At 55.7% G+C, this 230,686-nt stretch carries 218 protein-coding genes and 16 pseudogenes (2 of these 234 cut by a window edge); 89 read left to right on the forward strand and 145 right to left on the reverse strand.

What is annotated here, in order from left to right; all coding sequences use genetic code 11:
- Positions 1-33 carry the end of a GntR family transcriptional regulator gene (locus tag N8E88_RS08235; protein WP_262292090.1) on the forward strand. Its footprint begins 651 nt before the window's first position, so 33 of the gene's 684 nt are visible here — the last part of the coding sequence; its start codon lies off the left edge, out of view; its stop codon occupies positions 31-33.
- A gap of 4 nt (positions 34-37) precedes the next feature.
- Here the strand turns inward: N8E88_RS08235 and N8E88_RS08240 are convergent, their stop codons facing one another.
- The 3 genes from N8E88_RS08240 to N8E88_RS08250 all read right to left on the reverse strand — a co-directional run bounded on the left by N8E88_RS08240 (position 38) and on the right by N8E88_RS08250 (position 4,743).
- On the reverse strand, positions 38-1,870 hold the full coding sequence (locus N8E88_RS08240; RefSeq protein WP_262292091.1) for an SLC13 family permease: 1,833 nt from the start codon (positions 1,868-1,870) through the stop codon (positions 38-40).
- Positions 1,871-1,939: 69 nt separating this feature from the next.
- The gene (locus tag N8E88_RS08245; protein WP_410010574.1) at positions 1,940-3,142 is read right to left on the reverse strand and encodes a M20/M25/M40 family metallo-hydrolase; all 1,203 of its coding nucleotides are present in this window, start codon (positions 3,140-3,142) and stop codon (positions 1,940-1,942) included.
- Positions 3,143-3,192: 50 nt separating this feature from the next.
- Entirely contained in the window at positions 3,193-4,743 is a 1,551-nt protein-coding gene (locus N8E88_RS08250; protein ID WP_262292093.1) for an AbgT family transporter, read from the reverse strand.
- Between the two features lie 639 nt (positions 4,744-5,382).
- Here N8E88_RS08250 and N8E88_RS08255 point away from each other — a divergent pair.
- The 4 genes from N8E88_RS08255 (at position 5,383) to N8E88_RS08270 (ending at position 10,292) form a co-directional block, all read left to right on the forward strand.
- The gene (locus tag N8E88_RS08255) at positions 5,383-7,059 is read left to right on the forward strand and encodes an alpha/beta hydrolase (RefSeq protein ID WP_262292094.1); all 1,677 of its coding nucleotides are present in this window, start codon (positions 5,383-5,385) and stop codon (positions 7,057-7,059) included.
- Between the two features lie 150 nt (positions 7,060-7,209).
- Positions 7,210-7,701: a DUF1269 domain-containing protein gene (locus tag N8E88_RS08260; RefSeq protein ID WP_262292095.1), complete on the forward strand. Its 492-nt coding sequence runs from the start codon at positions 7,210-7,212 to the stop codon at positions 7,699-7,701.
- A gap of 127 nt (positions 7,702-7,828) precedes the next feature.
- Positions 7,829-8,875 carry an AI-2E family transporter gene (locus tag N8E88_RS08265; protein ID WP_262292096.1) on the forward strand — a complete coding sequence of 349 codons (1,047 nt, stop codon included), beginning with the start codon at positions 7,829-7,831 and terminating at the stop codon, positions 8,873-8,875.
- A 265-nt stretch (positions 8,876-9,140) separates the two neighbouring features.
- On the forward strand, positions 9,141-10,292 hold the full coding sequence (locus N8E88_RS08270; RefSeq protein WP_262292097.1) for a helix-turn-helix domain-containing protein: 1,152 nt from the start codon (positions 9,141-9,143) through the stop codon (positions 10,290-10,292).
- Positions 10,293-10,774: 482 nt separating this feature from the next.
- On the opposite strand, the gene N8E88_RS08275 is transcribed toward N8E88_RS08270, so the two are convergent.
- From N8E88_RS08275 to N8E88_RS08285, 3 genes are all read right to left on the reverse strand, one after another.
- Positions 10,775-11,527: an SDR family oxidoreductase gene (locus tag N8E88_RS08275; RefSeq protein ID WP_262292098.1), complete on the reverse strand. Its 753-nt coding sequence runs from the start codon at positions 11,525-11,527 to the stop codon at positions 10,775-10,777.
- Between the two features lie 149 nt (positions 11,528-11,676).
- Positions 11,677-12,084, reverse strand: a complete 408-nt coding sequence (locus tag N8E88_RS08280) for a cupin domain-containing protein (protein WP_262292099.1) — start codon at positions 12,082-12,084, stop codon at positions 11,677-11,679.
- Between the two features lie 104 nt (positions 12,085-12,188).
- The gene (locus tag N8E88_RS08285; RefSeq protein WP_262292100.1) at positions 12,189-12,944 is read right to left on the reverse strand and encodes an SDR family oxidoreductase; all 756 of its coding nucleotides are present in this window, start codon (positions 12,942-12,944) and stop codon (positions 12,189-12,191) included.
- 268 nt (positions 12,945-13,212) lie between these two features.
- Between N8E88_RS08285 and N8E88_RS08290 the strand changes: the two genes are divergently transcribed.
- From N8E88_RS08290 to N8E88_RS08300, 3 genes are all read left to right on the forward strand, one after another.
- Entirely contained in the window at positions 13,213-13,452 is a 240-nt protein-coding gene (locus N8E88_RS08290; protein WP_262292382.1) for an ATP-binding protein, read from the forward strand.
- 654 nt (positions 13,453-14,106) lie between these two features.
- Positions 14,107-15,216 carry an NADH:flavin oxidoreductase/NADH oxidase gene (locus N8E88_RS08295; RefSeq protein ID WP_262292101.1) on the forward strand — a complete coding sequence of 370 codons (1,110 nt, stop codon included), beginning with the start codon at positions 14,107-14,109 and terminating at the stop codon, positions 15,214-15,216.
- Between the two features lie 110 nt (positions 15,217-15,326).
- Entirely contained in the window at positions 15,327-16,280 is a 954-nt protein-coding gene (locus N8E88_RS08300) for an IS481 family transposase (RefSeq protein ID WP_262291788.1), read from the forward strand.
- Here N8E88_RS08300 and N8E88_RS08305 read toward each other — a convergent pair.
- From N8E88_RS08305 to N8E88_RS08325, 5 genes are all read right to left on the reverse strand, one after another.
- Positions 16,277-17,737: a sensor domain-containing diguanylate cyclase gene (locus N8E88_RS08305; protein WP_262292102.1), complete on the reverse strand. Its 1,461-nt coding sequence runs from the start codon at positions 17,735-17,737 to the stop codon at positions 16,277-16,279. The genes N8E88_RS08300 and N8E88_RS08305 overlap by 4 nt on opposite strands.
- A 171-nt stretch (positions 17,738-17,908) precedes the next feature.
- Positions 17,909-18,628, reverse strand: a complete 720-nt coding sequence (locus N8E88_RS08310) for a Bax inhibitor-1/YccA family protein (protein WP_262292103.1) — start codon at positions 18,626-18,628, stop codon at positions 17,909-17,911.
- Between the two features lie 24 nt (positions 18,629-18,652).
- Positions 18,653-19,426, reverse strand: coding sequence for an anti-sigma factor family protein (locus N8E88_RS08315; protein ID WP_262292104.1), 774 nt, complete (start codon positions 19,424-19,426; stop codon positions 18,653-18,655).
- Complete coding sequence (locus N8E88_RS08320; protein ID WP_262292105.1) at positions 19,419-19,949, reverse strand: sigma-70 family RNA polymerase sigma factor; 531 nt, start codon at positions 19,947-19,949, stop codon at positions 19,419-19,421. Before N8E88_RS08320 ends, N8E88_RS08315 begins: the two co-directional genes overlap by 8 nt.
- A gap of 74 nt (positions 19,950-20,023) precedes the next feature.
- Positions 20,024-21,046 (reverse strand): AI-2E family transporter, encoded by a 1,023-nt coding sequence (locus tag N8E88_RS08325; protein ID WP_315975231.1) that lies wholly within the window; start codon positions 21,044-21,046, stop codon positions 20,024-20,026.
- Between the two features lie 219 nt (positions 21,047-21,265).
- Here N8E88_RS08325 and N8E88_RS08330 point away from each other — a divergent pair, with 219 nt between their 5' ends.
- Positions 21,266-21,607 (forward strand): PilZ domain-containing protein, encoded by a 342-nt coding sequence (locus N8E88_RS08330; protein WP_262292107.1) that lies wholly within the window; start codon positions 21,266-21,268, stop codon positions 21,605-21,607.
- On the opposite strand, the gene N8E88_RS08335 is transcribed toward N8E88_RS08330, so the two are convergent.
- From N8E88_RS08335 to N8E88_RS08515, 37 genes and pseudogenes are all read right to left on the reverse strand, one after another.
- Positions 21,595-22,083, reverse strand: coding sequence for a hypothetical protein (locus N8E88_RS08335; RefSeq protein ID WP_262292108.1), 489 nt, complete (start codon positions 22,081-22,083; stop codon positions 21,595-21,597). The genes N8E88_RS08330 and N8E88_RS08335 overlap by 13 nt on opposite strands.
- Positions 22,080-22,496 carry a flagellar protein FlgN gene (locus tag N8E88_RS08340; RefSeq protein WP_262292109.1) on the reverse strand — a complete coding sequence of 139 codons (417 nt, stop codon included), beginning with the start codon at positions 22,494-22,496 and terminating at the stop codon, positions 22,080-22,082. Before N8E88_RS08340 ends, N8E88_RS08335 begins: the two co-directional genes overlap by 4 nt.
- Positions 22,497-22,536: 40 nt before the next feature.
- The gene (locus N8E88_RS08345) at positions 22,537-23,115 is read right to left on the reverse strand and encodes a rod-binding protein (protein ID WP_262292110.1); all 579 of its coding nucleotides are present in this window, start codon (positions 23,113-23,115) and stop codon (positions 22,537-22,539) included.
- Positions 23,116-23,190: 75 nt separating this feature from the next.
- Positions 23,191-23,598: a hypothetical protein gene (locus tag N8E88_RS08350; protein ID WP_262292111.1), complete on the reverse strand. Its 408-nt coding sequence runs from the start codon at positions 23,596-23,598 to the stop codon at positions 23,191-23,193.
- Between the two features lie 3 nt (positions 23,599-23,601).
- Positions 23,602-24,351, reverse strand: a complete 750-nt coding sequence (gene fliR / locus N8E88_RS08355; RefSeq protein WP_262292112.1) for a flagellar biosynthetic protein FliR — start codon at positions 24,349-24,351, stop codon at positions 23,602-23,604.
- Between the two features lie 10 nt (positions 24,352-24,361).
- Positions 24,362-26,452 (reverse strand): flagellar biosynthesis protein FlhA, encoded by a 2,091-nt coding sequence (gene flhA, locus N8E88_RS08360; protein WP_262292113.1) that lies wholly within the window; start codon positions 26,450-26,452, stop codon positions 24,362-24,364.
- A 74-nt stretch (positions 26,453-26,526) separates the two neighbouring features.
- Entirely contained in the window at positions 26,527-26,793 is a 267-nt protein-coding gene (locus N8E88_RS08365; RefSeq protein ID WP_114430738.1) for a flagellar biosynthetic protein FliQ, read from the reverse strand.
- Positions 26,786-27,193 (reverse strand): flagellar hook assembly protein FlgD, encoded by a 408-nt coding sequence (gene flgD, locus N8E88_RS08370; RefSeq protein ID WP_262292114.1) that lies wholly within the window; start codon positions 27,191-27,193, stop codon positions 26,786-26,788. The genes N8E88_RS08365 and flgD overlap by 8 nt, the downstream gene beginning before the upstream one ends.
- Positions 27,190-27,630, reverse strand: a complete 441-nt coding sequence (gene flbT, locus N8E88_RS08375; RefSeq protein WP_262292115.1) for a flagellar biosynthesis repressor FlbT — start codon at positions 27,628-27,630, stop codon at positions 27,190-27,192. Before flbT ends, flgD begins: the two co-directional genes overlap by 4 nt.
- 2 nt (positions 27,631-27,632) lie before the next feature.
- A complete protein-coding gene (flaF, locus tag N8E88_RS08380) occupies positions 27,633-27,977 on the reverse strand; it encodes a flagellar biosynthesis regulator FlaF (protein WP_262292116.1) in 345 nt (114 codons plus the stop codon).
- A gap of 45 nt (positions 27,978-28,022) precedes the next feature.
- The gene (locus N8E88_RS08385; protein WP_262292117.1) at positions 28,023-29,072 is read right to left on the reverse strand and encodes a flagellar hook-associated family protein; all 1,050 of its coding nucleotides are present in this window, start codon (positions 29,070-29,072) and stop codon (positions 28,023-28,025) included.
- Between the two features lie 2 nt (positions 29,073-29,074).
- Entirely contained in the window at positions 29,075-30,541 is a 1,467-nt protein-coding gene (gene flgK / locus N8E88_RS08390) for a flagellar hook-associated protein FlgK (protein ID WP_262292118.1), read from the reverse strand.
- A gap of 31 nt (positions 30,542-30,572) precedes the next feature.
- The gene (locus N8E88_RS08395; RefSeq protein ID WP_262292119.1) at positions 30,573-31,835 is read right to left on the reverse strand and encodes a flagellar hook protein FlgE; all 1,263 of its coding nucleotides are present in this window, start codon (positions 31,833-31,835) and stop codon (positions 30,573-30,575) included.
- A 139-nt stretch (positions 31,836-31,974) separates the two neighbouring features.
- Positions 31,975-32,646, reverse strand: coding sequence for a flagellar transcriptional regulator FtcR (gene ftcR / locus N8E88_RS08400; protein ID WP_262292120.1), 672 nt, complete (start codon positions 32,644-32,646; stop codon positions 31,975-31,977).
- Between the two features lie 237 nt (positions 32,647-32,883).
- On the reverse strand, positions 32,884-33,474 hold the full coding sequence (locus N8E88_RS08405) for a transglycosylase SLT domain-containing protein (protein WP_410010575.1): 591 nt from the start codon (positions 33,472-33,474) through the stop codon (positions 32,884-32,886).
- Positions 33,407-34,630: a flagellar hook-length control protein FliK gene (locus N8E88_RS08410; protein ID WP_262292121.1), complete on the reverse strand. Its 1,224-nt coding sequence runs from the start codon at positions 34,628-34,630 to the stop codon at positions 33,407-33,409. The genes N8E88_RS08405 and N8E88_RS08410 overlap by 68 nt, the downstream gene beginning before the upstream one ends.
- Positions 34,627-35,829 carry a MotC family chemotaxis protein gene (locus N8E88_RS08415; protein ID WP_262292122.1) on the reverse strand — a complete coding sequence of 401 codons (1,203 nt, stop codon included), beginning with the start codon at positions 35,827-35,829 and terminating at the stop codon, positions 34,627-34,629. The genes N8E88_RS08410 and N8E88_RS08415 overlap by 4 nt, the downstream gene beginning before the upstream one ends.
- A pseudogene (locus tag N8E88_RS08420) lies at positions 35,826-37,069 on the reverse strand (MotB family protein). The gene N8E88_RS08415 and the pseudogene N8E88_RS08420 overlap by 4 nt, the downstream one beginning before the upstream one ends.
- A complete protein-coding gene (locus tag N8E88_RS08425) occupies positions 37,059-37,505 on the reverse strand; it encodes a hypothetical protein (protein ID WP_262292124.1) in 447 nt (148 codons plus the stop codon). Before N8E88_RS08425 ends, N8E88_RS08420 begins: the two are co-directional and overlap by 11 nt.
- Positions 37,474-37,725, reverse strand: a complete 252-nt coding sequence (locus N8E88_RS08430) for a hypothetical protein (RefSeq protein WP_262292125.1) — start codon at positions 37,723-37,725, stop codon at positions 37,474-37,476. Before N8E88_RS08430 ends, N8E88_RS08425 begins: the two co-directional genes overlap by 32 nt.
- On the reverse strand, positions 37,725-39,371 hold the full coding sequence (gene fliF, locus N8E88_RS08435; protein ID WP_262292126.1) for a flagellar basal-body MS-ring/collar protein FliF: 1,647 nt from the start codon (positions 39,369-39,371) through the stop codon (positions 37,725-37,727). The genes N8E88_RS08430 and fliF overlap by 1 nt, the downstream gene beginning before the upstream one ends.
- 139 nt (positions 39,372-39,510) lie before the next feature.
- The gene (locus N8E88_RS08440) at positions 39,511-40,293 is read right to left on the reverse strand and encodes a flagellin N-terminal helical domain-containing protein (RefSeq protein ID WP_106718358.1); all 783 of its coding nucleotides are present in this window, start codon (positions 40,291-40,293) and stop codon (positions 39,511-39,513) included.
- 185 nt (positions 40,294-40,478) lie between these two features.
- Positions 40,479-41,213: a flagellar type III secretion system pore protein FliP gene (gene fliP, locus N8E88_RS08445; protein WP_262292127.1), complete on the reverse strand. Its 735-nt coding sequence runs from the start codon at positions 41,211-41,213 to the stop codon at positions 40,479-40,481.
- Positions 41,210-41,692 carry a flagellar basal body-associated FliL family protein gene (locus N8E88_RS08450; RefSeq protein WP_262292128.1) on the reverse strand — a complete coding sequence of 161 codons (483 nt, stop codon included), beginning with the start codon at positions 41,690-41,692 and terminating at the stop codon, positions 41,210-41,212. The genes fliP and N8E88_RS08450 overlap by 4 nt, the downstream gene beginning before the upstream one ends.
- A gap of 5 nt (positions 41,693-41,697) precedes the next feature.
- Positions 41,698-42,411, reverse strand: a complete 714-nt coding sequence (gene flgH / locus N8E88_RS08455; RefSeq protein WP_262292129.1) for a flagellar basal body L-ring protein FlgH — start codon at positions 42,409-42,411, stop codon at positions 41,698-41,700.
- On the reverse strand, positions 42,408-42,941 hold the full coding sequence (locus N8E88_RS08460) for a MotE family protein (protein WP_315975232.1): 534 nt from the start codon (positions 42,939-42,941) through the stop codon (positions 42,408-42,410). Before N8E88_RS08460 ends, flgH begins: the two co-directional genes overlap by 4 nt.
- Positions 42,938-44,179 carry a flagellar basal body P-ring protein FlgI gene (locus N8E88_RS08465; RefSeq protein WP_262292384.1) on the reverse strand — a complete coding sequence of 414 codons (1,242 nt, stop codon included), beginning with the start codon at positions 44,177-44,179 and terminating at the stop codon, positions 42,938-42,940. The genes N8E88_RS08460 and N8E88_RS08465 overlap by 4 nt, the downstream gene beginning before the upstream one ends.
- Complete coding sequence (flgA, locus tag N8E88_RS08470; protein WP_315975241.1) at positions 44,179-44,631, reverse strand: flagellar basal body P-ring formation chaperone FlgA; 453 nt, start codon at positions 44,629-44,631, stop codon at positions 44,179-44,181. Before flgA ends, N8E88_RS08465 begins: the two co-directional genes overlap by 1 nt.
- Before the next feature lie 38 nt (positions 44,632-44,669).
- Positions 44,670-45,458, reverse strand: a complete 789-nt coding sequence (gene flgG, locus N8E88_RS08475; RefSeq protein WP_114430755.1) for a flagellar basal-body rod protein FlgG — start codon at positions 45,456-45,458, stop codon at positions 44,670-44,672.
- Between the two features lie 9 nt (positions 45,459-45,467).
- Complete coding sequence (locus N8E88_RS08480; RefSeq protein ID WP_262292130.1) at positions 45,468-45,785, reverse strand: flagellar hook-basal body complex protein FliE; 318 nt, start codon at positions 45,783-45,785, stop codon at positions 45,468-45,470.
- A complete protein-coding gene (gene flgC / locus N8E88_RS08485) occupies positions 45,785-46,204 on the reverse strand; it encodes a flagellar basal body rod protein FlgC (protein WP_112532380.1) in 420 nt (139 codons plus the stop codon). The genes N8E88_RS08480 and flgC overlap by 1 nt, the downstream gene beginning before the upstream one ends.
- 1 nt (position 46,205) lies before the next feature.
- A complete protein-coding gene (flgB, locus tag N8E88_RS08490) occupies positions 46,206-46,586 on the reverse strand; it encodes a flagellar basal body rod protein FlgB (protein ID WP_262292131.1) in 381 nt (126 codons plus the stop codon).
- Positions 46,587-46,695: 109 nt separating this feature from the next.
- Positions 46,696-47,271, reverse strand: coding sequence for a hypothetical protein (locus N8E88_RS08495; protein WP_262292132.1), 576 nt, complete (start codon positions 47,269-47,271; stop codon positions 46,696-46,698).
- Between the two features lie 269 nt (positions 47,272-47,540).
- On the reverse strand, positions 47,541-48,602 hold the full coding sequence (locus tag N8E88_RS08500; protein WP_262292133.1) for an IS110 family RNA-guided transposase: 1,062 nt from the start codon (positions 48,600-48,602) through the stop codon (positions 47,541-47,543).
- 126 nt (positions 48,603-48,728) lie between these two features.
- A complete protein-coding gene (gene fliI, locus N8E88_RS08505; RefSeq protein WP_262292134.1) occupies positions 48,729-50,105 on the reverse strand; it encodes a flagellar protein export ATPase FliI in 1,377 nt (458 codons plus the stop codon).
- 13 nt (positions 50,106-50,118) lie between these two features.
- Positions 50,119-50,844, reverse strand: a complete 726-nt coding sequence (gene flgF, locus N8E88_RS08510; RefSeq protein ID WP_262292135.1) for a flagellar basal-body rod protein FlgF — start codon at positions 50,842-50,844, stop codon at positions 50,119-50,121.
- A complete protein-coding gene (locus N8E88_RS08515) occupies positions 50,841-51,623 on the reverse strand; it encodes a DUF1217 domain-containing protein (RefSeq protein ID WP_262292136.1) in 783 nt (260 codons plus the stop codon). Before N8E88_RS08515 ends, flgF begins: the two co-directional genes overlap by 4 nt.
- Before the next feature lie 538 nt (positions 51,624-52,161).
- Between N8E88_RS08515 and N8E88_RS08520 the strand changes: the two genes are divergently transcribed.
- The 5 genes from N8E88_RS08520 (at position 52,162) to N8E88_RS08540 (ending at position 53,725) form a co-directional block, all read left to right on the forward strand.
- Complete coding sequence (locus tag N8E88_RS08520; protein ID WP_262292137.1) at positions 52,162-52,440, forward strand: hypothetical protein; 279 nt, start codon at positions 52,162-52,164, stop codon at positions 52,438-52,440.
- A gap of 3 nt (positions 52,441-52,443) precedes the next feature.
- Positions 52,444-52,587 carry a hypothetical protein gene (locus N8E88_RS08525; protein WP_262292138.1) on the forward strand — a complete coding sequence of 48 codons (144 nt, stop codon included), beginning with the start codon at positions 52,444-52,446 and terminating at the stop codon, positions 52,585-52,587.
- A gap of 278 nt (positions 52,588-52,865) precedes the next feature.
- Positions 52,866-53,030, forward strand: a complete 165-nt coding sequence (locus N8E88_RS08530; protein ID WP_262292139.1) for a hypothetical protein — start codon at positions 52,866-52,868, stop codon at positions 53,028-53,030.
- Entirely contained in the window at positions 53,023-53,286 is a 264-nt protein-coding gene (locus N8E88_RS08535) for a hypothetical protein (RefSeq protein ID WP_262292140.1), read from the forward strand. Before N8E88_RS08530 ends, N8E88_RS08535 begins: the two co-directional genes overlap by 8 nt.
- Positions 53,287-53,302: 16 nt before the next feature.
- Entirely contained in the window at positions 53,303-53,725 is a 423-nt protein-coding gene (locus N8E88_RS08540; protein WP_262292141.1) for a hypothetical protein, read from the forward strand.
- A 302-nt stretch (positions 53,726-54,027) separates the two neighbouring features.
- Here the strand turns inward: N8E88_RS08540 and N8E88_RS08545 are convergent, their stop codons facing one another.
- Entirely contained in the window at positions 54,028-54,264 is a 237-nt protein-coding gene (locus N8E88_RS08545; protein WP_262292142.1) for a hypothetical protein, read from the reverse strand.
- Positions 54,265-54,584: 320 nt separating this feature from the next.
- Here N8E88_RS08545 and N8E88_RS08550 point away from each other — a divergent pair, with 320 nt between their 5' ends.
- From N8E88_RS08550 to N8E88_RS08575, 6 genes are all read left to right on the forward strand, one after another.
- Positions 54,585-55,226 carry an acetyltransferase gene (locus N8E88_RS08550; RefSeq protein WP_262292143.1) on the forward strand — a complete coding sequence of 214 codons (642 nt, stop codon included), beginning with the start codon at positions 54,585-54,587 and terminating at the stop codon, positions 55,224-55,226.
- On the forward strand, positions 55,219-56,340 hold the full coding sequence (locus tag N8E88_RS08555; protein WP_262292144.1) for a DegT/DnrJ/EryC1/StrS family aminotransferase: 1,122 nt from the start codon (positions 55,219-55,221) through the stop codon (positions 56,338-56,340). The genes N8E88_RS08550 and N8E88_RS08555 overlap by 8 nt, the downstream gene beginning before the upstream one ends.
- Positions 56,341-56,351: 11 nt before the next feature.
- Positions 56,352-57,581 (forward strand): glycosyltransferase, encoded by a 1,230-nt coding sequence (locus tag N8E88_RS08560; protein WP_262292145.1) that lies wholly within the window; start codon positions 56,352-56,354, stop codon positions 57,579-57,581.
- 66 nt (positions 57,582-57,647) lie between these two features.
- Complete coding sequence (locus N8E88_RS08565; protein ID WP_262292146.1) at positions 57,648-58,412, forward strand: class I SAM-dependent methyltransferase; 765 nt, start codon at positions 57,648-57,650, stop codon at positions 58,410-58,412.
- A gap of 103 nt (positions 58,413-58,515) precedes the next feature.
- Positions 58,516-59,907, forward strand: coding sequence for a glycosyltransferase family protein (locus N8E88_RS08570; RefSeq protein ID WP_262292147.1), 1,392 nt, complete (start codon positions 58,516-58,518; stop codon positions 59,905-59,907).
- 2 nt (positions 59,908-59,909) lie between these two features.
- The gene (locus tag N8E88_RS08575) at positions 59,910-61,094 is read left to right on the forward strand and encodes a glycosyltransferase (protein ID WP_262292148.1); all 1,185 of its coding nucleotides are present in this window, start codon (positions 59,910-59,912) and stop codon (positions 61,092-61,094) included.
- 334 nt (positions 61,095-61,428) lie between these two features.
- On the opposite strand, the pseudogene tnpC (N8E88_RS08580) reads toward N8E88_RS08575, so the two are convergent.
- Positions 61,429-62,105 (reverse strand): annotated as a pseudogene (gene tnpC / locus N8E88_RS08580) (IS66 family transposase); the annotation flags it as partial.
- Between tnpC (N8E88_RS08580) and N8E88_RS08585 the strand changes: the two are divergent.
- A pseudogene (locus N8E88_RS08585) lies at positions 62,080-62,445 on the forward strand (IS21 family transposase); the annotation flags it as partial. The pseudogenes tnpC (N8E88_RS08580) and N8E88_RS08585 sit on opposite strands and share 26 nt — an antisense overlap.
- A 19-nt stretch (positions 62,446-62,464) precedes the next feature.
- Positions 62,465-63,241, forward strand: a complete 777-nt coding sequence (gene istB, locus N8E88_RS08590; RefSeq protein WP_262292149.1) for an IS21-like element helper ATPase IstB — start codon at positions 62,465-62,467, stop codon at positions 63,239-63,241.
- Positions 63,242-63,288: 47 nt separating this feature from the next.
- Here the strand turns inward: istB and N8E88_RS31750 are convergent, their stop codons facing one another.
- The 4 genes from N8E88_RS31750 to N8E88_RS08605 all read right to left on the reverse strand — a co-directional run bounded on the left by N8E88_RS31750 (position 63,289) and on the right by N8E88_RS08605 (position 68,646).
- The gene (locus tag N8E88_RS31750; RefSeq protein WP_410010576.1) at positions 63,289-63,558 is read right to left on the reverse strand and encodes a transposase; all 270 of its coding nucleotides are present in this window, start codon (positions 63,556-63,558) and stop codon (positions 63,289-63,291) included.
- 637 nt (positions 63,559-64,195) lie between these two features.
- The gene (locus tag N8E88_RS08595) at positions 64,196-64,978 is read right to left on the reverse strand and encodes a class I SAM-dependent methyltransferase (RefSeq protein WP_262292150.1); all 783 of its coding nucleotides are present in this window, start codon (positions 64,976-64,978) and stop codon (positions 64,196-64,198) included.
- Complete coding sequence (locus N8E88_RS08600) at positions 64,968-67,478, reverse strand: glycoside hydrolase family 99-like domain-containing protein (RefSeq protein ID WP_262292151.1); 2,511 nt, start codon at positions 67,476-67,478, stop codon at positions 64,968-64,970. The genes N8E88_RS08595 and N8E88_RS08600 overlap by 11 nt, the downstream gene beginning before the upstream one ends.
- Complete coding sequence (locus N8E88_RS08605; RefSeq protein ID WP_262292152.1) at positions 67,465-68,646, reverse strand: glycosyltransferase family 61 protein; 1,182 nt, start codon at positions 68,644-68,646, stop codon at positions 67,465-67,467. The genes N8E88_RS08600 and N8E88_RS08605 overlap by 14 nt, the downstream gene beginning before the upstream one ends.
- A 332-nt stretch (positions 68,647-68,978) precedes the next feature.
- Between N8E88_RS08605 and N8E88_RS08610 the strand changes: the two genes are divergently transcribed.
- The 3 genes from N8E88_RS08610 (at position 68,979) to N8E88_RS08620 (ending at position 71,505) form a co-directional block, all read left to right on the forward strand.
- Positions 68,979-69,410: a class I SAM-dependent methyltransferase gene (locus N8E88_RS08610; protein ID WP_262292153.1), complete on the forward strand. Its 432-nt coding sequence runs from the start codon at positions 68,979-68,981 to the stop codon at positions 69,408-69,410.
- A 76-nt stretch (positions 69,411-69,486) separates the two neighbouring features.
- The gene (locus N8E88_RS08615; RefSeq protein ID WP_262292154.1) at positions 69,487-69,996 is read left to right on the forward strand and encodes a hypothetical protein; all 510 of its coding nucleotides are present in this window, start codon (positions 69,487-69,489) and stop codon (positions 69,994-69,996) included.
- 459 nt (positions 69,997-70,455) lie between these two features.
- Positions 70,456-71,505, forward strand: a complete 1,050-nt coding sequence (locus N8E88_RS08620) for a glycosyltransferase family 2 protein (RefSeq protein WP_262292155.1) — start codon at positions 70,456-70,458, stop codon at positions 71,503-71,505.
- A 360-nt stretch (positions 71,506-71,865) separates the two neighbouring features.
- Here the strand turns inward: N8E88_RS08620 and N8E88_RS08625 are convergent, their stop codons facing one another.
- A complete protein-coding gene (locus N8E88_RS08625) occupies positions 71,866-74,106 on the reverse strand; it encodes a rhamnosyltransferase WsaF family glycosyltransferase (protein WP_262292156.1) in 2,241 nt (746 codons plus the stop codon).
- A gap of 314 nt (positions 74,107-74,420) precedes the next feature.
- Positions 74,421-74,666 (reverse strand): DUF1515 family protein, encoded by a 246-nt coding sequence (locus tag N8E88_RS08630; RefSeq protein WP_315975233.1) that lies wholly within the window; start codon positions 74,664-74,666, stop codon positions 74,421-74,423.
- Between N8E88_RS08630 and N8E88_RS08635 the strand changes: the two are divergent.
- Positions 74,660-74,823, forward strand: a pseudogene (locus N8E88_RS08635) (DDE-type integrase/transposase/recombinase); the annotation flags it as partial. The gene N8E88_RS08630 and the pseudogene N8E88_RS08635 overlap by 7 nt on opposite strands.
- Here the strand turns inward: N8E88_RS08635 and N8E88_RS08640 are convergent.
- Positions 74,807-74,908, reverse strand: a pseudogene (locus N8E88_RS08640) (methyltransferase); the annotation flags it as partial. The pseudogenes N8E88_RS08635 and N8E88_RS08640 overlap by 17 nt on opposite strands.
- Positions 74,907-75,103: pseudogene (locus N8E88_RS08645) on the reverse strand (hypothetical protein); the annotation flags it as partial. The pseudogenes N8E88_RS08640 and N8E88_RS08645, both read right to left, overlap by 2 nt.
- A gap of 147 nt (positions 75,104-75,250) precedes the next feature.
- Between N8E88_RS08645 and motA the strand changes: the two are divergent.
- The 7 genes from motA to N8E88_RS08680 are packed head-to-tail and all read left to right on the forward strand — an operon-like array spanning position 75,251 to position 80,496.
- A complete protein-coding gene (motA, locus tag N8E88_RS08650; RefSeq protein ID WP_315975234.1) occupies positions 75,251-76,132 on the forward strand; it encodes a flagellar motor stator protein MotA in 882 nt (293 codons plus the stop codon).
- Between the two features lie 7 nt (positions 76,133-76,139).
- On the forward strand, positions 76,140-77,078 hold the full coding sequence (locus N8E88_RS08655) for a FliM/FliN family flagellar motor switch protein (protein ID WP_262292157.1): 939 nt from the start codon (positions 76,140-76,142) through the stop codon (positions 77,076-77,078).
- Positions 77,059-77,517 (forward strand): BAB2_0123 family type IV secretion system effector, encoded by a 459-nt coding sequence (locus N8E88_RS08660; RefSeq protein WP_262292158.1) that lies wholly within the window; start codon positions 77,059-77,061, stop codon positions 77,515-77,517. The genes N8E88_RS08655 and N8E88_RS08660 overlap by 20 nt, the downstream gene beginning before the upstream one ends.
- 18 nt (positions 77,518-77,535) lie before the next feature.
- Complete coding sequence (gene fliN / locus N8E88_RS08665) at positions 77,536-77,889, forward strand: flagellar motor switch protein FliN (protein WP_262292159.1); 354 nt, start codon at positions 77,536-77,538, stop codon at positions 77,887-77,889.
- Between the two features lie 38 nt (positions 77,890-77,927).
- The gene (locus N8E88_RS08670; protein WP_262292160.1) at positions 77,928-78,956 is read left to right on the forward strand and encodes a flagellar motor switch protein FliG; all 1,029 of its coding nucleotides are present in this window, start codon (positions 77,928-77,930) and stop codon (positions 78,954-78,956) included.
- Positions 78,957-78,973: 17 nt separating this feature from the next.
- Positions 78,974-80,038, forward strand: a complete 1,065-nt coding sequence (locus N8E88_RS08675; RefSeq protein WP_262292161.1) for an EscU/YscU/HrcU family type III secretion system export apparatus switch protein — start codon at positions 78,974-78,976, stop codon at positions 80,036-80,038.
- Between the two features lie 26 nt (positions 80,039-80,064).
- On the forward strand, positions 80,065-80,496 hold the full coding sequence (locus N8E88_RS08680) for a BspJ family T4SS effector nucleomodulin (RefSeq protein WP_262292162.1): 432 nt from the start codon (positions 80,065-80,067) through the stop codon (positions 80,494-80,496).
- Positions 80,497-80,499: 3 nt separating this feature from the next.
- Here N8E88_RS08680 and N8E88_RS08685 read toward each other — a convergent pair whose 3' ends face one another.
- Complete coding sequence (locus N8E88_RS08685) at positions 80,500-81,291, reverse strand: helix-turn-helix transcriptional regulator (protein ID WP_262292163.1); 792 nt, start codon at positions 81,289-81,291, stop codon at positions 80,500-80,502.
- 312 nt (positions 81,292-81,603) lie between these two features.
- Here N8E88_RS08685 and N8E88_RS08690 point away from each other — a divergent pair, with 312 nt between their 5' ends.
- Complete coding sequence (locus N8E88_RS08690) at positions 81,604-82,758, forward strand: DUF3095 domain-containing protein (RefSeq protein WP_262292164.1); 1,155 nt, start codon at positions 81,604-81,606, stop codon at positions 82,756-82,758.
- 11 nt (positions 82,759-82,769) lie between these two features.
- Here the strand turns inward: N8E88_RS08690 and N8E88_RS08695 are convergent, their stop codons facing one another.
- Entirely contained in the window at positions 82,770-84,107 is a 1,338-nt protein-coding gene (locus N8E88_RS08695) for a nucleotide sugar dehydrogenase (RefSeq protein ID WP_262292165.1), read from the reverse strand.
- Positions 84,108-84,534: 427 nt separating this feature from the next.
- Between N8E88_RS08695 and N8E88_RS08700 the strand changes: the two genes are divergently transcribed.
- The 11 genes from N8E88_RS08700 (at position 84,535) to N8E88_RS08750 (ending at position 100,202) form a co-directional block, all read left to right on the forward strand.
- Positions 84,535-85,878: an adenylate/guanylate cyclase domain-containing protein gene (locus N8E88_RS08700; RefSeq protein WP_262292166.1), complete on the forward strand. Its 1,344-nt coding sequence runs from the start codon at positions 84,535-84,537 to the stop codon at positions 85,876-85,878.
- Positions 85,879-85,895: 17 nt separating this feature from the next.
- Positions 85,896-86,834 (forward strand): polysaccharide lyase family 20 protein, encoded by a 939-nt coding sequence (locus N8E88_RS08705; protein WP_410010587.1) that lies wholly within the window; start codon positions 85,896-85,898, stop codon positions 86,832-86,834.
- 207 nt (positions 86,835-87,041) lie between these two features.
- A complete protein-coding gene (locus N8E88_RS08710) occupies positions 87,042-88,931 on the forward strand; it encodes an ABC transporter ATP-binding protein (protein WP_262292168.1) in 1,890 nt (629 codons plus the stop codon).
- A complete protein-coding gene (locus tag N8E88_RS08715) occupies positions 88,925-90,850 on the forward strand; it encodes an ABC transporter substrate-binding protein (RefSeq protein WP_262292169.1) in 1,926 nt (641 codons plus the stop codon). The genes N8E88_RS08710 and N8E88_RS08715 overlap by 7 nt, the downstream gene beginning before the upstream one ends.
- 4 nt (positions 90,851-90,854) lie before the next feature.
- The gene (locus N8E88_RS08720) at positions 90,855-91,853 is read left to right on the forward strand and encodes an ABC transporter permease (protein WP_262292170.1); all 999 of its coding nucleotides are present in this window, start codon (positions 90,855-90,857) and stop codon (positions 91,851-91,853) included.
- The gene (locus N8E88_RS08725; protein ID WP_262292171.1) at positions 91,850-93,025 is read left to right on the forward strand and encodes an ABC transporter permease; all 1,176 of its coding nucleotides are present in this window, start codon (positions 91,850-91,852) and stop codon (positions 93,023-93,025) included. The genes N8E88_RS08720 and N8E88_RS08725 overlap by 4 nt, the downstream gene beginning before the upstream one ends.
- A gap of 87 nt (positions 93,026-93,112) precedes the next feature.
- The gene (locus N8E88_RS08730; RefSeq protein WP_262292172.1) at positions 93,113-94,324 is read left to right on the forward strand and encodes a glycosyltransferase family protein; all 1,212 of its coding nucleotides are present in this window, start codon (positions 93,113-93,115) and stop codon (positions 94,322-94,324) included.
- A 9-nt stretch (positions 94,325-94,333) separates the two neighbouring features.
- Positions 94,334-95,578 carry a glycosyltransferase gene (locus tag N8E88_RS08735; protein ID WP_262292173.1) on the forward strand — a complete coding sequence of 415 codons (1,245 nt, stop codon included), beginning with the start codon at positions 94,334-94,336 and terminating at the stop codon, positions 95,576-95,578.
- Complete coding sequence (locus N8E88_RS08740) at positions 95,575-96,705, forward strand: glycosyltransferase family protein (RefSeq protein WP_262292174.1); 1,131 nt, start codon at positions 95,575-95,577, stop codon at positions 96,703-96,705. The genes N8E88_RS08735 and N8E88_RS08740 overlap by 4 nt, the downstream gene beginning before the upstream one ends.
- Positions 96,706-96,932: 227 nt before the next feature.
- Complete coding sequence (locus N8E88_RS08745) at positions 96,933-99,647, forward strand: ABC transporter ATP-binding protein (protein ID WP_262292175.1); 2,715 nt, start codon at positions 96,933-96,935, stop codon at positions 99,645-99,647.
- A 90-nt stretch (positions 99,648-99,737) separates the two neighbouring features.
- Positions 99,738-100,202: a cyclic nucleotide-binding domain-containing protein gene (locus N8E88_RS08750; RefSeq protein WP_262292176.1), complete on the forward strand. Its 465-nt coding sequence runs from the start codon at positions 99,738-99,740 to the stop codon at positions 100,200-100,202.
- A 37-nt stretch (positions 100,203-100,239) separates the two neighbouring features.
- On the opposite strand, the gene N8E88_RS08755 is transcribed toward N8E88_RS08750, so the two are convergent.
- Complete coding sequence (locus N8E88_RS08755) at positions 100,240-102,006, reverse strand: metallophosphoesterase family protein (protein WP_262292177.1); 1,767 nt, start codon at positions 102,004-102,006, stop codon at positions 100,240-100,242.
- A 215-nt stretch (positions 102,007-102,221) separates the two neighbouring features.
- On the opposite strand from N8E88_RS08755, the gene N8E88_RS08760 reads away from it, so the two are divergent.
- Positions 102,222-103,052 (forward strand): MBL fold metallo-hydrolase, encoded by an 831-nt coding sequence (locus N8E88_RS08760; RefSeq protein WP_262292178.1) that lies wholly within the window; start codon positions 102,222-102,224, stop codon positions 103,050-103,052.
- 59 nt (positions 103,053-103,111) lie between these two features.
- Here N8E88_RS08760 and N8E88_RS08765 read toward each other — a convergent pair whose 3' ends face one another.
- Positions 103,112-103,864 (reverse strand): polysaccharide deacetylase family protein, encoded by a 753-nt coding sequence (locus N8E88_RS08765; protein WP_410010588.1) that lies wholly within the window; start codon positions 103,862-103,864, stop codon positions 103,112-103,114.
- Positions 103,854-104,948: a glycosyltransferase family 4 protein gene (locus N8E88_RS08770; protein ID WP_262292180.1), complete on the reverse strand. Its 1,095-nt coding sequence runs from the start codon at positions 104,946-104,948 to the stop codon at positions 103,854-103,856. The genes N8E88_RS08765 and N8E88_RS08770 overlap by 11 nt, the downstream gene beginning before the upstream one ends.
- Positions 104,949-105,112: 164 nt before the next feature.
- On the opposite strand from N8E88_RS08770, the gene N8E88_RS08775 reads away from it, so the two are divergent.
- Both N8E88_RS08775 and N8E88_RS08780 read left to right on the forward strand, forming a co-directional pair.
- A complete protein-coding gene (locus tag N8E88_RS08775) occupies positions 105,113-106,855 on the forward strand; it encodes an adenylate/guanylate cyclase domain-containing protein (RefSeq protein ID WP_262292181.1) in 1,743 nt (580 codons plus the stop codon).
- A 78-nt stretch (positions 106,856-106,933) separates the two neighbouring features.
- Positions 106,934-107,809 carry an FkbM family methyltransferase gene (locus N8E88_RS08780; RefSeq protein WP_262292182.1) on the forward strand — a complete coding sequence of 292 codons (876 nt, stop codon included), beginning with the start codon at positions 106,934-106,936 and terminating at the stop codon, positions 107,807-107,809.
- Here the strand turns inward: N8E88_RS08780 and N8E88_RS08785 are convergent.
- Entirely contained in the window at positions 107,789-108,271 is a 483-nt protein-coding gene (locus tag N8E88_RS08785; RefSeq protein WP_114430787.1) for a class I SAM-dependent methyltransferase, read from the reverse strand. The two genes, N8E88_RS08780 and N8E88_RS08785, sit on opposite strands and share 21 nt — an antisense overlap.
- A 161-nt stretch (positions 108,272-108,432) precedes the next feature.
- On the opposite strand from N8E88_RS08785, the gene N8E88_RS08790 reads away from it, so the two are divergent.
- Together N8E88_RS08790 and N8E88_RS08795 are read left to right on the forward strand one after the other, a co-directional pair.
- Positions 108,433-109,422 (forward strand): AraC family transcriptional regulator, encoded by a 990-nt coding sequence (locus N8E88_RS08790; protein WP_262292183.1) that lies wholly within the window; start codon positions 108,433-108,435, stop codon positions 109,420-109,422.
- Positions 109,423-109,481: 59 nt separating this feature from the next.
- Complete coding sequence (locus N8E88_RS08795) at positions 109,482-110,690, forward strand: MFS transporter (RefSeq protein WP_262292184.1); 1,209 nt, start codon at positions 109,482-109,484, stop codon at positions 110,688-110,690.
- Positions 110,691-110,924: 234 nt separating this feature from the next.
- On the opposite strand, the gene N8E88_RS08800 is transcribed toward N8E88_RS08795, so the two are convergent.
- The 9 genes and pseudogenes from N8E88_RS08800 to N8E88_RS08840 all read right to left on the reverse strand — a co-directional run bounded on the left by N8E88_RS08800 (position 110,925) and on the right by N8E88_RS08840 (position 122,390).
- Positions 110,925-112,595, reverse strand: a complete 1,671-nt coding sequence (locus N8E88_RS08800) for a GMC family oxidoreductase (RefSeq protein ID WP_262292185.1) — start codon at positions 112,593-112,595, stop codon at positions 110,925-110,927.
- The gene (locus N8E88_RS08805; RefSeq protein WP_262292186.1) at positions 112,592-114,121 is read right to left on the reverse strand and encodes an FGGY-family carbohydrate kinase; all 1,530 of its coding nucleotides are present in this window, start codon (positions 114,119-114,121) and stop codon (positions 112,592-112,594) included. Before N8E88_RS08805 ends, N8E88_RS08800 begins: the two co-directional genes overlap by 4 nt.
- A gap of 30 nt (positions 114,122-114,151) precedes the next feature.
- The gene (locus N8E88_RS08810; protein WP_262292187.1) at positions 114,152-114,994 is read right to left on the reverse strand and encodes a class I fructose-bisphosphate aldolase; all 843 of its coding nucleotides are present in this window, start codon (positions 114,992-114,994) and stop codon (positions 114,152-114,154) included.
- A pseudogene (locus N8E88_RS08815) lies at positions 114,967-116,711 on the reverse strand (FAD-dependent oxidoreductase). The gene N8E88_RS08810 and the pseudogene N8E88_RS08815 overlap by 28 nt, the downstream one beginning before the upstream one ends.
- An 11-nt stretch (positions 116,712-116,722) precedes the next feature.
- On the reverse strand, positions 116,723-117,718 hold the full coding sequence (locus N8E88_RS08820) for an aldo/keto reductase (RefSeq protein WP_262292188.1): 996 nt from the start codon (positions 117,716-117,718) through the stop codon (positions 116,723-116,725).
- Complete coding sequence (locus tag N8E88_RS08825; protein WP_262292189.1) at positions 117,715-118,725, reverse strand: sugar-binding transcriptional regulator; 1,011 nt, start codon at positions 118,723-118,725, stop codon at positions 117,715-117,717. Before N8E88_RS08825 ends, N8E88_RS08820 begins: the two co-directional genes overlap by 4 nt.
- A 1-nt stretch (position 118,726) precedes the next feature.
- Complete coding sequence (locus N8E88_RS08830; RefSeq protein ID WP_262292190.1) at positions 118,727-119,716, reverse strand: ABC transporter permease; 990 nt, start codon at positions 119,714-119,716, stop codon at positions 118,727-118,729.
- A gap of 22 nt (positions 119,717-119,738) precedes the next feature.
- Positions 119,739-121,280 carry a sugar ABC transporter ATP-binding protein gene (locus tag N8E88_RS08835; protein WP_262292191.1) on the reverse strand — a complete coding sequence of 514 codons (1,542 nt, stop codon included), beginning with the start codon at positions 121,278-121,280 and terminating at the stop codon, positions 119,739-119,741.
- A gap of 81 nt (positions 121,281-121,361) precedes the next feature.
- Complete coding sequence (locus tag N8E88_RS08840; RefSeq protein ID WP_262292192.1) at positions 121,362-122,390, reverse strand: substrate-binding domain-containing protein; 1,029 nt, start codon at positions 122,388-122,390, stop codon at positions 121,362-121,364.
- Between the two features lie 534 nt (positions 122,391-122,924).
- Here N8E88_RS08840 and N8E88_RS08845 point away from each other — a divergent pair.
- Positions 122,925-124,424: a phospholipase D-like domain-containing protein gene (locus N8E88_RS08845; RefSeq protein ID WP_262292193.1), complete on the forward strand. Its 1,500-nt coding sequence runs from the start codon at positions 122,925-122,927 to the stop codon at positions 124,422-124,424.
- Here N8E88_RS08845 and N8E88_RS08850 read toward each other — a convergent pair.
- Positions 124,398-125,345 carry a putative bifunctional lysylphosphatidylglycerol flippase/synthetase gene (locus N8E88_RS08850; protein WP_262292194.1) on the reverse strand — a complete coding sequence of 316 codons (948 nt, stop codon included), beginning with the start codon at positions 125,343-125,345 and terminating at the stop codon, positions 124,398-124,400. The genes N8E88_RS08845 and N8E88_RS08850 overlap by 27 nt on opposite strands.
- Before the next feature lie 34 nt (positions 125,346-125,379).
- Between N8E88_RS08850 and N8E88_RS08855 the strand changes: the two genes are divergently transcribed.
- Entirely contained in the window at positions 125,380-126,162 is a 783-nt protein-coding gene (locus N8E88_RS08855; RefSeq protein ID WP_262292195.1) for an endonuclease/exonuclease/phosphatase family protein, read from the forward strand.
- Between the two features lie 148 nt (positions 126,163-126,310).
- Here the strand turns inward: N8E88_RS08855 and N8E88_RS08860 are convergent, their stop codons facing one another.
- The 11 genes from N8E88_RS08860 to N8E88_RS08910 all read right to left on the reverse strand — a co-directional run bounded on the left by N8E88_RS08860 (position 126,311) and on the right by N8E88_RS08910 (position 138,604).
- Positions 126,311-128,317 (reverse strand): ABC transporter ATP-binding protein/permease, encoded by a 2,007-nt coding sequence (locus N8E88_RS08860; protein ID WP_262292196.1) that lies wholly within the window; start codon positions 128,315-128,317, stop codon positions 126,311-126,313.
- A 338-nt stretch (positions 128,318-128,655) separates the two neighbouring features.
- Complete coding sequence (repC, locus tag N8E88_RS08865) at positions 128,656-129,936, reverse strand: plasmid replication protein RepC (RefSeq protein ID WP_262292197.1); 1,281 nt, start codon at positions 129,934-129,936, stop codon at positions 128,656-128,658.
- Between the two features lie 157 nt (positions 129,937-130,093).
- Positions 130,094-131,101, reverse strand: coding sequence for a plasmid partitioning protein RepB (gene repB, locus N8E88_RS08870; protein WP_262292198.1), 1,008 nt, complete (start codon positions 131,099-131,101; stop codon positions 130,094-130,096).
- Positions 131,098-132,321, reverse strand: coding sequence for a plasmid partitioning protein RepA (gene repA / locus N8E88_RS08875; protein ID WP_262292199.1), 1,224 nt, complete (start codon positions 132,319-132,321; stop codon positions 131,098-131,100). The genes repB and repA overlap by 4 nt, the downstream gene beginning before the upstream one ends.
- A 447-nt stretch (positions 132,322-132,768) precedes the next feature.
- Complete coding sequence (locus N8E88_RS08880) at positions 132,769-133,608, reverse strand: transporter substrate-binding domain-containing protein (RefSeq protein WP_262292200.1); 840 nt, start codon at positions 133,606-133,608, stop codon at positions 132,769-132,771.
- Positions 133,601-134,791, reverse strand: coding sequence for an alanine racemase (alr, locus tag N8E88_RS08885; protein ID WP_262292201.1), 1,191 nt, complete (start codon positions 134,789-134,791; stop codon positions 133,601-133,603). The genes N8E88_RS08880 and alr overlap by 8 nt, the downstream gene beginning before the upstream one ends.
- Positions 134,788-135,546 (reverse strand): ABC transporter permease, encoded by a 759-nt coding sequence (locus N8E88_RS08890; protein WP_262292202.1) that lies wholly within the window; start codon positions 135,544-135,546, stop codon positions 134,788-134,790. Before N8E88_RS08890 ends, alr begins: the two co-directional genes overlap by 4 nt.
- A gap of 10 nt (positions 135,547-135,556) precedes the next feature.
- Entirely contained in the window at positions 135,557-136,234 is a 678-nt protein-coding gene (locus N8E88_RS08895; protein WP_262292203.1) for an ABC transporter permease, read from the reverse strand.
- A complete protein-coding gene (locus N8E88_RS08900; RefSeq protein WP_262292387.1) occupies positions 136,231-136,992 on the reverse strand; it encodes an ABC transporter ATP-binding protein in 762 nt (253 codons plus the stop codon). The genes N8E88_RS08895 and N8E88_RS08900 overlap by 4 nt, the downstream gene beginning before the upstream one ends.
- A 146-nt stretch (positions 136,993-137,138) precedes the next feature.
- Positions 137,139-138,035: a helix-turn-helix domain-containing protein gene (locus N8E88_RS08905; RefSeq protein ID WP_262292204.1), complete on the reverse strand. Its 897-nt coding sequence runs from the start codon at positions 138,033-138,035 to the stop codon at positions 137,139-137,141.
- Complete coding sequence (locus N8E88_RS08910; RefSeq protein ID WP_262292205.1) at positions 138,032-138,604, reverse strand: helix-turn-helix domain-containing protein; 573 nt, start codon at positions 138,602-138,604, stop codon at positions 138,032-138,034. The genes N8E88_RS08905 and N8E88_RS08910 overlap by 4 nt, the downstream gene beginning before the upstream one ends.
- A 514-nt stretch (positions 138,605-139,118) precedes the next feature.
- Here N8E88_RS08910 and N8E88_RS08915 point away from each other — a divergent pair.
- Positions 139,119-139,367: a type II toxin-antitoxin system RelB family anti-toxin gene (locus N8E88_RS08915; RefSeq protein WP_262292388.1), complete on the forward strand. Its 249-nt coding sequence runs from the start codon at positions 139,119-139,121 to the stop codon at positions 139,365-139,367.
- Positions 139,368-139,656: 289 nt separating this feature from the next.
- On the opposite strand, the gene N8E88_RS31510 is transcribed toward N8E88_RS08915, so the two are convergent.
- The 3 genes from N8E88_RS31510 to N8E88_RS08930 form a co-directional block, all read right to left on the reverse strand.
- Entirely contained in the window at positions 139,657-139,887 is a 231-nt protein-coding gene (locus N8E88_RS31510; RefSeq protein WP_315975235.1) for an MDR/zinc-dependent alcohol dehydrogenase-like family protein, read from the reverse strand.
- A 90-nt stretch (positions 139,888-139,977) separates the two neighbouring features.
- Complete coding sequence (locus N8E88_RS08925) at positions 139,978-141,165, reverse strand: MFS transporter (protein WP_262292206.1); 1,188 nt, start codon at positions 141,163-141,165, stop codon at positions 139,978-139,980.
- A 113-nt stretch (positions 141,166-141,278) separates the two neighbouring features.
- Positions 141,279-142,043, reverse strand: coding sequence for a helix-turn-helix domain-containing protein (locus N8E88_RS08930; protein WP_262292207.1), 765 nt, complete (start codon positions 142,041-142,043; stop codon positions 141,279-141,281).
- Between the two features lie 378 nt (positions 142,044-142,421).
- Between N8E88_RS08930 and N8E88_RS08935 the strand changes: the two genes are divergently transcribed.
- On the forward strand, positions 142,422-143,411 hold the full coding sequence (locus tag N8E88_RS08935) for a class I SAM-dependent methyltransferase (RefSeq protein ID WP_410010589.1): 990 nt from the start codon (positions 142,422-142,424) through the stop codon (positions 143,409-143,411).
- A 433-nt stretch (positions 143,412-143,844) separates the two neighbouring features.
- Here N8E88_RS08935 and N8E88_RS08940 read toward each other — a convergent pair whose 3' ends face one another.
- The 6 genes from N8E88_RS08940 to N8E88_RS08965 form a co-directional block, all read right to left on the reverse strand.
- Positions 143,845-144,318 carry a helix-turn-helix domain-containing protein gene (locus tag N8E88_RS08940; RefSeq protein ID WP_262292209.1) on the reverse strand — a complete coding sequence of 158 codons (474 nt, stop codon included), beginning with the start codon at positions 144,316-144,318 and terminating at the stop codon, positions 143,845-143,847.
- Positions 144,319-145,018: 700 nt separating this feature from the next.
- Positions 145,019-145,684: a thermonuclease family protein gene (locus tag N8E88_RS08945; protein WP_262292210.1), complete on the reverse strand. Its 666-nt coding sequence runs from the start codon at positions 145,682-145,684 to the stop codon at positions 145,019-145,021.
- 640 nt (positions 145,685-146,324) lie between these two features.
- Positions 146,325-147,254 (reverse strand): ArdC family protein, encoded by a 930-nt coding sequence (locus N8E88_RS08950; RefSeq protein ID WP_262292211.1) that lies wholly within the window; start codon positions 147,252-147,254, stop codon positions 146,325-146,327.
- Positions 147,255-147,547: 293 nt separating this feature from the next.
- On the reverse strand, positions 147,548-148,129 hold the full coding sequence (locus N8E88_RS08955) for a hypothetical protein (protein WP_262292212.1): 582 nt from the start codon (positions 148,127-148,129) through the stop codon (positions 147,548-147,550).
- Between the two features lie 367 nt (positions 148,130-148,496).
- Positions 148,497-148,883 (reverse strand): hypothetical protein, encoded by a 387-nt coding sequence (locus tag N8E88_RS08960; protein WP_262292213.1) that lies wholly within the window; start codon positions 148,881-148,883, stop codon positions 148,497-148,499.
- On the reverse strand, positions 148,862-149,782 hold the full coding sequence (locus N8E88_RS08965; protein ID WP_262292389.1) for a DUF3991 and toprim domain-containing protein: 921 nt from the start codon (positions 149,780-149,782) through the stop codon (positions 148,862-148,864). Before N8E88_RS08965 ends, N8E88_RS08960 begins: the two co-directional genes overlap by 22 nt.
- A gap of 221 nt (positions 149,783-150,003) precedes the next feature.
- On the opposite strand from N8E88_RS08965, the gene N8E88_RS31515 reads away from it, so the two are divergent.
- Positions 150,004-150,264, forward strand: a complete 261-nt coding sequence (locus N8E88_RS31515) for a hypothetical protein (RefSeq protein ID WP_315975236.1) — start codon at positions 150,004-150,006, stop codon at positions 150,262-150,264.
- Between the two features lie 1,175 nt (positions 150,265-151,439).
- Here the strand turns inward: N8E88_RS31515 and N8E88_RS08975 are convergent.
- The 3 genes from N8E88_RS08975 to N8E88_RS08985 form a co-directional block, all read right to left on the reverse strand.
- The gene (locus N8E88_RS08975; RefSeq protein ID WP_262292214.1) at positions 151,440-152,525 is read right to left on the reverse strand and encodes an extracellular catalytic domain type 1 short-chain-length polyhydroxyalkanoate depolymerase; all 1,086 of its coding nucleotides are present in this window, start codon (positions 152,523-152,525) and stop codon (positions 151,440-151,442) included.
- A 552-nt stretch (positions 152,526-153,077) separates the two neighbouring features.
- Complete coding sequence (locus tag N8E88_RS08980) at positions 153,078-153,677, reverse strand: general stress protein (RefSeq protein WP_262292215.1); 600 nt, start codon at positions 153,675-153,677, stop codon at positions 153,078-153,080.
- A 31-nt stretch (positions 153,678-153,708) separates the two neighbouring features.
- On the reverse strand, positions 153,709-154,029 hold the full coding sequence (locus N8E88_RS08985) for a PepSY domain-containing protein (protein WP_262292216.1): 321 nt from the start codon (positions 154,027-154,029) through the stop codon (positions 153,709-153,711).
- Between the two features lie 275 nt (positions 154,030-154,304).
- On the opposite strand from N8E88_RS08985, the gene N8E88_RS08990 reads away from it, so the two are divergent.
- Both N8E88_RS08990 and N8E88_RS08995 read left to right on the forward strand, forming a co-directional pair.
- Entirely contained in the window at positions 154,305-155,420 is a 1,116-nt protein-coding gene (locus N8E88_RS08990) for a zinc-binding metallopeptidase family protein (protein WP_262292217.1), read from the forward strand.
- A gap of 311 nt (positions 155,421-155,731) precedes the next feature.
- Entirely contained in the window at positions 155,732-155,995 is a 264-nt protein-coding gene (locus tag N8E88_RS08995) for a GlsB/YeaQ/YmgE family stress response membrane protein (protein ID WP_262292218.1), read from the forward strand.
- Between the two features lie 87 nt (positions 155,996-156,082).
- Here N8E88_RS08995 and N8E88_RS09000 read toward each other — a convergent pair whose 3' ends face one another.
- The 7 genes from N8E88_RS09000 to N8E88_RS09030 form a co-directional block, all read right to left on the reverse strand.
- Positions 156,083-156,292, reverse strand: a complete 210-nt coding sequence (locus N8E88_RS09000; RefSeq protein ID WP_262292219.1) for a cold-shock protein — start codon at positions 156,290-156,292, stop codon at positions 156,083-156,085.
- 689 nt (positions 156,293-156,981) lie between these two features.
- Entirely contained in the window at positions 156,982-157,944 is a 963-nt protein-coding gene (locus N8E88_RS09005; protein ID WP_262292220.1) for a YihY/virulence factor BrkB family protein, read from the reverse strand.
- A gap of 98 nt (positions 157,945-158,042) precedes the next feature.
- Entirely contained in the window at positions 158,043-158,630 is a 588-nt protein-coding gene (locus N8E88_RS09010) for a sigma-70 family RNA polymerase sigma factor (RefSeq protein ID WP_262292221.1), read from the reverse strand.
- A 255-nt stretch (positions 158,631-158,885) separates the two neighbouring features.
- Entirely contained in the window at positions 158,886-159,026 is a 141-nt protein-coding gene (locus tag N8E88_RS09015; protein WP_262292222.1) for a hypothetical protein, read from the reverse strand.
- Between the two features lie 137 nt (positions 159,027-159,163).
- Positions 159,164-159,418 carry a DUF6894 family protein gene (locus N8E88_RS09020; protein ID WP_262292223.1) on the reverse strand — a complete coding sequence of 85 codons (255 nt, stop codon included), beginning with the start codon at positions 159,416-159,418 and terminating at the stop codon, positions 159,164-159,166.
- A 60-nt stretch (positions 159,419-159,478) separates the two neighbouring features.
- Positions 159,479-159,976, reverse strand: a complete 498-nt coding sequence (locus N8E88_RS09025; RefSeq protein WP_262292224.1) for a YciE/YciF ferroxidase family protein — start codon at positions 159,974-159,976, stop codon at positions 159,479-159,481.
- Positions 159,977-160,276: 300 nt separating this feature from the next.
- Positions 160,277-160,996, reverse strand: coding sequence for a Crp/Fnr family transcriptional regulator (locus N8E88_RS09030; RefSeq protein WP_262292225.1), 720 nt, complete (start codon positions 160,994-160,996; stop codon positions 160,277-160,279).
- 433 nt (positions 160,997-161,429) lie between these two features.
- Between N8E88_RS09030 and N8E88_RS09035 the strand changes: the two genes are divergently transcribed.
- Positions 161,430-161,744, forward strand: a complete 315-nt coding sequence (locus tag N8E88_RS09035) for a plasmid stabilization protein (protein ID WP_262292391.1) — start codon at positions 161,430-161,432, stop codon at positions 161,742-161,744.
- Positions 161,745-161,831: 87 nt separating this feature from the next.
- On the forward strand, positions 161,832-162,287 hold the full coding sequence (locus N8E88_RS09040) for a cupin domain-containing protein (RefSeq protein ID WP_315975237.1): 456 nt from the start codon (positions 161,832-161,834) through the stop codon (positions 162,285-162,287).
- A gap of 291 nt (positions 162,288-162,578) precedes the next feature.
- Here the strand turns inward: N8E88_RS09040 and N8E88_RS09045 are convergent, their stop codons facing one another.
- A complete protein-coding gene (locus tag N8E88_RS09045) occupies positions 162,579-162,725 on the reverse strand; it encodes a hypothetical protein (RefSeq protein WP_262292227.1) in 147 nt (48 codons plus the stop codon).
- A 504-nt stretch (positions 162,726-163,229) separates the two neighbouring features.
- Between N8E88_RS09045 and N8E88_RS09050 the strand changes: the two genes are divergently transcribed.
- Positions 163,230-163,625, forward strand: coding sequence for a con-10 family general stress protein (locus N8E88_RS09050; protein WP_262292228.1), 396 nt, complete (start codon positions 163,230-163,232; stop codon positions 163,623-163,625).
- Between the two features lie 641 nt (positions 163,626-164,266).
- Here the strand turns inward: N8E88_RS09050 and N8E88_RS09055 are convergent.
- Positions 164,267-164,413: a hypothetical protein gene (locus N8E88_RS09055; protein WP_262292229.1), complete on the reverse strand. Its 147-nt coding sequence runs from the start codon at positions 164,411-164,413 to the stop codon at positions 164,267-164,269.
- Positions 164,414-164,432: 19 nt separating this feature from the next.
- Positions 164,433-164,762, reverse strand: a complete 330-nt coding sequence (locus N8E88_RS09060; RefSeq protein WP_262292230.1) for a hypothetical protein — start codon at positions 164,760-164,762, stop codon at positions 164,433-164,435.
- A 95-nt stretch (positions 164,763-164,857) separates the two neighbouring features.
- On the opposite strand from N8E88_RS09060, the gene N8E88_RS09065 reads away from it, so the two are divergent.
- Complete coding sequence (locus N8E88_RS09065; protein WP_315975238.1) at positions 164,858-165,154, forward strand: ATP-dependent DNA ligase; 297 nt, start codon at positions 164,858-164,860, stop codon at positions 165,152-165,154.
- A 131-nt stretch (positions 165,155-165,285) separates the two neighbouring features.
- Positions 165,286-165,795 carry a ferritin-like domain-containing protein gene (locus N8E88_RS09070; protein ID WP_262292231.1) on the forward strand — a complete coding sequence of 170 codons (510 nt, stop codon included), beginning with the start codon at positions 165,286-165,288 and terminating at the stop codon, positions 165,793-165,795.
- Between the two features lie 2,184 nt (positions 165,796-167,979).
- On the opposite strand, the gene N8E88_RS09075 is transcribed toward N8E88_RS09070, so the two are convergent.
- The 6 genes and pseudogenes from N8E88_RS09075 to N8E88_RS09100 all read right to left on the reverse strand — a co-directional run.
- Positions 167,980-168,168, reverse strand: a complete 189-nt coding sequence (locus N8E88_RS09075) for a hypothetical protein (protein WP_262292232.1) — start codon at positions 168,166-168,168, stop codon at positions 167,980-167,982.
- Between the two features lie 102 nt (positions 168,169-168,270).
- Positions 168,271-169,215: a DUF3618 domain-containing protein gene (locus tag N8E88_RS09080; protein WP_262292233.1), complete on the reverse strand. Its 945-nt coding sequence runs from the start codon at positions 169,213-169,215 to the stop codon at positions 168,271-168,273.
- On the reverse strand, positions 169,212-169,631 hold the full coding sequence (locus N8E88_RS09085; protein ID WP_262292234.1) for a phage holin family protein: 420 nt from the start codon (positions 169,629-169,631) through the stop codon (positions 169,212-169,214). The genes N8E88_RS09080 and N8E88_RS09085 overlap by 4 nt, the downstream gene beginning before the upstream one ends.
- The gene (locus tag N8E88_RS09090; RefSeq protein WP_262292235.1) at positions 169,628-170,197 is read right to left on the reverse strand and encodes a nutrient deprivation-induced protein; all 570 of its coding nucleotides are present in this window, start codon (positions 170,195-170,197) and stop codon (positions 169,628-169,630) included. The genes N8E88_RS09085 and N8E88_RS09090 overlap by 4 nt, the downstream gene beginning before the upstream one ends.
- Before the next feature lie 621 nt (positions 170,198-170,818).
- Positions 170,819-171,796, reverse strand: a complete 978-nt coding sequence (locus N8E88_RS09095) for a sensor histidine kinase (protein WP_262292236.1) — start codon at positions 171,794-171,796, stop codon at positions 170,819-170,821.
- Between the two features lie 494 nt (positions 171,797-172,290).
- Positions 172,291-172,479: pseudogene (locus tag N8E88_RS09100) on the reverse strand (DUF4142 domain-containing protein); the annotation flags it as partial.
- 61 nt (positions 172,480-172,540) lie between these two features.
- Between N8E88_RS09100 and N8E88_RS09105 the strand changes: the two are divergent.
- The 3 genes and pseudogenes from N8E88_RS09105 to N8E88_RS09120 all read left to right on the forward strand — a co-directional run bounded on the left by N8E88_RS09105 (position 172,541) and on the right by N8E88_RS09120 (position 175,067).
- On the forward strand, positions 172,541-172,876 hold the full coding sequence (locus N8E88_RS09105) for a hypothetical protein (protein WP_262292237.1): 336 nt from the start codon (positions 172,541-172,543) through the stop codon (positions 172,874-172,876).
- A gap of 850 nt (positions 172,877-173,726) precedes the next feature.
- A pseudogene (locus tag N8E88_RS09115) lies at positions 173,727-174,074 on the forward strand (SDR family NAD(P)-dependent oxidoreductase); the annotation flags it as partial.
- 75 nt (positions 174,075-174,149) lie between these two features.
- Complete coding sequence (locus tag N8E88_RS09120) at positions 174,150-175,067, forward strand: DUF72 domain-containing protein (RefSeq protein ID WP_262292238.1); 918 nt, start codon at positions 174,150-174,152, stop codon at positions 175,065-175,067.
- 336 nt (positions 175,068-175,403) lie between these two features.
- On the opposite strand, the pseudogene N8E88_RS09125 reads toward N8E88_RS09120, so the two are convergent.
- The 5 genes and pseudogenes from N8E88_RS09125 to N8E88_RS09145 all read right to left on the reverse strand — a co-directional run.
- Positions 175,404-175,854: pseudogene (locus tag N8E88_RS09125) on the reverse strand (RES family NAD+ phosphorylase); the annotation flags it as partial.
- Between the two features lies 1 nt (position 175,855).
- Positions 175,856-176,110, reverse strand: a pseudogene (locus N8E88_RS09130) (XRE family transcriptional regulator); the annotation flags it as partial.
- Between the two features lie 1,058 nt (positions 176,111-177,168).
- Positions 177,169-179,280 (reverse strand): catalase, encoded by a 2,112-nt coding sequence (locus tag N8E88_RS09135; protein WP_262292239.1) that lies wholly within the window; start codon positions 179,278-179,280, stop codon positions 177,169-177,171.
- Between the two features lie 48 nt (positions 179,281-179,328).
- The gene (locus N8E88_RS09140; RefSeq protein ID WP_262292240.1) at positions 179,329-179,823 is read right to left on the reverse strand and encodes a YciE/YciF ferroxidase family protein; all 495 of its coding nucleotides are present in this window, start codon (positions 179,821-179,823) and stop codon (positions 179,329-179,331) included.
- Positions 179,824-179,998: 175 nt separating this feature from the next.
- Positions 179,999-180,241 carry a DUF982 domain-containing protein gene (locus tag N8E88_RS09145; protein WP_262292241.1) on the reverse strand — a complete coding sequence of 81 codons (243 nt, stop codon included), beginning with the start codon at positions 180,239-180,241 and terminating at the stop codon, positions 179,999-180,001.
- Between the two features lie 263 nt (positions 180,242-180,504).
- Between N8E88_RS09145 and N8E88_RS09150 the strand changes: the two genes are divergently transcribed.
- Positions 180,505-181,866: a cytochrome B6 gene (locus N8E88_RS09150; RefSeq protein WP_262292392.1), complete on the forward strand. Its 1,362-nt coding sequence runs from the start codon at positions 180,505-180,507 to the stop codon at positions 181,864-181,866.
- Positions 181,867-181,895: 29 nt separating this feature from the next.
- Complete coding sequence (locus N8E88_RS09155; protein ID WP_262292242.1) at positions 181,896-182,498, forward strand: DUF4142 domain-containing protein; 603 nt, start codon at positions 181,896-181,898, stop codon at positions 182,496-182,498.
- Positions 182,499-182,609: 111 nt separating this feature from the next.
- On the opposite strand, the gene N8E88_RS09160 is transcribed toward N8E88_RS09155, so the two are convergent.
- The 5 genes from N8E88_RS09160 to N8E88_RS09180 form a co-directional block, all read right to left on the reverse strand.
- Positions 182,610-183,173 carry a cysteine hydrolase family protein gene (locus N8E88_RS09160; RefSeq protein ID WP_262292243.1) on the reverse strand — a complete coding sequence of 188 codons (564 nt, stop codon included), beginning with the start codon at positions 183,171-183,173 and terminating at the stop codon, positions 182,610-182,612.
- A gap of 112 nt (positions 183,174-183,285) precedes the next feature.
- Complete coding sequence (locus N8E88_RS09165; RefSeq protein WP_262292244.1) at positions 183,286-183,780, reverse strand: YciE/YciF ferroxidase family protein; 495 nt, start codon at positions 183,778-183,780, stop codon at positions 183,286-183,288.
- Between the two features lie 185 nt (positions 183,781-183,965).
- Positions 183,966-184,946: a glycoside hydrolase family 1 protein gene (locus N8E88_RS09170; protein ID WP_410010577.1), complete on the reverse strand. Its 981-nt coding sequence runs from the start codon at positions 184,944-184,946 to the stop codon at positions 183,966-183,968.
- 244 nt (positions 184,947-185,190) lie between these two features.
- Positions 185,191-187,533 (reverse strand): UDP-galactopyranose mutase, encoded by a 2,343-nt coding sequence (gene glf / locus N8E88_RS09175; RefSeq protein WP_410010578.1) that lies wholly within the window; start codon positions 187,531-187,533, stop codon positions 185,191-185,193.
- 1,162 nt (positions 187,534-188,695) lie between these two features.
- Positions 188,696-189,322 (reverse strand): hypothetical protein, encoded by a 627-nt coding sequence (locus tag N8E88_RS09180; protein ID WP_262292245.1) that lies wholly within the window; start codon positions 189,320-189,322, stop codon positions 188,696-188,698.
- A gap of 609 nt (positions 189,323-189,931) precedes the next feature.
- Between N8E88_RS09180 and N8E88_RS09185 the strand changes: the two genes are divergently transcribed.
- Genes N8E88_RS09185 through N8E88_RS09195 form a run of 3 tightly spaced genes read left to right on the forward strand, consistent with a single transcriptional unit; the run spans position 189,932 to position 192,523 of the window.
- Complete coding sequence (locus N8E88_RS09185) at positions 189,932-191,365, forward strand: cytochrome ubiquinol oxidase subunit I (protein WP_262292246.1); 1,434 nt, start codon at positions 189,932-189,934, stop codon at positions 191,363-191,365.
- Position 191,366: 1 nt separating this feature from the next.
- Complete coding sequence (cydB, locus tag N8E88_RS09190; protein ID WP_262292247.1) at positions 191,367-192,374, forward strand: cytochrome d ubiquinol oxidase subunit II; 1,008 nt, start codon at positions 191,367-191,369, stop codon at positions 192,372-192,374.
- Entirely contained in the window at positions 192,374-192,523 is a 150-nt protein-coding gene (locus N8E88_RS09195) for a DUF2474 domain-containing protein (RefSeq protein ID WP_262292248.1), read from the forward strand. Before cydB ends, N8E88_RS09195 begins: the two co-directional genes overlap by 1 nt.
- Before the next feature lie 741 nt (positions 192,524-193,264).
- Here the strand turns inward: N8E88_RS09195 and N8E88_RS09200 are convergent.
- The 3 genes and pseudogenes from N8E88_RS09200 to N8E88_RS09210 all read right to left on the reverse strand — a co-directional run.
- A pseudogene (locus N8E88_RS09200) lies at positions 193,265-193,623 on the reverse strand (hypothetical protein); the annotation flags it as partial.
- 183 nt (positions 193,624-193,806) lie between these two features.
- Complete coding sequence (locus tag N8E88_RS09205; protein ID WP_262292249.1) at positions 193,807-194,313, reverse strand: Hsp20/alpha crystallin family protein; 507 nt, start codon at positions 194,311-194,313, stop codon at positions 193,807-193,809.
- Positions 194,314-194,397: 84 nt separating this feature from the next.
- On the reverse strand, positions 194,398-194,862 hold the full coding sequence (locus N8E88_RS09210) for an Hsp20 family protein (RefSeq protein WP_262292250.1): 465 nt from the start codon (positions 194,860-194,862) through the stop codon (positions 194,398-194,400).
- A 264-nt stretch (positions 194,863-195,126) separates the two neighbouring features.
- Between N8E88_RS09210 and N8E88_RS09215 the strand changes: the two genes are divergently transcribed.
- From N8E88_RS09215 to N8E88_RS09240, 6 genes are all read left to right on the forward strand, one after another.
- Complete coding sequence (locus tag N8E88_RS09215) at positions 195,127-195,375, forward strand: hypothetical protein (protein ID WP_262292251.1); 249 nt, start codon at positions 195,127-195,129, stop codon at positions 195,373-195,375.
- A 164-nt stretch (positions 195,376-195,539) separates the two neighbouring features.
- On the forward strand, positions 195,540-195,746 hold the full coding sequence (locus N8E88_RS09220; protein ID WP_262292252.1) for a hypothetical protein: 207 nt from the start codon (positions 195,540-195,542) through the stop codon (positions 195,744-195,746).
- Positions 195,747-196,046: 300 nt separating this feature from the next.
- Positions 196,047-196,364, forward strand: coding sequence for a co-chaperone GroES (locus N8E88_RS09225; RefSeq protein ID WP_262292253.1), 318 nt, complete (start codon positions 196,047-196,049; stop codon positions 196,362-196,364).
- 56 nt (positions 196,365-196,420) lie between these two features.
- Positions 196,421-198,049, forward strand: coding sequence for a chaperonin GroEL (gene groL, locus N8E88_RS09230; protein WP_262292254.1), 1,629 nt, complete (start codon positions 196,421-196,423; stop codon positions 198,047-198,049).
- Between the two features lie 180 nt (positions 198,050-198,229).
- Positions 198,230-199,576, forward strand: a complete 1,347-nt coding sequence (locus N8E88_RS09235) for a Do family serine endopeptidase (protein ID WP_262292255.1) — start codon at positions 198,230-198,232, stop codon at positions 199,574-199,576.
- Positions 199,577-199,818: 242 nt separating this feature from the next.
- Positions 199,819-200,139: a DUF982 domain-containing protein gene (locus tag N8E88_RS09240; RefSeq protein WP_262292256.1), complete on the forward strand. Its 321-nt coding sequence runs from the start codon at positions 199,819-199,821 to the stop codon at positions 200,137-200,139.
- A 593-nt stretch (positions 200,140-200,732) separates the two neighbouring features.
- Here N8E88_RS09240 and N8E88_RS09245 read toward each other — a convergent pair.
- Positions 200,733-201,233: a hypothetical protein gene (locus N8E88_RS09245; RefSeq protein ID WP_262292257.1), complete on the reverse strand. Its 501-nt coding sequence runs from the start codon at positions 201,231-201,233 to the stop codon at positions 200,733-200,735.
- Positions 201,234-201,740: 507 nt separating this feature from the next.
- Between N8E88_RS09245 and N8E88_RS09250 the strand changes: the two are divergent.
- Positions 201,741-201,846, forward strand: a pseudogene (locus N8E88_RS09250) (integrase); the annotation flags it as partial.
- 79 nt (positions 201,847-201,925) lie between these two features.
- Here the strand turns inward: N8E88_RS09250 and N8E88_RS09255 are convergent.
- From N8E88_RS09255 to N8E88_RS09275, 5 genes are all read right to left on the reverse strand, one after another.
- Positions 201,926-202,699 carry an amino acid ABC transporter ATP-binding protein gene (locus tag N8E88_RS09255; protein ID WP_262292258.1) on the reverse strand — a complete coding sequence of 258 codons (774 nt, stop codon included), beginning with the start codon at positions 202,697-202,699 and terminating at the stop codon, positions 201,926-201,928.
- Position 202,700: 1 nt separating this feature from the next.
- Entirely contained in the window at positions 202,701-203,363 is a 663-nt protein-coding gene (locus N8E88_RS09260; protein ID WP_262292259.1) for an amino acid ABC transporter permease, read from the reverse strand.
- Entirely contained in the window at positions 203,363-204,010 is a 648-nt protein-coding gene (locus N8E88_RS09265; protein ID WP_262292260.1) for an amino acid ABC transporter permease, read from the reverse strand. The genes N8E88_RS09260 and N8E88_RS09265 overlap by 1 nt, the downstream gene beginning before the upstream one ends.
- A gap of 53 nt (positions 204,011-204,063) precedes the next feature.
- Positions 204,064-204,882: a transporter substrate-binding domain-containing protein gene (locus N8E88_RS09270; RefSeq protein WP_262292261.1), complete on the reverse strand. Its 819-nt coding sequence runs from the start codon at positions 204,880-204,882 to the stop codon at positions 204,064-204,066.
- 512 nt (positions 204,883-205,394) lie between these two features.
- Positions 205,395-207,059 (reverse strand): hypothetical protein, encoded by a 1,665-nt coding sequence (locus N8E88_RS09275; protein WP_262292262.1) that lies wholly within the window; start codon positions 207,057-207,059, stop codon positions 205,395-205,397.
- Between the two features lie 34 nt (positions 207,060-207,093).
- Here N8E88_RS09275 and tnpA point away from each other — a divergent pair, with 34 nt between their 5' ends.
- Genes tnpA through tnpC (N8E88_RS09290) form a run of 3 tightly spaced genes read left to right on the forward strand, consistent with a single transcriptional unit; the run spans position 207,094 to position 209,516 of the window.
- Positions 207,094-207,486: an IS66-like element accessory protein TnpA gene (gene tnpA, locus N8E88_RS09280; RefSeq protein WP_262290514.1), complete on the forward strand. Its 393-nt coding sequence runs from the start codon at positions 207,094-207,096 to the stop codon at positions 207,484-207,486.
- Positions 207,483-207,830, forward strand: a complete 348-nt coding sequence (gene tnpB, locus N8E88_RS09285; protein ID WP_262290515.1) for an IS66 family insertion sequence element accessory protein TnpB — start codon at positions 207,483-207,485, stop codon at positions 207,828-207,830. Before tnpA ends, tnpB begins: the two co-directional genes overlap by 4 nt.
- A gap of 45 nt (positions 207,831-207,875) precedes the next feature.
- Positions 207,876-209,516, forward strand: a complete 1,641-nt coding sequence (gene tnpC / locus N8E88_RS09290) for an IS66 family transposase (RefSeq protein ID WP_410010500.1) — start codon at positions 207,876-207,878, stop codon at positions 209,514-209,516.
- Here the strand turns inward: tnpC (N8E88_RS09290) and N8E88_RS09295 are convergent.
- The 4 genes and pseudogenes from N8E88_RS09295 to N8E88_RS09310 all read right to left on the reverse strand — a co-directional run.
- A pseudogene (locus N8E88_RS09295) lies at positions 209,517-209,729 on the reverse strand (DUF6429 family protein); the annotation flags it as partial.
- A gap of 25 nt (positions 209,730-209,754) precedes the next feature.
- A complete protein-coding gene (locus N8E88_RS09300) occupies positions 209,755-210,273 on the reverse strand; it encodes a hypothetical protein (RefSeq protein WP_262292263.1) in 519 nt (172 codons plus the stop codon).
- A 242-nt stretch (positions 210,274-210,515) separates the two neighbouring features.
- A complete protein-coding gene (locus N8E88_RS09305) occupies positions 210,516-210,716 on the reverse strand; it encodes a DUF2905 domain-containing protein (protein ID WP_114432794.1) in 201 nt (66 codons plus the stop codon).
- A gap of 163 nt (positions 210,717-210,879) precedes the next feature.
- On the reverse strand, positions 210,880-211,785 hold the full coding sequence (locus tag N8E88_RS09310; protein WP_262292264.1) for a S1C family serine protease: 906 nt from the start codon (positions 211,783-211,785) through the stop codon (positions 210,880-210,882).
- A 449-nt stretch (positions 211,786-212,234) separates the two neighbouring features.
- Between N8E88_RS09310 and N8E88_RS09315 the strand changes: the two genes are divergently transcribed.
- Positions 212,235-212,510, forward strand: a complete 276-nt coding sequence (locus N8E88_RS09315) for a carcinine hydrolase/isopenicillin-N N-acyltransferase family protein (protein WP_410010579.1) — start codon at positions 212,235-212,237, stop codon at positions 212,508-212,510.
- A gap of 404 nt (positions 212,511-212,914) precedes the next feature.
- On the opposite strand, the gene N8E88_RS09320 is transcribed toward N8E88_RS09315, so the two are convergent.
- Complete coding sequence (locus N8E88_RS09320; RefSeq protein WP_262292265.1) at positions 212,915-213,535, reverse strand: DUF6064 family protein; 621 nt, start codon at positions 213,533-213,535, stop codon at positions 212,915-212,917.
- A gap of 70 nt (positions 213,536-213,605) precedes the next feature.
- Positions 213,606-214,535 (reverse strand): aldo/keto reductase, encoded by a 930-nt coding sequence (locus N8E88_RS09325; protein ID WP_262292266.1) that lies wholly within the window; start codon positions 214,533-214,535, stop codon positions 213,606-213,608.
- A 527-nt stretch (positions 214,536-215,062) separates the two neighbouring features.
- On the opposite strand from N8E88_RS09325, the pseudogene N8E88_RS09330 reads away from it, so the two are divergent.
- From N8E88_RS09330 to N8E88_RS09340, 3 genes and pseudogenes are all read left to right on the forward strand, one after another.
- Positions 215,063-215,380: pseudogene (locus tag N8E88_RS09330) on the forward strand (KUP/HAK/KT family potassium transporter); the annotation flags it as partial.
- A gap of 488 nt (positions 215,381-215,868) precedes the next feature.
- The gene (locus tag N8E88_RS09335; RefSeq protein WP_262292267.1) at positions 215,869-216,180 is read left to right on the forward strand and encodes a hypothetical protein; all 312 of its coding nucleotides are present in this window, start codon (positions 215,869-215,871) and stop codon (positions 216,178-216,180) included.
- Between the two features lie 325 nt (positions 216,181-216,505).
- On the forward strand, positions 216,506-216,634 hold the full coding sequence (locus tag N8E88_RS09340) for an ABC transporter (protein WP_112531282.1): 129 nt from the start codon (positions 216,506-216,508) through the stop codon (positions 216,632-216,634).
- 743 nt (positions 216,635-217,377) lie between these two features.
- On the opposite strand, the gene N8E88_RS09345 is transcribed toward N8E88_RS09340, so the two are convergent.
- The 4 genes from N8E88_RS09345 to N8E88_RS09360 form a co-directional block, all read right to left on the reverse strand.
- Positions 217,378-217,515, reverse strand: coding sequence for an SAM domain-containing protein (locus N8E88_RS09345; RefSeq protein WP_262292268.1), 138 nt, complete (start codon positions 217,513-217,515; stop codon positions 217,378-217,380).
- 27 nt (positions 217,516-217,542) lie between these two features.
- Entirely contained in the window at positions 217,543-218,364 is an 822-nt protein-coding gene (locus N8E88_RS09350) for a methyltransferase domain-containing protein (RefSeq protein WP_262292269.1), read from the reverse strand.
- Positions 218,365-218,402: 38 nt separating this feature from the next.
- Positions 218,403-220,253 (reverse strand): adenylate/guanylate cyclase domain-containing protein, encoded by a 1,851-nt coding sequence (locus N8E88_RS09355; RefSeq protein ID WP_262292270.1) that lies wholly within the window; start codon positions 220,251-220,253, stop codon positions 218,403-218,405.
- 266 nt (positions 220,254-220,519) lie between these two features.
- Positions 220,520-221,047, reverse strand: a complete 528-nt coding sequence (locus N8E88_RS09360; protein ID WP_262292271.1) for an EF-hand domain-containing protein — start codon at positions 221,045-221,047, stop codon at positions 220,520-220,522.
- A gap of 309 nt (positions 221,048-221,356) precedes the next feature.
- Between N8E88_RS09360 and N8E88_RS09365 the strand changes: the two genes are divergently transcribed.
- Complete coding sequence (locus N8E88_RS09365; protein WP_262292272.1) at positions 221,357-222,241, forward strand: transglutaminase family protein; 885 nt, start codon at positions 221,357-221,359, stop codon at positions 222,239-222,241.
- A 143-nt stretch (positions 222,242-222,384) separates the two neighbouring features.
- The gene (locus N8E88_RS09370) at positions 222,385-223,146 is read left to right on the forward strand and encodes a transglutaminase-like domain-containing protein (RefSeq protein WP_262292273.1); all 762 of its coding nucleotides are present in this window, start codon (positions 222,385-222,387) and stop codon (positions 223,144-223,146) included.
- A 99-nt stretch (positions 223,147-223,245) separates the two neighbouring features.
- Here the strand turns inward: N8E88_RS09370 and N8E88_RS09375 are convergent, their stop codons facing one another.
- Complete coding sequence (locus N8E88_RS09375; protein WP_262292274.1) at positions 223,246-224,523, reverse strand: hemolysin family protein; 1,278 nt, start codon at positions 224,521-224,523, stop codon at positions 223,246-223,248.
- A 308-nt stretch (positions 224,524-224,831) separates the two neighbouring features.
- Here N8E88_RS09375 and N8E88_RS09380 point away from each other — a divergent pair, with 308 nt between their 5' ends.
- Complete coding sequence (locus N8E88_RS09380; RefSeq protein ID WP_315975242.1) at positions 224,832-226,712, forward strand: potassium transporter Kup; 1,881 nt, start codon at positions 224,832-224,834, stop codon at positions 226,710-226,712.
- Between the two features lie 644 nt (positions 226,713-227,356).
- Here the strand turns inward: N8E88_RS09380 and N8E88_RS09385 are convergent.
- Both N8E88_RS09385 and N8E88_RS09390 read right to left on the reverse strand, forming a co-directional pair.
- A complete protein-coding gene (locus N8E88_RS09385) occupies positions 227,357-227,719 on the reverse strand; it encodes a hypothetical protein (protein ID WP_262292275.1) in 363 nt (120 codons plus the stop codon).
- Between the two features lie 122 nt (positions 227,720-227,841).
- A pseudogene (locus N8E88_RS09390) lies at positions 227,842-228,152 on the reverse strand (transposase domain-containing protein); the annotation flags it as partial.
- 415 nt (positions 228,153-228,567) lie between these two features.
- Here N8E88_RS09390 and N8E88_RS09395 point away from each other — a divergent pair.
- Both N8E88_RS09395 and N8E88_RS09400 read left to right on the forward strand, forming a co-directional pair.
- Complete coding sequence (locus N8E88_RS09395; protein ID WP_262292394.1) at positions 228,568-229,818, forward strand: cation:proton antiporter; 1,251 nt, start codon at positions 228,568-228,570, stop codon at positions 229,816-229,818.
- 459 nt (positions 229,819-230,277) lie between these two features.
- On the forward strand, positions 230,278-230,686 hold the 5' portion of the coding sequence (locus tag N8E88_RS09400; RefSeq protein WP_262292276.1) for an ATP-binding protein. It continues 194 nt past the right edge of the window; only the first 409 of its 603 coding nucleotides appear in the window; its start codon is at positions 230,278-230,280; the stop codon falls past the right edge of the window.

Below are 230,686 nucleotides of genomic sequence, written 5' to 3' on the forward strand. Positions count from 1 at the left end.
AATGGCTGGGAACGGGTAAAGTCTGTCGTCTGATATCTCAGAAATGCCAGATCAGGGGCACGATGAAAACCGAAACCACAAAAAACCAGATGAGCAGTGGCAAGCCGAGTTTCCAATAATCGCTGAATGCGTAGCCGCCCGGCCCCATAACCATCAGGTTGGTAGGCGTGGCGATGGGCGTCAGAAACGCTGCTGCCGCCGCCACCGCTGTGCTCATAAGTACCGGACGGGGCGAGATACCCATCGCCATGGCAGCGGCCACACCGATGGGGATAACGATCAGAGCCGTTGCAGTGTTGCTGATGAGCTGTCCCATTATCGCCGTCAGGATGAACAGGCCCGCAAGCAGCGCCACGGGTCCGGCATCGCCGACGAGATCGACAAGATGTTCGGCCATCAGCTTTGCCGCTCCCGTTTCCACCATCGCGGTGGAAAGCGGCATCATCGCACCCACGAGGATCACCGTCGTCCAGCCGATCGCACGATAGGCTTGCTCGACGTTCATAATCCCTGACAGGATAATCGCACCGGCAGCAAGCAGTCCGGATACCGCCGGCGGCACAATGCCCGTCGCGAGAAGCAAAACCATTGCAATCAGGATGATGATGGCCTGGCGGGCACCCGGCCCCATGGGAACGGCCTGACGACGTACCAGCTCCGGTGAATTGACGACCAGAACGTCAGGATCGTCGAGGTGAACGTCAAGGGCTTTCCAGGTTCCCTGCAGCAGCATGGTGTCGCCCGCTTGCAGCTCGATTCCGCCCGCATCTTTACCTTTGATGGCGGCGGTTTCCAAGCCTGGGCGCTGCACCGCCAGAATGATCAGGTCACCACTTTCGGTGACCATGCCAGGAAAAACCTTCTCCCCGATGAGGCCGGAGCGAGGAGGGATGACAATTTCTGCAAGCCCGGAGCTACGATTGAAGAGTGTGTCCTCGCCTTGGCCGCCCGCTTTCTCATCGCGAAATGCAAGATGCATCTGTGCCGCAAATGCCGCGGCCGCATCGCTTTCACCGCGGATCAGCAGATGGTCTCCCTCGGCCACCAGAGGCCTGCGGAGCGGCCCGGCCGTTTCGCCCTCCTGTATGGCGACCAGCTGCAGCCCCGGATGCGCGGATAGATCGACTTCAGATGATGGCACGCCGACAAAAGGTGAGCTTGCCCGCACCCGCAACTGGTAGATACCGCTGGCGAGCCCGTATTGCTCGACCAATGTTTTGGCGTGACGGCTGAAATCGGCGGGCATGGTTGCGCCGTTGCGTTCCGGAAGCAATTGCTTGCCGAACAGCACTATGATCGCCATGGTTCCGGCCAGGAGCGGCACACCGACAAGTGCAAACTCGAAGAAGCCGAAGCCGCCGACCCCCGCGTCGAGCCCGGCTTCCGACACCAGTACGTTCACTGGCGTTCCTGTCAGCGCGAGCATCGAGCCGGCGTGCGCAGAGAAAACCAGCGGCATGAGCAATTGCGACGAACTGCGCTTGAGGCGGACGGCGATCACAACCACCACCGGCAGGAGAGCTGCTACAGCGCCGTTGACGCTGATCAAGGCCGTCAGCAGCGAAACCAGCCCCATCTTCAGCAGCAAAAGGCGCGTCCGGCTTTCTTCGCCGGCACCACGGATGAGCAACTGTCCAGCCCAGGCCGTGACCCCGGTTACCTCAAGCCCGGAGCTGACGACAAAGAGCGATGCAATGAAAATGACGGCGGGATCACCGAACCCGCCGAGCGCCTGGCCAATCGTCAGCACTCCGGTGGCCCAAAGCGCCAATGCGGTGAGCATGGCTACGACGACGACCGGCAGCTTGTTCCAGACGAACAGAACGACGGCAATGGCGATGATGGTGCCCGTGTATGCTATCGGACTCAATCGTTCAGTTCCTCATTTGGCCCTGATCGGGCTCGCCGTCCCGACCGGTCACGCAGACGGTCCCCAAGGTTAATCATCGAGCGTCGCCATCAGGACGCCGATCCGGCAGCCTTTTTCAAACTCCGGAAGGTTCACATATTCCTTGATGGTATGGATTTCGGCCTGACCGGAACCGATGGTGATGGTGGGAATACCGTGTTTGTCGAGCCAGTTGGCGTCGAGGCCGCCGTTGGAGAAAACCAGGACTGGTTCGATGCCGAGCGCCTTGAGCGCCTTGGTTGCCCGCCTCACGATCGGAGTGTCCTTGCCGAGTTCGAACGGTGGATAGGATGTCACATGGCTGAATTTCAGCTCCGCGGTGTCGCCCGCGTCATCCGTGACCTCACTCTGCGCTGTGGTGAATGCTGCTTCGTAACCTTTGGCGATCTTCGTTGCAAAGGCGGATTTTGGACTGCGTGCTTCGCCCTTGATAAATACATAGTCGGTTACGACGTTGGTTGCGTCGCCGGCGGGTTTGTTGTCCTTGCCGCCGAAGATGCCGACATTGCTGGTGCCGCGGCCGTCTGTCTTGACGACCTTGCCGAACCAGCCAGCCCGCCGTGCTTCGGCAAGAGCCAGTGCTCCGACCATCGTCGCCGATATGCCCTTTTCAGGAGCAACGCCGGCATGCGAGGCGCGTCCCCTAATCTCTACTTCCCAGTTTTCCTGGCCGACGGCGCCGATGATCAGGTCGGAAGCCATCTGGCCATCGACATTGATGCACATGACCGCACCACCGAGTTCGGCGGGGTTGAGCTCCCGCGCACCATGCAGCCCGCTTTCCTCGCGAACAGTAAACAACAGCGTGATTGGCGGATGCGGCAGCTTATTCTTGATAAGAGTTTCGGCGACCACGACGAGAACCGCGACGCCGGTCCGAGCATCGCCGCCAAGGGCAGTAGTGCCGTCCGAGACGATACGGTCGCCCTCGCGACGCGGCTTTGCTCCTGCACAGAGCGGCACGGTGTCGAGGTGCGTGGAAAAGAGAAGCCTTGGACCTGGACGCGTTCCGGGCAGATCCACAATCAGATTGCCCGTTTCAGTCGGTAGCGGAATACGTTTGTTGGCGTCATCAAAACGAATGGCGGACTCCGGCACGCCGACCTTTTTCAGAGCATCGCTGACCGCAGCAGCAATGTTCGCTTCTTGTCCGGTTACACCTTCGACCGAGAGGAATCGCATCAGGTGATCCTCCGCCGCCGCGACGTCGAGGGGAATAGAGTTGTTGTTCATAATATCCATCCGGTCATTGAGTTGTAATCGATGAAATGTCCGACGTTTCTCTACAGGCCCCACGGCAGCCCGAGGGCCTTCCAGACCGCAAAGAGAGCCGTCCACAGCACGAACATCAAAACGACATAAGGAAGCATCAGCGAGACTATGGTGCCGACGCCCGCGGACTTGTCGTATTTCTGGGCAAAGCCGACGACGAGCGCAAAATATGCGTTCAGCGGGGTGATCGCGTTCATCGGCGAGTCGCCAACTCGATAGGCCGCAAGCACAGCCTCCGGCTCGACGCCAAGCTTCATCAGCAGCGGCACGAAGACGGGTGCGAAAATCGCCCACTTTGCGATTGCACCGGTCAGCAACAGGTCGATGATCGCCACAACGACGATAAAGCCGATCAGCAGTGGCAGGGCGCCAATATTCGCCGCCTGCAGTGCGCCGGAAAGGCTGAGTGCCATAACCGTGCCTATGTTGGTGTAGGTGAAATAGGATACGAACTGGCTGAGGACGAAAAACAGGAAGATTGTCCCGCCCATATTCTTGATAGACTTCTCAATCGCGGCAATCACCTCCGATAATGTCCGCAAGGTGCCGGCGCCAATACCGTAAGTCCACCCTGTCACCAGAAACATGAGCATGATGAGCGCGATCAGCCCATTCATGAATGGGGAATTACCGATCAGTTCGCCGGTTTCAGGATTGCGCAACGGCGCGCCACTGGGAAGAGTCAAGAGCAAGAACACCACCAGGAGGCCCATGAGCCCGTAGAGCGCAAACCTCAAACCGCGTGATTCCTGCTCGGACAGCACCGCCCCTTGATCCGGGACGCTCGCGTCGGCCGATGCCTCCGGCTTGTATTCCCCGAGTCGTGGCGAAATCATGCGGTCCGTTATGAATGCGATGATGAAAGTCAGGAAGATCACCGATGCGATGGAGAACCAGACATTCGACGCCAGCCCGATCGATCGGGCGGGATCGACCAGGCGCGCCGCATCGTTGGTGAATTCCACCAGGACCGCATCGAGCGGTTTGATGAGCATGTTGACTGTGAAAGCGCCTGCCACCGCCGCAAACCCGAGCGCCAGACCCGCCAGCGGATGTCTGCCGACCGCCAAATAGGCGACGCCTGCAAGCGGGATGAGAACCAGATAACCCGCATCCGCAGCGATACTTGCGAGGATGCCTACGAATGCCAGGATGTAGGTCAGCGCCCAGCGCGGCGAAACGATGACGAGCTTGCGGATGAGCGCCGTGACCAGACCGGACTCCTCGGCTACACCCGCGCCGATCATGGCGGCGATCATAAGCCCTACTGCTGTGAAGCTCATGAAGTTGGGAATGAGTGAGGCGTAGAGAAATCGGATGCCTTCGACGTTCAACAGGCTGCGTATTTCCGTCGAAGCGGTCTCGATTTCGTGCGTGTCAGGGTTGATGCGCTCAAAGCTGACCGCCGCCCCGAACGCACCTAGCACGGCGGACAATACGATGACGATGCCGATCAGGATCAGAAAGATGATCACGGGATGGGGAACCATGTTTCCCACCTTCTCGACGCCATCAAGCAATCTTTGCATTACGGTCTTTGGCGCAGTCGTGGCAGTGGTCATTTCACATCTCCGTTAAGCCAACCGATTTCGCCCAGTTGTTCAAAGGACACCAAGAGATGATGGCGCGGCTTCCTGGGATTGCTCAAACTGTGGCCGCCATGATGACGAGCCATGCTAGGGACAGGGCCCGGGCCACCCGCCACAGAATCGCAGAGATGGCCGTCGAGCGGTCAATGATCGCGTCAGGTACCGATGCCCCCTATCAGTTGCCGTGCATGCAAGCGACGCGCCGAGAAATGAAGACAGTAGCAGCTCCTTCGTACCTACGGGACAGTCACCAGTTTCGACGCCGACGACAAACGCCGCAAGCATTACCGTTCGGAATATACTGTTGCTCCAATTATCCGTGATAGGCATGGAATCCCAAAACCAAGCTTTCAGTTCAAATTTCCCGGCTTTCGTGCCGTGAACTGGATCGAAGGATTTTCGCCTGTCAGGATGATCGAGTGAGCGGCGATCGCTTCGCCAAGGAATAACTCCGCGTTGACGACTAAATGCTATAACACCGTGACACCACCTGGAATCGACACCACAATTCAACGGGACAGCGAGCCAATGCATTGCGTCGCTGCGGTCAACTCCAAACTGTCTTCGATCATCGAAGCTGCACCATATGCCATCGGTTGAGGGGAACCCGATTTGAAAGCTAATATTTCGGTCCTGGCAAAGTCGTTCTCCGCCGTTGGTCTGCTCGTCGGTATTCTATTTTTTGCTGCATCACTTACGCCAAGTCTCATGCCGCGCTCCTTCCTGGTTCAGGGCGCGCTTTCAGGGTTTTGCGCAGCGCTCGGCTACGGCGTCGGCGTGGCGGCTGTCTGGCTCTGGCGCTATCTGGAAATCCCTGTGCCACGAGCGCGCGTTCAGAAAGCCGCCAAATGGATCGCTGTGGTTTTGTGTATCGGAACCACCGGCGTCTTCCTGTGGAAGGCCGCTCAATGGCAAAACACAGTGCGGAGCCTCATGGGTCTGGAGCCCGTTGACAGCGTGGAACCAATTGAGCTTGCGGCCATAGCGCTTGGCATTTTTCTGGTGGTTGTCCTGTTCGCGCGCCTCTTCCGGCAGACATTCCGGCTGTTCCAGCGCAGGCTCAACCGCGTCGTACCGCGCCGTGTGTCCAAGGTCATTGGCGGCATTCTTGCGGTGGCACTCTTCTGGTCGGTGGCACAGGGTGTTCTGTTCAAGGTCGTCTTGCGGATGGTCGATACATCCTTTCGCGAGCTCGATGCCAGAATCGATGACGGCTCAACACGCCCATCGGATCCTGCAAAGCCTGGTGGTCCAGGCTCGGTCCTCGACTGGCAAAACTTGGGACGACAGGGTCGAACCTTCATCGCTTCCGGACCTACCGGAGCGCAGATCGGTAATTTCTTTAATGCAAAGGCGCTTGACCCCATACGCGTCTATGTCGGGTTGAATTCCGCCGAAACGGTCGATGAACGAGCGCGCCTTGCGCTTGAGGAGTTGAAGCGCGACGGCGGGTTCGAGAGATCGGCGTTGATTGTCATCGTCCCGACAGGCACGGGATGGGTCGATCCCGAAGGCATCGACACCGTCGAGTATCTCCATCATGGCGATATCGCCAGCGTTGCCATGCAATATTCCTATCTCAGCAGCTGGCTATCCTTGCTTGTAGAACCGGGCTATGGCGCCGAGGCAGGTCAAGCGCTGTTTCGCCAGGTGTACCGTCACTGGGTTGCGCTTCCACGTGAGACGAGGCCGAAACTTTACCTCTATGGCTTGAGCCTTGGTGCGATGAATTCCGAGCTTTCAGCCCATCTCTACGATATTATCAGCGATCCCTTTCAAGGTGCCCTATGGAGTGGTCCACCCTTCCAGAGCCGCATCTGGAACTCCGTTACGTCCGACCGGAATCCCGGTTCGCCAGCCTGGCTGCCGCGCTTTCGTGACGGTTCGATCATAAGGTTTACGAACCAGGACAATGCCCTGAATATCCCGGATGCAATCTGGGGACCTCTTCGCATCGTCTATCTCCAATATGCCAGCGATCCCGTGACGTTCTTTGATTTTCACGCGCTCTATCGGGAGCCGGATTGGATGAAGAGCCGGCGTGGTCCCGATGTCTCGCCAAGCCTTCGCTGGATTCCAGGGGTCACAATGCTGCAGCTCCTGTTCGACATGGCAACCGCAACGACCTCGCCGATGGGGTATGGCCATGTCTATGCCCCGGAGCACTATATCGACGGCTGGCTTGCCGTGACCGCTCCGCCAAACATCCAGCCGAACGATATTTCGCGGCTGAAGGCTTTTTTCTTCGAACGGTCGCGGAGCTCTGGCTATCCGCCTCCAAGCGACTGACTACGGGCCAAGATACGAGCGCGTCGACAGAAAAAGAAACACAATGCATAGCCGTGGGATTCATGGCTAATCTCTTTGACGGGTCCGGCACGATATAGTTTTTTTGCAGCGCGTCCCAGCGTTCGTCCCCGCGGAGAAAATGGAGGCAACATGTCTGACCTGATTGCGATCGTATATCCGACCGAACCAAAAGCCGAGGAGGTGCGCAATCGGCTGCTCGAGCTCCAGAAAGAGTATCTGATTACGCTCGGCGATGCTGTCATCGCCACCAAAACCGACGCCGGCAAGATAAAGCTCAATCAGATGGTGAGTACGACAGCCGCGGGCGCGGTTTCCGGCAGCTTCTGGGGCTTGCTGATTGGCGTCCTGTTTCTCAACCCGTTACTAGGCGCCGCGGTGGGTGCGGCGTCGGGCGCCCTCGGTGGCGCGTTGACCGACGTCGGTATCAACGACAACTTCATGAAGGATCTCGCGGCCACTATTCAGCCCGGAAATGCCGCACTGTTTGTGCTCGTGCAATCGATGACAGCCGACAAGGTACTGAAGGATATCTCGCATTACGGCGGTATTGTTCTCAAAACGTCGTTGGATGAAACCAAGGAGCAGGTTCTGCGCGACGCTCTGCAGAAGGCCACATCGTGACCCTCACAGGCCATGGCGGTGCGGTATGAGCCGCTTCGTCAGACCTGTAACCTGCCGCGAACGCTATGGCCCGCGGTAGGCGGTTGTACGACGAACTTGGTTGGGGTGGAGTGCGGGCAAGCAAGACATGGCAGTTCAAAATGCAAAACCGATGATCGGCTATCTTGCAACTGGCATCCTCGTTCTTGCGCTGCTTCGCTTCGGCCAGGCAATCTTTGTACCGCTCGCCTTTTCTGTGTTTGTCATCGCGCTTGTTGCGCCCCTCCAGATCAAGTTGCAGCGCTGGATGCCTCAACTGCTTGCCCTGCTAATGACGCTCTCTGCAACAATCATTATCATCGTCGCCGTCGCCTCCTCAGTGACTTGGGGCCTAAGCAAGCTTGGCCAATGGCTGTTCGTCAACGCCCGCCGATTCCAGGAAGTATATGTCCACTGGACTGACTGGCTGGAAGAACACGGCATTGCCGTCGCAGGTCCGCTCGCCGATCGTTTCGACGTTACATGGCTGGTCGGTTTTACCCAGGGACTGGCGGGACGTCTTAACAGCTTTGCTGGATTTGCATTGCTGGTCTTTGTATTCGTCATGCTCGGCCTCCTGGAAACAGAGGATTTTGGCAAGCGTCTTCGTTCCCCCACTCTGCAACCGCAGGGCATTAAAATGCTTCAAGCCAATCGCGAGATATCAGCGAAACTACGCAGTTTCATGCTGGTGCGCACGTTTGCCAGCGTCCTGACCGGCCTGATCGTCTGGGCATTCGCATACATCGCCGGCCTCGAACTGGCAGCGGCTTGGGGCGCCATTGCCTTTACCCTCAATTACATCCCATTCCTTGGTCCCTTCATAGCAACCGTCCTTCCCACGCTTTTTGCCATTGGCCAATTCGATTCCTGGCAAATGGCTTTGGCAGTCTTCGTCGGGTTGAACCTGATCCAGTTCCTGGTTGGAAGCTACCTTGAACCTCTGTTGATCGGCACATCGCTGGCGATCTCGCCTTTCGCCGTCATCTTTTCGGTATTCTTCTGGAGCTTCATGTGGGGGGTGCCGGGCGCATTCATTGGCGTCCCCATTCTCATCGCGTTCATAATCTACTGCGAGAAATCGGCGGCGGCGAAATGGATTGCCGTGTTGCTGTCCGCCAAGTCCTTTGACGATTCCGGCAAAGCTTCCACCTAACTTCGAATGTCTACAGGCTGAGACATCACCAGTTCCGCAACTCGTTTCGTAACAGTTACGTACTGAACAGACTGCAGCGCTTGTGTCATTCTTTTCAAAACGAGCATTTATACCTGCGTGATTTCCAACTCCGGTGGCTTTATTGGAGAATCAATGCCTGCACTTCCCCCAATAAAAATGGATCGAAGTATCGCCCTAGCCGGCTCAAATAGCAGGGCAAGGCCACCTGTTCGCACCTCGTTCTGGTACGACGAATGGTGAAATCATGAACGCTCATGATCAGATCGCGCCATCGGATGCGACGCTCGACCAAAACTTCCAGCAGGCAGCAGCAGCCGCTGCCATCAACTGTCCTCGTTCCCCATCGAAGCGCCCATCTTCCGGCGTATCCTCTATTCCCGCTTTCACATTTGACACCAGAGGCGTGCCTATTGATCAACAGTATGACGCCTGGTGCAAAAGCTTCTCGTCGATGCTTGAATTTGGCGAACGCAGAGACAGATTCCGCGGCTTTGCAGGAAAACAGACCGTATGGGATCTCGGCCGTCTGGCGTTCTCGCGGATCAGAACAAGCGCACTCGACTTCGCAAGTGTCCCGGGGCACACGCGCCGGGAAGCGCTCGACCACTGGACGTTGACCATCCCCCTTGACGGATCGATCAGCACCATTGGTCCGGCAGGAAGCTTTCAAGGCAGCGCCGGCATAGTACAGGTCCATTCCTTGGGGCGTTGGTTTGAAGGGAGTGTAACAGATAGCGAAATGCTGATGCTTTTTGTTCCCCGCGATTCCGATCCAGAAGTGGCACATGTCCTCGCCGCTTGCGAATTCTCCACAGTCGATACGGCGATGGGCCGGCTATTGTCCGATTACTTCATCGGACTAGCCAAGCGGCTGCCAGCGGTCGAGACCGACAATCTCCCTGAACTCGTGGGCGCGACGCAGGCGATGATCCGGGCGTGCCTGCTGCCGTCTTCGGGCAACATTGAGGAGGCTCAAACGCCTATCGCCCGCGTGTTGCTCGATAAGGCACGCCGCATCATGCAATCCAGATTGTTCGACCCATCGTTCAATGCGCATGCGTTGCGGCGCGACCTTGCGATTTCACGCACAGGACTTTATCGGATGTTCGAGCCATTCGGCGGCGTTATGCATTACCTGCAGCACCAGCGTCTCCTCGATGCACACGCGGCATTGGCGGACCCGAACGACAAACGCCGTATTATCGAGATCGCTGAGCAGCGGTGTTTCAGTGATGGTGCCGAGTTCAGCCGGGCATTCAAGAGGGAGTTCGGCTATACGCCAAGCGAGGTGAGAGCAGGCCGCAAGAGCAGTGTGCCGAGCAGGCCAGCAGGCGAAATCGCCACGGCAGCTCCTGAAGAACGGCTGGGGTTGCTGCTACGCAAACTTCACGGTTGACCTGCAACAAACGATCAACGGCGCAGCTCAAAAATTGGCGGACAAATCAGCATTGACCGCACTGTGATGTTAAGGGAAGATCGAGCAAAATGTGCGATCTGGCTGCGTGATCAGGTTTTCGCGTTTGTCGCGCCGTTGATAGCATAACGACGCAACAATTTGATATTCCACCAGCGTATGCTGCGTTGCTTCGAACCGATTCTGAGGCAAATAGTCATTGGTCATACTTGACAACAACAGGTTCATCGGAAGGTCGTGTTATGTTGCGTGGCACTACGATTATTATTGTTTCCATCGTCCTGGTTGTGGTGGCATGGAAGTTGATGCTTGCGTTCATGATACTCTAATAGTTCAGGCGTGTTCATGACAAATCTTCTCGTCCAACAGGGTCAGGTGGACGCGCGTTTGCCATTTCGCTGGCTACAGGTGAAACCGGATAAACCACTGCATCTATCATCTGTGTCGCGGTCACCACGGCACCTCTAACTGGCCATCGAGCGGTACAGCCAGTCGCCGTAGCGCATCGAACCAATACGCCTGTCGTTGAGTGGAAGCAGTGTGTCATCATTCAGTTCGACACCATAGTAAGGCACGCTATCGTCGCTAATCACCTGGCGCGTGTCCTCGTTTGCCGTGAGATACATACGAGCAATCTCATCGAGACCGAACCGCTCGGGTCCGCTGATCTCCACAGTGTCGTTCCTTGCCGCGCCTACTGCCAGTTCGGCCAGCATTTCAGCGACATTGTCGGCAGCTATGGGCTTTACAGATGCCGTTGGAAGCCGAAAACCATTTCCATCTGCTCCCAAATTAATCACACCGCTGATAAATTCGAAGAATTGCGTGGAGTGGAGGATGGTAAAGGGCCGCCTCGCTGCTCTGATCAGATTTTCCTGCACCATTTTCGCGCGGAAATAATCGCTCTCGACAAGGCGAGGCGTTCCCACAACGGAAAGCGCCAAGTAATGCCTGACGCCTGCATCTGCTGATGCATTCAACAAATTTCGGGTGGAAGACTTGAAAAACGCCAAGGCGGAGTCGTCGCCAAATAATGCGGTGTTGGTGACGTCGATAACAGCGTCAGCTCCAGAAATGACAGCCGTGAGGCCCTCGCCAGTGACACTGTTGACCCCGAAAGAAAGCGATGCCGGGACCACTTCGATATCCATCTGTCGGAGTTTCTCGACGAGTTGCGTTCCGACGAGTCCGCTGGCTCCCATGACCGTAATCTTCATCAGCTTGCTCCCTTTGTCGTGTTGAGTGGCTTCAACTTGATCCGCCCCTCGGATCACGAATGATGCTGGAGCAGTGTTCTGACGGGCACTCCGACATCGATAAAGCTTCGCCTCGTGCCAATCCGCGGCAAAAACAAGCGCATGGATTATCACTCCACCGGCATGACGACCGGAGCGTCCTTGTTCTTGAGCAGCACAACAATAAATTTCGCCGGCTCAGAGGTGCTCGCATTGCGGCTGACCAGGTGAATGTCAGATGGGCTTTCGTAGAAGGTTTCTCCCGGCGACAACGTGACTTCTTTTTCTCCCTTGACCTGCATCACGATCGAGCCTTCCAAAACGTAGACGAATGCATTTGCATCGTGTTTGTGGATAGGCGAGGAACCGCCGGGCTCATACTCGACCGATATCATAAGCCCTTCCTTGCCAGGATAATTTGGCAAGTCCTTTTGCATGAGGGGTTTAACCTTGGCACCATCTTCAGCGGCAATGGCCGGCAAAGCGCCAAGCAGGCCAACTGCAGCTGACACAACGAGCGTTACCAATACTGATTTCATTGTGATAATCCCTTTGTTTTGGATGCATGTGCGTTGTATACGCGTGTCGACCTCCAATACGCCGAGGCCAACAACTCACGTGCCTAGGTGTTCGCCACACTGGCTCACTTCGGCTGCTGGGATTGTCGGAACCAATCCTCGAAGCTGATCTTGCCGAGCCGCGCACCGTCGCCGGGCACGATCGACTGGTCATTGAGTTCAGATCCGAAATAGCGCGCATGGACATCCGCCTCGACCGTGCGCGGATCGTTAGCGGCTTTCAGATACCGGGCGACGATCTCATTCATGGGAGCGCGCTCGGGCCCCGCAATCTCGATCGTGCCATTGAGCGGCTTCGCCAGAGCGACATCTGCCATTGCATCGGCAACGTCGTCCGATGCGATAGGCTGGAAAGATGCAGGCGACAGCCGAGCGACGCTACCTACCGTCGCTTCATCAGCAATGCCTTTCAGGAACTCCATGAACTGGGTGGAATGGACAATCGTGTATGGAATACGCGATTCCTTGATGAGTCGCTCCTGGGCAAGTTTGGCCCTGAAGTAACCATTTTCCGGCAACCGCTCCGTTCCCACGATCGATAGCGCAATGTGGTGCTTTACGCCTGCCTTGGCTTCTGCAGCGAGCAGATTGCGCCCCGAGGTTTCAAAAAATTCGAGTACAGCCTTGTCTTCCCACAAAGGTGCATTTGCAAGGTCAACGACGACGTCGGCCCCGACCAACGCTTCCGCCAGGCCTTCGCCGGTGATGGTGTTGACGCCAGTGTTTGGTGATACGGCAAGAACCTCCTGACCCTTATTGCGCAGACGTGCGGCGGTCTTGGATCCGATAAGTCCAGTTCCACCGATAATAACAATTTTCATGATTTGTCTCCTCGTTGTGGCCCTTTGGGACTAATGACTTTATCGCTTCGGAGAATGGCTGGAGAGACAAAATCATTCCATTGTGCAGGGGGTCGGTCGCTCTCATCGCCGGGTTTAGTCAACCCATCCTCAAGTCTAGGAACGTGTGACAGGCGTATTGCCGATCGGGACGCAGCCGGCTGATCTTTGCGACGTGCCTGCGCAGTTCCTAAATGCGGCAAAAGGCTATCGCGGTTATCGGATTTCACACGTGGTTCGTCCTTATCGGGTGCGCGGTGATAGCAATGCTGGCCAGCGCTTGGGCACAGGATTGGCCATATGCCGTTCAGTCATCAAAGCTCACGGCGGAGAGATAACCGCTTCAAACCATCCGGAAGGCGGAGCCGTATTCAGTTTCTCGATACCGACAAAATCCGCAGCCGAGGGTCAACTCCAAAATGGGCAGCCATTCGGCACCTACCTTCAGGAGGACATCGTTTCTCGTATAATTCAGCCTCACGTCAACTGAGGTCCGGAGGAGCCGTCACTTGGCGAGTCTTCAGCGAAAGCCGATTGTCCAGATCGACGAATGCCCCCAGAAAACTGCCACAGCGGCTGCAAACAATGGCACTCGAATCGCGTAAATTGCGCCGCACCGCGATCATGATCGCTTTGCAGTTTTGGCATTCGAACTCAGGATAATCAGGATTTTCCATATAAGCGAACTTTATTACAGTTTTACAAGATGCGGGATTCAGGAATTTGAGTTAGGCATTTCGGTTAGGACTAACCCGTTGCTTTGGTACATTTGCAGGACGGCAGTTTTGAGCGGGAAACACGCGAAGAGCCCCGCGGAAGCGAAAATCCTTTGCGTCGGAAGAAGCGATTGCCGCAAAATTCCTAAAGCTTACCGGGCACACTCTGCCCGAAAAGCAGCGCGATGACCTTATCGGGCCGTCCTGGAAATGGAAACTCTGTCTTCGGCCAATCGATTGGTTGATTTGATGCCAGTGACACCGCTGGGCTCGCGACCCGGGCACCAGCCGCCTGCGCTCATTACGAACCCGTTACTTGACTTCCGGCGGCCAGCATCCATTTGTTCAATGTCAAATTCAACGCGAACCTGCTGCGACGAAACTCCCAATTTCGCGACGCAGCTACCCAAAAAGTTGAGGTCATATAGATGAGCCAGTTGTTTCAGCCACTGCGATTGGATTCGCTCGAACTCGCGAACAGAATCATAATCGCGCCCATGTGCCAATATTCCGCCGAGGATGGCTCGGCGTCAGACTGGCACATGATGCACCTGGGTCACCTCGCCCTGTCGGGTGCCGGCTTGCTGGTTACGGAAGCTACCGCCGTAACACCTGAAGGCCGCATTTCTCCCCGGGATCTCGGGCTTTATTCCGATGCCAATGAAGCAGCACTCGGGCGTGTTGTCGCGGCGATCCGCGACTATTCGCCGATACCCATCGCCGCGCAACTAGCCCACGCCGGGCGGAAGGCATCGACCCGCGTGCCATGGGAGGGTGGCAAGCAGATTGCGCCGAATGAGCCAACCGGGTGGAAAACCGTGGCCCCTTCACCCGTGCCATATCTGAATGAGTACGATGCTCCAACGGCATTGGATGGCGCTGGCCTCGATCGCATACGGGATGCATTCGTCAAGGCGGCGAAACGCGCAGACCGGATCGGCATAGATGGCATCGAAATTCATGGAGCGCATGGATATTTGCTGCACGAGTTCCTGTCACCGCTCTCGAACAAGCGCGAAGATAGATATGGTGGCAGTCTGGACAATCGAATGCGCTTCCCTCTCGAAGTGTTCGAAGCGGTTCGGGCAGCGTTTCCCGCCAACAAGCCGGTCTGGATACGCGTTTCTGCTTCTGACTGGGTCGATGGTGGATGGGACGTCGAGAGCACCGTGATCTTTGCAAAGGAGTTGGAGGCGCGCGGTTGTGCCGCCATCCACGTCAGCAGTGGCGGTCTTTCGCCCCTGCAGAAAATGCCGGTTGAACCCAACTATCAGGTTCCATTCGCGCAGCGGATCAAAGCCGAGGTGAAAATGCCCGTCATTGCTGTCGGACTAATCACCGAGGCGAAACAGGCAGAAGACATCATTGCCAACGGCGACGCCGATGCGATAGCGCTTGCACGCGCAATCCTCTACGATCCTCGCTGGCCCTGGCATGCGGCGGCGGAACTCGGAGCACAGGTGGTGGCTCCCGAACAATATTGGCGATCCCAGCCCCGGAACCATGCGGATCTGTTCAAAATCCCGCAAACAGCCTGAATTAAAACGCGAGCGGTCGTAGCTAGTTGTGAGCTTTCAATAGGTTGTCCATCCGGTCCAAACCGGGGAGACTGAGGTTGTCGAAGCTTCAGTGACTCTTGGAGGACCGGATGAACATCCACAAGAATGCCCGTCTTACGCGGTATGGTCGAGAGCGAATTGTGAGCCAGGTCGAGGGCGGGCAGACGCCGCAGGCCGTTGCCGAAGCCGCAGGCGTGTGCCCGCGGACGGTGCGCAAATGGGTCGATCGGTATCGCCGCGAGGGCTTGAGCGGACTGGAGGATCGTTCGTCGCGACCACATCGCTTGCGCCGGCCGACCCCTGAAGCCATTGTCGGGACGATTGAGCGGTTACGCCGCCAGCGTTGGACAGGCAAGCAGATCGCTGCCGAGGTCGGCGTCTCGCCGGCAACTGTCAGCCGTGTTCTGCGCCGGTTGGGCCTCAACAAACTGAGCGCCCTGGATCCCGAACCCGTGCGCCGCTATGAACGGGAACATCCGGGCGAACTCATTCATCTCGACATTAAGAAGCTTGGCCGTATTGGCTCGGTGGGACACCGCATCACCGGACGGCAAACGGGCGTTGTCAACCGCCATCTGGGCATCGGCTGGGAGTTCGTCCACGTCTGCATTGATGACGCTTCGCGGGTCGCTTTTGTGCAGGTCATGCCAGATGAGCGCAAAGAGAGCGCCGTTGCCTTCCTGGAGGCTGCCGTCGCCTACTATGCGAAGCTGGGTATCTGTATCGAGCGCGTGATGACCGACAACGGGTCATGCTACCGGTCAAAGGCTTTCCGCACAGCCTGCAAACGTCTGGGCTTGCGTCAAGTCTTCACAAGACCATACACGCCTAAGACCAATGGTAAGGCCGAACGCTTCATTCAGACGAGCCTACGCGAATGGGCTTACGCTCGTGCTTACAACAACTCTCAAGAACGCACGGAGGAGCTGCCGCACTGGCTTCATCGCTACAATTGGCACAGGCCGCACGGCAGTTTAGGATCAAAACCACCTATCAGCCGTCTCGGCCTGGATCGGGACAACCTGTTGAGGTTCCACAGCTAGTCTAGGTTACGACGCTCGTTCTCTGACGAATAATGCGAACGCTTATCCTCGTACATCAGCAGATCAGCACGCTTGGCCACAGCTTCCATCTTTTCGCCAATATTGCTGGTGGCCCAGCCGATCGATATGTTCAACGGTATATTGGAATAATACTGGTTGTTTATCTCGATAAGGCTGCGGATTTCATCGATCATGCTTGCGGCGCCAAGTTCATCGATGGCCGGGAGCAGAACGGCGAATTCATCGCCGCCAATACGCGCAGCGTAGCAGGGAGGCTTGACTGCTCCCGCCAGTACCTCGCCAACGCGTCGTAACAAAGCATCTCCAACGCCATGCCCCCACTGATCATTGACCACCTTCAGCCCGTTAAGGTCGAGGATAATGATCGATACAGGGTAAAACTCGCGGCGCTCAAGCCTGTTCAACTCATCCACATAGAAGGCGCGGTTGTAAAGCTTGGTGAGCACATCATGCTTGCCGAGATATTCTAGATAAGCCTCCGCCTTCTTGCGCGCCGTGATATCGGTCAGGGATATTTGGACCAATGACCAATCCTGTTCGTGGCCCGGCAGAACCGAAAATTGCAGCAGCACATGGCGCTCGGTACCATCAAGTGCATAGTTTACAGTCTCACGCTGATGAAAGAGGTTGCCATTCCATAGTTCGATAAGCTGTTCCCTGAAATGCGCATTCATACCATCGCGAAAAATATCAGGAAGCCTGCGCAACAATGTCAGTTTGTCGGGTGCGAGAAACAGCCTGAGCGTCTCGTTGTTGACATCGACAACGCGGATCTCGCTTGCACATTGTCCAACAAATTCAGGATGGACATCGGTAAACACACGAAAATCGGTAATACCCTGCTCGCGCACTTCATCAAGCAAACGCTTGATGCGGCTGAAATCTTCCACCCAAAGAGATACGGGAGAATATTCGAACAATCCTTCCGCGTAGCGCTTGCTCTCGATCTGCTGCCGCCGCGCGTCCTCGCGCTCGGTGACGTCTTCGATGGAAAGCAATACCCGCGTCCACGTATCTTCATATCCCGGGAGAACCGCGCCGCGAAGCTGGATATCCAGCCGGCGACCCGTCAGGGTGTAATTCACTGTGTCACTGGAGAACTCGGCGTCGCCATCCCACAGAGCCGACAACTCCTGTATATGCGACTGGAGCATGTCGTCGCGAAAGATGGAGTCGAGATTGCCGGTCAGGTGGTTGAAATCATTCGCCTCGAAAAGAGCAAGGGTTTTTTTGTTGACCTTGAGCACGCGGATCAGGCTTGCGCATTGTCTAATCCGGCCCTCGTCCTCACGCAGATAGGTTCTGATATCGGTGACGCCCGATTGCCTCCATTTCTCGAACAGGTGCTTGACGCCACTGAAATCCTCCAGCCACAACGAGATCGGCGCGAGATCGAATGTCTCGACATCGGCGTGATTATCGACATGCTCATTCATATAGCGCGAGATCTCTCGGCTGACTGCTGTATCGGCAGCTATCTATATGAACGAAATTCACTGAACAATCATTACCTCGCGCAGAACGAACGCGCGAAGACTGCACGCTGGTCTACACCACACTGTGCAGACGCCTTGAGGGCATCTGCACAGGATCGCTACGGGATGATTTTATTCTTCCCGCTGACCGGTCAGGCTGAGCAACAGCTGGAAGAGGTTGATGAAGTTAAGGTAGAGCGAGAAGGCGCCGAACACCGCCAGCTTCTGCTGCGATTCCGAATCGTAACTTTCGGCAAACTGTTCCTTGATCGACTGGGTATCCCAAGCTGTCAAACCGATGAACACCAGAACGCCGGCAACCGACACAACGAACTGGAGCATGGAGGAGCCGAGGAAGATGTTGACAACACTCGCCACGACGACACCGATCAGACCCATAATGAGGAACGAGCTGAACTGGGAGAGATCGCGCTTCGTCGTATAACCATAAAGGCTGGTGGCACCGAACATCGTGGCCGCAATGAAGAATGTGCGGGCGATGCTGGTCCCGGTAAAGACAAGAAAGATCGACGCCAGCGAAAGTCCCATGACCGCACAGAATGCCCAAAACATGGCCTGCGCGGATGCTGCCGACATGGTTTGCATTTTGAACGAGAAGAACATCACGAAAGCAAGCGGCGCGAAGATAACGACCCATTTCAGGGGAGTTGAGAAAATCGGAACATAGAGAGCCGGCGTCGAGGCGACGACGAATGCAACAACGCCCGTCAGAACAAGGCCCAGGCCCATATAGTTGTAGATGCGCAGCATATGCTGGCGCAGTCCCTCATCGAACAATGCGGCGGACTGTCCGCGCGCTGTGCCCATTTCATAACGAAGTGGTGTATTCATGGTTGTGATCCTTTGGCTGGTTAATCAGTAAAGCGTTCTTGCAAGCTGCGATGCTACTGTTTCAAGGTCCGCGGGGCTTGCATCCGATACGAGGGCATAGGCAACGTCACCAATCTGGAAATAGGCGGCAGTGCTATCACCAATGCGCAACGCTTTCGGCTTCACGACATCGAAACTGCCGGGACGAACCGCGAAAAGCGAGAGCCGATCCATGTCATCCGATCTGATTTCCATCTCGACACTTGGCCCGAAGGCGGACGGGAAAAGCTGGACATCATTGACGATCCACCGGTCCAAAAGTTGTGGCATGGTAATGGCGGTGGCCGCACGTATTTCTGCAGGATCGTAACTGTTCACCTCGGACTGCGACTTCATCCCTGCCCTGACCAAGGAGGTCTTGTGAGCCATCACCGCATCCGAAACATAGGCTGGCGGCGGTGTCGAGGCGACGACCTCCGAGATGGTGAGCGGGCCAAAGCCGGCATGCGCCAGCCAGCCAATACCGACAAGGACGGCGACAGCGGCAGCACGTTGCAAATTGGCAAGCAGCCGGTTTCGCATAAGGCCACGTTCAAGGCGACGCGCTGCTTCACTTGTCTCCGGCGATGCCTTGCTGTGCATGCCGGTTAGCGCCAGCCGCAATTCGTCCCTCGCCTGCAGATCCGACATGACACGGGCAGCCTGCTCGGGATGATGCGACAGGTAGCGGGCGATCTCGATGCGGCGGCCCGCATCCAGTTGGTCGTCGACATAGGCATCAAGGTCGGTCTCAACGACAGGATCGATCGCGTCATTCATCGCGGCCTCCAACAATTTTCAGATATGCGGCTTTGCCGGGCTCAGCCTCGAGAGAACGCAAGGTCGCTCGCCCGCGGCCAATTCTCGACATCAGCGTGCCAATCGGTATTGCCAAAGTTGCCGCAGCTTCTTCATAGGAGAGACCTTCGATCGCTACCAAATGCAGGGCTGCTCGTTGCTCTTCGGGCAGCGAAAAAAACGCATTCCGGACCTCCATTAACCGCATGGAATGCTCCTGCGGCGGCTGGAGTATCGTTTCGGTGATGACTGCCAAAGCATTTTCGCGGCGCGCTTGCGACTGGCTGGAACGCTTGCTGTCGATAAAACCATTATGCAGGATCGACAAAAGCCAACCCTTCAGGTTTCCGCCATTGCGAAAATGACCGCGCCGCTCATAAGCCCGCACCAGCGTATCCTGCACAAGGTCTTCCGCATCGGTTTCATTGCCCGTTAGCGAACGTGCATACCGGCGTAACGAACCAAGCTGGCCAACAACGTCAAAACGGGGTTTCGAATTCTCCATATGGCGTATACGGACCTGCGGCGGATTTATTCCCTGCCATCCGCAATTATATCACGCGGCCGCGAATTTGCCGCCTAGATCAGCCTCTGCTTTTTAAGTTCGTCCTTGAGATAGGCATAGTAAATCGGCGCGGCGATGAGGCCAGCGATGCCGAACCAGGCTTCCAGCACGATCATTGCGAGGAGCAACTCCCAGGCGCGCGATTTGATTCGCGATCCGATGATCTTGGCGTTGAGGAAATATTCGAGCTTGTGGATGATGACCAGAAAGGCCAGCGACCCCACTGCGGCAACAAAGGAAACACTGAGTGCCACGACGACGATCACGGTGTTGGAGATCAAATTGCCGATAACGGGAAGTAATCCCGCAATGAACGTCACGGCAATCATGGTTTTGACCAACGGCAGGTGAACGCCAAAAAATGGCAGGATTACAACAAGATAGATGGCGGTGAATACTGTGTTCAATGCCGAGATGCGAAGCTGCGAGAACACGATATTGCGAAATGCCGCGCTCAACAGCTCGACGCGTTCGGCAAGGGCAATCGCGAGCGGGCCTGGCTCGCGTGATGAGGCAACGGTGGAACTAAGCGCGATCATTCCCCCGATCACCATGCCGACGATTATTCGCACCAGGAGAACGCCAAGTTCCCTGCCGACGAGCTGAAGCTGGCCGGCATGTTCACGCAGCCACTTTGCCGCCAGCGTTTCCAGTTCCTCAAGATTTGAGGGGAAATAATCGCGGGCCCAGTTCGGCAGATGTAACTGGGCGGTATCGATGATTTCGGCCATCTTCTGGAAAAGCGATACGATGCCTTCGTCGGAACCATCGGTGAGCAATGCCATGCTGCTCATGACGGCGGCAACGATCACGAGGATAAAGACCAGCGCCAGCATTGCCAACGCTATGGTTTTTGCCAGGTGGCCGGAAATGCCCAATCTGCCGAGCAATGGCGCCGAATAATGGACGAGGTTGTAAACGAGCAGTCCTGAGAGGAGAGCCGAGAGCAAGCCTAGTTCAAGCACGGCGACGAGCGCGATGAACGACAAAATGTAGGAGGCAATTCGGGGCCTGGTGGCGGTTGGCAAGTGTGTCACCTGAAGGGGCTGTCAATATTCAGCTGTACCTACTCTTGAAAATGCCCGCGGCGCAAGCACATTGATCCAGGCATGCAAATCTTCGCGATCCGAGCGCTGCATTCGAATCAAACATAACGGATTTGCAATTGTTTGCCTGTACAAGCTATGAATGAACGCCGGCATGAAAGACATCCGTGCGCCTTTTAACCGGCTTCAATTTGGGCCAGGCGAATTTACATGCCATTGTATCAAACGAACACCAAAGCCGAGAAACGCGTCGAGGAGCGCAAGCGAACACGATTGCGCTCCGGCAAACTTGTTACGCTCGATGGACAATTTCTGACCGAATGTCATTTTCACAATCTTGCCGGTGGCGGCGCCAAGATCAGGGTTGTCGGCCAATCCCCCGTCCCGACGCGCTTCTGGCTATTCGATGATCAGTATAACGGCGCGTTGATCACGGACGTCGTTTGGCGCCAAGGCATGGAACTTGGCGTGCAGTTCGTCGACGATCCAGATGTTACGCCCTTGACGGACACAATTCTGCGCACGCTTGCCGGTAAATATTATTCACTTTGAGGTGCTTGCTGACGCTGCAGACCCTTGGTGTTCTGGGCGCGGATTTCCTTGGCAGTTATGTAGTTGAATTGCTCAACGAGCAGGTCCTTCACCAATGGTTGCGGAAATCGTGCATTGACACCGTCGATGATCGATTTCTTGACATCGTCAAACCTGACTTCCTGCACGTTCTTGACGTCCGAATAATGCCCGTAGAATTGGCTGAAAATCTCGTCATTGATGAAATATGATACAGGAATTTTGAAGGACGCGTTCATGGTGTGATCGAGTGTATAGGCCAATTGGGACACTATGTAGCCCTCGACCGTGTTGTCCACGATGATCGGAACACTGAAGACTTCCGTCTTGCCATCGTCCAGTGCCTCCTGGGTGTTGGGTGTAACGGCTGCTGTCGCAGAGTTCTGCCAGACGGCAAGATACAACGATCCGAGTGCCACGGCGCAGATCCACAGGCCGATCAGCACGATACGGATCATGCGCCGAGCCCATTTCTGACCTGGCTGGCCGTGTACGTTCCATCGGCCTCCTGCGTCTCAAGCGCATCGCGGATAATTCCCGCGAGCTCTGTCACGGCGCGCAGGTGCAATTTGATAGCATCGCAATTGCGATCAAGCTTCTGACGCAGGCTATCGAGGACGGGCTGGAGCGCCTTAAGTGCAGGCGTATCGACCGTCTTGACAGCCTTGCCCATGGCCTTGTTGAAATCGCGCAGCCCGCGGCTCTTATGGGCGTTGATATTTGCAAGATCGACCAACTGGCCCTCGAGAAGCAGCCGCGTTTCACGCTCTACGACATCTTCCAGACGACGAATGGCGAAAAAGACGGGTTCCAGCGCCGGTTCAGGCACGTTGCTGCGGTTCTGCTCATTGGTCATTATCTCTATTTCCATATCTGTCTCTCCAATCTCATCGGCCTTGAGAGTTCGCGCTCTAACTCTGCCTGGAGTTGTCAACGCTTTCCGTTGATTTCAATTGCTTATGAATGAGCTGGCGTTGGATCTGGTACAAAATGACATTTGAATCCTGGTTTTGAAAATGTTGCTGATCTATCGACATCCCCGAAACTTTCTCAGCCTGCGCTGCGGCTTCAGACTTTGCCTTCTTTTCGCTCTGCTGCGCCAACATGCGGGCGACGCCTATGCCGCCGGCATCGGCAATCTTGTTGGCGACAGCTTCGGCCATCATCGATTTCCAGTAGTCTCCGGCAATTCCTTCGCCGAAGACTGCCTGATTGTCTCCCGTGAACATGGATTCGACGAAGGATTGCAGCATGAATGCTTCGAACTTTTTGAATGCAGCGTTCGGTGCATGCGTTACGCTACCGGCAATGGAGCCACTTGACGAAACCGGTTGCTGCATGGCCGCAAAGTTCTCACGTGACAGCTGCATCTGTGCCGCAACGCGGTCGGAAGCCATGCTGCGCAACTTCTCCAACGAGGTTCGCAACGTGTCCGGATCGGCTGCCATGGCAACATCCAACACCAGATCGGAAGGTGGATTAATAGCCATCGATTCCTGTTCCATCCTGTTTCATTGCATGCACCCTACCCTCCCAAACTTACGGGAGGCTTGAGACTTGCATCTTTAGATTGCGTGTCTGCCAAGCAGATGTCCCATATACTCGTCCGCTTCCTCGGCAATCTCGGCTCGCGATATCCTTTTGGTTAAATCACGAAGCCGGCTCTCCAACGTGTCGAGCGTACGCGACGCTTTCAGCAGATTCCGTTTGGCTTCGACCACCTGTTCCGACAACTGGGCCTGAAGCGACTTGTTGGTCTCGAGACGCATCAAGATGATATGCACGGGAACAGACGCGCTTGCACCTACGACAAAACGATCTTCCTGCATCCTGAAAAGAGCGTCATTCTCCTCCTTGATCGCAGCCTGTTTTGCATTAAGGCGTGACAGCTCCAGCTCATGGCGCGCTTTGGCGAGCTTTTGCAGCCTGATCAATCCGAGATAGGATGTCCGGGATGCGTCATTCATTGTCATCACTCAAAAGTTCCTCAGATACATTCCTGCCTCATTGGTGAAAAAACGCATCAGGTCGGACATGCTGAAATAGAGTAGCATCAACCCGCCGGCGAGGACGAAGGGCAACGAAATGAAATAAACGGGAATCGATGGCGTGAGCTTGTTGATCAGGCCCACCGCTATATTGACCACGACGGCGAAGACGATAAAGGGGGCAGCGATGCGTATGGTGCTCATAAACGCCTTGGACAAAGTGTCGGTCAGGTTGACCATCGCCGTTGCCGGCTGGAAGATGCCGTCCACCGGGATTGTCGAATAGGATGAAAGCAGCGCACGCAACACCTCCAGATGCAGGTCCGATACGAAGAACAGACACAGCGCGCAGAGCGTGATCAGGCTTGCAATGGCTGCCTGTGGTTCGTCCGATTCAATGGCACGCTCTGGTGCGCCTGAATATCCAGTCGCCATCGCCATGGCATTAGCCATGAATTGCAGCGCCCAAAAGTAGAGGCGCGACAGAATGCCGATGAACGCGCCAACGATCGCTTCGATGACGATGATCCGCATCAGCATCAAAGGGGCCGCCTTTGCCGCCGGAGTGACCTGCGCCAGCACCAGCGGCACGACCATGAGAGAGCATGCGAGTGCCAGGAAAAGGCGTATTTGCATGGGAATGCGTGGACTGGAAATGCCCGGCATGATCATCAGGCAGGCTCCTACACGGGCAAAAACAAGCAGGGCCGCAATGATGCTATCGCTTAATGGCGGCATGTTTGGAGCCTCACGAAATGGTGCCGAGGGAACGCACCTCCACCCCGCGTGCGATCTCGACATGGGACAGGACTGACAATGTCGCGAACAGGCGCTCGATGATCATTCTGATGTAAGGCCGCGCTTCCGGCGAAGCAACGAGGACGAAGCGCTCGCCCCCATCAAGGTGCTTGCGGATCGCAACACTGGCTTCGTTGCCGAATTGCTCCAGGAGACGCGGATCGATATCGAATTCCGTAATCTCGCCCTTGGCATCACGTTTGAGACTCTGGTGGAAAACCAAATCCCAACGGTTGCCGAGACGCAAAACCGAAAGAACGCCATTGTCGGCAAGGTCGCCGCAAATTTGCTGTGCCATACGCATCCGCACATGTTCGACGATCATTTCCGAGCGGCGAATATGGGGTGCCACTTCCGCTATTGCTTCGAGAATGAGATTCAGGTTGCGGATCGACACCCGTTCCGTCAGCAGCAGCTTGAGAACCGCCTGCAGGCCGGAATAGGACAGATGTGCCGGACAGATATCGTCGAGCAATTTGCGGTATTCGGGTCCAAGACGGTCCAACAGTGCGCGCATATCCTTATAGGAAAGCAGCTGTGCCAGGTTGTTGCGGACGATCTCGCTGAGATGCGTCAACAATACGGAGAGATTGTCGACCGTCATGTAGTTGTCGCGCTTGAGGTCGGCGGCAAAGATTTCCGGGACGGAATAGGCTTTCATGCCAAACGCCGGCTCCCTCACCTCTTCACCCGGCACATGCGGGGGTGGCCGGTCGCCGGGGATAACCAGGATTTCACCGACCCGCAGCTCATGCGAAGCCACGACTGTCCCGTGGATCTTGATCCGGTATGTCTTGGGTGGCAGAAGAAAATCATCTGTAACTTTGATTTCCGGGACGACAAAACCATACTCGACCGCAAATTTCTTGCGCATCTTGTTGACGCGATGCGCAAGTTCAAGCTGCGATGCGAGCAGTCTTGCCGAGATTTGCTTGCCAAGACAAAGCTCGATCTGCGCCGTTTCGAGCGAGGCCCTGACCGAATCGCGGTCTTCCTGTTCCGCATGTTTCTGCTTCAGCGCGATTTCGGCCTGCGCAGCAGCCGCTGCCTTGGCGAGCTTGCGCGGGACCGATACACCAATCGCCACAAGACCAGCTGCAAGCACGAAAAACGGAAAGGCAGGCAGCCCTGGCAAGATGCCGAGCACGAATAATAACAGGGCCGCGACGAACAGCGCTTTCGGATAAGCACCAAGCTGACCAAAAACGGCCTTGTCGGTGGAGCCGCGCGTCCCGCCTTTAGAGACAAGAAGGCCGGCCGCAAGCGATACGATCAATGCCGGGATTTGGGTGACGAGACCATCGCCGACAGAGAGCTTGGTAAAGACATCGGCAGCTTCGCCGACTTCCATGCCATGCCGCGTCACGCCAATGATAATACCGCCAAAGATGTTGACGGCGGTAATGATGAGGCCGGCAATTGCGTCGCCACGCACGAATTTTGAAGCACCGTCCATCGATCCGAAAAAGGCGCTTTCTTCTTCCAGTTCGCGCCGCCGGTGCTGCGCTTCCTTCTCGTCGATAAGGCCGGACGAAAGGTCCGCGTCGATGGCCATCTGCTTGCCCGGAATGGCGTCGAGCGTGAAGCGCGCACCAACTTCGGCAATACGCGTGGCGCCCTTGGTGATGACAAGAAAATTGACAATGATAAGGATGGCAAAGACCACAAGACCGATGACGAAATCACCGCCCATGACAAACTGCGAAAAGCCGTGGATGACTTGGCCGGCCGCGGCGTACCCTTCATCGCCATGGGTCAGGATAACACGCGTCGTCGCAATATTGAGCGACAGGCGCATCATTGTCGCAATCAAAAGCACCGTCGGAAAGGCAGAGAAATCGAGTGGCCGCTGGATCCACAGCGACACCATCAGGATGAGTACGGAGAGGGCAATGGAAAATGCGAGACCAATATCGAGAATGATTGGTGAAACCGGCAGGAAGAGCACCGTGAGGATGATGACGATGCCGAGAGCAAGGCCAACATCGCTGCCCGTCAGATAGCCCTTGTCACCCAATCGTTTTGCTGCGGCTTGCTGCACGGCATTCTCCTGTTGTCACGCGGACAATAGATACCGAAGCTTGTGCGAAGCCAGCGCGCGCGTGGCGAAGCGCGTCAGAAACCCTTCTCGATCCGGGAATAGGCCAGCAGTGTCAGCGTGTTGATCTGTGAGCCGACGAAGGGCGCGGTCAATGCCAGAACCGCCAGGATGACGAGGATCTTGGGGACGAAGGTAAGCGTGATTTCCTGTATTTGTGTCAGTGCCTGAAACAGCGCAATGCAGACCCCAGCCAGCATTGCAGCTCCGACTGCCGGGCCAGACGCAACGATTACCGTCCAGATAGCCTGATTGACGATATCGAGTGCATCTGCCTCATTCATTGCCGGCCGAAATGACGATGCCGGCAGTGATTGGAAGCTGGGCGCCACCGACGAGCGTTGCGATCATGCCGTCACTGTAGATGCGCACGGACTCGACAACGCCCTTGACGGTACCGTCAGCACTCGTGACGGTGCGACCGATGATGCCATCGGCTTGTGACAGGGATGAACTCGCAAGCAACTGGTCGAGTTTGCTATTGGTCTGAACCGCTTGTTCAACGCTCGAAAACTGTGCGAGCTGTGAGATTTGCTGTGTTGCGTCCATCGGCTCGGTCGGATCCTGATTTTTCATTTCCGCCACAAGCAATTTCAAAAACGCCTGATAGTCGACGCCGGGTCCGGTTGCCTTAGACGTATCCGTCGTATCGGCCTGTGTTCCTACGGGAGGGATCGTGGTCATGGGTTTGCCTCCGGCCTGACGGCCCTGTCTGTTTGAGAGGAAATGGTTTGTTCTACTGGGCCGAAAAGAATTTGTGCTTCCAGTGCGTAGAGCAATCGGATGGATTTCAGGGCGTCGAACACACGTTCGTTGCATATCATCTCGTCGATCAGCTTCAATTCTTTCAACATCTGCCGGTTTTCGAAGGTTGAAAGGAGTGACGCCAGCATCCGCTTGAAGGTGCGGTTTGCCTCCTCTTTCACAGCAGGGTTAATCAGCATGATCTGTGCGGCGAAATAGAGCTGGCGTAGAGGCGTTGTCGTCTGATCCGCCTGAATGACGTGGCTTTCGAGAAGAAAACTGACATCGTTCATGAATTCGATGGAGACCTTGCGGTCAACACGCAAGACTGCCCCGTTCACATAGACTTTCTCACCGGCACGTAACGAGAGTTTCATGATCAAAGCCCGTCGCGAATGGTCTTGGTAATATCAATAATGCTGTCGTAGTCTCGTGAGGTCTCCTGCCGGATGGATTCCAGTTGCCTCAGAATGAACAGACCGATCGAAATCAGTGATGCCCGCAATTGCGGCGGCAATCCATTGGCGGGACTGCCGAGATCTTCGATCACAATCATCCACAGACGCGAGGTAAAATACACCGCCTCGATACCCTTGTGAGAATAGCTGCCTTCGTCGCGAGCCGCTTCCAGCATCATGATCGACTGATCGAACAAGGAACGTTCCCGCTCCCTGGCTTCGTCAGCACCGTCGTTCATGATGTCGTCGTATCGGGCCTGGTACATGCGCTTTTCCGGTTTTTAACGAACGCGGCTGTCGCGTTCGTTGATTTACTTCAGGTAATTGAGCAGGCTCAGGCTCTGGATCTTCACGGTCAAGGCATAGGACGCATCGATCTGGGTCCGCAAGGCCTCCACCCGGTTGGCGGCCTCAAACGGGTCCACCGCCTCCAGATCGAGGACCGAGCTGTTGAGAACATTGATCTGTACCGTCAGCCGGTCGGTCGCGTCCTTTGTCCGGGCTTGGGCATTGCCCAGGAAGGACTGAGCACCCGCCAGTGACGTAGAGTTCTGGTTGGTCGTCTCCGCGACCTTGTCGATTACCGTATCAAACGCTGCCTGATTGAGCCCGATGTCACCGAGTTCCGCCATCATCGTGTAGCTCATAGCGAGCTGACGAAACCCGGAATTATTGGCGCTAACCGACGTCTCCGCCAACTCGGTCGGGGCAATCCGGCTCTTGACGAGCGTGTCTGACGCCGAAGACCAGTTGGCCGACCAGGACGCGGAAGCGAATTCGGCCGCGAGCGACGTGTCCAGATAAGTTTTCATGGCTGCCGCGGTTATATTTGCCACCTGCGGGTCAGTGGTCGGGAAGCCGAAATAGTCCTGAAACGACTGCAAAACAGCGGCCCGCGCGGGATCGCCTGCGGAGCCGTAGTCCCCCAGCGGCTTTACGTCAGTGTTTTCTCCCGCGAAAATATACTCGCCGTTGTAGCTGGTGTTGATCAGGTCAGTGGCGGTCTGCAACAGACCCTTCGCTTTGTCGACTATTATCGAACGGCCCTCGCTTGCTCCGCGCATTGCCGTTACATTGCCGAGAAAATCCTGCGATCCTTTGATGACGTTGCTCAGGGCATTTTGAGACGCCTTCATGCGTTCCGCGATCAGTCCATTGGTCTGGGTCAAAACTGTCAGGCGATCATGCTCTTTGCGCAGGGAAATCGACTGACCGGTGCGGCTGCCAAGCGTAAGCCCTTTGTCGAAAACAAAACCCGTTGTTGCTTCCTGATTCGCCTTGACCAGTTCTGCCTGGGCCCTGGCGATAATGTTCCGTGTCGAGTTGGATAGCATATAGGATGAAACCGACTGGGTCTTCATATCTATCTCACCGCCTGAAAGAGTTCGTTCAACATGGCGTCGACGGCTGAGATGATTTGCGCCGATGCCTTGTAGGAATGTTCAAGATCAAGCATCGACGCCATCTCCGTGTCGATATTCACACCGCTGCTATTGGAAATTGCGTCTTCGGCGCGCGATGCCAGAACGGTGTTGTACTCATTCGTCTGGGTTACGGATTTGCGCTTGGTCTCAAGCGAACTGATCGTGGCTGCAGAAAAATCAAGGAGACTTTTCCCATCGCCGGCGGCCGCGTCCGGATCGTAGGTGCGAGGCGCCGAGATAGCACCGATAAGACCCTGGAGCCGCGCCGAAAACCCTGACGAGCCATCGGGATTGTGCACATAATCTGCTCCGGCCGCCCCGCCATCTCGCAAAAGTGCGGGATTGCCGCCTTCCGTCAGGATGAAGGCGGCGTGAACCTTGATTGTGCCGGCAATGCCCGGGAGAATCGCCGCGTCCGCCGGCATTGTTGGCGCATCTGAATAGGTGAACAGGCCCGGCACCGTCGGTAGCGTCGCTGGTGTCTTCTGGTCCTTTTCCGCGAACATGCTGACAAGGCTGCGCGCTATCTCGTCGAGCTGGTTTTGATAGGCCGGCGCCGTGTCGTCGCGCAATTGCAACAGACCGCTGAGGCGGCCAGTACCATAGGGCTGCTGAAATGTTCCATGCGACAGCGGCACGCCATCGACATAGACATCGTTGCCGCCTGTACCGGCGCTGAATGCGCTGGTCGGTGTGAAGCTGACCGTTCGTGGGGAGCCTTCGAAAAGGGTTACGCCGGATTCGGCAAACACCACCATGTCATTATCGCCGCGGACCAGCGTGGTGATGCCGATCTCGCCTGATATCTGCTTCAGCAGGCCATCGCGCTGGTCGAGATAATCCGAGACGTCTGTGCCGGAACGCGTGCCATTGATGATCCGGTCGTTGACGGTCTCGAACTGCGACAGCAGCGCATTCAGATTCTTGACGGAATCGCCGATGTCGTTGTCGGCATCCTGGCGCAGCTTCTGCGTTTCTTCCGTGCCCTGGTTCAGCGCGTTGGCGAGTTCCGTCGCCTTGGTGACGGTGGATTCGCCAACCGAAGTGTTGCCAGGCTGCGAGGCGTAGAGCTGCAATGAATCGCGCAAGTCTCCAAGCAGCGAACTTGGCGATCCCGATGCATCATCGGCAGAATAGATACCGGACAGCCGGTCGAGACCGGCCTGCAACGTGTTGGAAGCACTGTATTGACTGTTGCTTTCAATGAACTTGGACAGGAGCGCGGAGTCGGCGGAACGGGTCATGGATAGATAGGTCGATCCGTTTGCCCCGCTCACGACGGTACCAATACGCCGCGTAAAATCAGGATCGTTGGCGCCCGCAATGTTGCGGGAAACCAACGCTGTCTGTTTCGATACGGTATTGAGAGCACTCTGAGCAGTAAGGAGCGCCGAAGTTAGTGACATGCTCTGTGTCCATTCGCCATTAGAAGTTCAGCTATCTTTTCAGATTGACCAGCACGTCCATCAAATCCGCACCGGTCTGAAAGACCTTCGAATTTGCCGTGTAGCTTCTCTGGGATTCGATCATTTCCGTCAGTTCCTGCGCGATGTCGGCATTCGATTCTTCCAGCGCCCCGGATGTCAGCGTGCCAAAGCTGCCGCTGCCGGCAAAGCCAAGCTGGACGTCGCCGGATTCGGCACTCGGTGAGAACACATTGCCTGTCATGACAAGCAGGTTGTCAGGACTTGGAACGTCGGCCAGCGCAATCTGGTAGATCGCCCGTTTCGCACCGTTCTTGTAGATGGCGGTTACGGTGCCATCATCGGCGATGCTGACATTTTCGATCGGGCTTGGCGTGTTGCCGTCGATCTTTACCTCGATAGGCGTGTAATCACCTGCCAGCTGTTTGGTGGCGGAAAAGTCGATTTCCAGCGCCTGTCCGTTTGGCACTGGGATCGAGATCGACTTGTCCGCAGACGTGAGCTTGCCGGTGACGGCATCGAACGTATAATTTTCCGTAGTCAACGGCGCGGCAGGAGCATAGGGAAATCCACCAGCAGCCGATGCATTGGCGTGATTATAGGCGGCAACTTCCCAGCTATTGTTTGCGGTCTTGGTGAAGTAGAGATCGACGACGACGACGTTACCGAGATTGTCGAATGTCTGTACGGATGTCTTGGCCGTATATTGAGCCGACGCCGTGGCGTTTGTCGGCGGGCGGTCAGCTGCGGCAATGATCGCAGCGCCCGCCGGGAGATTGGCCGTGAAGATACCCGTCTTGCTTGGATCGGCGATCAGGTCGTTCTGGGCGATATTGACCTTTTCGAGCCCCTGAAAGCCATTGGCAACCGGATTGACGTTGCCGTTGACCACGGGATAACCCATCAGATAGTAGCCGGCCGAATTGACGAGGTTGCCTTGCGCATCAGGCACGAATGAACCGGCGCGCGTCAGATATGGGGTGTCATCCGCGTTGCCGACAATGAAAAACCCATTGCCTTTCAGCGCAAGGTCGGTCGACGACGTCGTAAAGCGCTGCGAACCGTCATCCGAGATATGGTGGCGGATGACCGTTTCGACACCACCGGAATTATAAGCCCCGCCAGAACTTGGCAACACCAGTGATGCGAACTGCGTGCTGGCGCGCTTGTAACCGGTCGTGCTGGAGTTGGCGATGTTGTCCGCCACGGTCGACAGCCTGTTGGCCTGAGCATTCATGCCCGACACACCGGTTCGCATCATTCCATAGAGGCTCATTTCCGTCTCCTTGCACCGTGATTCCGTTCAAAATCGTTAGCGCGCAATACTTGCGCGAAGCTGACGTTCAGGTGGTGTCACTGGGGAATACTTGAATTTCGACTTGACCGCCGACGGTGGTCAAAATTGCTCTGGACGGTTAGTCCAGATTGATGCAGTAGCCGAGAAAGCGCTTGGAATCGATCGGATCATAACCAAGTTGCTCACGCAGCTTTTTGCGAAGCTTGCTGATGTGACTCTCAACGACACTTTCCTCGACGTCGCTGTCGAAGATGCCGTAGATCGCGCTGAATATCTGCGCCTTGTTCAGGCGTCGCCCGCGATTGGCAATCAAATATTCAAGTATTCGACGCTCCCGCCGCGGCAGGGAAAAATCAAGCCCATTGACCTGCGGATCGCGGCCGTCAGAAAATACTCGGATTGGACCTACCTGTGTTCCCGCATCCCCATTGCCATAGCGGCGGCGAATAGCATTAATTCGCGCCAGTATTTCTCGCACATGCATGGGCTTGCGAACCACATCGTCGACACCTGCCTGGAAAAGCTCCAGCGTGTGTTCCAATGACTGCGTCTCATTGACAGCAATGACCGGCGCCGAACAGCGCTCTCGAATTTTTTGTGGAAACTGGCTACGATTGACACATTCTCCTATGAGAAATGCCTCGACCGCCATAATGTCGTTCTTCTGAACGGTGGCGACCCAATCGCCGAAATCGTTCGGAGTAAAACCTGTTGTTGTTATGCCCTCGCGGGCGAACCACGCCGAATACCCACTCGTCACCAGACTTCGTTCGTCGACGACTACAATCACTGCCCCACCTTCCGAATCATTTATTTTGCCCCAAGCAACACACAACTAGCGGGGCCGACGACTCGGCGACAATTCCCAATATATTGTACCTAATTTATTGGGAGATCTAAATAATTCGGATTAGGTGAATTCTTGGGGAGGTTGGCGGTTCCTGCGCAAGGCAGGATGATTACTCATTCGACCTTTAAATATGACACTGAAGGCAAATTCACGTTTTATTACCAAGTATTAACACAATCACTTATCGCAAAACATTCGCGCCTTCGGCGTCCAGTTCCCGAAACCGGTAGCCACCATATTTTCCATTACCCGGCAAACATATTGCTTCTGGGCCGGGTCGTTATTGGGTCCCGCGTGATAGCGCGCAACCGCCATGGTCCAACCGCCTTCGCGTGCTCTAAGCTCTTTTAGAAATCGCGCGGCGTAATCCACATTCGTGGCAGGGTTTAACATAGCCTCTACAGAGGCAAACTTGTTGGCGTGAAAATAGTGATTTATCTGCATGCATCCAAGGTCGATGAGCTTCGCTCCCTGTGAACGCGCCTCGTTGAATTTGGCCACGGCAGCTGCCGCTGATGGCATGAAAACGGCTTTGCTTTCGATATTCATTGCATAGGGCTGGAGCGAGTCCTTGTGCCCGGTTTCAGTCAAACCGACCGCGTAGAGAATACCGATGGGAATATCGTACTTCATCGAGGCACGGTGCATTTGCCGCTCGCAGAGGTTTTGTGCCGAGGCGGTCTGCGACGCAAGTAACAGGCTAGACAACCAACCCGCGTGAAAGGCGGCGCTCGATATCCGGATGAGTTGCCTTTTCCACACGCTCATCGGATCGCATCTCCGCAAAAGGCCATTGATTGCCAGAACGGTCACCGGGCGTGCCCTGGAATCCGGATTGGCCCTGGCCGCTGCCCCGTGCACCGGGCTGCTGATCCTGCGCGGACGGGTTGTGCTGCCCGGTCTGCGCGCTCGATGAGGTGCCGGAGCGATCAATCACCGAGATGGTGACCGAGGCGGCATCATCCGCCGCACCCGCGCGCTGCAGGGCCTTGCCAAGCATGTCATGGTCCTTGGCGAGATGTTCTGCCATCGCCGGGTTTTCCGCCATCAACTGGATATGCATGCCTTCGGGCGTCAGGCGCATGCGCGCGGTGACCGTTCCAAGTTCAATGGGCTGAAGCTGAACCACCAGCGTTCTGGCGCCCGGCGTGCTGCGATCGGAAAGCACTTGGACATCGGTTATCGGCCGGCGGGACGTTTGTACCGGCATCGCATTATTCGATGCAGCCGCAGTAAGTTTTGCCTCCAGCTGAACCGATGGGGATGGCGCGGACGGTGCCGTCTCAACAGGCGCGGCGTATTCCACCGGGGCGGCCTTGCTGCTCACCTTGGGTTTCGGTGCCTCAGGGGCCTGCGTCGCTGGCGCAACGTCCTGTCCGGCATGCGGGACTTGTCTGCCGGGTTCCTGTTTGTCCTGCAAAGGAGCGGCTACCTGCCTATCCGTGACGGCGTTCAGATCGGTCTTGCCGGACTTGTTATCGGGCGCGGATATCTCGGCCGGTTTTTCGCTTTTCTGACCCGCCTCGACGCTTTGTATGGGTTCTGCAGTGATAATATCGGCTTTGGTTGACGCGTTGGCCTTGGTGACAGGTTGCGGCTGCTCGCTGTTTTCGTGCTGCTGCCGGTCGAGCAGTTGTTCAAAAGCAAGGATTGCCTGCCCGAAGATGCCTTGGGCGGGAGCGTCGCGAACATCCTTGTGCTCGTCCAGCTCCGCCCTATCCCGCAATTCCGCCAAGCGCTTGTCCGGCTTTGCGTTCTCCTTGTCGAGTTTCAGCTTCGGACCAATGGCCCTGACCATGGAGCTGAAATCCGAAAGCACATCCTTGTCCTTCGCCGGCTTTTGGTCGGGCATGTCGTCCCTGCCCTTGTCGCGGACAATCGCGTCAAGCATTGTCTTGAGAGGCATCTGAACTCCAATGGTCATTTCCTGGCCTTCCCGAGAAGCGCGTCAATGGCGTCGAGTTTCTTGCGTGTCTCATCAATCATCGGATCAAGCGTTTCAATGGGCGTTGTTTCGGCCCTGCCAGCCCCGGCGGCTGCCCTGGAACTCTCCGCGGCTGAAGCCTGCTGCGGTCCGACCATTGCCGGAATTGGCTGCGCAAGAATCTTGTTCGCCATCGTGGTCGCAGCTTCCATCAGCTCTACATCCCGGCCGTGCAGGCGATCTTTCGGCAATTGCGAAAGCATGGCCTTGGCCTCGCCGGTCTTGTCGGAACCAACATTGCTGACCGCGAGATAGAGCCTGGCCTGCGTATCGTCTGTCTTGAGCGCAGTTGAAAGGGCTTCGGCCTGTTGCGAGGCAAATCGGGCCCGCCCCATATCGCCATCCACGATCGCACCTCGGGCAAGGCGCAGGTAGAAAGGCAAGCGGGCCCCGGGCCACGCCAATGAGGCCATTTCTTCGATTTCCGCATTGCTGATCTTGTCCTTGAACACCATCAAGGCGTCGACAAGCTGGCGAAAGAAGTCCTCCGAATAGGGGGAGAAGGCGAAGCGCTGCAGATAATTGCGCGCCATCAACCTGACCTTGTCCTTGTCGCCAAGACGTGCCGCGATCATCAGACCACGCCGCAGCGCCGCCTCCTCCAGCAGCGTTCCCGGCGCGTTGAGGCGTATATAATCCAGCCGCTTGAGTGCAGTTCCCGCGTCGATGCCGGCGAGTTGCGTCGCCGTGACCAGATAGATCGATGCGACAAGCTCGATGGGAACATTGGGCGGCAGCTCCTGGAAATTCTCGATGATGCGCAGCGTATCGCCATCGGCATAAGCCAGAGACCCTGCCACGAGTTTGGGATCGACCTGGCCAAGATTTGCCGAGGTCAATATGGTGCGAACAACCTGCGGATTGCCGCCATTGAGGAGATAAATGAAAATGGCGTAGACATTTGCCGGTTTCGACCAGACTTCCGGCTTTGCCATTTGAAGCTGTGCAGCGATATGGCCGAGCACGCGATTGAGCATCGGCAATGCTTCCGGCTTTCCGGACGCCACCTGATCCTGCAGCATGCGCATGGATCGCACCAGCATGTAGGGCTCCGGTGAGGGCATTGCAGCCTGCGCCGTCGTCAGCGGCAGGCTGAACAGGCCGAATAACAACAAGCGGATGGTTTGCCGCGCGATCATCGGGACGCTGTCTTCAGAAAGATATCGATGCGCCGGTTCTGGGCAGCGTAAGGATCTGCCGGAATTTTCGGGTCGCGGTCGGCATAGCCTTCGACACGCAGGATACGCTTGCCGTCAAGACCACCACGCGTCAGCATATAGTAGGCCATGTGCGCCCGCGCGGAAGACAGGCGCCAATTGTCATAGGTTTCGCTTTTGAACGGGCGCGCATCCGTGTGTCCGCTGATGATGACATCGCCCTTGCGGCTTGCGATGATCTTGGCGATTTCATCAAGCACCTGCACCACGCGCTTGTCGGGCTTGGCCGATCCTATGGCAAACATGCCATAGTCGACCTTGTCGGTGAGCTGGATCATGACGCCATCTTCCGTAGGGACGACCGAAATGTCCGGCGCTTTTTCATCCTGGCTTGCGCCGATTTTCTTGGATATCTCGGCAGCAAGTTCACGCGCGGCATTGATCTCAATCGCGCCGGGCTTCTCATCTTTCGCCGCTGCCTTTTCGGCATTCGTCGGCTTGGCATCATTGGATGGTGCAGCTTTCGCATCGTTAAGCGGCTCGCCAGCGGCCATTCGTTTTTCCAGCGCCACCTGCTTGGCTTGGACGTCAGCATCAGAAGCCTCTTTCGGCCTTGGCGCTATCGCTTTGTCCTCGGATGGAGGTGAAGTAACCGGACTGTCCGTCAGCGGGAAAATCTCATCTTCAACGTGGGTCGACCAGTAATTGGGATTGAATGGGTCGCGATAGGCGTCTCCGCCCTTGGCACCTGTCGATGGACCGGCACGATTGGAACCGCCCTCCCCTGCTGCAGAACGATTTTGCAGGACGCCGGACTCTGTGGCGATCTCGGCAAGTACGGCATACGGATCCTTGAAAATCTGCCGTTCTTCGGTTGCAGGTGGTGATTGAACCTGCTTTTCGTTGCGCGCACTTTTGGTTTCGGCATCAGTCGCATCCAGGCTTTCAAAGCGAACCTTGCCCTCCTGATTGTCGGTTTCCTCGATGCCCTTCGGCCTCGACTGCCGGTCCATCAGCTTGACCGGATTGAAATAGGCAGCAACGGCGGCCTTCGTTTCCTCGTTGGCCGCATTGATGAGCCACATGACAAGGAAGAAGGCCATCATCGCGGTCATGAAATCCGCATAGGCGATTTTCCACACCCCCCGTGATGGCCCTCTTCATGTTCACGGCCACGCCGGACGATTATGATCTCACGGTGCGTTTCGGGATCAATGTTCATTGCTCGTATCTCTCAATGCGTCGATGAGGCGGCCAAGCCGTGTCTCGACCACTGCGTCATCCAGTTTCATCGACAATTCCGATTGGCCAGCTTCCCGGAAGGTGCACCGTATCGGATCGATTTCCGGTCGCATGCGAAGCACGTCGAGAAGATGGGATGGACCGGAAATTTCCATGCTCACAGCGTCGAACCCTTTGGTCATCCGTTCCACCTCATGAGCAAATGCCTCGACGGCGCGTTGGCGCAAGCGTTCTTCGACGAAAGGTGTGAGAACTGCAGCGAGCGAACCCGAAAGATCCGATGAAATCGCGGCCAGCCCGTCATTGATCTGCACAGCCAGGCGCGTGCCGGTTTGTTGCATGAAGAGCACTTCGGCAGCGGCCAGCTGATCCTGGAATTCCCTCTCAAGCCGGATTTTCTCGGCCTCGAACAGCACCGCGGCCTCTGCCTGGCCAGATTCTGCGTCCCGCGACGAATGCCTCCTTGACCTTCAACTCATAGTCGATGAGTTCGACAACATCCTCCGATGGCTCCTCGATCTCCGCCAACAACTCGGCTCGGTCCCGGCTCACGGCCGCAAACACGGTGACGCGCTCCGCTGGCACATGCTTCGGCGTGAAATCAGTCAGCACACTGGCGACAGAGCGAGCGACCATCAGGCTGCCTCGTGAACCCATTGTTTGAGGATGGCCGCGACCCGTTCTTCATCCATGTCGATCATCTGCTCGAGACGATTTTGCGCGGGCACACGCATGCGTCGTCTAAGTTCGCTCAGATCATCATAGGGCAGGCTATGTTCGCCATGGGCCTGCGCCACGACCGGAAGATTGGACGCCGCGGGCAAACCTGGAACCGGAAGGTTGGAGCCAGAGGCGAGTTGCAGAGCTTCCTGCGGCCTGTTCATCTCACGCATCAAGGGGCGCACTCCAAACCACAGCACAAGCCCGACAGCCGCAATCAGGGCTGCAGCATTGATGAAACTGCCGGCCTGGCGGAAGATCATCTCAGACACCGGAGTTGAGGCAGGCGCCAGCTGCTCACCGGAAGCCTCCATGAAATTGACCGCAGTCACGTTGATCACGTCGCCGCGCTTTTGATCAAGACCCGCCGCCGTTGCGACAAGTTCGGTGATTTTTGCTATCTGCTGCTCCAGGAATTTATCGGGAGCCGGTGTCACACCGGCCGTTGCCAAAAGGCGCGCCTGGTCGATGACGACTGCGATCGAGAGCCGCTTGATCTGATAGCTGTCGCTTGTCGTTGACACCGTCTTCGAGTTCAGCTCGTAATTGGTCAGTTCTTCGCGCTTGTCCGTCTTTTCCGAAGAATTATCGCCATTCTTGCTGGCGATTTCTTCCTGCGGAATGTTCTGTTCGACACCTGTCGCGTTGTCGCTGGTCGAATTTTGCGAATCGCCACTCTCGCGCACCACCCGCACCGAACGTTCGACGCGCGATTCGGGATCAAAGACCGTCTCGTTGGTCTGGCGGCGATCGGTATCGAGCGCGACCTGGACACTGGTCTGGAAATGACCAACGCCAAGATAGGGCGCAAGGGCCTTGCGGATATTCTCATCCACCGACGCCGAAACATTCTGTTCGAGCGTCGCCGACATCACCGCACCCGCATTCGTGCCGTCATCCTTCGAGGCGAGAAGACGGCCATTGGTATCGAGAATGGTGACTTCGGCAGCGGTAAGCTGCGGCACTGCGGCAGCAACGAGCTGGCGGATCGACTGTGCCGATTCGATGGCGAAATCGCCTTCGGTGCGAATGACGACCGAGGCGGATGGCGCCTGATCGCCGCGGCGGAAGCTGCCCTTTTCCGGCAAGACGATATGAACGCGGGCGGCCTTGATGCCGCGAATTGCCTGAATGGTACGGGAAATTTCACCCTCGAGCGCGCGAACCCGGGTGATTTCCTGCATGAACGAGGTGAGGCCGAGCGAGCCCATATTGTCGAAGAGCTCGTAGCCGGCATTGTTGCTGGTGGGCAGACCCTTTTCCGCCAGGTACATGCGTGCCTGATCGGCCTTGCCAAAGGCCACGAGAATGGAGGTGCCATCGGATTTCACATCGAAGGGAATACCGGCTTCACCGAGCGCCATGCCCATGCGGTTGACGTCGTCACGGCTGAGACCGACATAAAGGGTCTCATACTGCGGACGATTGAGGTAAAAGCTCGATACCAGGATGGCGCTGAACAGCGTGATGCCAATGATCCCAAGAGCAATGAGCCGCCTTGCGCCAAGCTTCTGCATCGCTGTGCCGAGCTGCGCAAATGTCTGTCTTATGTTCTTTTCCATCAATTCCCACCACCGTCGCGTGATGGAACCATAGAGCGCGAAGCTTGCGCGAAGTTAGAGCCGCGTGTCGGAGCATCGTTGCAAAACAAAAAGGGCCACGCGAAGCGTGGCCCAAATCTGACTAGAAGAATTATCGTTATTAGCCGCGGAACAGCGACAGGATGCTCTGGTTGCTGGAGTTGGCAATCGAAAGAGCCTGGATACCGAGCTGCTGCTGAACCTGAAGAGCCGACAAACGTGCGGATTCGGCGTTCATGTCAGCGTCTACGAGCTGGCCAACGCCGCGATCGATTGCGTCCATCAGATTGCCGGTGAACGTCTGCTGGGTGTCAATACGAGTCTTGGCAGAGCCGAGAGCTGCAGCAGCAGCCTTCATGGCGTTAACGGCTGTTTCTACGGTTGAGGACGATGTTGCAGCGGTCAATGCGGCTTCAAGGTCATAGGCCGCGACGCTCATCGTTGTTACGCCGGTACCAGACGTGTAGCCGGTCACGATGTTCTGTGCCGCACCACCAGTCTCCAGAAGGTTTACACCCTGGAATGTTGCACCCTGCGCCATCTCGACGATCTGGGCCTTCATTTCAGCGATGTCGGCGTCGATGATGGTGCCGTCGGTGCCAGGCGTTTCCTTGGCAACATATTTCGCCTGAATCTTGCTGGCGAGGTCGATAGCACTGGTCAATGCGGTGTAAGCGGTGTCAACGATCGACGCGCCGAGACCAAGACCGTCCTTGACTGCCGAAAGAGCGGAATTCTGCGTGCGCATGCCGGTCGCGATTGACCAATAAGCGGCATTATCGGAAGCGGTAGAAACGCGCTGGCCGGTAGCAATACGGTCCTGCGTGGTAGCAAGATTCTTGTTGGTTGTGTTCAGTGTCTGCAGCGCAGTCATTGCTGATGCGTTTGTAAGAATGCTGGTCATAGGATGAAGCCCCTGATGAGATATCTGGATCGGGACATATCGGATTTTACCGATTTGACGGAGCGGCATGATGCCTATTGTCTCAACGACAACCCGTCATGGCGTGATGAGTACGACATAAGTATTACAGTTTCAATAACACAAAATGTTAATTTTTTCTTCTTGGTAAAGAGCTGGACAGCCCTTCAGGAAAACGAGCGGATCAGGCTGCCGACAAGAATATTCCAGCCATCGATGAGCACGAAGAACAGGATCTTGAAGGGGAGCGACAATACCGTCGGCGGCAGCATCATCATGCCCATCGACATGGTCAGCGTCGCAACGATGAGGTCGATCACCAGAAACGGCAAGACGATCAGGAAGCCGATCTCGAAACCGCGGCGCAGTTCAGAGATCATAAAGGCTGGAATGAGGATGCGCATGTCGACAACTTCATTGGCTTTGGTGCGAAAGGACTCGTCCGCCAGATCCTCGAAAAGGCGCAGATCCTTGTCGCGCACCTGTCGCAGCATGAACTCGCGGAACGGGGTGGCGATCTCGTTGATAGCCACTTCCTGTGTAATCTGATTGTTGACCAGCGGCTGGACGCCATTTTGCCAAGCCCGATCAAACACAGGCGCCATGACATAGAATGTCATGAACAAGGCAAGGCTGATCATCACCAGATTGGCCGGCGTCGTCTGCAGGCCCAGACCTGAGCGCAGCATGGAAAAGGCAATGGCGAAGCGGGTAAAGCTGGTCACCATGATCAACAGGCCCGGCGCGATGGACAGCACCGTCAGCGCTGCCAGCATCTGCATGATCTGGCCACTGGTCGATGCACTGCCGGGCGGGAGCAAACCTTCAAGCAGCGAGGTTTGGGCCATCGCGCTCCCGGTGAGAACCAGGAGTAACGCAGGCGTCAGAAAACATCTTTTCATTCCATCACCAGCGCCCAGATATAGACTTTTTCGATCTTGCCTTCGGAGCGTATTGCCGCGCGCTCCTGCAAATCAGTCCTTAGATACTCGATCCCTGCGGGCCCGCGCAGCTGCATTAAATTGACTGTTTTCATGAAAGCCATGAAATCGCCAGCGACCGTGGCGGCAAGCTCGTCCGAAACCTTTTCGCCGGGCCGCGCGACGACACCGGCTTCGAGCCTGATCCACACGTCCTGCGGTATCTTGATGTTGGTGAGTATTGGTTTCAGCGGAACGACGCTGCCCGTAGGCACTTCCGCTGCCATAGTCTGTTTGGCACTCTCGGTCTTGGCTGCTTCGGAAAGGCCCAAGCCGAGTTGGCCGCCAAGCAACCAGCCACCGCCCGCTGCGACAAGCGTCAGCACCGCAACGACGCCGATCAGCGCGACAATCGAAGGCCCTTTCGGGGCGGATGGCGTAGCTTCAGCAACACTCATCATCAATCCTAGATCGGCGACACGGTATCGAGGATCTGCTGCCCCCAAGGCGGCTGTTGCACCTCGCTTTGCCGTCCACGTCCACCATAGAAAATCCGCGCTTCGGCAATCTTGTCGTATGGAATTCTGTTCAGATTGGTGATGTCGCGGGGACGGACCACGCCCGCCACATTAAGAACCCGCAACTCGTTGTTGACCCCGATTTCCTGGGAGCCCCGGATAACCATGTTGCCGTTCGGCAAAATGGCGGTCACGATCGCGGCAACCTGCAGATTGATCTTTTCCGATCTGTCGATTTTGCCCTCGCCCTTGGACCGGCTATCCGAATTGAGCGCAAGGTTTCCTTCAATATCGCTGGCGGACACCCCACTACCGCCTATGTCAGCGGACAATCCGTAGCCGGAGGATGCGACACGCGACCGGTCAGATTTGTTGTCCAGCTTTGCCTTGTCGTCAATCGTGATATCAACCGTCAGCACGTCGCCGGGATTGGTCGCCCTGGGGTCACGAAAGAAGCTCGCCTGACTATCGCGCCACAGCGAATATTTTTGCGGCCGCGGTTGCGACGGGTAATAGGCCGGGTCGGTAACGTTGAAGCCCTGGCCAACACCTGTGCCGACCGGCGACATTTCCGGCGCGCGATTGAAGTCGCGAATGTTGTTCGCGCAGCCGGCAAGAGCGAACACGCTGACAAGGGCGATTGATTGTGCCGCTTTTTTCATTGGGCGGTTCTTTCTGCTGCTGGAACAATGCGTGACCCGACGATGACGCGGGCAAGCTTCGATGATTTTTCCGCAGGCATTTCATTCAAGATGACACTGGAGACCCGGGGGTTAAGTTTGAGAAGAAGTGCTGCCGCGGCTTCATCACCAAGCAGCGCCATCTGCGCTGCTGCTGCATCCGGCCGCATCTTGGAGATGATGCCAACAAGGGAATCTTCGGCCTTGTCGATAAACTCGTCGCGCCGCTTCAGCCAGACTTCATATTCCTTGCGCTTGGTATCGAGCTGCTCGATACGGCTGTCTATGTCTGCCCGCAGCTGTGCCAGTTCGCGTGTCTGCATGGCATAGCGTTCGTCGGCCGCCTTGTCGCTGATGTTGGTGCAATAGCGGTCAATCTCCTGACCGCTCTCTTGCTTGACTGCCGTTTCCTGCGAAACAGCATGGGTCACAGGCAGCAACAGAGCCGAAGTGAACACGAGCGCCGCAAGACTTGGCCTGATCGATTTCTTTAGACCCGATACCATAGTCATTGGACCACCAGCTCCGCATGCAATGCGCCCGCCGTCTTGATACCCTGCAGGATCGCGATAATTCCCTGTGGTTTGACGCCGATCTGATTCAGCCCTTTAACGAGACTTTCGAGATCGGTGCCGCCGAGAATGCCGAGCTTCGACGCCTGTGTTGCATCAATGGTCGTGTTCGGTTCGACTGCAGTCACGCCATCGGAAAAAGGCTCGGGCTGGACGATCGTCGGTGTCTCGGTGACGCGCACCGACAAGCTGCCATGGCTGATTGCGACACGCGAGATACGCACCTTTTCACCGATAACCACCGTGCCGGTGCGCTCATCGACCACAACACGTGCGACTTCATCCGTCACCACCGGCAGGCCCTCGATTTCAGCGAGGAATCGTGTTGCGGAAATATTCTTTGGCCTGCGCAAGCGGATCGACTTTGAGTCGCGTTCTTTCGCAACCGGCTGGTTATAGCGGCGCTTGGCAAAGGCATTGATCGTATCGGTGATGCGTATGGCTGTCGTAAAGTCTGCCTCGCGCAATTCAACCACAAGTTCGTCCTGGCCGAAATTGCCGGTCACTTCCTTTTCAACGAGCGCGCCGTTCGGAATGCGGCCACTGGTCGGAACGCCTTGCGTCAAGGTTTCAGCCTGTCCCGAAGCCACGAAGCCGGAGACGACCATATTTCCCTGTGCAACAGCATAGGTCTGGCCATCGGCCGCGGCCAGCGGCGTCATCACCAATGTTCCGCCGGCAAGCGAGGTTGCGTCACCGAGGGAGGAAACCGTAATATCGATGCGTGAGCCGCGTCCGGCAAAGGGTGGCAGGTTGGCGGTGACGATAACCGCCGCGACATTCTTTACCCGCGAGGAGCCCGGAGGTGGGCTAATTCCGAGATTGTCGAGCATCGCCCGCAAGGATTGTTCGGTGAAAGGTGCACTGCGCAGGCTGTCGCCCGTCCCATTCAAGCCTATGACGAGACCATAACCGACAAGCTGATTTTCGCGCACGCCCTGGATGTTGGCGATATCCTTCAGGCGGGCAATCGCGCCGCCTTGTCCCAACGGCGACGCGGGACCGCCCCAGTGCCCGTCATCACCTCTTTGCAGCGCGGCCTGGGCTTCGGCCTTTCGCCACGCAGCCTTGGCTTCGCCAGGTGTGCCATAGAGTTTGGCATTCGCCGACGGCTCAGCTGCGTTCACGACGACCGTACCTGCCAGTATCCCGACGAGGAGAGCGGCTGTAAAACGCATCATTGCATCCCGACCTGGATGCTGCCGTCAGCCAACACCGTGCCGGAGACAATAATGCCGCTGTCCATATTGCGTACCTTGATGAAGTCGCCAGCGTGTCCGGCTTCCATCGGCGTGCCTTTGGCGGTGATGACCAATGTACCCGTGCTGTACACCAGAGCTACCGGAACACCGCGCTCGACCAGATCAGGCTCATTCAATGCATTGACCAGAATTGGCTGTCCTGGCAGCAGGGTACGGCGTGCCACCTTGCCGACAAGCTGTTGCGAAGACAGGACATATTGGCCCGCTGCACTTGCTTTGATCGTGAAGTATTTTTCGTGAAGTCCTGAACCACCGATTATCTCGCCCGGGTAGATAATCTGCGAGGGAACGAGGAACGCTATGCGGTCGGCATGGGCGGCAAACGCAAACGGCCAAACGCAGCCGGCCAAGGCCACTATGCGAATGATATTTTTAGCCGAACAAGTTGCCACCTTCATAATGTTCCTTAGCGCAGGTTCTTTGAAACGACTTGAGCCATTTCGTCCGCAGCCTGAATCACCTTCGAATTCATCTCGTAGGCGCGCTGCGCCGTGATCAGATCGGTGATTTCCTTGACCGGATCGACATTGGAATTCTCGAGATAGGCCTGCTTCAACGTCGCAAATCCAGGATCGCCCGGGACGCCGACAACCGCATCACCTGAAGCATCGGTCTGCTTGTAGAGATTGTCGCCAAGTGGCTCCAACCCGGCTTCATTGGCGAAGTTCGCGATCGTCAGCTGGCCGAGATCGACCAGTGCCGTCTGATCGGCCATTTTCGCAAACACCTGGCCCGTATCGGTAATTTTGACCTCGATCGCATCGGTCGGAACAATGATGTTCGGTTCGACCAGATTTCCATCGAGCGTCACCAGTTGGCCCGTACTGTTCGTGTTGAATGCGCCGGCCCGGCTATACAGTGTCTCGCCAGCCGGATTCTGGATCTGGAACCATCCGCGGCCAACGAGCGCCACGTCGAACGGGTTGCCCGTCTGGTTGAGACTTCCCTGGATATGCAGATTGCGGACCGCCGATGTCTGAACACCAAGCCCGACCATTGCCCCTTCGGGAATGATGCTTTGGTTCGCCGCATTGGGCACGCCTGCCGTGCGTTCTGCCTGATACAGCAGATCCGAAAATTCCGCCTTGGCGCGCTTGAAGCCCGTTGTGTTGATGTTGGCGATGTTGTTGGCAATCACTTCCAGATTGAGCTGCTGGGCATTCATGCCGGTTGCAGCAATAGTAAGCGCTTTCATCGTTGATCCTTAGATAGGCATGCGGCTGATTTCGAGATAGGCCTGGACAATCTTGTCACGGATGGCGATGGCCGTTTGCAGCGACTGTTCCGCGTCCATGACCGCATTCACGACATCCCGGGTTGGCACGTCGCCGGTCATACTCTTCATGGAAACCGCTTCGGCGCCTTCAAGCTTGTTGCTGACCGATCCTGCCAGTTGCGACAGAACATTGCCGAATGAAGACTGGCCTGTGGTTGCAGCGGGGGACGCTGCGCTTGGGGCTACGGTCTCCGCCAAATTCGAGAGAGCGTTACGCGTGGAAACACTGAGAAGTTGGTCTATCATCAGGAATTCCTCAAAAGGTCGACAGTCATGGCAATCAGTTCGCGTGCTTGCTTGACCACTTGGAGATTGGCTTCATAGGAGCGATTGGCTTCACGCATGTCCGCCATTTCGACGACCATGCTGACATTGGGCAATTTCACATAGCCATTGGCATCGGCTGCCGGATGGCTTGGGTCATATTCTTCGGTAAAGGCAGAGGTATCCTTGCCGACTTCGGCAATGCGCACCGTTTCGACGCCAGTGGCGCGATCAAGCTCTGTCGCAAAGGAAACCGTCTTGCGCCGGTACGGGTCGCTGCCGGCGGTCTTGCCGGTCGACTGTGCATTGGCGAGGTTTTCCGAAACAATGCGCAGGCGCGTCGATTGCGCGGAAAGACCGGATGCGGCGACTTTGAGGGCAGCTTGCAGTGGATCGGACATCTTAGCTCTTTACCGCTGACAGCATCATGCGGTGAAACGCTTTGACGATGCTGGTGTTGAGAGAAAACTGACGGTTGATCTCGCCGGATTTCACCATTTCCTCCTCGAGGCTGACCGTATTTTTGGAATGATTCTGTTCGGTCACCGCATCCGTGCGCAGCGCTGTCGCGCTGATGCCGGACGCGTCGATCTCAAGATGGTTGGGATTGGTCGCGGCCATGGTCAGCTGCGTTTGTTCCAGCACATCCTTGAACGGCTCGACATCGCGTGCCTTGAAGCCCGGCGTATTCGCGTTGGCGACATTTCCCGAGATCGCCGCTTGCCTTACCGAGAGCCATTCGGCCTGACGTGATGCCAGCTCAAACAGATGGATGCCCTGCATGTCTTTCCTCGCACGTCTGGCTGGTTAATCTTGCCTTAACCTATGCTTTCAAACTTGCGTGAGACTTGCGGCCCGATCCGCCAGGAACTTATGTTCAAAACGACGTTCACTAGTTGGTGCGGCTGATCACATCGCCGTCGGATGTCTTGATCTGCCAACCGTCCTTGCCATCACCACGTTCGATGGCGACGAGCTTGCTTCCATCGGGGAGGGTTGCGCCTTTTTCGACGAACCAGTAGCCGGTATCATCTTCGATCATAACCAGTCCGCCAACGATCTCGCGTAACAGAAAAACCGGTTTGCCGGGAAACGCCTGCTTGCTGGCCTCTTCGCTGCTAGCCGTCCGGTCTTCCTTCAACTCCGCGGTCGTGGCGGTTGTCATGGGATCAAGTTCCTCGCTCGGTTTGCCTGGCGAAGCTCCATTTCTCCCATGGGTGTCACGTACGACCTTCTGATTGGTCCGGTTGAGCGGATCATTGACCTTTTTACCTGAGGATATGGGCGTCGATTGCGCGTCAAGAACGTCGTAATACATCACGAAGGGCAGCACAAAGCTGCCGACCGCCAGTACGAACCCGGCACTCTTCAGATAACCGTCAAGGCGTTTATCGCGCCGACGAACTAGCCTGGGCTCAGTAGCCGTGGTCTCGGCGGATTTCGCGGGCACAGCTTGTTGTTGCGTCATGATTGCTCCAATGAAAGAACACAAGGGGCAGAACGCCTTCTACCGGCGGCTTTTCCTTGGTTCGCTTGTGTTTTGACCGGCGTCTGTGCCGATCGGCTAAATCTTTCCCTCCGCTGGGCAGTTTGTTTGCGTCCAGCGGTTCTCGAACCATTCTCCAATGCGTGACCCTGATGCCATCCTGGCTTCGGTCACATAGTGGCGTTCGGTTCCCGGTTTCCCATTCTCCTTCAAGAGCGCAGCCCAGTCCTGCCGGGCTCGCTAGGCAGTCATCAGGACAACCGGGATATCGTCGACGCGCCTTCCGTGGTGGTGCCGCGCGGCTCGTAAGCGCGCTGGTCACGCAGGATCTGGAAGACGATCGTCAAAAGCTTGCGCGCGATGGCCACACGCGCCTTGTTGGTTCCTCTGATCTTCAGGTGTTCGTATTGGGCGCGCAGCTGCGGATCGGTCGCGATGGCGGGCGCGACCGCTTCAACGAAAGCCCAGCGCAGCCACTTGTTGCCCTGCTTGATGATCTTGCCGTGGAAGGTCTTGCCGCCGCTCGAATAGGTCGAGGGCACAAGCCCCGCATAGGCGGCAAGCTTCTTGGGCGTGCGGAACCGCGATATGTCATCAATCTCCGCATCGATTAGTCGGACGAAGAACTCACCGATGCCGGGGACCGTCTTCAAAAGCTTCACATTGGCGTTGGCCTTGGTCATGGCCCGGATCGTCGCTTCCGACTGCTTGATCCGCTCATTGATATCGCCGATGAAGTCGAGGCCACGGTCGATCTGGATGCGGTCGATCTCTGAGACGTTGACCTGGGCGAGCTGGACGCGACCGGCCTTGCCGAACAGATCACCGAGCTTCTTCAGCTGTGCCGTCTGCTCCGGATACCGATCAAAGACCGTGACGATGCGGTTCTTCGTCATCGTGCGCAGCCGCACGTAAAACATCCGCTCACGCAGGGCGACGCGTAGTTCCCGGGCCTTGTCGCTCGGTGCCCAAGCCTCCGGCACCAGGTCGGCCCGAAGCAGATGCGCCAGCACCGTCGCGTCGATCTTGTCGGTCTTGATCTTGGCGTCGGCGATCGCCTTGACCTTCAGCGGGTGGGCGAGAACGACATCATCGCAGATGTCGTCGAGCCAGTCGTACACCATCCAGTTGCGGGTCGCTTCGACAACGGCATGAGAGTTCTCCCGGTAGCGTTCCAGAAACCCGCCCAGCGACTGGCGGTCATTCTTCACCCGACCGGAGCGCAGCGTCTTGCCGTTGCTGTCCTGGACAACCAGATGGCTATAGGATTTGGGGTAGTCAACGCCGATATGGTAATCATAAGATGCAGTCATGCTTCCAACTCCTCTATTGAGATCTGCAAAACCCCAATAGGATAAGCCGAAAGGCTGGAAGCGTGGCTGTCCATCAATCATCACCTGCATCTCAGTGATCCGTTCTCTCAACGGGCGCGGCCTCTTTCATGCCACCTCCTTTGGTCGCAGCGACGCCGCAAGGTCGTTGTAAGGATCCTGCGAGAGTGGCGAGGCCGGCGTTTGCTGCATGGCGTCATAGATGAGAGGGACAAGATTGACCGCCTGATCGATGAGAAGATCGCTGCCTGTCTGATAGGCGCCGATCATGCGCAGATCACGCGTTTCCTCATAGCGGGCGACAAGGCCGCGCAGACTGGTCACCAATTTCTGTTGTTCTGTTGTCCAGTTATGCTGGGCAAGGCGAGAGATGGAACCGAGAATATCGACTGCAGGGAACCGTCCCTGCGCCGCGATGCTGCGATCAAGAACAATATGGCCATCCAGCGTGCCGCGAATGGCATCGGAGATCGGATCATTGTGGTCATCGCCGTCGACAAGAACCGCATAGATACCGGTAATCGTGCCACCGCTTTTAAGACCTGGTCCAGCCCGTTCAAGCAGGCGCGGTAGCTGACTGAAGACGCTTGGTGGATAACCGCGCGATACCGGTGGTTCGCCGGCTGCGATGGCGATTTCGCGCGCAGCATGGGCGAAGCGCGTGATGGAATCAACGATCAGCAGGACATTCTCGCCCCGATCCCGGAAGTATTCTGCAATCGCCGTCGCCGTATTGGGAGCAAGCCGGCGCATCATCGGGCTTTCGTCGCCCGTGGCGATGACGGCGATGGTCTTTTCAAGCTTCCCCGCCATTGTATCTTCAAGCATGTCCCGTACTTCACGCCCGCGCTCGCCGGTCAGAGCCAGCACGACTGTATCGAAGTCGGTGGCTCTGGTCATCATGGCGAGCAGTGTGGATTTGCCAACGCCAGACCCGGCGAAAACGCCCATGCGCTGGCCAAAGCACATCGGTACGAAGACATCGACCACATTGACGCCGGTGCGCAGTCCCCTTTCCACCCGGCCACGATTCATCGCCGACGGTGCCGGACAATCCACCGGTTTCGGGTCGGTTCCCGCCGATAATGGTCCCTTGCTGTCGAGCGGATATCCCAGAGCACTGATCACCCTGCCCTTCCAGTCGGGTGCAGGGGCAATGCGGAACGGTCCTTCCGGGAAGACCGGTGTTCCAAGCGATGGCATGATGCGGTCATCGAACGGCTTGATCAGGACCCTGGTCTGTTCGAGCCGGACGACCTCTGCCGGGTGGAGCTGGCTGTCAGAGCGGATTGCCACGATGTCACCGAGTTGAACCTTGTCCGATATCCCACGAACCCCGATGGCGGAGCGCGACACCTCATTGACATAGCCGCCGACAACAACCGGATTTCGCTCCTGAACGATCTGCGACACGATCCTTGCCAGCGCATCAAGGCTGCCCGTCCGTTGGCGTATCGTCGGCAAGGCGGCTTCAAGCGACTGCATGGTCAAACGGCGATCATGTCTTCGATCCGAGCGTCTTTATGGCTTCGGAGAAAGTGTTCTCACTGCCGCGAAGCAATGCGTCAACACGTTCGAAAGCGCGTGATACGCTCATCAACCGCGTCATTTCGCTGATTGCGTCTACATTCGACCCCTCGATCGAACCCTGTATTACACCGGCATTGGGATTGTCGATGGCAGGCTGAGCCGCCATGCTCGGAATGACCGAGGAATTGTCGAAATAGGTGAGTTTGGCGTTCGGACTGATAGTAAAAAGACCGATCGCGCCCAATTGCCTGCCGTTTTGATAGACCGCGCCATCCGACGAAATATCAGGCGGCCCACCATTCGGATCGATCGTCAATGGCTGCCCGCCCGCATCGAGAATGGGATAGCCCTTGACGGAGAGCAGTTCGCCCGTCGTCGACATCTGCATACGACCATCGCGCGTATAGACCTGACCGGCCGGTGACTGAAGGGAGAACCAAACGTCGCCTTTCGCCGCCACATCCAGAGGATTGCCCGTCTGGGTAATCGGACCGGCTTCGGTCTTGATGTAGCTTTCGCCGGCCGTGACGAAACTCGCGTTTTCCGCGGCTTTCGACACCATTGCCTCGAACTTCATGCCTGTGGCACGAAAGCCAGGCGTCGACATGTTGGCGACGTTGTGAGCCAGCGTATCGAGCCGGCGCTCCAGCGAGATTTGTGCCGAAAGCCCAACATAGATCGAATTTTCCATCAACGACCACCCAGCTTGAAGGATTGCAGGGTCGCAAGAATGCTTGCCGAAATCCCGATGGTGGCCGTTCCTCCCAGCAGCAAGGATGGCGCGCTCGCAGCAGTGGAAGGATTGTTCATCTCATACATGGCCGTGAACCGCGTCAACAGCTTGTCGAGTTTGGCAGGGTCCTTGAGATCCTTCAGATCAAGTTTGTCCTCGACCAGTTTGGCCTGTCGGTCAATGTCGAGATTGGACATCTGCGCCGGCATGTTGAAGGTCGCCTGGAAGACCTGCAGAAGCGCCTTGTCGCCAAGTATCTCGAAAGCATTGGTAATGGTCGGCGCCTTGCGGGCGAAATACAGCGCCAGCCGCACGCCCTCATTCTGCTGGCCCGTCTCGACCTCCAGCGTCTGGCGCACATATTTGTCGACGATGGGCTGCTTCACTCCAGGCTGGGCAGTTGCCTTGTCACCAAGCTTGACGAAATTGAATGTCGTCGCAAGTTCCTTGTAACGGGGATCGGTCAGCTTGTTGGCGAAACTGTCGGGATTGTCTATGCCTTCGGTGAGCACCTTGCGGATAAAGGCTTTGGCATAGGCCATATCCTCAAGGCCGAATGCCTTCAATGCGTAGTTGTACAGCTTCGTATCTTTCATGAAATCGTCGATGGATTTCACATTGCCTATGTTTTTCAGATAATAATCGCTCTCACGCTGAACGATCGGCTCCTTGGAGACGCGGGCGAGCGAGCGCGGCAAGTCGGCGGCAATCAGCCTATAGCCCGTCATCGTATTGATCATGATGCGCCTTTCCTGAAAACGTTTGGTTCATATGTGTCAAATCAAGCTTGCCTGAAGCTGGCGGTGCTCATGCTGACGCGGGAACGAGCGGCTCTGTCGCAAAAGCTTTGGCGCGGCGCGGCACTGACTTGGTCAGCAGTTCTTGCACAGTTACGTTGCCGTGCGAATGACAGTTGTCCGTCCTGCATGGAGATAGTCGATGTACATCATTACGGGTCGAGTTTGCTGCCGAGGATTGTCGGCTAATTTCTTGGGCAGCAATCGGTCGCGTATGAATGAGACCAATCGACCAATGGTTTTTACAAAGATGGAAGTGATCAGAAACGTTTTGAAAATGCTGATGATAGCTGATTTTTTGCAGCCATTAATGGGTGCCCGAACCCTACAATCGCACCAGCGACCTCTCGATCGATCCTGCTATCGATTTCCCGCCAACGGGATTCGCCAGATACCAGCGAAATCGGCCAAGAAGGACGGCGATGCCAGCTTGTGAACAACAAAGATCGACTATCATCCGAACCAACAAGGGGGACGATCCATGGCAGTTGGCTTTTTCAAGACTTTGAGGTCATCGCTGCGCGCCAACCTGCTGAAGCGTGTCGATGCACACATTGACGCGGGAACCATGGCCGCAATGAAGTTGAAATTTGAACCTGACACAGGTCGCCGCTACGTTGTTCTCAACATCACGACAGCAGGCGGGGGATCGACCAGTATACGTGCTTACGAAGTTGACGAATTTCTTGAAGTTGCGGAGAAACTATCTGCCGCCATAAATGACATGCGAGCGGCTATTCTGTCGCCGCCGCAAGATTGAGCGATGCCATGGAAAGTCAGGTTCCGCGATAAGGATTTCACGCTCGATCCCGAGTTTGAGTACGAAATCCGGATAGCGTTGGCTGATAAGCGCGAGCTTTCGGGTTCCGTGGAAATCATCTTCCATGAGCAAGACGACGGGTCGTAAACATCACCTTTCACGAATCAGCTGATCCTGATGAATTTTCGTTTGCAGGTACTCATGGATTACATCCTGAGATGGGCGAGGTGTACATTTTCTCTGGGATGCCCGACGATGGCGGTCCGCAAGTGCTCGCGCTTTATAGTGTCGAGAATTTTGGCGAGCCTCCGGTCAACAAGGAACGATTTCCATTGGACAAGTTCAGACAGTGATCATTCCAAAGCCAATATCCGCCAAACCATCCAGACCGCTTCGCTGACTGTCAGCGGGCAGTGGAAGATCGAATGCTCGAGCTCCTGGGCGACGCCCAGGTGGCAGGATGGGCCAAGGACGAGGTCCTCGCCGCAATGATCGAAGTAGCCGAAAATACCAATCTGGCGATGCATCCAAACGTGCTGCTTTCTGTTGAGACAGAACTGAGAAAATTGATGAAGAAAAAGGATGTCTGAATTGGCTGACGCCAAACCTCATCCCGCGCGTCTTATTATTGTTGTCGCATTCAGCCGCGCAGACAATGGGCACCTTGTGCCTGCTTACGATCCGATGCAGTTCGATACCCCAGAAGACGCCACCCGAATGGCGCGTTATCTCGCGGTAAAATGCGTGGGCGTCTTGGCGTGGGTTCGCGATGCCCAGCCTGATGTGGGTGGCTACGGCCCTCCGACGATTCTGTTTCAATCTGGCGACGTCCCGGAGATGGAGTAATCATCAAGCGATCAAGATGACGTGGGAAGCAACCGTTCAAAACCTTATCAAAATTGGCGCGGTCAAAATCACCCGGCGCGATGAACTTGTCGTTCGCCAGCGCCTGGCAGACGCCGAGGCATATTTAACAGACACAAGAAATGTTACGACCACTCAATCGCGTTTCTTGCTGGCAGTTGAAGGGGTGCGCCAGGTAAGTCTTGCGATCCTCAACCACACCGGGATCAAAGCCATTCCCACGGCTCAAAACAAGATCGACGTGGCGCAGTTGGCCGCAATGACTGCACAGCTTGAAACCGTCGTTCCTGGAGCAGCAAAGATCCTCGGAGAAATCCGGAATATCCGCATACAACGGAAGAGCGTGTCACCTGCCCACCAATCTCGCCGGAGCGGGCGGCCAAGGCAGTGGATATCCTGGTCGCCCGTGCCGGAACTCTAACACATACCGGTAAAGACCCTTAGGCGGCGCAAGGCTAAAGGTGATGCTGATCGAAGTTAGAGAGCTCGGTCCAAAATGACTACGATGAGTGCTGCTATTGGGGTGCCGACTATCATAGCAATCGACCAGACAAACGCGGTGAACAATGGTTTCGCGCTTGTGAGTTCATGGTATCGCATGTGAAAGTACGCGCCTAAGACCGCACCAACCCCATGATTTGCCACATATGAACGAAAAGAATTCGGCCAATTACCATTCCAACGATTAGGCCAAATGCTGGCGACAAGACCCGCAGAACGTCCCTAAATGTGTCGGTTGGCATCATTCTCGCCAAGGCAAAAAAAGAGGGCGACGCCTGCCAAGATAGTGCGGGTAACGTGTGCGAGAAACGCATAGGCTATTTTCGGCTCAGTTGCTTTCCGCCACACAAAAGTCGGCGGATCGCGTAATTCGTACCGAATATAGATATAGCACGCCATCGCTCCTGGGATGAATATCAATACAAGCGTCGTCGCAAAAATGAGGTCGGATTTGTCCATTAATTGTCTCTACTTTGCTTTTGTACGGTTTGTTTCCATTAACCACCGTGATCACCCTCCCAACTGACCCTTGATGTTTATTGGGTGATATCTAATGTCGTCGAACCAGCGATTCTGATGGGAGCGATCTTTCCGTTTGCAGCCACATCATTGCCGATGAGTCATCAACTAAAGCTACAAAAAGCGGGCCACAATGCAAAAAGAATGTGAAAACGTTAGAAATGGTACGGTTCTGCGACTGACCAAGCCCCGGAGCAACCCAATCCTGTGGGGTTTTAACCGAAGCAACACCCAGCAATTCTCTGTCGGCAGCTGACGAAATGTCGGATACAGCTATAATCTATGGTGCAGGAGGCCATGCTAGAGAGCTTAGATTTCAGCTGATGGCGGCTGGTGTCGAAGTGGTGGCTTTCGTCGATGATTTCCGCTACGGCCACTTGGTTGAGGATCTTTTAGTCCTCACGCGCGAGCATGCAATTGAGCTTTATCCTTCTGCAAAATGGCATCTCGGATTTGGGCAAATTGCCGGCCGACGTAGAGTATTACAATCTCTTAGAGATGCGGGCTGTAGTATGGGAAGTTTTATAAGCCCAAGCGCGCTTGTTGCCCCAACGGCAAAAATTTTTGAGCCCGCCCAAATATTTGCCAACACTGTCATCTCGACTGGGGCATCCGTGGGGGCAAATGTCATCATCAACTTTGGTGCAGTGATTTCCCACGATGTGGTCATTGGTGAGAATAGCTACGTTTCTCCCGGGGCAAATATTGCTGGAAACGTAACGATTGGTCGTGGCGTCTGGGTTGGAGTGGGCGCAACTATAAAGAACGGTAGCTCTGGGATTGCTTTGACAATCGGCGACAATGTCGTAATTGGCGCTGGTGCTTGTGTCGTTAATAATGTGGAAGGCAATGCGGTAGTCATTGGTGTTCCAGCAAAGGCGAGAAATAATTCCAATGTCTAGACCTCCTATCTACGTAGCACACCCCTTGGTGCCCGCAGGCGAAGACTATCTTTCGATACTTGCTCCGGCACTGCAGAGTCGAAGGCTAACGAACGGAGGAGCGTTATCGTCAGAACTCGAATTACGTCTATCTGAATTATTCCGTACACGACATGTCAATCTAATGAGCAACGGTACTGTAGCTATCGAAATAGCAGCTAAAGCCCTTAAGTTTAAGAATAAAGTAATCACCACGCCGTTTACCTTCGCCGCAACTGTCGGCGCCTTATTATGGATTGGACTAGATCCTGTGCTGGTAGACATCGATGAGGATTTTCTAACGTTGGATGCTACGGCAACCGAAAACGCGTTAGATGATGATGTGAGCGGAATCGTCGGCGTTCATGTTTATGGATGTCCATGCGATTTAGACGCGTTCGCGAAGATATCGGAAGCTAGCGGCGTTCCCGTACTTTACGACGGTGCCCATGTATTCGACGCCTCCTTTAATGGGTTACCGATCGTTGGCTATGGCGATGCTACGACCATGAGCTTTCACGCAACCAAGCAATTTAATACTGGGGAAGGTGGCGCTGTTGTCACCACTTCGCAAGAAGTCAATGCACGTGTCAACATTCTCAAGAATTTTGGCATCGAATCTGAGGATGTTATTTCGGATGTTGGCATAAATGGAAAGATGAGCGAACTCAATGCGGCCTTCGGTTTGGCCAACTTGGACGTTTTGTTCGAAGAGCGGGCACGACGGACCCAAGTAGCCCAAATCTATACTAATGAGCTTTCTGAACACAGAAAAATCCGGATAGTGCAGCAACGGCCAGGAACTTCTAGTTCCAGTCAATATTTTGCCGTCAGACTTCCTGTCGAAAATAACGTACAACTGAGAGACAAGGTATATATAGCATTACGCGATCTTGGTATTTATACCAGGAAGTATTTTTATCCCCTTATTTCTGACTTACCCGCATACACCCAGCACATGAGCCAGAAAACATTCAATCTACCCAATGCAAATCGCGTTGCACGGGAGATCCTGACGCTACCTTTGCATGGTGGAGTTTCGGATAGCGATGCTAAATTGATTGCGAGGTCCGTAGTGGAGGCACTCGACGCTTAGGAGGCGGCTGTATGATAAACTCGCCCAAAATATCGGTAATAATGCCGTCCTATAATCATCAGGAATTCATCGCAGAGGCCATTACTAGTGTTTTAAACCAAACAATCAGTTCTATTCAACTGATAATAGTTGACGATGGCTCCTCTGACGGGAGCGCTTCAGTCATCCGATCATTCACTGACGAACGTATTGTCTTCAAACAACTCCCTAGCAATTTAGGCGCATGCGAAGCATTGAACATTGGACTCTCGCTTAGCGAAGCAGACCTAGTAGCCGTGTGCAATTCCGATGACCGTTGGCACAAAGATAAACTTCAGCGCCAACTCCGGGTGATGCAGGAGAGACCTGATATCGGCGCTGTTTTTACGAATGTGCAATGGATAGATGCGAATGGAGCATTTATCCCCGCTGATTCGTTAACCCCATACCATGCAGTATTTCAGCAAGCCAATCGTTCCAGGCAGGAATGGCTCAAAACTATAATAGAAAGAGGAAACTGCTTATGTCACCCATCGGTTCTTCTAAAGAAGGAAATATTCAGTAAAGTTGGCGCGTATGACAATAGATATAGACAGCTCCCTGACATGGATTTGTGGGTGCGCCTGTTACAATTGTACGAGATTTTCGTACTGCAGGACGCACTGATAGAATTTCGCTTGCATGAAAGCAACACAAGTCGCCCTCTCCCGGCAACGAGCATACGGTCGATCAACGAACACCGGTTGGTGCTCGCGAGGCTGATGGACGACATTAGCGCCTCCAATTTTCGGTCGACCTTTATACCCCACATCAAGAGTGAAAATGACATTGATGCCGAAAAGACTAAATACTTACTTAGTCACAACGGGCCATATGCGACCATGTTCAATCAGCTGGGTGCGGAGTGGTACTTAAAATTTGAACCGGACGCCACGGATTTGCCCATATCACCACACGAATTCCACGAAATAAATTCAATTAGTTCTCCGTGGTCACATCAGGAAGAAATACACAGGCTCAAGGAGGAAACAGACAGGCTCAAGGAGGAAACAGACGGGCTTAATGCCGAGCTGTGGCGCGCGAAAACACAGCTAAACGAACTAGCTGATCAACTGTCTGAACGGATAAAAGAAACCATCCAACTTAACACGACAATCAATCGAGAAGCAGTTTTCAATCTTTCAACTGCCAAACTTATTTCAGCGATTCTGTGTCGGTTAAAAAGTCGCACTCTTTCATTGGTAACCAGTAACTCACGATGAGAGTTTCAAACTCTCACGTTGCTCTAGTTAAACCTTAACGAGGCCCGTCGCCATTAGGAGAAACTAATGCTAATTACATTCGCTGACCGATATGAGATGATTGCAACTCTAGGCAATGGGCCACTGGACACAATGGTCGAGCTTGGTGTGTACAAGGGCGAGTTTGCCGATTTCTGCTCACAAAAGATCACTCCTAACCGGCACTACCTGATCGATTTTTGGGATTATGATCGGTACGAGTTCGTGTTGAAAGACGCTCCCCAGAATTTAGAGCGTCAGGCGATATTTGAAAGTTATTTTGACAATGAGCCTCGGGAGACCCTCTCAAGGGCGCAATTACAGGTAGAGGCTACGTTTTCGAATAGATCCAACACAAAGATAATAAAAGCAGACATTGCTGCAGCTGCGGTTGAGTTTCCAGATAATTTTTTTGATGTGATTTATCTTGACGGAAACCACACATATGAATTTGTTTTAAGAGATCTCTATACTTGGTATCCCAAACTGAAGTCAGGTGGATTGTTTGTCTGCAACGATTACTTCGAGTCTTCATTTGCAGCGAAGCAAAACATTGGTGTGATCCCCGCATTTCAAACATTTTCTCAACGCTTTGAAGTTCATCCTATTATGCTGTCAATGACTGAGTGGTCAGATTTTTATTTCTCCAACCAACCGCACTCTCCTCTGATAAGCAGACTGATAGAGGGATTGATCAATACGGGCCAAAATTTGCTGGAGATACCGTCTGATTTTCTTGGGAGCTATCATCACAGTGCAGTCAAGATTACCGGTGGACAAATTTTGCTTCCCGTCTTCGGAAAAGGAAAATGAATTAGGCGGCCGTTCGTTCAATTTTGAATTCGGTTATCACGCCGCTTTCTTGTCTTGTGGTTATTCCGCCGTATTGCTAGAGCAAACCCGATAGGAACCCAGCATGACAAACGAGTTTTATGATCTCCTGATAATCGACGACATCTATCCGTCGAACTTCTCGCCATTTCGGACAATAGAATATAATCATTATATGTGGTTTTTTGATGCGGCGGTCCTCTCCATGGAAGGCTCGCAACTCTGGATCGAGAACAGCAAAATTGGTGAGCATATTGAAAAGCTGGATTTGGATTCGAAGTATAAATCTCGCATTTCTTCCTTTCGAGACGGCCATAAGATTGGCGGAAAAATCGCCTACATTACGTTCCTCGGAAATGCCTACAAGCTATTGCCTTATCTGACCGCACGTGGATTACCCTTTATACTTCAGCTGTATCCCGGCGGTGGGTTCGCGATAGACCAACCGGAAACTGATGAAAAGCTGAAAGCTGTTTTGTTAAGTCCCCTTTGCAAAAAGGTGATAACCACTCAAACCATTACTAAAGATTACATTGTCGACAAAATCGGCTGCAGCCCGGAAAAGATTGAGTTCATCTTCGGTGGTGTATTCGATAGTCGAATTGATTTTGATTATTACCGAGACAAGGTAGTCTATGGGAAACATAAGGAGACAATAGACCTCTGTTTCGTAGCTCATAAATATGGTGACGATCTCGTCTCGAAAGGGTACGACTATTTTTTAGAAGTCGCTCAGACGCTTGAGCAGAAATTCTCAAACTTACGGTTCCACGTTGTAGGAGATTACTCCCCTGGCGATATTCCCCTTGAAAATATAGCCAAGAAGACCACGTATTACGGTCGCCAACCGAGTTCATTCTTCGCTGATTTCTATCCAAAAATGGACGCAATCGTGTCGTTCAACCGGCCCTTTGTTTTGATGCCAGGAGCCTTTGACGGGTTCCCGACGGGTGCTTGCTTGGAGGCCGGTTTTCGGGGAGTCGCTAACATTATAAACGATCCTCTTAACTTAAACATCGCGTTCAAGGACGGTGAAGATCTTTTAATACTAAACGACGATTTTCAGAGTTCGATTGAGAAAATTTCTCGGCTGCTTGCTGACCAAAACGCTCTAATGAACTTGGGCGTTGGAACTTGGCGAGCTTTTCACCGCACTATGGACCTAGATGCCCAGCTATGGGCCAGGACAAAGGTTATAGGTGACGAACTCTTGAAACACACTGCTCTTGTCGCTGTGGCTCCTTTTACTAAGAGTTCGCTCGACGGAGAACCACTCCGATTACAAACTCAAAACATTCTACACGAGAAAAATCACCTGCAGGCTGAACTCGATAGAGCTTTGAGCCGAATTGCCCGGCTAGATTCAGAGCTCAGTCAATGGCAGCGGGTCGTTGAGCATGTCTCCAAAGGCGTACCGTATAGAGCTTATGCAAAAGTCAAGGCGTTCGCTCGCCGAAATCTGAACTTTGGAGGTTAGTTGTGAGTACTGACAAGTATGCGGTCATTTTGGTGAGAGGCGACATCGATCGGTTCAAACACAATGTTCTTTTCGCCGGAGAACTGACGGCTGCGTTTAATCGAAAGCAGTGGCGAGCTCTGACTTTGGACTACATATTAGATAGTAAGGCCGTTTTTGCTGCCTTGCGGGATCCTCTCTGCAGTTTTTTTGTCACCTTCAACGGTTTCGGAACAGAATTGGAAATGCCAACGATTGAACCTGGCCGACTAGCGCCGGCGTTTGAAGCGTTTGGTAAACCAGTACTAGATATAATGCACGACTGCCCAGTGCATGAAAGCATGCTGCATCAACTGAAATCGACCTACGCAGCCAGAAAGCTTTTCATTACAGATTACGCCTATGCCAGAATGGCATCCGATATTGGTGTCAAGAACGTCGTGTTTGTTCCGTCAATCACTTTTCCCACAGCTAAAAGGACTTTCAAGAGCCCCACCGTAAAAAACATTCGGATACTCTTTGCCGCAGGTTTTTCAGCGCCGAGTTACAGTCGCGACCGGTTTGACATCAGCACCACAAAAGGTCGGATATACCGCGACATACTTGATCTGATAACAGCAAAATGCGGGGATAATTGGGCCTTAGACCCGTTGACTGAAGTGCTTAATGCGCTCGCTGATCTAGACATATTTTTCGCAGGTAGCAATCCAGATCATCGTTTTCTTCTGACTACCATAATCGATTACACGAAATTTGATCGTCGCGACAAAATCTTGTCGGCAATTAGGGATCTGCCCGTTACGCTGGTCACAGATAGAGAAATTAATCCAGCAAAGTTGGGTTCAGACATGACAGTGCTCCCCGACCGATCGGCCACGGAAATTTTGCAATTGATGGCGAATTCTTCGATAGTCTTGTCCCCCACTACCCATATGGCCGGATTTCACGAGCGTCCTCTGTCGGCATTCACGGTTGGATCGGCAGTAGTTTCAGCTCCATGCGGTCCACTTCAGGCAAGTTTTTCACATGGAAAGGATATACTGTTCTTTTCTGACCCGACCGAGCTTCGCCATTCACTACAAACACTTCTGTCTGACAACGATTATTGTAATTCAATTGGACAGGCGGGCAAATTGAAAGCCTCAAATCTTTTCTCACCAGATAGGCTGATCGAGACAATGTTAAATTCCATCAGAAACTTGCAATAGGATAGAACACGGTCGTTTCAATAAGTTTACATTTCCCCCTCGCATCCCGTAGGAAACAAGGGGCTGATTTATTGACGGGGGGACATAGCTCAAGGCGGCGAACTGGGGTTCCTGCGCTCGTAATCTTCCCTCGCCTGCATTGTGGCTGTTAAAGCTGCAATTGCATTGCACATACAGACCTTGCCGTGTTGCAATCGATCGAGCCTCGTAAGCGTGTCATTCTGGAAGTTGGCGGCAGTGGCGTGGGCCGTGACCTGTTTCGTTTCCACTCCGGTAAGGCGGTCATTCACCTTTACAGATTGATCAATGGCCGTGGTTGCTGTCCGGACGTGGTCAGGTCGAAGAACTTGCGTCTGGCGCAAGTCCAATCAACCACCGGCCATTCGCGAGGCTGCTTGCTGGGCGCGCACGGCTCTCGTAAAGATCGCGGAAGCCTGCATAGCCATCGGCACGGAGAAGTTTGCCAGATGTTCCATCGGGTGCTGACCTTTGCGATCCGGGCTATAGAAGTAACAAACGGCGGGCGACGCATTGTCACCCCAGGGACGTCCATCACGCACATAGGTCCATAGACGGCCTGTTTTTGTCTTGCCCTTTCCGGGTTCAAGTACCGGAACGGGTGTGTCATCCGCATGCAGTCGATCCGCAGCAAAAACATGCTCCTGTAATCTGGCGGTCAATGGCTGCATCGCTGCATCAGGGCGCTCGCCTTGCCGATCCAGTCCGCCATAGTGGAGCGGGAGAGTTCGATGCCTTCACGGGCGTAAATGTCCGATTGGCGATAGAGCGGCAGGTGATCACAATATTTGGCGACCAGCACATGGGCGAGGAGACCAGGTCCGGGTTTGCCACGCTCAATGGGGAGCGACGGCATCTTCGCCCTAATATCTGTATCACAGCCCTTGCAAGCAAAGCGCGGCTGAATGTGGCGCACCACCCGGAAAGAGGCGGAACATAATCCAGCACTTCACTGACTGTTTCGCCCGTCTTGATGAACTCCGAGCCGCCGCAGACGCACCAGCAATACGCCAACACCACACCGGCGAGCTTGCTGAAGCAAGCTGCCGGCATCGAATCCAATACCCTAATCCTGGTTGAACGGTTGATGCGCGTTCGGCCCCACCCCCAGCAGAGCTACCGCGCTGCGCAAGGCGTTCTGTCGCTTTCCCGGCGCTATGGACCTGCTCGGATGAACGCCGCCTGCGAGCGGGCGCTGACGATCAATGCGCTCTGCTATTCCTCCGTCAGCACCATTCTCAAATCGGGTCTCGATCAGGCTCCGCCTGTCGATGAGCCGGTCAAGCCAGCCCCGCCGCACGGCAACATCCGCGGCAGTTCCTATTACCAGTGAAGAAAGGAAGACACGCAACATGCTCACACATCCACCCCTCGATCAGATGCACGCACTCGGTCTGTCCGGCATGGCGACTGCATATCGTCACCTGGCCAATCAGTCTCAAGGCAACGATCTCAGCCGTGACGAGTGGCTCGGCTTGATGCTCGCCCGTGAGATGGCAGTCCGCAGCGACAAGCGCCTGACCAATCGCCACGCAACCGCCAAACTCCGCTTCCCCGACGCTTGCATCGGGAATATCGACCTCGCCGCCCATCGCGGCCTCGATCGCCGACAGCTTCTCTCACTGGCGCAAGGCGAATGGCTCAAGGCGCATGAGCATCTGATCCTCACCGGGCAAACGGGAACCGGAAGAACCTGGCTCGCCTGCGCCATCGGCCGGCAAGCGGCCCGTCTCGACTATTCCGTTCTCTATGTCCGAATGCCCCGCCTCTTTGAGGACCTGGCCCTGGCACGCCTCGACGGCCGCTTCCCTCGATTGATTGACAAGCTCGCCCGCGTTCAACTGCTGATCCTGGGCGATTGGGGAACGCATGCACTTGCCGATCAGCAGCGGCTCGATCTGCTCGAAATCTTCGAAGAGCGCTACAGAAGGAAACCCACGCTCATTACCGCTCAACTGCCCGTGGCCCAGTGGCATGAGATGATCGGCGAACCCACGCTTGCTGATGCCATCCTGGACCGCATCGTTCACAATGCACATCGTATTACGCTCGAAGGCGACAGCATGCGAAAGCAAAAAACGAGACCGCTCTTGACGGTACCCGCAAACCCGGAAATCAATAACCGGTAACACTCAACCAGGCGAACGAAAGTCGATCCCGAGAAACTGTCCGGGAATTAGTGAACCGACTGTCCGGGATTTACCGGAACCGATGTCCCTTTAATCCGAAATCCGCATAGAAACGTCACATCTGTCCGCGCCTCGGTGGGTTCTTGCCGCATTTGTTTCCGCCAGGAATATATCTGTTGCGGAACGATATCGTGCCGTCGGGCGACTTCGACAATACTTTGTCCGCTCGAAGCCACGTCGGCCAAGATATCCAACTTCTGCTTGTCCGACCAAATGCGCCGATGTTCCCGGCCCGTCAAAATCTCCATACGTCCCATCGTTCACCTTCGATACATCGTTAACTCCGTATTTAACGATGTAACTTCAGTGCTTCGCAGAAAATCTCAAAGGCAGGATCACCGGACGTTTACGACGCATGATGGAAAACTGCGTCATCCAGCTTTCAAAGGAATACGTGAAACGGCTGACAACGCCGAAGTTTACGAGATTGACGGGAAATAACGCCTTCAGAGCAGCGTTGTCCGGACGACATTGACGCTCATGGCAACCGGGGCTCAGCACTTTTGGTGGACAACACGCCGGACCCCGCCGCTAGGGTAGCGGAGATTTTTTGTTGTGGCCGAATGCCTGTCCCGAAGTGGAGGTGTTATCCCGCGACTGCATTGCCAAATTCTTTCGACGGGTTTCTTCGTCAAATTGATAACGTCGCGCTCCACGGCAGTTAGCTTGATAGTCGTCTTCCGCCATGCGTGTAGTATAAACCAGGACAGCCTAAGCGCGAGTTTACCTGGACGCTAAAACCTTATCAGCCCGTCAATATGGCATCGTCAAACCGTCTTGGATCGTCAATCGGCCAAATATCCCCAACCTGCAAGGAGGACTCGATCAAAGTGTCTGCTCGCCCGCGGTAATAACATTCTGGCTCGCAGTCGTGATCCGGCTCCCAAGTTTTCATCAAAGCCAATATTTTACTGAAATATCGAAGCTGGAAATGAAACTGTCCGCCTTCGAAATTTTCAAATTGCTCCAATAACTGTCATATGATGCTCGGTCGATATCGCCTTCGGAAAATTCGTCGCAAATCTTATCGTAAATATCCTCCTTATTGGCGCGGTCAGGGTTGAGGTTGGTGATAAGGACCAGCCCAGTGGGAGCGCAATCAAAGACCTCTATTTTCAACTCGGGGCAATATTTGCGCAATGCAGGGACGATTTTCCACACGTCCCCAGTCCAGAATTGACTAAAGGAATTGGATTGCGCCCGGCGCGGATCATCCGGATCCCTCACAGTCATATTAAAACCCGGAGGAAGGCAATCATGTAACGCAATGATAGAGTTGCGTCTGCAATAACGTTCGGTATTGAAGAAATCCCGCAGCAGAAACTCAAATAGGTGCATTCCATCAAGGAATGCCAAGTCTATTTTGTCGCCAAGGATTGCAACTGGATCGTAGTGCCGAAAGAAAGAGTCACTTCCTTCTTGTATGAATGTACAGGACGGCTTGATTCCCAGTACGTTGTTTGTGACTTGAAAAAAGGGATCGACGGCAAGCGACCGGCACGATGAAAGTGCGAGAGTTCCCCCGGTTAGTGTTCCTATCTCGAAATAGGTTTTCGGCTTCAGGTTTTCGTGAAGCTTAAGCAAAAACGTAGTGTAGAACAGACCAGCAACCTCATCAGAGTGATCTACAGCTGCATCTTCAATGATCGCCTTTCCTTGTTCAACTTTAACTTTCACTTTGCGTAGCCTTAATATTTGTTTCAATTGATGTTCGCCCTTCTCCGCCCTCACGTTCGTAGACATTCTCATCGGATAACTTCCGGCCTATCGCCGACGAAACAGCTTCTAACCAACCTCGGCCGAAGGTCTGATCGGGTTCAAGGTAAGTTCCTTCTGCCCACTCGTTCCAAGCGTTTACAAAAACAGCATCCTCCGCAACGGGCTTCTCATTCATAATTTGCAGAACAGTGGCGCGCAGCCACCGCCTGAAGCTCGCAGGGCTTGCACCAAGAAAAATGTGGGCATCTTTGCCTCTACGCGCGGTATTATCCCAGCCCATGGTTACCCCTCGGTAGCGCTTCGGGCCGCGTTGCTCAGACATCGCGTCTACAGCGGCATCCACTGTATAATTATAATTATAGCCGTTGATGGAGTCACCAGTTTCGATCGATCTGGTAGTTTCTGGTGCCGTAGGAATGTTGTGGGGAGGGAATTCAAAATATCCGTCCAATCCCAGATCTGACGGGTTGTCTGGTAACTCGGCGTCATCGCCAAGACGTAACCATCCACCGATAATCTGAACATCGGTGATGCGATTCCGCAATAACTCAGCACGTAGTTTTTCGAGAGCCAGTTTGGCGTTAGGTATGTGCTGTACGCGGTAGATGGCAACGCAGCGTTTGCCTGAAATTCTCAAGTACCGATCATCCTGCAAAAGCGGCAAAATGTCAGCCGCGAATTTCAACTCCCATCCGTCTTCATAGGTTTGAGGTATGATCGTCTCCTTGGACAGACCATCCCAATTTCGGCTCCATGGTTCATTTGCCCAGCAAATCATGAAAGGAAAATCTGGCTGACCTGCCCGCAGAACGCTCTCCAATGGCGTTTCAAGAACTTTGCGACCGTTAAACCAGTAATAGTAGTAACAAAACGCAGATATGCCGTAGGCTTTCGCCAAACTAGCCTGCTGTTCGCGAATTTCCGGAAGGCGCAGGTCGTAGAATCCTAGCTCTGAAGGAAGCTTGGGCTGGCGATGATACTTACATTGCGGCTGGGCCCTTGTAACGTTTGTCCATTCAGTGAAGCCTTTTCCCCACACTCGATCATTCTCAGGGATTGGGTGAAACTGTGGTAGATAGTTTGCGATAATAAGAGGCGGCTTCGCCCGATCAGCTTGTCGCGAACCATTTTCAAGATCAGTGTTCGTCGTAATTCTCATGCCGGCGTTGTGGCAAGCGACGCTAAATAGCCGTTCTACAGCGTGCGCCAAATTCCCATCGATACCAATCGGTTCTGGCTCAAAATCATCGAAGTTTAATTTCAAGCTATCAACTTCTCGCAAAAGGAACGGCCTAATCCAAAATACGGACCCCCCCGCAAATTCCTGTTCGTAAACCTCGGTCGAGAGACCAAACCACGGCAGGTACTTTCCAAGGTGTGCTTCGTTACCTGCCCAATATTCGCGACCTTTGTATTTTGCACCATCTGCGACGTGCATTCCCATGTCCGGATCAGCGTCAAATGCGGCCAATATCGTGGTGACCCGATCTGTATCCCTCAACACTCCGTCGACCAGGTGTTGCCGCCACTCTCCTCCACCTTCACGGTAAACGCTTTTCTTTGAATGCAGCTTACAAATGTAATCGTATTGATAGAGAACGCCTGTAGCGACTATCTCGAGAAAAGGAATGATGTCCCTTCCATGGTTGTCGCACTGAATAATTTGCGCATCTGGAAATGTCTGGCGAATTCGATCCGCAAAGGGAGCATTTTCCTCACCTACCAGTGACACGAACAAATCGAACGCCTCTGGTATATCCATAATCGAATCCGATAGTTCGTCCCATAAGTCTGTATAATATAAATGCATGACAACCGCGATGCGAGCAGTTGGCTTGAATTCCTTAAGCAAAAGACGATCTGACCTTAGCATCGGCTCCACCCACTGGGAGTTCTTGTCTCGAAAAAACGCAGATGGACGGTGTATTACTTTCCCCTCAATCGTTGCGACGGAACTTTCGTCACTGTTTACAATGGCAATGGCCGATGGCGCGGATTCAAGCGGTGGGTTTTGCTCTCGGGATGGCACAATCCTAGTTAGGGCACTGATCGGACTGCGCATTAGTGTGCGAACCGGCCGTGGAATAACACGAGCAATTTTACGCACAGGTCCCAATGCCCTCCACAACGTCGATGAGCGCAAAGCCAGCAATTCACTTTGAACAGTCTCTCGATCCCTCTGAGCGGCATCTATCATTCGGTCGCGGTCCAGAAGCTCTGCTCTGAGCTCTCGATTTTGACTACGTGATGCCTTCAATGAAGCGCGGAGTTCGGTGACGCGTCTTAATTGGGTGGCTCCGCGTCCAGGTCCCTTCGTAACGGACGGGCTCTCAGTGGTTCGCTCTAGTATACGCGCAAGCGTTATGGCCTGCTCTCTCCAAAGGAAAAGCTCAGCATCCGGCTGCTCGGCTCGTAGCTCTGCGTCAGCCATTTGCACCGGCTTATCAGCTTTTGTCATTGTCAATTTCCCTTAATGCCGCCTTCAGAACGTCGATGTTGACGCTATAGGCCATCTCTATACCTTCACTAATGTCGTGATCTGATAGAACATCAGGAGCGCAAGCGCAAAGGTACCAATCAAGTCCAAAAACGCCACACGTCTGCCTCGTCCAACCATCCGGAAAGGTAGAAGGTTGAATTTCAAGCACTTTTGCTCCGGTTTCGCAGAACGCAACGTGCGCCATACCAGCACCGCCTTCGCCGACGACGACCCTGGCATTGCTCACCTCCTGCACAATATCGTTCATAGGCGTTATAGTTGGATCAACGATTCGAAAACCATAATCGATAAGCATTTCCTCGACCTGCGACCTGTTTCTCATGAATCGCTTTTTGCTCACCCCCCGGTTGATGAAAATTTTGGTCTGGTCGGTCTTCGTCACCGCCACACCAATTCTTAAAAGATCAAACACCGGACGAACAAATCGTGTAGGAAACTGAAGGTGCCCGTAAAGCATCGTGTTGGCCAATAGCACGCGAAATGTGGTGTGGCTGGGAAGGGGAGTATAGTTCTTCAATAGACCCAGCCTATCGAGTATGTCTTCTTGCCAAGAAGCCAAATGCCCACCAACCAAAGTGAAATCATCATTAAAATATGGCGACGATTTCAGCGCCAACGCAGCTCCAAGCCCATCCATAAGGAAATGCCCGAAATTAGGAGCGCCTGGGCCGCATATTGGCATGGCAATTTTGTCAACATATGGCACTTTCTCCCAACTAGAGATGCTTATATCCCCGCCTTCATTGCGGAAGATCGGATCAAAGGTAGCGAGGGATTCAAGGCGAAAATCGACGCCTGCCGAGGTATCAAGAGCTCCCTTGTACAAATAGTTTCCGCTGGCGATAACTGAGTAAGAATACGGTGAAAACAACGAATACGGAAGTGAAACGAATTCTATCCCCTGCCTATGTGCGATTGGTTTCGAATACCAATCATTTATGAGACTTTCCTTTTCCGCGAATGCGTTCTTTCCAAATTCGGCTGCCTTAACTACGTTATCCAAGTGCAAAAAATCGCTCGTCCGGTACAGCATCGGCTGAGCGTAGCCTTCCAATAGGGCTTGCATGAACTCAGAGAGCGTGCCGGCTGTTCTTCCTGTTACAGTTTCAATGAGCCGCACAGACATGGAAAAAGTCCTCTCAGGTGGTACCGATTCGTGTCACATCAGCTGCAACCGCTCTCGCCCCTAAGTTGTTGGACTCTTAACCCCAAAGTCAAAGGGTCTCCATGACAATTTTCGAATCTCCATCAAAGTTCACGGTGAAGCCGCTTTGGCAGGTTACTGAGAAAACCAATCCGATCGCTTGGATGAGACTTTCATCAGCAACAGAATGTCGACCGCCTAACGGTATTTGGTACGGATGCACAGCTAGCGTGAATCTGTTATCTATGAATCCGAATTCGATTAGGATAGTTCTCCAATCGATAGACGTTTGAATTCTTATTGGAGAACGCGTGATGAAACCGAATGAGTTTGGTCATATTCAGCAACAGGTTTCAGCAATTGAGAAGGGTTTGCCTGCCGATGCGAGCCGCTCCCTTGCGCTGCACCATTTGCAAGAACTCGGACTAAACGACTATCTGCAAACGCTGTGGTATATGCCAGATGCCAGATATCCTCGCCTTTCAGCTGCTTTACCGGCTATGGCCTCGCCAGAAGTTCAAATGCAGTGGACGGGTCAATCGGATTTGCCTCTCATCATTCAGACCACTTCATTTGTTCGCTCGGTAGCGGAGCATTACGTTAGGCTGCAGAACGAACCATTAACCGATAAAAAGATTCTCGACTTTGGTTGCGGTTACGGAAGGATGCTCCGAGCGTTCTCGTTTTACAGCAATAATGTCTACGGGGTAGATCCTTGGTCGGAGTTCTATACGCATTTGCAATGAAGCCGGCCTGACCGAATCCGTCTTTCTTTCAGATTATCTGCCAGACAGTTTACCCGTCCCTGATGATTTCGATTTCGTGTTTGCTTTTTCGGTGTTCACACACCTCAGTGAGCGCGCCACCAAGAAAAACCTCGCCGCAATACGGAACCATATGAAAGTCGGAGCACTGGCCTGCATTACAATTCGTCCCGTGGAATATTGGTCGCACGTTCATGGCAGCGAGCCTCAAGATTGGCTTGAAGCTCGATGGAACGCGCATCGGGAAGAGGGCTTTACATTTCAACCTCATCAGCAGCGTGAACTGGTAGATGGTGACATCACTTATGGCGACACGTCAATGACGATTGAGTGGCTTATGTCAGTTGCGGATGGCTTCGAATTGGCTGCAGTCGATCGTAGCAGCGATGACGAATACCAACGGTACGTTTTCCTGCGGGCTATTCCATTCGAGGAATCGGTGTCCAGACCGACTCGTTCTGCAATCCTTCATCGTCGCCCCGCGCCAGGCCAACTTGTTCACGAGACGCGAACGGTCGACTTGGTTCGAACGGTACTCTCGCGACTTAAGTCGCGAGTGGGCATGTGACAGATGGCCGGGAATTTGGCGAAACTGTTATTAATCAGATTGGTTAGCTCATTGAGGTATACGTTTCGTCTGGCAAATGCATATGGCCGATCCCGGGGAAGTTCGAATCCAGGGGTCAAGTAATGAGCTAGCGGTGCATTGCGAAATCCGACGAATGCACGGGCAACAATGGAGGCTTTTTTGCTAGATCGTCATGCAGATTTGACACAGCGCTCCGTGCGTGCGTTTTGACGAATAAGAGCTTTTTCAGGGTCTGTGCGATGAATCGAAGAACGGCCGCGCCGCAGGCCGCAAGGAGGGTCAGCGCGGCTAAACTGAGAGAAATGCCGTCGAGCAACGGGGCATTTCCTTGGTCGTGTGGACAATAATGATGAAGTCTAGAAGATTGGGCTTCGTTGATGTATCGATACCAACCTTCGATTTATTGGCGTTTCCGTCGCCCCAGCCGAAAGTTTAGAGATGGCAGAAACGACCCGGCCCCTTTCCAAACGAAAAGCCTCGATCGTTACCATCATCCCCTACTATAACGGGTCTGCGTTCGTTGAGCGGGCCGTGAAGAGCGCCTTTGGCCAAAGCGTCCTGGCTGATGAGTTAATAGTGGTCAACGACGGATCAACCGAATCTGAGGCTGCATTCGTGCGCGACTTGGGCGAGCGTATGAAATTCAAAGTGATTGACCAAGCAAATGGTGGTCAAGGATCGGCCCGGAACGCCGGGGTTGCTGCGAGCACATCGGAGTATATCTGCTTTCTCGACCAAGATGATTTCTACCTTCCCACTCATAACGAGATTCTCGCTAATGGCATTCCTCATGACAACAAGCGCTTCGGATGGGTGTACGCCGATCTATATCGCGCTGAAGTCAATGGAACCTTGGTCAAGAAGGAAATTGTCAAAAATTATGGCGAGCATCCCAAGTCCTCACTGCATCAGGTCCTTGGCACAAATCTGATGATACTGCCGTCGGCGTCGTTAATATCTCGTCGGGCATTCGAAGATGTTGGCGGCTTCGACGAACAGTTTACGGGATACGAAGATGATGACCTATTCATTCGCCTCTTTCGGGCTGGCTACTCAAACGACTTCATTTCAAAACACGTTGCTGTTTGGTGCATGCATGATGAAAGTACGTCAAACAGCATCCGGATGAGCCGCAGTCGCCTGAAATTCTTTAAAAAGTGGGCGTCCATTTTCCCAGATGACCCAAGTACGGGTGAATTTATCCTGCGGGATTGCCTTGTCCCAAGATTCCATACCGACTTTATTGGAGAATCCATGACGGCCATGTTGCAGGATCAGGAGAGCAAGACGAACATCTATATTCACAGACCCGAGCTTAGGCACATTTTGAATGAATATGCCGGTATTGTTCTGCGCAGTCCTAGCGTTTCGCAAAAGATGAAATTCAGGTTGAGAGTGCAATTAGCGATACTGTCACTCGATTCCAAGATTGCTGGGAGCGCGGCCAGAGGCGCTATGAGGTTTTTAAGGTCGCTTAAGGGCTCATAATATCAGCTTTCAACGGCTGCTGGAGCCGGGTCGGAAATATTATCTTGTAATTCCTGATAAGCGCTATTGCTTCGATCATAATAGTGATCCCTCCAGTCTTGCAGCTGTTCTGAAGAGTAAAGGGCAGACTAGACACCCGCTTCTCAAAGTTATTGAGCATCGCGCACTAACAACTCACAATGAGGCATCAGCGGCATTGTGCTGGCGACCAGGTCAATGATGGTTGGAAAGAATCAATTGCCGAAAGGGCGGTAGCCGCAATCCACGAACACGAATTGGCCGACGGCGACTACGTTGATGTACATGGCAGTTCACACCACCGCACAATGATACGCAGTTTACGGCAGTTATGGCATTGTCCTAATTCTCTACGTGCTCCCAGATTAAGGCTGGGGAAAACTCAGGAGTTGCCGATTCAATGTCCGCGATTGGACAGCGTATGGAACCCACAATGCCTATGTTTTTTTCCGCTTTATCGACGGCGTGTTCGAGGGCAATTGCAATACTCTCTGGTGTTACCACCTGAAGACTTTCAAGGAGCGGACTTCGTTTCGACAGGTCCTTGCAATCGTAGAGATTTGTGATGGTATGAATGCCTGCGTACGCCATTTCAAGCGGAGGATAACTAGGGTGCGGGGATATCATCAAGGACAAGCCGACGGATGCTTTACTCAGCAGTTCAGCATATACAGATAGAGGCATCTTTCCAGTAATAATGGCATTGTCCAGATCCACCAACTGTCGCACATCAAATGGCTCTCCGATGCAATATATTTGCCATTCTGCGGCTTTTAAAGGGTTTCGTCTGCTCCATAGTCCAAGCCCATCGATACCAGCTTCGAAGCAGTTCCGGACGGCAGATGGCCTGGAATAAAATAGAATTATCTTTTCCCGTGGAACCGGCCTGAGAGCCTCATCTATTTTCCTGTTTATCTCATACCGCAGTATGCGTTTATTAGAGTGACTATATTGCTTCGCGAAAAAATTTTCCAATTCTTCAGAATTGAATATGGCAAACGTATCGTCGTCACGACGATACGTTGAGTCGGCAAGTGCGTACTTCGTAGACCACCCATAAAATCCGGGCTCAAAATCCTGAATAAGATAAATGACTTTCGGGGCTTTCCCGAACAATATTTTCTGAGCCTCTTGGAGCCTATAAGCGTTTAAGGCGGTCCACCAAGCCGTCGCCATGAATACATCGTTCTTCGTCACTTCCAAATGATTTTTTAATCTGACAGTGGCGTCAACGATGGTGTGTTGTTTGCGGGTTTCACTTCCGATCTTCTGAATTTCATAACCTTGCAGGATATGCGGAATTGATTCACTTACAGGTGTCTCGCTTACTACAACCCTGAAGTCTGTCTCATCCTTTGAAGCGTCTGCTATCTGACGGAAGATCTTCAATGCTGTGTCAATTCCACCAAATATATGCGCAGATTCAATGGACGGAACCATCAGATTCAATCGTCGCCTACCCTCATATTTCGGAGCAGCGGTGATTCTGATAGTCTCATAATTCGTCTGCTGAGTTAGTGTGATATATTCTTGGCTGGATGTGGCCAGTGATTCGAATAAGGAAGTCATGTTAGTAGGCTCAATCTTGGATTTCGCACGTTTATCTGTGCTGACTCGTATCCAGGTGTGACCTGACTTTTCTACGAAATACAAAAGCGATCTTTCGATCGCATGCGCCAACGTCCCATCTACCTGACCGGCTTCATCTGGGAAATCCTGGTAATCCAGATTCAGGTTAAGCAATTGCTTTATCGCTGCCGACCTACCCCAGTACATAGAGCCAGATGGGAACTCGAGTGTACTGTAGGCATCAAGATTTATACCAATGCGCGCTAGCAACGTTCTCGCGATCGGAAAGTCATAACCCCAATTAATAACGCTCTTTATGAATTCAGCATGTTCAGGGTATACTACCCCGACATTGACCCTCGACAGGAGCGACAGATTGCTAGCAGCGATTTCTGGGCTCCCTATCAATGATGAGACTAAATAGTCCCGCCATGAAGCGTATTCGCCAGCGGCGTGTAAGGATTGTTTGGAATGGAGATGCAAGAATGCTGGATAGCGGTCATAGACCTCTCTATAGGCTATGTATTTGGGGGCAACGTCACGGCCCCTATTCGGCACAATTCTTATCTCGATCTCTACGGGAGATAGATCAACGCGGGAAAGCAGATCCAGAATAGTAGCTTTCTTTTCTTCGCTGTCTGTCGTTATGAATAACCCATACGGCACCGGTATGTTTCCCAAGTGCTTCGCGATCTCCGCCGTAATCTCTGGATAGAAGATATGAATTATTACGGCGACACGGTCAAAAACCGAAGTGTCCACAGAATCAAGCGGAATCGCGATGGATGGATTGACATTGTCTGGTATTGTCCTCGCAAGGACCGCACCAATCTCATTCAGTGATCCAGCATGTCGAAACTGCAAGGCAACGCTTGGGGTTGATTTGAACCAAGGAAGAGGAAACCTGAACGTTTCAATCCGAAATGCGACATACCTCAGGGAATGAGCAAATAAGCCCCGTGCCCCCTTTTCTTGATAAACTCCAAAAGCCTTGACTGCGTAATTCGTAACCATCCCGCTCCGACCAAATTTCAAAATGAGTATGCCTTTGCAGCGCTAGACCAATGGAGCTATGGTGTAAAGTACGTTAAGCGTCAGGAGCGTGGATGCGGTTAGTGAGACAAATCCTTTTGAGAAAAGAGAGGGCGGCAATCGTCTGCGGTGCCTGCTTCACGGCTATCCTATAGTCTAGCGTCTGAAGATTTGGGCAGACCGTCGTCAAATAATAGCGTCTTGTGCACCAAGAACAAAAAAGCCGGTGGGCAAAATAAGCGCTCGGATTCCTACATGTTGAGGCCCACCCGGCAGCCCGACCGGCAGGGCGATTGCTATTTGTGAAACAGTCTGGATATCCACTCTATCGAGCTGGCGAGGCTGATACCGAGCGCGGTGCAGGCAATCCCGACGACACCTAATCCACCGAGCCCCATCGCGCGCCATTGCTTCACCTGGTCAGTGACCTTCTTGCTGTCCTTGACCTGATCGGTGATCGTGGCGATGTCAGTCTTGATGTCGCCTACCTCGTTGACGATCTCATCCATGCGGCGATGAACGACCGCACGGTTAAGGTTCATGGATGTATCTTTATCGAGCCATCAACAGCCTTGGAGACACGGTCGGGTTCTACTTCAGGGAACAACGGGATCTGGCTGCTGCAAAGCGTTCTTCAACAAGACTCTTGGTCAACGTGGCCGACCTGATCGTGTCCCGTTGGCTATCCATTCATGCGATGGGCGGTGATGATCCACGCACGCGAGTCAAATAGCACACCATCCTCTGACATGTGCTTTTCGAGCAAATGGCGTAACCGCTGTAGCGCGTACGTGCTTGTTGAAGCGTTCAAGCAATTGCGGAAAGTAGCGCGAAAGACCAGCGATGTACCGTCGAGTGATCCACTCGGATATTGCGTTCTTGCATCATTTCTTCCAGATCGCGCAGGCTCGGGCCATAAGTCAGATACGCGCGCACACAGCAGAATGACTGATCGGTCGAAATGACGTCCCTTAAACATCTGACCTCTCCGAAGTTTCACCGGAGATAGATAATGGCCCTCTCGTACCGAAGAGTTTGCGACAAAGCCGAACGAGCTCCCATCTCTGCAAGGTTCACGCAAGCCGACGCTGTTAGCGCTCTATCCATAAATGGGCAGGAGAGTGTCTTGGGTATTCTTGTTGGACTCGTCGTGACGATGGGATGTCTTCTCGGCGGATTTATCGCAATGGGCGGCCATGTTGCTGTGCTCATGCAACCTTGGGAATTCGTCATCATCGGTGGCTCTGCGCTCGGCACATTCCTGGTGGCCAATCCGTTTTCGGCGGTCAAGGATACAGGCCGGGCCTGTATGGAAGCCTTTACCAACAAGATTCCCAAGCAGCGGGACTATCTCGATGTGCTCGGTGTCCTTTATGCGCTGATGCGGGAGTTGCGCGCCAAGTCGCGTAATGAGGTTGAGGTTCACATTGACAACCCAACGGAATCAACAATTTTCCAAACCTTTCCGAGCGTTCTCAAGAACCACGATTTGACTCATTTTATCTGCGATTATTGCCGCCTCATCATCATCGGCAATGCGCGCTCGCATGAGATCGAAGCCCTGATGGACGAGGAGATCCACACCATCTCGCGTGACAAACTCAAGCCCTACAATGCCATGGTCAGCGTCGCCGAAGGCCTTCCGGCACTGGGCATCGTTGCGGCAGTACTCGGCGTGATCAAGGCCATGGGTGCACTGAATGAATCGCCGGAGGTGCTCGGCCATTTGATAGGCGCAGCACTCGTTGGAACCTTCGCCGGTATTTTCCTCTCCTATGGCGTCGTCGGCCCGATTGCCACCAAGATCAAGACAACCCGTGAGAAGCAAAACCGCCTCTACATGATCGTCAAGCAGACATTGCTTGCTTATATGAATGGCGCACTGCCCCAGATTGCGCTGGAATACGGCCGCAAGACCATTTCCGCCTATGATCGCCCGTCCATCGATGTTGTCGAACAGGAAACGCTGACACCATCGGCCCCTGCCCCGTTGCGGCAAGCGGCGTAAGACAATCATGGAGATCGAAGCCGAACAGAAACGACCCGACGCGCTCGCAGAGAACATCCTGCGGGCTGCAGGCCTCTCGGTCGATGACCTTAAATCGCTGGAAGCAGTCTTCCGCGATCTTGCTGGTTCATTCGGTTCGAGGGTCGCAGCCCAGACAGATGTCGCGATAGGTGCAGAATTCATCCGCATTGAATCGCTTGAGAAGGATGCGATCGGCGAGAATCTCCTTAAAGCCAGCCTTGTCGGTATGGTTCCGGTTGCCAAGTGGGGATCACGCCTGATGCTCGCTGCAGATCGCAATTTTATCGATTGCGGTGTTGAAGCGCTATTTGGTTCCGGCGCAAGTCACGACACTGGCGCTGCGGCGCGGCCGCTGGCCTCCGTCGACCTTGGCATCGCCGGACAGATATTTAGCGATGTTACCGCTTCGCTCGATCATATTTTCTCGGCCGGCGGTGAGCCGCTTTTCCAGATCGGCGACCTCGTCGAGGCTGCGCATCTTGCACCAGGTACGGTCACGGAAACACGCATGATCTGCTGCACGATCGCGTTGAAGGCTACCGGGCGCTCGGGTCAGATCCTGATCCTTTTGCCGCGGTCGAGTTTCAAGCCAATGCAGGAAGCAATTGCCCGGTTGCTTCGGCAGCCGGCACATCATTCCGATCCTGCATGGGCCAAGAAACTGCGGCTCGAAGTCAGCCGTGCCCGCATCGATGTTGAAGCCTATCTGCAGCAAGGCTCGATGACGCTCGAACAAATCGCTCTGTTGCGGCCGGGTCAGGTGCTGCATTTGCCCAAGGACGCAATCGATCAGGTCCGTTTGCGCAGCGGCAAACAGGCGCTTTACAAATGTCGGCTTGGCAAGGCGGGCAGCGCATTCACCGTGCGGATCACCGATTCCGTCAATGAAGAAGAGGATCTCCTCGATGAGCTTGCCGCTGATTAATTTTATTTCGATCGCGCTGACGGCGGTGTCCCTCGTCGTCTTCTTTGCGGCGCTGCGCAAGGCCAACCGCCTTACAGCCATGAGCCGCATCATGGCACATCAGGTCGCCAGCTCTGCCGCCAATCTGCAGCAGGCATTGGCGATCCTGCAGGCGGAGCGGGAAAGCTGCCGCGATGAAAGTGTCCGGCTTGAGGCCAGGCTGAAAGATTCCGATCGTGTGCGTTCCGAAATCAGCCGCGCCATCGACCTTGTCGAACGTGCAAAAAATGATCTCAAGGACAATGTCAGGGTGATGCCGGCATCTGTCCAGCAAGCAGATATTGCCCCGGCAACGCCCGCGTTTGTTACAAAGGCGGCACCTCTCGCTCCCGCAAAGAATCTTCCCGTATTCGTCAACCGCATCGTGCGCAGCGCCGATGTGGCAAGCGCCGTCCTCTAACTCTGGGCTTTCCAAATCATGACCATTTCCGACAAGACCTCCATTGAAGACGAACTCAACGAAGCGATCGAAGATTTGAAGCGCGATGATCCGCAGCCGAACCGCAAATCGGGGGGCACGAAACCCAACATCGATCTCATCATGGGCATCCCGGTGGATGTCCAGGTCGTACTCGGCAGTACATCGATGCCCGTCGCCAATCTTATGAAGCTTGGCCGCGGCGCCGTTGTCACCCTGGATAAGCAGATCGGCGATCCGGTCGATATCGTCGTCAATGGCAGGGTTATCGCCCGCGGCGAAGTGATCGTTCTTGAGGACGATTCCTCGCGCTTCGGTGTCAGCCTCACCGAGGTTATCGGCAGCGGCATCTGATCCAAAATTCACACCACAACACTTAGAAGCCGGGCCGCATGAGCGATCAAGAAATACCTCAAAGTTCAAGCGCCATCATGGATCTGTCAGGTCCGGAAAAGGTGGCGGCATTGCTCGTGGCCATCGGGCGACCATCCGCATCGCGGCTGCTCAAGCATTTCACCGCCGATGATCTGCGTTCGCTTGCCGGCCATGCGCGCAAGCTCGAACCGATCACGCCGGGCGATTTCGAAGAGCTGGTCAAGCAGTTCGAAAACGCCTTTGCCGATGGCGCGCCGGTATCCGAGGCCGGGATGCGCTTCGAAGGATTGTTACGTGAAACGCTCTCGGCCGACGAAGCCAGCGCCGTCATCGAGAACCGCCGTCCGGAATTGCTGACGCAGGAGTCGGTGTGGGACCAGTTGCCACGCATTCCAGCCGACGTGCTTCATGCCTATCTGACCGCACAACATCCCCAGGTCAGCGCCTATGTCATTTCCCGCCTGCCTTCCGATATTGCCGCCAAACTCCTGATCCGTTTTGATGCGGCAGAGCGCAGCGCCATCATTCAGCGTACCTTGCACATCCGTAAAGTTGATCCAGCTGTTTCGACAATGCTGGAGGGCATCCTGCAGCGCGAAGTCACTGGCAGGGACAATACAAGTTCCGAAAAGAGCCATCATGGAGCGGTCGCCAATATCATCAATCAGCTGGAAAAATCTGAGATTGACGAATTGCTTGCCGGCCTGACCGATCTCGGCGCCGATGATCTTGCCAAGATCAAAGCCAAGCTGTTCACCTTCGAGGACATCGTGCGCATATCGCAGCGTGCCCGGCTTGTTCTTTTCGACGAAATCCAGACAGATGTGGTCACGACAGCGTTGCACGGCTGTGAACCGCAGTTACAGGAACTCATCCTGCAGTCGCTGTCCACCCGCGGGCGGCGCATGGTGGAAACCGAACTTTCCAGCCAGACCAACGTCAACGTCAATGCGGTGACACAAGCACGGCGGGCAATTGCCCGCACGGCGATTGTGCTTGCAGACCGCGGTGACCTCAAACTCGAAGCCGAAGAGCCGGCGGCATGAGGCGAGGTCGCTAGCCGATGTCGGAGACGGCCGACAAGGAAAGCAAAACCGAGGAAGCCACTGAGAAAAAAGTCAGTGATGCAATCGAAAAAGGCAATCTGCCTTTCTCCCGGGAAGCACCAATCCTTGCTTCGATCATCGCTTTTCTCATCATCATGGTTTTCGTCGTTGTGCCCAGCGGCGCAAAGCTTGCCTCGTTTCTTTCCGAACTGCTGGATAAATCCGACGATTGGCGGCTGAGCAGTGCCGACGATGCCCGCCAATTGTTTGGCATTATCGGCGCGGCTGTTGGTTTGGCCCTGCTGCCGATCCTCATTATCGTCCCTGGCGCAGGTATCCTCGCATCCGTCCTGCAAAATGCGCCGCGCATCGTCTTCGATCGCATCCAGCCGGAAGCGTCGCGCGTTTCCATCATTAAGGGCTGGTCGCGTCTTTTCGGTTCAGCCGGCCGCGTCGAGTTCCTCAAATCCACGTTGAAATTTGCAGCCGCGAGCATCATCGTCTTCATGATCTTCTTTAAGGACAGCCATTTTTTCGTCGACGCGATCATCACCGAGCCGAGCCAGTTGCCCCAACTCATCCGCACGCATATCGTGCGCCTGCTTGCCTCCGTAGCGATTGCCGTCACCGTGCTTGCAGCATTTGACCTGGCCTGGACCCGGATTCACTGGCGCAGCGAGCTTCGCATGACACGCCAGGAAATCAAAGACGAGCACAAACAGGCAGAAGGCGACCCACTGCTAAAATCGCGCTTGCGCTCACTTGGCCGTGACCGGGCACGCCAGCGCATGATCGCTTCGGTACCGACTGCCACACTGATCGTCGCAAATCCGACACACTTCTCGGTTGCTCTGCGCTACAATCCTGCCCAAGATGGGGCACCCGTCGTTGTAGCAAAGGGTCAAGATATCATCGCCCTCAAGATCAGGGAGATCGCCGAGGCACACGACATACCCATATTCGAGAACATCCAATTGGCGCGGTCACTTTACAAGCAGGTCCAGGTCAATCACGTCATTGCTCCGGAATTTTATAAGGCGGTAGCTGAACTCATTCAATTTGTTAATGGACGCCGTAAATAATTGCGTAAATTCAAGCGGATCAATATATGAAGCGAACACAATATTCCGTTGCCCGCGTCGAGATCATCTCGGCGCATCTGCAGGAGGTCATACACGATCTTTGCCTGGTGGATGTAGCAGACTATATCGCCTTCATTCGTTGCGAACTGTTCGGCAATATTGCCGATATCGTCAATTCTGCGACGGAACTGACCTTTTACCCGAATACGCTGACTTTCGGGCTTGGGGGCGAGTACACACTCGACTGGAATTCAACGCCAAAAGTGATGCTTGATCTGGAATTCAGCAATATGGGGGTGAATGCTTATTTCAGATTGACCCTGTCATCCGATTCCACCGAGATAGACTTGCATCACGTTCGATTTTCCGAAACGGGCAAAAGTCCGGCCGATAATACGGCTCTGCTCGCGGCAGCGTTCGACAATGCCCGGCTGCCACAGCTCACTGCACCCGGATAAGTTCTAGAACCTGCTGGCAATGGTTGGCATCTCGATGACGCCCAAGGCCAGCGCCGTCGCCACCGTCGATGTGCGATTGGAGCAACCAAGCTTGTTCTTGGCGTTCTGCAGATAGGTCACGACGGTCCAGCGGCCAATGTTGAGAATCTCGCCAATTTCACCGTCGGTTTTGCCGTTGGCGGCCCAGTACAAACAATCCAATTCGCGTTTCGTCAACAGCTTCGCGACGACCGCCGCCAGGCGCGGATTGCGATTGCCATGCAGGACATTGTGCAGGCGGGTCGAAACTGTCGCCAACCTCTTTCGCATCCCGTCCACGAATGCAGCTTCATGTGCGCGTTCAATGTCGAAAGTGAAAAGTGTGACTCCGCGAAAGCCATGTGCATTCGAGGCATTGACGGCCAGATAGAGATTACCTAAACCGCGCGCCTCGCAATCGCGCAGAAAGTGTCTCACCTCCATCGACAACCCACCCTCCGCCGAGAGGTTGCGGATGGTGCCAGGTGCATTTCCATGCTGTTTAGATACCCTTATGGCCTGCATGATCGGATCAACCGAGAAATAGTTCTTGGCTGCATAACGCATCACCCATTTCGTCGGCACAGTAGTGAGGACAGATATATCCGGAGCAGGACCGCGATAGGGGCCAGGCTGATCGCTATGGCCCACATGCGTGATGTGGCGGCAATTCAGCTGCTGCCTGATTCCAACAAGCATTTCAAGGGTGTCATGCTTGACGGTCCCACTTATAAAACCTTCCTCGAAATCCGGAAAATGGGCCAGATCAAAATGCATCGCGGGAGTGAACCATTTCCTCTTGGCAGAATATGCCGGTATCTTCGTTAAAATTTAAAAATTCGAACTGGTTGAAAAGGCACAGAATCAATAACCTTGCATATGGTTGCACGAGCTTTGCCCGAGGCACAAGTCGCTGAACTATTGTATTGCCGCTTTGTCACATTTTTACAACGCAGCTGCAATCTCCAGTTGAAAGTTGCGTTTTGCTGCTCCCTCGTTTTCAGGAGGTCGCTTTTTGCCTGAGGCCGGACATTACACAATGCTGGTTCACCCATCGCTCGTCACTTTGGACTGTGGTAACCCTTACGCATGATCACAAAAACATCTGGCGATTTCTTTGACGCCCTCCCTGTCTTCGAACACTTCGAGGGTGTTTGCGACCCCGGTAACTATAAGCCGCTCCCGGATGACTGGGTGTTGGCAACGGCCGATATTGTTGATTCAACTTTGGCGATTAAGGCAGGACGTTACAAGGCTGTAAACATGGCCGGCGTGAGTGTCATCTCCGCTCTCCTCAACGTGCTTGACAGGAAAAACTATCCCTTCGTTTTCGGTGGCGATGGGGCATTGGTGGCACTACCGGCATTCACCATTCCGCTCGCGCGCGAAGCTCTGGCCGCTGTGCAATCCTGGGTTGCCGACGATCTGCAGCTGAAGCTGCGTGCCGCCCTTGTCCCGATGCGCGATATCCGGGCCGAGGGTCTTGACGTGCGCGTCGCCCGCTTCAAGGTCAGCCCCGACGTTTCTTACGCGATGTTTGCCGGGGGTGGGGCGAGTTGGGCGGAAGCGCAGATGAAGAAAGGCGCCTACGCCATCGAACCGGCTCCTTCCGGTACCCGGCCTGACCTGACCGGTCTTTCCTGCCGCTGGAATCCGATTGAAGCGCGCAATGGTAAAATCGTGTCGATCATCGCGGTACCGGGGCCATCAGGTGCCAGCGCGCAATTTCAGACGCTCGTCAGCGACATCATCGCCCTCGCAGCCGAGCAGGGCCGCGGCGCCCACCCGCTTCCCGCCGAGGGACCGCCGATAGGCTTGGTGACCAAAGGTGTCGATGCCGAAGCACGGGCCACTGCCCCGGTTGGAAAACGCCTTTCCCGCAAAATCGCGATTATCGGACAGATTATCTTGACTTTTTTGCTCGACAGGCTCGGACTTACTGCGGGCGGCTTCGATCCGAAGCGCTACAAAATCGAATTGTCGCGAAATTCCGATTTCCGCAAATTTGACGACGGCCTCAAGATGACCATCGACATCGATGGCCAGCTTTCGCAGCGCATCGAAATGCTGCTCGAAAACGCTTCGAAAGCGGGTATCGTTCAATATGGCTTGCACCGGCAGGATGCTGCGCTGATTACCTGTTTCGTGCCGACGCCACAGGCCCACGACCACATTCACTTTATCGATGGCGCAATGGGTGGTTATGCTATGGCAGCAAGCCATCTGAAGGCGAAAATGTCTTAGGAGGTCAGCGGTTACGCCTTCACAATATGCTCGGCCATCAATCCCAGCCTGGTGAAAACATTCCGCGTATCGATGATGAGAGGCGCCCATTTCGCCAGAGCGGCGTAGTCGACGCGGTCATGATCGGTCGAGATCAAAATGGCGTCGTAGGATCTGATTGAAGTCTCGTCGAGGTCGACCGACCTGCGACCCTTCAACGCCATGTATTCCCGTGTTGTCGGGATTTCGTCAACGAAGGGATCATGATAATCCGCGGTGCCTCCACGTTCCTCGATGATCTCGATCAGCCGCAAAGACGGGCTCTCGCGGATATCCGGCACGTTCTTCTTGTAGGCGAGGCCCAGGACAAGAATACGAGAACGGCTGAGCGCCTTGCCTGCCCGAACATCGAGCGCCTCCGCAAGCTTGCTTATGACGTGGCGCGGCATGGCGGAATTGATTTCGCCAGCCAGCTCGATGAACCGGGTCGGTAGCTCATATTCACGCGACTTCCACGTCAAATAGAACGGATCAATGGGAATGCAATGGCCGCCGAGCCCTGGCCCGGGATAGAAGGGCATATAGCCAAAAGGCTTGGTCTTCGCCGCCTCGATGACCTCCCATATGTCAATACCCATTGCCGCGTAGACGGTTTTGAGTTCGTTGACGAGCGCGATGTTAACCGACCTGAAGATGTTTTCCGTGAGCTTGACCGCTTCCGCAGTGGCATTGGACGAGACCGGCACAACGGTTTTTACCGCCGCACCATAAAAGGCCTGCATCAATTCGCGAGCCGCTTCACCATCGCCGGCAACGATTTTCGGGATCGTGGCAGTCTGGAAGTCGCGATTGCCAGGATCTTCGCGCTCCGGCGAAAATCCGAGGAAAAAGTCCGTGCCGGATTTGAGACCGGTTTTTTCGAGGATCGTCTTGACCACCTCATCGGTGGTGCCGGGATAGGTCGTCGACTCAAGCACGATCAACTGGCCGGGGCGTAAGGTGGCCGCAATCGAACGGCAAGTCGCCTCGACAAAGGAAAGATCCGGGTCGCGATGTTTCGTCAGCGGCGTGGGCACGCAGATGATGATGACATCGCACTTTGCAAGTTCGGAAAAGTCGCTTGTCGCGCCAAACCTTTTCGCCGCCATCTCGCTTTTGAGCGCCGCGTCGGTCACCGCTTCGATATAGGAGTGCCCCGCATCGAGCGCGATTTTCTTGCCAGGATCGATATCGAAACCGGTAACGGCAAACCCGCTGCGCGCAAGAGTGATCGCCAGCGGCAATCCGACGTAGCCAAGCCCTATGACACCGGTATGGGCCTGCCGCGTTTCGATTTTACCGGAAAGGTCGGAAAACGGGGACGAAGCCAATATATTCTCTCTTGTGCAAGCGCCGCTGCCGGCCATCAGGTCGGTTTTAGATGGCCGCTATGCGGTTTGCTGTCAAGCGTTGCGCTCGCGCGCAGTCTCGAAGCCTTTTCAAGAAACCCGGCAAGCTGTTTGCCGACAGCTACTCACGATCAAGTGACAACTGCCTATTGTTTCAAATAGGCAACATGCCCATTTGAGACATGGAAACAACGACTGATAGAGGACTTGCCCGCCGAACTACCCGCCTGAGCAGTATCGGACCGGTGAGATTGCGGTGTCAGCACCCTCGTCGCCGACGTTGACATGATTATCCGATTCGCTCATCTTCCCTCCCGTTCCCTGACAAGTTCGTGCGGTAGCTCACACTTGCTCGAGGGGGCGACTGGGTGCGGGAAGTGGACGTGGCTCGCATTTGCAAGGACGACGGATGAGCACGACCCAATTTGACGTATCCACCATACTTCTCGACAAGGTAGCCGACTGGCTCACGCAAACGTCGCTTGCCGGCGACAATCTGGAGACTATTGTACGCGGCTTTTGCGAACGTATCGCAGCGGCGGGCCTGCCGATCGCCCGCGTCAATCTCTCCTTCTCAATGCTGCATCCGCTCTACGATGCGTTGGGATTCACCTGGAAACGTGCAAGCGGCATGAGTGTCGAAGGTTACCGGCACGACCCGGCCGGAAAGCCTGAACGCTTCCTGTTGAGCCCCTACTTTTATCTTCTCAGCAACAATCTGGAGCATTTGCGACGACGCATCGATGTTGATGGACCCCTCGAATTCCCGGTGCTTGACGAGTTGAAACAGGAAGGCGTCACCGACTATCTCGCTTTCTTGCAGCCTTTTGGCGGTCAGTCGACGCAAGGCATGATGGGTTCCTGGTCAACCGACAGCAAGGAAGGGTTTAGCGATGCCATGATCGCGGCGCTGCTGCGACTGCAGAATCATCTGGCAGTTGCCGCCAAAATGGCGGTCCTCGGCAAACTAGCCGACAACATGCTGACCACATATCTCGGTGGCAATGCCGGTAAGCGTGTCCTCAACGGCCAGATCAGGCGTGGTGATGGCGACACGATCCGGGCCGCGCTCGTCATGGGCGATATGCGCGAGTCCACCGTTCTGGCCGAGAAAGAGGGACGGCAGGCCTATATAGATACGCTCAATCATTTTTTTGATGCTATTGCGGCCCCGTTCAATCGGGGTGGCGGCGAAATTCTCAGCTTTATGGGCGACGGCTTTCTTGCGGTCTATCCCTGCGGTCGTCACAAGGATCCGTCGAAGATCGCCTGCCAAACCGCTCTCAATGCGGTGTTCAAGGCGCAGGCACGTGTCGCTGAACTCAACAAGGAGCGGCGCAAGGATGGTCTTGGCGACGTTCGTTATGGCATCGGTCTGCACGTCGGGAACGTCATGTTTGGCAATGTCGGTCTTAAAGACCGCTTGACCTTCTCGGCCTTCGGCTCTGCCGTAAACGAAGTGCAGCGCTTACAGGGGCTTACCAAGAAATATTCGCGCGAGGTTATCGCCAGCCAGGCATTTGCCACCTATTGTGGTGGCGACTGGGTTACCTTGGGCGAGGAAAAATTGCGCGGTGTTGGACAGAAAGTCACGGTTCTATTGCCAAAATCTTCTGAACCAACAGCCCAGCTGGACGATGCGTATGATCAGGTCACCTATGATGGCCTGTCCGATGCGGAACAGGTAATGCTGTTGCATCGCGATGCCAAGACTCAGGAGCGGCGGCCCATGATAGACAAATTCATGCAATGACAGGAAAGATCGTCGCCATGGCTCTCCTTGCCGCTACTCTCAACCTATCAGATGCGGCAGCAGTGCCAGGAGGCGACACGCTTTTCGATGGTTTTGATGGCAAGGATTTTGCGGCAAGTGGCGGACTCTACTACCGCAAGAATTTCGAGCAGCGCGCCGGCAGTTTCGAATTCCAGTCCGACGTCAAGCAGACTGGTACTGGCGCCCTGAAACTGAGCGTCAAGCCATTTTGCCCGAACGTCAAACAAAACTGCAGTGAACGGGCAGAGATATGGGAGAAAACCGACCGTCGCGTGCCCTATAGTGAAGGTGTCTGGTATGGTTTTGCCGTCAAGTTCGCCGATCCAATCCCACAAGGCGATCATCGGTATCTTATCGCGCAATGGAAGCGTGAGATCGGGCCAGATGCAGTCGGTGATTTCAGTCCTTTCCTGGCGCTGCGCCTGAACCAGGGCAAGCTGTTTGCGACCGTCGAAACCAATTATGTGGCGCCTTCCAAAGCGGAAGGGACAAGTCCTGTCCAGGCCTGCGCAAACAACCAGACGCCGGTCTGGTTCCGGGCAGACACAAACCAGATGCGCGCGCTCATAGCGACTGACGAAAACTGGACACCGCAGGACGGCAGCCAGTTCAATAGCTGCACCGATGCAATCACCCTGACCGATCATGGCAACAAGCTGCCTTCGCCAGGGTCCGGGTGGATTGATTTCGCCATTTATACCAAGCCCGGCCCTGACGGATCTGGCCATATCGAGATTTTCGCCAACCAGAAATGGATCGTGACGGTCAAAGGCCATATCGGCCACGGCGACGGCGGCCTTGGTAGAAATCAATATTTCAAATTTGGCCCCTATAGAGCTGCCGATAAGACTGAGTGGACGCTTTATTATGATAATTTCCGCCGTTCGCCGCGCTGCGAGGACGTGCTTGGCCCGGGAATTTGTCCTGCGCCTTGATTGTTTTATTGGATCTCGAACCTCGAGCACGCTTACCGCTTTTGCGATCTTGCTGAATTGAGTTGCAAAACTCAAGCATCGCATAGCCTCCTCCAAAGGTATGGGCTGCTATCGGCACATAGAGCCAGCTAGACTCCCCCAGGGCCGTGCGATAGGTTCAATTTTTAGTGAGCAACGAACAAGGCTCCGAGGGAACATTTGGCTGGCATGAAGTCGGAATCTGATCTGTTGCGTATCGAAAATCTGGGCATTTCGTTTTCGATGCTTGGCGGGCGTTTGCAAGTCGTCAAGGGCGCGAACCTGCGTGTTCTTCCGGGAAAAGTAACGGCTCTTGTCGGTGAATCTGGTTCGGGAAAGTCTGTTATCAGTCAGTCGGTCATGGGAATCCTGCCCAATACGGCAAAGGTCACCGGGAAAATACTCTTCACCGATCCAATCGACGGCAGAAGCACGGATGTTCTGCAATTGTCGCGGGATGGGCCCGAAATTCGGGCGTTACGTGGCAGCCGCATGGCGAAAATCTTTCAGGAGCCGATGACATCGCTGTCACCGCTCCACACCGTCGGCAACCAGATCAGCGAAGTCCTGGCGATCCACACCGACGCGACGAAGGACGAACGCCGGGCAAAAACCGAAGAAATGCTTGGCCTCGTCGGCTTTGCCAAGCCAAGTCGCACCTATGACATGTATCCGTTCGAGCTTTCTGGCGGTATGCGCCAGCGTGCCATGATTGCTATGGCGCTCATCTGCCGTCCTGCCCTGCTCATCGCCGATGAGCCGACGACGGCGCTCGATGTGACGATCCAGGCACAGATCCTCGAATTGCTGCGCGATCTCCAGCACAAGCTCAACATGGCAATTTTACTCATCACCCATGATCTCGGCGTCGTCGCCAATATGGCCGACGAGGTGGTGGTCATCTATCACGGTGAGATCATGGAGGCCGGACCAGTCGACGCTATCTACCGTAAGCCGCAGCATCCCTATCTGAAGGGCCTCATGGCTGCCGTACCCCATTTCGACATGAAGCCTGGTGAACGCTTGAAGGCACTGCGCGAGGTTCCCGTCAATGCGAACACATTGTGGGCAAAGAAAAGACAGATCGAAAACGCGCCGGAAATTCTGCTTTCCGTTCGCGACCTGGTCAAATCCTACGGCATCCGCAAATCGGGCCTGTTTGGCAAGCAGGATAAGACTTTGGTAAAAGCGGTGGACGGCATCAGCTTCGATATCAGGCGCGGCGAATGCCTCGGTCTTGTCGGCGAGAGCGGCAGCGGCAAAACCACGGTCAGTAAAATATTGATGCGCGCGATCACGCCCGATAGTGGTTCCGTCACCTTCGACGACGGCAGGGGCAAGATCGATGTTCTCAAGGCTGAGGGCGAGGAGCTCATGGAGTTGCGCACCCGCATGCAGATGGTGTTCCAGGATCCGGTCTCATCGCTCTCACCGCGCATGACAGTGCAGAACATCCTCAGTGAACCCTTGGAGATCCATGGACTTGGCGACAATGGCTACCGTCTGGAGAAGGTGCGCGCGCTGATGCAGGCGATCGGCCTCGACCAGCGCTATCTCAACCGCTACCCGCACAGTTTTTCCGGCGGTCAGCGCCAGCGCATAGGCATCGCCCGTGCTCTTGCGCTCGGGCCGCAACTCCTGATCTGCGACGAACCCGTCTCGGCGCTGGACGTTTCGGTTCAGGCGCAGATTCTCAATCTTCTCAAGGACCTGCAGAAGGAACTCGGGCTCACCTATCTGTTCATTTCCCACAACCTTGCCGTTGTCGACTATATGGCGGACCGTATTGCCGTCATGTGTGGAGGCCGGATTGTCGAGATAGCACCGCGCGAAATAATACTTCGTGACCCGGTTCATCCCTACACGCGCTCGCTGCTGGCAGCTGTGCCTTTTCCCGATCTGGACAGGCCGCTTGACTTCGAAACATTGAAGATGGGTGGCGCTTCGGACCAACGTTCCTGGGGTGCTCAGTTTGCCGGTGATGGCGACAGCGAAACACTGGCTCCAGCCGATCTTGGTGGCGGCCATCTCGTCTTGGCGCACCGCAATGCCGACGCAAGGGAGTTACGTTCGTGGTAACGCGCCGCACTGTCCTTGGTACCTTTGGTCTCGGTGCTCTGGGTTGCGGGATATTGCCGGAGCTGGCAAGTGCGGCCGACCGCGATATTGAGCCGGAGTATCTTGCCGATCAGTTGCGCGCGCGCAGTTTGCCTCCCCTTGCCCAACGATTGCCGAAGCGGCCACGCATTGTGCGCCTCAAGGAAATGGGACGAACCCCCGGGCAATATGGCGGAACGGTCCGCACGATCATCGGCAGCGCCAAGGACATACGGTTCATGACCATTTACGGCTATGCGCGGCTGATTGGCTATGACGAACGTCTGGTTTTCCAGCCCGATATTCTTGAGGGCTTTCAATCCGACAATGACAGCGTGTTCACTTTCACGCTCCGCGACGGCCACAAATGGTCGGATGGATCTCCGTTTACCGTCGATGATTTCCGCTATTGGTGGGAGGACGTCCTGCTCAATAAGGATCTGACACCTGGCGGCGGCTCCATGGTGTTGCGTGTCGATGGAAATCTGCCGCGCTTCGAAGTTCTCGATGAATGGACCATTCGCTACTCCTGGGACAAGCCAAATCCGGACTTCTTGCCAAATCTTGCCGGGCCGCAGCCGCTGGTCCTCGTCGGTCCATCAGCCTATCTCAAGCAGTTCCACAAGAACTATCAGGACCAATTCAGGCTTTCCGCCTTGATGCAGGAACAGCGGGTGAAGAAGTGGGCTGACCTTCATATCAAAATGTCACGAACGTACCGGCCGGAGAATCCCAAGCTGCCAACGCTTGATCCCTGGCGAAACACGACAGCGCCGCCGGCGGAGCAATTCATCTTCGAACGCAACCCGTTCTTCCACCGCGTCGACGAAAACGGCCGTCAACTGCCTTATATCGACCGCTTCGTGCTCAATGTCAGTTCATCCTCCATCATTCCCGCGAAAACGGGTGCGGGAGAAAGTGATCTGCAGGCAACGGGTATTGATTTTGCCGACTACACCTTTCTGAAGGATGCGGAAGACCGCTACCCGGTGAAGGTCGATTTGTGGAAAATGACCCGCGGCTCACGCGTCGCAATCCTGCCGAATCTCAATTGCGGCGATGACGTCTGGCGTGAGCTGTTTCGCGACGTGCGGGTGCGACGGGCTTTGTCGCTTGCCATCGACCGGCATGAAATCAATATGGCGGTGTTTTACGGCCTTGGCGTTCCCAGTGCCGATACATTGTTGCCCGAAAGTCCGCTGTTCAAACCCGAATATGCCAGTGCATGGATCGATCACGATACGGAACAGGCCAATGCGCTGCTTGACGAGGCCGGATTGCAAAATCGCAATGAGGACGGCATTCGCCTGCTCCCGGACGGTCGGCTGGCCGAGATCACAATCGAGACACCGGGTGAGAGCTCCGTCGATACGGATGTGCTTGAACTCGTCACCGATCACTGGCGCAAGATCGGAATCGCGCTGTTCATTCGTACATCCCAGCGCGATATTTTCCGCAGCCGCGCTATGGGCGGGCGCATTATGATGTCGATCTGGTATGGCATGGACAACGGCGTGGCAACGGCCGACATGAACCCGGGACAGCTGGCGCCGACGATGGATGATCAGCTGCAATGGCCACTGTGGGGAATGCATTACCTGTCGCATGGCAGCCAGGGCAAGGCAGCGGACCTTCCTGAAGCGATAAAGCTCACAGAGCTTCTGGGACGCTGGCAGCGATCCGCTCACCTGACCGAGCGCACCGAAATCTGGCAGCAGATGCTGGCCATCTATACCCAGCAGGTATTTTCGATTGGGCTTGTCAATGGCACGCTGCAACCGATTGTGCGTACATCACGTTTGCAAAACGTTCCCGAAAAGGGTCTCTACGGATTTGATCCGACGTCCTATCTCGGCATTTACATGCCTGATACTTTCTGGCTGAGCGGGGAGCAGGTCTAAAGAAATGCTGCGTTATATACTTTGGCGTATCGCTGCGATGATCCCCACCCTCTTGGTCATCTCGGCCCTGGTCTTTACCATTATCGAATTGCCGCCTGGCAATTTCTTCGAAAGCCAGATTGCGGAGCTCCGTGCCCAGGGGGAAACCGTCAATCTGCAGGAAATTGAGGAACTGCGCCATCAATATGGTTTTGACCAGCCGCCAGTGCTACGTTATTTCCATTGGCTTGGCGGCATGCTGCAGGGCGATTTCGGCTATTCCTTCGAGTACCAGCTGCCCGTGAGTGAAGTGGTGGGAGAACGGATGTGGCTGACAATCCTCGTCTCTTTCGTCACTATCTTGTTCACATGGGTCATGGCCTTTCCTATCGGCATGTACTCAGCCACGCATCAATACAGCTGGAGCGACTATGGCCTGACTTTCTTCGGGCTTCTCGGCATTGCCATCCCCAATTTCATGCTGGCGCTTATCCTGATGTACTTCGCCAATATCTGGTTCGGCACGTCGATCGGGCATCTGATGGATCAGAAGTTTCTGGGTGAACCGATGAGCTGGGAAAAAGCGCGATCTATTCTTTCGCATCTGTGGATTCCCGTCATCATCGTCGGCACAGCAGGCACGGCCGGCATGATCCGGCGTTTGCGCGCCAATCTCCTCGACGAGTTACAAAAGCAATATGTTATGACGGCGCGCGCCAAAGGGCTTCACCCGTTCCGCACGCTGGTCAAGTACCCGCTTCGAATGGCGCTGAACTTTTTCGTTTCCGATATTGGTTCCATTTTGCCCTCGATCATCTCCGGCGCAGAAATCACCGCGATCGTTCTTTCCCTGGAAACAACCGGGCCGATGCTCATCAAGGCGCTGCAAAGTCAGGATATGTATCTCGCCGGCTCCTTTTTGATGTTCCTCGCATTCCTGACGGTTATCGGTGTGCTTATTTCCGACATTGCGCTTGCCTTTCTTGATCCGCGCATTCGTTTGCAAGGCGGGAGTACAAAGTGACGGCACCGCTTCCTCCGCCCGGCGCGCCCCTGCAACATTATGTTTCCACCGCCCCGTTCGATCCCATGTCGGTCGAGGTGATGACCGACGCGCAGGCGAAAATCCATCTTGCATCGCAGGCGCGTTTGATGTGGTGGAAATTCAAGCGGCACAAGCTCGCTTTGGCATCGGGCATATTTTTGCTCGTGCTTTACGGCATGATCATTATTGCCGAATTCCTGGCACCTTACAATTTGCACACACGCAACGTCGACTTTATCCATTCGCCACCACAGCGGGTGCATCTGTTCCACGACGGAAAGTTTGTTGGACCGTTTGTTTATGGCCGGCAAATGAAACTTGATATGGAGTCGCTCAAACGTGTCTATACAAACGATCGCAACGATGTTGAACCGCTTCGGTTCTTTTGTCGTGGTGACAGCTACCGTTTCTGGGGCCTGATCGAGGGTAATGTCCATCTTGTCTGCCCGGCAAAGGATGGCCAGATGTTCCTGCTCGGTACTGATCGGCTCGGCCGTGACGTCTTGTCCCGCATCATCTATGGTGCGCGCATATCGCTGACTATCGGGCTTATCGGCATAACCATCAGTTTTGTTCTCGGCATCGTGATCGGCGGACTTGCAGGCTATCACGGCGGTTTGTTCGATCTGCTGGTGCAGCGTGTCATCGAGGTGTTGCAATCATTGCCTAGCCTGCCGCTCTGGATGGCATTGGCGGCTATCATGCCGGTGACGTGGAGTCCTGTCCTGATCTATTTCGGCATCACCATCATACTTGGCATGCTGGACTGGACCGGGCTTGCTCGTTCCGTGCGCTCCAAGCTCCTTTCGCTGCGTGAGGAAGACTACGTGCTGGCGGCGCAGTTGATGGGCGCCAAGAGCCCGCGCATTATCGGACGGCACCTGGTGCCCGGCTTTATGTCGCACCTGATCGCAACGGCCACCATTTCCATACCGGGGATGATCCTCGGAGAGACCGCACTGAGTTTCCTTGGGCTTGGCCTCAGGCCCCCGATCACCAGTTGGGGTATTCTATTGACCGAAGCACGCAGCGTCAGCGTCATCGCTTTTTATCCCTGGCTGCTGTTTCCGATGATTCCTGTCATACTTGTTATTCTGGCGTTCAATTTCTTGGGAGATGGGTTGCGTGACGCTGCCGATCCCTACAGATAGGGCAAGTGAGGGTCCGATGAGTTCGCATTCTCACGATCGTTTCGAATGCACTGCGCGGGTCAACCCGCAAAACAAGGGGTTTTGACCATGATGCGGCGTTTCGAAGATGCCCGGATCTTGATGTATAGCCACGACACCTTCGGCCTTGGCCATTTGCGGCGGTGCAGAACGATTGCCCACTCGCTTGTCGAGGACTACCGCGGGCTCAATATCCTGATTATATCCGGCGCAACGATCGCCGGCGCATTCGACTATCGCGCCCGCGTCGATTTCGTGAAAGTGCCGAGTGTGATCAAGCTTCGCAATGGCGAATACACTTCCCTTGCGCGCCATATCGATCTGCATGAAACGCTGAAGATGCGCCAGTCGATCATCCGGCATACGGCCGAGACCTTTCAACCCGATATCTTTATTGTCGACAAGGAACCGATGGGGCTGAAAGGCGAAGTGGAGGAAACCCTCGCCTATCTTAAATCCCGCGGCACGACACTTGTCCTTGGCCTGCGTGAGGTCATGGACGCGCCGCATCTGCTCGAGGCCGAGTGGAAGAACAACAATGTGATGCACAAGATCGATCAGTTCTATGACACGGTCTGGGTCTATGGCCCGCCGGATTTCTACGATCCACTCATCGACCTGGATGTGCCAGCGACCCTGCGCGACAAGATGAAATTTGTCGGGTTTCTGCAGCGCAGTCTGTCGAACGACAACACCCCGACCCATGTTCCCGAGGGCGATTATATTTTGGTGACCACGGGCGGCGGCGGCGACGGGGCTGACCTCGTGCACAACGTCATCCACGCCTATCAGCAAGATCCGACCCTCCAGCACAAGGCATTCATCGTGCTCGGTCCCTATATGCCGGCCAAGCAGCGGGCGAAACTGGTCAAGAAGGGCGGCAAAATTCCCTATATCCAGGTCATCGAGTTCGATAATCGCATGGAAGAATTGATCGCGGGCGCAAAGGCTGTGGTGGCAATGGGCGGCTATAACACCTACTGCGAGATCCTGTCTTTTGACAAGCCGGCACTGATCGTCCCCCGTGTCCTGCCACGCGAAGAGCAGCTGATCCGGGCGACGCGCGCCGCCGAACTTGGTCTCATCGAAATGTTGCTGCCAGAGGAAGCCGAGGACCCCTTGCGCTTTGCCGAGGTGCTCAAGCGCTTGCCTGACCGTCCGCCACCATCGCAAACCGGCAAGGGTGAAGGCATGCGGCTGGAGGGTCTCGTGCATATTTCCGAGATCGTTGGCGACTGGCTGGACGAGCGCGAACAGCCATTGCCCGCAGTTGCGGAATAAGAGAATACCTTGTCAGTACGCTTGAAGACATTGGTGATTCTGAAGGGCTATCCGCGCCTGTCGGAAACATTCATCGCGCAGGAACTGCTCGGACTGGAGCGCGCAGGCTTCGACCTGACGCTGATCTCCATGCGCAAGCCGACAGACAAGAAGCGCCATCCGATCCACGATGAGATCAAGGCGCGTGTCGTCTATCTGCCCGAATATCTCCACGAAGAACCAATCCGGGTATTCCGCGCCCTTATGGCCGGGCGGAGGAAGCCCAATTTCCGGCCACTTCTGCAGCGGTTCTGGAAAGACCTGCGTCGCGATATTTCGCGCAACCGCATCCGCCGTCTCGGCCAGGCACTCGTCCTTGCCCATGAATGGCCGGACGCAGGCGAATGGCTGCATGCCCATTTTATCCATACGCCGGCTTCCGTCGCACGCTATGCCAGCATCATGACGGATGTGCCTTGGACCTGTTCGGCCCATGCAAAGGATATATGGACCTCCCCCGACTGGGAACTGATCGAGAAACTCGGTGAGGCGCGCTGGAGCGTCACCTGCACGCGCGCTGGCTTCGAACACATGCGTGAGCTGACAAACCGAAAGGAACAGGTGCATCTGAGTTATCATGGTCTCGACCTTACCCGCTTTGGATATTTTTCTGGCGTCCGTCCGAGCCGCGACGGTTCGGACGGCTCGAATCCCGTGCAGATACTGAGCGTCGGTCGTGCCGTGCCGAAAAAGGGCTATGACATCCTTTTGCAAGCACTGGCGCTTCTGCCTGCTCGTCTACACTGGAGGTTTGTTCATATTGGCGGAGGCGATGAACTGGCGCGCTTAAGGCCCCTTGCCGACAAGCTTGGCATCGCTGATCGCATCACCTGGAAAGGCGCGCTTGCGCAGGAAGATGTGCTTGGGCACTATCGCAGCGCCGATGTTTTTGCCCTGGCCTGCCGGGTCGCGGCAGATGGAGACCGCGACGGCTTACCGAATGTCCTTTTTGAAGCTTCCAGTCAGAACCTCGTCTGCATCTCTACGAATATCTCCGGCATACCCGAGCTCTTGACTGGCGGAGAGAACGGTTTCGTCGTCCCCCCGGAAGATCCCCGGCTGCTGGCGGTTGCACTTGAACGGGCGATCCGCGAACCTGACCTTCGATACCGCTTGGGCAAGGCCGCCGAGAAACGGGTCCGCGAACACTTCGACCATAATTCCAGCATCCGCCAATTGACCCGGCTTTTTGAAAGCGAATGGCAAAAACCATGAGCCGACCGCGCGTTCTTTTTTACGTCCAGCATCTTCTGGGCATAGGTCACCTCGCCCGCGCCAGCCGCGTCGCCTCGGCCCTGGCCGCTGACAATTTCGATGTCACGGTTGTAACGGGTGGGTCGAAGGTTTCAGGGTTTCCAGGATCGGATGTCAAATCTGTCGCATTGCCTACCGTGCTTGCGGGCAATGCCGGATTTTCAGGTCTGGCAGATGCGCATGGCAATTCGGTTGACGATCAATTCCTCGCTCGCCGCCGCGATCTCTTGCTCGAAGCGTTTCACCGGATCAACCCGTCTATCGTCATCATCGAAGCGTTCCCTTTTGGACGCAGGCAGATGCGGTTCGAACTTTTGCCATTGCTTGATGCCATCGCAGCGATGTCGCCGCGGCCGAAGCTTCTGAGTTCAGTCCGTGATATCCTGCAAGAGCGCACGAAGCCCGGGCGCGACGAAGAGACGGTCAGCATCATCAGGGCGCATTTCGACCATATCCTGGTTCATGGAGACCCGTCATTTGCAACGCTTGCCGATACGTTTCCGCTAGCAAAGGAGATCGCCGACAAGATTATCTATACCGGTCTGGTTGCCGGTCCAGACCCGGCCGAGCCATCGGAAGTCTTTGATATCGTTGTGTCTGCCGGTGGCGGCGCAGTCGGGTTCGACCTGATCCGGTCAAGTCTGGAAGTGGCAAGGCAATCGGCATTCCGGGGATCGTGGTGCCTGATCACCGGACCCAATCTGCCGGAACGCGATTTCGCCGCCTTGTTGGCAGATGCACCCGGCAATGTGCGTATCGTCCGATTTCGCCAGGATTTTCCGTCATTGCTGAAAGGCGCCGAGCTTTCAATTTCGCAGGCGGGATACAACACCGTATGCGATATTCTGCGCGCACAGTGCCGCTCCATCCTTGTCCCTTTCGCGGCCGGGGGCGAAACGGAACAGAGCGTACGCGCCACACGACTGGAAGCCCTCGGTCTCGCCATCGCCTTGCCAGAAAACAGCCTCAACGCGGATATTCTCGGCAATGCCCTTGCGACCGCGCTGGCACAGCCAAGACCATCGTCACATAGGCTCGATCTGAGCGGCGCCACACACACGGCTGCAGTGTTGCGGAGTTTGCTCTAGTCAAGGCAGTATCGGTCAGCGGCAGCACGCGCGCTGATCCCAAAAGCTTCCTCAAAATTACACACCAACACCTCCAGTTGACAGCGCTATGTTCCGTGCCCATGTCATATAGCCTTCACCAAGCTGATGCTGTAGGCTGGGACGATTCAATCATGGAGTTCGTCCATGTACTCTTCAAACGTTTCAGTATTTGAAATTCCTGCTGAATTCGCAGCCCACGGTCGCCCATGGAAACAAGTCTAACACGCTATATCTGGTCGAACACGCGGCTGCAGCAGATATGGATTCTGTTCGTCGTAGCTGTCTCGATGATTCCGTATTTCATGTCTTTCGATCTGCCAAAACAGATCGTCAACGGTCCCATCCAGGGTAACGGGTTCGAGACACCCGGCGCGACGCGCACCTTCATGCATCTCGAATACGACCTGCCCGCTCTCGGCAAGGTGGTGTTTTTCGACGGTCTTGAGCTCACACGTTTTCAGACATTGATGGCGTTGAGCCTGGTTTTCCTGTTGCTCGTCATCATCAACGGTTTGTTCAAGCTTTATATCAACACCTACAAGGGCCGCCTCGGCGAGCGCATGTTGCGGCGAATTCGCTTCGAGTTGATTGACCGCGTGCTGCGTTTTCCGCCGGCGCAATTCAAGCGGGTAAAATCCGCGGAAATTGCAACGATGATCAAGGACGAAGTCGAACCTATGGGTGGCTTCACGGGCGACGCTTTCGTTCAGCCGGCATTACTGGGCGGACAAGCTATCACGGCCCTCGTCTTCATCATCATGCAGAATTTCTGGCTCGGTATGATTGCCGCAGGCATTGTCGCGGTCCAGGGCGTCGTGATACCCCGCATGCGCAAACGCTTGCTTGAACTTGGACGCCAACGTCAGCTCACGGCGCGCGAATTGTCTGGCCGTGTGGGTGAGATTGTCGATGGCATTGGTACCATTCACGGTAACGACACATCGAACTTCGAACGGGCCGATATTGCGTCGCGTTTGGGCCTTATTTTCTCGATCCGGTACGATCTTTATCAATGGAAGTTCCTGGTCAAATTCATCAACAATTTTCTCGCACAGGTCACCCCGTTTCTATTCTATTCGATCGGCGGATTTCTGGCGTTGCAAGGAAGACTCGATATCGGCCAGCTCGTTGCCGTCATCAATGCCTACAAGGATCTCCCAGGGCCGTTGAAAGAGCTGATCGATTGGGACCAGGCTCGTCAGGATGTCCAGGTCAAGTACAATCAGGTGGTAGAACAGTTCAACGTCGACATGCTTGTTGATCCGAAAATCCAGGCCCTGGCACCCGATCCCGTCAACCGTCTTGAGCATTCGTTGCACGCGGTCAACCTGACGCTTTCCGACGATAGCGGTGCGCCCTTGCTCAGACATGTTACGCTGGAGATCAAACCGGGCGAGACCGCCGCCATTGTCGGCAACAGCGGCAGCGGCGCCGAAGCCCTTGCCGAGGCCTTTGCCCGCGTTATTTGGCCCGAGCAGGGCCGGATCACCATTGATGGCAAAGATATCCTCGAACTGCCAGAATCCGTAACCGGCCGCCGCATCGCCTATGCAGCCTCCGATACCTACTTCTTCCACGGAACCTTGCGCGATAACCTGCTTTATGGCCTCAAACATGCACCCTTGACCAAGGTCGAGTACGAGGGAGCGAAAGCTGCCAAGAACAGATGGAACATCAACGAAGCGCGCCGTGCCGGCAATCCCGAACTCGACGTTAACAGCGACTGGGTGGATTATGTCTCCGCGGGCGTGACGGGGCCTGACGATCTCTTCAAGGTTGTGCGCCCGGTCCTTGATGCGGTTCTGATTTCTCAGGACATTCTCGATATGGCCTTGCGTTCCACTGTCGTCATCGAGACGCACGCCGATTTGACCGATCGCATCGTCGAGTTGCGTCAGGCCCTGCGCAAACGATTGAAGAAGGAAGATCTCGACGACCTCGTCGTTCCGTTCAAGCTGGACGAATATAACCCTCAGGCCACCGTTGGTGAAAACCTGCTGTTCGGCAGCATGCGGCGGCCGATGATGACCAATCGCAAACTGGCGGCACATCCCTATTTCCGCTCGGTGTTGCGCGAGAACGACCTTTACATCGATCTTTACAATATGGGTCTGGAGATCGCGGCCAACGCGGTCGAGCTGTTCGAGGATCTGCCACCGGATCATCCGTTCTTCCAGCAACTGACCTTCATGACCGCCGATGACATCCCGGCCTATCAGGTGTTGCTGCAAAAACTGCAGGGCCGCGCTATCGACGCGGCGTCGGCAGACGAACGAACAAGTATAATCCGCCTGAGCTTCTCCTACATCGAGCCGAGGCATCGCTTTGGCCTTCTGAACAGCGAGCTCATGGCCAAGATCGTCGATGCCCGGGCACGTTTCCACCAGGATATGCCGGACGACCTCAAAGCAGTGATTGAACGCTATGATCCGGAACGTTTTATCGCATCGGCGACGCTTCTGGACAATGTCCTCTTCGGCCGGATCGGCTTCACCCAGGCCGATGGTTCGGACCGCATCCGTAGCATTTTGCGCGATCTGTTCGATCGTCTCGGTCTGTTCGAAAGCGTCCTTTCGATTGGCATGGATTTCGATGTCGGATCAGGTGGCAAGCGATTGACCAATGTGCAGCGGCAGAAGCTCAACGTTGCCAGAGCACTGCTCAAGCGTGCCGATTATGTGATCTTCAATCGTCCCCTGCCGGCACTTGACCAGCGTGTGCAGGACCATATTACACACAACATCATGGAGGACCTGCACGAAGAGGGCCACGCTCCTGCGATCATCTGGGTTCTGTCAAACACTGCACTTGCCAATCTATTCGATCGCGTGATTGTATTCGACAAGGGAACACTGGTCGAAGACGGAACGCACGCGACTCTTCTGGAGAAAAACGGTATATTCAAGGAGCTGGTGTCATAAGGGGGCAACATGAGATCTTTTGAGAATTCAGCTTTGCGCCCGTCTGGCTGAAATTATCAAAAAGTTTCTATAAGGGGGTTGTGGCCGTTCATGCTGCTGAAAGATGAAGTTGAAATGTTGCGGCGGGTACCGCTGTTTTCGGGCGTTGCGCCGGCCAAGCTCAAGCTTCTGGCCTTCACATCCGAGCGTGTCAGCTACAAATGCGGTCAGACCCTGTTTCGCCAGGGTGATCCGGCCGATGCAGCCTATGTCATCCTCACTGGCGGGGCTGATATCCTCTCGGACTCGCCAAGCGGCGAGATCAAAGTTGCCGAGATCGAGCACGACTCCATCGTCGGTGAAATCGCGATCCTCTGTGATGTTTCACGAACTGCAACCGTCCGGGCAAATTCCGCACTCGAGGCCTTGCGCATCAGCAAGGATCATTTTCTCAAGCTCCTTAGTGATTATCCGGAGATGACCATCGAGATCATGCGTGTTCTAGCCGACCGCCTGAGCCACACGACAACGGAACTTAGCGAAGCGCGCAGCAAACAGAAGCAGGCAGCGAAGTAACGGAAACCGAACCGGCGCTATGGGCCTCGACCTACCTTCAATTGGCCGACTGGTTTTCATTCCGCGTAATGGACCCGCTGGTGAGATCAACCAGGAAGTTACGGGAGGGCAGGTCCGACAGATATCGCCCCATCATGCGGAATATGCGCGCGAACTTGCCCTGAGCGCCCCCAATCTCGAGGGCAGACGAGCTGGCGTAAATCTCGATCAGCAAACGATAGGCTGCAAGCCGATGCGGCGATATGCAATCCAATGCCAATTCACTGCCCATGCGCAGCCGGTACCAATCGCCAAGCAGACTGAGTACCGGGATCAAATCCAGTTGTTCAATCGCTTTTTCCTTGTCGTCATCTGACGTTTTGCTGGCGCGTTCCGCATGAACAAGCGCAACAGTATCCTCGATGGAAAAGGGCTGCTTACATCGGCTGAGTACATACAAATCTCCGAGATTGAGCTGCGACATCGTCCTCGCCATGTCGTTTGGCCATTCGCGACGCAAATAGCGATACAAGACCAACTGGTCCACATGTTCCGACAGGAAATCTCCATAGTCAGTGGCATCCAGCATACGACCGGTCCTTTTGCCTGTGACATTGATCTCAACGCGGTATTGCTGATTGATGGCTGGATCGATCGGCAGATGCCCGATGCTGACCGTTTCAACCTTCAACCCCGTATGGCCGAGCGTTACCACCTTGAAGGCCGGGGGAAAGGCAGCAAGCGACGGCACGCCGATGTTCACGAGGTAATCTTCCCCATGCTGCACCAGCGCGGTATCATTGACATGAAGATGGCCGCTGAAATGAATTCCGATGCCCGCATCGATGGCCGCGCTCGCCACCGCATTCATCGGTGTCCGTTTCGTGGAGATCGTTTCACCCATCAGCGACCGTTCGTCCTCCGCTGTGCCATTGAGCATATCCAGTAATGGATAGTGCGAGAATGTCAGCAGCCGCTTGCCATCCCGCCTGGCTCTCTCCGCGACATCTTTGGCCCAATGCAACACGAAACGTTTATGCTTGAGCACGGCATTCCAGCCGGCATTGGTGCTGTCGACGAATGCCCCTGCGTCCCCTTTGGCAAAAACACCATTGCGCGGCTCGAAGACATTGGCATCGATCATCAAAAGCCAGAGACCCGCAATAGGTTCAATCAGATAAGACGAGTCCATTAACCGATACTGGTTTAGTCCGTCATCCGAGCACACCGAATAGAGCCGCTTGGCTGGATCGTCATGGATTCCGAATGGTGTTTCCCAATGCAAATCCGATGGCCTGCGAAAGAAGCCAATATCCGGCAATGCCAGCAACCCAGCGGGATAGCCGGAGCAATACATCTTGCTGGTAACCACCATACCGTCTGCATCGTCATCGACGAATTCATCATCGCTGGCGACGATTGTATAGGTACCATCCGGATTAAGCAGGCGTTTGGCGTGGTGCTTGCCATGCGGGCCGAAGATATCGTGGTTGCCAGAGGTAGCGATAAAGACAAGTCCGTGCTCGCGGTTGTAACGGCCCAGCAATTGCCGCAGCGCTGCAAGCGTCGCAATCTGGCCGTCATCGGAATAGTCGCCCAGCAGAACGACATATTTGATGCCGCGGGTGACGACCTCGTCCAGGGCCCCTCGCAGAGCAAAATAGCTTTCGTTGAACACCCGGGTGGAGCGCACCGTGTCGGTCAGGCGGCGCGCTGTCATTTGGCGCCCGCCGACATCGATGCCGTCGAAATCATAATCCCCATAAAGATCGTGGAAATGAGCATCGGCAATGACAGCAATCGGCGGAAACATCAAAGAAGACATGAATCATCCGTTTCGTGGTGAAGAAAGTCGGCAGATTTATACGTTTGTATCAATAATTGTCATAAAGCTTAAAATCCAAATCACTATCGCTTACATATGGTGCAACGCAGATTTTTATTGCGCCGCTGATAAATTAATCGAAATCCAAGCCTCGCATAACGATTGCAGTTTGGATACGATGCCCTGAAAAAGGGGAATTGGGTGTAAAGAGCATAATGAACGACGAAGTGTTTCGGGTGAAATTCTGGGGAACGCGGGGGAGCGTTGCCGTATCGGGTCCCGATTTCGAACGGTATGGCGGCAATACCGTATGTATCGAAGTTCAATGCGGCAGGCATCGTATGATCTTCGACGCCGGTTCCGGCATAAGGCAGGCTGGTGATGCTTTATTCCTGGAAGGCGTTGACCACCTCGACATCCTCTATACCCATTGTCACTACGATCACATCATTGGCCTTCCCTACTTCATGCCGCTCTACAATCCGATGATGAATGTGCGGCTCTGGTCTGGTCATCTGGCCGGGATCATGACGACCCGTGAAATGGTCAAGGAGTTCATGCGCCCGCCGTGGTTTCCTGTCGAGCCTGAAATCTGCAAGGCCAGTCTCGCTTTTCGCGATTTCCGCTCCGGCGAAGTGCTGACTCCATGCGATGGGGTCACGATCCACACCGGAAGCCTCAATCATCCGGGTGGTTGCATCGGCTACCGCGTCGAATTTGCCGGTCGCGTACTGGCGCTGATCTACGATACCGAACATGAGGCCGGCAAGCTTGACCCGGTTGTTCTGAAACTCATTAAGGACGCCGATCTCGTCGTCTATGACTGCACCTACACGGAAGATGAGATGCCGCGGCGTTTTGGCTATGGTCATTCGACGTGGCAGCACGGCGTCCTCTTGGCGCAAGCCGCCAAGATTGGCAGTCTGGCGTTGTTTCATCATGCGCCGGATCGCACCGATGACGAACTCGACCAGTTCGAGCGCCTGTCAAAGGAACGCTTTACCGGTGCCTTTGCCGCTCGCGATTTTCAGGTGATCGATCTTTAGAGCAATGCCAGGAAAAGTGTGACGCGGTTTTCCGTCCGCAATTGCGTAGCAACAAAGCGTTAGAGCAATTCCGGCAGCGAGACCCAGCGGCAAGCTGGCGCTGCAGCCACGACCGCGAACAACGTCTGCAAAAACGCCCAGGCCGATTCATCATTGACAAGGTGGTGTGTCAGAATGCCGATGGGCTCGTCGCTGCTCATGAAGCGTAACCGCAACTCCTTGACGATTGCTTCAACCAATTGCCCGTGATCCCTGCAGCCTCGTGTTCCGTGCCAGTCCATCAAATCAACATGCGTGTTGATGACCGGCAGGAAAGCCGTGAACTTGCCTTTGGGCGGACCGAACAGCGAAAGTGCCCTGAAATCGAGATTTGGCAGTTCATTCGCTAGCAGCGGATCGATCCGGTTCCACGGCGGCACCAACACCGGTACAAAGCGATCTGGAAACAGCTTTTCAAGCCGTTTATGCCCGTCAGCCAATTCAGCCGACATCACATCCAGCGTTCGATGCGGTCCCAGTTCCTGCTTCTTCTCATTGGCCGGTGCGTGGTTTTCATGCGACCAGCCATGCACCGCGACATTCACACGGGCTTCGTGCGCCAATCGTCGGGCAAGCTGCTCTCTTGCATATGCAGGGACCACTGCAAGCGTCAGGGGGACTTGATACGCTTCGCGCAATACCAAGAGCCGTTCCAACGCAGCGGTTGGCTCGACCGCATCATCGTCGCGCAGCCAAAATCGGGCGATGCGCTTGGCGTTTGTCCAGCGCGAAAGCTCCACCTGCAATGGCTGCCATATCGCTTCATCCATTATGCGCCACATATTCCCGCAATAGCTCGCCCAGTCGCTTCGACGCAATGTCAAGCGATCGTTCTTCCATGACGAAACGTCGTCCCGCTTTCCCCATGGAAAGGCGGCGCTCTTCGTTGTCCATCATCTGCCCAATGGCATCGGCAAAGGTTCTTGTATCTCCCGCCGTCGTCAACGTACCCGTTACACCGTCCCTGACCACCTCGGGCACGCCCGCAGTTTTCTGTGCCACAACCGGTAATCCCGCCGCCTGCGCTTCCAGATAGGCAATGCCGTAGGCTTCGCCCGTCCCCGGCCAGACAAAGGTGCCACCACGATAAAGCAGATCCACAACCTCCCTTGCCTGTTTCTGGCCGAGCCATTCGATGCGTTCGGTGCCAAATCCTCCAAACATCGCCTTCACCGCCACACGCTCCGGGCCATCGCCTATAACGCTCAGTTTCCAGGGCCTCTCACCGAGCAAGGCCAATGCCTCGGCGAGCATTCGATAGCTTTCGAGCTTGTCACCCGCCCGCATCATCGCGATCGTCACCAACCGATGCGGGTCATTCGCTGTCGGTTCAGCACGAAACGCTGATGCATCGATAAAGGGCAGCAGCCGCGCCAACCGGGCCTCCGGAATATGTCCGGCAAGTCCGGTCTCGTCGCGCCTGGTAAAACAGATATTGACCGCCGCGTGCCGAACCGCATCCACCACCACGGCCTGCAGCTCAGCCCAGTCGCCATCGTCTCGCCGCTTTGAATAGGACGCTTCAGCGGTCACATAAGGAATGCTTAGCGCAGCGGCCAGCGCCGGCCCGATCAGGTCGGGCGCCTTGTAGTAAGGATGATAGCAGAACCATAGATCGGGCTTTCCCCTACGCTGCCATTGCCGCGACAATCGCTCGATTTCCTGTTTTGCCAGTGTCGCAACACGTTCACGTCCGGCTGCTTCGGGCGTTGCCGTAAAGCTGCGTAGTTCCGATATCACGTCGACATCGTAACCAGCCAATTCAAGCGCAGCGACGAGCAATCTTGCCATCTGCCGATCGCCGGATGGGACCGGATGATTGGGTGATTTCAGCGGGGCATAGAAGGCGATCTGCATTATCTCTTTGTGCTTCGAACTGCGTATATGAACAAGCTTTCAAATGTTCCGCCAACAATTGCAAGCATGGCTTCATCTCGCCATCATTGCGGCCGCATTGATCTTCTCGCCAAATCATCATTCGTCGCTTAAATTGATTCGGTTAAAAAATAATCCGGGTATTCATGACATCAATCGCCACAGTGCCCCTTTTGTCCGAGCGATCCCTGCGCAGGGCACGATTGATTTCGGGGCTGATCCTCCTCGTCTTCGTGACGTTGCATCTTGCCAATCACGCGCTGAACCTGATCTCACTTGATGCCGCGGAAGAAGGCCGGCTGTGGTTTACCGCCATCTGGCGCAATCCTGTCGGTACCATCCTTCTTTATGGTTCGGTTCTTGTTCACATCGCGCTCGTCATGCGCTCGCTCTATCAGCGGCGCACGCTTGTCATGCCATTGCGGGAGGCGCTGCAGATTATTCTCGGCATTCTCATCCCGCTGTTGATTATTGAACACGTGATTGCGACGCGCATCAGCTCCGAAATGATCGGCACGCCAGATGTTTACGCGTCTGTCATCCGCTCGCTCTGGGTCAATGCGCCGATGAACGGTTTGCGCCAATCGATTGCCCTCGTCGTGGTCTGGATGCACGGCTGCATAGGGGTCCATTTCTGGCTGCGCTATCGCCCCTGGTACGACACAGCCGCACCCTTCCTTTTGACATTTGCCATTCTCTTGCCCGTGCTTGCCCTGCTTGGATTTGCCAGTACGGGGCGCATTCTCGCCAGCGAGCCGCCGCAATCCAGCTTCGGCAGCGGATATAGCCCGGCAGGTGCAAGTATCGGCTATGATGGTGCGAGAAGCGGTGACGCCACATCTTCATTTGCAACGACCGAAGTCCGCAAGGAACGCGTGCAGATGACGAAATATGCACTCTATGGCGGATTTGCAGGCACGTTGCTGACTGTGTTTGCCATGCGCGCGCGCCGCAGCTGGCGCGAACGGACTGACCAGATCGAAATCCGTTATCCGGAGGGGCAAATCGTCAACGTTCCGCGCGGCTTCAGTGTGCTTGAAGCGAGCCGGCTCGGTGGGATCCCGCATTATGCGGTCTGCGGTGGCAAAGGCCGCTGCTCGACCTGCCGCGTCCAGGTCGTTGAAGGTGCAGCATCGCTGCCGAAACCTGAATCAACCGAACTGACAACGCTCCACCGCATCAATGCAGATCCTGGCGTGCGCCTCGCCTGCCAGTTGCGACCGCTACACGATATCAGCGTCGTTCCGTTGCTTATACCGACCACGGAAGGCGCGCTTCCCGTCGGCAGCCAGCAAACCAATCCTGGGCGCGAACAGGAAATCGTCATCCTCTTTTGCGATATCCGCAGCTTCACCATGCTTACCGAGGCTCAGCTTCCCTATGATATCGTCTTCCTGCTCAATCGCTATTTTGCCATTGTCGGTCAGGCGGTCGAGCGTGCTGGGGGACGTCTCGATAAATTCATCGGCGATGGCGCCATGGCACTCTTCGGCCTGAAAGGTTCTCCGGAAGACGCCTGCCGCAACGCGCTCAAAGCAGCGGCCAGGATCGTCAGCGAAATAGACCGGCTCAATGATGAATTGTCCGCCGAATTTTCCATGCCGCTGCGTGTTGCCATCGGCATCCATAGCGGCCCGGCCATTGTCGGTGCCATGGGATATGGCAATGTGAAGAACCTCACTGCCATCGGGGATACGGTCAACGTTGCCAGCCGGCTCGAAGCCATCGCCAAGGAACTGGATTCCACGCTTGTTGTGTCGGAACCAACAATCCAGCTCGCGGGTTCCGATACTGCCGATCTCGAAAGCCAGGAAATCTCAATTCGCGGCCGGGCTGAGCCGCTGCGCGTTTATATCATTCGCCAGGAACTGACTGCGCGGTTTGTCTGACCCAGGCGGCCGCATGCCATGTCGGGCTTTACATGTTGCGGGATTGAGCTAGGAGTGGTGCTGGCCAGGGCTCAATCAATGTTGGACACGAAATCGATCCGCCGTCATCTCCGCAAAGTCAGGAACAATCTGGCTCGCAGGCTTTTCGACACGCGTTACGGACGGAATTTGTTGATCAATTCGCTTGGCCCCCGCGTTCAGACGATGACACTCGATTGCGGCGATCACATAATGAGTTTTTCGCCCGGCGATTATATCGGCAAGAAGATTTTTAGGAAGGGCCACTTCGAGCGAGAGCATGTGGACCGGCTGCTTGGTATTTTAAAGGAACGCCGTCTGCTGCGGGACGGCACCACGCTGCTTGAGCTTGGTGGGAACATCGGCACCCAAACCGTCTATTTTGCCCTGAGCGGACACTTCGCCCGCATCGTCAGTGTCGAACCGGATCCGCGCAATTTCGATCTGCTTCGCACCAATGTCACCCAGAACGGGCTCGGGGACTGTGTGATTTTGGTCAATTGCGCCGCGGGCGAGAAACAAGACGAGATCGATTTCTTTCAACATCAGAGCAATCATGGCAAGAGCAGCGCCAGCCGGCAGAACGCGTCCGATTGCAAGATCGTCGTTCCGGTCAAGCCGGTCGGTTCAATCCTCGCCGAAGCCGGAACAAATCCTAATGACGTCGGTCTGATATGGATGGATATCGAGGGATACGAACCCCTCGCCTGCCACTCGATGCAAGCTTTGTTCGCCCGCAGGGTTCCACTCTACATGGAATTTTCGCCTACATTTTACGGGCCGAACCAATCGGCCGCTTTCGTGCAATTTCTTGCAGAATTCTATGAAGATTGCCTGATTTTCCGTGAGGATAACAACAGTACGCCAGCGAAGGTCAGGGAGATTCCCACCAACGAAAGGCAGTTCGACGTTCTGCTATTCGACGCGGCGATATAGGAAGTAGCGGCCCTTCTTGACGTTGTGTGGCAGCGGCAGACTTTCAAGCTGCGGATGGTCAAGTTCGAGCCCGCTGGCAACTATACCGTTCGGGGCAAGCAGCGCTACCGTCAATTGCGGCAGCCATGTGAGGGTTATAGCATCCTTCTCCTCATAGCCTGTACCGATATCCACATGAACAAGAGCGGCGTTGATGCCTGCGAATGGCTTTGCTGACTCACGTATCTCACCGACGATCAGATTCTCCGGTTCAGGGGTCGAGGACTTATGAGAACCGACGGCCCTGTCAAAAGCGATGATTCTGCGGCCTGGAAAATGGGCACGCAAGTGATCGAAGGTGCGACCGTTACCAAGGCCGAGCTCGAGCACCGGTCCATCCAACGCCCTCACCCTTTCGCCAATGTGATTGAGAACATCGCGCTGTGCCGTCATGCGGCGGATGAAGCTATCAAGACGACTCATCAAATTTTCCATGATTCTGTGCAGACCATTCGGGCTTAGCATCGGATCGACACGAGGTCGATGGCTGGCATGCCGCAGGTGTATTATCAAAGGTCAGCATTTCTGAGTTCAAAGGCAGGACGTGACTTGCCTGCCGGACGCTTGGCATCTATATTGGCTAAATGCTTGACCATTCGTCCCGACCGTCTACGCTGCCACATATGCCTATGGATGCGCTCAGCGAAGTCCTGCAGGACTTTCGCTTGAGTGGCGTCAACTATGGCCGCTGCGAGCTCCGGCATCCATGGAGCATCGCCTTTCCGCAACAGCCGCTGCTTCGATTTCATTTTGTGAGCCAGGGTCCATGCTGGATTTATACAGAAGCGCAAGGCTGGCAGAAGCTGAACGCCGGCGATCTGGTGCTGCTGCCGCAAGGCATCGCCCATCGGCTGGCCAGCGCGCCGGACGTTGTGGGTGATTCGCTCAAGGCTTGCCAGGTGACCAAGTTGGGGAGCAACGTTTGCGAAGTGGTGCGGGAAGGAACGGGCGCGACCAGCACCCTTTTCTGCGGCTCCATGTCCTTGGGCGCCTGTGCGCTCAACCCCTTGATCACTTTGATGCCGCCAATCATCAAGGGCTGCGACGTGGCCGGCAATGACCCGATCGTCGGGCCGTTGCTAGCGGCTATGACGGCGGAGGCCGCACAACCGCAGATGGGCAGCGCCACCATCTTGTCACGTATGGCGGACCTGCTCACAGCGCGGCTCATCCGCTGCTGGGTCAATTGCACCGGAGCCTCCACCACCGGCTGGCTCGCTGCCATCCGCGATCCCCATATTGGCCGCGCCCTCGCAGCCATGCACCGGGACCCCGGCCGTAACTGGACACTCGAAAGCCTCGCAGGCCTCGCAGGCCAATCACGCTCGATTTTCGCCGAGCGCTTCAGCGCTGTTTTAGGGGAAGGCGCTGCACGCTATCTCGCCCGTCTGCGCATGCAGCTTGCCCGCGATTTGCTGGGGCAAGGCGGCATGTCGGTTGCTGAGGTCGCCACCCGTTTGGGCTATGAATCCGAGGCATCCTTCGCTCGCGCGTTCAAGCGCATCACCAGTGTCTCGCCTGGCGTTGTGCGGCGCACAATTTCCGGACGAATGGACATGGATTTCGGATTATAGGACACATATCATCCGAAAAGACTCGTCTATGAATATCTCCAAACCTTGGAGATACTTAAATGACGGACACAACATTACAACTTGATGGCGAGGTCTTAGAGCTCGATGCCGCGGCGCCGGCCGAATGGAGCGCGGCCACCTGGTTCGCGGTCCTTTCAATGGCGTCCGCCAGCTTTGCGCTGGTATCAGCCGAGTTTCTGCCGGCAGGTCTGTTGACGCCAATGGCGCGCGATCTGGGCATCAGCGAGGGAACGGCCGGGCAGGTCGTCACCGCCACCGCTTCCGTCGGCGCCGTGACGGCCCTGTTGAGCAACGTTCTCATCGGCCGGCTCAATCGCAAGACGGTGCTGGTTGGTCTCAGTGCTCTGGCGATCGGCTCCAATATTCTCGCGGCGGTAGCGACCGATTTCTGGCTATTGTTGTTAGGTCGGGCCGGACTCGGAATCGCCCTCAGTGCTTTCTGGGCGCTTTCAGTTGCCGTCGTAGCGAGGCTGGTTGGCGCCAATGCGACAGGCCGTGGCATGGCTATCGTCACCCTCGGCGTATCGCTCGCCACCATTGCCGCACCGTCGATGGGCGCGTTGATCAGCGACTGGCTGGGTTGGCGCAGCGCCATGGCCATGACGGCCGGACTGGCCGCGCTTGCCATGCTGCTGCAGTTCCTCAGCCTGCCGACCCTGCCTGCAACCACAAGCAACAGTCTTGCCGATGTCCTTCGCCTGACACGGCGGCGTGGTATTCAGCTCGGCATGCTTGCCATCTTTTTGCTGATGACGGGACATTTTGCTGGCTCGGTCTATGTGCGCCCCTTCCTCGAACAGGTGACGCACCTTGCAACCGGGCCGATAGCCCTGGCGCTGCTCGGGTTTGGCATCGCCGCTGTGGTTGGTAATATTGCCGGCGGCCGCATGGCCGACGCCAATATCCGCATGGCCCTTGCGGTTACCGCCGCATTAATGGCGTTTGCTGCACTCGCTTTGGTGCTTTGGGGTGCGCATATCGGCGTTGCCTTCGGCTTCGCTACGCTTTGGGGCTTCGCCTTCGGCATGGCGCCGGTGGTGCTGCCGACCAATCTGTCCCGCGCGGCACCTGACGCGCTTGAGGCGGCGGGCAGCTTGATGGTCGCGTCTTTCCAGGTGGCCATCACTATCGGCGCAGTTGTCGGCGGCTATGTCGTGGACACCTATGGCGCCACGGGGCCCTTGACCCTTACTGCCATCCTTGCTGCATCGACAGTCGTGCTGGCGCTGCTACAACCCCGCAGCTAAGCTTTGCTCGTACTGCGCGTAGATAGAGCAACCAGACGTCATCGGAAGATGCGCCAAGATATCGGCGCATCTTCCAGGCAGTGCGTCAAGTCATGCCGAGGCGTGGACGCGCGCTTTCCTTCTGACGGATAACGTCGCCGAAACGACGCAGGAACAACCGCCCGAGAAATGCCGAACCTTTCACCGGCTATGCTCGCGCGCGAAGTCAGCATGGCCGAACTCGGCCGACATCGCTCACCGATTTCTTGCAAACTTAAGGCAATCGCTTCGACTATCCCGAGATACGTCCTTGAGAATGAGGTCCGCTGCCTTCTCTGCAATCATGATTACCGGTGAATTTGTATTGCCCGAGACGATCGTCGGCATGATCGAAGCATCAACTATCCGCAACCGCTCCAGTCCGTGCACCTTCAAGGCATCGTCAACGACGGCGAGATCGTCGCTGCCCATCCTGCACGTTCCGACGGGATGAAAGATCGTCGTTGCGATGTCGCCGGCGCGGCGGATCAGTTCATCATCGCTCTGATATTGGCGGCCGGGCAGCATCTCTTCGGGCCGGTATCTCATGACCGCCTTTGCCGCCATGAGGTTGCGGGCGTGACGGATGGACCTAGCGGCGAGCAGCCTGTCACCGACCGTCGAGAGGTAATTTGGCCGGATATCCGCTGCAACGCTCGCCTCCGGCCTCGAAATATGCACCGTGCCCCGGCTTTCCGGACGCAGATTGCACACCGAAACAGTGACGGCGGGATAGCGATGCAAGGGCTCGCCAAGGCGATCGGTGCTGAGCGGCTGTATGTGGTACTCAAGGTCAGCCGTCGCCAGCGCCGGATCGCTCCTTGCGAAGATGCCGAGCTGGCTCGGCGCCATTGACAGGGGACCGGAGCGCCGGAGAGCATATTCGAGGCCCATGGCGGCTCTTGAAAAAAGATTATGATAGAGCTGGTTCAGCGTCTTCGCACCTTCAATGCGGAACACGGTACGTATCTGCAAATGATCCTGCAGATTTCCCCCGACGCCGCGCAGTTCATGGCTTAATTCGACGCCTGCACGCGCCAGAATTCCGGGATCTCCGACGCCTGAAAGTTCGAGAATCTTGGGCGAGTTGATTGCTCCTGCCGAAAGAATGATTTCTCCCGCTGCCGCCGCTACGCGGGCTTTGCCTCGAAGGCCGTAACGAACACGTACCGCGCGCTTGCCATCGAACTCCAGCCGCTCGACCTCGGCACCGGTGACAACACGAAGGTTGCGCCGCTTGAGAGCCGGGCGCAGAAACGCCTTGGTGGTATTCCAGCGGAACCCGCCGCGTTGGTTCACCTCGAAATAACCCGAGCCCTCGTTGTCGCCAGCGTTGAAGTCATCGGTCTTGCGAATACCAAGTTCTTCCGCGGCATCGCGAAATGCGTCGAGAATGGGCCACGAAAGCCGTTGCCGCTCCACCCGCCACTCTCCGCCCGCACCATGCATGGAAGAGCGCCCGCGATAATTGTCCTCGGACTTCAAAAAGTATGGCAGAACGTCATCCCAGCCCCAGCCGGTATTTCCCGCCTGCCGCCAATTGTCGTAATCGGCCGCTTGCCCACGCATGTAGATCATTCCGTTGATCGAAGAGCATCCGCCGAGAACCTTGCCGCGGGGATAGGGCAAGGAGCGGCCGTTGAGACCAGGCTCCACCGGCGTCCTCATCATCCAGTCTGTGCGGGGATTACCCATGCAGAAGAGATAGCCGATCGGCACATGAATCCAGTGGTAGCGGTCGCTGCCTCCAGCCTCGAGGAGAAGCACGCGATTTTTTGGATCGGCGGACAGCCGGTTGGCAAGGACGCAGCCCGCCGATCCCGCTCCTATGATGATGAAGTCGTAGACCCCTTCGTCGAGCGCGGCTTCGTGGGCACGCGGGTTCACGCTGCCACCTCCGTTGCGGATGCTGCGCTTCCTGCCATGCGCCGCCAGATCGGCGCCATTGCTTCGGCGATATCGAGGTAGAGCCGGTAGCGATAGTCATAGTGCGCCGAGCGCTGTGCGTCCGGCTTGTAATGGCGGTCAGTTGAAACCATAGCATTGGCGCCGGCCTCAAAATCAGCAAACATGCCAACGGCGGTTCCTGCGGCGATCGCCGCGCCAAGGGCACCGGTCTGGCTCGAGCGGGCGACGGTGACGGGTACACCCAGCACATCCGCAAAAATCTGCGGCCAGAGCAGGCTGCGCGAACCACCTCCTGACAGCACCGCCTCGTCGAAGCAGGCGCCTGCGGCGCGCAGGGTTTCGATATGCTGGCGATGGCCGAACGCGACACCTTCCAAGAGAGCACGGATCAAATGCGCCTTGGTGTGCCAGCCGGCAATTCCATAGAATGCGGCGCGCGCATTGCCATCCTGCTGCGCACCATAGAGAAACGGATGATAGATCGGATCATTGCTCGCCGGCTCAACCGAGGAGGCAAGTTCACAGCACACATCGAAGGGCGAGCGTCCATCCGGCTGCTCGCCTGGAAAGAATTCGCGCACGAACCATTCGAGATTGGCGGCGGACGTAGCGCTGGATTCGATCGCCATATAGCGATCGCGATCGAAGGTCGATGACATGAAGACCGGCCCCTTCAGCCGGGGCTGGCCGATGATCACCTGATTTATGCTCCAGGTTCCGGCAATGATCGAAGCCGCGCCCGTGCGTGTGACGCCCGAGCCGATAGCCGAGGCGACCACGTCGAAGAACCCGCCAATGACAGGCGTGCCCGCGGAGAGACCTGTTTCTGCCGCCGCCGCTTCCGTCACCCTTCCGGCTATGTCAGCACTTTCGATCACCGGCGGCAGCATATCCATGCAGTCGCCGAGCCCGAAGGCGGCCATCAGGTCACGATCATAGTCGCGTTGCGAAACGTTCAGGAGCCCGCAACCGGCCATGTCGGAAACGTCGCTGACGCGCTGGCCGGTAAGCCGATTGACGATAAAGTCCTTGCAGAGGAAGACCGTACCGATCCTGACGAATGTTTCCGGCCGGTGCCGTTTTATCCAGGCGAGCAATGTTGGTGTCTGGGAAGGCCAGGGGCGCTGCAGAGAGATGGGATATGTACGATCGCCGACGCCTTCGGCCTGCCATTCCTCGACAAGACCGGCTGCCCTTGTATCGAGCGACTGGATGGCGAGCAGCGGCTCCCCCTGCCGGTCAAGCGCATAGAGCCCGTTGCCATGTCCCGCGCACCCGATTGCCGCGATTTCCCCAGGCTCGATGCCGGCCTGCTCGATACATGTGCGAATGACCAGCTTCGCGTTTGTCCAGAGTTCACCAAGCCCCCGTTCGACATGCCCCGGGTAGGGCATGTTGCTATGTCCCTCCTCGGCAACGGAGGCAATCTCGTTGCCCTGCCGGTCGAAGATCACCGCCTTGATGATCGTATTGCCGGCATCCAGCCCCAGAAGATATTTTCCCATTTTGAACCCCTCCTCAGGTCCTCTTCGTTCTCAGCCTTGCTGATAGCGCGCGTAGGCGTCCTCGCCACTGGCATCGTCATGGATGATTGCCATGAGTCCACGCACCACGGCACCCGGGTTGGAGTGCTGGTAGATGTTGCGGCCGTAAACCATTCCCATAGCGCCCTGCCGCATCAAGGCTGCCGATTTATCGAAGACGGCGCGCAAATCTTCCTTTCCGCCGCCCCGCACGAGCACCGGGCACCGCGCTGCCTCGACAACGCGGTGAAAATCCTCCGCATTGGTCGTAGGATCGGCCTTGACAATATCCGCGCCCATCTCGCGGGCAAGCCGGGTCAGCGTGACGATCTTGTCAGCGTCGCCGTCGACCATATAGCCTCCGCGTTCGGTAACCGGCTGCATGACGAGCGGCTCTATCATCAACGGCATGCCATATTTTTCGCAATCGGCACGCACACGCGAGATGTTTTCGACGCACTGACGAAACAGGTCAGGCTCGTCCGGCAGCATAAACAGGTTCACCACCACGCAGGCCGCGTCTAGTTCGATAGCACCGACCAGCGGCTCGGCCTGATTTTGCAGAACAGCCCACATGTCGCGATGACGGACGGGGTTATAGGGGTTGCCCATATCGATGCGCATGACGAGAGCCGGCTTTTCCTTGCCTGCCACGTTCTGGAGAAGATCGGCCTGGCCATAGTTCATCTGGATTGCATCCGGAGCCGCAGCAACCAGCGTGCGGACCACACCTTCCATGTCCTCAAGGCCATTCAGGAAAGTTGGTTCATTGCACACGCCGTGATCGATCGCCACGTCGAGGCAGCGCCCGTTGCCGAACAGTCGGTTCATCCGGACCTTGCGGTTGTTTCGCATATCGTACTCCTTGTTTATTGCGCGCTGTCAGTGTTTCCAGGTCGACGCCGTGGCATATGGCGAGAAGGTCGAGGAAGGAAGACCGTTCGGCGGCCTTGCGTGCCGCGGACCAGTGCTTTTCATCGGCGATCAGGTCGAGGGCCACATCCATCATATCGAGCGATAATTGTCCGCTGATGGCGAGCGTTGTTCGTCTCAGCAGGAGATCATCGAGATGTTCGACGCATTCATGGCGTATGAGGAACAGCATCTCGCGGGTCGAATAGGGGGCGCCCGGCATTGGCTCGTCCGGTCCGCTGGCGATGAAGCCGGCAATCAATGCCGCGGCGGTGCCATATCGTTCGAAGAGTTCGATCGTTCGCGCTGGCGCAAGGCCCGTTGCGGAAGACGTGCGCGCTATCCAGTCTCCCGTGTCCGCCGGGAAATTGCGCCCGCCGCCAATGGAACGGTCTGCCGTCGTCAGATGGCGGGTTCTCCGCAGGCGTTCCAATGCCATGTCGGCAGCGAGCTCTCCAAAGGAGCGGAACGTCGTCCATTTGCCGCCAATCATGCATAGGACCGCAGGACCGCCGTCCGATTCGATGAAGGTGCAGAAATGATCGCGCGGGATACGCCCGGTGAACTTGTCCTTGCTGGCGGGAAGCGGCCTGACACCGGAGAACTGATAGACGATTTCCTCCGGCCGGATCCGGATATCAGGCAAGACGAAGGCGAGCGATTGCAGGATATAGTCCCGTTCTTCCGGAGTGCAGACCACGATTTCCGGATCATCGATACGGATATCGGTGGAGCCGACCAGCACCTTGCCGAGATAAGGAAACAGGATGCAGACACGGCCATCCTCATTCTCGTAATAGATCATATGACCATCGAGTGCCTTGGCGAGTTCGGCATTGTCGATAATCAGGTGTGAGCCCTTGGTTCCGCCCATCAGTGGCGCCGGCCGGTTTTCCGGCGAGAACAGGCTTGCATTGGCGATGTCGATCCAGCCGCCCGTCGCATTGATGATGAGTGCCGGCTCGATAGCCGTCGTCGTGCCGCCAACATGGTCCCGGACAACAAAGCCACCGGTGAGATTGTGCTGAAGTTCGGCATAATTCAGGGCATGTGCGTCCGGTGCTGCGGACAGTCCGTCCTGCAGCAACTCAATTCCGATACGTTCCGGGTGCCTGACCCATGCATCATAGTAGGTTGCCGAACTCTTTATCGCCGGATTGAGTTTGGGCCATTTGGCAAGTGTTCCCCGCCGTCCGCGAAATCGATGACGAGGCATCAGGGCACGCTTGCGCGTCAGAAAGTCATAGATGCTCAACCCTGCCTTGATGGCGATAGCGCCGCGGCGGCTCGGTTTGCGGCCGAGGCCAAGGAAGCGAACCATGCCATTTGCAAGACCGGAGAAGATATCGAAAACAGGAACCATCGTTGGCAGGGGCTCGATAAGATGCGGCGCGTTTCGCAATAGCCGATCACGCTCGACAAGCGATTCCCTCACCAGATTGAACTCGCCGTTTTCAAGATAACGCAGGCCGCCATGCACCATCCGGGACAAGGCGGAACTGGCACCGGAACAATAGTCGTTCTTCTCCACCAGCAATACGTCGAGACCCTGAAGGGCAAGCTCACGGAATACACTGATACCGTTGATGCCGCCGCCCACGACACACACGTCCACCTTCGGACTCCGGCGAAGCCCGTCGAATATCTCTTCACGATTCATGATGCAGCCCGTTACCTGTCCATATCTGCAAGTTTCACTGCGATGGCCGCGTCGATGGCCGAAAGGTCTTCTTTGCCGAGCCGTATCGTCCCGGCTTTTGCATTCTCCAGCGCCTGCTGCGGATTGCGCGCGCCGCAAAGCGCGAACGTCACCCCTTCCTGCGCCAGGGTCCAGGCGATCACTGTCTGTGCAACGCTCGCGTCGTGCCTGCTGGCTACCGGCTGAATTGCTTCAGCGAACGCGCGGGCCTTCAACCTGTTGCTGACGGAAAAACGCGGATTGTCTTTGCGCTGATCATCGCCGGAAAATGTGCGGTCCGGATCGACCGTTCCCGAGAGCAGGCCCAGCGCGAGCGAGGAATAGCTCAAGGTCGAGACATCGTTCTGCCGGGCCACGGGCAACAAGTCCTGCGCAATCTCGCGGTCAATCATGCTGAACCTTTCCTGGATAGCATCAAGCGCGCCGGTGGCACTGTAGGCGTCCAGTTCGGTCGCGCTGAGATTGCTTGCCCCAATTGCGCGGATCTTGCCTGAACTGCGCAGGTCTTCCAGCGCCCGAACGGTTTCCTCGATCGGGGTCGTGGGGTCCTGCCAATGGGTGATGTAAAGGTCGATATAATCCGTGCCCAGCCTGGCCAGGCTGGTTTCGACCTCATGGAAAATCGCGTCGCGTCCAAGATAGCGGTGGACGGGCTTTTCATCCTGGTCAAAGAAGTGCCGGCCTTTATCCGTGTGCCAGACGAGACCGCATTTTGTGGCAATGACCGCTTTGTCCCGCCGTCCCTGAAGGGCTCTACCGACGATCTCCTCAGACCGTCCCAGCCCGTAGGCGGGTGCAGTATCGATCAGAGTAACGCCTGCGTCGAGGGAAGCGTGAATGGCGGCGATTGACTGCTTTTCGTCGCTTCCGCCCCACATCCAGCCACCGATGGCCCATGTCCCGAGCCCGACCGCAGAGGCTTGCACACCTGACCTGCCTATCGAACGCATCAATTGATCACCACTCATGCCAAGGCTCCTTCGGCCGCCGCAATATCCAGAATACGCTGTCCAGTCGCTTCATCTGTGACCAGCGTATCGAGATGGTTGCCACGCATGATGCTGAGAATCGGCCGTGCCTTGTTGGGTCCGCTCGCAACACCGATCTTGCTTGGGATCGAGGCGAACTCCCGCAAGGTCAGGGAGACGAGGCAATCATTGAGGCTGTAGGCGCAGACCTGGCCCCGGTCGTCGAGCAGATGTGCCAGGAGTTCACAATTCGCGCCTGACTGCTCTATCGACTGCCTGTCGGTACTGGAGGATGGATGCAGGTCGTAATAGCTTGAATCGTCGGTCAGGATCGAGCCGATGCCGACAAGTGCCACCTTCGCCTCTCGCGCCCGTTTGAATACATCGGCCACCGAGCGCATGTTGATCAGCATCGCGCGTTCTGCAGCGCTGTCGGCAAAGAGCGGCGCGTGGATCTGGTAGGCGCGACCACCGAGCTTGTCCGCCATGGATGTCGAGACATGGTTCACGTCGGTATAATGCTTGCCCTGGACGCATCCCGTAGCCGGTACAACTTCGACGTTGAATGCACGTGGTGCGCGCAGGCCGGCCACGACGGCACTGACGCCCTTGCCGCCGGTGATGCAAATGGTGTCACCATCGGCGATCTCATCAAGGAGCAGGCGCGCCGCAGCCTCGCCCACGGCCTGCAGCGCGGTCTGCGGATTGCCCGAAACCGTCGGCACGACAACAGCCCGGTTGATCCCGCCGAGCGCCAGCAACCTCTCTTCCAGATCAATCAATGGCTCGACCGGGGATTTGATCTTGATTTCCACCAAACCAAGCTGCCGGCCACGCTTGATCAGGCGGTTCACCGTCGGTTGCGAAACGCCGAGCTGGTCCGCAATCTGCGCCTGGGTGAGCCCCTCCAGGAAATGCAGCACCAGTGCCTGATGCATTTGCCGCGCGATAACGATTTCTTCGCGGGGTGCCGAGGACGGTTTGGGATTTAGTCTGACGATCGTCATGTCAGGAAGCCTTCCGCTTGTGCAGAAAATGATCGATTGAGACGGCACCAAGCAGAATGCACCCCTTTATCATGTCCTGCCAGTAGACTGATACATTGAGCAGGACCAGCGAACTGGTCACCACCGACAGCAATGCTATCCCAAGAATGGCACCAAGTATCGTCCCCGAGCCACCGTTGAGCGATGCGCCGCCAATGACAGCAGCGGCGATAATGTTGAGTTCCATGCCGACGCCGAATGTGGGCGTAGCAGCACCAAAGCGCGACATGTAGATCACGCCGGCAAAACCCGCGAGCGTCGAGCAGAGTACGGTTACCCAGAATTTCACATGATTTGTCCTGATACCGGAATAGAGCGCGGCTTTCTCGTTGCTGCCGGTGTAGAACACCTTGCGCAGCGCCGTGGCTCGCCTGAGCAAAAAATCGAACAGCACGACAACGGCGACGAAGATGATGATGACATAGGGCAGACCGTGGAAACTGCCCTGCCCGACTGCCTTGAACGCGGGAGGCAGCGTGAAGAGCGAGAGCGGCGTTCCCTTGGTGATGATCAGGCAAAGGCCGCGCACGATGACCATGCCGGCGAGCGACGTGATGAAATGGTTGAGCCCGACCACGGTGACGAAAAAGCCCATGACGGCGCCAATCAAAGCGCTTGCGAGAATACCAATGAGCGAAGCGCTCCATGGATCGAGCCCCGCCAGGAACAGCGAGCCCGACAGGACCATTGCGAAACAAACGACGGAACCGACGGCAAGGTCGATGCCGCCGACAATAAGCAGGATCGTCATCCCGACGACGACGATGCCTTCCACGGAAAAGCTCATCAGCATCGCGCGGAAGTTTCCGAGTGTGAGAAAATGCGGCGATGCAAAGCTCATGGCTATGCAAAGAGCCAGAATGATTGCGATCAACCCTGCCTCCCGCATCGAACCCAGTCTTTTCCAGGACGGGGCCCGCGAGGCCTTTGTCGCCATCGTCTCAGCCAGCATTTGCTTTTCTCCCATAGTTTTCTCAGGCGGCATGTTCTGATGCCCGCCGGTTTTGTGCATTTTGCGCATTGACGCCAGAGGCGAGGCGGATAACCGCTTCTTCGCTCATCGCGCCCGCATCCAGTTCACCAACCACCGTGCCTTCGCGGATGACAATCACCCGGTCACACAGACCGAGCAGCTCCGGGAGTTCGGAAGAAATGACGATGATGCCAATTCCCGATATGGCAAGTTCCCGCAGCAGCAAGTGGATTTCCGACTTTGCGCCGACGTCTATGCCACGCGTCGGTTCGTCCATCACTATCACCTTGGGCTGGACGGCGAGCTGTTTGGCAATTGCAACCTTCTGCTGGTTACCGCCGCTGAGCGAGGACACCGGCGCATCGACGCTGCCCATTCGGATGTTCAGTTTCCTGGCAAAGTCGCTGGCGAGCGCTGCTTCTGCCCCGGCGTCAATCAGCCCGAGGCGCCCGGTCAGCGCGTCGAGGTCAAGAACCGAGATGTTCCGGGCAATCGAAAGGTCCAGGAATACACCGGAGCCCTTTCGATCTTCCGACAGATATACGAGGCCGGCCCTCACCGCGTCCGCATAGTTTCTTATCGCCTGCGGCTTGCCATGGAGCAGGATTTCGCCGCTCGTAATGGCGCGCAACCCGCAGATACCTTCGGCAATTTCCGTGCGGCCGGAGCCAATGAGACCACCGATGCCAAGGATTTCACCGTTCATCAAATCGATGTTTACACCCCGAAAGCGCTGGCCGTCGCCCAGAGCGCGAACCGAAAGGACCACCTCGTGCGATCGCTCCCCGGCTGGCTGCTTGGGTGGATAGAGTTGTGTGATCTCGCGCCCGACCATGAGCCGGACCACGTCATCAGGGGTCAGATCGGCGACGGACCCGGTCGCCACATAGCGGCCGTCACGCAGAACGGTCACCCGGTCGCAAAGATCGAATATTTCGGCCATGCGGTGGCTGATATAAATGATCGATATGCCGTTGGCCTTCAGACCGCGGATGATCTCGAAAAGTATGCGTGTTTCCGCTTCTGTCAGCGCGGCGGTCGGCTCATCGAAGATGAGGACACGGCAATCGAGCGTCAGGGCCTTGGCGATCTCCACGAGCTGCTGGCTGGAGATCGGCAGATCACCGACCTTGCGGCGAACGTCGATTGGCGCGAGGCGGTTCATGACGTCTTGTGCCTCGCGTTCCAGCTTGCGGTAGTTCATCAGCAGCGAGCGCTGCCGGCTGGTGGTTGCCATGAAGATGTTTTCCGCAACGCTGGCGTCCGGGCAAAGCGCGATCTCCTGGTGGACCAGTCCGAGACCAAGCGCCTGCGCAACCGAAGGCGATGCGATCTTGACCGGGTTGCCGTCGAGGACAATCTCTCCATCATCCGGCTGCAGCACGCCGGCGATGATGTTCATGAGCGTCGACTTTCCCGCGCCGTTTTCGCCGCAGAGCGCATGAATCTCGCCCTGCTCCAGGCTGAAATTGACACCTGTCAGGGCTTTCACCGCACCGAAATGTTTTGTGACGTTGCGGATATTGAGAACCGGATTTCGCATGACGCACTCTTCGCAAGGATGGCAACTGGTTTCGCAAGGATGGCTACCCGGACTTGCCGCCCGGATAGCCGGTTGCAATGCCTATTCCTCGATACCCTTGGTGCCGCGGCGCTTGAGGTATTTGTCCCAGAAGAAATCGTCGGCATTCTCGGCCGTGACAATGGAAAGCCCGTTGTCCACGAAGGGGATGCTCATCGGATTGAGCCCTGCACGCTTGGCATCGTTCATGGGATCGATCAGTTCCGGGTGCTTGGCCAGCCAGAGCAGCATGAAGCCCATGTAGCCCTGCATGCCCTGATTGGGGTTGATCGAGCCGAAGACTTCACCTGCCTTGATCATGTCAAGGATGTTGGCGTTGACGTCCGCACACATGACGAGAATCTTGCCGCCGCTTTCCTTGTTGGCCTGGGCGGCGCCGATGGCCGAATTCGCCTCCGGCATGAAGACGGCCGCGAGATTGGGATTGGCCTGGATGATACTCATCAGGCCCTGATAGGCCTTGGTCGGATCCTGGTTCGAGGCTGCTCTGCCGACGAGTTTCATGTCGGGCCACTTTGCCTTCATACGCTCGATGAAAGCCGTGACGCGCTTGTCGTGATTGTCCTGCCCGGGATTCTCGAGGACGGCATATTCGCCCTTGCCTCCGAGCTTCTCGGCAATGGCATCGGCAGCATAGGTGCCCTCGCGTATGTTGTCGGACGTAATGAAGGAAATCCGCTTGGAAAGCGGCGAATCCGCCGCGAATGTCACGACCGCCGTACCCTGGCCGATCGCCCGGTTGATCGGCTCAATGAATGGATCCGAGTTCATCGGGTGAACGAGAATGCCAGCGGGATTCTGCGCAAGCGCCTGGTCGAAACTGGCGATCTGCTTGTTGACGTCATATTCCGGTGTTCCGGTATAGGCCGTTTCGCAACCGAGCTGCTTGCCCGCCTGCTTGAACATTTCATAGACGGGGAACCAGTATTCAACGCCAGAAACCATGACGTTCATGACGTATTTTTCGCCCGGTTCGCAGCGAAACGGCGATTCTTCGGCAGCTTTAGCAGGGGCTGCGGAATACGCCATGACCAGGACTGCCATGGCCGTTGTGCTTAAAAAAGTGCGCAAGTGTCCTCCTCGAGGCCGAAGCCCCTCCCATTGGTTTCGTGGTGCCGCGCAGGCGGCCACAATTCGTTGTGAAGACCAGCAATCCTCCTCGAATGCTGCCCGGAGCAATCAAGCCCAAAAGCAAATCAATGTCAATATAATTCAATATGTGAATTATAATTCATGCAACCACTTGCGACAGTCGACCTCTTGCGCCAGGCCCTGCCCGCACTATGAACAGGTGTCGTCAATGTCATCGACTTGATGACCTGGTCGAAAGATCAGCATCCGCATGTCTGACCGACGATGCATGGGGCAGACTGTTGACGCGCGCAACCCGTTATCTCCGACTATCACGGCTATCCCTGTTCGGGGTTGCCCGTACACCCCTCGGACAATGCGAAGAGCGACCCGATAACAAGCGCCGTACTCAGTCCACCGCGCCAAGCCGTTGATTGCACAGGGAACCATCTGGCCAGACCGATGTTTTGATTTCGCTGTACGCCGCTTGGTTTCTTTGCGTGCAAACAATGAGAAAGAAGGTGTCCTGACCAGATGGCATTCATACAGACCGAAGAGTCTTCGTCAAAGCCGACACGCGTCGCGCGACACCAATCGCTCATAAAGGTTGGTGTGAATGCGTGGCGTCTTGTCTCGGCTCGCCGGATCGCGATGCTGGTGGATGCCGCTGACTACTACCGACATCTCGAAGAAGCCTTCGCCACCGCCCAACGCTCCATCCTTATCGCCGGCTGGGACTTTAACGGAGAGATCGCTCTGCGTCCCGACCGGCCCGGTGCTGAGCGGCTCGGCCACTATCTGCGGCGATTGATCGACGAGCGGATGGATCTTCATATTCATATCCTGGTCTGGTCCAACGGCCCGATCTATTCGGCACGGCAGATGCGCGTATTTCCCAAAGAGCCCTGGGCCGACCATCCGCGTATCAATCTTTGCTATGATCGTCACCATCCATGGCGCGGTTGTCATCACCAAAAAATAGTATGTATCGATGACAAAATCGCTTTCTCCGGGGGTATTGACCTGACCGTCCACCGCTGGGACACCTCGGATCATTTCGAAATTGACAGCCGGCGCAAAGACTTGAATGGCACGCTTTACCCCGCGGTGCACGATGTGCAGCTTGCCGTGGACGGGCAGGCCGCAAGATCTTTGGCCGATCTCCTGCGCGCGCGTTGGCTGACCTGCAAAGGCACGAGGATCGCCCCGGTACGTGTCGACGGCAACCGTTGGCCGGCCGGTCTGAAGCCCGACCTTCGCAATGTTGACGTTGCCATAGCCCGCACCGCACCCGCTGCCTTCGGGAGAAAAGGCAGTCGCGAAATCGAGCTGCTCAATGAAACGGCGCTGAAGGCCGCCCGCCGATCGGTCTATATAGAGACCCAGTATCTCACATGTCGGCGAATTGGTCGTTTGATTGAACGCAGGCTGCGTGAGCCTGATGGACCGGAAATCATCATCGTGGTTCCCCAAGAATGCCACGGTGGCCTGGAGCGACTGTTCATGGGCGGCAATCGCGACCGCCTTGTTCGCCGGCTCAGACGAGCCGACATATATGGCCGACTACGTGTCGTTTACCCGGTTGTCGTTGATAGTGAAGGCGCTCACGAAGCCCCTGTCTTCGTCCATTCCAAAGTTATGATCATCGACGACCGGTTTGCGCGGATCGGCTCATCCAATCTTAATAATCGCTCTTGCGGCATGGATACCGAGTGCGATCTCGCCATCGAGGCGGCGACCCCATCGGAGCGTGCAGCTGTCGCTCGCTTGCGTGATCGTCTCCTGGCTGAGCACCTCGGTATGACACCCGTTGAAGTGCAATCGCGCATCCACAAGCAGCGGTCCATTGTCGAGGTAATCGACAATTATAGCCGCGGCAACCGCCGCTTGAAGCCTATAGTGCTCGAAGCAGACGCCGGGCCGGAGAAGCCCATTCCCCTGACTGCCTTGTTCGATCCAAAAAAGCCCGTGCAACCCTCACGATATTTTGGCAAATGCTTGCAAATCTTAAGGGTGTGGCTGAGCCGACGCTGATTTGGCCTTGGCCGTATCCCTCCCCAGCACCCGTTCCGATATGGCAAGCAGCAGCAGCCCGAGGGGTAGTGGCAGCAAGAAATAGACGCATCTGAAGGCTATGACGGCACCGATGGTGGCAGCCTGCGGCAACAGAAACTGCGTGGTGGCTTCCAGGACTCCGAGACCACCCGGAACGTGTGTCGCGATGGCCGTTGCATTCGCTATCGCGTACGCTGCGGAGACCTCCCAATAATGGACATCCTGATAGGCCAATAACAACTGCTGAAGGCTCGCCGCGATGCAAGCGAAGTTGATCGTGCCAAGGGCCAGTTGCGCAACCGCCAATCGCAGCGGTGGCAAATTGAATTTCCACTTGCGGACGGTCAGAAGCCGCCGGATCCGCCAACAGAGGATCAGATAGAGCGCAAGGGCTGCAAGAAATACCATGCCGACCAAAAACGCAGCCCGTTGCTCAAGACCGATGACTGCAGCGGAGCTCGAACTCAAAAGCATCGCCCATCCGCACAGCGATAACAGGCCGACGGCGACGGTCAACCCCGAGAAAAGCACAACCTTGGTCACATCCTCGGCTGTTAGTCCCCATCGCGAGTAGAAGCGATAGCGAATGGCGCCACTGCTCAAAGCCGACAAGCCGATATTGTGGCCGATTGAAAGGCTGACAAAGGACGTCAGCGCGGCTTTGCGGTACGCCAGAGGTTTGCCCGCATAGATGAGCCCAAAGGCATCGAAACCCGTCAGGCAACCATAGCTGGCTGCAGCAAAGACAATGGATAGAACAAGATGGTCAAGGGGGATCGCGCCAATCGATGCCACGACCTCTGCCGGACTGTAGCGGCTGATATTTCGGTAGAGCAGCCAGCAGAAAAAAGCGGCCGCTGTAGCGACCAGGAAATTCAGTCCTGCTTTTCTGCCGAGCATTGCTTTGTCTCCGGGGTACGGCCGGTGCGATGGCATGTTGAAGGGAACGAAGGTAGGCTTCGGAAAGTTCCTCTTGCATCGACACTGCGAGGAGATTGCTATCAAGATCCTGACCTACAATGTGCACAGCTGTGTCGGCAGCGACGGTCAACCATCTCCGGGGCGTATCGCCGAGGTCATTGCCGCGTGCGATCCGGACGTTGTCGCGCTACAGGAGCTCGATGTGGGCCGCAAGCGTACAGGCTCGGTGGATCAGGCGCATGCCATTGCAACCCAATTGAGTATGAGACTGTTCTTCCATCCGGCAATCCAAGTCGCTGAGGAGCAATATGGCGATGCTATTTTGACCTCGCTCGACATGCGGCTGATCAAGGCTGGTCCCCTGCCCTCTTTCGGAGAACGTCGTGGAGCATTGTGGGTCGAAGCGAACTACCGGGGAAACATTGTCAACATTATAAATACCCATTTGGGTCTGTCGAGGCGCGACCGCTCAGCCCAGGTTGCGGCTCTGCTTGGACCGGGCTGGCTCGGACACGCCGATTGCCGATCGCCGAAGATCTTGCTGGGCGATTTCAATGCCGGCAGGTCATCGTTGGCATACAGACAGATTTCCAACCAATTCGCAGACGTGTGGGCCGGCGGAACCGGCCGCCCGCGAAAAACGTTTCCTTCGCGGCTTCCTCTTGTCCGGATCGATCACATCTTTGTTGAAAGATCGATGCAGGTAACCGACGTCGGCGTTGTCAGCGGACGCACCGCACGCATGGCTTCGGATCATCTGCCTCTCTACGCCACCATCGCCATGAGCAAAACGTAGCGGAAAGCGGAGGTTCTTCGAACACAAATTGTCCGAAGCTGTGTTGTCACCACGTCGCCTGCGCAACCTTCGGCGACCCCGCTATGAGTGGCAAAGCCGGCGTCGAGATCTTCTCGGCTTGTGGCACTCCAAAGCGGTCATTGGGCTGTCAACTCCGAATGGATGAATTGTGTCGCCCGGGAACCTTTCTTTGCTGCTTTAAAAGGCGCGCAAGCAAGTTTCGCCTGCGCTTGCGCTGGCCGAGATCGATATCGCTGACAAGTTTTGCGCCACCCTCACGCCGCTCCAATATGATCTTACGGCTATGGAAAGCTTCGAGCTCGGCTCGATGCGCCACGCTTATGATGGTGACATTGGGCATTTCGTGGATGAGCATCTCCATCATCTTGTCCTGACTCTTCTCATCCAGTGCTGAGGTTGCTTCATCCAGCACGATGATGTCGGGCGTGTGTAGCAGCAGGCGGGCGAACGCCAGCCGCTGCTTTTCGCCCCCGGACAGGGTCTGGTCCCATGGTGCTTCCTCCTCGATCTTGCTGTTCAGGTAATCGAGTCCCACCTTGTCGAGTGCCGCGTTGATTTTCTCCAACGTCCAGTTATCGGCGGCGGCGGGATAGGCGACCGCACGGCGCAGCGTCCCGGAGGGGATATAGGGCCGTTGCGGCAACATGAACATTCGCCTGCCGGCGTGGAAATTGACAGTGCCGTCCCCCCACGGCCATAGACCTGCGACGGCCCGCACCAACGTGCTCTTGCCTGAGCCGGATTCGCCGGCCACTAAAACCCGCTCGCCTGGTTCGATCACGACCTCGGTTTCCTTGACCACGGCAGTGCCATCGTCAAGCGACACGGAAAGATTGTTCAAGCTAAGCACCGCATCGCCTTCAGTCTCGCCGCGCTTGATACGTCCGAAGGCGTCGCTCCGTTCCGCGCGCTCGAGGCCATCAAGCGACATCATCAGCGAGGCGATGCGCCGAGCACAGGCGTTCCAATCGGCAAGACGGGGGTAGTTGTCGACCAGCCATCCGAACGCGCCCTGCACGATAGCAAAGGCAGAGGCAGCCTGCATTACCTGCCCAAGTGTCATGCCACCTTCGAGAAATTTCGGAGCGCAAAGCAAAACCGGCACGACCGGCGCAAACAAGCTCGACCCCTGCGATACCAAGGCTGTCCGCATGTGCTGGCCGGTAAGAAGCGCCCATCGTCTGAGCACATTGCCGAACGTTTTGTCGATGCCGCTGCGTTCCTCCTCCTCGCCGCCGAGCAATGCAATACTCTCGCCATTTTCCCGCACGCGCGTCAGCACGTAGCGGAGTTCGGCTTCCGCTTGATTCTTTTCCTCGGAGAGGCGGACGAAATGGCGGCCAATGACCGCCATCGAGGTCGACGTGATCCCGGCATACAGCACCGCAGTGATAACGAGGAAACCGGGTACAGTAATAGTCGAACCTGCGATCGTCAGGGTCAGGGCCCCGCCGATAGTCCAGAGCACGACGATGAAGGTCGAGGCCGCCAGAAATGCGGAGATGACACCTGCGATGAAATCGACGGGCGATTCGGTGGCAATTCGCAAATCCTCCGTGATGCGGGCTTCGGGATTCTCGTGGTCGCCGCCGACAAGGTTCAACTGATAGTAACGGCCGTTTGCCAGCCATCGCGCAATGACGGCGGTCGTCAGCCAGGAGCGCCAGCGGCGCTGAATCGTCATCCGAAGGAAGACTTGTGCAACGACAAGGCTGCCGCTTCCAAGAACGAGCGGCACGAAAACGGCACTGAGGAAATAGACGGTGCTGGCATCGCGTTGCTCAAGGGCATCGAAAATTGCGCGATTCCAGACATTGATCCCATACTGGAAGCCGACATTGATACATATCAGGATCAAAAGCCCGATCGACAACGGCCAAGCCAGCCTATCGCCACGGCGGCTCCAGTAACCGCGCGCGCTGATCCAAAAACGTCTCAGCAAGTATTTCTTGCGCGCGCGCTCGGTCTCCTCAGGCGTCAGTTCTGCAACCGGATCGATGAAATCCGGCGGCGCGCCCTGCTCAGCGGCTTTCGAGGCGGCTTCGACAGTCGCTCCTTTCGCTTGACGCGATTTTTTGGCACTGCGTTGTTTGGCGCCGTCGATCGATTCCGCCTTGCGTTTGGCCTCGGACATAAGGGCGATAACGGCTTAAAAGATCAAAAGGTTGCACGATGTCTGCTCCAGATCTGATTGCCAACAGCACCAGTGCTCTTTCAGGTTCCGGTATTCGCAATGCGACAGGTTCGCCATTCTCGATTTACAGCTTTGACCGGTTGCGTGCACTCTCACCTCGCCGCTGCGTGTCAGCTATGAATTCAGGAACGGGTCAAACTCCCGTCCCTACCCAAGCCAGAGACTGACTAGATCGGACATTGCGACTGCCTGAAACAGCTCTTGCAGGTGGACGTCACTTCAGTTCAGTCATGTGACAATACCCTCAGAAATCAATCAAGCTTTTGTTAACCATCCTTTCACCCTGCCCTCGCCTCATCCTGCTTCTGGTTTGCCTTCAACAATCCCATCAGCAAGGGACCCGAGGAGAACGAACCGGCGCGAGCTTTGTCGGTAAGCGAGCGGAGGTAACCGCCTGGGCTGGTAATGGCTTCGCCCTTTTGCAAGATGGCGGCGACGACAATGGCCGCTTCATTGGCACCAAAGGTTTCGACGGCCTGGTTCCATGCGTCAGGGCTTATCCCGAGCGTCACCCGAACCAGATTGGCCGTCTGCACCAGATCAGGCCAGCTCTCGATGCCTCGCAAGGCGTAATCGACAATGTCCGGGCAAGCCTTCAGGATCAAGCCGAGCGGAAAGGCTTTTGGCGGCAGCTTGTAGCGGGAATGTATCGGCTGGTCGGTCACGCCGGCATCGATCTCTTTGGTGCTTTCCGGCTCGCTGGCATCGTTCCAGCTTGCCTCGGCATTTGCCCCCTGGTCTTTTCTAAAGCCGGGTTCAAGTTCAGATGAAGAGTCGGGATTTTGATTCTGTATGTGCCGTTCATTTTGAACGTCACTGGCGTTTGATTTTCTATAATTAGCGTGAATTTCCAATAACTTCTCGACATCCAGGCGCAAATCATCAAGCGCAGCGGCCAATACATCGAGCCCCAGGCGGTCAAAGCCACGTAACAGTGGTCGTGCCAGCGGGATAAAACGCTCGCTGATGGCGCTCCAGGGCCCATCCAGTTCCTGCTCTTCGGCAAAGATAATCATCTTGGCGATGTCGCGGCGATGCAGGCTGATACGTTCCCGAAGCAGGCGTTTTGCCAGATCTTCGGCGCGGATGGCGGCAGCGAATTGTTCGATCTCCCCTGCCCGCGCCACCAGCGGCGACAGATCGAAGCCGAAAGCCGTTTTGACGCCGCCTTCCTGGTCGCGGCGCACATAACGCTTACCGTTGGGGCTGTCGCGACGGATGATGAGACCAGCCTCGACCAACGCCGCCAGATGCCGGCGCAATGTTACTGGCGCCATGCCGTGGGCGCGCATCGAAAGTTCGCGGTTGGAGGGGAAAACGACGAGATTGCCTTCGCTGTCGAGTTCCGCCGGCTTATGGAAGCTCAGCAGCGCATGCAGCACGGCCAGCGACCGATCAGATACACCGAGGGCCGGACGCGCCTCGGTGATCGTACGGAACAATTTCCACTTGTCGGCGACTTGCATGGCCGGACAATCGCGCGCCGCAGCCTGTGCTTCCAGCATGGCATGCGACATCGGCCGCCGCCCGAAGGGCGTCGTTGTCATTTCCCTGTTCATAGCTTTCACCTTCAATCAGGCAAAAGAAATCTGCTCGCCGAAACGACGCTTAGTGCTTGACAGTGATTCTCGGAAATGCGATTCTCAAGCTGCTTAGACTTTGAGAGGGCTTCCGGGACTTGTTTCGGGGGCCTTTTCTTTTGTGATCTCTCTCCAGTTAGAGTTGTCTCATACGCGGTTCACTCGCCTCACTGCGAAGATACGCAGCGTAGATTTCCGGCAAATGCGTTATCAGATAGTGGCCGAACTCCGGCGCTGTTGCCTCGTCAACGATCACTTTCGTCTTGCCGTCGTTCTGCTCTATCCTGGCAAAGGGCACGCCTTCGCTGGATTTTAGCGGATAGATAGAGGGACCGGATTTCCGCTTCGGTGTCAGGCTTTTCAGGAGCAGCGCAAATCGCGCATCGCTGTCGAGCCGCATGAAGCGCTGCATATCCACCCGCTCCTTCCAGGATCCGGACGTTGCCTGCAGCAGCTGCGACAGCTGCTCCCAGCGTGGCCGGCCGACCTTGGGTGCAGCTCCGACCGCCTGGATCAAATCCAGCGGCAGCGAGTTGGCCACAGCGATCATGGTCGACAAATTGCCTTTATGAACCGACAGTGCCGCCATCAGCGCATGCCGCTCAATGCCGTGCGCCTCGAGCCGGGCTGCGAACAGAGCCCGCTCGATGAAGGACAGGTCCTTGCGCTCGAGGTTTTCCTTGCCCTGGGCAACGATCAGATCCTCATCGGAAAGATCGCGCACGACCGCTTTCACCGGGCGGCCGAGAGCCTGCAACGCGGCAAGGCGACGATGGCCATAGGCGACCTGATAGCGATTGTCGTCTTGCGGGCTGGGCCTGACCAGGATCGGAACCTGCTGACCGTGCTCCTCGATACTTGCCTTCAGGTCGTCGAAATCCGCCGTATCGAGATCATCAAGGCGATCGCGAATGAACGAGACATCGATCAGATCAGGCTCGATGTCGATAACGTATTCGCCGGACTGAAGCTGGGCGCGCAGAGTCTGCGCATCCTCGGCATCGTCCGAAAGACTTTGCAGCGACAGGCCCATGGCTTTCAGAGAGCCGGACTTCTGCGCCGGTTTCGCCAGGCGGTGTTCGTTCTGCGACGCCTCGTTGATCGGCGTCATCATGGCTTTCAAGGCATCTCTGCGTTTGTTCATGGCGACCTGCCCCATGCTTCGCGCACCAGATCCTCAATCTCGAGATTGACCGCATTAAGGGCTTCGATGGCGCGGTCATAGGTGACGCGGGTGAAATATTCGCGGCCGACCTCATAGAGCGTCTGTTTGGTCAGCCCCGCATCGGAAATGGCCGTCGACTTCAGCAAGGCGTTGGTCAGCACGCGCTCGCCGAACAGGCTCTTCATCAAGCCGACGATCTGGCCTTGCGGCCCGTCGCTCGGTTCATAGCGGGTTATGACGTAGCGGAAGAAATCATAATCTGCATCGCCGCCCGCCTGCTCGACGACGTCGAGCAATCCTGCTGTCATGTGCAAAAACTGCGACATGGACGCTACGTCGAGCATTTGCGGATGGATGGTGACAAGGACACTGCGCGCCGCGCACAGTGCCGATAGCGTCAGGAAGCCCAGCGACGGCGGGCAGTCCAGCACAACAACGTCATAGCGATCATCGACTGTCGCCAGCGCGGCCGCAATGCGCGAGAAGAACAGCCGCTCGGCACCGCGACGCTTTTCAGCAAGGATGCGCGGCGTGTCATGCTCGAATTCCTGCAGCTCCAGATTGCCCGGAATGATATCGAGTCCATGAAAATACGTCTTGCGAATGATGTCGGCGAGGGGACGCTGCTGATCGTCATAGCGGATCGCGCCATAAATCGTGTCGTTGTCTTCCAGATCAAATTCCGGCTGGATGCCGAACAGGGCTGACAGTGATGCCTGCGGATCGAGATCGATCGCCAGCGTCCGATAACCGCGCATGGCAAAGTACTGCGCGACATGGGCCGCGGTCGTCGTCTTGCCGGAACCGCCTTTGAAATTGGTGACGGCAATGACCTGCATATGTTCATTGCCTTGACGAACCGGCAGATAGCTTTTCTTCGACTTGGCCAGATAGCGGCGAATTTCATGCACCTGCTCAAGCGAATAGAGCCTGCGCCCGCCGGATGTCTTTTCCGCTTCGGGACCCTCGCCCGCCAATGACAAATGCCTGATATAAGCGTCGGTGATGCCGATGAGCTTGGCCGCCTCGCCGGAGGTGAATTTGCGCAATTCCTTCACGGCTGTCGGCGGAAAAGCGCGCGAGCGCAACTCTTGCAATTGGGCGCTGAGCAGGTCAGCATCCGCCTCAATCAGACGCGTCAGCGAGCGCACCTTCTTACCGGTCCGGTGACTCTGGTCTTTTTCAGCTGGAGACAACATACACGCTCTAAATCCAATTTCTGCGATTAAAGCGTAAATTCAACTGAGTCTGCGTGAGTCGTCAAGCAATTAAAGGTTAACGGGAATTTTGCTGTGCGCAGCTTTATAAAAAGTTCCGCCTCATTCCCCGGCAGTATGCGTCGCTGATGGAAGCGCGCGCGGATCAAAACCTGTGTCTTCCTCATGGGGGCCACTCAATCGGTTGGCATGGATCAAGAGATGATCGTTGACGATGCGGGTCTGGAAAGATGCCTTGCAAAGTCGCACGTACACAAAAATCCTTGGGGGCGACACCGATGTTCAAGCAGCGCCTTGATTGGTCAGCTGGTCAGACGGGCTGAAATTACAGCGTCACCGGGGTTGATACCACCTTGCGATTTCCTATCCCGATGCACTTTGCTGCTCGTCGCTTGCAAACCCCTGGCCAAACCAATCGCAAATGCTGGTTCAGTTCGACACCAGATCCGCACCGAACCATTTGAGGCTTATCGCTTTCAGCGAACCATCCGCTTCAATTACTTCGATAGCACCATTGAACCGTTCGGCAAGGTCCTTGTCCTGCTTGCGCAAGCCGATGCCGACCCCTGGACCGAAGAGGCCGCCCGAAATTCTCGGGCCGTAGAGCGCTGCCATCGCACCGTCCTTGGACTCGAGAAAAGCCTTCCAGACGGAGTAGTCTGCCAATCCAGCATCAATGCGGCCTGCAACCAGATCAAGATTCAGATTGTCCTGTGTATCGTATGTCCGGATATCAACGGCATCGCCAAAATACTCCCGGACGAATGCTTCGGCGTTCGTCGATCCCTGCACGCCGATGATTTTTCCGTTGAGTGCGTCCTTCAGGGCTTGCAGAATGCCTCTCTCCTCTTCCGCCTCGGACGAGAGATTGACTTTCAGATGGCTGGCCATCTCGGCAAGACCGAGCGACTTTCTGACAACGAAGTAATTGGAGGTCAGGGCATAGGGTTTTGAGAAGGCGATAACCTCCTTTCTTTTTTCGGTGATCGACATTCCCGCCATGATGGCATCGAACTTGCCGACGTTCAGAGCGGGAATGATACCGTCCCATGCCTGCGTCGCAAATTCGCATTTTAATTTGGCCCGCTCACAAAGCGCCGTGCCGACATCGATGTCAAAGCCCACGGGTTTTCCAGACGTGTCGACTGAATTCCAGGGTGGAAATGCGCCTTCAGTGGCGATCCTGATCGTTTTGCCGTCCTGGGCACGCGCCTGCCCCACAATCAAGGCAGCCAGAAGTAAAGACAGTGGTAGTTTGAACCTATTCATTGTGTGTCCCCTTGTCAGTTTGCCTTGCGCTGTAAATCCTCGGGATATGATCTCTGAGCTGCGCATAAAGGCCGACGATATCGGTCCCCCAGAGGGCGGCGACTTCTTCATGGGTGATGGATTGATCCCCTTGACGGCCGAGCAGCACGACCTGATCCCCATAGCGAGCGTCTGGAACATCGGTTAAGTCGATACGCATGTGTTCAAGATGGGCGGGAGGCAGCAACCGGGCTCGCTGCCCCCGCACGAGGCCCACCGCGCCGCCTGGAATCTGCCTGGGAAGCCCGTCTCCCCAGCCCATGCCAATCACCCCGAGGATCCCCGGATTCTTCCCGAAAATGGTCGGCGCGGGTCCGAGGGAAGCATCGAGGCGCTTGACCGAAACCAGGCTTGAACAAATGGATTTCAGTGCCGGGCGCAGCATGACCGGGCGGGTCGGCTTGTCGGACTCTGGAAGCCCAAAAAACAGCGCTCCTGGATCAACGGCATCGAAGTCCATGTCCGGATGGTTTAGCACGCCCTCTGTACTGGTCATCATGACCACAGCGGGGCGCCAGCCGAAACCGCTGGCCTCGCGCAAGATCGCCTGCATTCGATCGAATTGCTTATTCGCATCTGAGCCTTGCTTGGTCGGCAGCTCGCTCATGTGGGCGTAAATGCCCTCGACTTGCACGTCGGCAAGACCTGCCGCTGCGGCCAGAAGTTTACCCGCGTCGAAAGGCGTGGCGCCAGCTCGGAAGAACCCAAGGTCGACTTTTATGAACACACGCGGTCTCGTGATGGCAGCCCGCCATTGCTCCAGCTCTTCAATACTCGAAACGCTGACGGTCAGATCAAGCGACTGAATTGTCGGCGCGGCCGCAGGCAGGGCACCCGGATAGAGCAGAAGCTGCTGGGATAGGCCTTCCTGGCGAATAGCGATGGCATCGAGCAGAGAAGCCACCGCGAAACCATCGACACCCTCCTTGGCCAAAGCCGAAGCGACTGGCCCAGCGCCGCACCCATATGCGTTGCGTTTAAGACAGGCATAGACCTTGACGTGGCAAGGCAGATGGCTGCGGAGTTGCCGGTAGTTGTGGCAAATGGCATCAAGGTCGATCTCGTACCAGCAACCGCGCAACATTGCGGCGCTGGCCTGATCTGCAGCGCGTACGCCTGATAGGGGCACCGGAACGGTCCTCATGGTGCCACTTTCTGCGATGCGGATATTTTTGCGGCCGCCCTGACGCGTGATCGGCTGTTGTTCTTAAGTCCGGCGCGTTGCTGATGCTTTGCCATATGCCGTTCCAATCGGCCAAAGAGATGAACGATCAGGAATGTGAATCCGAGATAGATCAGGGCCGCCGCTATGAAGACCTCGTAAGGAGAAAAGGTCTGCGCCACGATCTTCCGCGCCGTGCCGGTCAGTTCCATGAGAGTGATGGTGCTGGCGAGAGAACTCGCCTTCAGCATCAAGACGACCTCATTTGCGTATGCCGGAAGCGCGAGCCGAAAGCCGGCAGGAAGAACGATCCGTCGAATGCGCAACGCGTAGGACATTCCGAGTGCTTTTGCAGCTTCGATTTCACCAGAGGGAACCGCCCGAATTCCTCCACGCAAAATCTCCGTCGTATAGGCGCCGTTGTTCAGGGAGAATGTGATGAGTGCGCACCAGTAAGGCTCTCTCAATATACGCCAGGCGGCGCTTGAGCGTATCCACTCCAGCTGGCCGGCGCCGTAATAGATGAGAAATAGTTGTACCAGCAGGGGGGTGCCACGGAACACGAACGTGTAGAGGAGAATGGTATAGGAAAGAACGGAAGACGGCGATGTTCGCAACAGCGCAAGTGGAACCGCAATGAGAAGGCCGATGGCAACGGAAGCCGCCGTCAGTTGCGCCGTGAGCAGCATCCCTTCGAAAAGCAGGGGCAGAACGTCGACAATGAGGTGCAGGTTCATGACAACACTCTCATTGCGCGAACCGCACGCCGCGATCGGCGCGTCGCTCAAGCCATGTCAGGCCGATCAGCGAAACGGAGGTGAACAACAGATAGAGACCGGCAGCGATCGAATAGAACTTCAGGGGGTCATGGGTTGACCCCGCAGCGATACTGGTCTTGCGCATCAGATCTTCAAGGCCGACCACGGAAATCAGCGCCGTATCCTTAAGCAGTGTGAGCCAAAGGTTACCGAGGCCAGGCAACGCGTAACGCCACATCTGCGGGAGAATCACCAGGTGCCACACGCAAAACTTCGACAGACCAAGAGCCTGAGCCGCCTCAATCTGTCCTGAAGGCACCCCCTGAATGGCAGCCCTGAAGACTTCGGTCGCGTATGCTCCAAAAACGATCGTCAGTGCAAATACGCCGGCGGCGAACGCATCGACCTCGACGTAGCGACCGAACACCGTTGTCAGCGCAACGGTGCCGCCAAAGTACAGGATAAGAATGATGAGAAGTTCGGGAACACCGCGAACAATCGTGGTGTAACAGTCAGCGAGCCACCGGATAATCTGAAACCGGCTGCGTTTGGCCAAGGCTCCGCACAGACCGACGCCGATACCCAGCGCCAGACTGGTGACTGCTGTGCGAAGTGTAGTCAATGCGCCAAGGGCGATTTGATCGCCAAAGCCTTGCAATTCTGTCATTGGCCACGTTCCCCGAAATGTGCCGACAGGAACTGTTTGAACCGCGGTGAGGAGGGCTTGCTGAAAAGTTGGTCCGGATTGCCCTCCTCTTCGACCTGTCCCTGATAGAGAAATACGACGCGGTTGGACACGTGATGGGCAAATCCAAGTTCGTGGGTAGCAATGAGCATCGTACGCCCTTCATCGGCGAGCGAGCGAATGACCTTCAACACCTCTCCGACCAACTCAGGATCCAGCGCGGAGGTCGGTTCGTCAAAGAGAAGGATGTCCGGTTGCATTGCCAGAGCACGCGCGATCGCCACCCTTTGTTGTTGCCCGCCGGAAAGATGAGCCGGATAAGCGTGACGTTTATCGGCGAGGCCCACTTTCAGGAGCAACTCTTCTGCCCGAAGGCATGCCTCTTGTTTGGCGATGCCGAGGACCTGGACCGGTGCTTCAACAATATTTTCGAGGACAGTCTTCCATGGCCAGAGGTTGAAGTGCTGGAACACCATCCCCAGTCTGGCGCGCAGAGCGTTGACCTCCCGCCGGCGCGCCCGACTACCGCTCATTCTGACACGTCTCTCGGCGATCCAGATTTCACCTTCGCTGGGCTCTTCCAAAAAGTTCAGGCATCGCAGAAACGTGCTTTTTCCCGACCCGCTGCTTCCCAAGATGGAGATCACATCGCCGCGCTGCGCGGTCATGGAAATCCCTTTGAGGACCTCGAGCGTACCAAAGCGCTTCTTCAGATTTTTGACGCGCAGCGGGGCGTTCATATCAGAAATAAGGGGCTGAGATTTACCGTTATCCGATTGCGTATGCACTGGAGACCCTCGTTTGTTTTTCGCGAAGATGCGACAGCAAACGCGAGGGTGCTTGCAGTAAATTGATGCAGGTGCGGGATCTGATCAGTAAATCATTGCTATGCTTTGCACGGCCAGCTGCCGCGATATGCCACGGGGGTCGTACCCACTTCCCGCCGAAAGGCATTGGAAAAATGGCTTGAACTGGAGAAGCCACATGACAGGGCGATATCGGTGACCGGCATCGAGGAATGGCGCAGAAAGTCCTTTGCCCGCTCGATCCTGCGCCGGATAATAAAGGCATAGGGCGGACAGCCAAGCGTTTGCCTGAACGCCCGGCAAAAGTGCGGAACGCTCAAACCGGCAAGGTCGGCCAGTTGTAAAAGCGACAAGTCAGCCGTGAGGTCGTCGTCAATTCTCTGAATCACCCGGTTAAGGTTCATCGGGGCGAGCCCGCCTTTGCGCACAGAGGGCCGATATCTTTGCCTGCGCATCAGCTGGGCGAAGATTGTGGCCGTATAGCTCTCCACAAGCATGGCGCTGAGAGGATTGCGGTCACGCATCTCTGCGCCTATCCCGCGCGCTGCGTTGAGGATGATGGGATCCTCGAAGCCGAGATCCGGCGAAAGCGACGGTAGCGCGTCGAGCGGCACCCCGGCAAGAAGCTCTGCCACATGCGCCGGTTTGACCTGGATTGACAGATAGGCCGCTGTCGAGGCGCCGGCTTCCCAACCCCGCCAGCTGCATCCGGCGGGAACAAACAGGATTGCGCCGGGCTTTCGGGGCACAAACCCGGCGTTCCTGCCATCTATGAAGTATTCACCGCGCTCGGAGTTGCCCTGCACATTGAGAAGGACAACGTGCCGGCTGGAGGTGATCGCCGTCTCCTCCTTGGCAAGCCCGCTGCGCCGGACAAGGTCGGCCTCCACGCGGTGCCAGGTCCTCTGCTCACGGGAGGTTGTCCGGCAGTCACCGACCTTGAAGGCAGGTTGTGGCCCGGAGATCGTCATGTTCATCCCCGATCCTCATCGGATGCAGAACCCATCCGCCCTGCCCCATATGTGTCCGGTGCCCCGCTGTGCCCATTCTCAGTCTTCGGCGCATGGCCCCTCTTGTCCCCTTCCAAAGCAGAAAATTCTTCGCCAAGGGCAGCAATGAGCGAGGATACGCGGCGGCGCGTGCGGGGAGGCAGCCGCATCACCCCTTCAATCAGCCGCCGCCCCTCACTGCTTGCTATGAATGTGATCCGCTCGTCGACCGGGAGCGAGGCCACCTCGCCCTCCGGCCTTGCATTGCCCGGCAGCCCTTCAAAGAAACGCCCGACGGGCACGCCGAGGAATGTCGCGATTTCAAACAGCATGGACGCACTGATGCGGTTCTTGCCGTTCTCATATTTTTGGAGTTGCTGCGGGCTTACCTGGACAGCGCGGGCAAGCTCGGCCTGCGTTACGTCGGAATGGATGCGCACGGCGGCAACCTGACGCCCGACATAAAGATCAGCAGCATGCGGAACCTCGCTCGCGGACGCTTGCGGGTAAAGCGGGTGCGGCCGCCTTTCCGTCAGCTGGATCTTCCGGTGCTGCATCTGTCACTCCCCGTAAAATGAAAGTCTCGCCGTACGTCCCGACTGAACCTTCGAATGATCCGCGGATCGGCAACTGAGCAAGAGGGTCTCGGCATCGAGGTCGACGGCCCATACCAAATCGGGTGACGGCACTTTGCGCTCGATGCTCACTATGCCCCGTTGATAACTGCCGTGTCCGGACCATCTTCCGCGAGGTGCTGGGCAATGCATTTGGCAAGACGGCGCGGTCGCAAGTCGGCGGGCAATTCCCGTAAGATAACGGTCATTCTCCATCGGATCCGGGTGTATGGGGCCGAATGGTCGAAAGAACACCTCAGCCATCGCATTATGGATTCCGCTCGCGCGTCCAATCCCTACTAATTTGCGGCGGCTGAGTGCCGACCGCGAAGAGAAGGATGAACCCAAGCCGAGTCGTCTTTGCCCAAACTCAACCACCAAACTGGTCCTCCAGACTCCGTCGTTTGTCGAGAATACTCCGTGGTTAAATACTCTTCAAGAGTCTGCTCTCGTGGTTATGGAAATCCGAGAGATATTTGCGCGCAACCTGAGAACTCTGCGACAGGCGAAAGACCTGTCCCAGGAAGAGCTTGCGCACCGGGCGGGCATCGATCGCACCTATATCAGTGCTTTGGAGCGCAACGTGTATAACGCCAGCATCGATGTGGTGGACCGGCTGGCTGAGGCCCTAGGCGTGGAAGCAGCGGAACTACTAAAGCGGTCCGTTCGGGATTTGCAGGGAACAAAGCCGAAGCTTGACGAATAGGGAACCAATAACACCAAAGATTTTTATGACGCTGGCTCGTAGCAACGTGGCGGTGTACTACGGTGCAGCAAATATTGTCGCCCGGAACGACCGAAAATATACTCCGAGGAGTTAAGGGCGACTTCAGGATCGTTGCAACAACCCACCTGACGGTGGGTTCAATCCTGCATACCTTCGATGTTCAAGATCCGCGAATTGAAACGACGCCGCGACTTCGTGATACGTTGTGCAACGTTGCACGAATCATCTGACTCCCCAGGCGGAGCCATCGGCAAGATTCCAGCACACATCATCTCCTGGATGCAGTCATAGGCGCCGGATCAGAGCGAGTTCGGGCAGGCGCTGCGGCAAAGGCGGACTGCGGCAAAATCACCGAGCAGAGGGCATCCGTCGAGATCTTGCCCGAACGGTTGGCGGCCATGACGGTTGCGAAATCTGACTGGACGGCATTGCGGCTGCCGATGACGCGCGTTTCTCGGTTGTGGAATTCCGCGTCGTCGAAACGGATATGATCCTTCACGCGACACTGACGAGCACATAGCTGCCGCCATGCGCGGGAAAGGACTAATTGTTTGTGGCCGTCCCGGCGTTGAAAGGGCCGTTTCGGCATTCAGCCCTTGTTGCGCCAATCGACACGAAAAACGATGAGCGCGATTATGCTCACAGCCAGGATCCCCGCAAATACCAGGAATATTGTGGAGGGACTCATCTTACCGGAAACGACCGCCCCCATTCCAAGAAGGACCAAACCGAGCAACATCCCGGTACAATGCAAAGCGCCTTTTGCCCGCCCCAAGGTCGATCGTGGAACGCTCGATTGAAGTGTCACCTCAACGGCAACCCTGCCCAGATTATAGAGTACGCCAAGTACAGCAAACGCGAGTAGCGCCCACGGCAAATCCACCATTTTCAAAGCTGCAAACGATAAAGCGGTAAGGGCGAGGATTATCAATTGCAAGATCGGAACGTCTATGGTCCGGACCAGCGGTATAAGAAGTATAGCACCCAGAATGGAACCAGCGGACCAAGCGCTTTCAAGCTGTCCAAAATCTATTGCGCTGCCTTCAAGTTCTTCAAACACGAAGCTCGGGCCAATAACGCTTACCAACATGCCGCCGAGGTACAGAAGTGCGTAAATGGCGCCGAGTCGGCACAGATGGCGGTCGATAAGCAGTTCCGATTCGGTTGTATTTCGTGCATCCTGAAGGGAGAGCGGTTCTCGCCGGACGAGACACATGCAGCATACGGATATCGCAAAAGCCGCGGCAATTGCTGCGAGCGTAAACGTCGGGGTGCAGACGTAGAGCAAGACACCAGTGAGCGCTGCTGCCACCAAACTTCCTAATTGCGTCAAGAAGCTCGCGATGCAGTTTGCTGTCGACAGGGGAAAACCAGCGCCAACGGATGGTATCATTGACTGAGACGCCGTAAGTGCAATCCGGTCGAATGCCGCGAACGGAATTGTCGACAGCCAGATCGCCCAACGCAAATCAGTAGCAATCATGATTGCCCCCAGAGCCAACGCGGCTAAGAAGCGAACGAAGTCGGCTATCAAACAGAGAGCGCGTCGATCGTAGCGATCAGACATCCATCCTGCGAGCGGGCTCGCGATCAGTTCCGCCATGCTAAAAGATGCGAAAAACACCGCCACGGCTGATACGCCGTATCCCGAAACAACGAGAATCCAGGCGCAAGCAAAGTTGTACGCGTTGCGCCCTACGGCCGAAGCAAACGCGCTCGCGAGATACCAGTTGAACGAACGCGATCCATGGTCTGCGACGGAACAGGATCGGGGCATTTTGGCAGCTTTCGGAAATGGCTATGCAAGTATCAACGGCAATTTCCGACCGTCATGCTTTCTGATTTGTGCCGGACTTTCAAAATCGTGCCAAAAAATCTTGGACATGCGCATCAACTGCGCCACCGGCGGCGGAACTCCGACGGGCCGGTGCCTAAGGCTTGTTTGAAGGCAACGGTGAAGTGACTTGAACTCGAAAATCCGCATCCCAGCGCAATGTCGGTCGCCGAAAGATCGGTAGTACGAAGGAGATCGGCTGCGCGTTTCAACCGATGTTCTGCAACGTATGAATGAGGCGTTTTGCCTGTAGATTGCTTGAACGCGCGAAAAAAGTGCCGTCGACTTACGCCAATTTCTCGAACAAGCTCCTCCAGGCTCGGCGGGTTCGCCGGTCGGCTCTCGATGATGGCGTTTATACGCTTGAGATTGAGCGGTGAGAGACCACCTTTGGCTGGCTCCAAACCAACGCCATTGAGTCTGAGTAACTGTACGAACAGTTGGACGGCTTGGCTTTCAGCCATGGTAACACTGATTGGATCGGGATTATTGAGCTCCGCCGCGATCCTTTGAAGTGAGTCCTCGATCATGTTGTCGCGAAACCCGATGGCCGGCTTCAACCCCGTTAGATGCTTGGAACCGAGGGCTTCCTCAATGAACGTGGTATCGACGGAGACGAATAAATACGACCCGGTGGCGTCTCCCTCGTCCCATCCGCTCCATTCACAGTGAGCAGGTACGAAAACGACGGAGCCCGGACGGCGGGGGGTGAAACCAACGGAACGGCCCTCAACGAAATCCTCACCAGACCGTGCCCCGCCTTTTAGGTTAATCAGAAACGAGTGCTGGTCAGGCGCAATGCGCGTCTCCTGACGTGCCAACCCCGTTCTCTTAACGATGTGCGCTCGAACCATACCCCAGTTAATATGTTGATGGACGAGGGTGCTGTGATCCGATCGACGGACCTCATCAGGTTGAAAGTCATATGTCTCCGTCAAAGAGGCAATCCCATCCAAGTTAACTAGTCACAACGAGTTATAGATGAATCTTGGGTTGCCAAACAATCCGCGATCAACCCACGGTTGGTCGATGATGGCACTTTCATGAAAAAACGGCATGGCGGTGAAAGCGCGTTATCGAGCAGCCGTCTACCTACTATCGGACGACGCGCTGGCGGCAGATCGGCACTAGACTGCGGAATACCCTCTTACAGTCCGGCGGCATCATATCTTGAAGTGCAATCATGGAGGTGTACTACGATGCCAGCTTTCACGGACTTTATCGCAGAATGTGACCGCGGCCCGCGTTTGAACAAACTCGCCGGATTCTTTGTGGAGACCGCGGCCGGCAAGGGTGGAATGCCTATTCGCAAACCCGCCGTCGATACGCGGCTTTTGCCATATGACACACTTCTCCATCGCTTCGTCGAACTACACTCACGCCGCCAGGGTTTCTTCGACCAACACTATCACAGCAGTATTCCGTACCGCCTGGAGGAGGAATGCCGCATGGCACATGCGCTCCTGCGATACAGCCAACTGAACACGAATGATGTGTTGCTCTACAGTCTTGGCACTGCGGAAGGCACGATGGCGCGTACGCTGTCTGAGCTGAGCCGGGGGAATATCCGATCCTTGTCTTGCAGCCCGAACGAGGAGAACTACAAGTGCTTTATGGCTTTTGGTGAGCCCACTTACGCCAGCTTTTTCCTCGGTCCCTTTCATCGGTTGACCAAGGAGCACCTCCGTTCCGACAAAAAGCTTGAACCGTTTTCGGAAGGGTTCGACTTCATCCTGGAAGACACCACGTTTCAGATGTACTCACCCAATCGGCAAAAGCAGATCGAGTTTGTCGCTCAACATCTCAAGGCTGACGGCATCCTCTTGCTCTTGGAGAAGTTCCGGGCCGTTGATCCCGGAGACTACCAGGGACGTGAATCTCAAAAGGATTTTGGCTTCAAGACCCATTACTTCGGCTCCAAGGAGATAGCGAGGAAGACGAAGCTCGTGCTCACAACAATGCACGACGGCCAAGTTACCTTGGCAGAGATGGCGAGCGCCATATACGCACAATTTAGCCACTGCATCGTCACATGGAACAGCGGAAACTTCTATGGTCTGGCGGCCAGCAACAGCAGGGAGAATCTTCGGCGTTATCTATCATTGATGGTTTATCCTGCGATACCTCTCGAATACGTCTATGAGCCGGAGCCTTACACCGACCTTGCGAGGTGGGTGAGAACCCGATGATCAGGCCCCCTCGGTTTGAACCCTATCCATCATTCTGATCATAGCAGTCACATGCTTGAGTAGGGAAACAGGCATGCAGTCGATATCCCGCAACGACTCGGCAAGAATATTAGAAAAGTGCATGGACCAGGAGCTTTGGGCAATTTTGGATCGGCATGCTCGTCTATCGACATCTATTCAAGCGTTTCAAACGAAAGTGCCCGCAGCAAGCGAGGCAAGACACATCCTCGCGATAAAAATCCTTGAAGAACAGTTCCTCCTCAAGCAGCTGATTGACATCCGCCCGTCTACAAACCACGGAGCCCAATCGAAATTGATATACCTTAGTCTAATGCTGGCAAAGACCCGAACCTCCATGAATGAAAGTACCATGGCGCGAGTCATGAGATCGGTGGAACGTTTTCTTTAACGGTAACGCTGCGAACCGCCTCGCCTAAGTCTCGTCCACCTTTGCCTGGAGAACTGCAACAGTCTCAAGCAGCGTTGTGACGGAAGCCATAGTTTCTGCAGGAAGATCCTCCAGCAATTTCATTATCCGGAATCTGCGTTCAGCTTCCACTTCCGACTTACCCCACAAGTGAGGTGCCGTGCTGAACAGCATGGAAAGTGGTGATGCGCCGAGGACTTCGCTGAGGTGGATCAGTCGGCTGACGGTCATTTTAGATGAGTTTCGTTCATAGCGTCCGTACACCTGCTCGCTCAGTCCGACGAGTATCGCTATGTCCGCCCTGCTAAGACCTTGTTTTTGACGACAGCGCCGCAGTGCTTCGCCGAGCCTGTCATCCAGTTCTCCAAATGTCGCGATACCGTCGAAACCTGGTCTTCTGTAAACCGGTTTTTCATTGTCGGGATCAGTGGTTTGCACCAGTTCCAATTCCGCGATGTGCTCTTTCAAATCCTTAGTCATTTCCCCCAATCACCAAAACGTTGCGCTGATGTCATACATCACGACGCCGCCCAAATGCTATGCATTTCATTCAAATAGGCGCTATCGATCACGATAGGTTTAGCGGTCGGCATCACCTGTCATTTTCGCAAGTTGAACCAGAACCGGGTGAGTTGACCTGATATGTCCTCCTTCATATCGAAATAATACGGATCGCGCCGCAATGGCCTCTGCATGAATTCAGTGAAGGCGCAGGAACGACCATCTGAGAAGACCCGCGTCACACCGTCGTCGGAGGCCACCGTTCGGCTACCCGAGTATCGCGACGAACGATCGCCGGGCCGGCACGTCGTTTGGCGGCGCATGCACTGGGGCAGTTTCCCGGAGGCTTCATGGCGGACACTGTCACCGGCAATCGGCTGCCAGCCTTCCGGGCACTCTGCGTATCGTTCATATCCGGGCTTACCGGTGCCGGCTCCCTGGCAAATCGGCCACGAGAACCCCGGCCTCTTCATGGCCGTGATCAGTTTCTACATCGGTGGGCGGCAGCTTGCGAGGTCCTGCCAGGACGGGTTGGAAGACGCAGCGCACAAAAGGACTTCACAACCCCAATCGCTGGCTTGCGAGGGCGAAGTAAAACAAAGCGCAAATGGGAGTGCGAGCATTGATGCAAGGATAAATTTCACGGAAAATGTCCCCCTGAAACCTGTTGTTGAAGGGCCTACCGGTCTCGGCGGCTTGGTTGACGGCGTGCATCGGCGAACGGAGGCGTGATCTCGCTTTGGCGCTCGGAAAGCAGGTTGGTGTCGGCAAGTGGTTTGCGTCCGAGCGTCCTGTCCACTGCCTTTTGACGCCACTCCGTCATGTCGAGGACGTACGTTGCCCACATCCCATAACGCGCGCCGATTGCGCGTCGCTGCGTTGCGAAATAGCGAGGGTTGCTTGGAAAGGCTGGGGTCAATCGCGCCAAACCAACCCGCAGCATTTCATCGGCGAGATCCATGTCACCGGCATGACAAATTCCGCTCAGGTCATTGGGGTCGGGAACGGGCACTATTCGACAGGTAACCGCGCTGCTACCAATGCTCCGCTTTAACCAAGCTTTGGCGAGAGCACCGCAAGGCACCGGGGACAGAAATCTGCTATTGTCGTTCGGCTCCGGATCAAAGCCCCATTGCGGCAGCTCGCAACTGTCGATTTGGTTCAATCTTACGAGAATACGCCGGTTGACGAACCACAATGTTCGTCCGTCTACGACTGCCACGCGGCCGGTAATTTTGTAAAGGCCGACCGTTTGGATCTGGACCAAGCCAGTGGGCAAGTCAGCTGATCTGCCGTTGCCCGATCCAAAGATCAAAGCCAAAGCAAGTGCGAGGATCCGGATCATTGGACGCTCCTTGAATCCTTTGTCATCCTGCTGAGGCTCATTGCTGTGTGCTGGAGGCTCCTGAACTGCCGGGCGCCCTGCTCCGCAATAGCATCAGGCATATGCACCGCGAGACAATCGAGCCGCAGGCTGAAGAAAACGCGCTGTGCCCCTGCCAAGCGCCGCCAGTGCCGTGGTGGTCCCCAGGAGGGTTCCGGCAACGATCCCGAAATACTTGGCAGGTGCTGAACAATGATGAATGAATTTATCATTGGCCTCGCACCCTTGGGTCCCCCCACATGCCAAAGCCACCGCGACCAATTTTTTCCGCCTCCGCAAGATCGGGCCGCATCAGAGCGCCATCCGGCTTTTTTGCCAGGCGGAGCGCACCCAACGCATAGCGTCTGGGAAAAAGCGTTATCGCAACTGAGGCGGTTTGCAAGGACGATGAGCCGGAAGCCGACGAGTTCGGCATATAACATCAGGTTGGATGTTATGATGTGATCTCCATTATCTAGATGACGGAGATCGGCAACTCCTTGGCAAAGTAGGGGTCAAGGACCGCGAAGCGGCTTGCAAGCGGGGGAGACCGAGCCGTCCCGCGGCCCCAAGGAGCACGCGACGATTTCCGACGAAGTCGCACACGGTCTTGCAACGATCGCTAGGCCGCATCCCGTCGTGGCACGGTCTGGAGATCATGAAGAAAAGCGACAGATCGTTGTGCCTGAGCCGCGGCCTGGACGATGAAGCGCTTGTCATTCTTCAGCACCGAGAGCCACGACGCGAGATAGCTTGCATGGTCGGGGCGCGGCTCCAGTTCCGGCACCATACCGAGATCGGCGGCGAGGAACGCCGCGCCCAATTCGGCAATCAGTTCTTCGCGCGCGCGCTCCGTGCGATCCTTTGCATATCTGGACAGATCGCGGTTCAGCCGGTGGCTCGCTCCGGCCCAATGCACGCTTTCATGCGCCAGCGTTGCATAATAGCTCTCGACGTCTCGGAACGTCTCGATTGGCGGCATCTGGATAATATCCGGGCCCGGCGCATAGAAAGCCTTGTCGCCGCCGTGACGGACAATTGCACCGGTCTGCGCAAAGAAGACATCCGCATGTGCGATCCTGTCGATCCGTTGCGCAATTCCGCCGTCAGGCACGTCCGCATATCGGTCACCGAGACCGTCGATCTGTTCAACGTTGAAAACGCTGTACGCTTTCAAAAAAGGGATATCGCGCTCGATCTCATTTCCCGCCCCATCGGTCTCGGTTTTGCTGATGCGGTTGGCATAGACGACCATCGAGCTTGTCTCGCCCTTTCGGACGCAGGCTCCGAGTTCCTGCGCCTGACGAAACGTCATCCACGTCGAAGAGGTATAGCCGCGTGCCATCGCTTCAGACCAAAGAAGCAGCACATTGATGCCCGAATACGGCTCGCCATTGTGGCGTAATGGCCGGGACACGCGACCGGCGAGATGTCTGTTGTTCCAGGGCTGCACCCACGGCCGCACGCCCTCGTCCAATGCTGCAATCATCTTATCGGTGATGCGCGTATAGACGTCCACGCGCTGCTCGCTGGTTCTTTTTTCCTTCTTCATCGTCCTGTCCTCACTCTTGCAAACCGCGCCGATCGCGGATCGTCACGGCGGTCGTTGAAGCGGCGGCCGGAGGCGGCGCACCCGCTGAGAGGCAGGATTGAATGTTCGAACCTTGGCGCACGGGCCGAAACGAAGTGGAGGACGGCTTGGCCGTTGCGACCGTCCATCTCCGGCGACGCTAGACCGCTCACCGGGACGAACCGTGATCGGCACATGGCTTTCAAGACAAGAAGAGCCGGCGCTTAAAACGCGCCGGCTTCACCAGGACGAAGGAAGGGGTTTTCGCCTTCGGTTCAATCGAAGGCCGACATCTGCAGCGACGCGGCCTTCTGGTCGATCGATGGAGCCGCTACCGCCGAGCCGGTGCGTTCATAGGGCTTCCAGGCCTCGCCGGTGATGTCCTCATAGGCTGATACGGCGCCTTCGGCAGCCATGCGCAAGACGTGGGCCTGCAGGCCCATGCCGGCGGCGAATTCGCGCTTGCGCTGGGCGCGGCTGTCAAAGCCGACCGGGCCGTCGAGATCTTCGTTGCGGTCGTCGTTGGAGAGCTTCATGGTCAGGTCACGCGCCTCGGTGACCGCGCGGCTGTAGAATTGCCCGGCGCCGTAGGCGGAACCGATGAAGGAGCCGACGATGCGCTGCATATGGATCTGCATGGCCTTTTCGGCGAGGCCCTCCTTCAGCGCTTCGGCGCTGCCGATGAGCTGGTTGCGGTGAAGCTCGCGGATGCCGTCGCTGTCGACGATGGCAAGGCCGAAGCTTTCGCAGATGCGGCTTGCCTGGGGCGCGTCGGGGCACGCAAGGCGGACCATTTCGAGGGTGGTGGCGCGTTGTGCGGCTTGGCGGGCCTTGGAGTAGCGGTTGAGCAATGTCATGATCGATGTCCTTGTGCGTGGTTGAGCGAAGCCCGGGTCTGCCGTTGTCCGGCACTGTCCCTCGGGTGCGGTCGACACGAACCGGGCAAGCGGCTTGGCCCAAGGTCAGGGCGATGCGATCGAGCGGGGTGGGGTTGCGGGGGATGCGGACCGCATCGCGGTCTGCAGCAAACGCGGCCGCGCCTTGCGAAGCGCGCGTCGATCCTGCCGCTGCGCGGCGCGGCACGCGGCCTTTGACCAGGTCGTCGTCCGGTTCAGACCGCAGCACATCCGAGGACTGAGCCGGAAGCTGCTCAACGTCTTTGCCGGTCACCGGACGGCATCGTTCATGTTCGTCGCGGCGCGCGGCCGGTCCGCCGGTCGAGCCTTACGCGCAGGTCGAGATGTCAGTGCGGTTCGGCCGGCTCGTCCTGCACAAAATGCGCTTCCTGCTCTTGGCGATCGCCGCCGCAACGCGTGGGGATGTTCGGAGGACAAATCGGCCCTGCACCAGCATGGACCCGGCTGCAGAACCCGACCATGTCTTGCCTCCCAGGGCTTCTGGGTAGACATTGCGCAAGATGCCGTCAGCCTGGCGTTTTTCGGAATCGGTGAACAGTTCGGGAAAGGCGGTCGCCACCGCCACCCAGGCGCCGGCAGAACAAGGCGGTCGCCGGCAAAATGTTCGACCACGGCCGCGCGGGTTTGCGCCTACTCGCGGCGTCACCGCCACCGACGGATCGATTTCATTAATCAGACCGGTGCGCAACGGCATGGTGGCATATCGGTAGCGCGCAACGCTTCATTCCAATCTTCAGCCCATGGCGCGAGGCGCAACCAGTCGCAGCCGGCTTCATCGGCGATGCCGCGCAGGCGAGTGGCAAAGGTCTCTCCCTGGCTGTTGGCATCGGTGGCGGCGACGATCCGGGCGCAGGGACGCGCGGCGAGCACGCGAACCGCCGCTTCCGTCGTCGGCGACCATCCTCCTCCGGTGCTGAGATAAAGACTACCCTCCCGCAACCCTTCGAAGGCGGCGAGGCTCATTGCGTCGATCGCAGCTTCCGTGACACACAGACGAAGTGCGCTGGGGGAGCCAAACCGGAACAGTACCTTCGAACCCCCGGTCGAGAAGCCACGCCAGTCGGGACCGCGCTCCTCCCAACCGGTGACCACACTTTCATCGTCGACGTGGGCCGCCCACATGCTGCCATATGGGCCTTCCCGCAGCATATTACGACGGATGGCTTCGCGGATGATGGCCTCGGGCAGGCATCGTTCGGCGTGCAGATAGCGCCACGTCATCGACCCCCTCCATGGCTTGCGCCGATTATCCCACCGTTGCGGTATGGAACCGGTGGGCGCTGAATCGCGGGGCGGGCGGTTCCAGACCGGCTCTTTGGATGTGAAACCGACCAAGGAGGCGACACGGTCAAGCGCTGTAACGAAGGACACACCGTCAAGGTGTTCAACGAGACTGAAAACGTCGCCTTTCGCGTCGGACAGCGGATCGAACCAACCCCTCCCCTCATGAATGACGATAATGATTTCCGCCCCGCGCCGGCATTTCACCGCCTTGCGGGTACTCTTCCTCACGTCGACAGCAAAGCCGGCCTGCTCCAGCACGACGGCGCACGAGACGCGGTTCCGCAGTTCTTCCAGTTCTTGTCTCTCCATGCTTCTACCGGCGCTTGCGCGTCCGCCTTTCTTTCCAGATTTTTCTTTTCCCGCAGTTTGCGGCACCGTTTCCGGCGGCCCGCGAAGAGCAAAGGCGGCAAGGGCGCGGCTGACAAGCTGCAGATCTGCATCTTGTGCCAATCGGCCGCTCCAGCCGCGGCGAAGCTTCCCTTGCCGCCTGCCGCTCGCAAGCGGCACCCGAAAAGGAAAATGCCGGCTCAATGAGCCGGCCAGGGATCGAATTCGTAGACGATCTTCAGATCGTCTTCATGGTCGCGTTTTTGGCTCGGAAGGATGCCGAACTCTTCGCCGGGTCTGAAAAGCGTGACCGGAACTATAAGAGTGCGGGCGAGTTGGAAGGCGTGGTGCTGCGCAAGCCAAAGATCGTTATTCCTGCGAGGATCGCGAATACAACGCCAAGACAATGGAGGTTTTGGCCAGCGGCGGAACGCCAGACCTTCTCATCCGCATCGACTCGCTGATTGACACGCGAAGCCGCGCGAGCATTGGTCCAATGCGATTGAAACGAATTTTTCAAAGAGTGTTGAGGCCAAGCAGGCGATCAAGAGCGACCGCTGAGCCGAACCCAATCCAACGGATTCTCGGTTTCCCAACGCCTCTACCAAGTCGGCTTCATGGGCGATGCCAGTGGTATGCCTTGGAGGAGCTCTCACCATGACAAAGGACGTATGGCGACGGTGCCACTTTCATCAAGTTCGGCGAGTTCGGCGATATGCCAAATCTTATTCATCCCGATTCAGCGTTGCTCCGACAGAGGCTCGGACGTTTCTGTGCACCTCGCGGCCGAGCCTTGCCCTTGTGCATAGAGCTCTGTGCAGTATCGTACACAGCCGGAACATTGGCGCCGCGAGACGGTTCTAGGCTTCGTCGGAGATATAAGCCTCTCCTGACAGAGGCTCGTCGCAATTAGCCCACCCCTGGGATTTCCTAGCGGCGGGCCTCACCTTTTTACGAGCCAGTGAGCGGGGACTGGAACAGTGACGACCATTTCAGCTGATATGTTTTCCGCTAGTGGGATTATGTATGCATTAGCCGCCATTGCCGTCATGGTTATGGTTTGGCTATTTTTTATAGTACGGCACCGGATGCGATAATATGCGGGTATGATCGCGTTCCCGCACTCCCTCCTTGGCCAGATTCTACAAAATGCTGTCGGCTTGGTAAACCAACCACCGATCGCACGACAGCGGCAATAGCGTCCATGATGCAATTCATCATTCGTGCTGGCCAGACTCGGATATGTTTCCTGCGTGAAGGCAATGTTGTTCCCCTCAGCAGAGGCTTTGCCTTGGGTCCAGTACCGGCAGACAAGGAACTTCCGCAGCGTCACGTCAGGCCAGACAGGCTCCGCCGCCGGTAATTGCGTTCCGGGACCGCCGGGCTTTGGTTGTGACGCTATAGAGGCACGTACTGGCCGGGACCCGCGTCGTGCCTCACCGATCAATGGAACGTTGCTCTGGTTGGTTGGTTATTGGCATGCTGGTTAGTCCTTCGACCAGCGGAGACTCGGCGTCAACGGTCTCTTCAGTCCATGGTGCCGGGTCTCACATTTCCCGCATTGATGCGTGTGCGGTCATAAACGCAGCGCATCGTTAGCGCCAACTGGAGGCACTTCTGCTCGATCACTCACCTGGTATTATTTCATCAGACCTGCTGCCCGCAGAGCCTTTTCGATCACCATGCCAACAGAACGGCTGCCGTTCTCCTCAACAAGAGGTTTTTGCGGCGCTGGCGCATACGGAACGACTTCCTGGGTCACGGCGTCATCTCGGATAAGCTCCCATGATTGGGCGATATGCCATGTCGATGAAATGCCGACATCCAGCATAAAGGGCCGGGCGGTACCAGCGCTTGTGCGTCCTGTGGCCTTGATTGGAGTGCCGTGTCCCATGCCCCTTATGGAATAGGCTTTAATGACAGCGACACCGTCAGCATTGCGCCATCTGCGCACTGTATGTCCATCGACGGTGGTCGTGGCCGGGTCTCTTTCGATCGCATGCAGGCAATGCCATTGAGCGATAATGGCTTCCATGTTCATCGGATCCACTGTCATGTCAGCTGTTCCATGCCAGATGGAAAGGGACGGCCAGGGCCCTTTGTAATCGGACGCACGGCGAACGAGATCTGCAAGTACCTCACTCTTCTGCAGGCCGTGTCCGCGCATTCGATCGAACGCTTCAGGGATGTTTGTGGCCGTGGCATACGGGAGGCCAGCGATGATTGCACCGCCTTTGAACAGCTCAGGGTATGTTGCCAACATTGCGCCGGTCATTGCGCCGCCGGCCGATAGGCCGGTTATGAAGGTTCTCGTTCGGTCCAGAGAATGCCTTCTCAACATGGTTGACACCATCTGGCTGATCGACAGGCTCTCTCCATGCCCGCGCGTGGTGTCCGCGGTGGCAAACCAGTTAAAACACAGGTTCGGGTTGTTGGAGCGCTGCTGTTCGGGATAGAGCACGGCGAATCCGTGCTTTTTGGCAAGTTGAGACCATCCGGAGCCGATGTCGTATTCCGCTGCCGTCTGCGTGCAGCCGTGCAGCACGACCACCAAAGGCGCATCGGCCGGCAAGCCGCCCGGAAGGTATAGCCAAGCACGAAGGTTGCCGGGATTGGAGCCAAAATCCTGGAGTGGATTGAGAACGGCATTGGTAGCCGTGTTCGACGGGTCGGCAAATGTATTTCTGGCGTTGAGTCGTTTTATCGTGTCGGCAATGTTCCGCATCGTGTTAGCTTTCAGACAACATCCACAGTTCCCCTCGCAAAAGAGATAATGCTGCAACTGCGAAATCGTTGCTGCACTGCATAAATTAAACTTTTAATGAACAACCGCAAGCTGTTGACGACCCAGACAACGCCATCATTAGCGCTATCATACACATTGCCGTTTTTGGCCCAATTTAATGCCACTGGAAACAGGCAAATTGCAGCTTGGCGATCCAAATTCTGAACCCCGGCCGTGGTGAATCGTCTCCTCCCCGCCCCCCGCGGCCTGTAACTCCCGGCATCCCCTCCCCGGACGGGAGCGAGAAAAGCTAGAGTCTTTGGTAACCGCACGGGAGTTCGGCATAGTTCCTGCCTGGATATATACTGTTCCTACTTATCCATTGTTAGCTGCTCTGACGGGTCCGGCGCACCTAAAGACCGCGCATGTCCGCACCCTCCACACGATTTACGTATTCGATTTTTCGTGTTGAGTGTGATCAACGACGCCCTCTCGGAGAGCCTCGAGGGGCTTAGAGAGCGCAAAAGCGCTCCCTTTGTTTGCGATCGCATTTTAAGCCATCGGACGGTAATCTCGGGCTCGCTCCCGCTCCCGCACCAGTTCTTCTTCGGTGAAATCAGCGCTGGTTTCGTCAAAGCCCTGCCAACCTTCCTCTCGATACATGGCGCGTCGTGTATTGAGATCCACGGGAGCACTGGCATCGATGACGGAACGGGCAATATCGACCTGGTCATCGTCCACTCGGGCAGACACCAACGTGCCGCCGCGCCGGACGCCTTCTGCATAAACGTGAGCGTCGTTTTCATCTACGCCTGCCTTCGTCATGGAGCCGATGATGCCGCCGGCAGCACCGCCGGCGACAGCGCCAGCAAGCGCTCCGGTCGCGGTAGCGACAAGCCAGCCCGCGGCAACAACGGGACCGACACCCGGGATGGCCAACATGCCAAGGCCCGCCAGGAGCCCGCCTGCGCCGCCGACGACGGCGCCGACACCGGCCCCGGTTGCAGCACCCTCGCCTGCGTTGGATTCATCAGTTGTGCCACTGCGGCTGACGATGCTGATATTGGACGATGAAATCCCTGCGTCCTCAAGCGCGTTGACAGCGGTTTTGGCATCTTCGTGATTGTCGTATAGTCCTGTGACAGTTTGCATAGTTCCTCCTGGTTAGTGCTTGCTGAAAAAGTTATTTGGCGGCTTCGACAATGTTGCCTTGGAAATCGAGTTTTACCTCGACAGACTTGCCGTCTTTCATCGCCGTGCCAGTCCAAATGCCATCTTCACCCTTCACCAAAGGGCCGACATCAGAATAGCCCCTGGCCTCGATGCGTTCCTTGGCCTGGCCCTCGGTGAAACTGTTGGCCCCTGCAACTGGGGCTGCCGGATTTTTTGTGTCTGGAGTCGCGACCGCAGGCGTTTGCGTATCAGTTGCAGGCTTTGCTGCATCCTGGGCATGCGCCGCAGACAGGATCGACAGAGCGCCGAGCGCAATTGCTATACGTTTCATGGTGCCTCCTTATGTGACCGATGATCGATCAGTGGAGTGACAACCCCCCGCTACTGCCAATGTTCCCGTAGGATGCGCGGATCGCTCCGAATTTATTTTCATGCGTGCATGGAACCAAGGATGCAGTTCGAAAAGTTCTCCACGGCGATCAGCGGAGCCAACGCCACACTGCTTTCAAACCAAACCCGCTAACATCTCGGAACTATCCACTCATTTTACCGTTTCGGGATCGCACCGGTCCATTCCAAACCCACTGAGATGAAAAGCAGTCTTCAATGCGCCTCTTCACCTGCGACAATTGCAAAAATGTTGTCTTTTTTGATAGTCGCCAATGCGTTCAATGCAAATGCAGGCTGGTCTACGAACCTGTGAGTATGAAAATGTGCGCCATCCGCTCAGAGGCTGACGGTTCGTGGCGATTTGTGACAGGCGAAAGGTCGGAAGTGCGCATGTGCGCAAACGCAACCTTTGACGTTTGCAATTGGCTAGTCGAACCCTCTGAGAACCGGGATTTCTGCCTGTCTTGCCGTCATAATCGCCTTGTGCCGTCTGTCCAGACTTCGGAGGGCCTAAACCATTGGCGAAAAATCAGTCGGGCGCAGCAGCACCTCTTCTATTCCATTTTGCGCTGGAATCTTCCCCACCCCGATCGCACTGAGGATCCCACTGGCGGGCTGGTTTTCGATTTCCTCGAAGATCAACGTCTTCCCAGTGGAATGCTTGTGCCCGCAATGAGTGGCCACGATGAAGGGCTGATCACCATTCGTGCCGCCGAGGCTGATGATGCAACGCGTGAGGAGGCGAGGCAATCGGTGTATGAACTGTACCGGACGCTGCTTGGTCACCTTCGTCACGAAAGCGGTCATTTCCTATGGAACAAACTTGTCCGCGACGGCAATGAGCTGGAGAACTACCGCTCGGTGTTTGGCGATGAGCGGGCAAATTATGAACAAGCTCTCCAGCACTATTATGCCAATGGTCCCCTGCCGGGATGGCAGGAAAGCTTCGTCTCGGCTTACGCAAGCTCCCATTCGTGGGAGGACTTTGCCGAGTGTTTCGCCCACTATACCCATATCGTTGACAGCCTTGAGACCGCACGCGAATTTGGCATCGCAGCAAGACCGCCGAAGCATCTGGCGATGGCAGCATCAATCGAATTTGATCCTTATCAGGCCGATAGCGCCGAACAGCTTGTGCGCACCTGGGTCCCCCTTAGTATCGCAATCAATTCCATCCAGCGCAGCATGGGTCAATCCGATTCGTATCCATTCGTCTTGTCCTCGCCGGTTATCGTCAAACTCGAATACCTGCATCGCCTTGTTCAGACGTTCCAAGAGCAACCACGATCCAGCAAAACGAAAAATTCCGATACACTTTGCTCACCCCTTTGATGCGCACGGGGCGGCTGGCCAAGATCCTTTCGGTCACTCAAGCGGGTGAGGACACCCTGGATCAGTTGCAAGTTAGCTGAGGATGTTTCGCGGCAAGTATCTGGGGCGGCGGTGATCGTCCTGACGTCGACGTTCAGGACGATCGCTCCGTGAAGGATTGAGGGATAGCAGCCACTTGTCAAATCCAAGCCTGCGAACGAAAAGGCTGGCGATCCAACCGATTGGCGTTTCATGACGCATCCTTTTCTTCCGGAACAAATCCTTCCTTTCAGGGTTGCATTTTTGACATCGTATCAAATGGAGAATTCGAAATGGAAAATGCCGGAATTGGTTGGATTGCCGCGGTCATCATAGGTGGCTTGGCAGGCTGGCTTGCTGAGATGTTTATGAAAAGCAACACAGGCCTGATCATGAACGTCATTTTGGGAATCGTCGGGGCCATCTTAGCCAACGCGTTGCTTTCGTTTTTTGGCGTTATCCTGACGGGCTGGCTCGGCTATCTGCTCGCCGGATTTATCGGAGCATGCATTCTCATCGCAGTAGGTCGGATGTTGCGAGGAACCAAGGCCGTATGAGACTACGAACGGCCGCTGCCTACAGAAGCCCAACAAGGCGGCACTGAGATCCCGCCTCGTTGCTGTTTTGCTGTTCGGCTCGGACGATTAACCTACGCTCAATTGATCGGCCGACATTTTGCCCGACTTGTTATCACGCACCATCTCGTAGCTAATCTTCTGTCCGTCGTTCAGACTGCGCATACCGGCGCGCTCGACGGCAGAAATATGGACGAAGACGTCAGCGCCGCCGTCATCAGGCTGGATAAAACCGAAACCCTTGGTTGCGTTGAACCATTTCACAGTACCTGTTGCCACGATATCCTCCGGGTAGCATATTGAACCGTATCGTTATCGTTCGAGGCATCCTCTATCAAGTCTTTGCGCCGGATAAGTACGATCTTGCGTTCCCATCTCTCCTTTAAAGCCGCAATGTATGCACTTTGATCGTATCGATGTGCCATAGGGTACAGAGAAATCTCGCGCCCGCATTGGCTGTGGCATAGAGCGCGGATCGGGAGCAAAACTGCGCGATGGAATTCGTCTCCGCGTCCGTGCGGAAGGGAAGCGCTGATCGCCAACACAATCTGATTTCGCGACCGACGAAACGGGGTTGGCAACCACGTCCGTCTCTTGTTTTGCAGGTCCACTCTTTGAGCAGGCTTTGCTGCTGCGCTTTTCAAGATTTTGGCTGACCCGGAACGTCGGGTGGCACCGATGGCGTTCGCACACACCAAATCCCCGAAATGCTAAGCTGATTGATGACTTCCATTAGCGATACCAGTAACTTAAAAAGCGTTTTGAATGTCGATGTTAAACTCGGTGACTGGCGTTTGAAGGCAATCCAGGGCAAGTCCACCTTTGCCGTTTGCGAAAATGAACCAGTCCGCAAGAAAGTGCCCGTAACCGCCTGACAATCCTGGGTATTGCCAACCTTCATAGGGGCACATTCCTGCCCTTTTCCGCAGATTATCTTCCTATGAATGCCGCCGAAAACGGAGTGCTCATCAGTCAGGTGCAGTTTCACCGAGGGTATCGGCGACCACTGCGCCTCGCTCACCCATGGGAAGCGGCTTTCCTGTGGTACTGTCGATTGAAGTCTGATGCTCCAATTCGGCGTTCAGTTCTGCGCCAAGGATGAGGATGATTAACGAAATCCATGTCCACATCATCAGGCCGGCTACTGCGCCCAATGCGCCGTACGTAGCGTTATAGTCGGCAAAGTTGGCAAGATAGAAGGTGAAAGCCGCCGAGGCAACAATCCAGACCAACGCCGAAAGAACGGCTCCCCACGAAAGCCAGCGCCACTTTGCTTGTTCCCGGTCCGGACCAAAGCGATAAATGACCGAAATCGCGATGACGACAACCACGGCGATCAAAGGCCACCGTATGATACCGACTGAAATTCCACTCCAGCCATCCTGCCCAACCCCTGCCGACATAGGCGAAATGACGCTAAAGGCGATACTTAAGATAATTCCACAAAATATGCTGCCGAATGTAAAAGCGAACGCAATCAGATTTAATCTCAAGAAGCTGCGGGTTTCTTTTTGTCCATACGCGACGTTCAATGCTTCGAATATGGCTTTGACGCCATTGTTCGCGCTCCACAAGGCCAGCGAAAGCCCGAGGAAGAATCCGAGACTGAGTAATTTGACATCCTGTGTGGCAAGAGCTTCCAGCTGCGCTCGGATCAGATCAATTGCGTCATTGGGTAGAATGCCAGCGAGAACTGATATGTTGTTTGCAATCGTGCTGCGGTCTGCCAAAAAACCGTACAACGATGCGAAAGCGGTGAGTGCAGGAAACAAGGCAAGAAGCAAATAAAATGTGGAGCCTGCCGCTATCAGCATGACCCGATCTTGCTCCAACGAACGGTAGACTCTGAAGAGAACATCCTTCCATCCTCGTGGTGGAATTTCCGACGGACCCTCGGCGGCACGGCCTCGTCCAGCTTCCATATCGGGCATTTCCGAGATGCGTGGTGCCTTTTTGGCCCTGGAGCTGGATACCATCGTACTGGACCCTTGCATTTCATTGTTGCGGCGTGACACGTCGACGTTGGCCACTAATGCCGTCGATGTGAGGCGTGGTGCCACCCCGGGTGTTGGGGCGCTTCCAGAATCCCCTCACGGGACTTTTCACCCAACATTTCCAAGAGATGGATCTTAGCCCGGTTTATTCGGCTTTTGATGGTTCCAACGGGGCAATCACAAATGACCGCAGCTTCGTCGTAGCTCGCCCCCATGACACAAACCAGCATGATTGCTTGCCGGAAATCGGGATCGAGTTGATGCAAAGCCGTTTCAAGTTCATGGCCGCGAATAGTCCATTCCTGCGATGCCGGCCGCGAGGGTCCGTTTTCAGCGATATCATTTTCGCCGCCTGTGACCTCCCTCAGTCGCTGCTTTATCGCCGTATTGAAAGTATTTCTCATGATGGTGAACAACCATGACTTCATGCTCGTCCCGGGAGTAAACTGATGCAATGACCCTAGAGCGCGTTTGAGCGTTTCTTGGACAAGATCGTCTGCCTCATCAGGTTTCCGATAGAATGACCTTGCAAATGCTCTTAACGCCGGCACAAGCGTAATGATTTCCGCCCTGCAGTTAGTTTCCAACTGGAAATCTTCATAAACGGGATCAATTGCAACCATGTCTTGTCCTCTCTTGATGGGAGGACAATGCGTCGAAGATATAACTCGTTCCTCCGTCGAACTGAACTGTACGCTATCGAACATTTCAGCTTCTCGAGTGGTGAACAAAGACATTACTGGGTCATTTGTGGTGAGAACAGCATCGTCGGCTCTCATAGTGCAATTGAGAGCGGTGCTTGCTGTGGCGGCGTGGGCCAGCTTGATCTCCAGCACCACGCAAAGTGGCCCAGGGGCCACCTTGCTTGAATGATGAGGCTAGCGATTCTTGCTGCCCTCGCTAGCTTTCGATTGCTTGTCGGATGCGCTGCTCGATGACCCGCTCTTGTCCTGCTTGTCGCTCGAGCTTTTTGAACCACCCTTGCTGCTGCTTGATTTGCGGTCCTGACTATTTGGCATTTCTTTCCTCCATGTTCACTGGGAAAGTCCCAGTAGCCAATGAACCCCGGCTGAGGAAAACTGTTCCGGCCCGCCGACCGTTGGTGCGATATCGCACCAAATTTCGCTTAGGGCACGATATGGCCCCTTGATCGTCATCAGTTCCCATGTCGCGCCTGCGGATCCGCTTTTAGTAGATCCGCCAAAAATATCGTTCCGATCAGATCACCCGGCTCATTATAGACGCGAACGACCCAGCTGGTTGGGTCGCGTCCTTCGAGAACGCTATCAACAATGGTTTCCTGTGCCGCTTGTTTTGCCTGCGCCAGCGCGTGTTCGTAGTCCGGCAGCTCAATCCCTTTTACGTCTTCAAGAACGACGTCCTCATGAAAAACAAAACGAAATAATGGCATGGGAGTCCCCCCGCTCTGATGAGGAGGCGCGCTCATTGCGCAGAGTGAGCACGCCTGACATCAAGCTGCGTTTTGGGCTTTGCTGTTTACGCCGGTTTCGGCGAGCTTGGTCAGCGCGGCATCGGTGGCGATTTCTTCCTCGAGGGTTTGCAGCAGAAGTGCCGTCGCGTCCCTTATGCCGAGTTCCTCCGCCCAACGAGCCAATGTACCGTACCGGGCCATTTCATAATGCTCGACTGCCTGAGCTGAGGAAATCAATCCTGCATCAAGAGCCGGCTGGCCTTTGAAATCCTCCAGGACTTCTTCACCTTCAGCGATGATGCCTTCAATCGCATCACAGGTTTTGCCTTGCGCGCGCTTTCCGAATATCGCGAAAATCTGCTGCAGGCGCTCTACATGGACTTCCGTTTCATCACGGTGCTTCTCGAAAGCCGCCTTCAACTCCGGCGATTCTGCGCCTCTCGCCATCATCGGTAACGCTTTGAGAATTTTCCGTTCGGCGTAGTAGACGTCCTTCAGGGTCTCGTGAAATAAATTGTCCAACGTTTTTGTTACCATGCTTTTGTCCTCAGGTTAGTATTCGCCACCCAATGTGGCGCGTGAGCAAGGAACCACGCCGGACGACGATTGTTCCGCTTGGCGATAACAAACTAGTGGGATTTTTGTAACGGCGGAGAAATCACCGAGGCTGAAGGTGGCAATTGCCAACCCTTGCGAATTTGTTCAACCCAAGCGGCGCTTCAAACATCAAGCCCTTCTCGTCCGATAACCTGCCGAACGGCCATGAGCTGACCTCTTCCCTTGGTGTATTGCCCTATTTCTGCCTCTGTGTGTCACCCATCCGCCTGGCAAACTTTTCTAGCGCAACGACCACCCGGTCAGACGAACGGACTCCTCTTCGGCCAAGCCGTATGCCCCGTCCGCAAGTTCCATTAAGCCTGCGCGGTCCAAAACTATGATCTGCGATCTCCTGGAACGGATGAGCCCCTTTCCCTCCAGAATGTGTAGAGCAACAGTAACGCCCGATCGCCGCACGCCTAGCATGCGGGCAAGATGTTCATGCGTGAAGATCATGCTATCACCGTCCACCCTGTCGTGCGCGAGCAAAACCCATCGGGCCAGTCGATCCTCCAGCTTTGAATGTCCGTTGGCTATCGCTGTAGACCCCACTTGGATTGAAAGCGCACGCGCAAATCTTGTAAGCAATATTCTTATGGATTCTCTGGCGCGCACTGCATCCAATAAATCGGATGCGTCGATTCGAAGGGCGCTTCCATTCATTTGTACTACCGTGCGGTATGCACTGCGGTCGTCATATTGAAGAAGCGAAGAGCCGGACATTCCATCTCTGCCGAATAGACCGACTTCCAGATCGCGACCGCGCGGCAAGCTCGCCATCATCGAGGCGATACCGCTTTCAAGAAAATAGACGCGTTCAAGCTTTTGTGCGGGGATCTCGATCTCCTGTCCGAGCTTTAGCGGCACGATGCGCATTTTAGGCAAAAGCAGGGCTTTGTCCTCCCCGGACAACCTCGACAGCAAATGATTACGTATCGGAGGCAATTGATCGCTTGCCATAGTCTTTCCTTCCAAGAACGACTTACGGATCGTGACCTGCAAGTTACGAACTTTGGAGCATCACTTGGGAAACTTTTTGCGAGAGCGCATTTGCATACGGCTTAACGGCCGGGGTATGTCCTTGCCAGCACCGTCGTGCAAATTCTGATGATAGCTGTTGAACGTAAAAAATTCGAGTGCCCGCTACCGCTGGCATTGAGCATGTCGATGGCGTAACCGGTTACCGCATCAAGAACTAATCGCCCATTGCGTTGCATTCAGTTTCCCTCGCCCAATCCGTAAACTATTGATCTTCCGGACAACGACAGTTCACCTGCAATGTTCCGCCATGCGTAAACTTTGATGAAAATGGGGCCCTGTGAGCTTGCGGCGGAACAAATTCATTTCCTCTGCTTTGAAAAGCGATAGGGCGAAATCGAGCAAGAGGCTGATGATGCCACGAGGTCACAAATCCAAATACACGGACAAGCAGGAACGCAAGGCGGATCACATTGCCGAAGGCTATGAAAAACGTCGCATGTCCGAGAGTGAAGCGGAACGCCGCGCATGGGCGACAGTCAATAAGGAAAGCGGCGGCGGCAACACGTCGGGATCGGGGCGCGGGAAGAAGGACACGCACGAATCCTCGAAGAAGGGTGGACGCATCGGCGGCGCGGCCTCGGCGCATCGATCAGCCGAGCAGCGTTCGGCGTCAGCAAAGAAGGCTGCAGCAACCTGCAAGCGAAACGCTGAACACGCGCATCACTGATGTTTCCGTCCCTGGAGAGTTCACCATGACCGACCTGCGGCCGACCATCGGCAAGCCGAAACCTTGCACCTTGACCGAAACGGTTGGGTGCCCAACCACCAGCGGTTCCCGGTACTGATCTACCACAACGCGATGGTCGCAGAGGCAGAAGAGGCTGCGGCAGCGCTAGAGTCCATGTTTCGGCGCAATGATTGGCCGCCCCGGTGGCGCGATGGTGTCTATTTTTTTCATCACTATCATTCGACGGCACACGAAGTCCTGGGCATCGCCAACGGCAAAGCGCGGCTCATGCTTGGCGGACCCGAGGGGCAAGAGCTCAGTGTGACAGCGGGTGACGTGCTTGTGCTTCCTGTGGGCACAGGCCACTGCTGCTTGGAGGCAAACCCCGATTTTCTTGTTGTTGGCGCGTATCCTCCCAATCAGATAGCCGATTTGTGTCAACAAGCGCCAACTGCCGCCATGCTTGCGCAGATGAATAACCTGGTATCTCCGCTCTCCGATCCGGTTACGGGCCGCGAAGGATGGCTTGAAAAACTATGGTGATGATCGGACCCGTCGGCTTACGGCGACGACGCCTCCGGACTAGACGACGGTTGTGCGCTTTCGCGACACGGTCCCCGGGCGAGTTGGAATGGGGTGCGCAAGTGGGCAACGCGTGTCGCGACTTCGCCTTAGACCGGCGCAGGTGCCGTTCCCATCCAAGGTGCCGCCGAATGCGCCAGGCGTTCGTAAGCGTCGCAAAACACACGAACCGTGGACAGATGACTAAGAATAGAGATCCCAAGGTAGGACATCGTGCGGTATTTGTCGCACGAGGGACCAACCTGACCGTTGTCATGGCCGGGGAAGTCCTGAGTTCGGACGACTTTCTTGATCCTGGTTTTCAGGCGGCTGCCCGTTGTTCATAAGCTGCAACAGTCGTTCCACAAACATGGTGTCGCGCATGGCCTTGATAGAGGTCGATCGGGTTTCATCGACCATGCCTTCCGCCTTCAAGGAAGGTAATCGTGTCTGTCCGCTCATCGCTGAGTCTTTTTCACATCCATGATCGCCACCTCTTGTGCCGAGTCTCTGTCGAGAAAGGTCTATGCTTTTTTACAACTTTCGAACCGTGTATCGGGAAAAGCGTTGCCGCATCGAGCGCACATTGCATAGATTTTCTCGCCAATGGCCTTGCGCGTTGCGCCGGGGAGAAGTGGGCATCCGAGTGTTGGGGCCCCGGCGTTGAGGTCTACCAACAATACCGCGCCCCTGTAGCCGAGTGGTCAATCCCCCCCGACAACACAATCCGAATTCACCTTCGCAATTTCAGTTCCGTCGGCGACCAATCCAAGCCGCGCCTTTTCTGGAGCACCACAATTGCGTGCGCACTCAGGTACATCAAAAGTTTGTCCGCTAACGCACAGTCCAACACAAATCAGGAACATTTTGCTTTGGCTTTTGGTTGGGCAGCAACGGGGAATTTAATAGCAACAGGAGGAAACTATGCCGAATAACAATGAACGTAGCCAACAGGGCGATACCTCGAATCGCGGTTTTGCATCTATGGATGACGACAAGCAGCGGGAAATCGCAAGCGAAGGTGGAAAGCAGTCCGGTGGCAACTTCAAGAATGATCCGCAACGCGCAGCGGAGGCCGGTCGAAGCGGGGGTGAGCAGTCTGGAGGCAATTCCAGCAATCCGGAGAGGTCAGCCAAGGCAGGTCGAGAAGGCGGACAGCAAGCAAGCGGGGATCGGGAATCCAATCAACAGTCCGGTGGAGACCGCGAAGGTGGGCAACAAACGGCCGAAGAAGGTCAAAACGACGGGCAGCGGGGAGAAAACTTCGCGGACGATCCCGAACGCGCTCGCGAAGCGGGTCGCAAGGGCGGACAAAGCTAAACGCTGAACTCTGTGACGGCGGCCGGGACGCAACCCGGCCGCTGGCACAGCCCGTCTTCGTTTCCAATGAGATCCTGATCTCGGAACTAACTTTCCATGGCATCGCTCAATGCTCCGGTAGAGCAGCAACGGCTCTTCTTCCGCACTTGGCAAGCTTTCCAGCAGCACGTTTCGTGTCACCCACGCGCCTCGTACAGATATTCGCGATAGCCAGGCACACTTGGACCACGTCTTCAACTCATGCGTCGAATAACAACAGGTTGATGTGATCAAATCTGCACTGGTTTGATATTGTCCACCTGATCTCCTCTCCAAGAAAATAAATGGAAAACCCGTTTCCGGCTGATTGCCCAAGCCTGCGAACAGCGGTAATTTTGCCGAGTGTTGCGAGCATTAGATTCTGGAGTTCCACTCGCAATGCGCCTTCAAGACTTTTCCGATTGGCAAGTTCTCAAAGTGACGTGCACCAGATGCCGCCACGCCGTCCTCCTCGACCCCAAGGTCATCAGCCGGGCCGCAAAGAGCCCGGACACGATGACGGTGCAGGAGCTAGAAAACAAGTTCCGCTGCTCAGCCTGCACTCGGAAGGGCGAGGTGAAAATCGAGATAGGCCCGAAGCCGGGGGCCGGTCGGGGCTAGACCTAAACCTTCATAGAGGGCAGGTTCTCTAGTTCATCGCAAAGCACATTCAAATCCCGGTTGATAATCTGCAACTCCTCAATCAGGGCCATAGCTTGGGCTAAAATACCATCTGGCATTATTTGCGGATGCAAGCGTGCACCATCCATGGGAACGAATTCTCCAGAGCTATGGAGCATTGACCAAGGCGTGTGGACAAAGCCATTGCTGTGTGCCGAGCCTGTCGAAGGCACTCTTGATCTTTGCAAACAATTCCAGTTCCTCCGGCGCTTTCATACGATCCGGGAGTACCGTCAACGTCATGTCACGTTGCCCGGCTTCGGCTCGTAGAGCGTAGTAAAGGCCGGATGCGTCATATCGGTCCCATTTCGGGGCGATGCGGAACATCTCAAATACGAGCCAATCGCAGGAACTGTTTTCAACCGCGATTAGACCCACAAGCGAATATAGATCGTTCCACCGCTCGGGGTAGTCGCTTAAAGTGAAGTGATCGCCCACGCTATGGTTCTCCGGTTACAGAACGCGGATCGACAGTACCTCAGTCCTGCGAGGTTCATTATTGATGGGGAAGCTGTCGTTCTGACGATAAGGGCGTGCCGAACTTTGGCCTGCTGCAACAGGATCTAGGCGGCCGGCGTGCAACGCGCGCGGCTCACAACGCGGTTCTGTATGCCTTTGATCTGCTCTACTTCGATGGCCACGACCTAACAGGTCTTGAGCTGTCGTCGCGGCGGCATTTACTCGAAACGCTCCTGGAAGGCGAGACAGGCGCAATACGTTTGTCAGAAGAGATTGAGACTGATGATGGGACGGCTTTGTTGCGCTCCGCCTTTCGCGAGGTGGCAGATCATTCGGAAGTCTATCAACTATCAGCACCGACGAAAAACTAAGTCGGGTAGTAAATCCCAGAAAGGCGGTCGGCACCTGCCAACAGGTCTGAGCATCGCGCCGAACATTCCTGATCGCACGCGGAACAATCTCAACCTACCTTTGTTAGCCGTTTTTGAATGGAGGAGATTCAATGACTGCTGCAGATAAAACGCTGAATGACTGGCTGCGTGATGCGCACGCCATGGAAGAGCAAGCGCTTACTATGCTCAAGGGACAACAAAGTCGTCTCGAAAACTATCCGGAACTTCGCGAGCGCATTAGTAAACATATAGGCGAAACCGAACGGCATGCTCAAATGATCCGAAGTTGTCTGGAGCGTCGCAATACTGACACCTCAGGTATGAAGGATGCGGGTGCCAAGCTTACTGCATTAGGGCAATCCTTGAGCGGCATATTCGTCAGCGATGAGGTCGTTAAGGGCTCATTGGCGAGCTATACTTTCGAGCATATGGAAATCGCCAGCTATACAATGCTTGCTGAGGCAGCCAGCTTTGTCGGAGACACCCAGACCCAACGAGTCTGTGAAGAGATTTTGGCAGAAGAAGAGGCAATGGCGCAATGGCTTGCCGACCACGCTGGCGAAGTCACTCGAACATTTCTGGAGCGGGAATCGACTGACGCAGAGACGGCTAAGCGATAGCCTACGTCACTATCGCCAATGATGTTGCGAAATTTACAATATTGACGGGAACCAACGCCTGCAGCACGAGTTGGAGAGCCGTTGTCCGGCAGGCTTTGATACAAACCTGGCAACAGAGGCTCGAAGGTTTCATAGGCCTTCGAGCCTCACCTACGCTGACTTCTTACGAGCAGACCAGTTGCGCTCGATCGGAGTGAAGGGGGACGTTGCTTCGATAGGGGCTCCGACAACAGCTGCTGTGCACTCTAAGAGCCCAACCTCTCGTCCGATTTGCTTATGTCTCCCTTAGCCGCCATTGCCGTCATCGCGACCATCTGTGTATTTTTATAGTGCGGCGCCGGATGCGATGATGCGCGGTTTCCGGGTCCGTGCCGCCATAGGTCTTGTCCGGATTTTTCCCCGTCCGCAATTTTGCTAAAATCTCTCTCCCAACGGGTGGAGGGTAATTCCATGAGCAACGACGAGGGGAAGAAAGATGAGAAGAACAAGGCGGCTGAACCACAAAAGCCTACGGGGCTGGTGGAGGCATCTAAAGAAGATCGCGGCCCATGGCTCGGTCTGGCGCAACTTACGCGGAACTCGGGGAATATCCTCCCTGGTGATCGATTAGGCGGGGTCGGGGGAAAAGCTAGATCCCGCCGCTAGAACTTTCATCCGAGTTTCATTCTGCCCGGGAGCAGAGCGCCAACACAATCCCAAGGGCGAGCACGATCACAGCAACGGCTATGAGAATTGGATGCGCCATCATGGGAAAATGATATCCGTAGGCCGATCGGAAGTCCACGCGATGATCGCGGGAGTTTTCTAAGGGGTGTGGTAGGCAACATACGCAATACCCACAATGAACAGTGCAAGTCCCACCCACGGTGTGGCTGAAAGGATTTTGTCGAACATCAGGCGCGTGCTCCCCAGATGATCGCGAGGCCGCATGGGCCTCTCCAAAAGGGAAAGGGAAAGAGAGGCGTTTGCGTCTCCACCTCTCTGCTCAATTAGGCTGACCGCTTAATCGGGGGGATATGTTGGTCAAGGTTGAGGGTGCCTTGCGGTCAGTACTGAGAGTATATACCTGCTCCGGGGTGCCGTATGTGTGACAAAATCGTCATTCGCAAAATGGGCGTAAGGCGCTTTTCGCTATGACCGGAGGAGGTGCCACCCGAGCCAATACCAGAGGCCATTTTGCAGGTAGAGCCCCAATTCGTGGTCAAATTGCCCTTCAAGCATTAACCGGGTCATGATAGGCACCTGCTCCGATCAACCACGGAGCAGAATACAATGCTGCAGCGCTAACGTATGTGACCACTGTTACTCGAAGGGCTTATTTGGCTTTCCGCTGATAGCGGCCTGTGCTGGTTTTGCATCATAGATCGGCAGCCGCCCGCCAGAGATCATCGACCTGTTCTGGCGCCATGCCGTACATTCCGGCAAAAGAACTCACCAACGGATTATTCCGATCGAAGGAGTTGGCGCCGGTCAATTTCATCTTTGCGTCGAAACGCTGATCGGCTGGCAACTGATCGATGAAGCCGAGGAACGCGGATGGCAGCGTTCTGTCTGGACATAGGCCAAAGCCTCTTGCTCCGTAATCAGGCCCATGATCGCCAATTGCTGGAAGAACCGCCGATCGCTGTTTGTTGTTGGAGCGGGGCCAACCTCGACGGGATTAACGTCGTCGCTGTCACTCTCGTTTTGACTCGTAGGTCCCGTGAACCCGGTAGAGGGTCTCCTTGCCGTTCTGATAAAGATAATGCGCTCTTGCGCCAAGTGGCTTTCATGGTCCGGGTTCAATACGCCGCGGCAGGTCGGTGTCCGGCTGTGCATGTCGTCTGTCGGATACCAGGCAGGCCACTTGGACTTTCGGCCGACGATCGCCTTTCCTGACCAGGAATGACCGCTCGCCCCGCCGCGATACCATAGCAACACGCCTTGCGAAGTTGGACGAGGGCTGTTGGCATTTGGCCCAGCTACTCATGTGTTCCGGCAGCTTCGGTCGAAACGGACATCCGGCATGGAATAAGGATCACGGTCACAACAAAATTCGTCTCAAACAACATGACCTGATTTGGTCGTCAGGCCAACGTTTTCGTAACGAAAACCCGATCGATCAGATCGAAGGAAGACGGGGCGTTGCTAGAACCATAAACCGCCGTCCGACGCAAAATGCACGTCGGACATCGGACTTGCATTTCAAAGGCCCTGCTTTTTTCCCGCGCTTTTGCCGTCGGAGCTTTTCGAACGTTCCTCAAAACGATCTGCGCCTTTGGCAAGGTCCGAACCTTTTTGTGACTCGACCTTCTTCTCATCCGCTGCTGCGCTCTTTCTCAATCCGCGCGCGGATTGCTTGCCTTTTTCTGTTGGAGCTTGTTCGATACCCATCGGATTTCCTCCTGGCTTACTTCGCTGAGCTCAACGGTTGGACCGTGCCTTCGTTCCGCCACCTCTCGTCAGCCGCGGGCGTTTTTTGCGGCGTGCCTGCCGTTATGCTGACGTCTCATCCTTTATTCGTCCGCTTGCTGCTTCATAAGCGTCATCGACCACCGCCGCAGCGTGATCATAAATGTCTGCCGCAGCCTCCTTGCCCTTGTCGAGGATCTCTCCCGTCTTGTCCGAGATACTGTCCTTGACCCCTTCCGCGGCCTCTCCCGCGACAGAATCCTCAACTTGTGTCGGGGGGAGAGCCGCTCCGATCGCTGCTCCAACGGCGAACGCGAGAGCGCCACCTACCAAGGGCTGGTCTCTGAAATGCGTCAGGATTGACTCATTCAACCTTGTCGTTTGATCCCGGAACACACGACCGGCGGAAGTAGATGTAACCTTTTCGGATAGATCATGCACCGTGTCACTCACGTGCTGCCACGTGTCGGAAACCCAACCGGACGCATCGTCCAGCATTGTGCCAGCTTCATCCATGATGCTTGTAACCCGATTTCCAGCGGCATCTGCAAAACCTCGGTAGCTCTTGCCGGTTTCATCGATGAAATAACCGGCGCGTTTGCCTGCTGTATCGGTCAGGGCCTTGAAACGGCTGCCGGCCGCATCGGCAAAATGGCTGTAGAACATGCCGCCTTCTTCTTGGATCGGTCCGGTGCGACGGATTTCGCCGCTGATGGTTGCCAGAGGATACTGATCCAAGTCCCTGGCCTTGTCGACGTGGTTCGACGGTTTGCCTTGTCCAGCCATTAGCCAAGCCAAGCTGACTCCCATCAGGGCCATGGGGACCGGGTTTGCCTTCACAGCGCTACCCAAGTTGGCAGCGTATTCCCCACCGCCGCTGCTTTTTAGGTAGTCAAGCACTTCATCGATCAATTGGCCCGGAGATATCTTCGCCTGGATGGCGTCAATTCGCTCTTCAATGCGCCGACGATCGCTTTCGATATCTCGCTGGATCTCGGCGGCATTGGGTTTATCGGCAGTCAGGGTCATGACATTTTCTCCTTGATGACGTTAGCGTCGTTGCCGAGGGAAGTGGTGGTACGCTCCATTTTCCAGTTACTGCCACGCAGAGCCGAGATGCCTTTTGACACCAACACCCATGCAATGAGTCCCACGGCTGCAGCGACGATAAGCGCCGAGAGCGCGTTGGCACTCGGCTCAGTGAAACCTTGCGAGACGAGAATGGCGGTCAGTCCGGTCACGAGAGCACTCAGCAAAACGCCCAGTGCGCCGATAGCAAATACCAGTCCAATGACCAGCACCTCTATCCCACCCAGTGCCCTTGTGAAACTTTCGGACGCCTCCGTCTTGGCAAGATCAAATTCCTTGCGAACCAGCCCGGTAACATCTGCCACCAGCCCCCGGACCAGCTCAGGCAATGGCCTGCTCTCATTGATGTCGCTCATTGACGTTGCTCCTTCATCGATCGCTGCGTGTTGGTGGGATTCATCGCCGCCGCGTCAGTCGGTTGTACCGTCGGTTGTCTGTGCGCAGAGGCCGTCAAAAAGCGGCTTGCTGCAAGTCCGGCCAGTGCCGCGACCCCGAGAAAGGTCAACGGTTGCCGACGACCGAAATCCTCCGCCATATTTGCAATTTCTCTGAATTCACGGTCCTCAATGTCCTTCGCATAGGATTTTACCGTCGAGCCGAGTTCCCTGGCATACTTGCCTACCTGTGCGTCTTCTCCGGAATGCATCTCTGCGCCGACCTTTTCCAAGGCTGTCCCGATCGAGGCAGCATAGCGGGCCGCGATATTCTTTTGCTTGGATGCGACTTCTTCGACTTTGCCGGAGGCCTCCTGCAGCTGCTCCTTGGCCTTGCCTTTTACGGTGCCAAGATCGTCGGTGGCCTTGCGCTTCAGATCACCAAATGATGGCTTAGTCTCTATAGTCCCGGAAATAGCATCCGGCTGATCGCCATGAGCAGATGCACCAGATCGAGATCTCGTCTCTTTTTGAGAATGGTCTTGCATTGTTCCCTCCAGTCGTCGCGGTTGGTACGCGCTGTTGAATTGCGTCACGAACTTTGGACGGAGGTAAAAGTTCCCGGTCGTTGTTTGGATTTTAAAATTATGGCGAGTGTCATGGCCGTTTCGAATGATCGTCATCGCAGCACGGTTTTCGGGATCGGCGGATGAGGCTGTGCGAGACCTGCTGTCCGAACAAAGAATGGGCGACGGTGTAGTCCGATGCGAATTCTGCCGGCCTCGGCCAAGACGAGCTTATTCGGCAGGCAGAGCGCTTGCTCGTCCAAATAGACGAAACCGGGGTGCGAGGGGATTTGCCTCATGATGCCGGGGAAGGATGGAACGCGCTAAGGGCTCAAAACGGCGAGCTCCTCGGGGACGGATTTCTCGACTGCTCCTGATCAACTGGAGGGGCCGGTTGCCCCAACAACCCACTCCTTGAGGGGCAGGAAGACGACGCCACCATTGTGGCGCTCCAGGGCGAAGGCATTGTCAAGCCTTAGACGGGCAGGCCGCAGTTGTCGTGCATCCTCTATGCCGGGAATGCGCTATCTACCGATATTCGCACTATTACGATCTGCTCCCTTATTGCAGCATTCGCTCGTGACTGACGCGAAGATACGACACCTACGGGTCGGCCTGGAATCCTTCAAGCTGCGCCAATACCGTACATCTTAACCCCTCAAAGGCATACTCCAAATCGACCTGGTTCGGCGTGCCCGCGATGCCGCTTTTTACCAGCCTGGTGCCCAGACCCTCGACGGTGGGTTTCACAACTGGCGGACCGTTCTTCTCTTTCCAGTTAAGTTTGAATGCTGGTTCCTTGTTCATTTCCGCGATCCCCCATTCAATGGATACCTGGCCTTCCGCGGTGGAGAGAGCGCCATACTTGAAGGCATTGGTTGTAAGTTCATGCAGCAGCATGGCCAAGGACAACGCCGATTGGGGACCCACCTGTATCTCCGGCCCGTCGAGACTGAACTGACTGCTGCGCCCGTCCTGATCGAGATTGACAGCCCTTTCGACCAAGGTACGAACTGCGATCCGTTCGCCATATCCAGTCAATAACAAGTCGTGCGCTCGTCCCAGAACACCAAGACGCTGGCTGATCGAAAGGCGGGCGGCCTCGATGTTATCCGCTCGGCGTAGAGACTGATTGACGATGCCCTGGACCATTGCCAGCTGGTTCTTCAACCGATGGCTCAGTTCCTGGCTCAACATCGACTGCAGCTCCTCTGCCCGCTTTTGCTGCGTTCGGTCTCGAACGATCTTGAGAAAGCCTTCTGCAGCACCATCATCGTGAAGTCGCAGCATTTCACCGCTTGCCCAAAACCTGGAGCCATCCTTGCGCACATGCCAACGCTCATCAGTCGCCCGGCCGTTTTGCAGCGCGTTTGCCAATTCTTTGCCGGGGACATTGTGCGCACGGTCGTCGCTTGTGAAGATGATATCGGCAGGCAGTCCCAACACCTCATCCTCGGCCCAGCCAAAGATCATCTCAGCGCCGGTGCTCCAGGAGGTGACATTGCCGGAAAGATCAGCAGTGATAATGGCGTAGTCGATCGCGCTCTCGAGAACCATTTCCGCGATACGTCTGTTCGCCATTAGGCATCCTTAACGACTTGAGAGTTCCCGAGGAACCTAAATGTGGAACAAAAAAACTTCAACGTAAATGATGTGGTCCGGACTAGGTTACATATGCGAAATAGGGGCAATTCCGTTTGTCGAGTCAGGCGCTGAGCGTCACCCTGTTTTACCCCCAATATTTTAGTTTTCGGCCTCCCGGTCGATATCGGTTAGTTTCCGAGATCACGTCTGCGGCTGTTCATTTCATTTATGGAACATAATGGGTCGGAGGCCAAGATGTCAGGCAAAGACAAACCGCGTTCTTCCAATAGTTCCAACGAAATCCCAGGGGCGAACAGAGGCCTGTCACTGATCCTTGGAGACAAATTTGTTAAAGCGGCTTATTTTTCCATCGGCAGACTTGTCCTGATAGAGAAAAGCCCGCTTACGTTCGTCAAAAACCTGGAAAAAGTCTTCTTCTCAAGCCCTTCTTCCGGTTCACCGCAATCAATACGCAGGATACCGCCTTCTCCGCTTTCCGCGACTTTGGACATGGAGGTCGGAAGCGCGGCCTTGACCTTGCCACCCTCAACCAGCTGTTTCATTTCATCCGTGGTCTTTTGATGATCAGCGACCATCTGCTGCGCAAAGGTTTTCGTCGGGGCGTCGGCGCGCTCCACAGCGAGCTTGCTCGACTCGATCTCGAACATGTCACTCATGGCAGTCCGAGTGGAACTATCGAGGGTCCAGCATGTTCACCTTCAATACAAAGGGATGAACGCGATGAACAAAAATTCACAACATCCGGTCCGGGAAACAGCCAACGAGGCGCGTCAGGGTCTTCTCGGCAAACCGATACTGATGGTGTTGATCGGTGGTCTATTTTTAGCCGCGATAGCCTGGGGCGTTGCCGAAATTTATGGTGAGAGCACCGATGATAGTGCCTCACAAACAAATCACGAAAATAACCCGGGTAGTCAAAATGCCCAGCCTAACGATGTTACAAGTCCTTCCCCAGACCTGCCGAATGCGAATCCTCCACTAGATAAGGATCCCACGCCCCAAACAGGGACTGGCGGCGATAGCCAGACAAAAAATCCGGCAGGCACGGTGCAATAAGGAAGGGAAACTATAACGCGGAGCATCAACCAATGATAATGTCCGATACTTCCCTTTGCTCGGCATAATCTTTCGCTGAATACCTGAAACCGTGTTCTCCTGCTGCGGCGCAGTTAGGGCAATTTCACTCGTAAAATTATCGACATCCGCAAAAAAGCAAATGTTTCGCCGTGAAAGCAGGCGCGATGGTGGCGAAAATTTCGATTTCGCCGGCAGAGCTTCGTTCTCTTAGCTTAAGTGTGAGCCAGTCGTGTGATACTTCCAAGCAGACTGTGATCGTCGACAAAAGCGACGTTCCTGATCCCTGTGCCTATCCGCCCCGTCCAATTTTCTCAATAGATCTTCGAACATGCGATCCGATGCGATCGGAAGCTTGTATCGCGATCGTAGCGCTTCTCTAAACTCGCGCATACTCACCTGTTCCTTAACATTATGGAGCCGCTTCATTTTGTTCAACTCATCATCATCGTCTGTCATCAGAACGGACCCAAGAGAATTCCACCACCAACTTCGAGGCCGCCGAATCGTTCCCCATGCGCAACAAATCATCGCGGTACGGGCCATGGAATAGCCAAAGCGCCGGCGGCAAAATTCAGCGACGGGTCTTCAGCAAAAATGCATGCCGTCTGAAACCATTCTGGATTGGAAAACGTTCTGGCTCTGGCTTTAATAGTAGGGGTTCCGTGCAGTGTCCGATACCAACCGCCGATCAGCGAAACTACACGGTGATTGTCCAGCTGCATCCTCACAAAGAGGATACCTGGACCGGAAGGAGCTCGCCGCAAGCGCGTTCGAGCGCACGCGCATGCCGATGCTGGTGGCGGATGCCCAGCAGCCGGATTTTCCCATTTATCAGGCGGTTTATAACGGTACCAAAGCCTTTCTCAACAGTTTTTCCTTCGCACTGTGTGAAGAACTTGAGGACACAGGTGTAACGGTAAGCTGCTTGATGCCGGGTGCGACGGAAACCCGCTTCTTCGAGCGCGCGCATATGCTCGACACGGCAATAGGTCAGTCCAAGAAGGATGATCCTGCAGATGTGGCACGGGCCGGATTCGATGCCATGATGGACAACGAGGGCGACGTCGTCAGTGGCTGGAAGAACAAACTCCAGTCGGCAATTGCGAACATCACGCCGTCGGGAATGCTTGCCGGGCAGCATGCCAAAACAGCAGCGCCAGGAACGGCGAAGGAATAGCCGATGCCAGTCGCTACGACACCTATCTGCATAGCCGGCGCTTAGTTGACAGACCGAGCGATGGGTTGGACTGCTGTGAAAGACCGTTCCCCCGAAGAGATCCAACAAAGACGCGAGCGCCGGGCCGAGCGCCGGCAAAGGCAACGGCTGGCAAATCTACAACGCGCGGCAAAGATGCATAAGGTTCGTATTTCGGCGGGACAGGTGCCGAGACTTGCGGCTCCGGCCAGCCATTCTGCGGACGGCATCCGCGTCGGATGCTCCGGCTGGTATTATTGGCATTGGAAAGACAGATTTTATCCAGTTGATGTCCCCTCCAATCAATGGTTCTCGATTTACCAGCAGAATTTCAAAACTGTGGAACTCAATGCACCTTTTTATGCCTGGCCCACGATTGCGACGGTCAAGACCTGGCTGCGCCAGGCGGACGCCAACTTCATCTACACGATCAAAGTATGCGAACTGATCACTCATATTAAGCGTTTTGACGATACCGAAACCTTGATACGTGATTTCGGCTATATCGCAGACTTACTTGGGGAACGAATGGGCTGTTTTCTGTTTCAGCTACCTCCAAGTATTCGATACGACCCAACGCTTCTTAAAACTATCTTGCAGCAACTGGATCCACGTCACCGCAACGTCGTTGAATTTCGTCACAAAAGTTGGTGGAACAAGGATGTCTATAGGGCTTTTCGCGCTTCCGGAGCGATCTTCTGTTCCTGCAGCGGACCGCGACTTCCTGATGAACTGGTCAAAACCGCCGACGACATCTACGTCCGGTTCCACGGAACCAAGAATTGGTACCGTCATGACTACAGCGACAACGAACTCATGATTTGGGCCAGGCGAATTCGGCAGTGCCGCGCCAAAAAGGTTTGGGTATATTTCAACAATGATCGTGACGGACATTCGATCAAAAACGCGAAAGCGCTGATAGAACTCCTGAACGATAAGAAGGCTGGTAGTGGGCCCGCGCAGAGATTGCCATGAAAAATGGCGGAAACGGTTGATTGCAGCGATGATTACAGGTGGCGTTGCTGGTGGTTAACCGAGATGTTCATGAACGTAATACTGGCATGCTTTTGAACATTATTTTTGGGGGGCCGTTGCGGTGTGTCGCTCGCTTTTTCATCTGAAAAAATTAAAACAATCGCGCCGCACAAAAGTTCAAAGGCTTCTATCGCATTGCAGCATTGTCGATTGATCCGCCGTCCAATATCCCAGTCGAGAATGGGCGTTTAATATAATAAACCCGAACGCGGACACGACTACAGTATCAAACATCCCTAACAGCCGCATGCCACGCCGGAATGCCCTGCTAGAAATTCAGCGCCAGGATAGTTGATCCTTCGGCAGTCGGCCGCTCGGATCGAACACGGTGACCCTGTGCGGCAGATCAGCTCCCCACTGCCAAAGCACCAAATTCATATCATCCCTTTCAGCACCGGGCGCGAAACCCGGCACGAGTATGCCGGCCATCCCGTGAGCGCTGAGCCGATCATATACGGACCACGATGCGGGACGGTCGCCGTTGGCAAGGGCTATCGCCCATCCAATCTATCTCATCAAAGTCGACCGAATGCTCTGCCCTTCCCTGCTCCGTCGTCAGGTCCGCCACATTCTCGCAGTCTACTTCGTAAAAGCACAGCACGCACGGATCTATCCGGTGTGCAAAGCCCTGATTGGCCTCCTTGACTGCCGTCATGATACTGAGGCCCAGATAGAGCGCAGGCACGCCTTTAGGATTGAAACGCGCTCCCCTTATCGCAGCGCCATCACGCCATGGCCTGCTCCTTGCCGCCGGCCCATTCGCTCACTCGACTAATGATTTCCAGCATTTCACGCAGGCGCCCCTGCGTCTTCGGGGCACCGCTGCGCCCGGCCCGATACAGGGTCTCCGCCGTCTCGGCAAGTTGGGTCTTGGACATGCCGAATCCGTCCGCCAGTCGGCTGATCGTAATTCTTCCAGTCCGATCCATATATGACAGAACCAAGGACTCGTTCTGCATTGGAATTTTCACGGCCCCGGCCATATTGTCCCCTTGCCATATCTGTTCACACATTTTCTGTGCATAATATATGGCGTTGTCGAGCGGACTGCTATCCTTAACCTATCCTGTGTGGAATTCTCCCTCCGGACGTTGAGAAACGATCATTAATCGGTATCTTCTGCATTTGGAAATCGGACAGACAGGGGTCGAGTTCACTCACTTGTCGTAATGGACTGCATCTAATCGCGATCCTTTAGGCCGCTGGTTTTCCAGACCATTCCATAGTTGCGCCACGCGTCCTTAATCCGCTCTTCGATTTCCACGACAGAGCGGTGCGGGAACTTCTGGTGGAGGTCCCTTGCTTCTCTCTTTATATAATCCAAGCTACGTTGGAGGGTTGGGCCTCCGTATATGACCAGATGCTGATCAAGCGAGAGCAGTGGATGAAAATCCACTAGTCGGACCCGCAGGTCGGTTCGATACCGCTAGTCGATCAGCAGTGAGGAAATTCCCCTAGTTCCGCGTAAGTTGCGCCAGACCGAGCCATGGGCCACGGTCCTCTTTAGATGACGCCACCAGCCCCTTGGAGCGCTTGCCCGTAGGTCTTTGTGGTTCAGCCGCCTTGTTCTCCTCATCTTGCTTCCCTTCGTCGTCGCTCATGGAACTACCCTCCGCTGGCAGGGAGATTTTAGCAAACTATCGAACGCGGAGAAATCCGGACAAGGCCTGAGATCGGCCTAGGAAAAAATCGTTCATTCTATCCGGGGCTACTGCTGTTGCTGCGGGTGTCTATAGACACACCTTCGCACCTGCACCACCGCACTGCGGTTTGCCAAGTTACTGCGGTTCCGCACTGCGGCCCGCACTTGCACTACAAAGAAGCACTTCTGCAGGGGAATGCCGACGACCGGAACTCCTAAGCGCCGGCCGCCTTAGGGCGAGTTCGCTCGACTCTAAAGGACTTGACGCCAGCCATGACGAAACCGGTGCCTGATAAAAATATGGCGGCTGATTTCTCAGCCGCCATATCGCTGCAGTCGTGGGACCATTCGACTTCATGTTGATCAAGAAGAAGGGCCCGATAGACGGGGTCCTTTTCCTCATTTCATTTTGACGTTCGGTTCACGCGACCAAATTCGCAAATTTCCGAGAAGCTCGATAAACGAGGCAGCATCCTTTGGCGCGGCAAGCAGGATGACGCCCTCATCGAGACCTTTGGAAATGCCGGCCTTTTCCAATAACGGCAGGGCAGCGGCGGTGTATCCAATGAACTTGCAGTGCGCAAAAGCGTCCGCCACAAAATCCCGCGCCGTCGACTCTTTCAGCAGGTCTATCATGCCGCTTTCCGAGGGTAGAACGGCAACTGCATCATAAAGCACAGAAGGACCACCATCGATCATCTGGTGACCTTCGATGAACGAGCCGTCTGAAGCTTGAGCACCGCCGACTGTCGGGGTGATAATCTCGAAAATCGCTTTTTCTGCGAGCAAGGCCTTTTGAAGTGCCATGACCAGTTTGGCATCAAACCCATCCGTCAACAAAATGCCGAGCTTCCTGCCCTCAAAGCGCTGCGGACCTTTCTTGATTATGCTGAGTGCGGGTGATGGAGGAAGGTCCTGCCTTGTAGGAACAGCGGCGTCAGCCGGCGACGGCAAGACTTTCAGGCCCAGACCTCGCGCAACTTTCGCCGCCAAGGTATCGTCAATGTTCAAAAGGTGCGAAACGACGCGTTCGCGAATAACCGGCGTTTTGACTTTACTGAGCTCGAACGTCAGTGCTGCGGCGATATGCTTTTGTTCCGGCAACGTCTGGGAGATGTAAAACTGGCGGGCCTGACTGTAATGATCTGCAAAGGATTCAGCCCGCAGCCGAACTTTTTGACCAGATTCTGCATCGGCAAATGCCCGGAAGCCCTTATCCGGCGATTCCCTCGGTCCTTCTCCCCAAGAGTTCGGCTGGTAGTTCACCCGGCCGATAGGGTTGCGCATGGCCATATGTCCATCTTGCTGGAAATTGGCGAACGGGCATTTGGGGGCGTTGATGGGTATATGGGTGAAATTCGGCCCTCCGAGGCGTTTCAGCTGCGTGTCGAGATACGAGAAATTGCGGCCCTGAAGTAGTGGATCGTTAGAAAAGTCGATGCCCGGTGGCACGTTCTGTGTCATAAACGCGACCTGTTCCGTCTCGGCGAAGAAATTATCGGGCATGCGGTCCAGGACAAGCCGTCCGACTGCGATCGGCGGCAAGGTTTCTTCGGGGATGATCTTTGTTGCGTCCAGGATGTCGAAATCGAAATTGTCGGCAAATTCTTGATCGAACAATTGGACTTGCAACTCCCATTCGGGAAATGCGCCGGATTTGATCGATTCCCACAGGTCGCGGCGATGGAAATCCGGGTCAGCGCCATTGATCTTGACCGCTTCGTTCCATGCGACTGATTGGAGTCCGAGTTTGGGCTTCCAGTGGAATTTTACAAAAGTGGATTGATCCTGATCATTGACGAAGCGAAACGTGTGAACGCCGAAACCTTCCATGAAGCGAAATGAGCGCGGGATAGCCCGGTCCGACATGATCCACATGATCATGTGCATGCTTTCCGGGGTCAGGCTGATGAAGTCCCAAAAGTTGTCATGCGCCGATTGGGCCTGCGGAAAAGCCCGGTCAGGCTCCTGTTTGACAGCATGGATTATGTCTGGAAACTTTATGGCGTCCTGAATGAAAAACACCGGGATATTATTGCCGACGAGGTCCCAGTTACCCTCCTGAGTGTAGAACTTGACGGCAAATCCTCTGACGTCGCGTGCCAGATCGAACGATCCTTTGTTTCCGGCAACTGTTGAAAAACGCACAAATGCCGGGGTTCGCTGACCAGCTTTTTGAAACAGATCTGCCCTCGTATATTTGGCGAGGGATTCGTACGTCTCAAAAAAGCCGTGGGCCCCGTATCCGCGGGCATGCACAACCCGTTCCGGAATTCTTTCGTGGTCGAAGTGGAATATCTTCTCGCGGAAATGGAAATCTTCAAGAACCGTGGGCCCCCTTTCGCCGATCTTCAAGGAGTTTTGATCATCGGCAACGGGCCCGCCTTGGGCGGTGGTCAACGTCGGGGTGGTGCCTTCAGCGACCTGATGCAGTTCGCCACCATTGCCGCGACGCAATTTCTGATCGTGCATTGTTGCTTCATCAGCAAGTTTTCTTGGTGTTCCAGACATGGGTCTAGTCCTCTTAGGAAGAGTGCATATACGGGTGATCCAAGTGGGTTATCTCTTCTTGTTCTTACCCCCTCCAGCAGCATCGGAGATGCCGTCGAGGTCAGCATCTGTCTGCATTTCTTCCTGCAAGGTGGCATCGAGCAAATCGACGGCGTCAGTTAGCTCCAGGGTCGTTGCCAGCTTCTTGAGTGCTCTGTATTTGACGATCTCGTAATGCTCAACGGCCTGGGCAGCGGCAATCAGACCAAGGTCAAGTGCCGGACTATCCGCATATTCCGCAGTGATCTGTTCGCCCTCCTCGATGATGGCATCGATGGCGGGGCACGTCTTGCCCCTTGCCGGTTTCCCCAAGGCATCGAACACTTGTTCCAAACGTTGAATATGTATCTTGGTCTGTTCGAGATGTTTTTCGAAAGCGCCCTTTAGACTTGCCGCCTTCGCAACCGCCGTCATTTTTGGCAAAGCGGCAACGATCTTGTTCTCACCGTAGTAAATGTCTTTCAGATTATCATAGAAGAAGTCTTCGACAGTTCTGATCTGCATGAGGATGCTCCTTGTCAAAAGTGCAACCCTAACTTGCCGCCGCCGAAGATGTTCCCGGTCTCGTCCTGATTCAACGTGATTTTCAAGTGATGAGCTCTAGGGGCCCTTAAATGCAGGTAAAAATGAACCTGGCACGGGACCGAGCTGCATCGTTCAGCTCGCGGACGGATGTCATCTAGTTCAGCAGTATCATTGCCTCCTGAGCAGCGGCACAAAATGCGGCGCGCGAATGTTCGATCATTGAAGGCAGTTCAAGTGACGCATAACAAATTGCCATGGCATCCTGCAATTCCGGCCCACCGTTGTCGGGCCAGTGGTTGAGCATCCAGAACAAGGCTTCCAGAGGGCCCTCGATGCTGCGGCCAACGCCATCCGATGTGCTGACAGCTACTGGGATTTGCCAAGACAAATTATCCACTTTGTTGACCAATATCGTCGCTGCCCTGTGCCATCCTTTCCTCCTTGTGGGTCGCCACTCCAACCACCCGCGCCTCACTTTGTTCCGTGGAAGATACAACGGCGGCAGAAAGCAATCTTAGCTGCAGAAGAGGTTTTCCCACCTCCAGCGGCAAGTGCCGCAACTGGGGAACCAATCCTGTCCTTGCAAGTTTGGTGCGTTGTTCACGAGCGTTCCGGAGATTGGCCATGTCACCATTAAAATTGCTTGCTCTTGCCTGTGTTATGAGTGCGAGCGCGACAAGCCTTGCTGCGTTTTCGGATCCCCTGCCCCCGGATTTGACCTACCGTCCGCTCCCGACGCAGCCTCTTTCAAGTGTCAGGGCCAATGACGAGGCGCAGAAACCAAAAGTCATGCAACGCCAGCAAAGCCTGCTCAACAAGCGGTATGACCTCGTGAATAAACCCATGCCCGACATCAGCATGTCCGGTGGCCTCAAAAAAGTGCAGGACGGTGTGCGGGTCAAGCTTTCTGACGGGATGACTTGGGATGCTTTGGCAAAATTGAGTCCGGACGAGATCCGCGATAAAAATCTGCTTCCCGAGGGCTTCAGGCCCCTGCCACATGTGAAGCAGGCAACTGGGGGACAGGTCTTCCCGCAAAAGGAAATTGACGAGATCGGCAAACAGGAAAGCCGCGACCTCAAACGCTTTGATGTCGATTTTGATCTTCCCGATCATTTGACACCGGAATTTCCTCCTCCGATTTTTTTGACCACTCATCCTGAACTGGGCGACGTGTCGCGGGGAGAACTTCTGACGATCAAAAATTTCTACGAATATATGAACGGCCTCATTACGCCGGTCCAGATGGAGGGGCTAAGACTTCTCCTGACACCATTTCCCCAAGAGGAATTCAACCAGACAGAAGATCGCAAGGTCGCGCAGCAGAGCATGGGCGTTGCCTGCCTCGACTGTCACTCCAATTTTCACACCAACGGAGCCTTCCACCTCACACCGGATGTCCGGCCGCAAGCCTCACGTTTCCGCCTCGACAGCACCAGCCTGCGCGGCATGTTCAACCAACAAATCCATGGATCGAAACGCTCGCTGCGTTCAATCGAGGATTTCACCGAATTCGAACAGCGTACGGCTTATTTTAATGGCGACCATGTCAGCGCCACCCGCAAAGGGGTCAACCTGCCCGACAGACCCAATCAAGTTGCCATGATGGCACAAATGCAGAATATCATTGATTTTCCACCCGCGCCCAAACTCGATCCGATGGGTAAACTCGACCCCGCGAAAGCGAGCGAGCAGGAATTGGCGGGCGAGCGGGTCTTTATGGGCAAGGGCCGCTGCGGCGAATGCCACCTGCCGCAAACCTCATTCCTTGACAACAATATGCATGATCTTAAGCTCGAGCGGTTTTATAACATCGGTTACACCGCCAATGATCAGGTCGCCATTCCGGACGGTCCGATCAAGACATTTACCTTACGTGGCATCAAGGATTCGCCGCCCTATCTGCACGATGGACGCCTGCTCACCTTGGCCGACACGGTGGAATACTTCAATCTTGTCCTCGGTGTGAAGCTGACCCAGGACGAGAAGGATTCACTGGTGGCTTATATGCTGACGCTCTGATTGCTGCCGATAATATAAGGAGACGTGATATGCGCGATTTTCTGACGATTGTTCTCATGACGATCATTACCACGCCGGCAGTCGCCCAGACGGGCAATCCCGCGGGGTTTGCACCGGACACACGGATCCAGGAACCGGGTGTACCCGCAGCTCATCAAACGAACAATCAGGATCGGCTTTTCGCTCAGCTTGCGGCGGCGGGTGGACTGGCCGAAGTCGATTTCGGAAAGCTTGCCGCAACAAAAGCAGCCGATGCCAGCGTTAGGGAATTCGCTCAGGCTATGGTTCATGATCATTCCGATGCCAACGCCAAATTGAAGGCGTTGGCCGATGCGGCCAAGATACCCTTGCCCGACACGTTGGACGCCGATCATAAGGCACTAAGGCAGAAGCTGGACGCGGCCGAGGGACAAGCATTTGACGTTGCCTACATCCGTTCCCAGATCATCGTTCATCAAAAAACCGCGCAATTGCTGGCATGGGAGATCGGGTCCGGCGAGGACGCGCAATTGCAACAATATTCGGCAGCAACCTTGCCAATAGTGCTGAGTCATCTGCGGTTGGCGCAAAATATCGCGTCCGCGCTCACGGGACAAGCGTCCCGCGAAATCATTGCTGCAAAGCATCATTGACGGTATCAAATGTTTTTCAGCGATCCTTGGCCACGCGGGCCAGATCGTGTGCGTTGCTGTGAAAATCGTATGATGTCGCGGCTGCCCTCCAAAGAGGGAAAGGCTCCTTGCCTATCGCTGTACGACCCAACTGTCCAAGATTTCTTCCGTCGAAGCAGTCGCGACCTGCTGGGATAACCGCTGACTGTAGAAAAGCTGCATCGCGTCATGAGCCGCATCGGACGAGCTGCACACTGCGTCATAAACGACGATCACCCTAAAGCCAAAGTCAACTGCTCCCAGCACGGTTGAAAGCACACAAACGTCGGTTTCGCCGCCTGTTACGAGAACCGTGTGCGTGGCCCGGGTTATTAAAAGCGTCGGTAGGGTGCTTCCAAACCAGGGAAAGGACACCGACTTATCCACGACCGCGGCCGGTGGCGCATATCGCTTTCGCTCGGGGACGATGTCGACCTTTGACGGGTCGACGCGATCGAGCATGAGCCCCTCCCATTTTTGATAGTAGCGCAACCACGCTCCACCAGCTTCGCTAAGATTCCTCGCGGGCAAGTATCGCGTGAAGATGGTTGCACAAGGATCGCGCTCGAGGAGCAAGTGAAATGTTTGGCAGCACCTTGTCGAACCACGGCATTGCCCACGGGCTGTCTCCCCGGAACAAGCCCTGCATATCGACACAGATATGGCTCGCCAGTTTATCGATTGGTCCGAACCTCAGTCCCTCGGTCACGTGTGTCCCGGGTTTTCGAGGAAAAGAACGGAGAGCGCCATTTGCGGCGCTCCTTTTCGATCACGCCGCCATAGCGGCCGAATTGAGCGAGCCTTCGGCCAAGGCGGTCAAAGCCTCGTCCGTTTTTGTCTCTTCCTGCAAGGTGGTGACAAGAAGCTTTTGCGCATCCTTCAATCCGAGTTCGCCTGCCCAGCGTGCCAGGGTGCCATAGCGGGCCATCTCATAATGTTCGACGGCCTGCGCAGCTGAGGCAAGGCCCGCATCCAAGGCTGCCTGCCCTTTGAAATCCTCAAGGATCTCATCGCCTTCGGCAAGGATGCCCTCGATGGCGTCGCAGGTCTTGCCACGCGCTGGCTTGCCCAGAATGTCAAAAACCTGTTGAAGACGCTCCACGTGGACCTCGGTCTCATCGCGGTGCTTTTCAAAAGCGGCCTTCAGTTCCGGTGAGGTCGCGCCCCGGGCCATCTTGGGAAGAGCCTTCAGAATTTTGCGTTCGGCGTAGTATACGTCTTTAAGGGTTTCATGGAATAATGTTGCCAGGGTTTTCTCGGCCATAATGATGTCTCCTCTTGAGCGAGCGGTGATAACAGGTCCACCGGTGGACGCTTCTGTTGATAGATCGGACCCGCTGGCCTGCGAACTACGCCATTTTCTTTTTGTTCCCGCCCACCACAATATTGGTTCGGGCGATCAAAACGGGATAACGTTCATCGCGACCATCGCAATCGCCGCCAATGTCGCTAATAATGGCCGAACAGATGCTTTTGACGTCTCAACTCTTCCGCGAGGGGAACATGCTCCCCGCGGCGACCTTCATCCGGAACTGCTGACAGAAGACCGTTTCGGCACAGGCGATTATCATCCCAGCCAAGGTGTTCAAGGATAGGATAAAGGCAAATACCTTCGAGAGGTACACCAGCGGACATAGCAATGCGGGCTTCTGAGCAGACATAACGCAACCACGCCGGACGCGCTTCGTCCTCGATCCCGGTTTCTGCGATAAACATCGTCTTTCCGTACCGAGTGAATGTATCCATCAACATTGAGCTCAAGGGTCTGTATCGTGGGTCATCCGAGGTGAGAGGATCGCCTTCGAAAACCCACTGATTGTGGCGATAGTAATTCACCCCAATGATGTCGAGAAGGTTTTGCTGTCCGCCAAGTTGGGGCCAAGAGGTCCCACATATCATGTCCCAGGCTTCGAACTGTGCCCGACGGCGGCCTTCGGCAGCATCACGTTCCCATGGCCGAGCGGGGTCCGCTACAACGTTGATGATCGGATCGCAATGGACAAAACGGGCGCGGGGATCAACGTCGAGAATGGCATGCATGGCTGCAATCGACGATCGCACCAGTTGGACCTTCAATTCAAAACTCCGCCCGTGGGCAAAAGGATTTAAATAGCCAACGTCGCCGCCGCCCCACGCCATGAAAGAAATTTCGTTTATCGGAGCGTAAAATGGAATGTCGTCACTTTGCTCTTTGACTGTTCTGGCAACCGCAGCGGCGAAAGAGGCAAACCGGGTAACGAATTCCGGTGTCCAGATGTCGAGGCCACAAGGCCACCCATAGTGCAACAAGTCCCAAATGACCTGGGTTCCAGTCTCTCCGGCGGCTTGCAACATCGGGACGAAACTATCCCAGTGGTAGTTCCCGGTACCACGGTCGATCAAATGCCAGCGAATACCATCGCGAACCGTCGATATGGAATGCTCGCTCAATTGCGAATAATCGGCTGCTGTAGAAATATCGTGTTTCGTTGAGGCGATTATGTCGAGGCGGCGTCCAGAGGCCAATTGATGCGTGGAGCATTCAAACCCGCCTTGAAAAAAAGACTGAAATAGACCTGCGGCCGACATCACGTCCGCTGCTGTATGAGGCTCAGGTATTTGCAAGAAACAATCCCCTCTCCCAAGCGACAATGTGAGCTACTCAGCGCCTGGAGAATACGTTTGAGATGCTTGCTCATGAGCGCGAAGCCAGCTTTTCACCACGCGTCAAGGTACGCAAGCGCCTATAGGCAGCCAAGGCCTGGCCGACAACCTGATCCATATTGTAGTATTTATATGTGCCCAAACGGCCGACGAAAGTGACATTACGACTTGCCTTGGCAAGTTGCTCGTACCGCTTGAAAAGAGCCTGATTTTCCGGACGTGGGATCGGATAGTACGGGTCTCCCTCTGCGCAAGCAAATTCATAGCTCACGCTGGTTTTCGGGTGAACCTGCCCGGTGAGGTGTTTATACTCTGTAATGCGGGTATAGGGAATTTCTTCTGATGGATAGTTTATCACGCCCACAGGTTGGACGCGTCGTCTATCGTGCGTTTCATGTTTAAACTGCAAGCTTCGATAGGGCAGCGCTCCAAACCTATAACCGTAATATTCATCGATTGGCCCGGTAAAAATCGTATGAGCTGCCTCATAGTCCTTGCGCACATCAGAAAAATCTGCTTCCAGCAGGATATGTATATTGTCATGGTCAAGCATATTCTCAAACATGTGAGAATAGCCATTTAGGGGCATGGCCTGGATATTGTCCTGAAAATAGCGATCGTCCGTGTTTGTGCGAGTGGGAATCCGCGCAGTGACGGACTTATCGAGCTCGGAGGGGTCGAGGCCCCATTGCTTGCGTGTGTATCCCTCGAAAAAAGTGCGGTAAAGATCACGACCGACGGCCGCGACAACCACATCTTTTGAAGAAACGATCGCCTCTAAGTTTTCCGCACAACCGGTCAGAAAAGCCGCGGCTTGTACGTCATTTCGAAGGTCGAGCCCATAAAGTCCGTTGAGCGTTGTGCGATTGATTGGGATCGGAAGCAGCGCTCCTGCCACATCAGCAAGGACGCGGTGTTCGTAAGCCCGCCAAGCGGTGAATCTGGATAGATAAGAAAAAATTGCGTCGCTGTTAGTATGAAAGATGTGCGGACCGTATTTGTGGACAAGGATGCCACTAGCATCGTGGAAATCGTAAGCATTGCCACCTACCTGGGGGCGACGATCGCACAGGAGCACGCGTTTACCACCATCGGAGGCCAGTCGCTCCGCCAGCACTGAGCCGGCAAAGCCAGCGCCGACGATGAGATAATCGTATCTCCCCCCGGGACGCCTGCGCCGACAGAGCGGCGAATGGGAATGATCTTGAACAGATTGCGCTCTGCGAACCATGGCAGCGTCGAGATGGCCGTTCATACGGTTGAAGGTTTCATCCCAAGTACAGGACGCGAGGATTTCATCAACGCCTGCCAACCAAGAACCATCCGATTTTTTGAGTGAAAGCGCCCTCTCACAGAGCTCGATAAATTCCTGGCTATCGCCGGCGATGAATACCCCTTTGACTCCGCCATAATGACGAACCACGTCCTTAATTGGCGTCGAAACTACGGGTCGCCCCGAGGCAAGGTACTCAGGCGTTTTCGTTGGACTTATAAAACGCGTCGCGTCGTTCAATGCAAAAGGCATAATCGCCACGTCCCACCCGGCGAGATGGGCGGGAAGGTCCGCATAGGGGACCTGGCCGACGTAGTGGATATTGGGGGCACGCGGCAGATCACTTAGGGAGATTTTCACAACTGGCCCAATCAATGCAATAGACCATTCCGGTCGAGCCGCCGCCGTCGCCGCGATCAACGCCAAATCCAGGCGTTCGTCGATAACTCCATAGTAGCCCAACGTAGGACGGCCGATGGGTGTCGCGCCAACAGGTTCAGAAAGTCCGCTGCGGGCAATGCGAAAGTGCTCGATGTCAACGCCCGAAGGAAAAGGATGGATGTTATCGTGAAGGAGCCGCTTTGCTTCGAACAAACTGTACCCACCTGTGAATACGACATCTGCCCTTCTTATTAATTCAGTTTCCAATGACTCAAGACGCGCCGGCGCGCCTAGAAAATTCGCCAATTCGTCCATGCAGTCATAAATCACGAGTTCAGCGTCGATCCCCCTTGCGAAATCGTACATCATCGGCGTGTAAAACCAGAAGGTTGGATTTCGGCCCCCACTCAAGTCAATCAACTGACGCAGCAGTTCCTCCAACGCATCCCGGGTGCGGGTATCGGAAAATGTATGGGGAATGCGGGGACGGATGCATTTGACACCGGACCCCTTAAACGCGTGGAATTCGAGGTAGGCCGCGTGGTGATCGGTACGAATCATTTCTTCAAAGAAGAATACTCGCCTATTGGTTGCAAACCGCTCCATGAGATGCTGGGGGCGCTGATAGACAAAATCCCATCTGAGGTGAGAAAAACATATAAGTGGGCCGTGCTCGTCGACGTTGTGCTGAAATATGGTGGAGTTGTCGCGTATGTTCATCAGGACTCCTAATGGTAGGTTTGTCCTTCGAACCGCTGGCTACCAACTAGGTTCCTTAAACAGGGCTAAGTGTGCGATACCGCACAATAATTTAGCCCGGACGATTTGGATATAGTGTCGAGCGGCGTTCCATCTGGCCCATGATGAGGCCGACCAGCCGAGCGGACAATGGAAAGCTTGTTCCTGCTTGCGATCCGATCAGTTCAATACCGCTAAAGACGCCACCCGATTGGCGCGCTATCTCGCGGTCCAATGGGCCCGTTTTGGCTCAAAGTCGCGAAGCACAACCTGTTATCGGTGGATACAGGCCACCGACAAGGGTATGTGTTTCCCCGTCGCTGCGAAGCTCGGCAAGGCCCCTTAATGCGTCACGACATTAATCAACGCCTCGATAGCAAATTGGATTGCCCGAAGTGCAAGACAATCTACCTCACTTTCACGCAAGATATAGAGCTGAGCACGCCAATCGTTTGTAGTTCTTGCGGAGAATACATGGGTGCGTGGGGCGAGTTGGAGCAAGATTTTTACGCGCAAGGCGGCGGCAACGGCGTATTCGAAATGCGCGATGGTCAGATCGTTCGGAAAGGTTGACACCCTGCAACTTGATTTTGACGACGATCCTGACGGTCGGCCGAGCAGCCTCGCCTCTTGCGTCGCTTGCGTAGTGTTTATTGCGGGACTTTCTCCTAACTGCACCCGTGGCGGGTCTCGCTTTTCTTTAGGAACATTTTTAACCAAACGCAGTTTGTTGATTGTCGGAGGTCGCCGAATTCTCTGACAGGGGGCTCGGTATCGGCGTCGCGCCTCACCTAATCGAGAAAGGATACCCTCAGGCAATCGCATCCAATCGGAGTTGCTGCGATGAACGACAAGATCGACCGGCGCAAATATAAAACGCCATTCTGGATCAAGGTCTGCATCTTCATAAGCGGAGTAGCCATAGCGATGATTATAGCGAACATTCTACTTAGGATGTGAGGAGGCAGATTTTTGAGCTTAAGGCATGCGCCGACCCATAACTTTCTCCATCCCCCTCAAGCTTCCGTGGATCACCTGCAAAAAAATCGTCGAGCTCTCTCCACCTCTCCGTCTCACAAATGCCCTGCGCCGCATCGGCATTTGGACGATGTGAAGCAGGCTTTTGCGCTGTTGAGACGCTGCTTCAACTGCGCTTCATTGTGTAGGATCGAGCTCGTTTGCGTCCGACGTTCATATCGCGCGTGGCTACACGTTGCACTTCTTCATCCTCGGTAGCAGACATCGGTCGGTCGGTGTCTTCCGCTGCTTCGTCACCTGACGAACTCGCGACACCCTCCACGGGCGAAACCTGCGGATCGCCGGTTCGGTCGTACTGCGACGGGGGCAAGTCCTCCGACGCTGTTGGCGACCAGCCTTCCGAACGCCACGACTGCGCTCTTTCGTCGATGTCGACGCTGCCCTCGTCATCGAGAATGTCGAGAGCTTTGTCCGCCAGTTCGCCGCTCACCTCCGTGACTGTCACCAGGAACCCGCCGCGGCGAACGCCTTCGAAATATGCGTCCCTATCCTCGGCGGGAAATAAGAAATCGCCGATTGATTCCCAAAAGCCCACACGGCGCTCATCGGACGTTGCATTCGAATCCAAGGTATCGCCACCCTCGACGAGACGAACTTGATCGTGGTCGATTCCGGCATCCACCAACCGCAATACGGCTCGCTCCGCCATTTCGCGATCTTCGTAAAACGCCGTCAATGTATTGGAAGCGGTTGGGTCATGACCCGCGCTTGAGTCTTCGTTGTAGTTGGACATTTTGCAGTCTCCGGTTTGATTTCACTCCCATGGCCGCCCGGTCCGGAAAGTGGCGTGCAATCGCAACGGCATGTTCCAATGGGCGGTCTTGTGCTGCTAACAAACGGCTGCCGCGTTGGTTCCCCGAGCTGGAAGATCGGACGGTTTTTTTTGGATTGTCGCCAAACGTCGTAACTGACTTAAACGAAAAGGCGGCAAACGTTCAGTGATCTGATCACCCAAAATTTTTGATGTCCGCGATTGATGGATTAGGCGAGCCAACTACGCCCACGGCTTGGAGCCGAGCAACCGCCCGTGCGCTCATTTGGTCGGGCGACCAAAAAAGTCCCAAAAAATAGGCTTCTTGCACCAGCAGACGCTGTTGCTCATATTGAATACGATCTATTGGTTGTCGATGAGTATTTGTTCGTCATCGCGCTGCGCCGCTTGTGCGGCCGCCGATCGTTGCGATCGCACCTGCTTGTCATCGCCAATTTATTGATGGCCAAATTCCCACAGCGATAGTAGCTTCCAGCAATACACTGTGGGACGGTTTGTAAACGGCTGCATCGCCTTAGCCGCTGGCATTCGCGGTCGGGACGGATTGATACAAACACAGGGACGAATTCCATGCTCGGATTCTCTGCGCTAGAGCTGGCCCGAATTCAGTTTGGTTTTACGATTTCCTTTCACATTATTTTTCCTGCAATCACGATCGGTCTTGCGAGCTACCTCGCCGTTCTTGAAGGTCTGTGGTTGTGGAAGCAGGATGTTGTCCATCGCGACCTGTACCATTTCTGGTCGAAAATTTTCGCGGTTAATTTTGCCATGGGCGTGGTATCCGGCATTGTCATGGCCTACCAGTTCGGCACGAATTGGAGCTATTTTTCTGCATTTGCAGGAAGCATCACTGGCCCGTTGCTCACCTATGAGGTGCTAACCGCATTCTTCCTCGAGGCGGGTTTTCTCGGTGTCATGCTGTTCGGATGGAACAAGGTAGGTCCAGGCCTACATTGGTTCGCTACCATCATGGTGGCAATCGGAACACTCGTGTCTGCAACTTGGATCCTCGCATCGAACAGCTGGATGCAGACACCGCAAGGATCTGAAATTATCAATGGCCGGGTTGTGCCGGTGGACTGGCTGCAGGTCATTTTCAATCCCTCCTTTCCCTACAGATTGGCGCATATGACCGTGGCGGCATTCCTTGCTACCGCCCTTTTTGTCGGCGCATCCGGTGCGTGGCATCTGCTACGGGGCAACGATATTCGTCCGATACGCATCATGCTGTCGATGGCCATGTGGATGCTGGTTCTCGTCACTCCATTGCAAATCGCACTCGGCGACGCGCATGGGCTCAACACCCTCAAATATCAACCCGCCAAGATTGCAGCAATGGAAGGCCACTGGGAAAACAAGCCGGGACAAAGCGTGCCGCTTATACTGTTCGGATGGCCCGACATGGCAGCTGAAAAGACGAAATTCGCCGTGGAAATTCCTCATCTCAGCAGCCTCATTCTTACTCATGAGTGGAATGGCCAATTTCCCGGGCTTAAGGAGTTTGCTCCCGAGGATCGTCCAAATTCAACGGTGGTTTTCTGGACATTTCGCATCATGGTGGGTTTGGGAGTCCTCATGCTCTTGTTGGGTGTATGGAGCTTGCTGTTACGGTATCGCCGAACCTTGTACCAATCGAAGCTATTCTTGCGCTTTGCCGTTGCGATGGGGCCCTCCGGACTGATCGCCATACTCGCTGGATGGTTTACCACCGAGATCGGCAGGCAACCTTGGGTGGTCTATGGTGTCATGCGAACTAAAGATGCCGTGTCAAACCATTCGGCTCTGGCGCTGTCGACAACGCTTCTGGTTTTCATCGTGATCTACATCGCGGTTTTCGGCACCGGGGTGAGTTACATGCTGAGGCTGGTGGCCGCAGGGCCAGCAGACATTCTTGATTCTGAACGGCAAGGTTCGCACCAAACCAAGCGGCCGGCCAGGCCACTGTCGGCAGCGCCTGACGACGTGGATCCAGCAATTGACCGACCGGGAAGCGAGGACGGATAGCATGGGGATAGACCTTCCGCTGATTTGGGCAATCATCATCGCGTTTGGGTTGATGATGTATGTCATCATGGATGGTTTCGATCTCGGCATCGGAATCCTCTTTCCGTTCGTGCCAGACCGCGATGATCGCGATACGATGGTCAACACCGTCGCCCCAGTATGGGACGGCAATGAAACGTGGCTCGTCCTTGGCGGCGCGGCATTGTTGGCGGCCTTTCCCCTGGCCTATTCGATCATCCTCAGCGCTTTGTATTTTCCTCTCTTCTTGATGCTCGGAGGCCTCATCTGGAGAGGTGTGGCATTCGAATTTCGCTTTAAAGCGAATGACAGTCACAAGCCGTTTTGGGACAAGGCCTTTGCCTGGGGATCGTACATTGCAACTTGTTCGCAGGGGCTTGCGCTTGGAGGCTTTATTAATGGCTTTGAGGTCAAGGATGCGGCATTCAGCGGCGGTGTTCTCGATTGGCTTACCCCGTTCAGTCTCTTCACGGGGGTAGCGTTGGTTGTGGCTTATGCGCTGCTTGGTTGCACTTGGCTGATCATGAAAACCGAAGGCGAGTTGCAGCGGCGTATGATCAAGCTTGCGCGACCAGCCACCTTGGCAGTGCTTGCAATCATCATCATCGTCAGTGTGTGGACACCGCTGGTACATCCAGATGTGGCAAACCGCTGGTTCGCCTTACCGAATATTTTGTTTTTTGCCCCGGTGCCAGCGCTTGTGTTGGCTACAACCTGGGCCATCCTTCGTCTGCTTAGGGGTGAGCCCCACGTCGGGCCGTTTTTGTTCACATTGTTCTTACTCTTTTTAGGCTACAGCGGGCTCGCTATAAGCCTTTGGCCAAATATAGTGCCCCCTGCGATATCCATTTGGGAAGCGGCAGGTCCAGCGGAGAGCATGGGGTTCACCCTTGTCGGCGCGCTCCTCGTGATACCATGCATCCTAGCCTACACGGCGTGGTCGTATTACGTCTTCCGAGGAAAGGTAAAGCCAGGCGAAGGCTATCACTGATGTCGTCGGAACGCTCTCCGGCACCCGAGCACAGCTGGCTTCGACGAGTGGGATGGCTGGTGCTGATCTGGGCCGCAAGCGTGGCAGCACTCGGAGTTGTCGCCGGTCTTTTTCGCGTCCTCATGAGTCTTGCTGGTCTTACTGTTTAAGGCAAGTTGAGCCGATACACCATGGCACGCGGTGGTCGGGGGCTGTTCGGCAGATTGGTTAGGGACTAAGCAACAGCCGGCGAGACTGCGGTACATATCGCGTTCACTTCGACATATGAATTGACTATAGAGGATGTTCCTCGTTGGTCTCGAATGATCTGACCACCCGATGAATTACATTCGGCAGCACTGCTTTTTCAGCGAAGTGTACGGTTACGCCGGGATAAACATCCTCCGCAAATTTACGCTGATAGGCAACTTCACGTCTCGTCACGAAAGCCGGTGCTACGCCGAAAAATTCACTAAGGGCAACTACCACCAAAACGAGGAAGCAAAGTGCGATCTCAATGGGATGTGGTTGTCATTTAGAAGAGATGCGGTAGTGAGACCCACTAACGGTGCAACTGAAATCCAAATCATCAAAGGTGCGCGCACTACGTGCCAAAAAATGTTTCGGCGTTTCGTCATAATGGTTCCGAGGCAAACGTGGTCAATCGGCAAGCTTACTCCGGCAAGCCTGACTTCAATAGTCCTGACGAAGCAATTCCTTCTTCGGCCTAACAGTTCATGCACACAGCAACCATGGGCGCCGGCGATATCGAATGCGCGTTCGAACACCCACAAAATGTAGGCTTGGGCACGCCTGCATGAGCCCATTGAGCCGGAATCGCCGCCGTCGTGGCGGCACACGGGCAGGATAATTTCCGAGGCGACCTTCCAATCCTTCCCGATCTTCTTTCAGTTGACGATCCTCAGGAATGGCTTGGGAGTTCCGTCCTGCCCGGCACAGGAGACGGTAATCTCAACAGGCGCATAAGATTCCGCGATATCGGGGGGGCAGCCCGACGACCTTGAGTTTGGATAGATCAGGCGTCAACACGACAGGGCCCGAGGCCGCTATATCGTGCAGTTTCTGATCGATCGCGTCGTTGCCCCAGAAGCCCGCCCAGTTGCCTTCGGATGGGATCGCACTCTTCGCGACCACGCGATTGGATCGTGCTGATGGTGCGGATATCCAGCGGGTCCTTGGTGGCTGCCGAGGCTGCCGTCGCAAAGCCCGCGAAAACACTTGCCAGAGTGACGGTTGCGGCCAAGAGCATTTTTGCATTGTATATCTTCTGTTCCGATGCGTTTTCATGGCAAAACGACGCCGCTGGGCCAAGGTTTCGGCGCTTATCGCGCCGATGTCATGCTCCCCGGCGGGCGTTCATGGCGGTTGGGTAAGTATGCTCGACCGGGGTGCATCCGGACGGATACACCCGCGGTCACGCCGCCATTGAGGTTCACTTGTCGCTGTTGATCGCGATGCGCTTGGCATTTGCCTGCGCTTTTTCGGTCTTCGGCAATATCACGGTCAGCAGGCCGTTCTTGAACGTCGCCGCGACCTTGCCCTCGTCGACCTCCCGGCCAAGCCCGATGCGCCGTTCGAAGCGTCCGTAGTAGCGCTCACTGAACTGCCGCTCCTTGTCCTCGGCTTCCGACTTCTTTTCTCCACGAAGCGTCAGAACGCCGTCTTCCAGGAGAACCTCGACATCTTTTTCCTCAAGGCCGGACACCTCGGCCGAGACCATGATTTCCTTGTCGTTCTCCGAGAATTCGACGCTCGGCCATGTTCCTCGCGGTGTCATCTGGCCAAACAGCGAGGGGGTACCAAACCCTCGGAAAACCTCGTCGAACAGTTTGTTGACGTCGCGATGCAACGACAGGAAAGGATCCATGTCGCTATCGCGATAGAGGCGCGGAACCTGGTTGTTACCACGGTTCCATGGTATCAAATCTCGTACGCTCATTATCTTGTCTCCTTTCTCCTGCTTTTTATGCCAGCGAGCACCGACGCGTTGGGACGGGGGGCTCGTTCGGCGGTCACTTCCCAATCAGGCGGCGACGTCCCCATCGATCCGTTTCGACGTCGACTCCTTGCCCGCGTTGATGGCGATGCGGCGCGGTTTCATCTCCTCAGGGATTTCCTTTTTGAGATCGATGACAAGCAGACCGTTTTCCAGCTTCGCGCTTGTGACGCTGACGTGATCAGCAAGTTCGAAGCGGCGCTCGAACTGGCGCAGAGCCAGACCATGATGGAGGTATTGCATCTCCTCGTCTTGCGCCTTTGCGCCATTGATCACGAGGAGATTAGGTTCGTGCGTGATCGTCAGTTCCTCGTCGGTAAAGCCGGCCACGGCAAGCATGATGCGATAGATGTCCTCGCCGAACTTCAAGATGTCGTAGGGCGGCCAGTCGCCGGCGGTTGGGGGCGGACCGGCGTTTTCAAGCAAATTGAAAATGCGGTCGAAGCCAATGCTAGACCTGTAAAAGGGGGAAAAGTCCGTGTTGTTTCTCATAGCTACATCCTCCTCTCAAGAGCAATATAGTCACGAGGAACGCCAAGAAGCTGGCGCTCCCTGACCATTGCCCGCCCCTTGCGGCGACAGGCGACAAAGACATGGAGATTGCCTTGTCCTGCGTCAAGAGGACGCTGGCCGTTGCTGTGATTTTTCTGCGAGTGGCCCCTTCTTGTGCAACGAGCGAAGCTCTTCAGCGTTTCTTGGGTGGCAAACCTGATCAGTGTCAGCCCGCGATTTGCGGATAACCGAGGAGAAGGAACGATGGTTATGACGCGTAAGGACGTGACTTCGGTGCTTGGTCCGGTAGACGAGACGACAATTGCGGAAATTATTTCGACGGGGGCATCGCCTGATGAACTGAGAGAAGCCCTGATATGGCTGAACAACGACGAAGTGTTGATGGGAGAAAGTCGCCCTCTTCCGGCAAGCCGGGTCGCCGCCCTGATCGATCTTCTTGAGGCTGAGGAAATAAGCGACGATCCGGTTCCGCCGGTCCCACCGTTTGAATGAACGGCGTCGTCTGCGGTCTCGTGTGATGGGAGCGCGCAATGGCGTTCGGTTCATTGATCATCGCATCGAACTAACCGAAGACAGTGGTCCCGGACTCGATGTGAGCCGGACGCTAATGCTGTTTGCAAGATGGTGTTGCACCATATCTCGTGGGAGATGCGGCCATGGATGACAGAGGCAAACTAGAGCAACAGGTGGCGGCTGACATGGAAGCATTGCCGGAAGGCTGTGCACGGATCGACGTCGAGGCCGTCGCGAGGTTCTATGCTGGAGGGTTTGTCCGCATTCCGTTCAATGACATAGTTGCGATGATTGTCAAAGAAGCCGAAAGACGCGGCCTCCCTCACGCACATATGGGTCAAAAGATCTGAAGAGGCCTCTCTTTTCACGGCGTGATCGACAGCAAGGCGACGGTTCTCTCTCAGGCCAAATTCGATACAATTCCACAGCCTGGCAATCGGGGCAGAAAGGATTCGTTATATGAATCCATGGCATTAGCACTCTATAGAGGCGAGTGCTGAAATTTTTTCATCATCCTCTTGAAATGCTGAATGTGCGAAACCAATTCGTTGTACGCGCGATGCCGGAAAGGATCGCGCGATCCGCGCCGGTCCGCTCCGGATGCGGCGCGGAGGAACTTCAAAAATTTATTTGACTAAGAGGAGAACGACATGACGTTCCGTCCATTGCATGACCGTATCCTGGTCCGCCGGATCGAGGCTGATGAAAAGACAGCCGGTGGCATCATCATCCCCGATACCGCCAAGGAAAAGCCGCAGGAGGGCGAGGTCATTGCCACCGGGCCCGGCGCGCGCGACGAAAGCGGCCAATTGCAGCCGCTCGACGTCAAGGTTGGCGACCGCATTTTGTTCGGCAAATGGTCCGGCAGCGAGATCAGGCTCAAGGGCGAGGACCTCCTGATCATGAAGGAATCCGATGTTATGGGGGTAATTGAGGCCGAGAACACGGCGAAAAAGGCAGCAGCCTGACAATGCCGATTTAAAACACGAACAATGCAACGCTGCCGATTTAAAGGAGTAGGAAAATGGCTGCGAAAGAAGTGAAATTCCATGCCGACGCCCGCGAAAAGATGCTGCGCGGCGTCGATATTCTCGCAAACGCGGTGAAAGTCACACTCGGCCCCAAGGGCCGCAACGTCGTCATCGACAAATCGTTCGGCGCACCGCGCATCACCAAGGACGGTGTCACCGTCGCCAAGGAAATCGAGCTTGAAGACAAGTTCGAGAACATGGGCGCGCAGATGGTGCGCGAAGTGGCCTCCAAGACCAGCGATATCGCCGGCGACGGCACCACGACGGCGACGGTACTTGCCCAGGCGATCGTCAAGGAAGGTGCCAAGGCTGTCGCTTCCGGCATGAACCCGATGGACTTGAAGCGCGGTATCGACAAGGCAGTTGACGCGGTCGTCGAGGAACTGAAGAACAACGCACGCAAGGTGACGCAGAACGGCGAGATCGCTCAGGTTGGTACCATTTCTGCCAATGGCGATGCCGAGATCGGACGCTTCCTCGCCGAAGCAATGGAGAAAGTCGGCAATGAAGGCGTCATCACCGTGGAAGAGGCCAAGACGGCCGAGACCGAGCTCGAAGTGGTCGAAGGCATGCAGTTCGATCGCGGCTACCTTTCCCCCTATTTTGTGACCAACCAGGAAAAGATGCGCGTCGAGTTCGAAGAGCCCTATGTGCTCATCCACGAAAAGAAGCTTGCCAATCTGCAGGCGTTACTCCCGGTGCTCGAAGCCGTGGTGCAGTCTGGCAAGCCCTTGCTCATCATCGCTGAGGACGTTGAAGGCGAGGCGCTCGCGACGCTCGTCGTCAACAAGCTGCGCGGCGGTTTGAAGGTCGCAGCCGTCAAGGCGCCCGGTTTCGGCGACCGCCGCAAGGCGATGCTGGAAGACATTGCCATTCTCACCGGCGGCACAGCCGTCTCGGAGGACCTCGGCATCAAGCTCGAGAACGTCACGCTTGCGATGCTCGGCCGGGCCAAGAAGGTGGTGATCGAGAAGGAGAACACCACGATTGTCGATGGCGCCGGCTCGAGGAGCGAGATTGACGGCCGCATCGTCCAGATCAAGGCACAGATCGAGGAGACGACCTCCGACTATGACCGTGAGAAACTGCAGGAGCGTCTCGCCAAGCTTGCCGGCGGCGTTGCGGTCATTCGCGTCGGCGGCTCGACCGAGGTCGAGGTCAAGGAACGCAAGGACCGGGTCGACGACGCCATGCACGCAACCCGCGCCGCCGTCGAGGAAGGTGTGCTGCCGGGCGGCGGTGTCGCCTTGCTGCGCGCAGCCAAGGCGCTCGACAAGCTGGTGACCGACAACACTGACCAGAGAACCGGCATCGAGATTGTGCGCCGTGCCATCGAGGCACCCGTCCGCCAGATCGCCGAGAACGCGGGTGCAGAAGGATCCATCATCGTCGGCAAGCTGCGTGAAAACAGCGAATTCGGCTTCGGCTGGAACGCCCAGACCAATGAGTTCGGTGATCTCTACAGCCAGGGTGTGATCGACCCGGCCAAGGTGGTGCGCACCGCCCTGCAGGACGCGGCTTCGGTTGCCGGCCTGCTGGTGACCACCGAGGCGATGGTTGCCGAGAAGCCGAAGAAGGAGGCCGCTGTACCTGCCATGCCGGCAGGCGGTATGGACTTCTAATAAGGGAGGCTGTGCCCGCCCGGGCGGGCACAGCCGCTTGTTGCGAGGTGACGCCGCGAACGCTGTTGGGCCCGCGAACATTCAACCGATGTAGCCGGGCCCATTGACGGAAGGGAATCGAGCCCGCTTCACCCGATGGCCAGCGGGCCAAGAGGAGGATTGAAGAGTTTGGAGGGCAATATGATGACGCGTTCGTCCGGATGTCTTTGCGCGTTTGCCGCACTTGTTCTCATACTGTGTCCTGAACCCTTGTCTGTGGCTACTGCGCAGCCACAACAACCTGCCATAGGTGCGGCCATGCGCCCTCTCGCCGATGTGCTGGAGGTGGTGACGCCGGCTGTCGTCAACATCGCGGTGAAGTCCGGTTCGTCCGCCGAGACGAATCCTCTCTACAACGATCCGTTCTTCCGTCGCTATTTCGACCCCCCTGAAATGCGGCAACGTTTGAGTGCCGGATCCGGTGTCATCGTCGACGCGGATAAGGGCTATATCCTAACCAATCACCATGTTGTGGCTGACGCGGGTGAAATCTCGGTAACCCTGAAGGACAGGCGTCGCTTTGTTGCCGTGCTCGTCGGCAGCGACAAGGCAACCGATATAGCTCTGATCAAGATCAAAGCTCCACAATTGCAGGCCTTGCCGTTTGGCGACTCCGATGCGCTTCGGGTTGGTGACACGGTCGTGGCGATCGGCAATCCATTCGGCCTCGGCCAGACCGTAACCTCCGGCATCGTCAGTGCGCTCGGCCGCAGTGGTATCAATATCGAAGGTTATGAAGACTTCATCCAGACCGATGCCTCAATCAATCCCGGCAATTCCGGCGGCGCCCTGGTGACGGCAGACGGCAAGTTGGTCGGCATCAACACGGCGATTATCGCCCCGGCCGGCGGCAATGTCGGTATCGGGTTTGCGGTGCCGATCGCCATGGCGTCCACCGTGATGCAGCAGCTCATCCAACATGGCGAGGTGCGCCGTGGCCGCATTGGTGTCGTTATCCAGGATGTGACCCCCGACCTGGTGCAGGCGCTCGGTCTTACCGAAAGTTCCGGCGTGGTAGTCAGCAGCGTCGAACAAGGTTCTCCCGCCGCAGGCGCCGGCCTTCAGGCTGGAGATGTCATCATGAGCGTCGATAACCATCGCATTTCCAGCTCGGCTGACCTGCGCAACCGCATCGGGCTCGCCCCGGCCGGCTCGGAAATTGAAATCGACTATATGCGCAACGGAACGCGCAAATCCGTCACCATGCGCATCGAAGTTGCCGGCGCGATTGATGAAACCGAAGCACAGGTCGATCGGCTCGAGGGCGCGGAGTTTCGGGATGCGGGAGGAACCGTTGTCGTCAAACATATCGAGGAAGGCAGCGCGGCGGCTCAGTCAGGCTTGCGCGTCGGCGATGTAATCGTCGCCGTCAACCGCCGCCCGGTCTCGTCGCTTTCAGATCTGACGACGGCATTGCATGATGCAGCGCGCACAATTGCGCTCGATCTCATTCGCGGCGGGGAAAAGGTATTCCTGATCATCCGTTAGGAGGCTTGCCATCAGACGTCGTGAAACTGTTTGTCGATTGGGAGAAGAAAATGAGGAAATCCGTTCGATGGAGTAGCGCCGGGCGACAATCGCCGCGCCGTTTAAGGTACGGCTGGCGAAGACGCGGAGCTGACCGGGTTTCGGCCCACCACGCCGCATCTCGAACCGGCGCTGCACAGGGCAAACGCAATCGATTGGCTTACCCGGTGGAACGCCAACCGTTGGTAACAAAGGAGGAGCTCATGGAATGCAACGTCTTCGAAGAGCCCGTCAGCCTATTTGTCGGACTCGGTTTACCAGTTCAGGTCAGGACCGTGGCGGAAGCTTACGCACTGCTCGGCGAATGGCCTTTATCGAAAACCGATCCTGCGCACACTCTGGCTATCAAGGCTTGCAAGGCAGCGCTATCCGGAGAGATAGAAGCGCAGACCGCTCGCGGCCTGTTCGTTGCCTTTGCCCATAGGCACGACCTTTTGGCGCCTGAGGGGGCTGCCTCGCAAGCCAATGCAGACAAAGCCGGTCGTTCCGGCATCTTTCTCGAGCATGACAGGAGGTCAACATGACGGAACTGCAAACGATCCTGCTGATCACCTTCGCCGTGGTTTTGGCGATGGCAAGCGTGACCATTTCGCAATGGAGGGATTGAGAACGGAGCGCGTGCTTTGTCTGTCGGCACCGCCGTTTGCGTCGTCGCGGGGATGGGAACATGGACGAAATTGTCTTGCTTCTTTGTATGTCCGTTGCAGTACCGTTTTTCTGCGCAGTAGCCGGCATCGTGGTCGCATTTGTCCACCGCAGAGGATCGAGCACGGAAGCCTGGCGCAGTGTTGGAGCACAAGGCGCCGAGAACATGAGGGAGCTACGCGAGGCGCCAACGAAGCGAATAAGCACGCAGCGGCGGTGAAATAATGCATAAAGGTCGGCTTGTCGCAACGATGCAGAACCTGTGCAATCTGAACCGGGCATGCTGTACGCCGTCGTTGCGGGATTTCTTCTGACGCGGTTTCGCGTGTCATCACGAAGTTGATTCTTTCAGCGCCCGGCTCGGAATGGAGTGTCCAAAATGCGGATCGACAGTAACCGAAGCAGGAAGCTTTGACCGGCCGGTCCCTCTCACCTCCCCTTATTTTAAGCGATTTCAGACGGCCGGACGCCGCTACTTCTTCTGAGCAGCTTGACACTCGCGCAACGCCTTGAACGCAGCATCGGTACCAGTGAGGTCAACCACTAATTCCTTACGCCCTTTGGCGGTGATCGTCAGTTTTTTCTTCTTGGCAAGGCCATAGATAAAATCGAGGTCGTTGAAAGGAACGGTTGCACCGTCGAAGCCCTCCATCTCCTGGCCCGTAGCCACGCCGGTGAACTTCTCACCATCGACGTCGAATTCGACCGAGAGCTGTTCACCTGCGGTAATTTTTTCAGGTTTTTTGGAGTAAAGCGCCAGATAGCCGCGCAGATCTGCGCTTGCATCGATACCGATCTCCACCTGTGCGCCAGCGTCGGGGTTTTGCCGGGCGATAAGGCAGCCAGGGCCCATCTTCTCATTGACAAAAATATCCCAACCGGCCGCCTTGCCATATTTCTTGATCATGTCCTGGGCCTCACATGGAACGGTAAGGACCGCAACTGCCAGGGCAGTCCGAACGAAGATATGCATGATCTCCTCCTGTGTTCTGCTTTCAATGAAAAAACACCACGATGTGTGCGACGCTTCAAAATCTCTAAGATGCTTGGGTACGTCACAAAACTCCAATCGCCGAGAGCGTTCTTCCCGACATCGGCACCAAGAATCAACGGAACCCCAGCTTGTGGGCAGCGGTACCGTTCGATCGTGAGTATTTCCGGCCAGTGAAATCCTGCGGTGCGCAATTAACAAGTACGTAACTGTAACTTTGCGGGAAGTGGTGGATTTCGCAGCGGCAAGAGCCCGCCGAACTGGTCGCGGCGCTTGGCCAGCTGGCGGCGACCATTTCGTGCAGAATGCAACCATAACCCGACGCAGATCTTCATCGAGATGATCGCAAGCCCGCTCCCCTTGAAGCCCGGCCATTCTCCAAAGGCGTCCTGCCCACGGTTGGGCCCCTCTTTCGGCATAGGACGGCAAGAAGGATGGTACGAGCTAGAGGTGTTTTTGTCCAAAGTAGATCCCCGCTTCTCGCGCCCCAGAGTGGTTCAGCTCCTGCTGGGGTCACACCAAACTCGAAAGTACAGTGCGCTATCTCGGCATCGAAGTTGACAATGCCCTTAGGATCGCCGAGCAGATTGAACTCTGCTCTCCGACATCGGGCTATTGGCAGATGGTCCTGTCAGCGCGAGATGGCGTCAGCACGTCCCTGAAACAGAAATGCCTTAGAAGCTGTTGCGCTCGCGATAGGTACGCAGGAACGACTGAATACGCGCGTCCTCGGGACGATGCAGGATGCGATCGGGGCTGTCCACGCTGACCAGTTCGCCTTTTTCCATGAAGCCCACCTGATCGGCAACATGGGCAGCGAAACCCATTTCATGCGTCACAACCACCATCGTCATCCCCTCGCCAGCCAACGTCCTCATGACGCTCAGCACCTCGCCCACAAGTTCCGGGTCAAGCGCGGATGTCGGCTCATCGAAAAGCATCAGCTTGGGTTCCATGGCGATTGCGCGGGCAATTGCAACGCGCTGTTGCTGACCGCCGGAAAGCCGCGATGGGTGGCTTGCGATCTTGTCTGCCAGCCCAACCTTGGCCAGCGCCTCGCTGGCACGCCGATCCGCATCGGCTTTCGACATTCGGCGCACGCGGATCAACCCCTCAGCCACATTCTCCTTGGCGGTCATGTGCGGCCAGAGGTTGAACTGCTGGAACACCATGCCGATCGATCGGCGCATCTCGCGAAGCCTGCGGCCCGACATCTTCTTGTCAGGCGCGTCATAGCCGATAAGCTGACCGTCAATGCGGACTTCACCGGAGTCATACGCCTCAAGGAAATTTATGCAGCGAAGGAGGGTCGATTTTCCCGAACCCGAAGGGCCAATGAGACAGGTGACCTTGCCCGGTGGTATCGATAGATCGATGTCTTTCAACGCTTGAAACTTGCCGTAGTATTTGTTGACCTTGCGCATTTCGACTGATGACGCAGCAAGCATCTTACGTCCTTTCGATCAGATGTTTCGTGATGCGCGCTTCCAATCTTAGTCCGACACGCGAGATCGTCTCGACCAGGCCCCAGAAGAACAACGCCAGCACCAGGTTTGCCTCCACGTAGCGAAAGGTTTCTGCGGACATGCGCTGCACCTGATACAGCAGTTCGGGAACGGTAATGATCGACAGGATGACCGTTTCCTTGGTGAGGATGATCGAGAAGTTTACCAGCGCTGGCAGAGCAGAGACCAGGCCCAGAGGCAGTAGGATTCGTCGCACGGTATGCGATTCGGACATGCCGATTGCACGAGCCGCCTCGATCTGGCCATCGGGTACGGCGCGGAAGCCCGAACGAAATATCTCCGCGAAGTAGGGACTGCCATAGATCGTCAGACCCAGCAGGCCTGCGGGCAGCGCGTCAAGGCGCAGGCCGACGAGTGGGCCGCCATAGTAGAGCACGAACAACTGGACGAGGAAGGGTGTGCCGCGGATGACTTCGATATAGGCCTGGACGATCCATGTCACCCAGCGTGGCGCATAGCGTTGAATGAGCGCGATGACGAGGCCAAGCGCCATGCCGAAGACCGTGCCAAGCGCCCAGCATAGGATGGTATTGCCAAAGCCCTTCAGCAGCGAGGGGCCGTATTGCTGGAGAACGCTCCATTCCATCAGACGTCCGTCCTGTGTTCGAGATAACGTCCCAGCGCCGCCAAACACAAATTGATCAGCAGATAGATGCAGGCCGCCGCTATATAGACTTCAAGCGGACGGAAGGTGGTGGCGGCCTGCGCTTGGCTGGCGCGAGTGATTTCGAGAATGCCGACGACCGAAACTAACGACGACGCCTTCACAAGCAAGATGAGTTCATTGATCAACGCCGGCAGCGAAAGCGTCACGGCTTGCGGAAGGATTACCCGGGTCCATACGTCGACGGGCGTCATGCCGATGGCGACCGCGGCCTCCGCTTGTCCTTTCGGTAACGCCGCGATCGCGCCGCGCCAGATTTCGGAGATATAAGCGCTGGCGCAAATACCCACGGTCACCACGGCGGCGACCATTGCTGGCACGTCCAGGCCGATGATCGGCAAGGCATAGTAGAACACCAGCAGTTGCACCAGCAGTGGCACACCGCGCAAGAAACTGACCCAAATGGCTGCAAAGCGGCGCAGTGGCGGGTACGGCGACAGGCGAGCGGCACAAATCAGCGTGCCAATCACAATACCCAACCCGATGCCCAGAACCGAGATCAGAAGTGTGTATCGCGCTGCCCAGAACAACGGCCCAAAGCTTTGAAAGAATACCGCTAAGGAAAACATCCACCCTCACTATGGCAAGCGTGCGGGCGGAGCCACCTCCGCCCGCGAGCGCGTTATTTGGCCGGAACTTCGCGGGGCAATTCGGTATAGCTGCCCAGCCACTTTTCCTGGATAGCCTTGACGCGGCCGTCGTCGGTCATCTTGATCATCGCATCGTTGATGGCCTTGTTAAAGCTTTCGCTCTCTGCATTCTTGCGCACCACCCATGCGAAATATTTCGGTTCACCGAACTGGGCTGGCGTGAAGAGAGCAAAGCTCTCCGGGCGGCTCTTGACGAGATAGGTGAGGTTTGGAAGTGACCCAGCGACCGCATCCAGGCGGCCGGCAGCGAGATCGGCATAAGCTTCGTCCGTGGTGCCGTACTCCTTGATCGTCACACCGCCCAGCTTCTGGCCATAGGCCTCAAGCTGCTTGAATTGCGCGGTGCCCTGCTGGACGCCGACGGTCTTGCCCTTGATGTCTTCAGGTTTGGTAAGTTCGCTGTTGTTCGCGGCCTTGAGCAGCGAGACGGTCGCATCGGCAATAGGCAAGGTGAAGCCGTAGCGCTCCAGCCGCTCCGGCGTAATCGTCACCGGGGCAATCACGATGTCGAACTTCTTGACCTCAAGTCCCGGCAGCTCGGCAGTCCAGGGGATATCCTGATACACTGGCTCGGCCCCGATTTCCTTGGCAACCTCATCGAACAAGTCCTTGGTCATGCCCTCATAGGTGCCGTTATTCAACATGTCGAATGGCGCGTAGTGCATGTCGGTGGCAGTGACGATCTTGCCGGCAGCCTTGATGTCCGCAAGCTGGTCGGCCTCGGCGGCGCTGGCAAGACAAAGTGCGGCTAGGCCGAGAAGCGTGCCTTTGACGGTCATGTGAATGCTCATTGCAGTTGCTCCTTTTTGAACCAACGGGGTGGATACGACCAACACGCACTGCGTCGCCGTATTCTAGATCAGAAAGTACCGGACCGATGTACGTGTTTTGCGTAAATCGGCTGCTTCCATCTTCGAGCTGGCGTCAGCGTGACGCACCGCCCGTGCATATTCTGCTTCGCCGCGCAAGACTGCCATGCCTGAACGCTACGAGAAGTCCTTGTTTCCGCGATTCGGCAAAGCGACCGAACTTCGCAGTCTACTCATACGTTTCAGCCAAGCGGCAAGGCAAGAAAATTGACGTCCTATCGGCATCGTTGATAAGTGCGGTTCCGATGCAACGTTATACAACTTTTTGAAGGACGAGCCCGGAACATTCGACAGCGTGAAGCCGGCCAGCGCCTAAAACGGTCGCAATTTCCAATTTCGCGCAGACTGACCCGACCAAGGCAACTTCCAAGTCTGTTTCGGCCTGCACCGACCGCTGGTTCGAGGTCTTGGTCAAAAGAGATCGTGCAGCATTTCTACGGATTGCTCGTTGGACCGGGAGTTGGCGGTAGGGGGGACGGTATATTTGGAATTATGGGATCGGGAGTTGGCGGCAAAGCGGACGGTATTTTCGGTATTGCGGGACCCGGAAGAGGCGATATCGGGGACGGTATATTGGGAATTGTGGGATCGGTAGTGGACGGTATCGGAGAAGGTATCGGAACCGTAAAGCCGCCAATGGGCGATATTGGTGATGGTATCGTAGGGCCTGGGCCAGGAATGCCGGGCAATCCACCTAGTGTCTGCGGCAAAGGCAATCCTCGTTCCTGGAAGAATTTCACAAGCTCTTTGTTGTCGCCAAACTCAAGATCGCCGATCGTCAGCGCGAAGCCGGGTTCGCCCGGGCAGTTGGTTCTGATCTGTCCTTCGGTTGCCGCGGCAGCCAGTTTCATTTCTGCAGCAGCGCGATCGTAGTTTGCCGGTTCGGAGCCAAGCAATTTGGTGGTCAGATTGGCTGCTATCCAGAGTCCGCCATCATCAGCTTCGACCCGTTTTGGGACGAGTGCGTACTGGACCGCGGTCCACGCTGGTGTGAACAGGAAGTGGTGTTCCCCGCCTTTGACCTTGAGCGGTTTGCCATCCGGGCCACGGCCCTGTCTCTGAAAAGGCAAATCACTCAAGAGCACCACGTCCGGGGCGGTCTGCAGGCCAACCGGAACAGTAACGTTTGCGCCGACTGACGGAACTGATACCCAGGCTTCCTCGAACTCCGCTTTTCTGTCTGTCTTGAGCGCCAGCTTGATGTTGCGGCAACCGATATCGGGCTTTAGCATCACGATTGTGTTGCCACCCACCTCCCCTATTTCGAAGCGCGCATCGAACCCGGACGCTATGCTCGCATTTCCGTTGAGGTCGACCGTCGTACCGACGCCTCTTCCTATCAAGGGGTCGACATGCAGATCTACGGATGCCTTGGCGTCGGCCTGCGCATTGAGCGAAAGCTTCAAGCGTCTCCCTTTGGTCCAGGATATGCCGACTGCATTCACCACTATTGCTGCCGCTACCGCTCCTGGGTCAGCAAGCTCGGCGAAAACCCCGACCTCACCGAGAACATCTGCGCTCCATTTTTGATCGGCAAGCCGGCCCTTGAATTGCACCGACTTGACGGTTGCGGTCCTGTTTGCAGCAGGAAGTTGGTTGAATTTGTCTTGAACCAGGTGAGCCACTGTCCCGTTTATCCAAAGAGCAATATCGGCGTCTTTCAATTTGGGTATCCGTATTTGCTCCAGATTTTTTCGCATCCTGACGATGTCATCCTGAATTTCGGAAGGCGGCTCCTTGACGCTGGTTGCCACTGGTTTTTCGTTGAAATCGGTCAGCAGCCATACTCCGCCGTCGAGGATGACAGCGTTGGCCGCCTTAATTTCTTGCGACAGTTCGTTTGGCGGGACGGTCATCCGAACCTTGATCCAGTTTTCATCTTTTGGATCGCGGACCGAAACCGTCTGCGTGAAATCTTGTTTCAAATCGTAAGCGAAGCTGTTTTTGAACGGGAGCTCCAAGGTGAAAGCTTCGGTGAACTGCAACATGAGACCCGTTTCGATAAGGTCGCTCGCATACTCCCTCAACTTGATATTGAACCAGCCCCATCCGAATGTATCCCCACGGTGACGGCCGTCTTGTGATGTGAAGCTTAACATTGGAAGTCCTAGTGGTAACCCTAGGAGTAGTCCTATGACCAAGCAGCACATTGAAGTGATCACGTCGGTCGAGCGTCGGCGTCGGTGGTCTCGCGAAGAGAAAGAACGGCTGGTAGCGGCAACGTTAGAGCCTGAAGCAGTTATCTCGGATGTTGCGCGTTCCGCAGGGATCCATGTCAGCCAATTATTCCGGTGGCGTAAGGAGCTTTGCCAGATGTCAGCGCCGTCGGTCCCACAACTCCTTCCGGTCGAAGTCGTCGCGGCCTTGCCGTCGCCGGAGGCGGTGGAAACACCATCACCTTCTCGGGTGCGCAAGAAGAGCAGCATGGTGACGATCGAGCTTGGCCGCGGCCGACGTATTCGTGTGGAGAGCGATGTCGATACGGAAGCGTTGGGCCGGATCCTCGATGTTGTGGAGCGGCGATGATCCCGGTTCCGAGCGGCGTGAAGGTGTGGCTCGCCACCGGCTATACGGATATGCGCAAGGGCTTTCCCGGTCTGTCGCTGATGGTGCAGGAGACGCTGAAGCGCGATCCGCACAATGGTCATCTGTTTTGCTTTCGCGGGCGTCAGGGCGGATTGATCAAAGTGATCTGGCATGATGGGCAAGGCGCCTGTCTGTTCACCAAGAAGCTGGAAAGCGGACGGTTCGTCTGGCCGTCGGCGGCTGATGGCACCCTGGTGATCACGCCCGCCCAGCTCGGCTATTTGCTGGAAGGCATTGACTGGCGGATGCCACAAAAAACCTGGCGTCCCAGCTCGGCTGGATGATGGAAACTGCTGGAAAGACGGGAGCGAATATGATTCCATCCCGCCATGACCGATGCGGCCAATCAACTTCCAGACGACCTTGCCAGCGCGCATGCGATGATCCTCGCCGAGCGTGCGGGACGCCGTGAAGCCGAAGCAATTGCCGCTCGTGCGCAGGCGGTGAACGCGCATTCGGATGCGTTGATTGCCCGCTTGAGACTGGAGATCGAGAAGCTCAAGCGCGACATCCACGGCAGCCGCTCCGAGCGCAAGGCGCGTCTTCTCGAACAGATGGAATTGCAGCTTGAAGAGCTGGAAGCTGATGCCAGTCACGACGAATTGGCGGCCGAGATGGCGGCCCGATCATCAACCACCGTCAAAGCCTTCGAGCGCAAGCGTCCTTCACGAAAGCCGTTTCCCGAGCATCTGCCGCGCGAACGTGTCGTCATCGCTGCACCTCACACTTGTCCGTGCTGCGGCTCCGGCAAGCTGGCGAAACTAGGTGAGGATATTACCGAGACGCTGGAAGTGATCCCGCGTCAATGGAAGGTCATTCAGACGGTGCGGGAAAAGTTCACCTGCCGCGAGTGCGAGAAGATCACGCAGCCTCCGGCACCTTTCCATGTGACACCACGCGGCTTTGCCGGGCCAAACCTGCTCGCCATGATTCTGTTTGAGAAGTTCGGCCAGCATCAGCCGCTGAACCGCCAGAGCGAGCGCTATGCCCGCGAAGGCATCGACCTCAGCCTCTCGACGCTTGCCGACCAGGTCGGTGCCTGTGCCGCAGCGCTGAAGCCGGTGCATGCGCTGATTGAAGCGCATGTTCTCAGCGCCGATCGGCTGCATGGCGATGACACGACCGTGCCAATCCTGGCGAAAGGCAAGACCGACACGGGTCGCATCTGGACGTATGTCAGGGATGACCGCCCATTTTGCGGCTCCAGCCCGCCGGCAGCCCTTTACTATGCGTCGCGCGATCGGCGGCAGGAACATCCCGAGCGTCATCTTAAGAGCTTCGCCGGTATTCTGCAGGCGGACGCCTATGGCGGCTACAACCCGCTCTTCAAAGTGGATCGCGATTTGGGTCCGCTGACACAGGCACTGTGCTGGGCACATTCGCGCCGCAAGTTCTTCGGGCTTGCCGACATTGCGACGAATGCCAAACGCGGCAAGAACGCCACGCCGATCTCACCGGTTGCGCTCGACGCCGTAAAGCGCATCGATGCACTGTTCGACATTGAGCGCGACATCAATGGCCTTTCCGCCAACGAGCGGCTGCAACGACGCCAGCAGGAAAGCCGTCCTCTTGTCGACGAGCTTGAGAACTGGATGCGGATCGAGAGATCAAAACTGTCGCGCAGCTCGCCGGTCACCGAGCCCATCGACTACATGCTGAAGCGCTGGGAAGGCTTCACGACATTCCTCGGTGACGGTCGGATTTGCCTGACGAACAATGCTGCCGAACGAGCACTGCGCGGCTTCGCCCTCGGCAGAAAATCGTGGTTGTTTGCGGGCTCCGATCGCGGTGCTGACCGGGCTGCCTTCATGGCCACGCTGATCATGACGGCCAAGCTCAATGACATCGATCCGCAGGCCTGGCTTGCCGATGTCCTCGCCCGCATCGCCGATATGCCGGTTACAAAACTCGCAGAGCTGTTGCCGTGGCATTGGAAACCGGAAACAGCGATCATCGCGTCGGCCGCGTAACAGGGCGCGGAACAGTTCTTCCGACCGTCGCAAACCTTCATCGCTTAGAACGACAGACTTCGACTTGTTCGCGGGATCTGCAATCAGACCCTTCTGATGCAAACGGTCCATGACGCCCCAGTCAAACCCTTTCCAGGCGCGACGCTCGTCATGCAGCGTGAGCCATAGTAAGGCGAGAACAGCATCATTGATCTTCTCGTCATCGATCTCCATGCCGGAAACATACCATGCGCACAGGCTAAAATCCTGCGGCCCTCACCGGATGCGTACATCCGAATTCGGGATCGAGTCTCAAGAGAGAGAGCGCGAACACGGCTTGCGCGTCCCCATTTGCCCCTTCTTCTATGCCTTTGAAAACGAGGGAGGCTTGGCCATCAAACTTGACAGTCAGATCCCTTTCCTTCGAATAGGCCTCGAGGCGAAGGAATGCCCAGGCGAAACCGGGTTGAAAGTCGACGCTAACATTCCGCAGATGGACGACGGTGTCCTCACCTGCCTTGAATTTGGGGTCGTAGGCAATTTGTGCGTCCTTCAGGCTCTCCAGCGCGGTGTTCAATCCCCGCTCCGACATAAACAACCCCGCTGGCCACGCTTCTGGAACGGGCTTCTGCCTCAAAAGGTCTTCGGCCTCCGATAGTGATCTCCACTCCGATAGGGTGCGGTCACGCTCGAAACTTAAATGCTGAAGTGCCAGCCACCCGACACCCATGGCTGCAAATAATGCAATTGCAATAATGACGCGTGCGCCCGTTCCCATGGCATGATCCAAAGCCAGATGATGGTAGTGTCAAATTAATGATAACACCTATTGTATTCGGCATACGGCCGACGGCAACAAGGGTATCGCTTCCTTCGATGACTTGTTGTCCCGACGTTACCTGACGTGGCCGCGTTCAATTTGGTCATAATATAATCCTTGCTGTGGTCATGTAGTGCGTTGGAGCGGCAAATCCGTTGGGCCGAATACTGTCACGGCATGGGCAATGCGCCCGTAGCCTTCTAACGATTGATCAGCCAGAGGATCAGCGAAAACACAATGCTGACAAGTAGGCCCGTGGTGATTGGGACGTACATGGTAAAATTCTCGCGCTCGATCAGAATATCGCCCGGCAGTCTTCCAAAGCCAACGCGCGCGAGCCACGGCCAGAGAATACCGACCGCAACGATAACAAGACCGACAATGATCAAGGTTCGGGACATCCTATCCGCACGCTGTGTGTCGTAAATTTCATTGATCGATCGAATGATGAAAACAGACCGGAATTTTAACACAACTGGCAGAGATGTGCCTGCGCGCGTCATCTCCGCCAAGCCACGTCGCTGGACGCTGCTTTATATGCAAACTGTGGGGGGGAGTTCTGTCTCACTGCAAGGGCGGCTTTCTCAGAAAGCTGTTGCGATCGGCCGACTTCACCCGCAGCCATGCCTCGCGCCCGTTGCGCAGGACCCGCAGGGGGATCTCTGCGCCGGCAGGGCCGCTCGTCCACACCTTCCGGTAAAAATCAGCCAGCCCATCAACCTCCTCGCCCCGGATCTCCGAGATGATGTCGCCCTGACGCAGGCCCGCCTGAGCCGCCGGACCTCCTTGCGCGACACTCATAACCACAACCTTTCCGCGGCTCTCGGCAGAGAATGCCCCGAGCCAAGGCCGCGGCGGCTTGTTCACTCGGCCGCGCTTGAGTAGATCATCCAGGATCGGCGGCAACAAATTGATCGGTACGATCATATTGATGTCCGCCATCTCTCCATTGTTGCTCATTTGCAAGTGAAGTGAGCCGATGCCCAGGAGTCTGCCGTCTGTGTCGAGCAATGCAGCCCCTCCCCAGGAAGGATGAGCCGGCGCAATGAAGATCGCCTCATCCAGTACGTACTCCCAATAGCCGGCAAATTCCTGTTTGGCGACGATGTTCGCTCGGACGAGCTGACCGATCCCATCCGCAAGCACAACCGGATCTCCGACCTTGGCCTGGGCTGCATCGCCGAAGTCCACCGCTGGCACGCCGAGCGGCCCAATCGCCTGCACGAGGCCAAATCCGGTTTCTTGATCATAGGCAAGCGCATGCCCTGGAACGACGTGCCCGTCATGGCGGGTCAACCAAACTTCCTCGGCTTCGGTAATCAGGTAACCGATCGTCAGCACCAGCCCGTCCTTTCGAATGACCACGCCGCTGCCCTCTCTCAAGGTACCCAGCGTAGCCGCTGTAAACGCGTCATCGGGAATGGTGGACCGCAAAGCGACCATTGATTGGGAAATCGTATCGATAGTCATGGCATTCGTCCTGACAGCGAGAAGAAACATCTCTTCCGTTATAGGTATGAAGCGGCTCCACCAGCCACAAGAAGCAAGGCGGACGTTTCAGGTAAAAAGTCGCCACCGGAACGAGATGAGGAACATCGAATGGACAATCGAACGTCGGCACTGCGCACACTCTTGCAATCGCCCCATCCGATACCCATTTCTGCCCTCCACCCGTGATCGAGATTAGTGAGCAGCCAGCAATGACGCTCGCTTATCTCCGGGTAATGCGGCGCTCCTCGGAAACGAGTTGAGCGCCGTATTGTATGATGATCATGGACATGGAAGCATGCCGCAGCTGTTGTGCTGACCCGACAGATGTAAACAAGACAGCGGATTGGTACAAAGCGCGGGAAAATCGGCTAATCGATATACATGCAGAAACACTTTGTAGCCGCGCGTGAAGAAAAGCCCGGCGAGGCTTGGCTGACCCGTTTCTTGAAATTATCGCCAAGGCTCAAAGACCATGGGGCGGCTGCACCGATGGTATGAACAAACATGGCTTGGTCGCAAGTCTGACGTTCGGCGGCAGAGAAATTCAGGGTCGGGGATTTTCCGTTATCCTGATGCTGCGCTACATCCTAGAGACCTGCCAGCGGGTCGATGACACCATCAAAGCGCTGAGCCGTATACCAATCGCGGTGAGTCAAAATGTGACGCTGCTCGATCCGCTCATTATGCCACTTTGTTCTTTTTGACAGCATTGGCTGACCCTGGAATGTCTTTAAAACACATTGGTTGAGTTATTTTTGCAGCCACTCTTTATTCGCGGCGTCGCCCGGTCGAAGGACGGTGGATTACATCTGGCCCGGAAAAACATGGTGTCAGTCCATTGGGTGAATTATACGCTGTGCATATGTACACGACTATGGTCTTCCGTAGAGTCTCAAGGCATCAGTTATCAACTGGATGGAAGAACACATATCTCTACCATGAACCATGGCTTTCGCAGCGACCAGAAGCGGGCAGTTGCGAAGGCACAATCGTGGCAATGAGCAGCGTGGTGAGAATGACTCCTAACGGACTAAAAATCGTACGGCGCGCCTACGCTAAGCAGATCTGGTGCAGTACGAGCTCGCAACAGGAATGTTGAACGCGTCGTTTAGGCCCCACTCCTTTTGGCGATCGCCAGCGAAAGTCCAACGAGACACATGGTCAGCGACACCCACCAAATGGAATCGCCCATGGTGAAACGTGTGATGGTGCTGATAACGCACCAGAGCGTCGGGATCACAAACAACAGGACGTCGTAGCGTTGCCAGGTCGATGCCAGAAATCCAATTGTCGCGATTGCTGTCGGATCGGGCATTATACCGAAGACTTCAGACGTTCCCGATCCCCGACCCGCGATCAACGACAGGCCGGGGTAGAGCAGCACGGCCACAGCCATGACGACGACCCCAGCAAGCCCGTCCGGCAGTGACGCTCCGGTTCTGCGCGGTATGACCTGAACGACGAGCATAAGGATCGCCTGCGCCACAAAGCCATAAGCCGCGTAGGTGGCGGCCCAGTTGATGCTTGAAAGACGCGACCAAAGGTAGGCCCAACCGACAAGCAGCCAAAGCGCGGCCAGAACCATCGCAACGATCCGACTGGCGTTTGGCCGGGCACGCGCGAGCAAGCAGACGAGGCCTACTCCCACCAGCAGCGTCAAAATCTGAAGCGGCCAGAGAGCCAGGTTGTAGGCCTCGATCTGCCTGAAATAGACGCGAGGCGAGAACATCAAGAAATCCGAAGGCCCATACGACCACCATTCCGTCACAAGGCGTCCTCATTTCGGGAGATGACAGCCATTACAGGCGTTCCACGTAGTCGATCGTGCGTTTGCGCAAGGCCGGGTCCATGACGGCTCCGGTTGCCGCTTCCATGTTTTCCCGTACATGCGCCACGTTTGCGGTTGCTGGAATTGCGCAGGTGACCGCCGGATGCGAGATGATGAACTTAAGCATCAGTTGTGCCCAAGTCTTCGCTCCGATTTCGGAGACCCAGTCCGGCAAGGGGTGATCCGCCATCTGCGCGATGAGGTCGCCCTGCCTGAAAGGGCGATTGACGATGACGGCGATCTTGCGCTCCGTGGCGAGTGGCAGGATGCGGTCCTCCACATCACGGTCCAAGACATTGTAGGTTACTTGAACGAAATCGATCGGCTGGGACGTCATGATATCTTCGACTTCAGAGTGGCGGCGTCCCTCCGAGGTCGTGATGCCGACATATTTAAGCTGGCCGGCATCCTTCATTTCGAACAGCGTCTGGAGATGCTCTTCCCAGCTCAGCAGATTGTGGACCTGAAGCAGATTGAACTGAGACACCCCCCAAAAGGCTTGAGACTGCCTGATTTGCTCCCGGCCGGATTGCGGATCACTGATCCAGACCTTGTCGGCGGAAAAAAGCGTTCGGGGCCGCGACAGCTTGTCGAGCCCGTAACCGATCGTCTTCTGCGCCGAACCATACATCGGCGAGGAGTCAATCAGCCTGCCTCCTGCCCCGAAGAACGCCTGCATGACGGCGGTACATTCATCTCGCAGTTTTATGTCGTCTCCGACATTGAACGTGATCCAGCTCCCCAGGCCGACGACGGGAATTTCCTCTCCGGATGAAGGAATGGGCCTGGTCAGGACCGATGGCACCTGAGCAGACAGCCGGTCGGGAAAGCCCGCCAGAGCCCCGGAACCCGCTATTAGCGCAAGAGCTTCCCGCCGATTGATTGAGAATCGCCTCGCCATCTTGTCTCCTCGCAAGTCGCGCCGGTTTGCCTCTTATTGGCGGAGTATCGGGTATCCGCTGCCACTTGAAAACCCATAGCCGGGTGACCGCCACTCACATTGAATTGAAGCCATGATGCAGTCCCTAAGTCCCGTAGCGCTTCCGGCTTATGGCGCGGGATGATCAAATAATCTAGCTTCGGCCCGACAAGGCCGGATAGGGTTTCCGCAACATTGATCGAAAGCAATTCGAGGACCTGACGAGAACTGCTGCGGTCTTTGAGGATAATCGGACACTGAGCATCGGGTTGTCGTCTTTATCCTTTAGTTCGTGAGAACGCTCGCACCTCAAAATCTCCATGATGCTGGACGAACTGATTCTCTTGTGTTCAAACGGGGATTGCCCACGACCGGAAACGCGTGGCCTTCAGACGGTTACTGAAACGAACTGAGAAGCAGCTCATGAGCAAAGCCCGGACGGATGACGACGGCAAAATAAGCCATCCTTTGCACGATCCGGATGATCGTCCGACCGGACCTATCCGGTTCTTGTTTTAGGAGCTTTGGGCGTTGTCTATGGCGACATCGGCTCAAGTCCGATCTACGCGTTTCGCGAAGCACTGCATGCTGCTTCCACTGATGGTTCCCTTTTGCGGGCAGATGTCCTAGGCATCGTATCCATGATTTTTTGGGCCCTGACGCTGATCGTCACGGTCAAGTATATCCTGTTTGTCCTTCGCTCAGACCACGACGGCGAAGGGGGCATCCCGGAACAGGTAGCCGAGGCGGTGCGTGTCAACACCGAAGCCCGGCTGCGTGCCCTCAAGATCGGTCTGCTGATTATGGCCGGGCTGGCGTTTCCTGGCCATATTCCCTGCGGGAGGATTGCCAGACTATCGGCCGGGGGGAAATCCCGGCCAATCCCAGGCAACCGGACCATCTGTCAAAGAGCCGTCTTAGTTTGCTGACGACGTCACCAAAGAGCGGTGCTACGTTCTGACGCCCGGTTCGTATCGGTTGTGCCTAGGTACACTCTTTGCTGCGCACTTCGAAACTTCTATACCAAGAACTTGATGCGTTCGTAGTCGCCTTTCAAAACGCCCGTAGCAACAAACTCGATGGTGTCAGTTCCGGCCCCACCGATTTACGCCGCGGGAACTTCAAGCACGCCGGACAGTTTAGCTACATCGGAGAGTTTCGCCGATTCTCCGACAAGGTTCGGCAAGAGGGCCACCCCACTTGAGACCGAGCTTCGCCTGGTGGCTCGCGTCAAATTGAACGTGGAGACGATCGAGGAAGAAGAGGCCATGGAACATGGGCTTGGATTAAGAACACCTGATAGCGAGGTGAGGCCATGAGAGAACGCAAGGCGTCTTATGTTCCCAATCATGCCCGATACGAAATAACGCCGCCCAAGGGGGATGGCCCCTATCTTCGGCGCGGCGCTGAATGTGCGGGCGCGATCGAGGGGATGTTCAAGGATCAGATTGCCCTTCCTTTCAACCACCTCACCTATATCCGGGTGTACGAGAAGGCCAGGCAAGCCGGTTGGCAGGATCAGGAGATACGTAAGGCCATCCTCTTTTGGACCGACCAGATGATGCTTAGCCAGATCGCAGGATCTGACGGCGAGGTCATCGACTATCTCGACGAGTTCTGGCGCTGAAAAATGTGGCTCGACACAGGCACAATTCAGATCGTGAAGCGCCGCTGCCAAGTCCGATATGTTCACGACGCCAACCCTGCCTCTTTGGTTGATCCCAAAAGTCCCCATAGTTTGCCTCTTTGCCCTCTGGATCGATTTTTTCGAAAGCGACTACCGCCTCCTCGAAGCGGTTCATTGAGAAGTAAGCCAAGAGAGGTCCGCGCAACTAAGGTGTGGCTATCGGGGCACTACCCATATGTTTCTCGATGCCACGCCTGGCGCTCAACACTATCTATGGTAGCCTCGAGTCGTTGGCCTACTTCAACTTGATGAAAAGGATCTTCGAATGAACAAAGTTCTGATCACCGTCGTTGCCGTACTAACAGTGATGAGTTTAAGTGCCTGCGGATCAATCGGCAAAGGAAAAGCTCCTCCGCCAATGGCGGAACCGACTGCAGCGCCAGTCTATAAATAGAGGCTGGTTCTGTACTGTGGGAAGGTGAGTACACCTTCCCATTCCATCCATCGCAAGACACCGGCACTCCATACGTGCAATCGGTAGTAAATACTTAGCGCCGGTTTATAACGAGCCGTGCTTAAAATTTCTGAAGATGATGGTCGAGCGGTCGTCTGTTGTATCACCGGTGCTTGCCTTCACGGTAGCGGGGTGTGCACCGAACTCGGAAATAAAGCCGAATGTCGTGTCCTGGAACAATCAAGGCTCGGTGGAAATCAGCGCTCCTTCGATCACGGCGACATTCCAACAGAAGGACGGGCGATACCTTAGAGTCCCGCTCCCGCTATCCCCTCACCTACAGCCAAACTTAGCAATTTTCACCGCCTGGACGAGGCGGGGCAGAGGATCAGTCGCGAAGCGCCTGGCCTTGCTTCGGCTTCAGGAAATGTCCCTTGATGCTCCCCCACCCATCGGTTTTTGCGACAGGCCGACTTCTTGAGCGTATAATCTCGAAATTGCATGTCAGGGGTTTTGAATGCACATAGCTGCAATCCGAGTCTTGACTGTGGGAGGCACCAAATGACCTTTTCAAGGAAACTCAAGATTGCCCTTCTGACAGGGATCGTCTTCGCGGATGACATGCCAAGCGGGGATGGGTGTCGCAAAACCCTTGAGCCGCCGCACACCTAGATCGGTCATTTCAAACAAGCCGGCAACAAGATGCTGCGTGCTGCCAGAGATGACGACGGTGTTTGGTTCGGCTAGCGCCTGCAAGCGTGCAGAGAGGTTGGGTGTTTCGCGAGATGCCGCAGCGCGTCGCAGTCGACTTCATTGAGGGTAAACGCCTCGACGTATTTATCCAGTCCCAGCTTGCCCAGCCATGAGGCGATGTCCGACATGACGGTTACCTCGCTGTATATCAGAGCCTAAGGCCGTCGAATGACGTAGCCATAAAAATTGCTTGCACCGAAGAAGATACCGTTAGCAGAGTCGTTCTGCAGGCCCTCAGCCCAGGCGTTTGCCTCTTCATCGGTCATTGCGCCGGCTTTGGGTAGCAGTCGGCGGAAGGATTCAATGGCTGGTGCCCAAAAATCGGCTTTGCCAACTTCGGCGAGAATGTAGGGAAATGTGGTGACGAGCTGCAAGTCGGCCGCCTCAACGAGGCGGGGCATCTGCCGCATCACCCGTGGGCTGGTTACCACGCCGCCAACGACTGCATTGTCGTAGGCTTGTCCCTTGACTGGATCGGCATGTCCGAACGTCATGGATGCGTAATCACCGTCGAAGATACCGATCATCCCGCCGGGTCGAACGAGCCGCGCCGCTTCCTTCAGAACAAGTATCGGCTCATCGACGTGGCTGAGCAGGGTGTGTGCCACAAGCGCATCAAAGGAACCGTCGGCAAGTTCGAGCTTGCGGCTGTCGCCCGCGCGAAATTCCGTGCGGTCGCCCAACCCTTCATCGTCCGCCAGTTTGCTGGCTGCCCTTGCCAAAGCTTTACTGAGATCAATCCCGAGCACGCGTCCTGCAAACCGTGGGCGGCGAGCGATCGCCCGAGCCGCGACACCAGTGCCGCACCCAAGGTCAAGGACGGATTTTGCCGTGTCTATCTCCATGGCACCAAGGTAATCGCGTAGCATTCCGTCGAAGAGCGGATGCTTGCCACGGGTCTCCAGTCGCGTGACGATCACCTGCAGCAGAGTGTCGTCGAGTTTGTCGGTGACGGCATAGGGATCACTGGGCTTCATGACATTATTACTCCACCTGCAATCGGCTCACGGCTTCGCTATTTCACGGGCAGTCCCGCCTTGGCGAGATCGGCGAGATAGGTCGTAAGAAGCGGTTCGACGTGTTGCGGTTGCTTCGTTGTAGGCCAAACTGCTTCCTTCTGGATGGTCCAGCCTGGTTTGGCTTTGAGAAGCTTTGCAATGCTAGACCGTGCCTCGTCCAGCTTGCCCAGTCGCGCATAGGCTGCCGCCAGATTGACGTTCCACGGTGCTTTCATTTTTTGGAGTGTGGCCACAGAATCTGCGGGACGGTCAGCGAAATAATAGGCCATTGCCAAATATCCAAAATACCAGTCCATAGGGCTGGCATCGCGCCGGATCGATTCTTCCAGCCGTTCAATCGCCAGGTCGTATTTCCCGGCGTTGACCAAATAGTATGCAAGGTCCGCGCGGGCAAATGCATCATAGGGGACAAGCTTGGCTGCCGCTTCAGCCTCGACCACCGAGCGCGCGAAATCGCCGTCGTGCAACTGGTATAGGGGTGCCATCATCCAATGGGATAACAAGGTCTCGAGCCGCGATTTGTGTGGTATGGCCGCTGCTTCGGTACCCATCTTCCACGCCATTTCCGTATCGCGCCAAGGGTCATCGGTCCAGTCGTTGTAGAGGTTCTGCATGTATGAAGCTGCTATTTTTGTCCGCAACAGTGCGGAGTCCGGAAATTTCGCCAACCCTTCCTGCCAGATTACCCGTCCCTTCTCATTGCCGTCTTTGGTGAATTGAAAGAAAAACTGATGGCCACGCAGATAATAATCGTATTCCTCCAGACCGGGAGCCGATTTGCTCCAGGCGTCTATCTCTTCCTTTTTCCTGATCTCTCCTTTCATGCCCGCAACGGTGGCATAAATCCTGTTGGCCACGTCGTCCTGTAGGGCTGGCACATCGCTGCCCTCTTCGTCATAGCGGTCCGCCCACACATGTTCTCCCGTCGATGCATCTACGAGCTGGGCGGTGACGCGCACATTATTGCCCGCTTTTCTGACGCTTCCTTCAATCACGTAGTTGACTTTCAGGTCATCCCCGACCTGTTGCACCTTCACGGGCTTGTCATAGACGAAACTCGAGGTGCGGGAGACGACGCGCAGACCGGGATAGGACGACAGCATGGTGATGATGTCCTCTGCAATACCCGAGCCAAGATAGTCCTGGGCCGGATCGCCGCTCATGTTGGCGAAGGGCAGGACCGCGATAGAGGATTCGCGCGCCAAGGCTGCAGTCCGCTGCAGCGCGTACCAGACACCACCCCCCGCGATCAGCAGAGCGATGAGGCCGCCAACTGCGGCGGTGGGCCAATATTTTCCCTGCTTGCCCGCACGTCTCGGCGGCAACGGAATTCCGTCGAACTTGACCCGGAAGATTTGTATCGGCTCAGCGATGTTCTTGACCTTCTGCTCGCCCATTGCCTCGAAGACGAAGGAGAGTTTCTTCTCCACCTCACGTGCCACCTTGGCCGACACGCAAATGCCGCCTGAATCGGCCAACTGTTCGAGTCGAGCGGCGATGTTGACGCCATCGCCGTAGCAGTCATCGCCCTCAACGATCACCTCGCCGAGATTGATGCCTATGCGAACCTTGATCCGCTGATCCTCTATGACGTTGACGTTGCGTTCCGCCAGCCCCCGTTGCAGGCTCACCGCGCATTCGACGGCATCGACGACGCTGCCGAACTCTGCCAGGAGGCCATCGCCCATAAGCTTGAATATACGGCCATGATGGCGGGCGATTTCGGGTTCGAACAATTCCTTTCGGCCGGCCCTGAGACGCTCGAAGGTTCCCTGTTCGTCCTGCTCCATGAGTGTGGAGTAGCCAACGACATCGGCGGCAAGAATAGTAACAAGTTTACGGTCCATGACCGTCCCCCTTGTCACAGACTATATCACAAACTAACAGAAGGCGCGCTTTCGAACAGGAGGATGAAGGCCATTCACCTCACCAATGTCACGTCGAAGAAATGCCGACACGTTTTGGGTCTCCTTAAAGGGGAGTGCCTGGCCCATTTCCTTTATTGAATGAGCTTTTAAGTCGACATCAACCTCCGGTTCGCGCCATCTTCAAACGGCGCGAACCGGAGGTCCGCGTCAGCAAAATCCGTGAACGCTATACGCTATGCTATATTTTAATTCTCGTCATTGCCGTTTTCGCGATGTTGCTGATGGCCGCGGCGTTCATGTCCCTTGTGGGTGTCCTTACCGTGGCGAAGTTCGCTTCGTTCTAACTTCCCATCGTCATTGCGATCCATCAACGCAAAACGCTTTTCTTTCTGCTTTTCGACTTCTGCAATCGTCACCACTCCGTCACCGTTGACATCGAGGCGATTGGTCATTCGCCGGGCCTGCCGTTCGACGATGCGTTTCATCACCATCGCCTGGATTTCATCTTGCGATAGCGTTCCGTCGCCGTTGGTGTCGGCTTGCTTCAAACGATCCATGTTGGTGAACTCAGACAGGTCCACAGCGCCATCATCGTTCTTGTCCATTTTCCCTTGCATCGGTTTTGCAGTATTGCTGTCGGAAGCGGGTTTGGTTTGCGCGGCGGCGGCTGGTGTCTGGGCCTGTGCTGGCGTTTCCGTTTGTGCGAACACGCCGCTCACGGCAAAAACAGTGAGAAATGTGCCAGACAGAACGAGAGCTAGAATGCGTTTCATTTTATTGTCTCCTGCATCGCGCGGTTTATCCGCTCGTAAGGAGAACGTAGTGGTGCGAAAATGAATAGAAGATGATCGGTGGGATTAATCTTTTGTAATGCTCGACCCGCTGCCTACAGTTCCCCGACAATGGGTGTTTTAGAATAAGCTGTAGGGCACCTGCATTCGATTTTTTCATCGCGCCAGTTGTCGTTGAATTGATGCGGTTCTGGAATGCCGGGCGTTTCCAATGGCACGAACGTTTCAAACATCGAATGCGTCAGTTATGATCAATTGTTGCGGCAGAAACGACTTTCAGCAAAGTAAACCATGACGATTTTTTCGGTCAGACATTCGACGGTGTATCGCTACGTGCGACCAGTTGCATTCGGTGAGCATCGCCTGATGTTTCGTCCGCGAGACAGTTTTGACCAGCGCCTTTTAGAGGCGACATTGGTTGTCGAACCAGAGCCCAAACAAATACGTTGGATTCACGACGTCTTCGGCAATTGTGTCGCGCTCATCGACGTCACTGCAACTGCGTCGGAGTTGCGCTTTCACAGCCATATTCGCCTCGACCACACACCAGACGTGGCTCTTGATCTGCAGATTGATGACAAGGCGCTCAACTATCCCTTCGCTTATGCGAACGATGAGATTGCTGATCTGGAGCGCACCATTGAACGTCACTATCCCGATCAGGACGATGAAGTCGGCCGCTGGGCCAGACAGTTTGTTCGGGTCGGCCATCCGACGGAAACGGGCCACCTGCTCATGACGCTCTGCTACGGAATTCATGAGAGCTTCGTGTATGAGCGTCGCGCAGCTCGGGGAACGCAGTCCCCTGTTCAGACTTTGCAACTACGGCGAGGCACCTGCCGGGACTTTGCCGTGCTGATGATGGAGGCCGCCCGTTCATTGGGTTTAGCGGCGCGCTTTGTTACGGGGTACATTTACGTGCCAAGTCGCGATGGTTCGACAACACGGGGCGGCGGATCTACTCATGCATGGTGCCAGATCTATCTTCCGGGAGCCGGATGGGTGGAGTTCGATCCAACGAACGGGATCGTCGGAAACAGGGATCTGATCCGGGTCGCTGTTGCCCGCGATCCGCGCCAGGCCATTCCGTTGACAGGAAGTTACGACGGCAGCGCCTCGGACTACGATGGAATGTCGGTGCAGGTGAATGTCACTACGGAAAACACGATGCCATGATTGAAGGTTTATAGGGAACCCATCGTGGCTCCTTGGCGTTGCCGCATGATTGTTAACAAGGCAGTCGGCTATCAATCAAGGAGAGACGATGAAGATCTCGCGCAGGGTTCACGTTGGGCTACGAGTGCCCGGAGCCTACAGCGATGTTGCTCGTGCTCAATATTCATCCGTCTCGGCGTGTCGATCTTCTGACGGAACAGAAACTGACTTTCGACCAGCCAATCGATGCGTGGGGTTATACGGATGGATTTGGCAATGCCTGCACCCGTATCGTCGCCCCGCCCGGACTTACGACAATTTCCTCTGAATTCGTAATCTATGACGGCGGCGAGCCAGACGTCATTCCCCGAAATGCCATCCAGCACGAAATCAAGGATTTGCCCGACGATGTGCTCGTCTTCCTCCTCGGTAGCCGCTATTGCGACACGGACAGACTTGGCGACTTTGCCTGGTCGCAGTTCTCATCGACACCCTTGGGATGGCCTCGGGTTGAGGCGATCCGGGACTACGTCCATGACCACATAGCCTTCGACTATCAGAAAGCCGATCCGCTAAGAACAGCCTTTGGCGGATATACGGACAGGACAGGCGTGTGCAGAGATTTTTCCCATCTCGCCATCACCCTGTGCCGCTGCATGAACATTCCCGCGCGCTATTGCACGGGCTATCTTGGCGACATCGGCGTCCCGTTCAATCCGGATCCCATGGACTTCAGCGCATGGTTCGAAGTATATCTTGGCGGTCACTGGCACACCGTCGATGCTCGCCACAACACGCCGCGCATAGGGCGCATACTCATGGCCACCGGGCGTGACGCAACCGACGTGGCCATATCGACCAGTTTTGGTGCCTCGTTACTAACGCGCTTTGAGGTAATCACAGAGGAATTAAAAACGGCGAATTGACGGGGCCGCCTACGGCTCGTGCCGGCCACGGCTTCAACCTCAGGCCTGCTGTGTCTGACGGTAATCATCGCTGACTCTCTTTCGCGCCTCCAATCAGCGCTATGGCAAGCGAGAAGCCAGAACCTTATCGACGCGCCGATGATCAAGGTCGACGACTTCAAAGCGCCAATCGTCGAAATCGATCGCTTCACCCGTTTCCGGAATTCGTTCCAATCGATCGATGATGAAGCCGGCTACGGTTTCGTAAGGACGGGTCTTCGGAAGGTCGATGCCCAACAGGTCAGCCATTTCGTCCGCTGGCATCCATCCCGCGAGCAACCACGATCCGTCATCACGGCGAACCGCCTCCGGTTCCGACTGATCCTCGTCCGACCGGAAAGCACCAGCTATCGCGTCAAGAATGTCAGCGGGCGTCAGCAGACCTTCGAAGTGGCCATATTCATCATGAACCAGCGCCATCGGCACAACGGAGTCGCGCAAGACTTTGAGCGCCGCCAGGGCATCGAGCGTATCGGGAACCACGGGAGAACTGCGTATGTGATCGCGCATCAGAACCTGCGAAGCCGAGAGCAACGGCTCGATCATGTCCCTTAGCATGATGACACCGATGACGTCGTCACGGTCATCGTCAAAGACGGGCAAGCACGAATGGTTGCTGGCGATCAGCTTCCGCTTGAGAGAAGCGATGTCTTCGTTGACCTTGACCATTTCGACTTCAGTACGTGGGGTCATCACGGCCCGGACACTGCGGTCGCCGAGGCGGATGACACCCGAGATCATCGAGCGTTCGGCTTCTTCGATCACCCCAGTACTGCCGGCCTCGGCAATGATCGTCAGGATCTCTTCGTCGGTAACTGCGCTTTCGGAGGCTGTGGAGATACCGAACAGTTTGAACACTCCCCTGGTGGATGCATCGAGCAGCCAAACAACAGGGGCGGCAATCCCTGAAAGAATGTTCATCGGCTTTGCAACGGCGCAGGCGATGCGCTCGGGATTCTTCAATGCCAGATGTTTTGGAACGAGTTCGCCGATGATAACAGACAAGAACGTGATGACGCCGATAACCAGGATGTAACCGAGCACATCGGCGATGTCGGCGCGCACTCCGGCAGCGGAAAGGAATTGTCCCATTCGGGAGCCAAGCGTTGCCCCGGAATAGGCACCAGCAACAATGCCGACCAGAGTGATGCCGATCTGGACCGTCGAAAGGAATTTTCCCGGGTTCTGAGACAGGGCGATCGCCGCGCGCGCGCCAGGAACGCCGCGGTCGGCCAGCATTTCAAGACGGGCTTTCCGCGATGATACGACCGCGAGTTCCGAAAGTGCAAACACGGCATTGAGGACAATAAGGAAACCGACGATCAACAATTCAAACATAAAACTTTACAAATGCCTCTCGGACGAAACCTTTCAAATGGCACAGGGGGCTCGCCGTCCCTGCCAACTCGTTCAATCTATGACCTAGCAAGCGATAGTCCAATAATGGAAGATAGATAATTCGAAATGACTTATGCGCGTGCGAAAAGCCAGCTTCAAGATTGTATGATACTGGACGGGTGGATGCTCTTGTGTTCAAACGGAAGTTGCCCACGACCGGAACGCGCGGAGTCGCCCGGCATTGAGAAGGAGCTGAGAAGCAGCTTATGAGCACGGCCGCGACACATGATGACGGCAGACAAGGTCCAATGTTGCCCGATCGCGATACAGTCCCGAAAGAAACGTATCCAGTTCTCGTTCTGGGCGCTCTGGGGGTTGTCTATGGTGATATCGGCACCAGCCCGATTTACGCCTTTCGCGAAGCTCTGCATGCTGCGTCCACGGATGGTGCCCTTTTACGGGCAGACGTCCTTGGCATCGTGTCCATGATTTTCTGGGCCCTGACGCTGATAGTCACGGTCAAGTATGTCCTGTTTGTTCTTCGAGCCGACAATGACGGTGAAGGCGGGATTCTTTCTCTGATGGCACTCGCCCGGGAGAGTTACAAAACACGACCGCGCCTGATCCTTGGCATTGGCATTGTCGGCGCTTCCTTGTTCTATGGCGACGCCGTCATCACCCCCGCTATTTCCGTGCTGTCGGCAATCGAGGGCCTTGAGATCGTCACGCCGGCCTTCACACCGTATGTCGTTCCGATAACCATCACCATATTGCTGACGCTCTTCTCGGTCCAGCGCTACGGCACAGCCCGCATGGCGTTCTTTTTCGGGCCAATCACCTTAGTGTGGTTTCTTGCGCTCGGTTTCTTTGGACTGTGGCATTTGTTCGACGACCTCAGTGTTCTTGCAGCGGTAAACCCTCACTACGGCTTCGACTATATCGTCCGCAACCAAGGCACGGCCTTCGCCACGATCGGTACAGTGTTTCTTGCCGTCACCGGAGCGGAAGCTCTCTATGCTGACCTTGGTCATTTTGGTCGACGGCCGATCGCAACTGCTTGGATGTGGATCGTGTTTCCGTGTCTGCTCTTGAATTATTTCGGCCAGGGAGCCTTCGTGCTCGCGCATGCTGAATCGGCAAAAAATCCTTTCTTTGAAATGTTTCCGCCATGGGCGTTGTTGCCCATGGTGCTTCTGGCAACCGCCGCCACGGTCATCGCCAGTCAGGCTGTCATATCGGGAGCCTACTCGTTGTCGCGGCAGGCGGTGCAGCTCAATCTTCTGCCGAGGCTCCACATCGCACATACTTCCGAGAAACAATCCGGGCAGGTTTATCTGCCTCGGGTCAACTTCCTCCTTGGGCTGGTGGTGGTCTTGTTGGTTATCGGGTTCGAGCGCTCCACCAATCTGGCAGCTGCCTATGGCATCGCAGTGACGGGCAACATGCTCGTGACGACGACATTGCTGTTCATCGTCATGACCCGCATCTGGAAATGGCAATTGTGGGTGGCGGCTCTCACCACCGCCTGTTTCCTCATCATCGACATCACCTTCGTCGGTGCGAACCTCATCAAGGTCATCGACGGGGGATGGGCCTCGCTTCTGGTCGCCGTCCTGATTGTGCTGATCATGTCCACCTGGGTGAAAGGCAGCCGCCAGCTACAGAGAAAAGTCGCGCAAGGCGACGTGCCGCTCGAGCTGATTTCGAGGAATCTGACCCGAAGCCCCCCAACGATCGTACCCGGCACTGCCGTGTTTCTGACAGGCAACCCGAAAGGCACGCCCACCGCGCTGCTGCACAGCCTCAAACATTACAACGTCCTGCATGAGCGCAATGTCATCCTGAACGTAGTCACTGCCCCCTCGCCCACCGTCGGGAAGAGCGACCGCATGCACGTCGAGCCCGTCAATGATCGCTTCATGCAAGTCACACTGACGTTCGGCTACATGGAAAGGCCGAACGTCCCGCGAACCCTGGCGATCTTCAAAACCGCAGGCTGGAAATTCGACATCATGACGACCTCGTTCTTCCTGGCTCGTCGGTCATTGAAAGCCTCTCCCCGTTCGGAGATGCCTTATTGGCAAGACAAGCTGTTCATTGCCCTCGCGCGTTCGGCAAGCGATGCCACCGAATATTTCCAGATACCGACAGGACGCGTGGTGGAAATTGGTACGCAGGTCACTATTTGATTGGCCTCCGGCTGGACGCTTGTTCAAGGGCGCAAAAACGCGTCGAATATGCAGATTAGGCGGCTCGCCAGATTCGGAGTCATTGACGCCCGCACTACCATCCGGTCGCCAACATATGAGCCGTTCTTAGTTTCTGACGCAATTTCCTCTTGAGAGCGTCCTTTGTGCGCGTTTTTCGAAGTTCGTTTAGGGTTGACGGCCACCAAGCTGGAAGTGTCCTTCCCTCTGGATTTTTGTCGCACGGGCCCGGTCGCGACATGTGCGGACGCCATGTCGCCGGCGACGGGAAATGAGACTTCGACAACTAAAGCAACTACGGGTCCCAGGAGTTGCAGGCACACGACCGTTTCGGAACAAAGTAAGCGTCCGGTCAGCGCTTTTCGGCGTCTGCCACAACAATCCACTGCAGTAGCTCGTCGATCTTGGTGATCGAGTGATATGGGAAAATGACCGCCGCTCGTTAGTCACAGATGTCCGATCCCGCGAGCAACAACCATGGCCCAGTTTGTGAATGCCAATTGCATCGGTGAATGCATCACCAATATCTTGGCTAAGGCCCCCTGAGATTTTCCTATTTCTCTCTGAAACGAACAACTGACGGCGTGTCACCAGCATCAGTAATCACTATTTGTTGGGGGCACATTTCACCCCTGATCGAGTGGGGTCGAAGGTTCTTCCAGGATCGATCCCCATCGCAATACGCGCTGCGGGATGCCGTAGATGTAAACTTGATCATTATGCTGGATATACACAAACCACACACCTTCGCTTCTATCGGTTTCGGTGTATGCAACGGGAACCTTCAAGAAAAACCTGTCGACATTTGAGTAAGGCCCCGTCCCGTCTGGTTGGACGCACACTTTTTCGGAAATAATCGACAGCGAAGCTATGCCATTATCCTTGCGGGCCTCAGCAATCAACAAACCTGCTATTTCCTTTCCGTTCCTGAACGGTCTGCCGGAAGGCAGGTAGTCAAAGAGATAGAGAAAGAAAAAAAGCAGGATCAATCCGAAACTGCCCCGCCAATGTGGCGAATACGCATAAGCCCCCCTTGGATTGCCCGCGCGGCCAAAGTGCCTGAGACATTGCCCGAGTCAATCTTGTCATCAATAGCGGTAAGTCATATCCGCTACACTAGACAGCGCGACCTGTGCGTTTGAAAGTAAACCATCCAGTCAGGACAGTTGGTGGCTCCAGACAGGTTCCACGGCAGTAGCTCATCGATCCTGTTGATGGGATAATCGGCGATCCGAGTCAGGACGTCCCGAAGATAGGCTTCAGGATCGAGACCGTTGAGCTTTGCGGTTTCAATAAGGGACAGGATGCTGGCCGCCCGTTCACCGCCACGGTCCGATCCGGCAAACAGCCAGTTTTACGGCCGAGTGTGATCGGCCTGATGGATCGCTCGGCAGCATTGTTGTTGATCTCGATGGTGCCATCGAGGAATTTCGCAATAAATACGAAGCAGCAGCAAAAAAGGCGGATCAGTTGAAACGCAAAACTTCAAAAGCTCACGCTTGAAAGTCTGCCTCCTTCAAATGCACGCTGCGCAAGGGGTTCGGTTGAAAATACTAACTTGCTATCCCCGCCTCTACACGCCCTGAAAACTGGGCCGCTCGACTTATTGACAAAGTCTGCGACGAAATTGGTACGACCGTTGCCCGAGGGTCGTTGACTGTGGAGACAGCGCGGACAGCAACTGACTGAACTGCAGAAGATTGCACAGCTGATAATGCGACGACGGCCGCTGAACTGGCCGACAAGATCTACCACCATTGCACGAAGTCACAAGGTCTTCGAACTTCTTGTCGCCGTGTGCGTTGTGTTAGGCCGCCAGTCATACAGGAGCACGCTTATCAACACCTATGTTATCCTACTCGCACTGTTTGGCGTGGTCGTTCTGTTCACTGCTTGGCTGCCGCTGCTGCTTAAGGACTTCCCGCTGTCATTGCCTATGATATGCATTGCCTTCGGAACATTGTTTGTATGGACACCTCTTTCGACAATCGTCGGTTCCAATCCCCTCGACAGCCGCTACATGACCGAGAAGGTCACCGAACTGGCCGTCATCATTTCACTGATGGGGGCGGGTCTGAAAATTGACAGGCCCTTGGGATGGCGGAGTTGGATGACAACATGGCGGCTTCTTATCATCTCCATGCCGCTGACGATCGCTGCAATTGCAGTTCTCGGCTGGAGCGTCCTTGAGCTTGGATTGGCATCAGCGCTTTTACTTGGATCTGCCCTCGCCCCGACAGACCCGGTGCTTGCCAGTGACGTTCAGGTTGGACCGCCGCAATCGGGCGAAGATGGCGAAGTGCGGTTCTCGCTAACGTCGGAAGCCGGCCTCAATGACGGTCTTAGCTTCCCCTTCGTGCATTTGGCCATCGCTTTGGCCCTCGCATCTCAAGCTGGCAACCCGTGGTTCCAGAATTGGCTGCTGGTCGATGTGTTGTGGCGGCTCAGTGCAGGTGTCGGCTTGGGATGGCTGACTGGGAAGCTCTTAGGGATTTTGACCTTTCGCCTGCCGAAGCGAGCAAAACTTGCGCGTACTGGCGACGGATTTGTTGCGCTTGGTATCACTTGCCTGAGCTACGGTCTGATAGAGATGGCCCATGGCTACGGTTTTGTTGGCGTGTTTGTTACAGCCCTGACGCTTAGGTCAGCCGAGCGAGGCAGCGACTATCACACCAACCTTCATGATTTTGCCGAACAGATCGAACGGCTTTTGATGATGGTCGTGCTCGTGTGTTTTGGAGCAGCCATCGCAGAGGGAACAGTTTTTCGAGCGTTCGATTGGAAAGTGGCTGCAGTTGCACTCACAATCATCTTTTTTGTTCGTCCAGTTGCGGGTTGGCTTGGCTTGATTGGAAGTGAGGTTCCGGGAAGGGAAAAGGCGGTCATTGCAATCTTCGGTATTCGGGGTCTTGGATCGTTCTACTACATGGCCTATGCGACGGGTCACGCCGCATTCGATAGAACCGATGTCTTGTGGGTGACCGTATCGTTCGTCGTTTTGGTGTCCATCATACTGCACGGTATGGCCGTTACGCCTGTCATGCGGGGCCTTGAACGCAGACGAAGGTTCGTTGCCCGTGATTTATGAAGTTGGAGAGACGTGAATGATCCTGTAATAGCCAGAGCATTCTGAAACGAAGCCAGGCCGCAGACACTCTGCGACCTGGCTTTAAATTTCTAATTTCCTTGAGAAGAAGCCTTTATTTTAACCGACAGCGCAACTACGCCATTGGACGGTAGTCGCGAGCTCGCTCACGGTCCGAACGAGTTCTTCTTCGGTGAAGTCAGCGCTGTTTTCGTCAAAGCCCTGCCAACCTTCTTCTCGATACATGGCGCGTCGAGTATGATCAGGTCATCCCACCCCCGTGGACTCGCCAGCGACGATTGTTGTTCAAAGTAGCATGTCCGTGGCATGAACACGCTTACCCGAAGAGGTTAGAAAACTCGCTTCTATTGTTGAGTGGGCCGAAGATCTGACAGGTGGCAGCGAGGACAGCTTATAGGTATTGTTGGGATTAATACCGAGCGTGGCCCCAAAAGGTTGACGATGAAACTGGAGAAACCCTCAATCTACATAACTGGAGCATCGTGTTCAGGGGTGACAACGCTAGGGAGTGGCCTTTCCTCAGCGTTGGGAGTCCGCCATGTGGATTGTGATGACTTCTATTGGTACCCGACCAATCCCCCATTCTCGACTAAGCGGCCCCCGGCTGATCGCGTCCGCCTGATCGAAGAAGCGCTAGGCGAGGAGGGCTGGGTGCTGTCCGGATCATTCGACGGTTGGGGAGATACCCTAATCGAGAACGTCAACCTGATTGTATTTGTGTACACTCCGACGCCAATTCGAATGGCACGCCTATTGGCGCGGGAACATGAACGATACGGAAACCGAATATTACAATCGGGCGATATGTACGAAATCCATACCGCATTCGCCGCCTGGGCTGCCCAATATG

Source organism: Phyllobacterium zundukense (genome assembly GCF_025452195.1).
GTDB classification, from domain to species: domain Bacteria; phylum Pseudomonadota; class Alphaproteobacteria; order Rhizobiales; family Rhizobiaceae; genus Phyllobacterium; species Phyllobacterium zundukense_A.

Coding starts and splice junctions, on each gene's coding strand:
- N8E88_RS08630 (WP_315975233.1), bottom strand. CDS start 74,666: ATGAACCTTAACCGTGCGGTCGTTCATCGCCGCATGGATGAGATCGTC.
- N8E88_RS09090 (WP_262292235.1), bottom strand. CDS start 170,197: ATGCAAGACCATTCTCAAAAAGAGACGAGATCTCGATCTGGTGCATCT.
- N8E88_RS08545 (WP_262292142.1), bottom strand. CDS start 54,264: ATGGACAAATCCGACCTCATTTTTGCGACGACGCTTGTATTGATATTC.
- flgG (WP_114430755.1), bottom strand. CDS start 45,458: ATGAAAGCGCTTACTATTGCTGCAACCGGCATGAATGCCCAGCAGCTC.
- glf (WP_410010578.1), bottom strand. CDS start 187,533: ATGAACATACGCGACAACTCCACCATATTTCAGCACAACGTCGACGAG.
- N8E88_RS09335 (WP_262292267.1), top strand. CDS start 215,869: ATGAGAGAACGCAAGGCGTCTTATGTTCCCAATCATGCCCGATACGAA.
- N8E88_RS08570 (WP_262292147.1), top strand. CDS start 58,516: ATGACAAACGAGTTTTATGATCTCCTGATAATCGACGACATCTATCCG.
- N8E88_RS09095 (WP_262292236.1), bottom strand. CDS start 171,796: ATGGCGAACAGACGTATCGCGGAAATGGTTCTCGAGAGCGCGATCGAC.
- N8E88_RS09195 (WP_262292248.1), top strand. CDS start 192,374: ATGTCGTCGGAACGCTCTCCGGCACCCGAGCACAGCTGGCTTCGACGA.
- N8E88_RS08895 (WP_262292203.1), bottom strand. CDS start 136,234: ATGACAGAATTGCAAGGCTTTGGCGATCAAATCGCCCTTGGCGCATTG.
- N8E88_RS08995 (WP_262292218.1), top strand. CDS start 155,732: ATGGAAAATGCCGGAATTGGTTGGATTGCCGCGGTCATCATAGGTGGC.
- N8E88_RS09030 (WP_262292225.1), bottom strand. CDS start 160,996: ATGGCAAGCGATCAATTGCCTCCGATACGTAATCATTTGCTGTCGAGG.
- N8E88_RS08855 (WP_262292195.1), top strand. CDS start 125,380: ATGTTGAAGGGAACGAAGGTAGGCTTCGGAAAGTTCCTCTTGCATCGA.
- N8E88_RS09275 (WP_262292262.1), bottom strand. CDS start 207,059: ATGTTAAGCTTCACATCACAAGACGGCCGTCACCGTGGGGATACATTC.
- N8E88_RS09135 (WP_262292239.1), bottom strand. CDS start 179,280: ATGTCTGGAACACCAAGAAAACTTGCTGATGAAGCAACAATGCACGAT.
- cydB (WP_262292247.1), top strand. CDS start 191,367: ATGGGGATAGACCTTCCGCTGATTTGGGCAATCATCATCGCGTTTGGG.
- N8E88_RS09070 (WP_262292231.1), top strand. CDS start 165,286: ATGACTGCTGCAGATAAAACGCTGAATGACTGGCTGCGTGATGCGCAC.
- N8E88_RS09105 (WP_262292237.1), top strand. CDS start 172,541: ATGAACAAAAATTCACAACATCCGGTCCGGGAAACAGCCAACGAGGCG.
- N8E88_RS08430 (WP_262292125.1), bottom strand. CDS start 37,725: ATGGTCGCTCGCTCTGTCGCCAGTGTGCTGACTGATTTCACGCCGAAG.
- N8E88_RS09075 (WP_262292232.1), bottom strand. CDS start 168,168: ATGGGTATCGAACAAGCTCCAACAGAAAAAGGCAAGCAATCCGCGCGC.
- N8E88_RS08535 (WP_262292140.1), top strand. CDS start 53,023: ATGTCTGAATTGGCTGACGCCAAACCTCATCCCGCGCGTCTTATTATT.
- N8E88_RS08670 (WP_262292160.1), top strand. CDS start 77,928: ATGAGCGATCAAGAAATACCTCAAAGTTCAAGCGCCATCATGGATCTG.
- N8E88_RS08550 (WP_262292143.1), top strand. CDS start 54,585: ATGTCGGATACAGCTATAATCTATGGTGCAGGAGGCCATGCTAGAGAG.
- N8E88_RS08880 (WP_262292200.1), bottom strand. CDS start 133,608: ATGAATAGGTTCAAACTACCACTGTCTTTACTTCTGGCTGCCTTGATT.
- fliR (WP_262292112.1), bottom strand. CDS start 24,351: ATGCCGCCATTAAGCGATAGCATCATTGCGGCCCTGCTTGTTTTTGCC.
- N8E88_RS09220 (WP_262292252.1), top strand. CDS start 195,540: ATGGATGACAGAGGCAAACTAGAGCAACAGGTGGCGGCTGACATGGAA.
- N8E88_RS08525 (WP_262292138.1), top strand. CDS start 52,444: ATGCCATGGAAAGTCAGGTTCCGCGATAAGGATTTCACGCTCGATCCC.
- groL (WP_262292254.1), top strand. CDS start 196,421: ATGGCTGCGAAAGAAGTGAAATTCCATGCCGACGCCCGCGAAAAGATG.
- N8E88_RS08860 (WP_262292196.1), bottom strand. CDS start 128,317: ATGTCCGAGGCCAAACGCAAGGCGGAATCGATCGACGGCGCCAAACAA.
- N8E88_RS08395 (WP_262292119.1), bottom strand. CDS start 31,835: ATGAGCCTCTATGGAATGATGCGAACCGGTGTGTCGGGCATGAATGCT.
- N8E88_RS08415 (WP_262292122.1), bottom strand. CDS start 35,829: ATGATCGCGCGGCAAACCATCCGCTTGTTGTTATTCGGCCTGTTCAGC.
- N8E88_RS31750 (WP_410010576.1), bottom strand. CDS start 63,558: ATGGGACGTATGGAGATTTTGACGGGCCGGGAACATCGGCGCATTTGG.
- N8E88_RS09185 (WP_262292246.1), top strand. CDS start 189,932: ATGCTCGGATTCTCTGCGCTAGAGCTGGCCCGAATTCAGTTTGGTTTT.
- N8E88_RS08625 (WP_262292156.1), bottom strand. CDS start 74,106: ATGGTTACGAATTACGCAGTCAAGGCTTTTGGAGTTTATCAAGAAAAG.
- N8E88_RS09215 (WP_262292251.1), top strand. CDS start 195,127: ATGGTTATGACGCGTAAGGACGTGACTTCGGTGCTTGGTCCGGTAGAC.
- N8E88_RS09310 (WP_262292264.1), bottom strand. CDS start 211,785: ATGACTATCGATACGATTTCCCAATCAATGGTCGCTTTGCGGTCCACC.
- N8E88_RS09050 (WP_262292228.1), top strand. CDS start 163,230: ATGCCGAATAACAATGAACGTAGCCAACAGGGCGATACCTCGAATCGC.
- tnpA (WP_262290514.1), top strand. CDS start 207,094: ATGACCAAGCAGCACATTGAAGTGATCACGTCGGTCGAGCGTCGGCGT.
- N8E88_RS08945 (WP_262292210.1), bottom strand. CDS start 145,684: ATGATCCGGATCCTCGCACTTGCTTTGGCTTTGATCTTTGGATCGGGC.
- N8E88_RS08495 (WP_262292132.1), bottom strand. CDS start 47,271: ATGACGCAACAACAAGCTGTGCCCGCGAAATCCGCCGAGACCACGGCT.
- N8E88_RS08700 (WP_262292166.1), top strand. CDS start 84,535: ATGAGCACGACCCAATTTGACGTATCCACCATACTTCTCGACAAGGTA.
- flbT (WP_262292115.1), bottom strand. CDS start 27,630: ATGAAACTCTCGTTACGTGCCGGTGAGAAAGTCTATGTGAACGGGGCA.
- N8E88_RS08925 (WP_262292206.1), bottom strand. CDS start 141,165: ATGCCCCGATCCTGTTCCGTCGCAGACCATGGATCGCGTTCGTTCAAC.
- N8E88_RS08620 (WP_262292155.1), top strand. CDS start 70,456: ATGGCAGAAACGACCCGGCCCCTTTCCAAACGAAAAGCCTCGATCGTT.
- N8E88_RS08305 (WP_262292102.1), bottom strand. CDS start 17,737: ATGAATGAGCATGTCGATAATCACGCCGATGTCGAGACATTCGATCTC.
- N8E88_RS08940 (WP_262292209.1), bottom strand. CDS start 144,318: ATGACTAAGGATTTGAAAGAGCACATCGCGGAATTGGAACTGGTGCAA.
- flgD (WP_262292114.1), bottom strand. CDS start 27,193: ATGACCACGATCCCTCCCGTAGGAACACAGGCCGATACGACGGATACG.
- N8E88_RS08910 (WP_262292205.1), bottom strand. CDS start 138,604: ATGCAGCACCGGAAGATCCAGCTGACGGAAAGGCGGCCGCACCCGCTT.
- N8E88_RS08405 (WP_410010575.1), bottom strand. CDS start 33,474: ATGAGCGTGTGGAAAAGGCAACTCATCCGGATATCGAGCGCCGCCTTT.
- N8E88_RS08660 (WP_262292158.1), top strand. CDS start 77,059: ATGAGCTTGCCGCTGATTAATTTTATTTCGATCGCGCTGACGGCGGTG.
- N8E88_RS08770 (WP_262292180.1), bottom strand. CDS start 104,948: ATGCAGATCGCCTTCTATGCCCCGCTGAAATCACCCAATCATCCGGTC.
- N8E88_RS08605 (WP_262292152.1), bottom strand. CDS start 68,646: ATGTCTGTGCGGCTCATTGAAACTGTAACAGGAAGAACAGCCGGCACG.
- N8E88_RS08265 (WP_262292096.1), top strand. CDS start 7,829: ATGGCAGTTCAAAATGCAAAACCGATGATCGGCTATCTTGCAACTGGC.
- N8E88_RS09020 (WP_262292223.1), bottom strand. CDS start 159,418: ATGCCATTATTTCGTTTTGTTTTTCATGAGGACGTCGTTCTTGAAGAC.
- repB (WP_262292198.1), bottom strand. CDS start 131,101: ATGAACAAACGCAGAGATGCCTTGAAAGCCATGATGACGCCGATCAAC.
- N8E88_RS08250 (WP_262292093.1), bottom strand. CDS start 4,743: ATGACCACTGCCACGACTGCGCCAAAGACCGTAATGCAAAGATTGCTT.
- N8E88_RS08955 (WP_262292212.1), bottom strand. CDS start 148,129: ATGACATTGCTCAACCGCTACTCCAAGGCCCGCCAAGCCGCACAACGC.
- flgB (WP_262292131.1), bottom strand. CDS start 46,586: ATGCAGGGCATCCATCTGTTTGAGCTGGCATCACGTCAGGCCGAATGG.
- N8E88_RS09300 (WP_262292263.1), bottom strand. CDS start 210,273: ATGGGAACGGGCGCACGCGTCATTATTGCAATTGCATTATTTGCAGCC.
- N8E88_RS08990 (WP_262292217.1), top strand. CDS start 154,305: ATGCGCCTCTTCACCTGCGACAATTGCAAAAATGTTGTCTTTTTTGAT.
- N8E88_RS09035 (WP_262292391.1), top strand. CDS start 161,430: ATGCCACGAGGTCACAAATCCAAATACACGGACAAGCAGGAACGCAAG.
- N8E88_RS09270 (WP_262292261.1), bottom strand. CDS start 204,882: ATGAGCATTCACATGACCGTCAAAGGCACGCTTCTCGGCCTAGCCGCA.
- fliP (WP_262292127.1), bottom strand. CDS start 41,213: ATGAAAAGATGTTTTCTGACGCCTGCGTTACTCCTGGTTCTCACCGGG.
- N8E88_RS08530 (WP_262292139.1), top strand. CDS start 52,866: ATGCTCGAGCTCCTGGGCGACGCCCAGGTGGCAGGATGGGCCAAGGAC.
- N8E88_RS08600 (WP_262292151.1), bottom strand. CDS start 67,478: ATGACAAAAGCTGATAAGCCGGTGCAAATGGCTGACGCAGAGCTACGA.
- N8E88_RS09010 (WP_262292221.1), bottom strand. CDS start 158,630: ATGGTTGCAATTGATCCCGTTTATGAAGATTTCCAGTTGGAAACTAAC.
- N8E88_RS08340 (WP_262292109.1), bottom strand. CDS start 22,496: ATGGAAATAGAGATAATGACCAATGAGCAGAACCGCAGCAACGTGCCT.
- N8E88_RS08975 (WP_262292214.1), bottom strand. CDS start 152,525: ATGCGGAACATTGCCGACACGATAAAACGACTCAACGCCAGAAATACA.
- N8E88_RS09380 (WP_315975242.1), top strand. CDS start 224,832: ATGTTGCCCGATCGCGATACAGTCCCGAAAGAAACGTATCCAGTTCTC.
- N8E88_RS09235 (WP_262292255.1), top strand. CDS start 198,230: ATGATGACGCGTTCGTCCGGATGTCTTTGCGCGTTTGCCGCACTTGTT.
- N8E88_RS09370 (WP_262292273.1), top strand. CDS start 222,385: ATGTTGCTCGTGCTCAATATTCATCCGTCTCGGCGTGTCGATCTTCTG.
- N8E88_RS09375 (WP_262292274.1), bottom strand. CDS start 224,523: ATGTTTGAATTGTTGATCGTCGGTTTCCTTATTGTCCTCAATGCCGTG.
- N8E88_RS08460 (WP_315975232.1), bottom strand. CDS start 42,941: ATGACTATGGTATCGGGTCTAAAGAAATCGATCAGGCCAAGTCTTGCG.
- N8E88_RS09080 (WP_262292233.1), bottom strand. CDS start 169,215: ATGACCCTGACTGCCGATAAACCCAATGCCGCCGAGATCCAGCGAGAT.
- N8E88_RS08410 (WP_262292121.1), bottom strand. CDS start 34,630: ATGACCATTGGAGTTCAGATGCCTCTCAAGACAATGCTTGACGCGATT.
- N8E88_RS08385 (WP_262292117.1), bottom strand. CDS start 29,072: ATGAAGACCCAGTCGGTTTCATCCTATATGCTATCCAACTCGACACGG.
- fliI (WP_262292134.1), bottom strand. CDS start 50,105: ATGCAGTCGCTTGAAGCCGCCTTGCCGACGATACGCCAACGGACGGGC.
- N8E88_RS08710 (WP_262292168.1), top strand. CDS start 87,042: ATGAAGTCGGAATCTGATCTGTTGCGTATCGAAAATCTGGGCATTTCG.
- N8E88_RS08280 (WP_262292099.1), bottom strand. CDS start 12,084: ATGAAATCAGTATTGGTAACGCTCGTTGTGTCAGCTGCAGTTGGCCTG.
- N8E88_RS08845 (WP_262292193.1), top strand. CDS start 122,925: ATGGCATTCATACAGACCGAAGAGTCTTCGTCAAAGCCGACACGCGTC.
- N8E88_RS08980 (WP_262292215.1), bottom strand. CDS start 153,677: ATGCAAACTGTCACAGGACTATACGACAATCACGAAGATGCCAAAACC.
- N8E88_RS08465 (WP_262292384.1), bottom strand. CDS start 44,179: ATGCGTTTTACAGCCGCTCTCCTCGTCGGGATACTGGCAGGTACGGTC.
- N8E88_RS08825 (WP_262292189.1), bottom strand. CDS start 118,725: ATGACGATCGTCAGACTAAATCCCAAACCGTCCTCGGCACCCCGCGAA.
- N8E88_RS08315 (WP_262292104.1), bottom strand. CDS start 19,426: ATGAATGACGCGATCGATCCTGTCGTTGAGACCGACCTTGATGCCTAT.
- N8E88_RS31515 (WP_315975236.1), top strand. CDS start 150,004: ATGAGCCGGCCAGGGATCGAATTCGTAGACGATCTTCAGATCGTCTTC.
- N8E88_RS08680 (WP_262292162.1), top strand. CDS start 80,065: ATGAAGCGAACACAATATTCCGTTGCCCGCGTCGAGATCATCTCGGCG.
- N8E88_RS09045 (WP_262292227.1), bottom strand. CDS start 162,725: ATGGTCGATGAAACCCGATCGACCTCTATCAAGGCCATGCGCGACACC.
- N8E88_RS08780 (WP_262292182.1), top strand. CDS start 106,934: ATGTTGGACACGAAATCGATCCGCCGTCATCTCCGCAAAGTCAGGAAC.
- N8E88_RS09005 (WP_262292220.1), bottom strand. CDS start 157,944: ATGCCCGATATGGAAGCTGGACGAGGCCGTGCCGCCGAGGGTCCGTCG.
- istB (WP_262292149.1), top strand. CDS start 62,465: ATGCTCACACATCCACCCCTCGATCAGATGCACGCACTCGGTCTGTCC.
- N8E88_RS08275 (WP_262292098.1), bottom strand. CDS start 11,527: ATGAAGATTACGGTCATGGGAGCCAGCGGACTCGTCGGAACGCAACTC.
- N8E88_RS08775 (WP_262292181.1), top strand. CDS start 105,113: ATGACATCAATCGCCACAGTGCCCCTTTTGTCCGAGCGATCCCTGCGC.
- N8E88_RS08520 (WP_262292137.1), top strand. CDS start 52,162: ATGGCAGTTGGCTTTTTCAAGACTTTGAGGTCATCGCTGCGCGCCAAC.
- N8E88_RS08335 (WP_262292108.1), bottom strand. CDS start 22,083: ATGATCCGTATCGTGCTGATCGGCCTGTGGATCTGCGCCGTGGCACTC.
- alr (WP_262292201.1), bottom strand. CDS start 134,791: ATGAGGACCGTTCCGGTGCCCCTATCAGGCGTACGCGCTGCAGATCAG.
- N8E88_RS08560 (WP_262292145.1), top strand. CDS start 56,352: ATGATAAACTCGCCCAAAATATCGGTAATAATGCCGTCCTATAATCAT.
- N8E88_RS08965 (WP_262292389.1), bottom strand. CDS start 149,782: ATGGAGAGACAAGAACTGGAAGAACTGCGGAACCGCGTCTCGTGCGCC.
- N8E88_RS09340 (WP_112531282.1), top strand. CDS start 216,506: ATGAACAAAGTTCTGATCACCGTCGTTGCCGTACTAACAGTGATGAGT.
- N8E88_RS09225 (WP_262292253.1), top strand. CDS start 196,047: ATGACGTTCCGTCCATTGCATGACCGTATCCTGGTCCGCCGGATCGAG.
- N8E88_RS08950 (WP_262292211.1), bottom strand. CDS start 147,254: ATGAAGAAGGAAAAAAGAACCAGCGAGCAGCGCGTGGACGTCTATACG.
- N8E88_RS09355 (WP_262292270.1), bottom strand. CDS start 220,253: ATGGACCGTAAACTTGTTACTATTCTTGCCGCCGATGTCGTTGGCTAC.
- N8E88_RS09150 (WP_262292392.1), top strand. CDS start 180,505: ATGAGTGCGAGCGCGACAAGCCTTGCTGCGTTTTCGGATCCCCTGCCC.
- N8E88_RS09140 (WP_262292240.1), bottom strand. CDS start 179,823: ATGCAGATCAGAACTGTCGAAGACTTCTTCTATGATAATCTGAAAGAC.
- N8E88_RS09305 (WP_114432794.1), bottom strand. CDS start 210,716: ATGTCCCGAACCTTGATCATTGTCGGTCTTGTTATCGTTGCGGTCGGT.
- N8E88_RS08610 (WP_262292153.1), top strand. CDS start 68,979: ATGAAACCGAATGAGTTTGGTCATATTCAGCAACAGGTTTCAGCAATT.
- N8E88_RS08260 (WP_262292095.1), top strand. CDS start 7,210: ATGTCTGACCTGATTGCGATCGTATATCCGACCGAACCAAAAGCCGAG.
- N8E88_RS09015 (WP_262292222.1), bottom strand. CDS start 159,026: ATGCCAAATAGTCAGGACCGCAAATCAAGCAGCAGCAAGGGTGGTTCA.
- tnpB (WP_262290515.1), top strand. CDS start 207,483: ATGATCCCGGTTCCGAGCGGCGTGAAGGTGTGGCTCGCCACCGGCTAT.
- N8E88_RS09205 (WP_262292249.1), bottom strand. CDS start 194,313: ATGAGCGTACGAGATTTGATACCATGGAACCGTGGTAACAACCAGGTT.
- N8E88_RS08555 (WP_262292144.1), top strand. CDS start 55,219: ATGTCTAGACCTCCTATCTACGTAGCACACCCCTTGGTGCCCGCAGGC.
- N8E88_RS09055 (WP_262292229.1), bottom strand. CDS start 164,413: ATGGATGGTGCACGCTTGCATCCGCAAATAATGCCAGATGGTATTTTA.
- repC (WP_262292197.1), bottom strand. CDS start 129,936: ATGAACAGGGAAATGACAACGACGCCCTTCGGGCGGCGGCCGATGTCG.
- N8E88_RS08565 (WP_262292146.1), top strand. CDS start 57,648: ATGCTAATTACATTCGCTGACCGATATGAGATGATTGCAACTCTAGGC.
- N8E88_RS08935 (WP_410010589.1), top strand. CDS start 142,422: ATGCCAGCTTTCACGGACTTTATCGCAGAATGTGACCGCGGCCCGCGT.
- N8E88_RS09255 (WP_262292258.1), bottom strand. CDS start 202,699: ATGCTTGCTGCGTCATCAGTCGAAATGCGCAAGGTCAACAAATACTAC.
- N8E88_RS08790 (WP_262292183.1), top strand. CDS start 108,433: ATGCTTGACCATTCGTCCCGACCGTCTACGCTGCCACATATGCCTATG.
- N8E88_RS08310 (WP_262292103.1), bottom strand. CDS start 18,628: ATGAATACACCACTTCGTTATGAAATGGGCACAGCGCGCGGACAGTCC.
- flgC (WP_112532380.1), bottom strand. CDS start 46,204: ATGTCCGATCCACTGCAAGCTGCCCTCAAAGTCGCCGCATCCGGTCTT.
- N8E88_RS08295 (WP_262292101.1), top strand. CDS start 14,107: ATGAGCCAGTTGTTTCAGCCACTGCGATTGGATTCGCTCGAACTCGCG.
- N8E88_RS08820 (WP_262292188.1), bottom strand. CDS start 117,718: ATGAGTGGTGATCAATTGATGCGTTCGATAGGCAGGTCAGGTGTGCAA.
- N8E88_RS08330 (WP_262292107.1), top strand. CDS start 21,266: ATGCCATTGTATCAAACGAACACCAAAGCCGAGAAACGCGTCGAGGAG.
- N8E88_RS08245 (WP_410010574.1), bottom strand. CDS start 3,142: ATGAACAACAACTCTATTCCCCTCGACGTCGCGGCGGCGGAGGATCAC.
- N8E88_RS08915 (WP_262292388.1), top strand. CDS start 139,119: ATGGAAATCCGAGAGATATTTGCGCGCAACCTGAGAACTCTGCGACAG.
- N8E88_RS08730 (WP_262292172.1), top strand. CDS start 93,113: ATGATGCGGCGTTTCGAAGATGCCCGGATCTTGATGTATAGCCACGAC.
- N8E88_RS08805 (WP_262292186.1), bottom strand. CDS start 114,121: ATGGGAAAATATCTTCTGGGGCTGGATGCCGGCAATACGATCATCAAG.
- N8E88_RS08345 (WP_262292110.1), bottom strand. CDS start 23,115: ATGGCTATTAATCCACCTTCCGATCTGGTGTTGGATGTTGCCATGGCA.
- N8E88_RS08745 (WP_262292175.1), top strand. CDS start 96,933: ATGGAAACAAGTCTAACACGCTATATCTGGTCGAACACGCGGCTGCAG.
- N8E88_RS09155 (WP_262292242.1), top strand. CDS start 181,896: ATGCGCGATTTTCTGACGATTGTTCTCATGACGATCATTACCACGCCG.
- flgH (WP_262292129.1), bottom strand. CDS start 42,411: ATGAAAAAAGCGGCACAATCAATCGCCCTTGTCAGCGTGTTCGCTCTT.
- N8E88_RS09350 (WP_262292269.1), bottom strand. CDS start 218,364: ATGAAGCCCAGTGATCCCTATGCCGTCACCGACAAACTCGACGACACT.
- N8E88_RS09360 (WP_262292271.1), bottom strand. CDS start 221,047: ATGAAACGCATTCTAGCTCTCGTTCTGTCTGGCACATTTCTCACTGTT.
- N8E88_RS08440 (WP_106718358.1), bottom strand. CDS start 40,293: ATGACCAGCATTCTTACAAACGCATCAGCAATGACTGCGCTGCAGACA.
- N8E88_RS09025 (WP_262292224.1), bottom strand. CDS start 159,976: ATGGTAACAAAAACGTTGGACAATTTATTTCACGAGACCCTGAAGGAC.
- N8E88_RS08515 (WP_262292136.1), bottom strand. CDS start 51,623: ATGATCAATACGATGACGGGCTATAGGCTGATTGCCGCCGACTTGCCG.
- N8E88_RS08795 (WP_262292184.1), top strand. CDS start 109,482: ATGACGGACACAACATTACAACTTGATGGCGAGGTCTTAGAGCTCGAT.
- N8E88_RS08850 (WP_262292194.1), bottom strand. CDS start 125,345: ATGCTCGGCAGAAAAGCAGGACTGAATTTCCTGGTCGCTACAGCGGCC.
- flaF (WP_262292116.1), bottom strand. CDS start 27,977: ATGTACCAGGCCCGATACGACGACATCATGAACGACGGTGCTGACGAA.
- N8E88_RS08750 (WP_262292176.1), top strand. CDS start 99,738: ATGCTGCTGAAAGATGAAGTTGAAATGTTGCGGCGGGTACCGCTGTTT.
- fliF (WP_262292126.1), bottom strand. CDS start 39,371: ATGGAAAAGAACATAAGACAGACATTTGCGCAGCTCGGCACAGCGATG.
- tnpC (WP_410010500.1), top strand. CDS start 207,876: ATGACCGATGCGGCCAATCAACTTCCAGACGACCTTGCCAGCGCGCAT.
- N8E88_RS08755 (WP_262292177.1), bottom strand. CDS start 102,006: ATGTCTTCTTTGATGTTTCCGCCGATTGCTGTCATTGCCGATGCTCAT.
- N8E88_RS09365 (WP_262292272.1), top strand. CDS start 221,357: ATGACGATTTTTTCGGTCAGACATTCGACGGTGTATCGCTACGTGCGA.
- N8E88_RS08500 (WP_262292133.1), bottom strand. CDS start 48,602: ATGACTGCATCTTATGATTACCATATCGGCGTTGACTACCCCAAATCC.
- N8E88_RS08835 (WP_262292191.1), bottom strand. CDS start 121,280: ATGCGAAATCCGGTTCTCAATATCCGCAACGTCACAAAACATTTCGGT.
- N8E88_RS08350 (WP_262292111.1), bottom strand. CDS start 23,598: ATGACAATGAATGACGCATCCCGGACATCCTATCTCGGATTGATCAGG.
- N8E88_RS08540 (WP_262292141.1), top strand. CDS start 53,303: ATGACGTGGGAAGCAACCGTTCAAAACCTTATCAAAATTGGCGCGGTC.
- N8E88_RS08900 (WP_262292387.1), bottom strand. CDS start 136,992: ATGAACGCCCCGCTGCGCGTCAAAAATCTGAAGAAGCGCTTTGGTACG.
- N8E88_RS08365 (WP_114430738.1), bottom strand. CDS start 26,793: ATGAATGAGGCAGATGCACTCGATATCGTCAATCAGGCTATCTGGACG.
- N8E88_RS08785 (WP_114430787.1), bottom strand. CDS start 108,271: ATGAGTCGTCTTGATAGCTTCATCCGCCGCATGACGGCACAGCGCGAT.
- N8E88_RS09260 (WP_262292259.1), bottom strand. CDS start 203,363: ATGGAATGGAGCGTTCTCCAGCAATACGGCCCCTCGCTGCTGAAGGGC.
- N8E88_RS09345 (WP_262292268.1), bottom strand. CDS start 217,515: ATGTCGGACATCGCCTCATGGCTGGGCAAGCTGGGACTGGATAAATAC.
- N8E88_RS08760 (WP_262292178.1), top strand. CDS start 102,222: ATGAACGACGAAGTGTTTCGGGTGAAATTCTGGGGAACGCGGGGGAGC.
- N8E88_RS08960 (WP_262292213.1), bottom strand. CDS start 148,883: ATGCCGTTGCGCACCGGTCTGATTAATGAAATCGATCCGTCGGTGGCG.
- N8E88_RS08830 (WP_262292190.1), bottom strand. CDS start 119,716: ATGCTGGCTGAGACGATGGCGACAAAGGCCTCGCGGGCCCCGTCCTGG.
- N8E88_RS08705 (WP_410010587.1), top strand. CDS start 85,896: ATGGCTCTCCTTGCCGCTACTCTCAACCTATCAGATGCGGCAGCAGTG.
- N8E88_RS08890 (WP_262292202.1), bottom strand. CDS start 135,546: ATGAACCTGCACCTCATTGTCGACGTTCTGCCCCTGCTTTTCGAAGGG.
- N8E88_RS09180 (WP_262292245.1), bottom strand. CDS start 189,322: ATGTCCAACTACAACGAAGACTCAAGCGCGGGTCATGACCCAACCGCT.
- N8E88_RS08285 (WP_262292100.1), bottom strand. CDS start 12,944: ATGAAAATTGTTATTATCGGTGGAACTGGACTTATCGGATCCAAGACC.
- N8E88_RS09265 (WP_262292260.1), bottom strand. CDS start 204,010: ATGTTTTCCTTAGCGGTATTCTTTCAAAGCTTTGGGCCGTTGTTCTGG.
- N8E88_RS08300 (WP_262291788.1), top strand. CDS start 15,327: ATGAACATCCACAAGAATGCCCGTCTTACGCGGTATGGTCGAGAGCGA.
- N8E88_RS09165 (WP_262292244.1), bottom strand. CDS start 183,780: ATGGCCGAGAAAACCCTGGCAACATTATTCCATGAAACCCTTAAAGAC.
- fliN (WP_262292159.1), top strand. CDS start 77,536: ATGACCATTTCCGACAAGACCTCCATTGAAGACGAACTCAACGAAGCG.
- N8E88_RS08985 (WP_262292216.1), bottom strand. CDS start 154,029: ATGAAACGTATAGCAATTGCGCTCGGCGCTCTGTCGATCCTGTCTGCG.
- repA (WP_262292199.1), bottom strand. CDS start 132,321: ATGTTGTCTCCAGCTGAAAAAGACCAGAGTCACCGGACCGGTAAGAAG.
- N8E88_RS09325 (WP_262292266.1), bottom strand. CDS start 214,535: ATGGCGAGGCGATTCTCAATCAATCGGCGGGAAGCTCTTGCGCTAATA.
- N8E88_RS08810 (WP_262292187.1), bottom strand. CDS start 114,994: ATGCGAAACAACCGCAAGGTCCGGATGAACCGACTGTTCGGCAACGGG.
- N8E88_RS08740 (WP_262292174.1), top strand. CDS start 95,575: ATGAGCCGACCGCGCGTTCTTTTTTACGTCCAGCATCTTCTGGGCATA.
- N8E88_RS08905 (WP_262292204.1), bottom strand. CDS start 138,035: ATGAACATGACGATCTCCGGGCCACAACCTGCCTTCAAGGTCGGTGAC.
- N8E88_RS08720 (WP_262292170.1), top strand. CDS start 90,855: ATGCTGCGTTATATACTTTGGCGTATCGCTGCGATGATCCCCACCCTC.
- flgK (WP_262292118.1), bottom strand. CDS start 30,541: ATGTCACTAACTTCGGCGCTCCTTACTGCTCAGAGTGCTCTCAATACC.
- N8E88_RS08675 (WP_262292161.1), top strand. CDS start 78,974: ATGTCGGAGACGGCCGACAAGGAAAGCAAAACCGAGGAAGCCACTGAG.
- N8E88_RS08690 (WP_262292164.1), top strand. CDS start 81,604: ATGATCACAAAAACATCTGGCGATTTCTTTGACGCCCTCCCTGTCTTC.
- N8E88_RS09320 (WP_262292265.1), bottom strand. CDS start 213,535: ATGTTCTCGCCTCGCGTCTATTTCAGGCAGATCGAGGCCTACAACCTG.
- N8E88_RS09210 (WP_262292250.1), bottom strand. CDS start 194,862: ATGAGAAACAACACGGACTTTTCCCCCTTTTACAGGTCTAGCATTGGC.
- N8E88_RS09085 (WP_262292234.1), bottom strand. CDS start 169,631: ATGAGCGACATCAATGAGAGCAGGCCATTGCCTGAGCTGGTCCGGGGG.
- N8E88_RS09240 (WP_262292256.1), top strand. CDS start 199,819: ATGGAATGCAACGTCTTCGAAGAGCCCGTCAGCCTATTTGTCGGACTC.
- N8E88_RS08685 (WP_262292163.1), bottom strand. CDS start 81,291: ATGCATTTTGATCTGGCCCATTTTCCGGATTTCGAGGAAGGTTTTATA.
- N8E88_RS08270 (WP_262292097.1), top strand. CDS start 9,141: ATGAACGCTCATGATCAGATCGCGCCATCGGATGCGACGCTCGACCAA.
- N8E88_RS09245 (WP_262292257.1), bottom strand. CDS start 201,233: ATGCATATCTTCGTTCGGACTGCCCTGGCAGTTGCGGTCCTTACCGTT.
- N8E88_RS08655 (WP_262292157.1), top strand. CDS start 76,140: ATGGAGATCGAAGCCGAACAGAAACGACCCGACGCGCTCGCAGAGAAC.
- N8E88_RS08480 (WP_262292130.1), bottom strand. CDS start 45,785: ATGATAGACCAACTTCTCAGTGTTTCCACGCGTAACGCTCTCTCGAAT.
- N8E88_RS08320 (WP_262292105.1), bottom strand. CDS start 19,949: ATGGAGAATTCGAAACCCCGTTTTGACGTTGTTGGCCAGCTTGGTTCG.
- N8E88_RS08450 (WP_262292128.1), bottom strand. CDS start 41,692: ATGATGAGTGTTGCTGAAGCTACGCCATCCGCCCCGAAAGGGCCTTCG.